General features: G+C 63.1%; 219 protein-coding genes (2 of these 219 running past the window's edge). 109 read left to right on the forward strand and 110 right to left on the reverse strand.

The genetic code is table 11. The features are described from left to right. Positions 1 to 1270, reverse strand: partial view of an MFS transporter gene (locus C8K18_RS10525; RefSeq protein WP_107707422.1) — the 5' portion only. It extends 125 nt beyond the left edge of the window; the window shows 1270 of its 1395 coding nt (coding positions 1-1270); it begins with the start codon at positions 1268 to 1270; its stop codon lies beyond the left edge, outside the window. A 130-nt stretch (positions 1271 to 1400) separates the two neighbouring features. Here C8K18_RS10525 and C8K18_RS10530 point away from each other — a divergent pair, with 130 nt between their 5' ends. Further along, positions 1401 to 2315: a LysR family transcriptional regulator gene (locus C8K18_RS10530; protein ID WP_107707423.1), complete on the forward strand. Its 915-nt coding sequence runs from the start codon at positions 1401 to 1403 to the stop codon at positions 2313 to 2315. Positions 2316 to 2317: 2 nt separating this feature from the next. On the opposite strand, the gene C8K18_RS10535 is transcribed toward C8K18_RS10530, so the two are convergent. After that, positions 2318 to 3577, reverse strand: a complete 1260-nt coding sequence (locus C8K18_RS10535) for a LysR substrate-binding domain-containing protein (RefSeq protein WP_053860722.1) — start codon at positions 3575 to 3577, stop codon at positions 2318 to 2320. Between the two features lie 140 nt (positions 3578 to 3717). Here C8K18_RS10535 and C8K18_RS10540 point away from each other — a divergent pair, with 140 nt between their 5' ends. The 5 genes from C8K18_RS10540 to dld all read left to right on the forward strand — a co-directional run bounded on the left by C8K18_RS10540 (position 3718) and on the right by dld (position 10231). Next, positions 3718 to 4569: an amidohydrolase gene (locus C8K18_RS10540; protein ID WP_107707424.1), complete on the forward strand. Its 852-nt coding sequence runs from the start codon at positions 3718 to 3720 to the stop codon at positions 4567 to 4569. An 11-nt stretch (positions 4570 to 4580) separates the two neighbouring features. Beyond that, on the forward strand, positions 4581 to 5513 hold the full coding sequence (locus tag C8K18_RS10545; protein WP_107707425.1) for a hypothetical protein: 933 nt from the start codon (positions 4581 to 4583) through the stop codon (positions 5511 to 5513). A 90-nt stretch (positions 5514 to 5603) separates the two neighbouring features. Continuing rightward, positions 5604 to 6956, forward strand: a complete 1353-nt coding sequence (gene dctA / locus C8K18_RS10550) for a C4-dicarboxylate transporter DctA (RefSeq protein ID WP_107707426.1) — start codon at positions 5604 to 5606, stop codon at positions 6954 to 6956. Between the two features lie 136 nt (positions 6957 to 7092). Further along, positions 7093 to 8130 carry a porin gene (locus C8K18_RS10555; protein WP_258196100.1) on the forward strand — a complete coding sequence of 346 codons (1038 nt, stop codon included), beginning with the start codon at positions 7093 to 7095 and terminating at the stop codon, positions 8128 to 8130. 361 nt (positions 8131 to 8491) lie between these two features. After that, positions 8492 to 10231 carry a D-lactate dehydrogenase gene (dld, locus tag C8K18_RS10560; RefSeq protein WP_107707428.1) on the forward strand — a complete coding sequence of 580 codons (1740 nt, stop codon included), beginning with the start codon at positions 8492 to 8494 and terminating at the stop codon, positions 10229 to 10231. Positions 10232 to 10317: 86 nt separating this feature from the next. Here dld and C8K18_RS10565 read toward each other — a convergent pair whose 3' ends face one another. Next, positions 10318 to 10587: a hypothetical protein gene (locus tag C8K18_RS10565; protein ID WP_006046744.1), complete on the reverse strand. Its 270-nt coding sequence runs from the start codon at positions 10585 to 10587 to the stop codon at positions 10318 to 10320. Between the two features lie 214 nt (positions 10588 to 10801). Here C8K18_RS10565 and C8K18_RS10570 point away from each other — a divergent pair, with 214 nt between their 5' ends. Further along, a complete protein-coding gene (locus tag C8K18_RS10570) occupies positions 10802 to 11623 on the forward strand; it encodes a PadR family transcriptional regulator (RefSeq protein ID WP_006046743.1) in 822 nt (273 codons plus the stop codon). Between the two features lie 41 nt (positions 11624 to 11664). Further along, positions 11665 to 12513 (forward strand): siderophore-interacting protein, encoded by an 849-nt coding sequence (locus C8K18_RS10575; RefSeq protein ID WP_107707429.1) that lies wholly within the window; start codon positions 11665 to 11667, stop codon positions 12511 to 12513. Positions 12514 to 12681: 168 nt separating this feature from the next. On the opposite strand, the gene C8K18_RS10580 is transcribed toward C8K18_RS10575, so the two are convergent. Continuing rightward, entirely contained in the window at positions 12682 to 13119 is a 438-nt protein-coding gene (locus C8K18_RS10580; RefSeq protein WP_232292199.1) for a helix-turn-helix domain-containing protein, read from the reverse strand. A gap of 96 nt (positions 13120 to 13215) precedes the next feature. Between C8K18_RS10580 and C8K18_RS10585 the strand changes: the two genes are divergently transcribed. The 4 genes from C8K18_RS10585 to C8K18_RS10600 all read left to right on the forward strand — a co-directional run bounded on the left by C8K18_RS10585 (position 13216) and on the right by C8K18_RS10600 (position 16685). Further along, entirely contained in the window at positions 13216 to 14100 is an 885-nt protein-coding gene (locus C8K18_RS10585; protein WP_006046740.1) for an alpha/beta fold hydrolase, read from the forward strand. A 36-nt stretch (positions 14101 to 14136) separates the two neighbouring features. Beyond that, positions 14137 to 15249 (forward strand): NADH:flavin oxidoreductase, encoded by a 1113-nt coding sequence (locus tag C8K18_RS10590; protein ID WP_006046739.1) that lies wholly within the window; start codon positions 14137 to 14139, stop codon positions 15247 to 15249. 132 nt (positions 15250 to 15381) lie between these two features. Continuing rightward, on the forward strand, positions 15382 to 15996 hold the full coding sequence (locus C8K18_RS10595) for a hypothetical protein (RefSeq protein WP_006046738.1): 615 nt from the start codon (positions 15382 to 15384) through the stop codon (positions 15994 to 15996). A gap of 113 nt (positions 15997 to 16109) precedes the next feature. Further along, the gene (locus C8K18_RS10600) at positions 16110 to 16685 is read left to right on the forward strand and encodes a DUF308 domain-containing protein (protein WP_006046737.1); all 576 of its coding nucleotides are present in this window, start codon (positions 16110 to 16112) and stop codon (positions 16683 to 16685) included. A 92-nt stretch (positions 16686 to 16777) separates the two neighbouring features. Here the strand turns inward: C8K18_RS10600 and C8K18_RS10605 are convergent, their stop codons facing one another. The 5 genes from C8K18_RS10605 to C8K18_RS10625 are packed head-to-tail and all read right to left on the reverse strand — an operon-like array spanning position 16778 to position 21926. Further along, complete coding sequence (locus C8K18_RS10605) at positions 16778 to 18199, reverse strand: amidohydrolase family protein (protein ID WP_006046736.1); 1422 nt, start codon at positions 18197 to 18199, stop codon at positions 16778 to 16780. A gap of 13 nt (positions 18200 to 18212) precedes the next feature. Further along, positions 18213 to 19061: an ABC transporter permease gene (locus tag C8K18_RS10610; protein WP_006046735.1), complete on the reverse strand. Its 849-nt coding sequence runs from the start codon at positions 19059 to 19061 to the stop codon at positions 18213 to 18215. Positions 19062 to 19063: 2 nt separating this feature from the next. Then, the gene (locus C8K18_RS10615) at positions 19064 to 19861 is read right to left on the reverse strand and encodes an ABC transporter ATP-binding protein (protein ID WP_006046734.1); all 798 of its coding nucleotides are present in this window, start codon (positions 19859 to 19861) and stop codon (positions 19064 to 19066) included. Between the two features lie 3 nt (positions 19862 to 19864). Next, positions 19865 to 20899 carry an aromatic ring-hydroxylating dioxygenase subunit alpha gene (locus tag C8K18_RS10620; RefSeq protein WP_006046733.1) on the reverse strand — a complete coding sequence of 345 codons (1035 nt, stop codon included), beginning with the start codon at positions 20897 to 20899 and terminating at the stop codon, positions 19865 to 19867. Between the two features lie 55 nt (positions 20900 to 20954). Further along, positions 20955 to 21926 carry an ABC transporter substrate-binding protein gene (locus C8K18_RS10625; RefSeq protein WP_107707430.1) on the reverse strand — a complete coding sequence of 324 codons (972 nt, stop codon included), beginning with the start codon at positions 21924 to 21926 and terminating at the stop codon, positions 20955 to 20957. 551 nt (positions 21927 to 22477) lie between these two features. Here C8K18_RS10625 and C8K18_RS10630 point away from each other — a divergent pair. The 3 genes from C8K18_RS10630 to C8K18_RS10640 all read left to right on the forward strand — a co-directional run bounded on the left by C8K18_RS10630 (position 22478) and on the right by C8K18_RS10640 (position 25131). Continuing rightward, positions 22478 to 23446, forward strand: a complete 969-nt coding sequence (locus tag C8K18_RS10630) for a helix-turn-helix domain-containing protein (protein WP_258196101.1) — start codon at positions 22478 to 22480, stop codon at positions 23444 to 23446. Positions 23447 to 23622: 176 nt separating this feature from the next. Next, on the forward strand, positions 23623 to 24219 hold the full coding sequence (locus C8K18_RS10635) for a tetratricopeptide repeat protein (RefSeq protein WP_107707432.1): 597 nt from the start codon (positions 23623 to 23625) through the stop codon (positions 24217 to 24219). An 84-nt stretch (positions 24220 to 24303) separates the two neighbouring features. Next, positions 24304 to 25131, forward strand: a complete 828-nt coding sequence (locus tag C8K18_RS10640) for a hypothetical protein (RefSeq protein ID WP_006046729.1) — start codon at positions 24304 to 24306, stop codon at positions 25129 to 25131. Positions 25132 to 25210: 79 nt separating this feature from the next. Here C8K18_RS10640 and C8K18_RS10645 read toward each other — a convergent pair whose 3' ends face one another. From C8K18_RS10645 to C8K18_RS10670, 6 genes are all read right to left on the reverse strand, one after another. Next, positions 25211 to 26371 (reverse strand): enoyl-CoA hydratase/isomerase family protein, encoded by a 1161-nt coding sequence (locus C8K18_RS10645; RefSeq protein ID WP_107707433.1) that lies wholly within the window; start codon positions 26369 to 26371, stop codon positions 25211 to 25213. Continuing rightward, positions 26368 to 27186: an enoyl-CoA hydratase gene (locus C8K18_RS10650; RefSeq protein WP_006046727.1), complete on the reverse strand. Its 819-nt coding sequence runs from the start codon at positions 27184 to 27186 to the stop codon at positions 26368 to 26370. The genes C8K18_RS10645 and C8K18_RS10650 overlap by 4 nt, the downstream gene beginning before the upstream one ends. After that, the gene (gene mmsB, locus C8K18_RS10655; RefSeq protein WP_107707434.1) at positions 27186 to 28112 is read right to left on the reverse strand and encodes a 3-hydroxyisobutyrate dehydrogenase; all 927 of its coding nucleotides are present in this window, start codon (positions 28110 to 28112) and stop codon (positions 27186 to 27188) included. Before mmsB ends, C8K18_RS10650 begins: the two co-directional genes overlap by 1 nt. A 27-nt stretch (positions 28113 to 28139) precedes the next feature. Then, complete coding sequence (locus tag C8K18_RS10660; RefSeq protein WP_107707435.1) at positions 28140 to 29648, reverse strand: CoA-acylating methylmalonate-semialdehyde dehydrogenase; 1509 nt, start codon at positions 29646 to 29648, stop codon at positions 28140 to 28142. A 105-nt stretch (positions 29649 to 29753) separates the two neighbouring features. Then, positions 29754 to 31457, reverse strand: coding sequence for an AMP-binding protein (locus C8K18_RS10665; RefSeq protein WP_107707436.1), 1704 nt, complete (start codon positions 31455 to 31457; stop codon positions 29754 to 29756). 95 nt (positions 31458 to 31552) lie between these two features. After that, a complete protein-coding gene (locus tag C8K18_RS10670) occupies positions 31553 to 32686 on the reverse strand; it encodes an acyl-CoA dehydrogenase family protein (protein ID WP_107707437.1) in 1134 nt (377 codons plus the stop codon). A gap of 210 nt (positions 32687 to 32896) precedes the next feature. Here C8K18_RS10670 and C8K18_RS10680 point away from each other — a divergent pair, with 210 nt between their 5' ends. The 4 genes from C8K18_RS10680 to C8K18_RS10695 all read left to right on the forward strand — a co-directional run bounded on the left by C8K18_RS10680 (position 32897) and on the right by C8K18_RS10695 (position 37941). After that, a complete protein-coding gene (locus C8K18_RS10680) occupies positions 32897 to 33934 on the forward strand; it encodes an AraC family transcriptional regulator (RefSeq protein ID WP_107707439.1) in 1038 nt (345 codons plus the stop codon). An 88-nt stretch (positions 33935 to 34022) separates the two neighbouring features. Beyond that, positions 34023 to 35768 (forward strand): nodulation protein NfeD, encoded by a 1746-nt coding sequence (locus C8K18_RS10685; RefSeq protein WP_107707440.1) that lies wholly within the window; start codon positions 34023 to 34025, stop codon positions 35766 to 35768. Beyond that, entirely contained in the window at positions 35765 to 36538 is a 774-nt protein-coding gene (locus C8K18_RS10690; RefSeq protein ID WP_006046720.1) for a slipin family protein, read from the forward strand. The genes C8K18_RS10685 and C8K18_RS10690 overlap by 4 nt, the downstream gene beginning before the upstream one ends. Positions 36539 to 36639: 101 nt before the next feature. Then, entirely contained in the window at positions 36640 to 37941 is a 1302-nt protein-coding gene (locus C8K18_RS10695) for an NCS2 family permease (protein ID WP_006046719.1), read from the forward strand. Positions 37942 to 37971: 30 nt separating this feature from the next. Here C8K18_RS10695 and C8K18_RS10700 read toward each other — a convergent pair whose 3' ends face one another. Further along, positions 37972 to 38262, reverse strand: a complete 291-nt coding sequence (locus C8K18_RS10700) for a DUF1488 domain-containing protein (protein ID WP_006046718.1) — start codon at positions 38260 to 38262, stop codon at positions 37972 to 37974. Between the two features lie 436 nt (positions 38263 to 38698). Between C8K18_RS10700 and C8K18_RS10705 the strand changes: the two genes are divergently transcribed. Then, entirely contained in the window at positions 38699 to 40687 is a 1989-nt protein-coding gene (locus C8K18_RS10705; RefSeq protein ID WP_107707441.1) for a sigma-54-dependent Fis family transcriptional regulator, read from the forward strand. Between the two features lie 79 nt (positions 40688 to 40766). Further along, complete coding sequence (locus tag C8K18_RS10710) at positions 40767 to 41093, forward strand: 2Fe-2S iron-sulfur cluster-binding protein (RefSeq protein ID WP_107707442.1); 327 nt, start codon at positions 40767 to 40769, stop codon at positions 41091 to 41093. Between the two features lie 18 nt (positions 41094 to 41111). Here C8K18_RS10710 and C8K18_RS10715 read toward each other — a convergent pair whose 3' ends face one another. Then, a complete protein-coding gene (locus C8K18_RS10715; RefSeq protein WP_107707443.1) occupies positions 41112 to 41315 on the reverse strand; it encodes a DUF1653 domain-containing protein in 204 nt (67 codons plus the stop codon). Between the two features lie 32 nt (positions 41316 to 41347). Continuing rightward, entirely contained in the window at positions 41348 to 41992 is a 645-nt protein-coding gene (locus C8K18_RS10720) for a transcriptional regulator (protein ID WP_006046714.1), read from the reverse strand. A gap of 508 nt (positions 41993 to 42500) precedes the next feature. Between C8K18_RS10720 and C8K18_RS10725 the strand changes: the two genes are divergently transcribed. The 4 genes from C8K18_RS10725 (at position 42501) to C8K18_RS10740 (ending at position 45523) form a co-directional block, all read left to right on the forward strand. Then, positions 42501 to 42782, forward strand: coding sequence for a hypothetical protein (locus C8K18_RS10725; RefSeq protein ID WP_029965846.1), 282 nt, complete (start codon positions 42501 to 42503; stop codon positions 42780 to 42782). Between the two features lie 125 nt (positions 42783 to 42907). After that, positions 42908 to 43180, forward strand: coding sequence for a translation initiation factor IF-1 (gene infA, locus C8K18_RS10730; RefSeq protein ID WP_006046712.1), 273 nt, complete (start codon positions 42908 to 42910; stop codon positions 43178 to 43180). 468 nt (positions 43181 to 43648) lie between these two features. Beyond that, on the forward strand, positions 43649 to 44224 hold the full coding sequence (locus C8K18_RS10735; protein ID WP_107707444.1) for an ANTAR domain-containing response regulator: 576 nt from the start codon (positions 43649 to 43651) through the stop codon (positions 44222 to 44224). A 3-nt stretch (positions 44225 to 44227) separates the two neighbouring features. After that, positions 44228 to 45523, forward strand: a complete 1296-nt coding sequence (locus C8K18_RS10740) for a CmpA/NrtA family ABC transporter substrate-binding protein (protein ID WP_107707445.1) — start codon at positions 44228 to 44230, stop codon at positions 45521 to 45523. 47 nt (positions 45524 to 45570) lie between these two features. Here C8K18_RS10740 and C8K18_RS10745 read toward each other — a convergent pair whose 3' ends face one another. Together C8K18_RS10745 and C8K18_RS10750 are read right to left on the reverse strand one after the other, a co-directional pair. Continuing rightward, positions 45571 to 46995, reverse strand: a complete 1425-nt coding sequence (locus C8K18_RS10745; RefSeq protein ID WP_107707446.1) for a sensor histidine kinase — start codon at positions 46993 to 46995, stop codon at positions 45571 to 45573. Further along, the gene (locus C8K18_RS10750; RefSeq protein WP_375135808.1) at positions 46992 to 47687 is read right to left on the reverse strand and encodes a response regulator; all 696 of its coding nucleotides are present in this window, start codon (positions 47685 to 47687) and stop codon (positions 46992 to 46994) included. The genes C8K18_RS10745 and C8K18_RS10750 overlap by 4 nt, the downstream gene beginning before the upstream one ends. A gap of 115 nt (positions 47688 to 47802) precedes the next feature. On the opposite strand from C8K18_RS10750, the gene C8K18_RS10755 reads away from it, so the two are divergent. From C8K18_RS10755 to C8K18_RS10770, 4 genes are all read left to right on the forward strand, one after another. Next, the gene (locus tag C8K18_RS10755; RefSeq protein WP_006046707.1) at positions 47803 to 48891 is read left to right on the forward strand and encodes an ABC transporter substrate-binding protein; all 1089 of its coding nucleotides are present in this window, start codon (positions 47803 to 47805) and stop codon (positions 48889 to 48891) included. A 112-nt stretch (positions 48892 to 49003) separates the two neighbouring features. After that, positions 49004 to 50773, forward strand: a complete 1770-nt coding sequence (locus C8K18_RS10760) for an iron ABC transporter permease (protein ID WP_053859265.1) — start codon at positions 49004 to 49006, stop codon at positions 50771 to 50773. Next, on the forward strand, positions 50766 to 51833 hold the full coding sequence (locus C8K18_RS10765; protein WP_006046705.1) for an ABC transporter ATP-binding protein: 1068 nt from the start codon (positions 50766 to 50768) through the stop codon (positions 51831 to 51833). The genes C8K18_RS10760 and C8K18_RS10765 overlap by 8 nt, the downstream gene beginning before the upstream one ends. 46 nt (positions 51834 to 51879) lie before the next feature. Then, entirely contained in the window at positions 51880 to 52983 is a 1104-nt protein-coding gene (locus tag C8K18_RS10770; RefSeq protein WP_161966591.1) for a porin, read from the forward strand. Between the two features lie 205 nt (positions 52984 to 53188). On the opposite strand, the gene C8K18_RS10775 is transcribed toward C8K18_RS10770, so the two are convergent. The 6 genes from C8K18_RS10775 to C8K18_RS10800 form a co-directional block, all read right to left on the reverse strand. After that, a complete protein-coding gene (locus C8K18_RS10775; RefSeq protein WP_107707447.1) occupies positions 53189 to 54133 on the reverse strand; it encodes a copper resistance D family protein in 945 nt (314 codons plus the stop codon). Continuing rightward, positions 54133 to 54507: a copper homeostasis periplasmic binding protein CopC gene (gene copC / locus C8K18_RS10780; RefSeq protein ID WP_107707448.1), complete on the reverse strand. Its 375-nt coding sequence runs from the start codon at positions 54505 to 54507 to the stop codon at positions 54133 to 54135. Before copC ends, C8K18_RS10775 begins: the two co-directional genes overlap by 1 nt. Before the next feature lie 64 nt (positions 54508 to 54571). Next, a complete protein-coding gene (locus tag C8K18_RS10785; RefSeq protein WP_053859267.1) occupies positions 54572 to 54931 on the reverse strand; it encodes a copper-binding protein in 360 nt (119 codons plus the stop codon). A 66-nt stretch (positions 54932 to 54997) separates the two neighbouring features. Next, positions 54998 to 56299 (reverse strand): copper oxidase, encoded by a 1302-nt coding sequence (locus C8K18_RS10790; protein ID WP_181324848.1) that lies wholly within the window; start codon positions 56297 to 56299, stop codon positions 54998 to 55000. After that, entirely contained in the window at positions 56296 to 57711 is a 1416-nt protein-coding gene (locus tag C8K18_RS10795; protein WP_107707450.1) for a TolC family protein, read from the reverse strand. The genes C8K18_RS10790 and C8K18_RS10795 overlap by 4 nt, the downstream gene beginning before the upstream one ends. Beyond that, positions 57708 to 58010, reverse strand: coding sequence for a hypothetical protein (locus C8K18_RS10800; RefSeq protein ID WP_107707451.1), 303 nt, complete (start codon positions 58008 to 58010; stop codon positions 57708 to 57710). The genes C8K18_RS10795 and C8K18_RS10800 overlap by 4 nt, the downstream gene beginning before the upstream one ends. 264 nt (positions 58011 to 58274) lie before the next feature. Here C8K18_RS10800 and C8K18_RS33275 point away from each other — a divergent pair, with 264 nt between their 5' ends. The 4 genes from C8K18_RS33275 to C8K18_RS10820 all read left to right on the forward strand — a co-directional run bounded on the left by C8K18_RS33275 (position 58275) and on the right by C8K18_RS10820 (position 62022). After that, the gene (locus C8K18_RS33275) at positions 58275 to 58499 is read left to right on the forward strand and encodes a hypothetical protein (protein ID WP_157140563.1); all 225 of its coding nucleotides are present in this window, start codon (positions 58275 to 58277) and stop codon (positions 58497 to 58499) included. Positions 58500 to 58732: 233 nt separating this feature from the next. After that, positions 58733 to 59404: a heavy metal response regulator transcription factor gene (locus C8K18_RS10810; RefSeq protein ID WP_006046695.1), complete on the forward strand. Its 672-nt coding sequence runs from the start codon at positions 58733 to 58735 to the stop codon at positions 59402 to 59404. Next, complete coding sequence (locus C8K18_RS10815; protein ID WP_107707453.1) at positions 59401 to 60801, forward strand: heavy metal sensor histidine kinase; 1401 nt, start codon at positions 59401 to 59403, stop codon at positions 60799 to 60801. Before C8K18_RS10810 ends, C8K18_RS10815 begins: the two co-directional genes overlap by 4 nt. A gap of 33 nt (positions 60802 to 60834) precedes the next feature. Further along, entirely contained in the window at positions 60835 to 62022 is a 1188-nt protein-coding gene (locus tag C8K18_RS10820) for a permease (RefSeq protein ID WP_107707454.1), read from the forward strand. A 70-nt stretch (positions 62023 to 62092) separates the two neighbouring features. Here C8K18_RS10820 and rhaS read toward each other — a convergent pair whose 3' ends face one another. The 6 genes from rhaS to rhaM all read right to left on the reverse strand — a co-directional run bounded on the left by rhaS (position 62093) and on the right by rhaM (position 68076). After that, positions 62093 to 63100: a rhamnose ABC transporter substrate-binding protein gene (gene rhaS / locus C8K18_RS10825; RefSeq protein WP_006046692.1), complete on the reverse strand. Its 1008-nt coding sequence runs from the start codon at positions 63098 to 63100 to the stop codon at positions 62093 to 62095. A 65-nt stretch (positions 63101 to 63165) separates the two neighbouring features. Next, positions 63166 to 64182, reverse strand: coding sequence for an ABC transporter permease (locus C8K18_RS10830; RefSeq protein WP_107707455.1), 1017 nt, complete (start codon positions 64180 to 64182; stop codon positions 63166 to 63168). Further along, positions 64175 to 65239 carry an ABC transporter permease gene (locus tag C8K18_RS10835; RefSeq protein WP_107707456.1) on the reverse strand — a complete coding sequence of 355 codons (1065 nt, stop codon included), beginning with the start codon at positions 65237 to 65239 and terminating at the stop codon, positions 64175 to 64177. The genes C8K18_RS10830 and C8K18_RS10835 overlap by 8 nt, the downstream gene beginning before the upstream one ends. Continuing rightward, entirely contained in the window at positions 65236 to 66765 is a 1530-nt protein-coding gene (locus tag C8K18_RS10840; protein ID WP_107707457.1) for a sugar ABC transporter ATP-binding protein, read from the reverse strand. Before C8K18_RS10840 ends, C8K18_RS10835 begins: the two co-directional genes overlap by 4 nt. 56 nt (positions 66766 to 66821) lie before the next feature. After that, on the reverse strand, positions 66822 to 67715 hold the full coding sequence (locus tag C8K18_RS10845) for an amidohydrolase (RefSeq protein WP_107707458.1): 894 nt from the start codon (positions 67713 to 67715) through the stop codon (positions 66822 to 66824). A 37-nt stretch (positions 67716 to 67752) separates the two neighbouring features. After that, a complete protein-coding gene (gene rhaM / locus C8K18_RS10850) occupies positions 67753 to 68076 on the reverse strand; it encodes an L-rhamnose mutarotase (RefSeq protein ID WP_107707459.1) in 324 nt (107 codons plus the stop codon). Positions 68077 to 68214: 138 nt separating this feature from the next. Between rhaM and C8K18_RS10855 the strand changes: the two genes are divergently transcribed. Continuing rightward, on the forward strand, positions 68215 to 69210 hold the full coding sequence (locus C8K18_RS10855) for a LysR family transcriptional regulator (RefSeq protein WP_006046686.1): 996 nt from the start codon (positions 68215 to 68217) through the stop codon (positions 69208 to 69210). Between the two features lie 15 nt (positions 69211 to 69225). On the opposite strand, the gene C8K18_RS10860 is transcribed toward C8K18_RS10855, so the two are convergent. From C8K18_RS10860 to C8K18_RS10890, 7 genes are all read right to left on the reverse strand, one after another. After that, complete coding sequence (locus C8K18_RS10860; protein WP_053859279.1) at positions 69226 to 70008, reverse strand: SDR family NAD(P)-dependent oxidoreductase; 783 nt, start codon at positions 70006 to 70008, stop codon at positions 69226 to 69228. A gap of 42 nt (positions 70009 to 70050) precedes the next feature. Then, positions 70051 to 71229 (reverse strand): L-rhamnonate dehydratase, encoded by a 1179-nt coding sequence (rhmD, locus tag C8K18_RS10865; RefSeq protein WP_029965876.1) that lies wholly within the window; start codon positions 71227 to 71229, stop codon positions 70051 to 70053. 48 nt (positions 71230 to 71277) lie between these two features. Beyond that, the gene (locus C8K18_RS10870; RefSeq protein WP_053859280.1) at positions 71278 to 72606 is read right to left on the reverse strand and encodes an MFS transporter; all 1329 of its coding nucleotides are present in this window, start codon (positions 72604 to 72606) and stop codon (positions 71278 to 71280) included. Between the two features lie 88 nt (positions 72607 to 72694). After that, positions 72695 to 73447, reverse strand: a complete 753-nt coding sequence (locus tag C8K18_RS10875; protein WP_006046682.1) for an SDR family NAD(P)-dependent oxidoreductase — start codon at positions 73445 to 73447, stop codon at positions 72695 to 72697. A 175-nt stretch (positions 73448 to 73622) separates the two neighbouring features. Continuing rightward, entirely contained in the window at positions 73623 to 73967 is a 345-nt protein-coding gene (locus tag C8K18_RS10880; protein WP_006046681.1) for a hypothetical protein, read from the reverse strand. Between the two features lie 146 nt (positions 73968 to 74113). Continuing rightward, entirely contained in the window at positions 74114 to 75373 is a 1260-nt protein-coding gene (locus C8K18_RS10885; protein ID WP_107707460.1) for an MFS transporter, read from the reverse strand. Positions 75374 to 75571: 198 nt separating this feature from the next. After that, the gene (locus C8K18_RS10890; protein ID WP_053859282.1) at positions 75572 to 76474 is read right to left on the reverse strand and encodes a LysR family transcriptional regulator; all 903 of its coding nucleotides are present in this window, start codon (positions 76472 to 76474) and stop codon (positions 75572 to 75574) included. A 114-nt stretch (positions 76475 to 76588) separates the two neighbouring features. Between C8K18_RS10890 and C8K18_RS10895 the strand changes: the two genes are divergently transcribed. Continuing rightward, a complete protein-coding gene (locus C8K18_RS10895; RefSeq protein ID WP_053859283.1) occupies positions 76589 to 77014 on the forward strand; it encodes a cupin domain-containing protein in 426 nt (141 codons plus the stop codon). Next, complete coding sequence (locus tag C8K18_RS10900) at positions 76992 to 77804, forward strand: carboxymuconolactone decarboxylase family protein (RefSeq protein ID WP_107707461.1); 813 nt, start codon at positions 76992 to 76994, stop codon at positions 77802 to 77804. Before C8K18_RS10895 ends, C8K18_RS10900 begins: the two co-directional genes overlap by 23 nt. A 24-nt stretch (positions 77805 to 77828) precedes the next feature. On the opposite strand, the gene C8K18_RS10905 is transcribed toward C8K18_RS10900, so the two are convergent. From C8K18_RS10905 to C8K18_RS10940, 8 genes are all read right to left on the reverse strand, one after another. Then, complete coding sequence (locus C8K18_RS10905; protein WP_107707462.1) at positions 77829 to 78413, reverse strand: cation transporter; 585 nt, start codon at positions 78411 to 78413, stop codon at positions 77829 to 77831. A 28-nt stretch (positions 78414 to 78441) separates the two neighbouring features. After that, complete coding sequence (locus tag C8K18_RS10910) at positions 78442 to 79488, reverse strand: LacI family DNA-binding transcriptional regulator (protein ID WP_029965886.1); 1047 nt, start codon at positions 79486 to 79488, stop codon at positions 78442 to 78444. A 47-nt stretch (positions 79489 to 79535) separates the two neighbouring features. Further along, positions 79536 to 80741: an ABC transporter ATP-binding protein gene (locus C8K18_RS10915; protein ID WP_107707463.1), complete on the reverse strand. Its 1206-nt coding sequence runs from the start codon at positions 80739 to 80741 to the stop codon at positions 79536 to 79538. A 4-nt stretch (positions 80742 to 80745) separates the two neighbouring features. Then, entirely contained in the window at positions 80746 to 81663 is a 918-nt protein-coding gene (locus C8K18_RS10920; RefSeq protein ID WP_029965888.1) for a carbohydrate ABC transporter permease, read from the reverse strand. Continuing rightward, the gene (locus tag C8K18_RS10925) at positions 81663 to 82613 is read right to left on the reverse strand and encodes a carbohydrate ABC transporter permease (protein WP_107707464.1); all 951 of its coding nucleotides are present in this window, start codon (positions 82611 to 82613) and stop codon (positions 81663 to 81665) included. Before C8K18_RS10925 ends, C8K18_RS10920 begins: the two co-directional genes overlap by 1 nt. Before the next feature lie 7 nt (positions 82614 to 82620). After that, positions 82621 to 83859 (reverse strand): ABC transporter substrate-binding protein, encoded by a 1239-nt coding sequence (locus tag C8K18_RS10930; RefSeq protein WP_006046671.1) that lies wholly within the window; start codon positions 83857 to 83859, stop codon positions 82621 to 82623. Between the two features lie 89 nt (positions 83860 to 83948). Continuing rightward, positions 83949 to 85343, reverse strand: a complete 1395-nt coding sequence (locus C8K18_RS10935; RefSeq protein WP_107707465.1) for a GH1 family beta-glucosidase — start codon at positions 85341 to 85343, stop codon at positions 83949 to 83951. A 243-nt stretch (positions 85344 to 85586) separates the two neighbouring features. Beyond that, entirely contained in the window at positions 85587 to 86576 is a 990-nt protein-coding gene (locus C8K18_RS10940) for a LysR substrate-binding domain-containing protein (RefSeq protein WP_107707466.1), read from the reverse strand. A gap of 75 nt (positions 86577 to 86651) precedes the next feature. On the opposite strand from C8K18_RS10940, the gene C8K18_RS10945 reads away from it, so the two are divergent. Together C8K18_RS10945 and C8K18_RS10950 are read left to right on the forward strand one after the other, a co-directional pair. After that, positions 86652 to 87050, forward strand: a complete 399-nt coding sequence (locus tag C8K18_RS10945; RefSeq protein ID WP_006046668.1) for a nuclear transport factor 2 family protein — start codon at positions 86652 to 86654, stop codon at positions 87048 to 87050. A gap of 99 nt (positions 87051 to 87149) precedes the next feature. Next, the gene (locus C8K18_RS10950; RefSeq protein WP_006046667.1) at positions 87150 to 87422 is read left to right on the forward strand and encodes a hypothetical protein; all 273 of its coding nucleotides are present in this window, start codon (positions 87150 to 87152) and stop codon (positions 87420 to 87422) included. A 76-nt stretch (positions 87423 to 87498) separates the two neighbouring features. On the opposite strand, the gene C8K18_RS34050 is transcribed toward C8K18_RS10950, so the two are convergent. After that, on the reverse strand, positions 87499 to 88191 hold the full coding sequence (locus C8K18_RS34050) for a hypothetical protein (RefSeq protein WP_308810916.1): 693 nt from the start codon (positions 88189 to 88191) through the stop codon (positions 87499 to 87501). A gap of 247 nt (positions 88192 to 88438) precedes the next feature. Between C8K18_RS34050 and C8K18_RS10960 the strand changes: the two genes are divergently transcribed. Continuing rightward, on the forward strand, positions 88439 to 88765 hold the full coding sequence (locus C8K18_RS10960) for an H-NS family nucleoid-associated regulatory protein (RefSeq protein ID WP_006046665.1): 327 nt from the start codon (positions 88439 to 88441) through the stop codon (positions 88763 to 88765). 28 nt (positions 88766 to 88793) lie between these two features. Here C8K18_RS10960 and C8K18_RS10965 read toward each other — a convergent pair whose 3' ends face one another. Then, on the reverse strand, positions 88794 to 89246 hold the full coding sequence (locus C8K18_RS10965) for a low molecular weight phosphatase family protein (RefSeq protein ID WP_244231069.1): 453 nt from the start codon (positions 89244 to 89246) through the stop codon (positions 88794 to 88796). A 205-nt stretch (positions 89247 to 89451) separates the two neighbouring features. Continuing rightward, complete coding sequence (locus tag C8K18_RS10970; RefSeq protein ID WP_107707467.1) at positions 89452 to 90138, reverse strand: J domain-containing protein; 687 nt, start codon at positions 90136 to 90138, stop codon at positions 89452 to 89454. A gap of 446 nt (positions 90139 to 90584) precedes the next feature. Between C8K18_RS10970 and C8K18_RS10980 the strand changes: the two genes are divergently transcribed. The 5 genes from C8K18_RS10980 (at position 90585) to C8K18_RS11000 (ending at position 95244) form a co-directional block, all read left to right on the forward strand. After that, positions 90585 to 91244 (forward strand): NADPH-dependent FMN reductase, encoded by a 660-nt coding sequence (locus C8K18_RS10980; RefSeq protein WP_107707468.1) that lies wholly within the window; start codon positions 90585 to 90587, stop codon positions 91242 to 91244. A gap of 382 nt (positions 91245 to 91626) precedes the next feature. Then, positions 91627 to 91842 (forward strand): hypothetical protein, encoded by a 216-nt coding sequence (locus C8K18_RS10985; RefSeq protein ID WP_029965901.1) that lies wholly within the window; start codon positions 91627 to 91629, stop codon positions 91840 to 91842. Between the two features lie 151 nt (positions 91843 to 91993). Then, positions 91994 to 92917: a hypothetical protein gene (locus C8K18_RS10990; protein ID WP_029965902.1), complete on the forward strand. Its 924-nt coding sequence runs from the start codon at positions 91994 to 91996 to the stop codon at positions 92915 to 92917. A gap of 11 nt (positions 92918 to 92928) precedes the next feature. Next, positions 92929 to 94383, forward strand: a complete 1455-nt coding sequence (gene iaaH / locus C8K18_RS10995) for an indoleacetamide hydrolase (protein ID WP_107707469.1) — start codon at positions 92929 to 92931, stop codon at positions 94381 to 94383. A gap of 12 nt (positions 94384 to 94395) precedes the next feature. Beyond that, complete coding sequence (locus C8K18_RS11000) at positions 94396 to 95244, forward strand: CDP-diacylglycerol diphosphatase (RefSeq protein WP_181324853.1); 849 nt, start codon at positions 94396 to 94398, stop codon at positions 95242 to 95244. A gap of 43 nt (positions 95245 to 95287) precedes the next feature. On the opposite strand, the gene C8K18_RS11005 is transcribed toward C8K18_RS11000, so the two are convergent. The 6 genes from C8K18_RS11005 to C8K18_RS11030 all read right to left on the reverse strand — a co-directional run bounded on the left by C8K18_RS11005 (position 95288) and on the right by C8K18_RS11030 (position 101869). Beyond that, positions 95288 to 96094 carry a MetQ/NlpA family lipoprotein gene (locus C8K18_RS11005; protein ID WP_375135809.1) on the reverse strand — a complete coding sequence of 269 codons (807 nt, stop codon included), beginning with the start codon at positions 96092 to 96094 and terminating at the stop codon, positions 95288 to 95290. A gap of 14 nt (positions 96095 to 96108) precedes the next feature. Next, the gene (locus C8K18_RS11010; RefSeq protein ID WP_107707471.1) at positions 96109 to 97182 is read right to left on the reverse strand and encodes a formylglycine-generating enzyme family protein; all 1074 of its coding nucleotides are present in this window, start codon (positions 97180 to 97182) and stop codon (positions 96109 to 96111) included. Positions 97183 to 97219: 37 nt separating this feature from the next. Beyond that, entirely contained in the window at positions 97220 to 99190 is a 1971-nt protein-coding gene (locus C8K18_RS11015) for an arylsulfatase (protein ID WP_107707599.1), read from the reverse strand. A gap of 132 nt (positions 99191 to 99322) precedes the next feature. Beyond that, a complete protein-coding gene (locus tag C8K18_RS11020; RefSeq protein WP_107707472.1) occupies positions 99323 to 99754 on the reverse strand; it encodes a hypothetical protein in 432 nt (143 codons plus the stop codon). Between the two features lie 212 nt (positions 99755 to 99966). Next, a complete protein-coding gene (locus C8K18_RS11025; protein ID WP_181324855.1) occupies positions 99967 to 101145 on the reverse strand; it encodes a porin in 1179 nt (392 codons plus the stop codon). A gap of 52 nt (positions 101146 to 101197) precedes the next feature. After that, positions 101198 to 101869: a response regulator gene (locus C8K18_RS11030; protein ID WP_006046649.1), complete on the reverse strand. Its 672-nt coding sequence runs from the start codon at positions 101867 to 101869 to the stop codon at positions 101198 to 101200. A 506-nt stretch (positions 101870 to 102375) separates the two neighbouring features. Here C8K18_RS11030 and C8K18_RS11035 point away from each other — a divergent pair. The 3 genes from C8K18_RS11035 to C8K18_RS11045 all read left to right on the forward strand — a co-directional run bounded on the left by C8K18_RS11035 (position 102376) and on the right by C8K18_RS11045 (position 104737). Then, positions 102376 to 103407, forward strand: a complete 1032-nt coding sequence (locus C8K18_RS11035) for a fatty acid desaturase (RefSeq protein WP_107707474.1) — start codon at positions 102376 to 102378, stop codon at positions 103405 to 103407. A gap of 79 nt (positions 103408 to 103486) precedes the next feature. After that, complete coding sequence (locus C8K18_RS11040; protein WP_107707475.1) at positions 103487 to 104158, forward strand: TetR/AcrR family transcriptional regulator; 672 nt, start codon at positions 103487 to 103489, stop codon at positions 104156 to 104158. A gap of 183 nt (positions 104159 to 104341) precedes the next feature. Next, positions 104342 to 104737, forward strand: coding sequence for a VOC family protein (locus C8K18_RS11045; protein ID WP_053859303.1), 396 nt, complete (start codon positions 104342 to 104344; stop codon positions 104735 to 104737). A gap of 34 nt (positions 104738 to 104771) precedes the next feature. Here C8K18_RS11045 and C8K18_RS11050 read toward each other — a convergent pair whose 3' ends face one another. Beyond that, entirely contained in the window at positions 104772 to 105470 is a 699-nt protein-coding gene (locus C8K18_RS11050) for an SDR family NAD(P)-dependent oxidoreductase (RefSeq protein WP_107707600.1), read from the reverse strand. A 126-nt stretch (positions 105471 to 105596) separates the two neighbouring features. Here C8K18_RS11050 and C8K18_RS11055 point away from each other — a divergent pair, with 126 nt between their 5' ends. Continuing rightward, complete coding sequence (locus C8K18_RS11055; RefSeq protein WP_107707476.1) at positions 105597 to 106526, forward strand: LysR family transcriptional regulator; 930 nt, start codon at positions 105597 to 105599, stop codon at positions 106524 to 106526. Between the two features lie 48 nt (positions 106527 to 106574). On the opposite strand, the gene C8K18_RS11060 is transcribed toward C8K18_RS11055, so the two are convergent. Continuing rightward, entirely contained in the window at positions 106575 to 107753 is a 1179-nt protein-coding gene (locus C8K18_RS11060; protein WP_107707477.1) for a diguanylate cyclase, read from the reverse strand. A gap of 329 nt (positions 107754 to 108082) precedes the next feature. On the opposite strand from C8K18_RS11060, the gene C8K18_RS11070 reads away from it, so the two are divergent. Next, positions 108083 to 109285: a hypothetical protein gene (locus tag C8K18_RS11070; RefSeq protein WP_006046641.1), complete on the forward strand. Its 1203-nt coding sequence runs from the start codon at positions 108083 to 108085 to the stop codon at positions 109283 to 109285. A 56-nt stretch (positions 109286 to 109341) separates the two neighbouring features. Here C8K18_RS11070 and C8K18_RS11075 read toward each other — a convergent pair whose 3' ends face one another. Genes C8K18_RS11075 through mhpT form a run of 3 tightly spaced genes read right to left on the reverse strand, consistent with a single transcriptional unit; the run spans position 109342 to position 113500 of the window. Then, complete coding sequence (locus C8K18_RS11075; RefSeq protein WP_107707478.1) at positions 109342 to 111048, reverse strand: tannase/feruloyl esterase family alpha/beta hydrolase; 1707 nt, start codon at positions 111046 to 111048, stop codon at positions 109342 to 109344. A 10-nt stretch (positions 111049 to 111058) separates the two neighbouring features. Beyond that, the gene (locus tag C8K18_RS11080) at positions 111059 to 112201 is read right to left on the reverse strand and encodes a porin (protein WP_107707479.1); all 1143 of its coding nucleotides are present in this window, start codon (positions 112199 to 112201) and stop codon (positions 111059 to 111061) included. 57 nt (positions 112202 to 112258) lie between these two features. Beyond that, complete coding sequence (mhpT, locus tag C8K18_RS11085) at positions 112259 to 113500, reverse strand: 3-(3-hydroxy-phenyl)propionate transporter MhpT (RefSeq protein WP_165919814.1); 1242 nt, start codon at positions 113498 to 113500, stop codon at positions 112259 to 112261. Positions 113501 to 113944: 444 nt separating this feature from the next. On the opposite strand from mhpT, the gene C8K18_RS11090 reads away from it, so the two are divergent. The 3 genes from C8K18_RS11090 to C8K18_RS11100 all read left to right on the forward strand — a co-directional run bounded on the left by C8K18_RS11090 (position 113945) and on the right by C8K18_RS11100 (position 118284). Then, positions 113945 to 114781, forward strand: a complete 837-nt coding sequence (locus C8K18_RS11090) for a p-hydroxycinnamoyl CoA hydratase/lyase (RefSeq protein ID WP_006046637.1) — start codon at positions 113945 to 113947, stop codon at positions 114779 to 114781. Between the two features lie 84 nt (positions 114782 to 114865). Further along, on the forward strand, positions 114866 to 116317 hold the full coding sequence (locus C8K18_RS11095) for an aldehyde dehydrogenase (RefSeq protein ID WP_107707603.1): 1452 nt from the start codon (positions 114866 to 114868) through the stop codon (positions 116315 to 116317). A 77-nt stretch (positions 116318 to 116394) separates the two neighbouring features. Further along, the gene (locus C8K18_RS11100) at positions 116395 to 118284 is read left to right on the forward strand and encodes a feruloyl-CoA synthase (RefSeq protein WP_107707480.1); all 1890 of its coding nucleotides are present in this window, start codon (positions 116395 to 116397) and stop codon (positions 118282 to 118284) included. A 75-nt stretch (positions 118285 to 118359) separates the two neighbouring features. Here C8K18_RS11100 and C8K18_RS11105 read toward each other — a convergent pair whose 3' ends face one another. Then, entirely contained in the window at positions 118360 to 119049 is a 690-nt protein-coding gene (locus C8K18_RS11105; RefSeq protein ID WP_006046634.1) for a hydrolase, read from the reverse strand. 435 nt (positions 119050 to 119484) lie between these two features. Between C8K18_RS11105 and C8K18_RS11110 the strand changes: the two genes are divergently transcribed. The 4 genes from C8K18_RS11110 (at position 119485) to C8K18_RS11125 (ending at position 125589) form a co-directional block, all read left to right on the forward strand. Continuing rightward, positions 119485 to 121740 (forward strand): ATP-binding protein, encoded by a 2256-nt coding sequence (locus C8K18_RS11110; RefSeq protein ID WP_107707481.1) that lies wholly within the window; start codon positions 119485 to 119487, stop codon positions 121738 to 121740. Positions 121741 to 122057: 317 nt separating this feature from the next. Further along, positions 122058 to 123074 (forward strand): ATP-grasp fold amidoligase family protein, encoded by a 1017-nt coding sequence (locus C8K18_RS11115; protein ID WP_107707482.1) that lies wholly within the window; start codon positions 122058 to 122060, stop codon positions 123072 to 123074. Between the two features lie 235 nt (positions 123075 to 123309). Continuing rightward, positions 123310 to 124311 (forward strand): glycosyltransferase family A protein, encoded by a 1002-nt coding sequence (locus C8K18_RS11120; protein WP_006046631.1) that lies wholly within the window; start codon positions 123310 to 123312, stop codon positions 124309 to 124311. 54 nt (positions 124312 to 124365) lie between these two features. Next, entirely contained in the window at positions 124366 to 125589 is a 1224-nt protein-coding gene (locus C8K18_RS11125) for an acyltransferase (RefSeq protein ID WP_107707604.1), read from the forward strand. A gap of 18 nt (positions 125590 to 125607) precedes the next feature. Here C8K18_RS11125 and C8K18_RS11130 read toward each other — a convergent pair whose 3' ends face one another. Further along, the gene (locus tag C8K18_RS11130; RefSeq protein WP_107707483.1) at positions 125608 to 126459 is read right to left on the reverse strand and encodes an alpha/beta fold hydrolase; all 852 of its coding nucleotides are present in this window, start codon (positions 126457 to 126459) and stop codon (positions 125608 to 125610) included. 124 nt (positions 126460 to 126583) lie between these two features. On the opposite strand from C8K18_RS11130, the gene C8K18_RS11135 reads away from it, so the two are divergent. Further along, positions 126584 to 127405, forward strand: a complete 822-nt coding sequence (locus C8K18_RS11135; RefSeq protein ID WP_171800019.1) for a LysR substrate-binding domain-containing protein — start codon at positions 126584 to 126586, stop codon at positions 127403 to 127405. A gap of 68 nt (positions 127406 to 127473) precedes the next feature. Further along, positions 127474 to 128394 carry a DUF4922 domain-containing protein gene (locus C8K18_RS11140; RefSeq protein WP_107707484.1) on the forward strand — a complete coding sequence of 307 codons (921 nt, stop codon included), beginning with the start codon at positions 127474 to 127476 and terminating at the stop codon, positions 128392 to 128394. Positions 128395 to 128433: 39 nt separating this feature from the next. On the opposite strand, the gene C8K18_RS11145 is transcribed toward C8K18_RS11140, so the two are convergent. Together C8K18_RS11145 and C8K18_RS11150 are read right to left on the reverse strand one after the other, a co-directional pair. Further along, a complete protein-coding gene (locus tag C8K18_RS11145; RefSeq protein ID WP_107707485.1) occupies positions 128434 to 129675 on the reverse strand; it encodes an FAD-binding oxidoreductase in 1242 nt (413 codons plus the stop codon). Between the two features lie 28 nt (positions 129676 to 129703). Continuing rightward, positions 129704 to 130504 (reverse strand): ABC transporter substrate-binding protein, encoded by an 801-nt coding sequence (locus C8K18_RS11150; protein ID WP_006046625.1) that lies wholly within the window; start codon positions 130502 to 130504, stop codon positions 129704 to 129706. A gap of 238 nt (positions 130505 to 130742) precedes the next feature. On the opposite strand from C8K18_RS11150, the gene C8K18_RS11155 reads away from it, so the two are divergent. Both C8K18_RS11155 and C8K18_RS11160 read left to right on the forward strand, forming a co-directional pair. Further along, positions 130743 to 131711, forward strand: a complete 969-nt coding sequence (locus C8K18_RS11155) for an ornithine cyclodeaminase family protein (RefSeq protein WP_107707486.1) — start codon at positions 130743 to 130745, stop codon at positions 131709 to 131711. A gap of 106 nt (positions 131712 to 131817) precedes the next feature. Then, positions 131818 to 132462 (forward strand): transcriptional regulator, encoded by a 645-nt coding sequence (locus tag C8K18_RS11160; protein WP_006046623.1) that lies wholly within the window; start codon positions 131818 to 131820, stop codon positions 132460 to 132462. 18 nt (positions 132463 to 132480) lie between these two features. Here C8K18_RS11160 and C8K18_RS11165 read toward each other — a convergent pair whose 3' ends face one another. From C8K18_RS11165 to C8K18_RS11215, 11 genes are all read right to left on the reverse strand, one after another. Next, complete coding sequence (locus C8K18_RS11165; RefSeq protein ID WP_107707487.1) at positions 132481 to 133476, reverse strand: VWA domain-containing protein; 996 nt, start codon at positions 133474 to 133476, stop codon at positions 132481 to 132483. 44 nt (positions 133477 to 133520) lie between these two features. Continuing rightward, the gene (locus C8K18_RS11170) at positions 133521 to 134096 is read right to left on the reverse strand and encodes an MxaK protein (protein WP_107707488.1); all 576 of its coding nucleotides are present in this window, start codon (positions 134094 to 134096) and stop codon (positions 133521 to 133523) included. Then, positions 134093 to 135082, reverse strand: a complete 990-nt coding sequence (locus C8K18_RS11175; protein ID WP_029965954.1) for a VWA domain-containing protein — start codon at positions 135080 to 135082, stop codon at positions 134093 to 134095. Before C8K18_RS11175 ends, C8K18_RS11170 begins: the two co-directional genes overlap by 4 nt. After that, positions 135079 to 136014 carry a calcium incorporation protein MxaA gene (locus C8K18_RS11180; RefSeq protein ID WP_107707489.1) on the reverse strand — a complete coding sequence of 312 codons (936 nt, stop codon included), beginning with the start codon at positions 136012 to 136014 and terminating at the stop codon, positions 135079 to 135081. Before C8K18_RS11180 ends, C8K18_RS11175 begins: the two co-directional genes overlap by 4 nt. Then, the gene (locus C8K18_RS11185) at positions 136011 to 136898 is read right to left on the reverse strand and encodes a DUF58 domain-containing protein (RefSeq protein WP_107707490.1); all 888 of its coding nucleotides are present in this window, start codon (positions 136896 to 136898) and stop codon (positions 136011 to 136013) included. Before C8K18_RS11185 ends, C8K18_RS11180 begins: the two co-directional genes overlap by 4 nt. 3 nt (positions 136899 to 136901) lie before the next feature. Further along, positions 136902 to 137921, reverse strand: coding sequence for a MoxR family ATPase (locus C8K18_RS11190; protein ID WP_107707491.1), 1020 nt, complete (start codon positions 137919 to 137921; stop codon positions 136902 to 136904). A gap of 53 nt (positions 137922 to 137974) precedes the next feature. Next, a complete protein-coding gene (locus C8K18_RS11195) occupies positions 137975 to 138961 on the reverse strand; it encodes a LysR family transcriptional regulator (RefSeq protein ID WP_029965957.1) in 987 nt (328 codons plus the stop codon). 12 nt (positions 138962 to 138973) lie between these two features. After that, positions 138974 to 139750, reverse strand: a complete 777-nt coding sequence (locus C8K18_RS11200; protein WP_375135811.1) for a hypothetical protein — start codon at positions 139748 to 139750, stop codon at positions 138974 to 138976. A gap of 122 nt (positions 139751 to 139872) precedes the next feature. Further along, positions 139873 to 140784, reverse strand: coding sequence for a substrate-binding domain-containing protein (locus C8K18_RS11205; RefSeq protein WP_006046614.1), 912 nt, complete (start codon positions 140782 to 140784; stop codon positions 139873 to 139875). Positions 140785 to 140812: 28 nt separating this feature from the next. Beyond that, complete coding sequence (locus C8K18_RS11210) at positions 140813 to 141232, reverse strand: c-type cytochrome (RefSeq protein WP_006046613.1); 420 nt, start codon at positions 141230 to 141232, stop codon at positions 140813 to 140815. Positions 141233 to 141338: 106 nt separating this feature from the next. Next, complete coding sequence (locus tag C8K18_RS11215) at positions 141339 to 143159, reverse strand: methanol/ethanol family PQQ-dependent dehydrogenase (protein ID WP_006046612.1); 1821 nt, start codon at positions 143157 to 143159, stop codon at positions 141339 to 141341. Positions 143160 to 143696: 537 nt separating this feature from the next. On the opposite strand from C8K18_RS11215, the gene C8K18_RS11220 reads away from it, so the two are divergent. The 9 genes from C8K18_RS11220 (at position 143697) to C8K18_RS11260 (ending at position 152137) form a co-directional block, all read left to right on the forward strand. After that, positions 143697 to 144113: a 4a-hydroxytetrahydrobiopterin dehydratase gene (locus tag C8K18_RS11220; protein WP_006046611.1), complete on the forward strand. Its 417-nt coding sequence runs from the start codon at positions 143697 to 143699 to the stop codon at positions 144111 to 144113. Between the two features lie 180 nt (positions 144114 to 144293). After that, complete coding sequence (locus C8K18_RS11225) at positions 144294 to 145322, forward strand: beta-ribofuranosylaminobenzene 5'-phosphate synthase family protein (protein WP_053859322.1); 1029 nt, start codon at positions 144294 to 144296, stop codon at positions 145320 to 145322. Between the two features lie 285 nt (positions 145323 to 145607). After that, positions 145608 to 146549 carry an NAD(P)-dependent methylenetetrahydromethanopterin dehydrogenase gene (locus C8K18_RS11230; protein ID WP_006046609.1) on the forward strand — a complete coding sequence of 314 codons (942 nt, stop codon included), beginning with the start codon at positions 145608 to 145610 and terminating at the stop codon, positions 146547 to 146549. An 87-nt stretch (positions 146550 to 146636) separates the two neighbouring features. Then, on the forward strand, positions 146637 to 147866 hold the full coding sequence (locus C8K18_RS11235) for an ATP-grasp domain-containing protein (protein ID WP_107707493.1): 1230 nt from the start codon (positions 146637 to 146639) through the stop codon (positions 147864 to 147866). After that, positions 147829 to 148878: a methenyltetrahydromethanopterin cyclohydrolase gene (gene mch / locus C8K18_RS11240; protein WP_006046607.1), complete on the forward strand. Its 1050-nt coding sequence runs from the start codon at positions 147829 to 147831 to the stop codon at positions 148876 to 148878. Before C8K18_RS11235 ends, mch begins: the two co-directional genes overlap by 38 nt. Continuing rightward, on the forward strand, positions 148875 to 149951 hold the full coding sequence (locus C8K18_RS11245) for a RimK family alpha-L-glutamate ligase (RefSeq protein WP_107707494.1): 1077 nt from the start codon (positions 148875 to 148877) through the stop codon (positions 149949 to 149951). Before mch ends, C8K18_RS11245 begins: the two co-directional genes overlap by 4 nt. Further along, positions 149935 to 150978, forward strand: coding sequence for a triphosphoribosyl-dephospho-CoA synthase (locus C8K18_RS11250; protein ID WP_375135810.1), 1044 nt, complete (start codon positions 149935 to 149937; stop codon positions 150976 to 150978). The genes C8K18_RS11245 and C8K18_RS11250 overlap by 17 nt, the downstream gene beginning before the upstream one ends. Before the next feature lie 146 nt (positions 150979 to 151124). Continuing rightward, on the forward strand, positions 151125 to 151634 hold the full coding sequence (gene fae, locus C8K18_RS11255; protein WP_006046604.1) for a formaldehyde-activating enzyme: 510 nt from the start codon (positions 151125 to 151127) through the stop codon (positions 151632 to 151634). Between the two features lie 95 nt (positions 151635 to 151729). Then, positions 151730 to 152137: a hypothetical protein gene (locus C8K18_RS11260; protein ID WP_006046603.1), complete on the forward strand. Its 408-nt coding sequence runs from the start codon at positions 151730 to 151732 to the stop codon at positions 152135 to 152137. Between the two features lie 93 nt (positions 152138 to 152230). Here the strand turns inward: C8K18_RS11260 and C8K18_RS11265 are convergent, their stop codons facing one another. Next, positions 152231 to 152791: a dihydroneopterin aldolase gene (locus tag C8K18_RS11265; protein WP_107707495.1), complete on the reverse strand. Its 561-nt coding sequence runs from the start codon at positions 152789 to 152791 to the stop codon at positions 152231 to 152233. 412 nt (positions 152792 to 153203) lie between these two features. Here C8K18_RS11265 and C8K18_RS11270 point away from each other — a divergent pair, with 412 nt between their 5' ends. From C8K18_RS11270 to C8K18_RS11280, 3 genes are read left to right on the forward strand one after another with little or no spacing between them, the layout of a single operon-like run. Further along, a complete protein-coding gene (locus C8K18_RS11270; RefSeq protein WP_107707496.1) occupies positions 153204 to 155345 on the forward strand; it encodes a sigma-54-dependent Fis family transcriptional regulator in 2142 nt (713 codons plus the stop codon). Then, a complete protein-coding gene (locus C8K18_RS11275; RefSeq protein WP_006046600.1) occupies positions 155342 to 155920 on the forward strand; it encodes a flavoprotein in 579 nt (192 codons plus the stop codon). The genes C8K18_RS11270 and C8K18_RS11275 overlap by 4 nt, the downstream gene beginning before the upstream one ends. A gap of 48 nt (positions 155921 to 155968) precedes the next feature. Beyond that, entirely contained in the window at positions 155969 to 157351 is a 1383-nt protein-coding gene (locus tag C8K18_RS11280) for a DUF6513 domain-containing protein (protein WP_107707497.1), read from the forward strand. A gap of 47 nt (positions 157352 to 157398) precedes the next feature. On the opposite strand, the gene rpe is transcribed toward C8K18_RS11280, so the two are convergent. The 10 genes from rpe to C8K18_RS11330 form a co-directional block, all read right to left on the reverse strand. Next, positions 157399 to 158112, reverse strand: a complete 714-nt coding sequence (rpe, locus tag C8K18_RS11285; protein WP_053859330.1) for a ribulose-phosphate 3-epimerase — start codon at positions 158110 to 158112, stop codon at positions 157399 to 157401. A 15-nt stretch (positions 158113 to 158127) separates the two neighbouring features. After that, the gene (fba, locus tag C8K18_RS11290) at positions 158128 to 159165 is read right to left on the reverse strand and encodes a class II fructose-bisphosphate aldolase (protein ID WP_107707498.1); all 1038 of its coding nucleotides are present in this window, start codon (positions 159163 to 159165) and stop codon (positions 158128 to 158130) included. Between the two features lie 21 nt (positions 159166 to 159186). Beyond that, positions 159187 to 161256, reverse strand: a complete 2070-nt coding sequence (gene tkt / locus C8K18_RS11295) for a transketolase (protein WP_107707499.1) — start codon at positions 161254 to 161256, stop codon at positions 159187 to 159189. Between the two features lie 69 nt (positions 161257 to 161325). Then, a complete protein-coding gene (locus tag C8K18_RS11300) occupies positions 161326 to 162198 on the reverse strand; it encodes a phosphoribulokinase (protein WP_006046594.1) in 873 nt (290 codons plus the stop codon). A gap of 69 nt (positions 162199 to 162267) precedes the next feature. After that, a complete protein-coding gene (locus C8K18_RS11305) occupies positions 162268 to 163383 on the reverse strand; it encodes a class 1 fructose-bisphosphatase (RefSeq protein ID WP_006046593.1) in 1116 nt (371 codons plus the stop codon). Positions 163384 to 163408: 25 nt separating this feature from the next. Continuing rightward, positions 163409 to 164401: a CbbX protein gene (gene cbbX / locus C8K18_RS11310; protein ID WP_107707500.1), complete on the reverse strand. Its 993-nt coding sequence runs from the start codon at positions 164399 to 164401 to the stop codon at positions 163409 to 163411. A 3-nt stretch (positions 164402 to 164404) separates the two neighbouring features. Then, entirely contained in the window at positions 164405 to 164833 is a 429-nt protein-coding gene (locus C8K18_RS11315; RefSeq protein ID WP_006046591.1) for a ribulose bisphosphate carboxylase small subunit, read from the reverse strand. A 126-nt stretch (positions 164834 to 164959) separates the two neighbouring features. After that, the gene (locus C8K18_RS11320; protein ID WP_006046590.1) at positions 164960 to 166459 is read right to left on the reverse strand and encodes a form I ribulose bisphosphate carboxylase large subunit; all 1500 of its coding nucleotides are present in this window, start codon (positions 166457 to 166459) and stop codon (positions 164960 to 164962) included. A gap of 255 nt (positions 166460 to 166714) precedes the next feature. Beyond that, positions 166715 to 167317 (reverse strand): flagellar biosynthesis sigma factor, encoded by a 603-nt coding sequence (locus tag C8K18_RS11325; protein ID WP_107707501.1) that lies wholly within the window; start codon positions 167315 to 167317, stop codon positions 166715 to 166717. A 23-nt stretch (positions 167318 to 167340) separates the two neighbouring features. Beyond that, positions 167341 to 168450 (reverse strand): DUF2515 family protein, encoded by a 1110-nt coding sequence (locus C8K18_RS11330; protein ID WP_258230478.1) that lies wholly within the window; start codon positions 168448 to 168450, stop codon positions 167341 to 167343. Between the two features lie 317 nt (positions 168451 to 168767). Between C8K18_RS11330 and pqqA the strand changes: the two genes are divergently transcribed. The 3 genes from pqqA (at position 168768) to C8K18_RS11345 (ending at position 170322) form a co-directional block, all read left to right on the forward strand. Beyond that, positions 168768 to 168842, forward strand: a complete 75-nt coding sequence (pqqA, locus tag C8K18_RS11335) for a pyrroloquinoline quinone precursor peptide PqqA (RefSeq protein ID WP_013342881.1) — start codon at positions 168768 to 168770, stop codon at positions 168840 to 168842. Positions 168843 to 168941: 99 nt separating this feature from the next. Next, positions 168942 to 169526, forward strand: coding sequence for a DUF447 domain-containing protein (locus C8K18_RS11340; RefSeq protein WP_107707503.1), 585 nt, complete (start codon positions 168942 to 168944; stop codon positions 169524 to 169526). A 52-nt stretch (positions 169527 to 169578) separates the two neighbouring features. Next, entirely contained in the window at positions 169579 to 170322 is a 744-nt protein-coding gene (locus C8K18_RS11345; protein ID WP_107707504.1) for a (5-formylfuran-3-yl)methyl phosphate synthase, read from the forward strand. Positions 170323 to 170399: 77 nt separating this feature from the next. On the opposite strand, the gene C8K18_RS11350 is transcribed toward C8K18_RS11345, so the two are convergent. The 3 genes from C8K18_RS11350 to C8K18_RS11360 all read right to left on the reverse strand — a co-directional run bounded on the left by C8K18_RS11350 (position 170400) and on the right by C8K18_RS11360 (position 173347). Beyond that, positions 170400 to 170990, reverse strand: a complete 591-nt coding sequence (locus C8K18_RS11350) for an aspartate/glutamate/uridylate kinase (RefSeq protein WP_006046586.1) — start codon at positions 170988 to 170990, stop codon at positions 170400 to 170402. A 144-nt stretch (positions 170991 to 171134) separates the two neighbouring features. Then, positions 171135 to 172274, reverse strand: coding sequence for a hydantoinase/oxoprolinase family protein (locus C8K18_RS11355; protein WP_107707505.1), 1140 nt, complete (start codon positions 172272 to 172274; stop codon positions 171135 to 171137). Beyond that, positions 172271 to 173347: an ATP-grasp domain-containing protein gene (locus C8K18_RS11360; protein ID WP_107707506.1), complete on the reverse strand. Its 1077-nt coding sequence runs from the start codon at positions 173345 to 173347 to the stop codon at positions 172271 to 172273. The genes C8K18_RS11355 and C8K18_RS11360 overlap by 4 nt, the downstream gene beginning before the upstream one ends. A gap of 13 nt (positions 173348 to 173360) precedes the next feature. Between C8K18_RS11360 and C8K18_RS11365 the strand changes: the two genes are divergently transcribed. The 12 genes from C8K18_RS11365 to C8K18_RS11420 all read left to right on the forward strand — a co-directional run bounded on the left by C8K18_RS11365 (position 173361) and on the right by C8K18_RS11420 (position 184923). Further along, positions 173361 to 174149 (forward strand): HisA/HisF-related TIM barrel protein, encoded by a 789-nt coding sequence (locus C8K18_RS11365; RefSeq protein ID WP_107707507.1) that lies wholly within the window; start codon positions 173361 to 173363, stop codon positions 174147 to 174149. A gap of 356 nt (positions 174150 to 174505) precedes the next feature. Then, complete coding sequence (locus C8K18_RS11370; protein ID WP_107707508.1) at positions 174506 to 175915, forward strand: formylmethanofuran dehydrogenase; 1410 nt, start codon at positions 174506 to 174508, stop codon at positions 175913 to 175915. Continuing rightward, positions 175912 to 177624 (forward strand): formylmethanofuran dehydrogenase subunit A, encoded by a 1713-nt coding sequence (locus C8K18_RS11375; protein ID WP_029965985.1) that lies wholly within the window; start codon positions 175912 to 175914, stop codon positions 177622 to 177624. The genes C8K18_RS11370 and C8K18_RS11375 overlap by 4 nt, the downstream gene beginning before the upstream one ends. A gap of 46 nt (positions 177625 to 177670) precedes the next feature. Then, a complete protein-coding gene (fhcD, locus tag C8K18_RS11380) occupies positions 177671 to 178630 on the forward strand; it encodes a formylmethanofuran--tetrahydromethanopterin N-formyltransferase (protein ID WP_107707606.1) in 960 nt (319 codons plus the stop codon). Further along, positions 178627 to 179487: a formylmethanofuran dehydrogenase subunit C gene (locus tag C8K18_RS11385; RefSeq protein WP_107707509.1), complete on the forward strand. Its 861-nt coding sequence runs from the start codon at positions 178627 to 178629 to the stop codon at positions 179485 to 179487. Before fhcD ends, C8K18_RS11385 begins: the two co-directional genes overlap by 4 nt. Positions 179488 to 179501: 14 nt before the next feature. Next, positions 179502 to 180068, forward strand: a complete 567-nt coding sequence (locus C8K18_RS11390) for a cytochrome b (RefSeq protein WP_029965989.1) — start codon at positions 179502 to 179504, stop codon at positions 180066 to 180068. Next, positions 180065 to 181045: an alpha/beta fold hydrolase gene (locus C8K18_RS11395; protein WP_165919815.1), complete on the forward strand. Its 981-nt coding sequence runs from the start codon at positions 180065 to 180067 to the stop codon at positions 181043 to 181045. The genes C8K18_RS11390 and C8K18_RS11395 overlap by 4 nt, the downstream gene beginning before the upstream one ends. After that, positions 181042 to 181962: a pyrroloquinoline quinone biosynthesis protein PqqB gene (gene pqqB, locus C8K18_RS11400; RefSeq protein ID WP_107707511.1), complete on the forward strand. Its 921-nt coding sequence runs from the start codon at positions 181042 to 181044 to the stop codon at positions 181960 to 181962. Before C8K18_RS11395 ends, pqqB begins: the two co-directional genes overlap by 4 nt. Before the next feature lie 43 nt (positions 181963 to 182005). Then, positions 182006 to 182743 carry a pyrroloquinoline-quinone synthase PqqC gene (gene pqqC / locus C8K18_RS11405; RefSeq protein ID WP_006046574.1) on the forward strand — a complete coding sequence of 246 codons (738 nt, stop codon included), beginning with the start codon at positions 182006 to 182008 and terminating at the stop codon, positions 182741 to 182743. Continuing rightward, positions 182740 to 183009: a pyrroloquinoline quinone biosynthesis peptide chaperone PqqD gene (gene pqqD / locus C8K18_RS11410; protein WP_029965995.1), complete on the forward strand. Its 270-nt coding sequence runs from the start codon at positions 182740 to 182742 to the stop codon at positions 183007 to 183009. The genes pqqC and pqqD overlap by 4 nt, the downstream gene beginning before the upstream one ends. Before the next feature lie 4 nt (positions 183010 to 183013). Beyond that, positions 183014 to 184258, forward strand: a complete 1245-nt coding sequence (gene pqqE / locus C8K18_RS11415; protein ID WP_107707512.1) for a pyrroloquinoline quinone biosynthesis protein PqqE — start codon at positions 183014 to 183016, stop codon at positions 184256 to 184258. Between the two features lie 2 nt (positions 184259 to 184260). Continuing rightward, positions 184261 to 184923, forward strand: a complete 663-nt coding sequence (locus C8K18_RS11420; protein ID WP_006046571.1) for a response regulator transcription factor — start codon at positions 184261 to 184263, stop codon at positions 184921 to 184923. On the opposite strand, the gene C8K18_RS11425 is transcribed toward C8K18_RS11420, so the two are convergent. Next, the gene (locus C8K18_RS11425; protein ID WP_107707513.1) at positions 184893 to 185927 is read right to left on the reverse strand and encodes a histidine kinase; all 1035 of its coding nucleotides are present in this window, start codon (positions 185925 to 185927) and stop codon (positions 184893 to 184895) included. The genes C8K18_RS11420 and C8K18_RS11425 overlap by 31 nt on opposite strands. A 202-nt stretch (positions 185928 to 186129) precedes the next feature. Between C8K18_RS11425 and C8K18_RS11430 the strand changes: the two genes are divergently transcribed. Beyond that, complete coding sequence (locus C8K18_RS11430; protein ID WP_107707514.1) at positions 186130 to 188502, forward strand: TonB-dependent receptor; 2373 nt, start codon at positions 186130 to 186132, stop codon at positions 188500 to 188502. Positions 188503 to 188551: 49 nt separating this feature from the next. Here the strand turns inward: C8K18_RS11430 and C8K18_RS11435 are convergent, their stop codons facing one another. Beyond that, positions 188552 to 189703 (reverse strand): beta-propeller fold lactonase family protein, encoded by a 1152-nt coding sequence (locus tag C8K18_RS11435; protein WP_107707515.1) that lies wholly within the window; start codon positions 189701 to 189703, stop codon positions 188552 to 188554. A gap of 197 nt (positions 189704 to 189900) precedes the next feature. On the opposite strand from C8K18_RS11435, the gene C8K18_RS11440 reads away from it, so the two are divergent. The 3 genes from C8K18_RS11440 to gph all read left to right on the forward strand — a co-directional run bounded on the left by C8K18_RS11440 (position 189901) and on the right by gph (position 192331). Further along, on the forward strand, positions 189901 to 190617 hold the full coding sequence (locus C8K18_RS11440) for a MotA/TolQ/ExbB proton channel family protein (protein WP_107707516.1): 717 nt from the start codon (positions 189901 to 189903) through the stop codon (positions 190615 to 190617). A gap of 182 nt (positions 190618 to 190799) precedes the next feature. Continuing rightward, on the forward strand, positions 190800 to 191576 hold the full coding sequence (locus C8K18_RS11445) for an HAD family hydrolase (RefSeq protein WP_107707517.1): 777 nt from the start codon (positions 190800 to 190802) through the stop codon (positions 191574 to 191576). Next, a complete protein-coding gene (gene gph / locus C8K18_RS11450) occupies positions 191573 to 192331 on the forward strand; it encodes a phosphoglycolate phosphatase (protein WP_107707518.1) in 759 nt (252 codons plus the stop codon). The genes C8K18_RS11445 and gph overlap by 4 nt, the downstream gene beginning before the upstream one ends. Before the next feature lie 128 nt (positions 192332 to 192459). Here gph and C8K18_RS11455 read toward each other — a convergent pair whose 3' ends face one another. Further along, the gene (locus tag C8K18_RS11455) at positions 192460 to 193611 is read right to left on the reverse strand and encodes a porin (RefSeq protein WP_107707519.1); all 1152 of its coding nucleotides are present in this window, start codon (positions 193609 to 193611) and stop codon (positions 192460 to 192462) included. Positions 193612 to 194137: 526 nt separating this feature from the next. On the opposite strand from C8K18_RS11455, the gene C8K18_RS11460 reads away from it, so the two are divergent. Both C8K18_RS11460 and C8K18_RS11465 read left to right on the forward strand, forming a co-directional pair. Then, the gene (locus C8K18_RS11460) at positions 194138 to 194416 is read left to right on the forward strand and encodes a DUF1488 family protein (protein ID WP_006046561.1); all 279 of its coding nucleotides are present in this window, start codon (positions 194138 to 194140) and stop codon (positions 194414 to 194416) included. A 30-nt stretch (positions 194417 to 194446) separates the two neighbouring features. Next, positions 194447 to 195238, forward strand: coding sequence for a phosphate/phosphite/phosphonate ABC transporter substrate-binding protein (locus C8K18_RS11465; protein ID WP_107707520.1), 792 nt, complete (start codon positions 194447 to 194449; stop codon positions 195236 to 195238). Positions 195239 to 195294: 56 nt separating this feature from the next. On the opposite strand, the gene C8K18_RS11470 is transcribed toward C8K18_RS11465, so the two are convergent. The 4 genes from C8K18_RS11470 to C8K18_RS11485 form a co-directional block, all read right to left on the reverse strand. Further along, the gene (locus C8K18_RS11470) at positions 195295 to 197322 is read right to left on the reverse strand and encodes an acetyl/propionyl/methylcrotonyl-CoA carboxylase subunit alpha (protein ID WP_107707521.1); all 2028 of its coding nucleotides are present in this window, start codon (positions 197320 to 197322) and stop codon (positions 195295 to 195297) included. A 72-nt stretch (positions 197323 to 197394) separates the two neighbouring features. Beyond that, complete coding sequence (locus tag C8K18_RS11475; protein ID WP_107707607.1) at positions 197395 to 198180, reverse strand: enoyl-CoA hydratase/isomerase family protein; 786 nt, start codon at positions 198178 to 198180, stop codon at positions 197395 to 197397. Positions 198181 to 198208: 28 nt separating this feature from the next. Further along, positions 198209 to 199816, reverse strand: coding sequence for a carboxyl transferase domain-containing protein (locus tag C8K18_RS11480; protein ID WP_006046557.1), 1608 nt, complete (start codon positions 199814 to 199816; stop codon positions 198209 to 198211). Positions 199817 to 199842: 26 nt separating this feature from the next. Next, positions 199843 to 201024 (reverse strand): isovaleryl-CoA dehydrogenase, encoded by a 1182-nt coding sequence (locus C8K18_RS11485; protein ID WP_107707522.1) that lies wholly within the window; start codon positions 201022 to 201024, stop codon positions 199843 to 199845. A 274-nt stretch (positions 201025 to 201298) separates the two neighbouring features. On the opposite strand from C8K18_RS11485, the gene C8K18_RS11490 reads away from it, so the two are divergent. The 9 genes from C8K18_RS11490 (at position 201299) to C8K18_RS11530 (ending at position 209349) form a co-directional block, all read left to right on the forward strand. Further along, complete coding sequence (locus tag C8K18_RS11490; RefSeq protein WP_107707523.1) at positions 201299 to 202054, forward strand: TetR/AcrR family transcriptional regulator; 756 nt, start codon at positions 201299 to 201301, stop codon at positions 202052 to 202054. A 112-nt stretch (positions 202055 to 202166) separates the two neighbouring features. After that, positions 202167 to 202589: a MarR family winged helix-turn-helix transcriptional regulator gene (locus tag C8K18_RS11495; RefSeq protein ID WP_006046554.1), complete on the forward strand. Its 423-nt coding sequence runs from the start codon at positions 202167 to 202169 to the stop codon at positions 202587 to 202589. Between the two features lie 82 nt (positions 202590 to 202671). Then, positions 202672 to 203094, forward strand: coding sequence for a MarR family winged helix-turn-helix transcriptional regulator (locus tag C8K18_RS11500; protein ID WP_053859357.1), 423 nt, complete (start codon positions 202672 to 202674; stop codon positions 203092 to 203094). Between the two features lie 86 nt (positions 203095 to 203180). Further along, on the forward strand, positions 203181 to 204281 hold the full coding sequence (locus tag C8K18_RS11505) for an HlyD family secretion protein (RefSeq protein ID WP_181324857.1): 1101 nt from the start codon (positions 203181 to 203183) through the stop codon (positions 204279 to 204281). Positions 204282 to 204288: 7 nt separating this feature from the next. Beyond that, on the forward strand, positions 204289 to 205905 hold the full coding sequence (locus C8K18_RS11510) for a DHA2 family efflux MFS transporter permease subunit (protein ID WP_258196102.1): 1617 nt from the start codon (positions 204289 to 204291) through the stop codon (positions 205903 to 205905). Between the two features lie 10 nt (positions 205906 to 205915). After that, complete coding sequence (locus tag C8K18_RS11515; protein ID WP_107707609.1) at positions 205916 to 207349, forward strand: efflux transporter outer membrane subunit; 1434 nt, start codon at positions 205916 to 205918, stop codon at positions 207347 to 207349. A gap of 85 nt (positions 207350 to 207434) precedes the next feature. Continuing rightward, entirely contained in the window at positions 207435 to 208655 is a 1221-nt protein-coding gene (locus tag C8K18_RS11520) for an NRAMP family divalent metal transporter (RefSeq protein ID WP_107707525.1), read from the forward strand. Then, positions 208652 to 209020, forward strand: coding sequence for a hypothetical protein (locus C8K18_RS11525; RefSeq protein WP_258196103.1), 369 nt, complete (start codon positions 208652 to 208654; stop codon positions 209018 to 209020). Before C8K18_RS11520 ends, C8K18_RS11525 begins: the two co-directional genes overlap by 4 nt. Next, positions 209017 to 209349: a hypothetical protein gene (locus tag C8K18_RS11530; RefSeq protein ID WP_107707527.1), complete on the forward strand. Its 333-nt coding sequence runs from the start codon at positions 209017 to 209019 to the stop codon at positions 209347 to 209349. Before C8K18_RS11525 ends, C8K18_RS11530 begins: the two co-directional genes overlap by 4 nt. A 67-nt stretch (positions 209350 to 209416) precedes the next feature. Here the strand turns inward: C8K18_RS11530 and C8K18_RS11535 are convergent, their stop codons facing one another. Beyond that, the gene (locus tag C8K18_RS11535) at positions 209417 to 210322 is read right to left on the reverse strand and encodes a LysR family transcriptional regulator (protein ID WP_006046546.1); all 906 of its coding nucleotides are present in this window, start codon (positions 210320 to 210322) and stop codon (positions 209417 to 209419) included. A 146-nt stretch (positions 210323 to 210468) separates the two neighbouring features. Between C8K18_RS11535 and C8K18_RS11540 the strand changes: the two genes are divergently transcribed. From C8K18_RS11540 to C8K18_RS11550, 3 genes are read left to right on the forward strand one after another with little or no spacing between them, the layout of a single operon-like run. Further along, entirely contained in the window at positions 210469 to 211917 is a 1449-nt protein-coding gene (locus tag C8K18_RS11540) for a M20 family metallopeptidase (RefSeq protein ID WP_107707610.1), read from the forward strand. Further along, positions 211914 to 213206 carry an MFS transporter gene (locus C8K18_RS11545; protein WP_053859361.1) on the forward strand — a complete coding sequence of 431 codons (1293 nt, stop codon included), beginning with the start codon at positions 211914 to 211916 and terminating at the stop codon, positions 213204 to 213206. The genes C8K18_RS11540 and C8K18_RS11545 overlap by 4 nt, the downstream gene beginning before the upstream one ends. A gap of 42 nt (positions 213207 to 213248) precedes the next feature. Further along, positions 213249 to 214307 carry a serine hydrolase gene (locus C8K18_RS11550; protein WP_107707528.1) on the forward strand — a complete coding sequence of 353 codons (1059 nt, stop codon included), beginning with the start codon at positions 213249 to 213251 and terminating at the stop codon, positions 214305 to 214307. Between the two features lie 66 nt (positions 214308 to 214373). On the opposite strand, the gene C8K18_RS11555 is transcribed toward C8K18_RS11550, so the two are convergent. The 3 genes from C8K18_RS11555 to C8K18_RS11565 all read right to left on the reverse strand — a co-directional run bounded on the left by C8K18_RS11555 (position 214374) and on the right by C8K18_RS11565 (position 217959). Continuing rightward, the gene (locus tag C8K18_RS11555; RefSeq protein ID WP_053859363.1) at positions 214374 to 215165 is read right to left on the reverse strand and encodes an SDR family NAD(P)-dependent oxidoreductase; all 792 of its coding nucleotides are present in this window, start codon (positions 215163 to 215165) and stop codon (positions 214374 to 214376) included. Positions 215166 to 215283: 118 nt separating this feature from the next. Beyond that, positions 215284 to 216642 carry a C4-dicarboxylate transporter DctA gene (gene dctA / locus C8K18_RS11560; RefSeq protein ID WP_107707529.1) on the reverse strand — a complete coding sequence of 453 codons (1359 nt, stop codon included), beginning with the start codon at positions 216640 to 216642 and terminating at the stop codon, positions 215284 to 215286. A 150-nt stretch (positions 216643 to 216792) separates the two neighbouring features. Beyond that, a complete protein-coding gene (locus C8K18_RS11565) occupies positions 216793 to 217959 on the reverse strand; it encodes a mandelate racemase/muconate lactonizing enzyme family protein (RefSeq protein ID WP_006052121.1) in 1167 nt (388 codons plus the stop codon). A 119-nt stretch (positions 217960 to 218078) separates the two neighbouring features. On the opposite strand from C8K18_RS11565, the gene C8K18_RS11570 reads away from it, so the two are divergent. Continuing rightward, positions 218079 to 219041 carry a LysR family transcriptional regulator gene (locus tag C8K18_RS11570; protein WP_107707530.1) on the forward strand — a complete coding sequence of 321 codons (963 nt, stop codon included), beginning with the start codon at positions 218079 to 218081 and terminating at the stop codon, positions 219039 to 219041. Between the two features lie 28 nt (positions 219042 to 219069). Here the strand turns inward: C8K18_RS11570 and C8K18_RS11575 are convergent, their stop codons facing one another. Continuing rightward, complete coding sequence (locus C8K18_RS11575) at positions 219070 to 220401, reverse strand: MFS transporter (protein WP_107707531.1); 1332 nt, start codon at positions 220399 to 220401, stop codon at positions 219070 to 219072. A gap of 360 nt (positions 220402 to 220761) precedes the next feature. On the opposite strand from C8K18_RS11575, the gene C8K18_RS11580 reads away from it, so the two are divergent. From C8K18_RS11580 to dctA (C8K18_RS11590), 3 genes are read left to right on the forward strand one after another with little or no spacing between them, the layout of a single operon-like run. After that, positions 220762 to 221697 carry a helix-turn-helix transcriptional regulator gene (locus C8K18_RS11580; protein ID WP_107707532.1) on the forward strand — a complete coding sequence of 312 codons (936 nt, stop codon included), beginning with the start codon at positions 220762 to 220764 and terminating at the stop codon, positions 221695 to 221697. Continuing rightward, a complete protein-coding gene (locus C8K18_RS11585) occupies positions 221676 to 222605 on the forward strand; it encodes a LysR family transcriptional regulator (protein WP_107707533.1) in 930 nt (309 codons plus the stop codon). The genes C8K18_RS11580 and C8K18_RS11585 overlap by 22 nt, the downstream gene beginning before the upstream one ends. After that, a complete protein-coding gene (dctA, locus tag C8K18_RS11590) occupies positions 222602 to 223903 on the forward strand; it encodes a C4-dicarboxylate transporter DctA (RefSeq protein ID WP_107707534.1) in 1302 nt (433 codons plus the stop codon). Before C8K18_RS11585 ends, dctA (C8K18_RS11590) begins: the two co-directional genes overlap by 4 nt. Positions 223904 to 223942: 39 nt before the next feature. On the opposite strand, the gene C8K18_RS11595 is transcribed toward dctA (C8K18_RS11590), so the two are convergent. The 8 genes from C8K18_RS11595 to C8K18_RS11630 all read right to left on the reverse strand — a co-directional run. Next, positions 223943 to 224725, reverse strand: coding sequence for a substrate-binding domain-containing protein (locus C8K18_RS11595; protein WP_107707611.1), 783 nt, complete (start codon positions 224723 to 224725; stop codon positions 223943 to 223945). A gap of 52 nt (positions 224726 to 224777) precedes the next feature. Beyond that, positions 224778 to 226073 carry an MFS transporter gene (locus C8K18_RS11600; protein WP_006052113.1) on the reverse strand — a complete coding sequence of 432 codons (1296 nt, stop codon included), beginning with the start codon at positions 226071 to 226073 and terminating at the stop codon, positions 224778 to 224780. A 139-nt stretch (positions 226074 to 226212) separates the two neighbouring features. Beyond that, positions 226213 to 226551, reverse strand: a complete 339-nt coding sequence (locus C8K18_RS11605; protein ID WP_006052112.1) for a DUF4148 domain-containing protein — start codon at positions 226549 to 226551, stop codon at positions 226213 to 226215. Positions 226552 to 226621: 70 nt separating this feature from the next. Then, positions 226622 to 226864 (reverse strand): DUF3460 family protein, encoded by a 243-nt coding sequence (locus C8K18_RS11610; RefSeq protein WP_006052111.1) that lies wholly within the window; start codon positions 226862 to 226864, stop codon positions 226622 to 226624. 111 nt (positions 226865 to 226975) lie between these two features. After that, positions 226976 to 227158: a hypothetical protein gene (locus tag C8K18_RS11615; protein ID WP_006052110.1), complete on the reverse strand. Its 183-nt coding sequence runs from the start codon at positions 227156 to 227158 to the stop codon at positions 226976 to 226978. 109 nt (positions 227159 to 227267) lie between these two features. Continuing rightward, the gene (locus tag C8K18_RS11620) at positions 227268 to 227870 is read right to left on the reverse strand and encodes a DUF4142 domain-containing protein (protein ID WP_006052109.1); all 603 of its coding nucleotides are present in this window, start codon (positions 227868 to 227870) and stop codon (positions 227268 to 227270) included. A gap of 159 nt (positions 227871 to 228029) precedes the next feature. Beyond that, on the reverse strand, positions 228030 to 228341 hold the full coding sequence (locus C8K18_RS11625) for a hypothetical protein (protein ID WP_006052108.1): 312 nt from the start codon (positions 228339 to 228341) through the stop codon (positions 228030 to 228032). Between the two features lie 114 nt (positions 228342 to 228455). Then, a protein-coding gene (locus C8K18_RS11630; RefSeq protein WP_107707536.1) for an AraC family transcriptional regulator crosses the window boundary here: on the reverse strand, positions 228456 to 229160 show its 3' portion. 264 nt of this gene lie beyond the right edge of the window; only the last 705 of its 969 coding nucleotides appear in the window; the start codon falls outside the window, past its right edge; its stop codon occupies positions 228456 to 228458.

Consider the following 229160-nt stretch of genomic DNA (forward strand, 5'->3'; position numbering starts at 1 on the left):
TGGACTCGGGCCTGACCAGCGAGCCGAACACTCCGACTCCCACCACGCCGCCGATCTGGCGCGCGCTATTCAGCACCCCCGACGCGATCCCGACGCGGGACGGCCCGGCATGCGTGAGCACCGCCGTGTTGATCGATGGGACCGCGAGCGCAACTCCACTGCCCACCGCCAGTAACGGCAACGCTATCGCCAGCGCGCTGCTGTCCGCGTGCACGAACACGAGCGCAAGGTAGCCGAGCGCCGCCAATGCTTGACCATAGAGCATCGGCAGGCGATAGCCGAAGCGCGCGGTGAGCCTGCCGGATACAAGGTTCGCGACTGTCACTACGGCAGTCATCGGCAGGAACGCGAGGCCGGTTTCAAGCGGCGTGTCGTGGCGCACGCTCTGGAAAAACAAACTCATCGCGAACATCAGGCCGTAGTACCCGAAGTTCAGCGACCACCCCGTCAGCGCGCTCACGCTCACCGCGGCGCTGCGAAACAGCGCGAGCGGCAACAGCGGTTGCGCAGATCGCGCCTCGACGGTGATGAACAGCGCAGCCATGACGACCGATATCGTGAGCCCCGACAGCACGATCGTGCTCGTCCATCCAAGCCGGCCACTCTCGACGACCGCATACGTCAGCGCGGCCAGTGTGACAACGGCGAGCGTCTGCCCGGCCAGATCGATCCGACGCGCTGCATGACGCAGCGTTTCGGGCGCATGCGCGAGCGTCAGCCAGATGCCCGCCACGCCAATCGGCACGTTGATCAGAAAGATGGAAGGCCAGCCGAACCGGTCGACCAGCAACCCGCCCACCAGCGGCCCGGCACCGAGCGCTAACGCCGCCGTGCCCGCCCAGATGCTGACGGCCTTGGCGCGAGCATCGGCGTCCGGAAACGCCGCGCCCAGCAGCGCCATGGACGACGGCACGCACAGCGCCGCGCCCACGCCCTGCACTGCACGCGACGCCACGAGCACGCCCGCGCCATCCGATAGCGCGCAGCCGATCGACGCACACGTGAAAACCGCGAAGCCGCCAACGAAGACGCGCCGCGCTCCCAGACGATCCGCTAATGCACCGGCCGTGAGCAGCAAGCTCGCGAACGCGAGCGTATATGCGTTGACGACCCACTCGAGCGCGGTCGAGTCGATCTGCAGGCCGTCGCGCATCCTCGCTAGCGCAACGTTCACGACCGTGACGTCGAGACAGATGATGACGAAGCCAAGGCTGGTCGCGAGCAGCGCGAGTCTTGGAGACCGGTTGGATGAGTGGATGTGTGTGCGCATGATGTCCGTGCATGGAATGGCGCGAAGCGAGCCGGACTGGCCCGCGCGTCGAGCGTGGACACACTCTATTACCTTCGCAAAAATTGATAAACGCACGGCGAATGGCAACAGAACCAATTATTATGGGGGAATGGATCTTCTCAAAGCGATGACCGTATTCGTGCGGGTGGTGGAAACCGGCAGTCTGACGGCAGCCGCGGTAGCGTGCGAGCTCTCGCCGACCATGGTCGGCAACCACCTGCAGGCACTGGAGACGCGGCTCGGCACGCGCCTCATCCATCGCACGACTCGCAAGCAGCAGGTCAGCGCGTTCGGGCAGGCGTATTACCAACGTTGCGTCGAGATTCTCGGGTTGATCGACGATTCCGAGCAGCTCGCGCTCGACCATCTCGCGACGCCGCGCGGCCGCCTGCGCGTCACCGCACCCATCGTGTTCAGCAACGAATGCCTGATTCCGGCGATCGCGGATTACTGCGCGCGTTATCCCGAGGTGAAGCTCGACATTGTCGCCACAGACGCGCTCTCCGATCTTATGGACGATGGCTTTGAAGCGGCGATCCGTATCGGTGCGCTGGCCAACCCGGACCTGGTCGCACGGCCTCTCACGCCGTACAGGCTGGTGCTGTGCGCGTCGCCGGCTTATCTGAAGGCGCATGGCAGTCCCGCGACGCCCGATGAACTCTCGGCGCATCAGTGCCTGACGTATGCGTATCCGCCGCGTTCGGAATGGCACGCGGCACAGGCCGAATGGATCTTGCATGGACGGGACGGCCGCACGAGCGTGCCAGTAGATGGCCGCCTGAAAATCGACAACGCCGAGGCGTTGCGCAAGGCCGTTTTGCGTGGCCTCGGTATCGCGATGCTGCCGGCAATTCTCATCGACGACGATCTGCGCGCGAAGCGGTTGCGCAAAGTACTGCCTGAGTATTCGGCGCCCGAGCGGCAGCTAAGTCTGCTTTATCTGCGCGAGCGGCAGATGTCGCTTAAGCTGCGAAGCTTCATCGATTTTGTGGTCGAACGGTTTGGCGCGGATGAGGACCGCTGAGTCTACGTTGCGGAGTGTCGCAGTCCTTCCGCCTTATCGACGGAGCACTCCTGCCGCAGATACTCGATGAAGCCCGACTGCACCGCTGTGCCGAGCCAGTCCGCCCGCACCGTGTAGCCGACCGCACGATCGGCTTCCGGCGTTTTCAACTCGAGCGCAACGATCTCGCTGCCCGGATAGGCCTCGCGAATCTGCGAACGCGATAGCAGTGTGATGCAATCGCTTTCCACCAGCATCGCCATCATCATCGCAAGAGAACTCGTCTCGACGACGACCGGCGGCCTGATCGGCAACCGCGCGAAGATCGAATCGATCACCGAGCGGCGCGGTACATTCTGCTGCGGGACGACCCACTCGTAATTGGCGATGTCTCGAGGCGCGATAGACTTTTTACGCGCGAGGCGATGCCCCTTACGCACCGCGACCACATACGGATCGGCAAACAGCTCGGTCTCCCGCACGGCTCCGGTGAGACGTGGCTCACGCAACCCGCCGACGATGATGTCGATCGTGCCCATCCGCAGATCACGAAGCAGCGCCGCGTGCGAGCCCTCATCGACAGTGACGTGCGCGGACGGATAGCGCTCGCGCAACCGCTGGATCACACGTGCGACGAGACGCGGCGGCATCAGCGGCAACACGCCGATCGCCACCTTGCCGCTCAATTGTCCCCGGGCGTATGCGATCTCCTCGCGCGCCTGCGCAATTTCATAGAGCGCGAGGCTCAGGCAGCGAGCGAATTCGAGTCCAGCGGCATTGGCCGACACGCTATGCACGCGTCGCCGATATAACGACACGCCGACCGTCTGCTCAATCTGCCGCGCCGCGCGATGCACGGCGGGCTGCGAAATGCCAAGCTGCTGTGCCGCTTCCGACGCCGATCCGGCGCGTGCGATCGCGATATGACAACGGACTTGCGTATCGGTCAGATGGCGGCAGACGTTGCGCGCATTCATGGCCGACGAATTTTGCCCCGTCAGGCCCATGACCGCGCGCTCCATCTGATCGAGCATGCGCCGTACGCGCCGTTGCAGTATCGCGCCTTGCGCAGTCAATTCGCAGCCGCCAAAACCCCGCTCGAAAAGCACGCCGCCGAAACTCGCCTCCAGCTTGCTGATTGCCAGGCTGACGGCCGGCTGCGTGCGGCCCGCGCGCGTCGCAGCCTGGCCGATGCCGCCTGCCTCGCACACTGCATCGAACAGAAATAAGCGCCTCAGCCGCGTCAGATCGTCGTCGGGCGATTCGTCCGGGTGCTTCGCCATCGCCTTCCCCATGCCCCGTGAAAGCCGTCAGCTTAACTGGAATTTATGCCTTATGCCGAAGTTCGTATTAAGGGGTTTTGCTTCAGCAGGCTTACAGTTGAGGCCATTCGATCGAGACGTTTTCAGCAAGGAGCCCGTTTATGTCCGTCGTTATCGACACTCACACGCACGCCATTTCCCCGGATAAGCAGCGCTATCCGCTCGCGCCCGTCGGCGGTCACCAGTCGGAATGGTCGGCCAAACGCCCTGTCAGCTTCGAAGGCTTGCTTGCGTCGCTCGACGAGGCCAGCATTGACCGGGCGGTCGTCGTGCAGGCATCGACGGTTTATGGCAACGACAATAGTTATGTGGTCGACGCGGTGAGAAACCACCCGGACCGCTTCGCGGGCGTGTTTTCGATCGACGTGCTGGCAAGCGACGCCGTGATGCAGATGCAGCGCTGGCTCGACGCGGGCCTCTCCGGCCTGCGCCTGTTCACGACCGGCAGCACGATGCCGGGGCAAGCAGGCTGGCTCGACGACGAGCGCTCCTTCCCGGTGTGGGACTATGCGCAGCGCCATAACGTCTCGATCTGTTTGCAGATGACGGCACAAGGCATTCCGGCGCTGCTGAATATGCTGGCGCGCTTTCCGGATATCCGCGTCCTGCTCGATCACCTTGCGCGGCCCGACTTGGCGGGCGGCCCGCCGTATGAAGCCGCCGCGCCGCTCTTTAGCCTCGCTTCGCACGAGGGCGTTTATCTGAAGCTCACAAACCGCACGATCGCCGAAGCATCTCGCGGCGCGTCGACGCCGGACGCATTCTTCCCGCGTGTGCTCGACGCGTTCGGTGCACATCGCATCGCATGGGGCTCGAATTTCCCGGCCGCCGAAGGCACGCTGCCGCAACTGCTTGCCGATGCGCGCAATAGCCTTGCGATGCTGCCCGCCGACGCGCGCGACGCAATCTTCGGCGGCACCGCGCGCGCGGTCTATCCGGTGCTCGCCGCGTGAGGATCGACTCAATGACACAAGAACATACGGACGCGAGCGCTGAGATGCCACCGCTTGAATTGAAAATTGCATTGAAGACTTATCCGCACACGCGGCCGCTGAAAGATGGCGAACTCGCCGATCCCGACGTGCAACTGATGTTCGAGGATATCGAACCGATTCACCGCGCCTTCGCACCGATGGCGCGCCGCCAGGCGTATGACGTCAGCGAAATGGCAATCGTCACGTATTTGCAGGCGAAAGCTTATAACAAGCCCGTCGTGCTGTTGCCCGCTGTAGTCGCCGCGCGCTTTCAGCAAGGCTGCATTATTTATAATGCTCAACGCGGCAGGCTCGGCGTAAGCAACCTGGTGGGCAAGACAGTCGGCGTGCGCTCGTATTCGCAAACCACCGCAATGTGGGTGCGCGCGATTCTCGCGAACACCTATGGCGTGCCGCTCGAGGAAATCGACTGGGTCACGACCGAGGGCGCGCATCTCGAAGAGTATCGCGATCCGTCCTTCGTGCGTCGCGCGGAACCGGGCAAGCAGCTATTGCCGATGCTGCGCGCGGGCGAGATCGACGCCGCCATCCTCGGCAACGATCTGCCCGACGAAGCCGGCCTTGAACCCGTGATCGACGATGCGGCCAGCGCCGATCTCGCGTGGTACGCGATTCATCGCTACGTGCCTCTGAACCACGTCGTGGTAGTGACGCAATCGCTTGCGGATACACATCCGCGAGCGGTGCGCGCAATGTACGACCTGCTGTGCCGCGGCAAAGCGTCAGTGGCCTCGCACAACGCGGGCAAACCCGACAAGCTGCTGTTCGGCTACGACGCGTTGCGCGGCCCGCTTGAGGAAACAATCGCGTTCTGCGAGCAACAGCAACTGCTGCCGCGTAAGCTGAGCATCGACGAAATTTTCGCTGACAGCATCGATATTCTCGGCGGCATCGCGAGCTGAATAACGGCTCTTTCAACGTTTTCGAGCGGACTCCAGTTCGCCAAAGCTTCACCGCAGCCCATCGTGGATGGGCCTAAGCAAGGAGACACCATGAGCTTGCCTCGCACGGGCGCCATGAAACCGAAGCCACGTCAGCCGTTCTATCGCGACCTGTCATTCCAGGTGCTGGCCGGCATGGCGCTTGGAATCGCCACGGGCTACTTCTTTCCGAAGTTCGGCATCAATCTGCAGCCCGTCGGCGACGCCTTTATCCGCATCATCCAGATGCTGATCGGGCCGATCATCTTCTGCACTGTATGCAGCGGCATTGCGGGCGTCAAAGACTTCGGGAAGGTCGGCCGCGTCGCGATCAAGGCCCTCTTCTATTTCGAGGTGGTGACTTCTCTTGCGCTGGTGCTGGGGCTTGTGACGATCAACGTGCTGAAGCCGGGCGTCGGCATGAACGTCGACATGCATAGCGTGCACTCGGCCGCCGTCGATGCCTATGTCGCGAAAGCTCATCACGCGGTCACCACGAGCGACTTTCTGCTCAATGTCATTCCGCACACGGCGATCAGCGCATTTGCTGGCGGTGACGTCCTGCAAGTGCTGTTCTTTTCGGTGCTATTCGCCTTTGGGCTGGCCGCAATCGGGGAACGCGCGCAGCCCGCGCTCGACTTCATCGATTCGGTATCCGGTGCGCTGTTCTGGGTAATCGGCCTGACCATGAAGATCGCACCACTCGCAGCGTTCGGCGCCATCGCCTTTACGGTGAGCAAATTCGGTTTCGGCACGCTGCTCTCGCTCGGCAAGCTAGTGCTGGAGTTCTATCTGACATGCGCGCTCTTTTTCCTGCTGATCCTGTGGCCAATCGCAAAGGTAAACGGCTTCAGCCTTTTGCGCCTGATGCGCTATATCGGCGCAGAACTGCTTCTCGTAATCGGTACGAGTTCTTCAGAAACCGTGTTCCCACAACTGATCGACAAGCTCGAACGCCTTGGCTGCGAGAAGTCGGTGGTTGGCCTGGTGCTGCCAACTGCCTATACGTTCAATCATGACGGCACGTGCCTTTACTTCGCCGCAGCCGCCGTGTTTCTCGCTCAGGCAACCAATACGCCGATGAACTGGCACGATCAGTTGGTGTTGCTCGCGGTGCTGCTGCTCACGTCGAAGGGAGCCGCCGGCGTGTCGGGCGCTGCAATCGCAGTGCTTGCTGCAACGCTGGCTGCGTCGAACACGATTCCGGTCGAATCCATCGCGCTGATTCTCGGCGTTCACAAGGCCATGTCCAGCGCGTTCGTCTTCACCAACATCGTAGGGAACAGCGTAGCCACTATCGTGGTGGCGAATTGGGAAAAGGCACTCGACCGCGTCACCTTGCGCCATGAACTGAAGACGGGTTTCAACCCCGCCGAAACCACGCACTCGCTCGAACAGCCGGGCAGCACTTCAGCCGGCCACTAACGCAGGACCGGCGGTACGTCCGCGTTGTGCCCGCCGGTCCCGGCAAGTAGATCAAAAGTAATCCCAATAGGCAATTTAATTAGGGTTACGTATCAAACAGTACATTAAAAACACAACGAAAATCAGGAGACAAGCGGTGGACAAGGTTTGGAAAATCATCGGATTCGGCATCTCGGCCACTGCGGGCGCATTGGCAACGAATCCCGCACACGCGCAAACGAGCGTGCAGTTATACGGAACGGTGGATGGCGGCATACGTCATCAGACCAACGCCGCAAAAGGCGGCGGCTCGGTGACGACAATGAACTCGAACGGCTACTACAGTTCGAACAAGCTCGACTTTCGCGCGAAGGAAGACCTTGGCGACGGCTGGAATGCGCATTTTCTGCTGGAAAGCGGCTTTAACGTCGGCAATGGCCAGTTCGATAACACGACAGGCACCGAATTCAATCGCCAGGCGTTTGTCGGCATCGGCCATACGAAATTCGGCTCGCTCGATCTCGGCCGGCAGTACACCATTGCGCATGACATCATCAGCATTTACGATCCGTTCGGCTTTCATTTCACGCCGATCATTCCGCTGACCACGGCCTCGGACGGTACTCGCAACAATAATGACCTCAAATACAAGAACACGTTCGGGCCGCTGCTGTTCGAAGTGGACAACTCCTTCGGCGGCGTGGCAGGCAATTTCAGCAGCGGCGCAGCGCGCGCCGTGGGCGTGAGCTATGCGACAGGTCCTGTTGCGATCGGCGGCGTCTATGGGCATCGCAGTGTACTGACTGGCTCGACCTATCTGGGCGACAGCTACTACATGGTCGGTGCCAGCTACAAGATCGGGCCGGTGCGTTTGTCGGGCGGTTTCATGTCCGAGGACTTGCAGAATCCAGCCACGCCCCACCAGGTCACGAACAATGGGTTCGGCGGCCTCTCGTGGACCATCACGCCGACTCTGGTTTTCCGCGGCAGCTACTACCAGACCACGGTAACGAACGACAAGTCCAGCCGGCGCGGACTCTCAGTGCTCTCGCTTGGCTACCTGCTGTCCAAGCGCACCACGCTTTACAGCGAACTCGACTACACCTCGTACAAGCATGCGGTGGTGAGCACGCTCAACCCGGCCGGCGTGAAGAGTCAGACCGCGTTCACCATCGGCATCGACCATTTGTTTTAAATGATCTGCTTCACCGAGTGCTTTCTTCGGAGGCGCCCAAGACGCTGCTGACTCAGACCTACTCGCTTCCATTCGATCGGATTGTTCAATGCCTCGAGATATCGACTATTGATATCCCAGATATCAATGCAGGCTCTGTGACTGCCGCCTGTTAATATCTATCTCAACCATAGGCGCAGGCATGCAGCGCGCCGTTCCGGTCATACGAGCAATCGTCGATTCAGGCGTGCCACGACACGCACTACGAGATCATGCAACTCATTCGCGACGGCAATGTGCGCAAAGCCTGCACCGAACTGCGCAACCACATTCGAAGCACGGAGGACTCGTATATCCGTGCAAGCATCAGCGGAGAAGCGCCATGAAGCACGATCTTGTCCGTCTGCTCGGCGACATCGTCGGTAGCCAGTTCGTCTTTACGGGCTCGGCTGAAACGCGGCGCTTCCGCCAGGGATATCGCTATGGCAGCGGTCCACTATTGGCTGCTGTGCAGCCTGGCACATTGGTCCAGATGTGGCAGGCGCTAAAGGCGTGCCATGATGCGAATGTCATCGTCATTTGTCAGGCCGCCAACACCGGCTTGACCGGCGGATCGACGCCGGCTGCGGACGGCTACGATCGTCCGGTAGTCGTGATCAATACGATGCGGTTGCGCCGGCTCGACGTGATTCGCAATGGCGAACAGGTCGTTTGTCAGCCGGGCGTTACCCTGGACCAACTGGAAAGGCGTCTCGCGCCGCTCAAGCGCGAGCCCCATTCTGTGATCGGATCGAGTTGCATCGGCGCGTCCGTGACGGGAGGCGTTTGCAACAACTCGGGCGGGTCTCTCATTCGCCGCGGTCCCGCGTTTACCCAGCTTTCGATACATGCCCGCGTCACAGCCGACGGCGAACTGAAGCTGGTGAACCACCTGGGAATCGATTTGGGCGATTCCGCCGAAGCCATACTTGGCCGCCTCGACGCAGGCGAACTGCCGGACGATATTCCGCCAGCGATGGGACTCCTCGCCTCCGACCACGAATACAGCACCCACGTGCGGGATATCTCGGCATCGACTCCCGCGCGCTTTAACGCAGACCCGCGCCGCCTTTACGAAGCGTCGGGCTCGGCCGGGCACCTCGCGGTTTTTGCCCTTCGGCTGGACACATTCGCGGCGGACGAGCGCACCCAGGTGTTCTACATCGGCAGCAATGATCCGGCCGAGCTCGAATCAATCCGCCGCGATATTCTGGGCGGTTTCCAGAGTCTGCCGATAGCAGGCGAGTACATGCACCGTGGCGCGTTCGATATCAGTCGCCGCTACGGGAAGGACATGTACCTTTACATTCGGGCTTTCGGCACCGACAAAGTGCCGCTAGCCTTTGCGGCGAAGAGCCGGTTCGACGCCATGACCGAGAAGATGGGTCTTGGTACGGCCATCAGTGACAGACTGCTGCAGGCAGCGAGCCGGCTTTTGCCCGAGCATCTGCCGCGGCGACTCATCGAGTACCACGATCGCTTCGAGCATCACCTGTTATTGAAGATGGGCAATGAAGGAGTAGACGAAGCGCGTACTTATCTGAAGTCGCGCTTTCCGACGGCTCAGGGCAATTACTTCGAATGCACGCGAGAAGAAGGCGACGCGGCGTTTCTCAACCGCTTCACGATTGGTGGCGCAGTGGTCCGCTATCGGGCCGTTCATTCTCGGACCGTCGAGGACATCGTGGCGCTCGACATCGCGCTGCCGCGTAATGCAACCGACTGGTTCGAACAGTTGCCGCAGCATATTTCGAAGGACATCGAATTCACCATGTATTGCGGCCACTTCTTCTGCCATGTGCTGCATCAGGAATATCTGGTGAAGAAGGGAGTCGACTGCGACCGCATCAAGGACGACATTCTCGCCCTACTCGCCGCGCGCGGTGCGGAGTATCCGGCCGAGCACAACGTCGGCCATCTGTATGAGGCGAAGGAGTCGCTCAAGCAGTTCTACGAGGAACTGGATCCGACTAACTCCTTCAATCCCGGTATCGGGAAAACCTCGCGGCTCTTCAACTGGGGAAGATCGCCGTATCGCTGCGGTTGCGAGGATCGGCCCGCGGTAAGTCAGCAGACGCTCTAGCGTAGCGTTACGCGAAGACCACCAGATTTTTTGCGCGCAAGGACGGTGCTGCCGACCTTGCGCCCGCCCTTGCGTGCGCAAGTCGCTTACACACCCAGGATCCTGCCGACCGTTTCGTTAAATTCGGCCGTCGCATCTGCGATCGCCTGGTCGGCCTCGTCGTCGAGGTTGTCGACGTTCTCGTCGATCACCTCCTGCAGGCTCAGGTAAGCCGCGATGATGCTGTCCAGCTGGTCGCTCGCGGCCCGGGCGTAGACGGCCTCGCCAAGCGCCTCCATGAAATCGCCGCGACTTCCTCCGATCAGGCCATCCGCGTTGTTTTCCAGGTCGTCCTTGAACTGTTCGACGTCTGCCATGCTTTTCTCCAGAAGGTCAGGTGCAGCGTTGCCGGAATGAGCGTTCGCACGCAAGGCGCGCGCCTGGTCGTACAGTGTCGCGACCGTCACGCCAGCGACGCGCGCGGACCTTGTTGCGTCCTTGCATCCCGATAGCGCCCAAAAGAAAGTTTGACAAACCATCTTTAGATATATATCTTACGACACATCTTAAGACATAAATGGAGGACGCAAGATGCGTCATCACCATCGTTTTGACCGCCGTCACGGCGCGGATCACGCTTCTTTCGACGCCGGCTTCGAGCGCCCCTCACTCCATGCGCTGTGGCACGCGTTCGCTCATCACCACGCAGTTCGCAGCGAAGACGCCGAGCGCGTCGGCAGCGCGCATCGCTTTTCGCCCTGGGCGTTCTGGCATGCAATCGGACGTCATCACGAGCATCGCGGCGGACGCGGCGGGCGCGGTCCGTTCGGCGGCAGCCCTGGCGGCTTCGGCGGCGAAGGCGATGGTTTTCCGCGCGGCCGCAAGTTCAGCTCCGACGATCTGCAACTGCTGCTGCTCTCGCTGATCGACGCGCAACCGAGTCACGGCTACGAGCTCATCAAGGCGCTGGAAACGCGTTCTAACGGCTTCTATAGCCCGAGCCCCGGCATGGTGTACCCGGCGCTCACGTACCTCGAAGAACTGGGCTACGTCACGGTGCAGCTCGAAGGCAACCGCAAGCGCTACGAACTCGCGCAAGCGGGACGCGAGTACCTCGCGGCCAACCGCGAGCGCGTCGAGTTGATGCTCGCGAAGCTGAGCCACATCGCGCGCAAGATGGACTCGGTGCGCCGCGCGTTTGCCGGTGAAGAACCGGCCGACGTGAGCGAAGGCGGCTGGCTGCCCGAGCTGAACGCCGCGCGCCGCGCGCTGAAAAATGCGCTGCTGCGCCGGGACAACGCATCGGCGGAAGAACAGCGCCGCATCGCCGCGATCCTGATGCGAGCCGCGAAGGAAATCGAAGGCGAACAGGATTCAGGCAACGGCAAGCGCGACGATGCGGCCACTGCGTGACATCGACATCGACACTTCGACCAGACAGGAGTAACAACTCAATGCCGACTCAAGAAAAACGACCCGACCTCGCCGTAGAGCGCGTGCGCCATCCGCTCAGGTTCCGTCTGCTGCAAGTGAAGAAAGTGCAGGCGCTCACGCCGCATCTGATCCGCGTGACCTTCACGGGCGAAGACCTGCACGACTTCGTGTCCGCTTCGTTCGACGATCACATCAAGGTCTTCTTCCCCGAACCGGGCGCCGACAAGCCGGTGCTGCCGCAAGCCGGCCCCGACGGCCCCGTGTTCCCCGAAGGACGTCGCCCGACGGCGCGCGATTTCACGCCGCGCCGCTTCGATCGCGACGCGCGCGAGCTCGATATCGAATTCGCGATGCACGAAGCCGGTCCCGCGGCAACGTGGGCGGCGCAGGCGAAAGCCGGCCAGTACCTGGGCATCGGCGGGCCGCGCGGCTCGCTCGTGATTCCCACCGCTTTCGACTGGCACCTGCTGATCGGCGACGACACCGCCCTGCCCGCCATCGCGCGCCGCCTCGAGGAATTGCCGGCCGGCAAGCGCGTGGCCGCGGTGATCGAAGTGGCCGATCCGTCGGCTCGCATCGAATTCAGGACCGACGCCGAGCTGCATCTCGTGTGGTGTTATCGAAGCGAACGCGAAAACGGAAGCGGAAGCGAACACTGCACGCGCGGCGAGGCGTTGCTGCAAGCGGTGCGCGCAACCTATCTGCCGGATGACGGCGAAGGTTATGTGTGGGCCGCGGGCGAATCCGCGACGATTCGCGCGATTCGCTATCACCTGTGCACCGAACGCGGCGTCGACAAGTCGCGGATTCGCGCGGCGAGCTACTGGAAACAGGGCGCCGTGGCCGTGCATGAAACCATCGACGACTAGGCCATCGGCGACTAAAAGACGACCAGGAGACGATCCCGGCACCACGTGCCGGCAAAGACCCGTGCTTTTCTCGACTTCGCGATCGAACGAAAACTGCACTAGAAACAGGTCGCCACTCAACTCACAACGGCGCCTCAATCATCGAATAAGCGCGCCGATCTTCTCTCTCTATTGCTCTGCCGGCATCTGTTGATCGTAGGCTTTTTGCGCCTGATCGATCTCATGCAAATGCTTGATCGACCATTCATAGACTGCTCCGAACGGAACCTGCAGGGTACGCCCGAGTTCTGTGATCGAGTATTCCACCGCGACCGGCGAAGTATTGAGCACATTCCGCGCGACGAGGCCATTGCGTTCGAGACGCCTCAACGCCTGCGTAAGCGCCTTATGCGTGATTCCTTCCAGCCTGCGCTTGATCTCGTTGAAGCGAGTTGGCTTCCTGGTCAGCAGCGTGAGAATCATCACTGACCACTTGTTCGCCACCTGATCGAAAAACGAGCGTGCGGCGCAATCCGCAAAGAAAACCTCGTCAACCTCGCAAGTCATGTCGGTATCTTCCTGTATATCTGCGCACCTGAAGGTGCGTAATTGACCGTAGATATCCAATGTATAACATGGAGTCCGGTCAATTGCTTGGAGCTCGGCGTCACACAGCCCAGCGAGCCAGGCGTTTGATGTACTCGTGATAAATAAGGATAGCGAATGAAAATGATGGAACACGAACTGTCTCGACGCGACATGCTGAAGGTCGCCGGTGCGGCAGCGATTGCGACCACTCTCGGGAACCATGAAGCCTTTGCTGCAACGAAATCGCCGGCCACACTGTTCGCGACCGAGGTAGGTACGGGAAAGAACGTCATGTTTCTCCACGGCTGGACTTGCGATTCGCATGACTGGAGCTGGCAACTGCCGCTCTTCGAAAGCAGGTATCGCGTCGTCGCTGTCGATCTGCGCGGGCATGGCAGATCGGAGCTGATGCCGCCCGGCGCTTATACGCCCGCCGACTACGTCGCGGACATCGAGGCATTTATCGCAACAAGGTATCCCGGACAGAAGTTCATTCTCGTCGGGCATTCGATGGGTGGCCAGATCGCAGCCCGACTTGCCGCGAAGCGCCCGGATCTGGTCAGCGCGGTGGTGTCCGTCGATGGCGCGCTCGGTTTTTCCGGCGCCGCCGCCGAACTTTTTGCGAAAACTACGCATGATTTGAATGCGGGCGATCCTGGCATCGTGGTGCCGGCCTTGTTCCAGCTTGTCTATGACCGCATCACTGAGCCGGCATTCAAGTGTTGGCACGCGAGGCGCGTCCAGGGCATGCCAGTGCATGTCGTGCGCGAGTCGTTCGGTCCGCTGTTCTTCGGCAACGATCAGGTCGGCATTGGAGAAGCGAGCGCAACGTTGTGCAAGAGCCTTACCGTTCCCTTCTATCAGATGTGCCGCGACCCCGAGCAGGCGAACCGCATGCGCTCCTGGTTCTCGCATTCGAAATCGAAGGTGGATGTATGGACCAGCACAGGCCATTGGATCATGCAGGATCGCGCGGACGACGTGAACACCGCGATTACCGCATGGATCGACGCCCTATAGCCAACGGTGTTTGCCAACTCGAATCCGGAGAACCCGATGCCCGATCTCGACATTCTGCTCACCCCTTATCGACTCAATGCCCTCACCGTGCCTAACCGGGTAGTCATGGCTCCGATGACACGGTCTTTCTCCCCAGGCGGCATACCGGGCGCCGACGTCGCCGCGTACTATCGGCGACGTGCGGCGCACGGCGTCGGTCTCGTCATCACCGAAGGAACCGGTGTTGGTCGCGCGGCCGCGCTCGACGATCCGGACGTCCCGCGCTTTCATGGCGAGGCGGCGCTGGCCGGCTGGAAGAAAGTAGTCGACGCGGTCCACGCGGCTGGAGGACGCATTGCGCCGCAACTGTGGCACGTGGGACATAAGCCTTCGAATGGAGCGGGCGAGCGGGCGTTGGCTCATCGCTACGAGAGCCCGTCGGGTCTCTCCATAACCGGCGAACGCGTGGCTCAGCCGATGAGCGAGTCAGACGTCGCGGACACAATCGACGCATACGCGCGAGCCGCAGCGGATGCAGAGCGGCTCGGCTTCGACGGCGTCGAACTGCACGGCGGGCATGGCTACCTGATCAATCAGTTTTTCTCGGAGGATCTCAACCAGCGCGGCGACCGATATGGCGGAGCGACGCTCGTCGAACGCTCACGCTTCGCTGTGGAAGTGCTGAAGGCGATCAGGGCGGTGGTGACACCGGGGTTTCCAGTGATTCTTCGCCTCTCGCAATGGAAGCCGAAGGACTTCCGCGCACGGCTCGCGGGGACGCCAGCAGTGCTCGAAGAGTGGCTTGGCCTGCTTGTGGATGCCGGTGCGGATGCTTTCCACCTCTCCCAGCCGGCCTACTGGCAGCCCGCGTTTCCCGAAGCCGACGCAAACCTGAACCTGGCCGGCTGGGCGAAAAAAGTCACGGGCGTCACAACCATTACAGTGGGATCGGTGGGACTTGGAAGCGACGTCTACGACTCGTTTGCGGGCAAGGACGCGCAATCCGCTCCGCTGGACGACCTGTTAGCGCGACTGGAACGAGGAGAGTTCGATCTGGTAGCGGTCGGACGCGCGTTGCTGCAGGACGCGGCATGGCTCGAGAAGATCCGGCAAGGGCGCATCGACGAGATTGGGAACTTCACCCCGGACGCTTTCTCGACCTTGGCCTAGGAAACCGCTGATGGCACCGGCCTGCAACCCTACGCGATCGGGCGGAGTTGCAGAGGGTCGGTCATCTGACCGATGCCGCCGGAACGAGCAAGATGCGATGCTTACCACCGATCCTAACCAGACGGAGCATCCATGTCATTTCGTTTCCAAGTTGTCGTTTCACTAATCGCGCTGGCGTTCGCCAACGCATCGTTCGCACAGACTTCCGCTGACAAGCCTGAACGGATCAGGGGCACCATTCAGTCGTACTCCGGCGGCGTGCTCCAGGTGCACCGGCGTAGCGGCGAAACGGTCGGCATTGCAGTAGTCGATGCAAGCGGACTGAATGCGGTGAAAGCCATACAGCTTTCCGATATCAAACCCGGCGCCTATGTCGGAGCCGCTGCGATGCCCGGCGCGGACGGCAAGCTGGAAGCGAAGGAGGTTCTTGTATTTCCCGAAGCCGCACGCGGGATGGCAGAGGGCCATTTTGCATGGGACCTCGGCGCTGGCAGCTCGATGACGAACGCCAACGTCGACACCATCGTGCAAGGTACAAGCGGCCGTGACCTGAAGCTCTCGTACAAGGGTGGCACCAACACGGTCACCGTGCCTGCGAACGCGCCGGTAGTGACGCTCATTCCCGCGACGCGCGACGAACTGACTGCGGGCAAGCGGGTGTTCGTGGTGGCAACGCACGGCAAGAGCGGTGCGTACAACGCTGTGCAGATCATCGTCGAAAAGGATGGCGCGGCTCCGCCGATGTAAGGCGGTTCGAGCCGCGGTTCGAGCCGCGGTTCGCCGGCGGATTGCGGCGGTCAATCAGCGGCTCGCGCATCGCCGGTCGACGGGTGCGATCGTGACAATCAGGAGAAGTTGCTATGAATGAACGCCAGATGAGTGGCATAGCCGCTCGCGACGAATGGTGGCTCATGCGCTATTACTTCGTTCGGACTGCGTTTTCCGCGCTGTGGGTCGCGCTCGCTTTTTCGGTCGGGCAGCGTTCTCCGGAGGCGACGGCAGTGCTGCTGTTCGTCTATCCCGCGTGGGATGCGCTTGCCAACTACTTCGATATGTCGCGCAGCGGCGGAATGACCGCGGGCCGCACTCAGGCAATCAACGCCGTCATCAGCGTGGCCGCGGCGGTCGCGGTCATCGTGGCCTTGAATGCGCGCATGCACTGGGTGCTCGGCGTCTTCGGGGTGTGGGCGATACTGTCCGGGCTCCTGCAACTCGGCACCGCTATGCGGCGCTGGAATCGCTTTGCCGCGCAATGGGCGATGGCTCTCAGCGGTGCGCAGTCGGCGCTGGCAGGCGCGTACTTCATCGTGCAGGCTCGCGCGCCCACGCCGCCGGCAATCTCGCGGGTGGCGGCGTATGCCGCGGTGGGCGCGATCTATTTTCTGGTGTCGGCGTTATGGCTGTACGTGCGTCGACTGCGCCGCGAGACCGCGTGACTGGGTCATCGATCTCCGCATGCTGCCACCGGCTTCGCGTGATCGACGCGACGGGTCCCGCCGGTTCAGACGCCGCGCGACATGCGCCGGCGTCAGGCCACCTCCGCGATCATCGCCCTGACTTCCCGAGCCGCCTCGCGGCGCAGTGCGCCGAGGTCGACATCCGGCAGCACGTCGTTTCGCACGATGCATTGACCCGCGCAGAACAGCGCGGCGAGTTCGGGGCGCCCGCCCGAAACCACCGGCCCTATCGCCACGTCATGCAGGCCGAAGTAGCGCGGATCGTCGAGCCGGTAGACGGCGATATCCGCTTGCGCGCCCACCTCGATCCTGCCGACGCCTTTGAGCCCGAGCACGCGCGCGCCGCCCGCCGTGCCCCAGTGCACGACCTCTTCCACCGACGCCGCATCCGCTCCGCCTTCGAAGCGCCCTCCCCGATATTCGGGCTGCGCCGCCATGCCGCGCCGGGCCCGTTGCGCAAGCCACGCCATGTGGACTTCGGAGATCATGTCGGCGGCTTCGTTGGAGGCCGCGCCATCCACGCCGATCGAAACCGGCACGCCCGCATCCGCCAGTTCACGCACCGGCGCAATCCCGCTGCCTAGCCGTCCGTTCGATTGCGGACAATGCGCAATGCCGGTTCCGGTCGCGGCGAGCAGATCGATCTCGCTGGCATCGAGCTTGACCAGATGCGCATACCACACGTCTTCGCCGAGCCAGCCGTGCTCGCGGCAAAATTCGACCGGCGTGAGCCGGTGCATCGCCTGCGCGCTGTCCTGATAGTTGACGGTCTCCGAGAGATGGCTGTGCAGACGCAATCCGAGCCTGCGCGCCTCGCCCGCAATCGAGCGCATCTCGGCGGGAGAGATGGAAAACAACACTGTGGTCGGCGCGGCGACCACGCGGCGCATGGAATGCGGCGAGGCGTCGTGAAAACTGGAGGCGAGACGTTGGAGATCGCTCATGAAGGCATCGATCGATTCGGGACGCATCGCGGTGGGCAGCCCGGCTTCGAGCTGACGCGTGCGCGTCGCGCCGCCGCGCAGCAGCACGAAGCGCACGCCGAGCTTCTGCGCTTCCTCGAACAGAATGGCCGAGCTGTCGAACGGCATGTCCGGGTAGTACACGTAGTTGTGGTCCGCGATGGTCGTGCAGCCCGAGCGGACCAACTCAATCATGCCGATGCGCGCAGCGAGCCGGAAGCGCTTTTCGTCGAAGCGGGCGCGATAGCGGTATGGCGTAGCCGCGAGCCACGGCGTGAGCGATGCGTTGATGCCCGCCGGGTCGCCCTTCAGCAGCGCCTGAAACAGATGATGATGAGTGTTGACCCACGCGGGATAGACGACGCAGTCGGTGGCGTCGACGATCGCTTCGCCGGGCATAGCGGCAAGCGCGCCGACGGCCTGAATGCGCGTGCCTTCGATACGGATATCCGGGCCGGCCGCGCGCGCCGGTTCGTTTGCGCCGCCGCCCGTCATGATGGCCGCCGCGTTTCGAATCAGAGTAGTCGTCATGCGGTGTCGTTCCTCATAGTTCGCTTTCATGCCAGCCGCGCAAGCCCAGGCGCGAAACCCAGACGGTGATGCCGAACAGCACTACGCCCGTGACGGTAATCAGCATCAGCGCGGCAAAGAGGCGCGGAATGTTCAACTGGAAGCCTGCCTGCAAGATCTGATACGCGAGCCCGGAGCCGGTGCCGCCCGTGCCCGCGACGAATTCCGCCACCACCGCGCCGATCAGCGACAAGCCGCTCGAAATGCGCAGTCCGCCGAAAAAATACGGCAGCGCGCTCGGAACGCGCAGGCGCGTGAGCGTCTGCCAGCGCGTCGCGCGATTGATACGGAACAGGTTGACGAGCCCCGGATTGACGCTGCGCAAACCCAGCGCCGTGTTCGAGATGATCGGAAACAGCGCGACCAGCGTCGCGCAGATCACCAGCGCGAAGGTCGTGTCCTTCACCCAGATAATGATGAGCGGTGCGATGGCGACGATGGGCGTCACCTGCAGCAGGATCGCATACGGAAAAAAGCTCGCCTCGATCAGCGGACTCTGCGCGAACACGAGTGCGATCGCCACGCCAAGCACAGTTGCGAGTGCAAAGGCCAGCAGCGTGATCCTGAGCGTGGCAAACAGCGCGGCGAACAGCATCGGTGCATCGACAACAAGTTGCCGCGCAATGTCATGCGGCGCGGGCACCAGATACACGGGCACGTCGAAGACGGCGCACGCCGCCTCCCACATCGACAGCATCAGCACGCCGACCACCCACGGCGCGAGCGCCTTCATCGCGCCGGGACGCTGCAACAAGGGCCTGCGCGGGTTGACGGCTTTCCGCTCGTTCGCGGCAGCCCGGTTGACAATGGTTTCGCTCGTCATCGTTACGCTCCTTGCAGTTGATGCGCGTCGGAGATCAGATCCGATAGCGTCTTGCAGTGCGCCAGAAACGGCGCGGACACGCGATACGCTTCGTCGCGTGCCTCCTTGCCGTCAATGGGCACGTCGGCGATCACGCGCCCTGGGCGCGCCTGCATCACCACCACGCGGCTCGACAGATACACCGCTTCGTAAATGCTGTGCGTGACGAACACCACCGTCATGCCGCGCGACTGCCAGAGCTTGCGCAGATCGGCATCGAGCTTGTTGCGCGTGAATTCGTCGAGTGCGCCAAACGGTTCGTCGAGGAGCAACAGGTCGGGCTCGGTGACAAGCGCACGCGCCAGCGACGCGCGCATCTGCATGCCGCCCGACAACTCGCGCGGACGCGCATCGCCGAAGCCCGCCAGGCCCACGTTGGCGAGCGCATCGGCCACGCGTGCGTCGGCTTCCTTGCGCGGCACGTGTGACAGATCGAGCGGCAACCGGACGTTCGCGGCAATGCTGGCCCACGGCATCAGCGTGGCTTCCTGGAACACCATCGACATGCGGCGCCCCTTCGTGCGCACCGTGCCGGTCATGGCGAGCGGCTGGCCCCACCAGCGCATGTGGCCGCGCGTGGGGCTCTCGATGCCCGCGAACATCTTGAGCAGCGTGCTCTTGCCGCAGCCCGACGGACCGAGCAGCGAGACGAACTCGCCCGCGCCGATATCGAGCCGCACGTCGGTAAGCGCGGTGGTGCCGTTCGCATAGATCTTGTCGACGCGCTGCACCGAGAGCGCCGGATTGTGCTGTTCGTTCATGGCTCACGCCTCCGCATCGATACGAAACACTTCCTTCTCGCCGTGATCTTCCAGCAGCTTGAGCAGCATGCGGCGCATCAGCAGGCCGGGCTGGTCGGAGACCATGTGGCATTCCTGCTGACGGCTCACGTCGATGCAGGCGTCGTAATCGGTGGCTTCGAGAATCTCGCGGTCTTCGTCGGTGATCGGGCGGTCCCAGTCGATCAGCGCCTGTGTCGAGCATTGCTCTTCGGTGTCGTTGCGATAGAGCCATTGCACGAGCATCATCGTTTTATCGTCGATGGGCGTCGCGCAGTTATAGATGATGTGGTGAATCCCACTCGCCGGATACATGCAGCCGAAGCGCCGCGCGAAGGGCATGAACCAGCGGTTCACGAGATGCCGCTCGGTGATGTCGTCGGTCGTGCCGGTAATGCGAAAGCTCGCCTGCGGATTGCGGATAGGCACGCGGGTCTCGGCTTCGAAGCCCCATTCGCCTGGACGGAATTCGTACTTCGACGGCCTCGGCTGATCGAACAGGCCGAAATTCGACTTATGCACGAAGCTGAAGTGCGCGTTGTCGAACGAGTTCTCCATCATGCGCAAGGGGCTCGTGTTCCACTGCTCGTAGAACTGGAGAATGCGGCGATAGCCGGGTGCGGTCTCTTCCGGAAACTCGGGAATGGGCTGCAGCGGCTCGTCAAGCGCGACCCACGCATAACCGTAGCGTTCCTCGCAACGGTACGACTGCACGACGGCACGCGAGGGAATCTCGCCCGCGCCGTTCTGCGGAATCTTCACGCACTGGCCGGTGCAGTCATAGGTCCAGCCGTGATAGCCACAGGCGATGTTGCCGTCCGAATCCACGAAGCCCTTGGAGAGCTTCGCCGTGCGATGGCAGCAGCGGTCGCGCAATGCGTGCGGCTTGCCGCCCGCTCCTTTCCACAGCACGATGTTTTCGCCGAGCAGCGTGAACGGCTTGGGGCCATCGTCGAGATGGGACATGGGAACCACTGCGTACCAGAAGCGGCGCAGCACTTTTTGACGGGTGACCAGCATAATGTTGTTCCTCGGTTTGGTGGGCGCTTTGCCGGATGTGTTTAAGGCATCACCTTTAAGGCATCACCTTCGCGTTCTGCACATACTTCAGCGTGTAGGCGCTTTTATAGTCCGTGCCCGGCTTGAGCAGCTTCGCTGACACCATGTAGTCATAGGTCTTCTTCCAGCGCGCATCGGTCATCGCGCCGATGCCGAGCGTGGCCGCATCGCCGCCGGTCACGAGCTTGAGCGTCTTCAGTTGCGCGACGCCGAACGCGAGTTGCGCATCGGTCATCTCCGGGTTGTCCTTTCTGATGAGTTCGTTGCCCGGCGCAGGATTGGACAGATAGCTCTTCCACCCTTCCATCGAGGCCTTCACGAAACGCGCGACCACGTCCGGCTTCGCGTCGATGCTCTTCTTCATGCCGACGATGGTCGTGTTGTAGGGCGGATAGCCGTCGTCGGCGAACAGGAAAAAGTGCGTCTTGACGTTGGCGCGTTCCGCCTGAAACGGCTCGGAAGACGGATAAGCCTGCATCGCGACGTTCCTGTCGACAAAGAACGGTTGCAGGTTGAAGGTGTAAGGACGCGTCTGGCCGTCGGTGTAGCCGTACTTTTCCTTGAGCCACGGCCACCACGAGGTGCGGCCCGAGCCGGCGACCAGGATCGTCTTGCCCTTGAGGTCGCCGAGGCCTTTCACGTCGTCGTGTGTGAGCATGCCTTGCGGGTCGAACTGGAAGGAGGCGGCGACGGTCTCGACAGGAATGCCTGCCTCGATCGAGGACAGCACCTGAAAGTCATAGCCGAGGATGAAATCCGCCTGCCCGCCCACCAGCAGTTGCATGCCGTTGACCTGCGGGCCGCCCATCCTGATGGTGACGTCGAGTCCGGCTCTCTTGTAGAGGCCGGTGGCGACAGCCTGATAGAAGCCGCCGTGCTCGGCCTGCGCGTACCAGCTTGTGAGGACGGTGATGTGGTCGTCGGCGTGAGCGGCAAGCGCGGCGAGACCGAGAACAGCGGTGCAAAACAGGCGACGAATGAAACGCATGAATGGCTCCCGAATGAGGACATTGGAAGACCATGAGGACGTTCGAAAGTCAGGGGCGATACTGCGTGTCCTGTCGTTGAAATCGGGCGATTTCATTCGAACGCCGACACAGTCGACGCGGGTGCGCGATGCACCCCAGGAGCAATGCCCCACGCCGAAGCGAACCTTTCGCCCGGCGCTAGCCGCTTATACTCCGCACGACGGTTATGCGAGAAGCGTGCCAGACGATCGGGCCATGAAACGTGGGCTTACGCCTGGCCGAATGCATGGCCGCATGCGTCGTCACGGGGCATCCGCGCCCCGCGATCGCGCACGACAGCACCGTGAGCGTGGATTTAATCGGGACTCACGCAAAACATTAATAGGCGCTTAGACGAATCACACCTCTTCTCCATATAAGGCATGATTGTCGAAAACGCGTGCAACACTGAATCAAAAGATCCGGCAATATGACCCTTCACTCCCGGAGTTCGAGATTGAATCCATATTTCTATCGCTTTTGTACTGAACCGTACCCGAATGAGCAACGATTTGAAGTATGGCGTGAGGAGGTGAACGCGATATTCGACGTCGATATCGAAAAGTCGGTTTCTTCCAGTTTCAATTACGATCTTTCCACCGGCTATATCGGCTCTCTATTGATGGGTTGCGGCACCTGGGCCGGACAGCAGGAACCGGTCGCCTATGGCGTAAAACGGTCAGCGCAAATGATCCGCAGGGACGGCCTCGATCATTTTTATCTCTGCCTCGGCATTACTCATTCTCTATCCGGATATGCGGCTCGCACGCCGATCGAAGCAGAGCCGTCGAAAATCTATGTACTCGATCTGGCCCGCGAACTCGATTCGGAAATCGTAGCCGGTGACACGGTTATTCTGACGATCGCCCGCGATCTGCTCGAGCCGCGCATCCGCTCGGCGAATCTGCATGGCGCCGTGCTGCAAGGCCCGATGAGCGCCTTGCTCGGCGACCACATGATTTCGCTGCGGCGCCAGTTGCCGTACCTGTCGCCCGCCGACATGCCCTATATCGAGCAGGCGACACTGGCGATGGTCTCGGCGGCGCTGGCGCCATCGGCTCAAACGCTCGCCGACGCCGAAAACGAGATCAACCACGCGCTGCTGGTCCGCGTGCGCCGTTATATCGATGCGAATCTGACGGCTGCGCAGCTTTCTCCACAGCAGATCTGCCGCGACGTGGGCATTTCGCGCGCTCATCTGTACCGGCTGTTCGCGCGCGAGTCCGGCGTCGCCGCATATATCCAGCAGCGCAGGCTGGCAAAAATCCGCGAGATACTGGAAAGCCCGAAGGGCCGGAAACAGCGGCTGTCCACGCTGGCGTTCCAGTACGGTTTCAAGAGCGAGTCGCACTTCAGCCGTAGCTTTCGCCAGGCGTTCGGCTGCTCGCCGAGCGACGCCCGCGAGCGGGGGGCAGCGGAACCTGCGCAGCCAGCCGCGTCTCGCCGCAGCGGCCACTCGCCAGGCTCGCTGCGCGACGTGCTGGACAAGCTCGACAAGTGAACATGCACTGAGACGCACAGACAAGTAATAGAGACGCTCAGGCAAAAGCGCGCAACGCGCAACTGCTACTATTTTTCCGCCTGTCTTAGTTATGAAGATACGCGTCAGGAAAACCCAACGCTAACCTCGGCTTGCGTTTCCTGGCGCGATTTCACAATCAGAACCGGGGATCACAAATGGGGTATCGCCAATTGGCGCCATCGGCCGTCCTGATTCTGGCGGCCTGTGCGCATGGTCAGTCGGCGAGTCAGTTCGTGCGCATTTGCGACGACAGCGGATGTGCCGAGCGGCCAAAAAGTCAGATTGCCTTAGACGCTTCGCGCAACGGCCACGATTCGGCCGAAACAGATTCGGACCGGCGCATCGCCGCGCTGGTAAAAGCCGGGGAGACCAACCCGCGTGCAGCTTACGACCTGGGCCTGCGTTATTTTCGCGGCGACGGCGTGCGTCAGGACAGTTATCAGGCGCTCAAATGGATGCGCAAGGCGGCCGAAGGCGGCGACCTGCAAGCACAGAAAGCACTGGGCCGTTTTTATCTGTTCGGTCTCGAAGAGATGGGACCCGATCCTCGTGAGGCCGAGAAGTGGCTGATGATCGCATCGGAACGCGGCGATAAGGAGTCGGGAAAACTACTCGCGCAAGCGCGAGCGGCCAAGCAATCCGATCAGGATTACTACCGGTGGCAGACAGAAGCGCGTGCGCTTTACGGCAACTGGTATGCCGATTATCCCTACCAGGGTTATTGGCAGGGCCGGGGCTGGTACTGGTATTGACGCATCTCAAACAGAACATATGCGCTCGGCCATCTCATTGATATTCCGTCAACTGCATCACGCATCCTCCAAGAACATCAAAACATGAAGCTCAATTCGACATATCGGAGCGCCAAGGGCGTCTTCTCGATCATTTTGATCGGATCTCTAAGCGCCTGCGGGGGCATGGTATCCACTGGCGGACAAAGCGCGGGTGTCTCCGGTGCAGCCGGTGGCTCGACAAGCGCGGGCGCCGACGAAACGCTCGAGCGCTGCAAGGCGCCGCTCGGCACGATTGCAGTCGACGACGGACGCAATGCAGACTGGTTCGGTCCATTCGGCAGCGCGACTCAGGTCACGACGATCGAACCGCTGCTGCGTCTTGCAGTACAGCAATCGAACTGTTTTGTGATCACGTCGATCGGCAATCAGAAGACCGATGCACGGCTGTCGCGCATCACGGGTTTGCAACGCAATTCCGGCGAGTACCGCGCCGGATCGAAACAGCAGAAAGGTCAACGGGTCGCGGCAGACTACTACATGGAACCGCAGATCATTATCAACGACTCGGCGATTGGCGGCGTCAGCGGCGTGCTGGGCGGGTTGATCGGCGGCAATGCGTTGGGCAAGATCGCGGGCGGCATGCAGTCGAAGGCGTCGGTGGTCACACTGACGCTCTTCGATGTGCGTTCGGCGCTGCAAATATCGGCAGCCGAAGGCAACTCGACCGCGACCAACTATGGCGCGGCGTTGGCCGGCCTCGGCGGCGGCGCAGGAGGCGGACTGAGCGGATTCTCAAGGACGCCGGAAGGCAAGGCGACGGTCGCGGCGTTCATCGACGCATACAACAAGATGGTCGTCGCGCTCCGTAGCTACAAGGCACAGGACGTCAAGGGCGGCCTGGGAAGAGGCGGACAGTTGCAGGTGAACTGATCGCGTTTTCCGTTCCATGTGCCGCGTTGGCCGCTCCGGTCATCGCGGCTCATGGTTGGTCGTGAATCTGGCTGGTGCATCAGTTCGTATCGACACCCAGATCGCCCAGCGGATGCGCTTCCCGCTTCCACGGCGAAGTCAGAAAATGCCTGACCCGCTCGGGCCGCACTTCGGCGAGCGTGGCCGGCGCCCAGCGTCCCTTGCGGTCCTTGTCGATCAACTGCGCGCGCACGCCTTCGCAGAAATCGCCCTCCTCGATCGCGCGTTTGACGATGCCGAGCTCCATCCGGAAGCATTCGGCGAGTGTCATCTGCCGGCCGCGCAACAACGCCTCGCGCGTCACGTAAAGCATGGTCGGCGAGTGCGCGACGAGCGCATCGTAGGTGGATTGCAGCCATTGCTTCACTTCACGCGGCGAGTCGCGGTCGAGATCGTGCCGCAACGTCGCCACGATTCTGTCGACGGCCGAACGCCGGTCGAAATGCCGCAGAACCTGCGGCGTCAACTGCGCCAACGCGGCGTGCGGCACAATGTTGCACGGCGGCTCGAACACGCCGCGCAATGCGCTCATCAGATCGCTGTCATGCGGCATGCGCCGCAAGCGCTCTTCGAAAGAAGCGAGCCAGTCGGCCGGCACGCACAGATCGGCGAGTTGCAGCCGCAACGCATCGGCGCCGGACAGGGTCGCGCCGGTCAGGCCGACATACAGTTCCAGTTCCGCGGACATCGCGGCGAGAAAGCGCGTCGCGCCAACGTCGGGCAGAAAGCCGATGCGCGTCTCCGGCATCGCGATCTTGCTGCGCTCGGTGACGATGCGCAGCCGCGCCGCCTGGCCGAGCCCCATGCCGCCGCCCATCGCAATGCCGTCGAGCAGCGCGACGACCGGCTTCGAAAAAGTGTGCAGCGCGTAATCGAGCCGGTATTCGTCGATGAAAAATGCGAGCCAGCGGTTGTCGCCGTTCTTCGCGAGCCGGTGCACCTCGCGCACATCGCCGCCCGCACAAAAGCCCTTGTTTCCAGCACCTTTCATCACGAGCGCGACGATGCCGTCGTCGTTGCGGCAATGTTCGACCAGCATCGCAAGCTCGCGAATCATCGCGTGCGATAGCGCATTCAGCGCAGCGGGCCGGTTTAGCGTGATGATCGCGACGCGGTTGACGACGCGAAACAGGATCTCGCGTTCCGGCTCTGCGCCGGCTTCGGATGCGAATTCTGATGCGACGCTTTGCAAGGCGCTCATCGTTGCGTCTCCTCGTTTGCGCGGGCGGCATCTACGCTTTGCATGACCTCCCAGCGCGGCGCGCGTTTTTCGAGGAACGCATTGACGCCTTCGCGCTGATCGGCTCCATCGAACAGATCGACGAAACGTTCGCGCTCCAGCGCGAGCGCAGCCGAACGCGGCACGCCGTTGCGCGCCTGATGAATCAGCGTCTTGCTGAAGCCGACCGCCTGCGGGCTCAGCCCTGCGACGCGCGCCGCCATAATCAGCGCGGCCTCGCGCGCTGCGCCCTTTTCCACGACCTCTTCGACGAGACCGATGCGCAACGCGGTCGCCGCGTCGACGCGTTCGCCGGTGAGAATCATGCGCTTCGCCCAGCCTTCTCCGACGAGCCACGGCAGCGTCTGCGTGCCGCAACCGCAGGGCAGCAAGCCGACCGCGGTCTCGGGCAGCGCCATCACCGCGTGCTGTTCGGCGATACGGATGTCGCAAGCGAGCGCGCATTCGAGCCCGCCGCCCATTGCATAACCGTTGATCGCGGCGATCACCACGGGCCGCGCATTCTGCAACGTTTCGAACGCGGCGCCGAAGCGGGCCGCCGCGACACGCGCCACGTCGCGATTGCCGTCGGCGAAGGTGTTGAGGTCGGCGCCCGCGCTGAAGAACTTCGGCCCCTCGCCAGTGATGACGATTGCACGAACGCGCGCGTCGCCGTTCAGCCGCTCCACCGTCTGCTGCAATTGCAGCAAGCCTTCGGGCGTGAACGCATTCGCGGGCGGGCGCTTGAGGGTGAGTTGTGCGACGGTTCCGTTGTGCGCGTAGTCGAGTTCGATCATTACGCGTCTCCCTTCGTGCTGTCGCTGCCGTTGTCACTCAAGCTCCCTTGACGATAAAGCTTGATGACCACCGAAAAGTCCAGACGTCCCGCGCCTTTTGCGCTCATCGTTTGATAAAGCTGCTGCGCGAGCGCGCCGAGATAGACGGGTTGACGCGCGAATTTGGCCGCATCCGTCGCGAGGCCGAGATCCTTGAGCATGAGATCCGTGCCGAAACCGCCGCTGTATCCACGCGAGGACGGCGCGCTGTCGATCACGCCCGGCATCGGGTTATACGTGTCCGAACTCCAGCAGCGCCCCGTCGACGTATTGACGATGCCGGCAAGCACCTTCACGTCGATGCCGAGCGCTTCGCCGAGCGACATGGCCTCGGCCACGCCCGCCATCGTGATGCCGAGCACGAGGTTGTTGCAGATCTTCGCGACCTGGCCCGTGCCCGTGTCGCCGCAATGCACGATATTCTTGCCCATCGCCGACAATACCGGCTTCACCGCTTCATACGCGCTCGCGCTGCCGCCGACCATGAAGGTCAGCGTGCCCGCGGCCGCGCCGCCGGTGCCGCCGGACACGGGTGCATCGACAAACGTGTTGCCGTGCTGCCGCGCGAGTTCCGCGAACGCTTTCACGCTGGCGGGATCGATCGTGCTCGAATCGACGATGGTCACGCCTTTGGGAATGCCGGCCAAGACGCCGTCTTCTGCCGTGAGCACACTGCGCACATGCGCCGCCGCGGGCAGCATCGTGATCACGCATTCAACGTCGGCGACCGCCGCTTTCGGCGAAGCGGCCGCCTTAGCACCCGCATCGACAAGCGCCTGCAGGGCTTGTGCATTCAGGTCGAAAACGTTGACCGCATGGCCCGCCTTCAAGAGGTTGTGCGCCATCGGCGCGCCCATGTTGCCGAGTCCGATAAAGCCTATTTTCATGATGCCGTCTCCCTGTTTGCGGCTCGCTCAGCGCAGGCTGATCGTGGTGTTCACGCCGTCGTTGATCGTGTCGTCGTCAAACCAGTGCGCGGTGACGGTCTTGGTTTGCGTGTAGAACTGCACGACCTGTTTACCGTACGGACCGAGATCGCCGAGCTTCGAACCGCGCGAACCCGTGAAGCTGAAGAACGGCACGGGCACCGGAATCGGAATGTTGATGCCGACCTGGCCGACGTCGATTTCGCTCTGGAATTTGCGCGCCGCCGCGCCGCTTTGCGTGAACAGTCCGACGCCGTTGCCAAACGGATTGCGGTTGACGAGCGCGATCGCGTCGTCGAGCGTCGCGGCGTTGAGCACCAGCAGCACCGGCCCGAAAATCTCCGTGCGATAGATTTCCATCTCCGTGCTGACGTCGCTGAAAATCGTGGGGCCGATGAAATTGCCCTGCTCGTAGCCAGGCACTTTCACGTCGCGGCCGTCGAGCGCGAGCGTCGCGCCTTCCTTCACGCCCGCTTCGATCAGCCCGAGAATGCGCTGCTTCGCGGCGCGCGACACTACCGGACCGACATCGGTGTTCGGCTCGTGGCCCGCGTTGACCTTGAGCGTCTTCGCCTTGGCGACGATGTCCGGCAGCCATTGCTGCGCCGCGCCCACCAGCACGACCACCGAGGTCGCCATGCAACGCTGCCCCGCCGCGCCGAAGCCCGCACCCGCGAGCGCATTCAACGTTTGCTCGCGATTCGCGTCGGGCAGCACGACGGCGTGGTTTTTTGCGCCCATCATCGACTGCACGCGTTTGCCGTGCTCGCTGCCGAGGCGATACACGTGCGTGCCGACCGCCGTCGAGCCGACAAACGAAATCGCCTTCACGAGTTCATGTGTGCAGAGCGCGTCGACCACGTCCTTGCCGCCGTGCACGACGTTCAGCACGCCCTTGGGCACGCCTGCCTCCAACGCGAGTTCGACCAGTTGCATCGTCGATAACGGGTCCTGCTCCGAAGGCTTCAGCACGAACGTATTGCCGCAGACGATCGCCATCGGGAACATCCATAGCGGGATCATCGCGGGGAAGTTGAACGGCGTGATGCCCGCGCATACGCCGAGCGGCTGGCGCAGCGTGTAAGTGTCCACGCCGCCCGCGACGTTTTCCGCGAATTCGCCCTGCTGCAAGGTGCCGATCGAACACGCATGCTCGACGACTTCGAGTCCGCGAAAGACGTCGCCTTCGGCGTCGGCAATCGTCTTGCCCTGCTCGGCGCTCAGTGTCTTTGCAATGCGCGGCAGATGCTCGCGAATCAGCGCCTGGTACTTCAGCATGATGCGCATGCGCGCGCCGATCGGCGTGTTCTTCCATGTGCTGAACGCGGCATGCGCCGAGCGGATCGCTTCGTTGACTTCGTCGGCGGTCGCAAACGGCACGCGCGCCAGCACCTGTTGCGTCGCCGGATTGACGATGTCGCGCCATTCGGTGGTTGTCGATTCGACGAATTCGCCGTTGATCAGCAGCTTGACGGTATCCGGGGCAATTGCGCTCATGCTGGAAACTCCTATGCGGTGAATCGGTGGTGGCTCTGTGGTGTGCGTCGTGGCTCAGTGACCGACGCACAGTAAGTACGGTCGAATAAAAGTGCTTAATGACGCCTAGCGCAGATCGGGGAAATCTTCTTCCCAGTACTCGTCGGGCAAGCGTGCCGGCTCGGCTTGCCGCTCCATTTCACGGCGCCGCAACTCGACGCGGCGAATCTTTCCGGAGATGGTTTTCGGCAGCTCGCTGAATTGCAGACGGCGAATCCGCTTATACGGTGCGAGCTTTTCGCGCGAGAACGCGAACACGGCGCGCGCGAGTTCGGGGCCGGCTTCGTAGCCCTGGCGCACGGTGACGAAAGCCTTCGGCACCGACAGGCGCAGCGCGTCGGCGCTCGGCACGACTGCCGCTTCGCCGATGGCCTCGTGCTCGATCAACACGCTTTCGAGTTCGAACGGACTCAACCGGTAATCGGACGATTTGAAAACGTCGTCGGCGCGGCCGACGTACACGTAGTAGCCGTCATCGCGTCGCAGCGCCACGTCGGACGTGCGGTAGAAACCGTTGCGCATGGCCTCGGCGGTCGCCTTCGCGTTGTTCGCGTAGCCGGTCATCAGACCGAGCGGACGGTCCTTGCCATCGGCGCCGATCGGCAATGCGATTTCGCCTTCGGTGACAGGGTGATCGTCGGCGTCGATCAGTTCGATTTTGTAGCCCGGCAACGGACGTCCCATCGAACCGGCCACAACCGGTTGGCCCGGCGAATTGCCGATCTGGCAAGTGGTCTCGGTTTGCCCAAAACCGTCGCGTATCGTGATGCTCCATGCGTGCTTCACGCGCTCGATAATCTCCGGATTGAGCGGCTCGCCCGCGCCGACAATCTCGCGCAGCTTCACCGGATAATCCGCGAGCGGCTCCTGCACGAGCATGCGCCAGACGGTCGGCGGCGCGCACACGGTGCTCACGTTGAAACGCACCAGCACGTTCAGCGTGTCTTTCGGCACGAAGCGCGCGAAGTTGAAAACGAACACACAGGCCTGCGCATTCCACGGCGCAAAGAAGCAGCTCCACGCGTGTTTGGCCCAGCCCGGCGAGCTGATATTCCAATGGATGTCGTTCGGTTGCAGGCCGATCCAGTACATCGTCGACAGATGGCCAACCGGATAGCTCTGATGCGTATGCTCGACGAGCTTGGGCTTCGACGTGGTGCCGGACGTGAAGTAAAGCAGCAGCGGATCGGTGGCGCGCGTGATGCCTTGCGGCGTGAATTGCGGCGATGCGTCATACGCGGCCGCAAGATCGATCCAGCCGTCGCGCGGCGTGCCGACGGATAGACGCGTCAACGGCACATCGAGCGAATCGAATTTGGACAGCTCCGCGCTGTCCACCACGACGAAGTTCGCGCCGCCTATCTGCACGCGGTCGCGCACGTCGTCGGCGGAAAGCTGCGTGGTGGCGGGCAGCACGATCGCGCCGAGCTTCATTGCGGCGAGCATCACGTCCCACAGTTCGACGCGGTTCGGCAGCATCAGCAGCACGCGGTCGCCGCGTTGCACGCCCACGCCGCGCAGAAAGTTGGCCATGCGCGCGGAGCGCTCCGACATTTGCGCGTACGACAAACGCAGGCCCTCGCCTGCCGGATCGTCGACGATCCACAACGCCGGGTTGTCGTTATCGCGCGCGATGACGTCGAAGTAGTCGAGCGCCCAGTTGAACTCGTCCAGCACCGGCCACGCGAACTCGCGGTATGCGCGCTCATAGTCGGTTCGATGGCGCAATAACAGATCGCGTGCGTCGACAAATGCTTTCGCTGCAGTCATGGTCGTCTCCTGATGGGCGCGGTATTGGTCCGCGTTTGCTCGGGTTTAGTTTTATCCGCAAGCTATTTTGCGCTCAAACTCGGCTCGCGCAGCGTTCAAACGTGACGCGCGATCACCATGCGCTGCACTTCGCTGGTTCCTTCGTAAATTTGCGTGATGCGGGCGTCGCGGTAATGGCGCTCCACCGCGTAGTCCTCGAGATAACCGTAGCCGCCGTGAATCTGGATCGCGTTCGAGCAGATCTGCTCGGCCATTTCCGACGCGAACAGTTTCGCCTGCGATGCCTCCGACAAACACGGCTCGCCCGCCGAGCGCAGCCGCGCTGCGTGATGCACGAGCAGGCGCGCGGCGTTCAGGCGCGTGGCCATGTCCGCGAGCATGTTGGCGATGGTCTGATGATCCTTCAGCGCCTTGCCGAACTGCATGCGCTCGCTGGCATAGGCGCGCGCGGCGTCGAACGCGGCGCGCGCAATGCCCACGGCTTGCGCCGCGATGCCGATGCGTCCGCCCTCCAGGTTCGACAGCGCGATACGCAGGCCCTCGCCCGCTTCGCCAAGCAGATTCGCTTCGGGCACCGCGCAGTCGTCGAGCGAAATCGGGCAGGTGTCGGACGCGCGAATGCCGAGCTTGTGTTCGGGCTTGCCGACGTTGAAGCCCGGCGTATCGGTCGGCACGATAAACGCGGACAGGCCGCGCTTGCCGCGATCGGGGTCCGTGACCGCGAATACGATGGCGATGTCGGCGCGCGCACCGTTGGTCACGAACTGCTTGCTGCCGTTGAGTATCCACTTGCCGTCGCGCAGCACCGCACGCGTGCGCAGGTTGTTCGCCTCGGAGCCCGCCTGCGGCTCAGTCAGACAGAATGCGCCGATGCGCCGGCCGGTCGCGAGGTCCTGCAAATAGCGGTCTTTCTGCGCGTCGCTGCCGAAATTCAGAATCGGTCCGCAGCCGACGGAGTTATGCACGCTCATCAGCGTCGCACACGCGGCGCAGCCCGCGGCGATTTCTTCGAGCGCGAGCGCGTAGGCCACGTAGTCGGTGTATGAGCCGCCCCAATGCGGCGGCACGATCATGCCGAGAAAGCCGAGCTCGCCCATTTGTCTCACGACGTCCGCGGGCAGTTGCGCGTCGCGATCCCATTGAGCGGCGTTCGGCGCAAGGCGCTCGCTGGCAAAGTCGCGCGCCGCGTCGCGGATCATGCGTTGTTCTTCGGTGTAGAAACTGTCCATGAGCGTGAGTCCTGTGCTTGCGTTCGAAGCAAGTGTAGGCAAGCCGGCCGCCGGCTTCGATGCTCAGCGCGATCATTATGTGTGAGCGCATTTGCCATACTGATACCATGCAGTGCGGCAACGGCCGCGTTTTTGCCGCATTAGAGCTTTTCTGATAAGCAAAACGTTGAGCGCGATTGCCACTTCAACTACCCTGCCGAACCATCGCCGATGAAAACCGAAAAAGGCACCATCTCCGTTGCGCTGGTCAACGAAACGCTTGCGCTCGCGGCGGCGCGCGGTGTGGATGCGCTGCAGCTTGCAGAAGCCGCCGGCATCGCCGCGCCGATGCTGGCGTCGCCGAAAAGCCGCGTGTCGTCGGCGCAATACGGCGCGTTGTGGGTCGGCATCGCACGCGCGCTCGACGATGAATTTTTCGGTCAGGACTCGCATCGCATGAAATTCGGCAGCTTCATCGCGATGACGCAGACGGCGCTCACGGCGCGCAACGGTGCGCAGGCGCTGTCGCGCGCAATCGGTTTCATGCGGCTCGTGCTGGACGATCTCGGCGCGCGCGTCGAGACCGACGCGGAGCGCGTGCGTCTCACCTTCGTCGAACGCGAGGGAACCCGGCCGCCCACGATGTTTGCGTATGCGACGTATTTCATCGTCGTCTATGGGCTGTTGTGCTGGCTGGTCGGACGCCGCATTCCGCTGATCGAAGCGCGCTTCCGCTGCGCCGAGCCGCCCGCCGCGCACGAGTACCGGCTGATGTTTTGCGACGACATGGCGTTCGATCAACCGGAGTCTTACGTGGACCTCTCGCCGGCGTTTCTCGAACTGCCGGTGATTCAAACGGCGAACTCGGCCAGGCCGTTTCTGCGCGACGCGCCGGCGAGCTTCGTCGTCAAATACCGCAATCCGGGTTCGCTGGCCGCGCGCGTGCGCAAAACGCTGCGCGCATTGCCGATGGCGAGCTGGCCCGCCGCCGACCAGATGGCCGCGCGCCTGAACGTCGCCGAGGCGACCATGCGGCGCCGTCTGAAGCAGGAAGGCCATACGTATCAGTCGATCAAGGACGACCTGCGGCGCGACATTGCGATTGGCGAATTGCAGCAGTCGCGCCGCACGATTGCGGACATCGCGGCGTCGGTGGGCTTTGCGGAGCCGAGCGCGTTTCATCGCGCGTTCCGCAAATGGACCGGCATGCGGCCCACCGACTATCGTCCGGCGCGCGCGGACCTCACGCGGCGCGCGGAATCGGACTAAGCTGTAAGAAGCAGGCCAGTCTTCCTGGAGGGTCGGCCCGCGCCGGTCCGTCTTCGTATCCGTCGACGGCACGCGGCGCCCGTTAGCCATGAGCACGTCTTCACGTCGCCCGTTCCGGCAGTCTGGCGCGCGCCGGCCGTTTATCCGCGGCGGTGTCGCGCGCCGGTTCCTGCGCGGCATGACCGCGTTCGGGATGCTTTTGACGTTCGCGGTTGGGGGTCTGTTTGGGCCTGGGTTCGTACCTGGGTTCGCGTCGGGCGAAGATGCGGCTGTGGCTCAGGCCGCGCCCGTCGGTGGACAGAACGCCGTTGCGCAAGCGCTCAACAGCGTGGTCGTGATTCCCGTCAGCGGCGCGATCGGACCTGCGAGCGCCGACTTCATCGTGCGCAGTCTGCAGCGCGCCGCCGACAGTCACGCGCAACTCGCGGTGCTGCAACTGGACACGCCGGGCGGACTCGATACGTCGATGCGGCAGATCATCAAGGCGATCCTCGGCTCGCCGGTGCCGGTCGCGACGTTCATCGCCCCGAGCGGCGCGCGGGCCGCGAGCGCGGGGACCTACATCGTCTACGCGAGCCATATTGCGGCGATGGCGCCGGGCACCAACCTCGGCGCGGCCACGCCGATCCAGATGGGCATCGGCGGCACGGAGCCTTCGGGAGGCGGCACGCCGCGCCTGCCGGGCACGGGCGATCGCACGCCGCAAGCGCCGGCGCCGGGGGCCGGCGGTTCGGCTAGTGGCGTTGGTGCCGCCAGCAGCGCAAGCGGCGCGAGCGCCACGACAAGCCCGGCATCAACCAGCTCCCCCACCACACTCCCGCTCGACACCCAATCGACGGAACTGCGCAAGCAGGTTCACGACGCCGCCGCCTATATCCGCGGCCTCGCGCAAATGCGCGGGCGCAACGCCGACTGGGCCGAGCGCGCGGTGCGCGAGGCAGTGAGCCTCACGGCCGCCGACGCGCTCGCGCAGCACGTCGTCGACCTCAACGCGCGCGACGTGCCCGATCTGCTGCGTCAGCTCGACGGCCGCACCGTCGCAACGAGCGCGGGCAACGTCAAGCTCGCGACGGCGCATGCGCCCGTCGTCACGCTCGAAGCCGACTGGCGCAGCCACTTCCTCGCGGTCATCACCGACCCGAACGTCGCGCTGATGCTGCTGATGCTCGGCATGTACGGCCTCTTTTTCGAATTCGCGAACCCCGGTTTCGTGCTGCCCGGCGTGGTCGGCGCGATCAGTCTGCTTATCGGGCTGTTCGCCATGCAGATGCTGCCGGTCAACTACGTCGGCCTCGGCCTGATCTTTCTCGGCATCGCGTTTCTGATCGGCGAGGCGTTTCTGCCGACCTTCGGTTCGCTCGGCTTCGGCGGCATTGTCGCGTTCGTGATCGGCGCGTTGATGCTGATCGACACGGACGTGCCCGGCTACGGCATCCCGCTGCCGATGATCGCCGCCGTCACCGTATTCAGCGTGCTGTTCGTGCTGGGCGTATCGCAGCTCGCGCTGCGGGCGCGGCGCAGGCCGGTCGTGACGGGTTCCGAAGGGCTGATCGGCAGCGTCGGCGTGGTCCTCGAAGGCGGTCTCGTCGCCGCCTCAGACGCGGCCGCGGACCCAGACGCGGCAAACAGCAGCCTGGCCGGCTGGGCGCGGATCAACGGCGAGCGCTGGCAGGTGTCGAGCGCGGTTCCGCTCGCGGCCGGCGACGCGGTTCGCGTGACCGCGCGCCAGGGGCTGACGCTCACGGTCGAGCCCATCGCCGCCGCCCAGGCGCTGCAACAACAGCAAGCACAACAGCAACAGCAACACCCCTCTCTCGGAGGAAAAACCTCATGATCGGTTTCACATTCGGCTTCAGCAGCATTCTGATTCTGCTCATCGCCGCGCTGATTGCATCGTCGATAAAGATCTTTCGCGAGTACGAACGCGGCGTCGTGTTCATGCTCGGGCGCTTCTGGAAGGTCAAGGGGCCTGGGCTCGTGCTGATTATTCCGGTCGTGCAGCAGGTGGTGCGCATCGACCTGCGCACGGTCGTCTTCGACGTGCCGCCGCAGGACGTGATCACGCGCGACAACGTTTCGGTCAAGGTCAACGCGGTGGTGTACTTTCGCGTGGTCGATCCGGAGAAGGCCGTGATCCAGGTGGCGCGCTATTTCGAAGCGACGAGTCAGCTATCGCAGACCACGCTGCGCGCGGTGCTCGGCAAGCATGAACTCGATGAACTGCTCGCCGATCGCGAACAGCTCAACGCCGACATCCAGAAAGTGCTCGACGCGCAGACCGATGCGTGGGGCATCAAGGTCGCCATCGTCGAGATCAAGCATGTGGACATCAACGAAACGATGATCCGCGCGATTGCCCGTCAGGCCGAAGCGGAGCGCGAACGGCGCGCGAAGGTGATTCATGCGGAAGGCGAATTGCAGGCGTCGCAGCAATTGCTGCAGGCCGCGCAGACGCTCGCGCGCGAGCCGCAAGCCATGCAGTTGCGCTACCTGCAAACGCTCACGACAATTGCCGCCGACAAGAACTCGACCATCGTGTTTCCGCTGCCAGTCGATATGCTGAACGCCGTGGTGGACCGTCTGACGAAGCCACGCGAGCCGTAAGCCGCGCGCACCGTTGCCTGGCGACATCGTAAATTCGCTTGCGGCTGCGCCCCACGCGCTGGCAAGGTATCATCTCGCCCCTACGACGAGAGACCCGCCATATGGATTCCATAAAACGCTATTTCGGCCTCGACGCCGCCGGCACCAATCTGCGCACGGAAGTGCTGGCCGGCCTGACCACTTTTCTGACGATGGCCTACATCATCTTCGTGAACCCGGCGATTCTGGGCGACGCGGGGATGCCGAAAGACGCCGTGTTCGTCGCGACCTGCCTCGTCGCCGCGCTGGCCTCGCTGATCATGGGTCTGTATGCGAACTACCCGATCGCGCTTGCGCCGGGCATGGGCCTGAACGCGTACTTCGCGTACACGGTCGTCAAGGGCATGGGCTTTACGTGGCAAGCCGCGCTCGGCGCGGTGTTCATCTCCGGGTGCCTGTTTCTCGTCGTTACGCTGTTTCGCGTGCGCGAGGTCATTGTCACCGGCATTCCGCACTCGATACGCATCGCCATCACCGGCGGCATCGGCCTCTTTCTCGCGATCATTTCGCTGAAGACGGCGGGCGTCGTGGTCGGCAATCCGGCCACGCTCGTCACGCTCGGCGATCTGCATAACCCGCATGTGGTGCTCGCGATCATCGGCTTTTTCGCGATCGTCACGCTCGACTATCTGCGCGTGCGCGGCGCGATCCTGATCGGCATTGTCGGCGTGACCGTATTGAGCTTTTTCTTCGGCGGCAATCAGTTCCACGGCATCGTGTCCGCGCCGCCGTCGATTTCGCCGACGCTGTTCCAGCTCGACATTCGCGGCGCGCTGTCCACCGGCGTGCTGAACGTGATCCTGGTGTTCTTCCTCGTTGAACTGTTCGATGCAACGGGCACGCTGATGGGCGTGGCCAATCGCGCGGGTCTGCTGGTGGAAGGCAAGATGCATCGGCTGAACCGCGCGCTGCTTGCGGACAGCACCGCCATTCTGGCGGGCTCGATGCTCGGGACGTCGTCGACGACCGCGTATATCGAAAGCGCGTCGGGCGTGCAGGCAGGCGGGCGCACCGGCGTGACGGCGGTCACGGTGGCCGTGCTGTTCCTTGCCGCGCTGTTCTTCGCGCCGCTCGCGGGCGTGGTGCCCGGCTACGCGACGGCGCCGGCGCTGCTCTACGTGTCGTGCCTGATGCTGCGCGAAATGCTCGACCTGCCGTGGGACGACGCAACCGAAGTCGTGCCGGCCGCGCTCACGGCTCTGCTGATGCCGTTCACTTACTCGATCGCGAATGGCGTCGCGTTCGGCTTCATCTCGTATGCGGGACTGAAGTTGCTGACCGGCCGCGCGCGCCAGGTGAAGCTCGTCGTGTGGATCATCGCGGCGATCTTCCTGTTCCGCTATTTCTACCTCGGCAGCGAGTAAGTTCTTGCGAACCGCGGCGTGCCGATGCGCTCAGGCACGCCAGTTCGCTTCATAAAAGCGCACATAGCCGCTGCGCAGCACGACGCATTGCGCGCTCGTCTCAGAGAGCAGACGACGCGTGGCGGCTTCGATGCGCTCGCGGTGCGTGTCGAACGCGCCGACCATGTCTTCCAGACGCGGCGACGCGGCGCCGAAATGATCTTCGAGCGCTTCCGCGGTGATCATGCACTCCACCCTCTGCCCATCGACCAGCGCCGGAAACGCCAGGGTGAGTTCGCGACCTGAATACTCAGGATTTTCATTCGGGAAAAGGATCTGCATGGGAGTCACCTGGAAGTTAGGCGCCGCGCATGATTCGCATGGGTAATGCGCACGCCGGTTACATCTGATCGCGCCCCGGGCTGCCTCCTCCTTGTCCAATGCCGGCGACGCGGGCTCGTCATCCGTCGCATGCGGAAACGCGCCATTCGCGCGTCGCGAGGATGATTTGATTCACTTTAGACGAGTTCCTGCGCGGCGCAAGTTTTCCTTTCCGCCGCTTGATCCAGGTGCGAAGTTGCCCGCGAATTGCGCACGCGATTGCGCACGAAGCGTGCATGGCGCTTGCGTGCCTACCGACCCGCGCCGGGTGTTTTCCCTGCGACGCGCGCGGCTTCGGCTCCTGTAATATCGGTATTCGCCCGCAAGCGCGCATGCTGCGCTGCGGCATCGAACGGCGGGCAACGCACCCGCCGCATCCGAATACCGGAGACATGCCTTGAGCCATCGCCCCGCCACGCCGTCCCGCATCGGTCGGCCCGATGTCATCGCGCAAGCTCATGCGCGCTCGCTCGAACTCGGGCTGCGCGCGTCGGAAATGCCGGATTTTCAGCCGCTGCGCCGGCCTGCGCTGCGCGAACTGGTCGAGTGCAATCAGTCGCTGTATACGCATGCGCTGCCCGTCATGGAAACGCTGCATGCGCAGATCGTCGACACGCAAAGCATGGTGCTGCTCACCGACAGCCAGGGCGTGATCCTGCATAGTCTCGGCGACAGCGATTTCGTCGCGAAGGCGAATCGCGTCGCGCTGTGTCCGGGGGTGTCATGGGCCGAGGCCGACCGCGGCACGAATGCAATCGGCACGGCGCTAGTCGACGGACAGCCGACCGTGGTTCACGCCGACGAACACTTCCTGCACGCAAACCGCATTCTCACCTGCTCGTGCGCGCCGATTGCGGATCCGTTCGGGCGCACCATCGGCGCGCTCGACGTGAGCGGCGACACGCGCGGCTTTCATAAGCACACACTAGCGCTCGTTAGAATGTCGGCGCAGATGATCGAAAATCATCTGTTCTCCAATCAATTCGCCGATGCGTTGCGCGTGCACTTTCACGCGCGCGCCGAATTCATCGGCACGCTGTTTGAGGGACTCGCCGCGTTCGCCGCCGACGGCACATTCCTGTCGGCCAACCGCAGTGCGCTGTTCCAGTTCGGACAAGCGCTCCCCGCGTTGCAGGTGCAGCCGTTCGAGGCGCTGTTCGGCGCCGCGTTCGCCGACGTGTTGCAGCGGATCGCGCGCGCGCCGGGCGAGAATATCGTGCTGACGTTGCCGAGCGGCGTGCGCGTCGTCGCGCGCGGCGAGTATTCGGCGCAGCGTTATGTCGCGCCGGCAGCGGATGTTGTCGGCACGGCGCGTGGCTTGACAACGCATGGCGCGCGTCACGCGGCGCGGATTGTGGAATCGCCGTCCAATGTCACGCCCGCCACGCTTGAAACACTCGACACCGGCGACGCGCAAATGTCCGCGATTCTGCGGCGCGTCGGCAAGGTGCGCGGTCGCGACATTCCGATCCTGATCCTCGGCAAGACAGGCACCGGCAAGGAATGGCTCGCGCGCGCGATCCATCACGATTCGCCGCGGCGCACGGCGCCGTTCGTCGCGTTGAACTGCGCGTCGCTGCCCGACAGCCTGATCGAAGCCGAACTGTTCGGCTATGAAGACGGCGCGTTCACCGGCGCAAAAAAACGCGGCAGTGTCGGCAAGATCGTGCAGGCCGACGGCGGCACGCTGTTCCTCGATGAAATCGGCGATATGCCGCTCGCGCAGCAGGTGCGGCTCATGCGCGTGCTGCAGGAGCGCAGCGTGGTGCCGCTCGGCGGCACGCGCGCCATTCCGGTCGACCTGCGGATCGTCTGCGCGACGCACCGCAATCTGCGCGCGATGATCGAGGAAGGCATCTTCCGCGAGGACTTGTACTACCGCATCAACGGACTCGTCGTGACGTTGCCGGCGCTGCGCGAGCGCACGGATCTGGAAGCGCTCATCGCGCGTGTGCTGGAACTTCAGTGCGAAGGCGACGGCGTGCCGCGCCGCGTTTCGCCGCAAGTGCTCGAGCGCTTCATGCAATGCCGCTGGCCCGGCAATCTGCGGCAACTGGCGAACGTGCTGCGCACCGCGAGCATCATGGCCGAAGGCGCGGATCAAATCGAACTCGACGATCTGCCGGAAGACTTTCTGCATGATTGCGCCGATGCCGCGGCGAACGACGACTCGCGCTCGTCTCTGCGAACCTGCGACGACGCGATGGACAACAACCTGGCTAGCGCTCAGACGCCCGCGCCGTCGCGCATGGAAGACTGGCAGGCCACGTTGATCGCGCAGACGCTTGCGCGGTTGGACGGCAATGTGTCGGCGGCGGCACGCGAACTGGGACTCGCGCGCAATACGGTGTACCGCTATTTGCGCCGCGCCGGCACGACTCATTGAAGCGTCGATACAGCGACGGCCGCCAGGAAACACCGCGCGACCGTGTAAAGTGTGACGAGCACAGTCACACATTCACACGATGTCCGATTCACACCGCCCACCTGTCGTGCGCGTCGAGCCGCTTGGCCGCAGCTTCGAAGCGCCCGATTCGCTCACCATTCTGGAAGCCGCCGGCTTCGCCGATCTGCGCTTGCCGCGTTCATGCCGCAACGGCACGTGTCGTACGTGCATCTGCAAAATGACGGCGGGACGCGTGCGCTACACGATCGAATGGCCAGGTCTTAGCCGCGAGGAAAAGCAGGAAGGCTATATGCTGCCGTGCGTCGCGATTGCCGAAACCGATGTGGTGATCGAAGCGCCGGACGCTGTGGAGCTGCAGTCGTCGTCGTTGTCGTCGCCGCGTTGAGCAGCGAGGCTTATCCCCTCAATCGATCCTGGCGAAGCGCGGCATCGTCGCGCCTTCATGCTCGATCTGCTCGAAAAACACCGACGCCGGACGTGTCCAGATCGTGCCGTTGCTCGCCTTGTAGACGATCATCGTGACAGTCGGATCGGATTCGAGCGTCGCCTCGCATATCAGTTCGTAGAGGCCGCCTTTGTAATGGCGGTAGCGGGTGATTTCAGCCATCGAATTCTCCCTGGGTTGGACAGTGCCACGACTCAACCGCCTTCCTTCATCTGCTTGAGGATTTTGTAGACGGTTGCGCGGCCCATCGTCAGCACGGCGGCCACATAGTTCGCCGAACTGCGGCCGCGAAACGCGCCTTGCGCATGCAGCGCCTCGACGATCTCGCGCTTGTGTTCGCGCGTGAGCGCGTTGATGCCGATCTGCCGCTCGCGCAGCCACGTATGCAGATACGTGTTGATGCGGTCCTGCCAGTCGTCGCGGAACAGGTCTTCAGCGGGCGCGTCCGTCAGATTCCCGCCGCGGATGAACAGATCGAGCGTGGAACGCACGTCTTCGAACACCGCGATATTGAAGTTGATGCACAGCATGCCGGCCGGCTTGCCGTTGTCGTCGAACAGAATGTTGCTCACGCAGCGCATGCGGCGGCCGTCCCAGTTGAGCTTCTCGTACGGGCCGATGGTGCGCCCGCGCGCCGCATAGTGCACTTCGTCGAGCACCGACGGACCGCCCACTTCGAGCTTCGACAGATTGTTCACCAAGTACGCGATGGTCTGGTCGCGCAAATCGTGGATCACGACTTCGGCGCACGGGTAGAAGAGCGCCGCGATGCCGTCGGCGATGGGAGCGTAGCGCTCGAGCAGCAGGTCTTTCACGGGGGTCGCGGTTGTCTGGCGCATTGGATGACGATGTGACGGTGTTCGGGGGCGCGTGCTGCCTCGCGCGGCAACTCGCCATTGTAGCGACCGGCCGGCCCCTCTGTTCGTGGATGGAACTTTTTACTATCCAATCAGACGTATTTAGTGCATCATATTGGAATAGTTGTATTCCGCATTCGCAGCCTGGCTGTCTCATACCGCATCTGCGCAACACCCCCGACTGTTCGACCGCCGCCCGTCGGCGATCCCGTCACTCCGGCAATGCGCCGCCAGCATTAGCCGTCGCGAGTTGTGTAGCTGAGTTGTTCAGCTGAGTTTCAGCTTTCACCCGCCTGGTGTCCGCGCGACATCAGCGTGTTTCTTCTCCATCGAATCCGCGAATTTACGCGGCGCGCTCAAGCCCTCGCTATCGGGCCTGCGCTAACTTTTTCAATGGCGGCGCGCCTTTCCGGTGCTGCGCTGCCCGGCCTGCGGTGCCGCGCGTAACACGCGTGACATGCCGGCCACGTATTACAGGACATCTATGCTAATGAACTCGGCAGTCAAGACGTACAAAGGTTATGAGATTCACCCGCTCGTCTATCCGCGCCGCCCCACCGACGGCCAGACGAGCCGCAATCCGGACGCGGGCTACGACGCGTCGGTGCGCATTTGCCGCGTGGGCGCGAATCCGGCCGCCGAGGGCCGCGTGTTCCGCCTGCAGTATCTGTTTCCGTTTGACGGCACGGGCAAGGCGCGCATCGCGTGCATGGCTCACGCCGAGCAACTGATCGACGGCCGCGTGGACGGCCAGTCGGTCGCCGATCTTTGAGCGGTCACGGCGGCGCATAAGCCGTTGCCGCACGGCGGGCCTGCCGCCCGCTTGCAACCGTATCTGATGCAGTGCCGCCCGCAAGGCGTCGCGCAAACCCTTATCCCATCGACCAGGAGTTATGCATGGCGAAAGAAGAACTGCTTGAACTTGACGGTATCGTCGACGAAGTACTTCCGGACAGCCGTTACCGCGTGACGCTCGACAACGGCGTCGTGGTTGGCGCTTACGCGTCCGGACGCATGCGCAAGAACCACATTCGTATTCTCGCGGGCGACCGCGTGACGCTGGAACTGTCGGTCTACGACCTGACCAAAGGCCGGATCAACTTCCGTCACAAAGACGAGCGTGCAGGCGGCGGCGCCGCGCGCAGCAATTCGCAATTCCGTCGCCGTTAAGGCGAGCGGCACGCGCCGGCGGTTTTTGCGCGTGCCTGCGTGGGCCTCTGCCTTGCGGCCCTGAAGTAACGTTGTACGCGAAGCCATTGGCGCGCCTTCTCGAGTTCGGCCCGGTTCGAACCTGAGCGGCGCGCAGCGGCGGCGCTTTTTAGGCTTTTTTAACGGCGCGTTTTTCGCCGCGTTTTTAGCCGATCTCTTGTCGCGACGCTCGTCGCGATGTCTTCCGAGTTGTTGCCTGCTGCCTCGCGATTCTTGTCGCGGGTTCTGTTCGTCTCGCCTTCTTAAGAATTCTCAAGAATCGCCCACTGTGCGCCGCTTCGGTGCATCCGCGACGCATGCCCTTTCCCGGTGCGCCACTCGTCACGAAAAAGCTCGGCCTCAGTGCGTAATCCCTTTGTACACAAGGCTCCGCGGCCACTGGCATCCAAGTTGCTTTACCGATGTTCAGCCGTCGATTGCCACTACCCCATGCTGCGTGTCCTCCTCGTCACCGATACCGATAAGCCGATAAGCGACCTACGTGACGCGCTCGCCAGGCTCGGTTACGAGATGCTGGCCAGCACCGCGACGCCGCACGCGCTGCACAGCGCGGTTCAGGGCGAGCGGCCGGACGTCATCATTATCGATACCGATTCGCCCTCGCGCGACACGCTCGAACAGCTCGCGGTGATGAACGCGACCGCGCCGCGTCCGGTGCTGATGTTCAGCCACGACTCGAACCAGCAGTTGATCCGCGATGCCGTCGGCGCGGGTGTGACCGCGTATCTCGTCGAAGGGCTCGAAACCGAGCGGCTCGCGCCGATTCTCGAAGTCGCGCTCGCGCGCTTCGCACAGGAATCGCAACTGCGCGAACGCCTCGCCCAGGTCGAGAACGAACTCGCGGAGCGCAAGCTGATCGACCGCGCCAAACGCCTGCTGATGGATCAGCAGAAAATCACCGAGCACGCCGCCTACGCCACGCTGCGCAAACGCGCGATGAACCAGGGCGTGAAGCTCGCCGAGGTCGCGCGCGCGGTCGTCGCGGCGGCTGAATCGCACAAGTGAAGCATGCCCATGAACTCCGTTAGCTCACTCGTATCTTCGTCGGCTTCGTCGTCGGCTTCGTCGTCGGCTTCGTCGTCGGCTTCGTCGTCGGCATCGCCTGCTTCGTCGTCGGCATCGTCGCTCGCTTCGTCGTCTGCTTCGCCTGCTTCGTCGCTCGCTTCGTCGTCGGCTTCGTCGTCCACATCCGGCCAGCTCGAGAAAACGCACCTTCGCCTCGGCTTCGTCGCGCTGTCCGACGCCGCCCCGCTCGTCGCCGCGAAGCTGCTCGAATTTGGCCACGCGCACGGACTCACGCTCGAACTGTCGCGCCAGCCGTCATGGGCCGCCGTGCGCGACAAGCTGCTGTCCGGCGATCTCGACGCGGCGCATACGCTGTACGGCCTCGTCTATGGCGTGCAACTCGGCCTGGGCGGTCCGCAAACGGACATGGCCGTGCTGATGGTGCTCAACCGCAACGGCCAGGCGGTGACCTTGTCGAACCGTCTCGCCGATGCGCTCGCCGCGCACGGCACGTTGCCGAAGGCGCTCGCCGCGCTCGGCCGCAAGCCGGTGTTCGCACAGACCTTCCCGACCGGCACGCACGCGATGTGGCTGCATTACTGGCTCGCCGCGCAAGGCGTGCATCCGCTGCGCGACGTGGAAAGCGTGGTGATTCCGCCGCCGCAGATGGTCGCCGCGCTTGCCGAAGACGGGCTCGACGGCCTGTGCGTGGGCGAGCCGTGGAATGCGATGGCCGAAGCGCAAGGCGTCGGCAGAACGGTCGCTTATACGAGCGAAGTGTGGCCCGACCATCCCGAGAAAGTGCTCGCGTGCCGGCGCGATTTCGTCGACCAGAATCCGAACACGGCGCGCGCGCTCGTGCGGACGATGCTCGAAGCGTGCCGCTGGCTCGACGGCCCCGGACATCGCCACGAGATCGCGCGCTGGCTCGCGCGGCCGGAATTTATCGGCATCGACGAAGCATTGATCGCCGCACGTTTCGGCGACGCGATTCCTGAGTCAGTGCCGCACGGTTTGCCGGTGCGTTTCTTCGACGATGGCGCGGTGAACTATCCGCAGCCATTCGAGGGCGCCTGGTTTCTGACGCAATTCGAGCGCTGGGGAATGATCGACGCACGCGCCGATTACGCGCAAATCGCCGAGCGCATCAATCAGACGCAGTTGTATCGCGAGGCGGCCGCGCAGGTGAAAGTCGCGGTGCCGGCGCAAGAAACCACGCAACGGTTCATGGACGGCGCCACATGGAATAGCACGACGCCGGCCACGGGTTTCGCACGCAGTTTTCCGATTCACAGATAACGCATCGATAACCCACGGGCAACGCAGCGATAACGCACGAGCCCGCCTCACGCCGCCCCTTGCACAAGCGCAGGAAACCACACGCTCACCACCAGCCCGCCGCCGCGCGCATCGCCCAACTCGACGCGCGCGCCATGAACCCGCGCGATCTCGCGCACAATCGACAACCCCAACCCGCTGCCCTCCACCGCCTGCGTCGCCTCGCTGCGGTAGAAGCGCTCGAATACCGCATCGCGTTCGCTCGCGGCAATGCCCGGCCCGTTGTCGATCACCTGAAGCAAGGGCTCGCCGTGCTCGCACGCGACCCGCACGGTAATGACCGAGCCATCGCCCGAATAACGGATCGCGTTGTCGATCAGATTGCCCACGAGTTCCGCGAGCAGATCGGATTGCCCCGTCACGTCGACGCGCGTCTCCTGCTCGAAGCCGAGGTCGATGCCGCGCGAGCGCGCCACCGGCGACCAGTCCAGCGTCACGCTGCGCGCGACCTTGTGCAGCGGCACCGCGGCATGCCTGACCGTGTAGCCGCTGTCCGCATCGAGCCGCGACAGCGACAGCAACTGCTGCACGATACGCACGGCCTGCTGCACCGCGCGGTTCAGCCGCCGCAAATGGACGCCGTGACGCCTCGGGCCAGCACTGTTCGCATCGACGCCATCGAGCCCGCGCTGCGCCAGTTCGGACTCCGCCTGAATCACCGCGAGCGGCGTTTTCAACTGATGCGCGGCGTCGTTGAAAAAGCGCCGCCGCGATAACTGCATCTTCTGCGTGCGGCCGATGTACTGATTGATCGAATCGACGAGCGGCGCGACCTCGCTCGGCAAGCCGACGGTATCGAGCGGCGTGGGATCGTCGTCGGCGCGCGCCGCGACTTTCGCCGACAGACGATTGAGCGGCCGCAAGCCGCGCGCGACACCGAGCCACACGATGCCGAGCGCGAGCATCACCAGCAAGCCTTCCTGTTGCAGCGAGCCGGTGAGGATCTCGCGCGCCAGCGCCTGGCGCGCCTCGATCGTTTCGCCGACTCTCACCAGCACCACGCGCGTTTGCGCACTCGGCACGTCGTGCACCGGCAGCCGCAGCATCGCGATGCGCAGCGGCCGGCCGCGGAATACGTCGTCATAAAACTGCACGCTGTACGGCTCGGCCGGCACCTTCTTCGTCTCCGGCAGATCGGGATAACCGGTCACCACGCGGCCATGTTCCTCGCGAATCTGATAGTAGATGTTGCCGCCGCCATTCGATTCGAACATCTCGAGCGCGAGATAAGGCAAGTCGACTTCGATGCGTCCTTCGCGCAGACGCACGCCGTCGCGAATCGAGCGCAACGAAAATTCGAGCGTGCGATCGAATGCCGCATGTGCCGCGTTCATTGCGCGTTGATAGGTGAGCCAGGCATCCAGCGCGAGCAGCAATAACAGCGGCACCAGCAGCCATAGCGCGACCCGCACGCGCAGATTCGGCCGCGTCATGGCGTCCTGGCTTCGAGCAGATAGCCGAGCCCGCGCAGCGTGACGATGCCGACCGAACTGCGCTCGAGCTTCTTGCGCAAACGGCACACGTAGATTTCGATCGCATCGGCATTCACCGATTCGTCGAGCCCGAAAATTTTCTCCGACAGCGTTTCCTTGTTGATCGCGCGGCCGTTGCGCAGGATCAATACTTCGAGTACCGAACGTTCGCGCGGCGTGAGCGCGAGCGGTTCGCCGTCGAGCGTGAAGCCGCGATCGACGCTGTCGTAAACCAGCGTGCCGCATTGCGCGACCGATGCCTCCTGACCATGACCGCGGCGCAGCAGCGCACGCGCGCGCGCTTCGAGTTCGGTGAGCGCGAAAGGCTTCGCGAGATAGTCGTCGGCGCCGAGATCGAGGCCGCGCACGCGCTCTTCCACCGAACCATGCGCGGTCAAGATGAGCACCGGCACGGCATTGCGCCGCGCGCGCAAACGGCGCAGCACTTCGAGCCCGTCGAGCTTCGGCAAACCGATGTCGAGGATCACGAGTGCATAGTCCTGTGTGCGCAATACGTGATCGGCAGATTCGCCGTCATGCATGCAGTCGACAGTGAGTTTGGCATTGGTCAGCGCGTCGGTTAACGAGCGGGAAAGAATTGGATTGTCTTCGACAAGCAGCACACGCATGAACAGAATCCCAGGGAAATCCATGAGGCGAATTCGTCCATTGTGACGCATTTCCCTCGCAAATTGAAAGCGTTCAGAAAGCGCGCGTCTCTTACCATTCGCCTTCACAAAATCAACATGATGTTTTCTGGAGGAAGACGTGCATATCTCTTTAAAGCTTCTCGCCGCCGCTGCCGCATTCGCCGCACATTCGACGTGGGCAGCGTTCCCAGCCGGCTATCCGGGCGATTATCAGGCCACTGTCGACGCAGCGAAAAAAGAAGGAAAGCTGATCGTCTACTCGGTCACGGACACCGCGCTCGTGCGTCCGCTGATCAAAGACTTCGAAAGCCTGTACGGCGTGAAAGTCGAGTACAACGACATGAACAGCACCGAGCTGTACAACCGCTACATCAGCGAAAACGCGGCGAGCAGCACGAGCGCCGACGTGCTGTGGAGCTCGGCCATGGACCTGCAGGTGAAGCTCGTCAACGACGGCCTGATGGCGACTTACGAATCGCCCGAGGCGAAGCAGTTGCCGCAATGGGCGCAGTACCAGAAGCAGGCGTACGGCACGACCTATGAACCGCTCGCGATCGTCTACAACAAGCGCCTCTTGTCCGCGGGCGAAGTGCCGCAGACGCGCGCGGACCTCATCAAGCTGCTGCAATCGAAGCCCGATCAGTTCAAAGGCAAGGTCACGACGTACGACATCGAGAAGTCCGGCGTCGGCTTTAACTATCTGACGCAGGACGCGCGCGTGAACCCGCAGGTCACGTGGGATCTCGTCAAGGCAATGGGCGCGACCGGCCCGAAACTGCAATCGAGCACGGGCGCGATGATGGAGCGCATTTCGTCGGGCGAGAACCTGATCGGCTACAACATTCTCGGCTCGTATGCGCTCACCAAGGCCAAGAAAGATCCCTCCATCGGCTATGTCTATCCGAAGGACTACACGCTGGTGGTGAGCCGCCTCGTCACCATTTCGAAGAAGGCGAAAAGCCCGAACGCCGCGAAGCTGTGGGTCGACTATCTGCTGTCGCAGCGCGGCCAGACCCTGCTCGCGAACCAGGCGAGTTTGTTCTCGATTCGCTCCGACGTGGAAGGCGAAACGTCGATGGCCGGCCTCACGAAGCAGCTCGGCGATTCGTTAAAGCCGATTCCTATCGGCGCGGGCCTGCTGGTTTATCTCGATCAGTCGAAGCGCCTCGAATTCCTCAAGCAATGGCAACAGTCGATCAAGCGCTAAACCCTCGCGCCTGACACAGAGGCGCACACGTTCGCGCCGCCACGCGCGAACGTCTCTGCTTTTTCGTTGAACACCTGCCGATATGCGGCTTTTGCGCCGCAGGGGGACACTCATGCTTTTTACTAGCGCAACCGGGCCTCGCGACGCCGCGCCGCTCGCGGCTGACGACGGCCCCATCGGCGCGTTGCCGCGCGGCCGTCTGCAACCGTTGGCGGGGATGCTGCGCTGGCTCGTCGTCGCCGTGCTGACGGTCGCCGTGGCGCTGCCGCTCGGCTTCATCCTGTTTCAGAGCGTGCTCAATGCGCCTTTCTTCGACGCCAACCGCACGCTCGGCCTCACCGGCTTCGAGTTTATCTTCAGTGATCCTGATTTCTGGTCCGCGCTGAAGAACTCGTTCGTGATCGCGAGCGGCATGCTGTTCATTTCGATTCCGCTCGGCGGCATTCTCGCGTTCCTGATGGTTCGCACCGACCTGCCCGGCCGCCGGTGGCTCGAGCCGTTGCTGCTCACGCCTGTCTTCGTTTCGCCGATGGTGCTCGCGTTCGGCTACGTCGTCGCGGCCGGCCCGGTCGGCTTCTATTCGGTCTGGTGGAAAACGCTGTTCGGCAGCGCCGAAGCGCCGTGGACCGTCTACTCGATTCTTGCAATCACGGTGATCGTCGGCCTCACGCATGTGCCGCACGTGTATCTGTATTCGTCGGCGGCGCTGCGAAATCTCGGCTCGGACGTCGAAGAAGCCGCGCGCGTCGCGGGCGCGCGCCCGTTTCGCGTCGCACTCGACGTGAGCCTGCCGATGACCTTGCCCGCCCTGCTCTTCGCAGGCGTGCTGGTGTTCTTCCTCGGCTTCGAAGTGTTCGGCCTGCCGCTCGTGCTCGGCGATCCCGAAGGCCACCTCGTGCTCGCCACTTATCTGTACAAGCTCACCAACAAGCTCGGCGTGCCGTCGTATCACCTGATGGCCGCGGTCGCGGTGTGCATTGTCGCGATTACGTTTCCGCTCGTGCTGCTGCAACGCAGCCTCCTCAAGCGCGCGAACCGCTTCGTCACCGTGAAAGGCAAGGCCGGACGTCAGACCGTGCTGCCGCTTGGCGCATGGCGTTGGGTCGCGCTCGCGATCGTCGCGCTGTGGCTCTTGTTGACCGTGTTCGTGCCGATCTCGGGCATCACGCTGCGCGCGTTCGTCACGAACTGGGGCGAAGGCGTGAATCTCGCCGACGTGCTCACGCTCGCCAACTTCACCGAACTGTTCGAACAGGACAACCTGGTTCGCGCGATCCTCAACACGCTCGGCATCGGCATATTCGGCGGCGCGCTCGCGGTGGGCTTCTATTCGCTCGTGGCGTTCGCCGGTCATCGCCGCAACGACTGGGCGACGCGCCTGCTCGATTACCTCGTGCTGCTGCCGCGCGCCGTGCCCGGTCTGCTCGCCGGCCTCGCGTTCCTGTGGATCTTTCTCTTCGTGCCGGGCGTGAAAGAGCTGAAGAACTCGATGTGGAGCATCTGGATCGCGTACACGGTCGTCTGGCTCGCGTACGGCATGCGCCTGATTCAAAGCGCGCTGCTGCAAGTCGGCCCCGAACTCGAGGAAGCGGGACGCAGCGTCGGCGGCACGCGTGCGCGCGTGAGCCTCGACGTCACGCTGCCGCTCGTGCGCTTCGGCCTGCTCGCCGCATGGCTACTGATCTTCATGATCTTCGAGCGCGAATATTCGACCGCCGTCTATCTGCTGTCGCCCGGCACCGAAGTGATCGGCGCGCTGCTCGTGTCGCTGTGGGCGACCGGCGCGGTCGATCAGGTCGCGGCGCTTTCTGTCATCAACATCGCGATGGTCGGCGCCGGGCTCGGCGTGGCCCTGCGCTTCGGAGTGAAACTTCATGGATAAGCTCTCGGTCGACAACCTCTTTCTGAGCTATGGCGACAACCCGATTCTGAAGGGCGTGTCGTTCGAACTGAATCCGGGCGAAGTGGTGTGCCTGCTCGGCGCGTCAGGCAGCGGCAAGACGACGCTGCTGCGCGCGGTCGCCGGTCTCGAGCAGCCTTCGTCGGGGCGCATCGAACTCGACGGCAAAGTGTTCTTCGACGGCGCCACGCACGCCGATCTGCCGGTCGAGCAGCGCTCGCTCGGTCTCGTGTTTCAGTCGTATGCGCTGTGGCCGCACCGCACCGTCGCGGAAAACGTCGGCTATGGATTGAAGCTGCGGCGCGTGTCGGCGGCCGAGCAGAAAAAGCGCGTGCAAGGCGCGCTCGATCAACTCGGTCTCGGTCATCTGGCCGCGCGCTATCCGTATCAACTTTCCGGCGGCCAGCAGCAGCGCGTCGCGATTGCGCGCGCGCTCGTCTACAACCCGCCCGTCATTCTGCTCGACGAGCCGCTGTCGAATCTCGACGCCAAACTGCGCGAGGAAGCGCGCGCCTGGCTGCGCGAACTGATCGTGTCGCTCGGTCTCTCGGCGCTTTGCGTGACGCACGATCAGACCGAAGCGATGGCGATGTCCGACCGCATCCTGCTGCTGCGCAATGGCCGCATCGAACAGGAAGGCACGCCCGCGGAACTGTATGGCGAGCCGCGTTCGCTTTACACCGCGGAATTCATGGGCAGCAACAACCGTATCGACGCGCGCGTGGCCGCGATCGACGGCGAGCGCGTGACCTTGGCCGGCGACGGCTGGCAATTGCAGGCGCAAGCGCGCGAAGCGCTGACGGCCGGCCAGCAGGTGCAGGCGGTGATTCGCCTCGAGCGCGTGCAGGTCGCCGACGGTCCGGGCGCGAATCGCCTCGAAGCGGACCTGATCACGTCGATGTATCTCGGCGACCGCTGGGAGTACCTGTTTCATTGCGGCGAGCTGCGTCTGCGCGCATTCGGCAACGTGCCGCGCGCGGCCGGGCGCCACTGGATCGAATTCCCCGCGAACGATTGCTGGGCGTTCGCCCACGCGAGCTGACGCACTCACCCACCGAAGTAAAAAAACCAGCTACAGGAGACTGTCGATGAAGTTGAGCATCAAAAGAACGACCTTCGGCGCGAGCCGCGCAGGCCTCGCCTATTTCGCAGGCTTTGCGGGACTCGCCGCATTCGCGACCGGCGCGCACGCGCAATCGAGCGTGACGTTGTACGGCATCGTCGATGCGGGCGTCGAATACGTGAATCATGCGAGCGCGGACGGCGGCGCAACGCGTCTCGTGTCGGGCGGCAAGAACACGTCGCGCTGGGGTCTGCGCGGCGTCGAGGATCTCGGCGGTGGATTGAAGGCCGTGTTCCAGTTGGAAAGCGGCATCAACATCGCGAATGGCCAGTTCGACGACGGCCCCGGCGCGATCTTCGACCGGCGCGCGACCATCGGCCTGAAGAACCGCTTCGGCCAAATCACGCTCGGCCGCAACTTCACGACCACTTACGACTACATGCTGCAGTTCGACCCGATGGGTTATGCGCCGAACTACTCGTGGGCGACCTCATCCACGGCAACGGGCGGCCGCAAGGACGGACTGTTCTCGCGCTCGGCCAACGCCGTGCGCTACGACGGCACTTTCGCCGGCTTTAAATTCGGCGCGATGTACGGCTTCGGCAATGTGCCCGGCAGCATGAAGTCGAGCTCGAAATACGACTTCGGCCTCGGCTACGAGAACGGCCCGTTCGCCGCCGTGGTCACCTTCGACCGTCAGAACGGCGCGAACGACAGCGTCACGCCCGCGGACACCACCAACTACATTCAGGGCATTCATGCCGGCTTGAGTTACGACTTCGGCCCGGTCAAGGCAATGGCCGGCTATCGCAACTATCGGCGCACCTTCCACACGGCCACGCCGACGCTGCGCAGCGACATGTACTGGATCGGCGGTCAATACGAAGTGACGCCGTTCTTCTCGCTGTTCGGCGCTGTTTATCATCAGGACATCAAGAACGCGAGCGACGCCGACCCGACGCTCTTTTCGCTGCGCGGCCAGTACGCGTTGTCGAAGCGCACGGTGCTGTATCTCGCGGGTGGGTATGCGATGGCGAAGCATGGCAACGCCGTCAGCCTGTCGCGCGATCTGACCGGCGCGGCGGATACGCAAGCGGGTGTGACGGCGGGTATTCAACATCGGTTTTGAGTGGCCGAGTTTAGTTCGCGTGTGACATGCGACGCGAATACATGACGCTCCGCCGCGATCAGCGCATCGTGGCGGAGCAAAAAAAGGCCCGACGCGCGGCCGAGCCTGTAAAAGATGGAAGCGCCAGTGCACGGCGATCATTCGACAAGACGTGAAGCCACCACTCAGACACCACCATCTGCGTGGACTGGTAAAAAGTTGTCCGTCAGGAAGAAGTCCCCGGTAAAGGACTCGAAACGAAAACCGCGGCGACAATAAGCACACCGGCCAGCACGACCGACTCAATCTGAAGTACTCGCGCAAAGCGCCTCAATGCAACGCGCGACTGCATCGCATGCGAGCCCTTCAATGACATGAGTACTTTCGGCATTTCAACGATCCGGTTATGTCCTCCAAGCGCCGCTGCAATCAGCACAAGCGCGAGCTTCAGCACAAGAACCTGCCCGTAAGTCGACGTCCAGAGATTGACGGGACTGTTCACGCCGCGCCAACCGTTGTACGTGCCCGTGATAGCCAGCATCGCGAGCGCAACAGTGGCTGCGTTTGAAAGCGATTGCACGAATGCCGCGCTATTGGGCGCGTCGTCTTCCGGGGCCTTGCCTAACCGCGGCACCACGATACTGGCCGCCACGAGCACGAGGCCGACCCATACGCTGATAGCGAGCACGTGTACCCAGTCGGCCCATACCGGCCGCGAAAAGGTACCGGCATCGACCGGATGTCCCGTATTGCTTCTCGCGAGGGCCGCGCCCGCAGTGGCGAGTGCAATGACGACTGCGTATGGCCCGCGCTTATGCACGTTCGCCAGCAGAAGCACAAGAACGACGAGCAGTAGAACGCAGTTCACGAGCCAGGCATGACCGAATCCGGTCTCCTTCAGCATCGATACCACTGCCGGCCCCGCTTCAAACAAAGACGATTCACTCATCAGCGCGCAGTGAGCCCAGAATGCCGCGAAGCTCGAAAGCAATACAACTAACGCCGAAATCCTCATGGTCATCAGGAGTCGCCGACTGACGCCCGACTGCCATCGCGACGCGCGTCGCGACAACCACATGTCACTGAGCATCGCTCCAATAAGCACGGCAAAGCTCACGTTTTGCAGCGCTACCGATATCAGCCGGACAACGCCGAGGAAGCCTTCGTTCATCACTTCACCGCGAATGTGTAGATGCCTTTGGTCTTGTGCGCGTCATGCGTCATCACAGCCCATTGCACGGTGTACGCACCCGAAGCGAGCTTCGGGATCGCGACGGCCAGTACGCGCGGATTGGCTGTGTCGACGGTTGCTTTTTCTTTAGTAACGGGCGCGCCGCTCGCATCGGCGACCTTGATCGTGCTGAACGAAGACTCGAGGTCCTCGTTGAACGTCAGCCTGAGTAAATCGGGCGATACATCGACTGTGCTGCCCGCCGCCGGCGTCGCCGTTTCCAGCTTGCCGTGCGCAAACGCGAGCGCGGATGAAAGCATGAGTGCAGTGGTTGCGACCGCACCAAAGAACGTTTTTCGCATGTTGGTATTCATGATGTTGCCTCCCGGAATTTAACCAGGGCGCCGTGCGTGCGTCATGGGCGGCGCCCATTGCATGTCACTGCTTTTGCAGGCTCGTCACGGTCAGTGAGCCATCGACTTCTTCGGCGACGAAATCGATCTTGTCGCCGACCTTCACCTGAGACAACATCGCCGGGTCTTTAACCTTGAAAACCATCGTCATGGCTTCCATGCCAAGGTTCTCCAGGGGACCGTGCTTGATGGTGAGTTTGCCCGCGGCGGTATCCACCTTTTTAACTTCGCCATGCGACATGCTTTTGTTCGCGTCCGCGTTCACGTCCGCGCTTTGCTGTGCGCCACTCGCCATGTTCATGCTTCCCATATCGGCGGCTGCATAAGCGGTCGCGGAAACCGAAACAGCACAACACATTGCAATGAAAGCCACTACGTTCTTCATACGTTCCCTCAACAGTCAAAGTGATAAAAAATCCGGCCGAGTCCAATCATCCGGCTTCGGGCTAATTCAGCTTTCCGGCATTTCGCCGGTGTACTCGTACGCGACGGTGCCCTTCGGGTGTTTGAACCAGCCGGGGTCGTGATAATCGTTGCGGCCGAGACCGTCGCGCACTTTCACGACGCTGAACATGCCGCCCATTTCCAGCCGGCCGAATGGGCCTGTACCTGTCATCATCGGCAGCGTGTTGTCCGGCAGCGGCATTTCCATATTGCCCATCGCGCCGCCCGTCGCGCCCATCGCCATGTAGTCCGGCACCAGCTTGTTGATGCGCTTCGCGAGATCTTTTTGCGGTACGCCGATCAGGTTGGGAACCTGATGCCCCATTGCATTCATCGTGTGATGCGACTTGTGGCAATGAAACGCCCAATCGCCGGGCCGGTTAGCGGTGAACTCGATCGCGCGCATCTGACCGACCGCGACGTCGGCGGTGACTTCGGGCCAACGCGCGGACGGAGGAATCCATCCGCCATCGGTTCCTGCCACCTCGAAGCTGTATCCGTGAAGATGGATCGGATGATTGGTCATCGTCAGATTGCCGAAGCGAATGCGCACCCGGTCGCCGGTGCGAACGGGCAATGGATCGATGCCCGGAAACACGCGCGCATTCCACGTCCACATGTTGAAGTCCGTCATTTCGTTCACGCGTGGCGTGAAGCTCCCCGGGTCGATGTCGTAGGCCGACATCAGGAACACGAAGTCGCGGTCGACCGGCATGACGCCGCGATCCTTCGGATGAACGATGAACGTGCCCATCATGCCCATCGCCATCTGCACCATCTCGTCGGCATGCGGGTGATACATGAATGTGCCGTGTTTCTCGAGCTGAAACTCGTAGACGAACGTCTTGCCAGGCGGAATATGCGGTTGCGTCAGACCGCCGACGCCGTCCATTCCGCACGGCAGCAGCATCCCGTGCCAGTGAACGGTCGTGTGTTCCGGCAGCTTGTTGGTCACGAAGATGCGGACCTTGTCGCCTTCCACGGCCTCGATGGTCGGGCCAGGCGCCTGGCCGTTGTAGCCCCACAGATTTGCCTTCATGCCCGGCGCCATTTCGCGCACGACCGGCTCGGCGATCAGATGAAACTCCTTCCATCCGTTCTTCATGCGCCACGGCAGCGTCCAGCCATTGAGTGTGGCAACGGGCGTATAAGGCCGGCCATTGGGCGGGACGAGCGGCGGCTGCGTGGCGGTTTTTTGCATCGTTGGCGCTTCCGGAAGCGAAGCCGCGCCCGCCTTGCTGACCAGCGCTGCACCGAGCAGCGCGGCGCCTGAGCCGCCAAGAAAATTTCGACGTGACACCATGTTCATTTACCTTCTGAATTCGTCGGCGACGCCGGTTGAGCTGCGGACATCGCGGCAAGCGGCGGAAGACGGCCACCAAGCGACTGCTGAAGATCCGTCTCGGCAACCCAGTAGTCTTTGAGCGCATCGATATATCCGTTGACGGCCGCCACCTGATCGCGCGAATCGGCGAGCAGCTCGAACACGCTCGCGAGCATGCCGTTGTAGCGCAGCAGCATTTCGTCAGAGATGGTCTTGCGCACGGGCACGACTTCATCGCGGTAATGCTTCGCGACGTCATAGCTCGTGACGTAAGCGGAATACGACTCGCGTACTTCGGAGCGTGCATCGATTGCCGTCTGTGCAAGCCGGTTAGCCGATTGCATGTAGATGGCTTCGGCGCGCGCGGTCTTTGCACTGCCCCAGTCGAAGAGCGGAATCTCGACGCTGATTTCGTAGCCGCGCTCATGTCCCTTGTCGGTCTCGAAGTTGTTGAGATAACCGACATCGAGTGCATTGATGAAGCGCGTTGCTTTCGTCAGTCCCAGAGAACTCGCGACGCTTTCGGTTCTCAGCTTCGCGGCCTGAATGTCCAGCCGATTTCGCATCGCAAAGCTCTCGAGATCGTCGAGTTGAGGCTTTTCCTTTGGCAGTTCCGGCAGACGGTCGGGTAGTTCGAATTGCGTTCCCGAACCCCATAAGCCGATCGCGCGCGTGAGCTTCTCGCGCGCCATGACTGATTGCTGCCGGGCCTTTGCGAGTTGCGCGACGGACTCGGCATAAAACGCCTGCTCGCGCGCGTAGTCGAGTCTGCTGAAGTTGCCCGCCTGGCGCATGCGCAGCGCGAGTTCCGCGCCGGCTTCGGCCGAGTCCTTGACCTGCTCCGCGTAGAGCGCAGCCTGTTGCGCAGCCACCGCGTTCACATAAGCCTTGCGGGCGTCGGCGGCCACGGCAAGCATCGCATTGGCCGTCTCGAGCTTCGTCTGCTCGAACCGCCTGCCTTCGACGCGTGTCGCCAAAGGCAGCGTAAGCAGACCGAGCACGCCCATCGAGAAAGTACGGCTAATGCCGAATCCATCGCTCCAGTGCGTTCTGCTGAAGGTGAAGCCCGGATTCGGCAGACGGCCCGCCTGCACGAGGTCGGCCTCCGAGACGCCCAGTTCTCCGTAAGCCGCCTGAAGTCCGCGGTTGTTCAGCAACGCGAGCTGGACGGCGTCGTCCATGCCGAGCGGCTTTGACAGCAGTTCCCGCGTGCGCTTGAAAACGGCTTCGCGGTCCTCGTCGGTCTTCACATAGACCGCGTCCTTGCCGAGCCGCTGCGATGCAGTCGTCGATACGGCGCCGAAGCCGCCGTCGTTTGAAAACGTTGTGCAGCCGGTGAGCAGAATCGCCGCGACGGCGATGCACGCGACGCGGGTCTGCGCGAGGTGACGCATCATTTGGAGTCGTCTCCATGTCCGGAGCCGCTTTCGTCGGCCGATGCGGCATTCGCGTGCTGCCCGTGTTTCGCGTGTTTCGCACCAGTCGCTGCCCGGCTCGGTGCGACTTCGCGATTGAGCTGTTGCCAGCTCGGCGCTTCTCCATCGTGCCAGGGCTTGTAACCGTCGAATGCCGACGACGTTGCAGGCGGCGGCACCGACGCTCCCGCATCGGCCGGGTCCGGCAAGGTCGTCGCGGCGTGCGCGAGCAGCGGCAACGCCGCGGCCGCGCCAAGCAGCGCCACAGAAATTTTTCGCATGAGTTGTTCTCGTCGTGAATCATCCGGAGGCCGGTTGCCGGTCTCCAGGAACATGCCCGTTGCAGCGAACGGCTGCGAGGGCGCGGACTAGACGGGAATCGAGCGGGGAGGTCGTTCAATGCCGCCCGTCAGGAACGACACGACGGGCGCGGAAGAATACGGGGACAAGAAGAAGTGAGCGGTTTCAGCCGTGGGCGGCAGGATCGGCACGAACAGCATGACTGCACCGGAACAGCACGATGCGCAGGTTGCGCACGCGTGCCCTTGATGACCATCGTGGTGATGATCGCCGCTTGCGTGAAGATGCTCTGCACCGGACATGGCTGCATGATGCTCGCCGCCTTCCGGCGCAACATGCGCACTATGATGATGCGCCTGGCCGACGCCACATTTCATCGCGACGGCCGCGAACGACTGAGCCGGAAGGCTCAGTGCAAGCAGAACGACGATGAAGAGTTTGCGCCAGTAGTACATGGGGCCGGAGTCTAGCACGCGAGTTTGGGCGGTTGTAAGCTGAAACGTGTCAACGCGTAACGGCACGGCCGACGCTCAGGACCAAAGCTTACTGCGGGCCTTCTGACGCCGCGATGGCCACGAGATGACTGATTTTTCATGCTCGCGAAGATGAAAAAAATGTCATGCTCCCGTCATCTCACGACTGCCGAGCCATGTCTAAGCTGACCACACTCCCCTCCTTCCGCGAAAAGATGAACCGTTGACCGATGCGCATACTCATTATCGAAGACGAGCCGAAGATGGCCGCCTATCTCAGGAAGGGATTGGTTGAGGCCAGCTTTACGGTGGACACTGCCGACAACGGCGTCAACGGTCTGTTCCTCGCGTTGCACGAGGAATTCGATCTGATCGTACTCGACGTGATGCTTCCCGGAATAGACGGCTTCGAGTTGCTTCGGCGGCTGCGTAAGGAGAAGCAGACGCCGGTTCTTCTGCTGACCGCGCGCGATACGGTCGCGGACAAAGTCGAAGGTCTCGAGTTGGGCGCGGACGATTATCTGTCCAAGCCTTTCGCCTACGCCGAGTTCCTCGCCCGAATCCGTTCGCTGCTGCGGCGGGCGCCGCGCGCGGTCAAGGACGTGCTGCGCATCGCCGACATGGAAGTGGACTTCATCAAGCGACGGGTGAAGCGCGGCGATCTGCGCATCGACCTGACAGCGCAGGAGTTCTCGCTATTGCAGTTGCTCGCTGAAAGGCAGGGCGAAGTACTGACGCGCACCTTCATCACGTCGCAGATCTGGGACATGAATTTCGACAGCGATACCAACGTGGTCGATGCCGCCGTCAAACGCCTGCGTGCAAAAATCGACAACTCGTTCGAGACGAAGCTGTTGCACACCGTCCGTGGAATGGGCTACGTACTCGAGGACCGTTCGTGACCGCGAGGACGGTTCCCTATTCGCTTCTCAAGCGATTGACCGCTGCATTCGCGGTAGCGGCGCTTATCGTATTTGCGCTCATGGGTGCATTCCTTTATCGCTCGCTATCGCAGGAATTGCAGCGGCGCGACGACATTGAGATTATCGGCAAGCTCGCGCAGTTTCAGCAGCTCGTGCGCGATGCCGGATCGATCGACGCCGTTAAAGCGGCGCCCGCAATTTTCCATGAAGTGCTGCTGTCCCATCCCGGCGTCTATCTCGGCATTTTCGACGCGCAGAATCGCGTGCTGGTAGAGCACGTTGGCCAGGAACATCTTGATCTTGCGGCTGCGTTTTCCGGCAAGCATGCCGCCGGCAGTCCGTTCACCTGCGAGATCGCGTCAATAGGTTCATCGCGATGCATCTTCTCCGCGGCAACGCTGCCGTCGCATGAAACCGTGCGTGTGGTGCTGGCGCGCGCCGCATCGGACCGGCAATCGCTTCTCAAGAGTTATCGCGTCGACGTGCTGATTGCCGTCGCGCTCGGCGCCGCGCTCGTCGGCACGGTCGGCTATGCCGTTACGCGGCGAGGACTGTCGCCGGTTAAAAGCATCGGCCGTCAGACTTCGCGCATCGAAGCTCACAACCTGAGCGAGCGGCTCGATATACACGGCGGACCCGTCGAGCTTCAGGCTATTGCGCTATCGGTCAATCGGATGCTCGACCGGCTGGAACGCGCATTCGTGCGTCTGTCGCAGTTCTCATCCGACCTCGCACACGACATGCGAACACCGCTCGCCAATGTCATCAGCTCGTCGCAGGTCACGCTGTCTCGCACGAGAACCATCGACGAATACGAAGCACTGATCGACTCGAATATCGAAGAGTGCGAGCGGCTTCAGCGGATGATCGAGAACATGCTGTTTCTCGCGCGCAATGAAAACGCGCAGCAGCTTATTCACGTGGTCAAGCTGGACGCGACGAGCGAATTGAGTAGGCTCGCATCGTATTTTCAGGGCCTCGCGGAAGAAGCCGGCGTGAATCTCGCCGTGAATGGAAATGCACAATTATCCGCGGATGCGACGCTGTTCCGACGCGCTGTCAGCAACCTGATGTCCAACGCACTCGACCATGCTTTTGCGGGCTCTTGCGTCGAGTTGCGCTCGTTCGAATCGCCGAAGTACTCGGTCGTCGAAGTAACCAACCGGGGGCATGCGATTGCGCCCGAACACGTCGAGCGGATTTTCGAACGTTTCTATCGCGTCGACGCGTCGCGGCACCGTTCGGCGCGAAACGCGGGTCTCGGCCTTGCTATCGTCAAATCGATCATGGAATTGCATCGTGGCAAAGTCGAGGTCGCGAGCAATGACGAGCGCACCACTTTCACGTTGTACTTTCCGCGTCCGGTCGACGTATAGCCAGTTCAGAAGTTTTCCACGCAGGAGGTTGCGATGCAGATAGTTACTGCTCTCGGTCACGCGCTATGGATGGCTTTCACCATGCTGTGGCAGATCTTCTGGGGCCTCAGTCTCGGCTTTCTCTTCTCTGCCGTGATTGAAGTCATCGTCTCGAAGTCGGAGATGTCGAAGCTTCTGCCCGATTCATCGGCCAAAACGCTGACCGTCTCCGCGCTGTTAGGCGCCGCGTCGTCCTCATGTTCTTATGCGGCAGTCGCGATGGCCCGCTCTATTGTGCGCAAGGGCGGCGACTTTACCGCCGCAATGGCGTTCCAGTTCGCCGCAACCAATCTGGTGCTTGAACTCGGCGTTTTGATGTGGGTGCTCATTTCGTGGCAATTCGCCGCGGCTGAGTTTATCGGCGGCCCGATCATGATCGTCGTTATGGTGCTCTTCTTCCGTTTCTTTCTCAAAGACTCGCTCAAGCGCGACGCGATCGAGCAGGCGGACAAAGGTATTGCCGGCAGTATGGAAGGCCATGCGGCGATGTCGATGAGCGAACAGCAAGGCACCTGGAAAGAACGCCTGTCGTCCAGAGAGGGATGGATAGCGATCAGTCACAGCTATGCGATGAACTGGGCGATGTTGTGGCGCGACATCGGCGTTGGCTTACTCGTCGCGGGAGCTTTGGGCGCATGGGTGCCCGACAGCTTCTGGCAGAAGTTCTTCCTCGTCAGCCATCCAACGGCCGCGATGATTTGGGGCGCGTTTGTCGGGCCACTCATTGCCGTCGCGTCGTTCACGTGTTCCGTAGGCAATGTGCCGCTTGCAGCAGTACTTTGGAATGGAGGCATCAGTTTCGGCGGCGTCGCGTCTTTCATTTTTGGCGATCTCATCATCCTGCCCATTCTGAATATCTACAGAAAGTACTATGGCGGGCGAATGACCGCTTTTCTCGCCGTGACGTTCTACCTTGCGATGGTGTCGGCGGCACTCGTTGTCGAAGCTCTGTTCCAGGCGCTAGGCTGGGTTCCGCACGAGCGGCATACGGCTGTCGTGGATGCAGCGATTACCTTCAACTATACGACCGTACTGAATATCGTCTTTGGGATTGTGGCTGTCATTTTGACGGTGATCTTTTTTAAAACCGGCGGGCCAGAGATGATGCGCATGATGGAGGGCGGTGAGCACCATCATGCGGACCATTACGGCCATCAGCACCATCACGGTCGCTCGGAATGACCTTCAGAGAGCGCCCAGCGGGGCGTTCTCTGCTCTGATTCACGAATCTATCGCGTCGTGCTCGACCGCTCTAGAAATTGAAGTTGTCGATATTGCCGGCATCGAATGTAGTCGGCGGTCCGAGAATGATCTCGCCTTGCGGGCCGATGGTGCGCTTGCCGAGTTTGCCCGCATCGAAAGACTCGCCCTCCTTGCCGCTGATCGTGCCCGACGCGAGCGCCGCGGCCGCATAGCCGGCGAGGTAACCCAACTGGTTCGGGTCCCACAACTGGAATGCCTTCACCGTGCCGTTCTTCACGAACGCGCGCATCTGGTTCGGCGTGCCGAGCCCTGTCACCGCCACCTTGCCCTTGCTCGACGACGACGAGATATAACGAGCCGCCGCAGCGATGCCCACCGTGGTCGGCGCGACGATCGCCTTCAGGTTCGGATACGCCTGCAACAAACCCTGTGTCTCGACGAACGACTTCTGGTCGTCGTCGTTGCCGTACGCGATCTTGACGAGCTTGATCTTCGAATACTCGGGCTTCTTCAGTTCCTCCTGCATCCACTTGATCCACGTATTCTGATTGGTCGCATTCGGCGTGGCCGACAGCACCGCGAATTCGCCCTCACCGCCTATCAGCTTCGACACGAGTTGAATCTGGCCGCGGCCGATGCCTTCCGCGTTCGCCTGATTGACGAACAATTGACGACCTTCAGGCGCCGTGTCTGAATCGAACGTGACGACTTTGATGCCTTGCGACATCGCCTTCTTCAGATACGGGACGACCGCGTTTGCGTCGTTGGCGGCGATCACAATCGCGTCCTGACGCTGCGTGATCAGCGTATTGATGTATTGCACCTGCGACGACGCGCCCGCATCCGACGGACCCACCACCTTGCCCACGCCGCCGAACTCCTTGATCGCGGCGAGGCCGCCGTCGTCGGCGATCACTTCATACGGGTTGTTGATCTGCTTCGGCAGAAACGCTATTTTCAGGCCGCTTTTCAGGCCCGCAGCGGGCGCCGCGCAACTGATCGCGAGCAACGCGACGCACAGCGCGGCCGCGCCGGTGTGACGAAGAGGTTTGAACATGAAGTGTCTCCTGCTTGTTGTTGGACGTGGTGATGTCCGGGTTTGGTGGTCAAGCAATGGTCACGTTACGGGGAAGAAACCGACTTCGCGATGAACCGCCGGTCGTGTGCCGCGCGCCAGCGCGCAACCAGATTCGGTATCAGCACCGATGCAAGCAGCAGCACGCCGGTGACGATGGTGAGCGTCTCGCTGGACACGTCGTCGAGCGTCAACGCGTTTTTCAGCACGCCGATAATCAGCAGCGACAGCAGCACGCCGATCATCGAGCCGCGTCCGCCGAAAATGCTCACGCCGCCGAACAGCACGGCAGCAATCACCGACAACTCGAAGCCTTCGCCGTTATCGCCGCGCGCGCTCGTGAAGCGCAGCGTGTAGACCACACCGGCCAGCGCGCTCATCAAACCCGACAGCACGAACAGACGCAGCCTGATCTTCGCGACCTCGATGCCGGAGAACGCGGCCGCGGTCGGATTCGCGCCTATCGCATAGAGGCTGCGGCCAAACGCGGTAGCCTGCAGCAGCACCGTAAACAGCACGGCGCCGACGATCACGATCGCAAACGGCAACGGGATGAAAGTCGCGCCGAGCGTGTCCATGCCGAACGCCGTATAAGCAGGCGGAAAATCGGCGACGGCCTGATCGCCGAGCAGCACATACGCGAGCCCGCGAAACAGCGCGAGCGTGCCGATCGTGACCGCGAGCGACGGCAGGTTCAGCTTCACGATCACGAGGCCGTTGAGCAGCCCGGCGACCGCGCCCGCGACCAGCACGAGCGCGATCACGACCGGCATCGGCAAGCCCATATGCCACAGCACGCCCATCAATGCGCTCGATGCACCGAGCACCGAAGCCACCGACAGATCGATTTCAGCGGCGACGATAATCAGCGTCATCGGCAGCGCCATCAACGCGATCTCGGTGAGATCGGCCAGCACGTTGCTCAGATTTGCGCCGGTCAGGAAGACGGGCGACAGCATGCGTCCGAGTGCAAGCGACAGTATCAGCACGATCACCAGCAGCGCTTCCCATTGCAGCGGCGTTTCGCGTTTGCGCGTGAGCAGCGCGGAATCGGGTTTAGCCATGATCGCGTTTCCTCATCATGCGTTTGGCGACGGAGCGGGCCAGCAAGGTATCGGCGGTGATCGCGGCGACGATCAGCGCGCCTTCGATCGCCTGCTCCCAGAACGGCGAAACGTGCAGCACGACAAGCGCAATGCTGATCACGCCGAGCACGAGCGCGCCGAGCGTTGCACCGAGTATGGTGCCGACGCCGCCTGTAATCGCCACGCTGCCGACCACGGCCGCCGCCACCACTTGCAGCTCGATGCCCTTCGCGGTGCTCGCATCGACGGTGCCGAAGCGCGCGAGCCACAATGCGCCCGCAAAGCCGGCAATCGCGCCGGACAGCAGAAAGCCCGCCATCACGCGCCGCTCGACATTCACACCGGCAAGACGCGCCGCTTCAGGATTCGAGCCGATCGCATAGTGCTCGCGTCCGCCGCGAAACTGCTTGAGGTAGATCGCGAGCGCGAGCAGCACGACGGCGGCGATCAGCGCGAGCGTCGGTATGCCAAAGAAAGTGCCTGTGGCAAGGCGCGAATACGCTTCGGGCAAGCTCGTTGCGTTGATCTGTCCGCCATGCACCCACGCGTAATCGGCGCCGCGAAAAATGTACAGCGTGGAGAGCGTCGCGACGAGCGACGGCACGCGGCCCACCGCCACGAGCAACGCGTTGATGCCGCCCGCGACGAGGCCAATCGCGAGTCCCGCCGCGAGCGCGACGATTACCGGCATCTGCGGAAACGCAACGTAGAGGCTGCCCACTGCATACGCGCTGATGCCGACCGTCGAGCCCACCGACAGGTCGATATGACGCATCAGGATCACCACGGTCATGCCCGCGGTCAACAGGCTGATGATCGACACGTTGAGCAGCACGTCACGCAGATTCTGCAAGTTCAGGAACTGCGGCCTCGCGAGCGCGGTGCCCACGATCAGCAGAATCAGCACGACGAAGAGCGTCGTCTCGCGGCTCTTCGCGAGGCTCGCGACGAAGCCGCCTGGCGTACTCGCGGAGCGCTTCGAAGATGGCGGCGGCGTCTGCACCGGCGCGGCATGAGTCGATGAGTGGCGCATCATGCGGCCCGTCCCAGCGGTGGAATGGGTTGTCCGAGTGCCGCCGCCATGATGCGTTCCTCGTCGGCCTCGGCGCGCGCGATCTCCGCGCTGATGCGTCCTTCGTGCATCACCAGCACGCGGTCGGCCATGCCGAGTACTTCAGGCAATTCGCTCGAAATCATCAGCACCGCCATGCCGTCCTGCACGAGTTCGGCAAGCGCGCCATATACCTCGGCTTTTGCGCCGACGTCGATACCGCGCGTGGGTTCGTCGATGATCAGCACTTTCGGGCCCGTTGCGAGCCACTTGCCGAGCACCACCTTCTGCTGATTGCCGCCCGATAACGTGCCCACTGGCGCATGCGGATCGCCCGCTTTCAGACGCAGCCGCGTGCCCCATTTGTTCGCAAGCTGCGTCTCGCTGCGCGTCGTGATCAGGCCGTGTCTGACGAGCCTGCCCAGCACCGTCATCGACGCATTGCGCGCGATGCTCAGCTCCAGCGCGAGTCCTTGCTGGCGTCTGTCTTCGGGCACGAGCGCGAGTCCCGCGCGCACCGCGGCCGCTGCGTTGCCCGCGGCAAGGCGCTTGCCGCCGACCAGGATTTCGCCGGCATCCAGCGGGTCGATGCCGAAGATCGCGCGCGCGACTTCGCTGCGCCCCGCACCGACGAGACCCGCGAGCGCGACGATTTCGCCTGCGCGGACATCGAACGAAATGTCCTTGAAAACGCCGACGCGCGTGAGGCCGCGAACCGACAGACGCACTTCGCCGGGCGGCCGCTCCGCTTTCGGATAGAACGTCTCCAGATCGCGGCCGACCATTTTTGCCACGATGGCGTCGGTGTTCAGATCAGCGGTGAGGCCGTCGAACACCTTCGCGCCGTCGCGCATGATGGTGACGCGCTGCGTCAGCGCGAAGACCTCGTCGAGCCGGTGCGTGATGAAAAGAATCGCCACGTCCCGCTCGCGCAGCTTGCGCACGATTGCAAAGAGCCGTTCGACTTCGGGCAGCGACAACGCGGCGGTCGGTTCGTCCATGATCAGCACGTTCGCGTTCAGCGACAACGCCTTGGCAATTTCAATCACCTGCTGATCCGCAATCGACAAACCGCGCACCAGTTGATCGGCACGCAGATCGACGCCGAGCGACGCGAGCAGGCCGTCCACTTCGCGGCGCATCGCGTCGTACTGAATGCGGCCGATGCGGTCCACGGGCTGCCGTCCCATGAAGATGTTTTCCGCAATCGACAGGTCGAAGAACAGCGTCGGCTCCTGGTAGATCACGGCGAGTCCGGCATCGCGTGCTTCGGCGGGCGTCGCAAAGCGGCGCGGCGTGCCGTCGACGAGCATCTCGCCGCTATCGGGCTGATGCACGCCCGCGAGAATCTTCACGAGCGTCGACTTGCCCGCGCCGTTTTCGCCGAGCAGCGCATGCACTTCGCCGGGCCACAGCACGAGATCGCCGTCGGACAGTGCGCGCACGCGCCCGAACGATTTGCTCGCATGCCGCAATTCGAGCCTCGGCTGAGCGGTTGAGGGTTGCTGCACTGCGTGTCTCCTTCGTTTGCGTTTATCGGGCGCTTTTGTTTTTTTGCCGCGGTTTTTCAGATCCGATAGAAGCGCTCCGCGTTGCCGCAAAAGAGCGCCTCTTTCTCCGCGACACTCGCGCCTTCCACAATCGCGGCATACGCATGCCACAAATCCGTATACGACCCGAACAAACGGTCGACGGGAAAGTTCGACGCGAACATCGCGCGCTCGGCACCGAACGCGTCGATCGTCTCGAGCACATAGGGCCGCAGGCTTTCCACCGTCCATTGATGATCGAACATCGCGAGCCCGCTGATCTTCACGTACACGTTGCTGCAACCGGCGAGCATGCGCAGGCCGTCGCGCCACGCGCGATAACCGGCGACGCTGCTTCGGTCCACGAACATGCCCGCATGATTGACGGCGAACAGCGTGTCCGAATGCGCGCGCGCCAGAGCGGCGGCCTCTTCCATTTGCGACGGATACAACTGCAAATCGAACGACATGCCGTGACGGCGCAGCAACGCAAAGTTCTCGCGCCACTGCGGCTCGCGCATGTAATGGCGGCCGACGTAATCGAACAATCTGTTCTCGTGCACATTGAGAATCTGCCGCACGCCGCGCGTATTCGCAAACGACGCATGCGCTTCGAGCACCGCGGGCGCATTCGGCGAAGCGAGATCGACGGCGGCGACGATCGCGTTCGGCATGCCGCGCGATTCGGCGCGATCGGCGATGCCTTGCAGCCAGCGCGTCTCCTCGACGGGATCGGCGGGATCGTGATTCGCTTCAACGTGTACGAGTTTTTTCACGTCGATGTCGCCCGCTTCTGCAAGCAGGTTATCGAGCAGATAGTCGTGCTTCAGAGCGCGCGCGTCGCCGACGAACGACACGCCCGGATTTTCCAGCCAAGGGTAACGGTGCGTCTTCAGATCCCACAGGTGGATATGCGAATCGACAACCTGCATGCGATGCCTCCGTCTTTATAGCGTGGCAAGCAATCAATTAGCTGAGCGAACTCAGATGAAACACCTGTTCGAGCGGCTGCTGAAGCGGCGTGTGGTCCGCGGCGGTATGCATGATGTCGGCCATGTAATCCCACCATTTGCGCATGACTTCGAGTTCGGGAAGCGCGTCCATCGTGTGATGCGTGGTGCGCGTGAGCACCGCGAAAAGATGATCGGTGCCGGGATCGAAGAAGATGCGGTACTCGCGCACGCCGGCGTTGTGCAATGCGTCAACCAGTTCCGGCCAGATCTGTGCGTGCCGGCGCTCGTATTCCTCGCGCATGCCGGGGTTGAGCACCATCCGGAAAGCGATTGTCTCCATTGCGGCTGTCTCTTCGTTGTCTGTTCGTTATGGGCGCTTTCGCGGCGAAGCGCCTGCAAAGACTATAATTCGAGCGTCGATAGCATCTCAATCCGTTGTTGGGATTGGGCGATCCACAATCCGAATCGCACCGGGACCATGAGCCAACTCTCAGCAACCGTCGCACTCGTCAATCGGCTCAAGTTCAAGCACCTCGCGCTGCTCGTCGCGCTCGACGACGCGCGCAATCTCCATCAGGCCGCCGAAGCCGTCAACGTCGCGCAGCCGAGCGCGAGCCGCATGCTCGGCGACATCGAGGAAGCGTTCGGCTTTCTGCTGTTCGAGCGCAATGCGCGCGGCATGACGCCCACGCCGCTCGGCGTCGTCACGCTGGCCTACGCGCGGCGCGCGCTCGCCGAACTCACGCGTTTCGCCGAAGACCTCGAAGTCAAGCGCCGCGGCGGACACGGCCAGTTGACGGTCGGCGCGATCATGGGCGCCGCGCCCGATCTGATGGCGATGGCGGTGGCCGCGCTCAAAACCGAAAGCCCCTTGCTCAACGTGCGCATACTCGGGGAAACCAGCGACCAGGTCGTGCAGTTGCTGCATCGCCGCGAAGTCGATCTCGCGCTTGGACGGCTGACGAGTCCGTTGCAACACAACGACTTCAGTTTCGAGCCGCTCGCGCGCGAGACCTTGATGCTCGTGGTGCGCTCCGTACATCCGCTCGCGAGCCGCGCGCGCATCACGTTGCGCGAACTGATCGACTGGCCGTGGGTTGCGCAGCCCGTCAGCAGCCCGGCGCGCGTGCTGTTCGAGGAAGAACTCGCGCGTGCGGGGCTCGCGACGCCGGTCAATCTCACCGAATGCGCGTCGATCTTCGCGACGCTGCAATTGCTCGAGAACTACGATGCGGTCGCGATGCTGCCGGAGTCGGTCGTGCGCGATCACCTGCGCGGCAAACTGCTGGTCGCATTGCCGCTCGAAATCGGCAAGAGCCTTGCGGGTTTCGGCATTCTCACGCGCAAGGAAGAACCGCTCGCCGAGCCGGCGCTGCGCTTCATCGAACTGCTGCGCGGTTTCTCGCGGCGCCTCACACGCGATGGCGGCACCACGTCCACGCTGGCCGCGAATGCTTCCGCACCGGTTAGCTGAAATCGGCATCGCGCGTCATTGCAGATTGACGAACAGCCCGCCGTCGACGAGCAACGCCGCGCCCGTCACATAGCGCGCACGGTCGGACGCGAGAAACACCACGCAATCCGCCACATCGTCGGGACGGCCCAGGCGCCCGAGCGGAATGCGCTTTTCGAAGTAGGCTTTCTTCGCTTCGTCGGCGAGGTCTTCCGCGTTGAGGTCCGTCGCGATCGTGCCTGGCATCACCGAGTTGCAGCGGATGCCATACGGTCCCAATGCAACCGCACACGACTGCATCAGCGAGTGAACGCCGGCCTTGGTCGGCGTGTAATGCGTCTGCATGCCGCCGCCGACGAGCGCGCTGATCGAACTCGTCGCGACAATCGCGCCGCCCGTGCCCTGCGCTTTCATTTGCTGCGCGGCGGCTTGCGTGACGTAGAACGCGCCGTTCAGATTCACCGCGACGGTGGACTCGAGTACTTCCGCCGGCATGTCGAGAAACGCATGGAACGGGCAGATGCCCGCGTTACTCGCGAGCACGTCCACCTTGCCGAATGCCTGCACGGTTTCGCGCACCAGTTGCTGGCCCGTCTCGCGCGCGGCGACATTGCCTTCAATAGCGATCACGCGCCGCCCGAGCGCCTCGATTTCCTCGACCACTTCGGCGACGGCCGAGCGGCGTCCGTACGACGCGTCGTTATCGCCCCAGTAGTTGATCGCGACGTCCGCGCCTTCCGTTGCGCACGCAACGGCTATCGCGCGCCCGATGCCGCGCGAACCGCCGGTGACGATCACGACCTTGTCCTTGAGCAGCACGTCATTCTCCTTCGCTGATTGAATCGAAAGAAGCGCAGCGCATTAGCGCGGATAAGGCCGCACCAGCGTGCATTCCGGATTGAGCCGCACGCCGAAGCCCGGCGTGTCGGGCACTTTCATGCGTCCATTGACGGGCACCGGTTCGTCGAGCAGAAGCGGCGTGAACATCGGCACGACTTCGTCGGCTTTGGGCGCCATCATCAGAAACTCGGAGAACGGCGAGTTATGACGCGTGACGACGAAATGATAGCTATACACCGACGAACCATGCGGCACCACCATCACGTTATGCGCATCCGCAAGCGCCGAGATCTTGATGAGCTCGGTAATGCCGCCGCACCAGCCCACGTCCGGTTGAATCAGATCGCAGCATTGCATCTCGAGCAGCATGCGAAAGCCCCAACGCGTCGCCTCATGTTCTCCCGTCGACACCATCATGCCGCGCGGCACGTTGCGCCGCAGTTCGGCGTAACCCCAGTAGTCGTCGGGCGACAGGCACTCTTCTATCCATTTCAGTCCGTACTCGTGTGCGGCATGCGCGAGCCGCGTCGCATACGGCACGTCGAGACTCATCCAGCAGTCGTACATCAGCCAGAAGTCGTCGCCGACGCGGCTGCGCATGTCGGCAAGTTTCTCGAGGTTGAGCTTGAGTCCCGCTTCGCCTTCGGCGGGACCGTGCTGCAACGGCAGTTTTCCGCCGATAAAGCCCATTTCTTTCGCGAGATCGGGACGCGCGCCGGTTGCATAGAACACCAGTTCGTCACGCACCGGACCGCCCAATAGCTGATAGACCGGCTCCTTGCGCACTTTCGCGAGCAGATCCCACAGCGCGAGATCGACGCCGGAAATCGTATTGAGCACGACGCCTTTGCGCCCGTAATAAAGCGTGGCGTAGTACATCTGATCCCACATCTTCTCGATGTCGGTGACGAGCTGGCCTTCGAGAAAACGCGCCAGATGTTTTTCGACGATGAATGCGCCGATCTCGCCGCCCGTCGTCACCGCGAAGCCGACTGTGCCGTCGCTCGCTTCTATTTCGACAACCAGCGTACCGAGTACATTGATGCCGAACGACTGGCGGCTCTGACGGTACTCCGGATAACGCGCCATCGGCGTCGAGATGTGATCGTCGATCCAGTGTCCGCCGGGTTGGTCGTGATAGTCCGCTCCGCCGCCGCGGACGATGAAGGCACGCACGTGCCGGATTGTGGGCATGGCCATGAGAGAGAGGCTCCGTGATGGGCGTCGAAGGTGTCGCCGGAAATGCGCCTAGCGGGCGCGATGCAGCAGGTCGTGAAATGAATCGGCAGGCTGCGCGCCGTCGCGGCGCAACAGCGTGCCGATCAGCAGCGCGGCGAGCAGACTGGACGCGCCGAGAACGACCAGTCCCGCCGATGTCGAGGAAAACGCGCGCTCGGCCGCGGTGCGCAAGCTCGGCGCAATGAAACCGCCGAGGCTGCCGAGCGAGTTGATCAGCGCGATGCCGCCCGCGGCGGCGGCACCGGTCAGGAGGCGCGTCGGGAATGTCCAGAACAGCGGCTGGGCGGCAATGAAACCGCTTGCCGCGCAGCACAGCGCGATGAGTCCGATGACCGGGTTATGCGCGAGCCCCGATAGGCCGATGCCGAGACCCGCCATGACGAGCAACGCGGAAGCCCAGCGACGATGCCCGCCCGTCCGATCCGCGCGGCGCGGCACGTACCAGGTGACGGCGAGCGCACACAACCACGGCAATGCGGCGACGAGTCCGACGTGAAAACCCACGGTCGTTCCAAGCAAAGCGGCGACCTGTTGCGGCAAATAGAAGATCACGCCATAGACGCTCATCTGAATCAGCAGATAGATGAGCGACAGCAGCAAAACGCGGCGATCCACCAGCGCGGCAAGAATGCGATGCGGTCCATGTGCCGAGGCTGCGCGCGCGTCTTCATCGAGCGCCGCGCGCAAGCTCGTGCGTTCGTGCGAATCGAGCCAGCGTGCGTCGTCGGGACGATTGTCGAGATACCAGAAAGCCCATATACCGACGAGCGTGGCGAGCAAGCCTTCGACGAGAAAAAGCCACTGCCAGCCCGCGAGGCCGAACGCGCCATGCAGTTCGAGCAGCGAGCCCGACAACGGACCACCGAAGATAAACGCCAACGGCGCGCCGAAATAAAACATGCCGACGGCGCGGGCGCGCGCACGCTGTGGGAACCAGTGTGCGAGGTAATAGATGACGCCGGGAAAGAAGCCTGCTTCGGCGACGCCTAATAGAAAGCGCAGCGTGTAGAACATCGTCGCGGTATGCGCCATGCACATCGCCGCCGAGACGAGTCCCCACGTCACCATGATGCGGCACATCCATGCTCGCGCGCCGACGCGATGCAGCAGCAAATTGCTTGGCACCTCGAACAATGCATAGCCGACAAAGAAAACGCCCGCGCCGAACGCAAAGGCCGCGTTCGAAAGCCCGGTGTCGTGCTGCAGCGCCTTCTGTGCGAAGCCGATGTTCGCGCGGTCGAGAAATGCCAGCACGTACATCAATAGCAGGAATGGCAGCAGCCGGCGCATGACCTTGCCGGTGATCGCCTCCAGCGAAGCGCTCGCTTGCGGGTCCATGTCATCTCCTTCGCGCAGCTCGCGTTCGCGGCCTCGCGGTTCTTGTGTGATGTGACGCGTGCGCCTTGAGCGGCGCCGCGTTGGACGCTCAGTAAGTCGCGCGTCCGCCCGACAGATCGAATACCGAGCCGGTGCTGAATGCGCAGTCTTCTGAGGCGAGCCAGAGAATCAGCGACGCCGCTTCTTCGGGGAGAAGAAAGCGGTTCATCGGAATCTTTGAAAGCATATAGTCGATGTGCTGCTGCGACATTGAATCGAAGATCTCGGTCTTTGCGGCTGCGGGCGTGACCGCGTTGACGAGAATGTTCTTCGTCGCGAGTTCCTTGCCGAGCGATTTTGTGAGGCCGATGAGCCCCGCCTTCGACGCGCTGTAGTGCGACGCGTTCGGGTTGCCCTCCTTGCCCGCGACCGACGCGATATTGACGATCCGCCCATAGCCTTGCTTGAGCATCTGCGGGACGACGGCGCGGCAGGTGAGATACGGGCCGATCAGATTGACGTCGATGACGCGCCGCCACATCTCCGGCTCCAGTTCCCATGTCGTGCCGTTGCCGCCGGTAATACCCGCCGAATTAATCAGCACGTCGATCGCGCCGTGATCGAGAACGGTCTGCGCAACCGCATGCTGGACGGCCGCTTCCTGGGTAAGTTCGACGGTGACCGCGGTCACCTTGCCGAGTGCGCTGAGTTCGCGCTGACTGCGCGCGAGCCGCTCGCCGTCGATGTCCCATAGCGCGACCGATGCACCCGAGTTCAGCGCCCGTTGCGCCACTGCATAGCCGATGCCGCGCGCGCCGCCCGTGATGGCGACAACGCGTCCTTCCAGATCGATTCGGTTCATTCGCGTCTCCAGCGTCCGTGTTTTCGTAGTGGGCTTTACGGCAATATACGGGCGCCGTGATGCGGCAACAATCCGAGAAATGGAAAGGTCGATAACAAAACTGGATCGGTGAACGGGCCGTGCGGACGTGCGGGACGATTGGCGAAGTCCGCAGGAAGAGACAGTATGAATCCGGTCAGATCGCTTCCTGGCACAGCGCCATCATGCGCTGAACCATCGTGCTCGCTTCGTTCAGTTCCATTTCGCTGGTAAAGAGCGCCTGCACATTCGACAGGCGCACGGCCACGCCCGCGTCGATGAGATCCTGGCTTGCGATTTTCAAGGCGAGTTGCCCGATGCGCACACGCTCGAGCCAATGCATGGTCGTTCTATTTTTTGCGAGCCACTGGCGGCAGCACTGAACGACGTGATCCACGCGCCACTCGGCGCTAAGCGCATACGATGCCGCCGCGATCGCCACGAGAAAGCACAGCAACTCCGCACGCGTCGCCGGAGTGTGTGTCGAGTCGACTTTTTTCATCCGCGTGATTTTTCCACCTGTCCTGTTCAACTGTGAGCACTTCGACTCGCACTTGCCGGCCGTATCCGGCCGTATAAATAGTCAGCTTAGTGAATTGAGGGCGCGCGCGTCGAAATCAACACCCGCGCCTTCTGAATGACCAAAAGCTACACGCGGCAGTTGCATTCGGTGCACGCCACCGCTTCTGGCGCAGGCTTCCTCTCGCCGCTTCTACCGAAGCTCGCGAGCGCCGCCAGTCCGAGCAACGCGAGGCCGCTGCCGAACAGAAAGTCCGTCGCAATGCCCACGTGATCGACCACGATTCCGCCGACGAGCGAACCCACCGCAATCGCCACCTGAATGATGCTCACGAAGAGCGCGGAGCCGGCTTCCGGAGAATCGGGCGTCGCGCGCTGAATCCAGATGCTGAAGCATAGCGGCAGCGCGCCGAACGCCACGCCCCACGCGAGTACGAGCGCAACGACGCCGGGCGGCGAATGCTGTAATACGGGCAGCAGAACAAGCGCGAACAGGAGCAGCGAGATCATCGCGCCGAGCGAGATTTTCAGACTGCGCGTAACCGTCGACGAAACAGCGAAGTTCGAAAAGAAGCCGATGATGCCGAAGCCGAGCAGGAGCCAGGTAATGGTCGGCATCGTCAGGTTCGCATTGCGCAGCAGGAACGGCGTGATATACGTGTACGACGAGAAATGCGCGCCGAACACGAGCCCCACCATCATCATGCTGCGGCGCGGATGCGGCCTGCGCAGCAGCGAAACGAGATCGTGCAAACGCAATGCGGCGTTCGAGGGCAGCGACGGCACGAACAGGAACTGCGCAATCAGCGCACTCGCGACGAGCCCGCCGGTTGCCATGAACGATGCGCGCCACGACGCGAAACTCGCGATGAACGTGCCGAGCGGCACGCCGATCACCGTTGCACACGTGACGCCGGTGAGGATCGTCGCCATCGCGCGCGCCGAGTCTTTCGGCAGCACGAGACGCCCGGACGCGGCAGTGGCGAGCGTCCAGAAGCCGCCGAGCGCGGCGCCGAGCAACGCGCGACCCACCAGCATCACAGTGAAATTCGGCGCGAACGCCGAAATCAGATTGGATGCCAGCAATAAAGCCGTGAGTAACAGGAAGACGCGCCGCCGATCCATGCGGCCCGCGACCAGCATCAGGCCTGGCGCAGAAATCGCGGCGATTACGCCGGGCACCGTGACCATCAAACCGGCCGTGCCAGGCGACACGCCGAGATCGGCGGCGACGCGCGGCAAGAGTCCGACCGGCAAAAATTCCGTCGTCACGAATGCAAAGGCACCGATTGCAACGGCCACAACGGCGAGCCATGAACGCAAGGGCGACGACGCTCGGTCGTCGTCGGGCGCGACCTCGCTCGCCGGCAAATTATCTTCTCTCAACATGGGTGACGCATGCTCCATCGTGATTCGTTGAAATCAAGGAAACCTCGCGAACAAAGGGGTTTTTTCATTGCCTCGCTGTCCGGTATCCTTCAGCGCAATTGAGCAAGATACAGCAGTTTGGCGGACTTCGTTTGGACACGAACGCTCTCGCGGCAAGCGTCGCGAATGACAAACACGCCGCGCGATTGAGCACTGTCCTTATCGAGTTCGCCCCGTAAAGCCGGCCTTCAGTGCATCGACGACGAGTTCAACCGCCCTCGACGACTTATGACGGCTCGGATAGTAAACATGGTGGCCGACAAATGTCGGAAACCAGTCTTCGAGAACCCAGGCGAGACGCCCGGCTTCGACATGCGGCTCCACCAGTTTCTTTGGCACGTATGCAAGCCCAAAGCCGGCGAGCGCGGCCTCGACCATCTGATAGACGTTATTGAAAGTCAGTTGCCCCTCTACGCGAACCTGTAGCTCGCGCCGCCCCTTACTCAACTCCCAGGCCAGCAACGAGTTCATGGTCGGCAGCCGCAGATTGATGCAGTTGTGCCGGGTCAGATCCTGCGGTGTTTTCGCCACGATTCTCGACGCGAGATATTCCGGCGATCCGACTATCGACATCGTCATATCGGGCGCAATGCGCATCGCGATCATGTCTTTGGCGACCTGGTCGCCGAGGCGCACGCCAATGTCGTACCCGTCCGCGACCAGATCGGAAAGACCATAGTCGTACACGAGCTCGATTTTGATCTCCGGGTATTGGTGCAATAGCGTTTGTACTCGCGGCCAGACGTATTCGTTTGCCGCGTAGTCCGTCGTAGTGATCCGAACGCTTCCGGCGGGCCGGTCCGTCATTGCACGCAGCGATTCAAGCTCTGCCTCGATGTCCCTAAGGCGCGGTCCGATTGACGAAAGCAGCCGCTCGCCCGCCTCTGTCGGCGCGACACTGCGCGTCGTGCGAGTGAGCAACGGCACGCCCATTCGCGCTTCGAGCGCGCGCACCATGCGACTCAGAGCCGATTGCGACATGCCTAGCTGCGCGGCCGCACGCGTGAAGTTCCGCTCATGCGCGACTCGCATGAACGCGGCCAGTTCGTTGAAGTCTTCCATTTCGATTCATGCACCATTGCATAAGACCATGCCAAGTTTGCCACCTAGTCGCATGAATGGCGAGACGTTACATTGATGTAATGCACCGACCCACCTCGACGGAGAAGCAGCACGATGGAATTGAAGCGCGCGGGCTCGCAGCCCTCTATTAAAGGCCCTGACGAATGGTTCACCGGCACTGTCCGCATCGATCCTTTGAATGCTCCGCCGCCGCCTGCACGCGTGTCGTGCGCCAGCGTCACGTTCGAGCCGGGCGCGCGGACCGCGTGGCACACGCATCCGCTTGGCCAGACGCTGCTCGTGACGGCCGGTTGTGGCTGGACGCAATGCGAGGGCGAGCCGCGTGTCGAGATTCGTGCCGGCGATGTGATCTGGTGCCCGCCGGGCCACAAGCACTGGCATGGCGCGACATCGACTACCGCGATGACTCACATCGCAATTCAGGAAGCGCTCGACGGCAAGAATGTCAATTGGCTCGAGAAGGTGACGGACGAGCAGTACCTCCAATCGGTCGGCGATGAGCAACACCGCCAGCCATAACCTCGTTCTCCGCCGGCCAGCGTTAATCGCGGCACTGAGCGCGTCGCTCTTCGTCTGCGCCTGCGCATCTATTAAAGGGAGTGGAAGTATGGAACAAGCACCGTCCGTTGCGGACTTGAAATCGGTATCTCCAGCGTTCGCGCGATACACCGCGAACACTGTGTTCGACGGTCTATGGAAGCGGCCGCTGCTCTCGCCGCGCGACCGCAGCATCGTCACGCTTTCGGTAATGATCTCGCGCGGGCAGACCGCCGACATGCCGTTTTACTTCGGGCTTGCGCTAGACAATGGCGTTAAACCAGCCGAGATCTCGGAGATGATCGCGCATCTGGCGTTCTATTCCGGGTGGGGCAATGCAACCGCTGCATCGAGCGTGGCGACGCGCATCTTCGACGAAAGAGGCATTGGACCGGATCAGATTCCTGACGCCGACGTGACGTTACTGCCTTTAAACGAAAGCTCGGAACAGCAGCGCGCGCGGATGGTCGAGGAGAACTTTGGCGAAGTCGCGCCCGGGGTCGTTCAATACACGACCGATGCACTGTTCCGCGATTTGTGGCTGCGCCCGGGACTCGCGCCGCGAGACAGGAGTCTCGTGACAGTGAGCGCACTGGTTGCAAACGGTCAGGTCGCGCAGATTCCGTATCACCTGAACCGCGCGATGGACAATGGGCTCACAAAGGAAGAAGCGTCCGAGGCATTGACCCAATTGGCCTTCTACGCGGGATGGCCGAATGTATTCTCGGCAATGCCTATGTTCAAGGATGTGTTCGCAAAGCGTGCGGTGTGACGGATCAATTGCGGCGCTGCCCGCTCATGTCTGCGCAGACCGATGCTCATCCCTCGCAGCGAGCCAAACTTCCTTCGCGGCGTCCGCATTGATAATGGCGATTCCGAGTCCGACCAGAAGATCGGGCCAGCCCGAGCGCCATAACAACGTGACCAGTCCCGCGAGAATGATCGCGATATTCGCGAATGCGTCATTGCGGGCCGACAGGAATGCCGCGCGAGTAAGGCTGCCCGAATGGTGCCGGAATCTGGCGAGTACAACCGCACACGCGAGGTTGACCGCTAAAGCTCCGAGTCCGGTGCCCGACAGCAGCCAAGGCTCCGGCGGTGTCGGTGCATTGAACTTCTGCCATGCGGTCCAGAGCAGCGCCAACGCAGGGACTAATAGAATTGCCGCGAGCACCATGCCGGCACGCGCTCTATTGCGCACGGACCATCCGAGAGCGGCGAAAATTAAAAAGTTGACCGCGGCGTCTTCGAGAAAATCGATGCTGTCGGCGAAAAGCGAAACCGATCCAATTTTCCGGGCAACAAAGAACTCGACAAAAAAATACGCAGCGTTTGCCAGAGCGACGCCGGCCACGACCCGACGCAGTAGCGGCTGCGTCATTGCAGATGATGCGTTCGGCCGCATCGCGTCAAGCCTGCGTCGATTCGCCGATAGGAACAGCCTCCACCCCTCGCGCCGGCCCCACCGACTCGCGCATCGTCACGCTGACCGGAAACTCGCGGAATATCTCCCACGTGGTTCGATAGCACTGGTTGATGAGCCAGCGCACCGCGTTCTGCGTCAGTTCGGCAGTCGGAATATGGACCGACGTGAGGCCGGGCGCGGCATAGGCAGCGGAGTAATCGTCGTCGTAACCGATCACCGACAATTCGTGCGGCACTGAAACGCCCGCCTGATGAAAACGCGCGAGCGCGCTGACAGCCATCGTGTCGTTCGCGCAGAAGAGACCCGTAAAACGCTGCTTCGAATCGAGCAGTTTTTGCGCGGCCGCATAACCGCCTTCCGGCGAGAAGTCCGATTCGATCAAGGTCACGTCGCCCCGCGCAATGCCCGCGCGCGCGAGTTCGGCGAAGAAACCTTCGAGCCGCGTCATGTTGTCCGACGCGGTAAAAGGCCCTGAAATCACGGCGATTTCGCGATGCCCGTGGTCCAGCAGTGTGCGCGCAGCCAGTTCGCCGCCATGCCGATGATCCGCGCAAAACGACGCTTCTGGAAACTGATCGAACGCGCGATTCAGAAAAACCATTTTCGGGTGCATCCGATGCAGCATGATGAGATCTTCGTCATGCAGATCGTGGCTGATTACCACGACGCCATCGCAGTCGCGGCCAATCAGAAAACGCACGGCCTCGATGGCCTGCTCGCGCGGCGACACTTCGCCGCAGCCGGTTGCCACGACCACATGACGTCGCACGGCGCGCAGTTCAGTGTCGGTCTGCTTGAGGATCGTGCCGTAATACGAGCCGAAGAACGTCGGCACGAAAATGCCGATCATGCCGAGCGACTGCGTCGCCATTGCGCGGCCAATGGACGACGGGCGGAAGTTGAGCTGCTCGATTGCGGCCCGCACGCGCGCGGCCGCGTCGCCGGAAACCGGCCCTTTGCCGGAAATAACGCGCGATGCGGTCGACATGCCGACACCGGCCAGCGCCGCGACATCTTTCAGTGTTGCCACACGGTTCTCCGTCACCCAGGCGGGTTTCATCCCTACTCTGACCGGCGCTATAAACGCGCGCCGCCCGCTGCGTCGAAGAGCGAGACGTGTGTGCTGTCTAGCGAGAACGATACGGTGTCGCCCGGCATCAACGGCGCTTTGCTCTGATCGATCGACGCGATCTGCGCTCCATGATAGTCGAGCCAGACGACGCGGTGGTTGCCCATCGGCTCGACAAGCGAAACTTTCGCGCGCTCGCCGGCCTGCTCGCCGCTCTGCGTTGTGTGAATGCGCACGTCTTCCGCGCGAACACCGAGCACGCATGACTGAGGCTGCGCTCGTGCATCGCTACGCGGATTCGTGAAGGCATACTTCGACACATCGAGCCGCCAGTGCGCAGTGCAAAAATGCAGCGCCCCGTCGCGCTGCTCGAGCGTACCGTCGACGAGATTCATCGCCGGTGTGCCGAGAAACGTTGCAACGAACAGGTTGGCGGGCCGCGCATAGACTTCGGCGGGCGTGCCGAACTGCTGGATCGCGCCGCCGCGCATCACGGCCATGCGCGTGGCGAGCGTCATCGCCTCGACCTGATCGTGCGTCACGTAAATCATCGTTGCGCCGAGCCGCTGATGCAATTGCTTGAGTTCGCGGCGCAATTCGGTGCGCAGTTTCGCGTCGAGATTCGACAGTGGCTCGTCGAATAGAAACACGTCCGCTTCACGCACGATCGCGCGGCCAATCGCGACTCGCTGCCGTTGTCCGCCCGATAATTGCGCCGGCTTGCGCTTGAGCAGCGGTCCGAGTTGCAGCATCTCGGAAGCGCGCGCCACGCGCCGCGCGATCTCCGCCTTCGGCGTGCCGTTGATGCGCAACGCGAACGACAAATTACGCTCGACGCTCATCGTCGGATACAACGCGTACGACTGGAATACGAGCGCAATGCGGCGATCTTTCGGATCGGCCCACGTCATGTCCTCGCCGGCAATTTCAATGCTGCCCTCGCTCACGTCGATCAGCCCCGCGATGCTGTGAAGCAGCGTCGATTTACCGCAGCCGGAAGGCCCGAGCAGTACGACGAATTCGCCCGCCTGAACGTCGAGATCGAGGTTTTCGATCACGGTATTCGCGCCGAGCCGGATAGTCAGATCGCGCACCGCGACGTTTGCGGCGTGCGCGACGTCCGCCGCACTCGCCACGCCCGGCGCCTCGCTGTTGCGCGGCACGCTGCCCAGCGGACTGGTCAGCGCGTTTGTCTCTTTCGCCACGTATGTCATCGCCCTATCCTTTGACCGCACCGGACGCAATGCCGCGCACGAACCAGCGGCCGGAGATGAAGTACACCGCGAGCGGCACCAGCGAAGTCAGAATGGTCGCCGCCATGTTGACGTTATAAAGCCGCTCGCCGGTCGTCGTATTGATGATGTTGTTCAGTTGCACCGTCATCGGCAAGTTTTTAGTGCCGGCAAACACGAGGCCGAGAATGAAGTCGTTCCAGATACCCGTCACCTGCATGATGATCGCCACGACAATGATCGGCGTCGACATAGGCAGCATCAACTGGATAAAGATACGCCAGAAACCGCCGCCGTCGATGCGCGCGGCCTTGAACAGTTCTTGCGGAATCGACGCGTAGTAGTTGCGAAACAGCAGCGTCATGACCGGCATGCCGAAGATCGTATGAATCACGACGATGCCCGGCAACGAACTGAACAGATGCACGCTCGCCAGCACGCGCACGAGCGGATACACCATCACCTGAACCGGGATAAAGGCGCCCATCAGCAATACGCCGAACAGCACGCCCGCGCCGCGCGGCCGCCAGAAAGACAATGCATAGCCGTTCACCGCGCCGATCGCGATGGAGAAAACCGTGCTCGGCACGACGATACGCACGGAGTTCCAGAAGCCGACTTGAATACCGTTGCAGTCGAGTCCGGTACATGCGGACTGCCACGCGGCGCTCCATGCTTGCAGCGTGAAATGCGTGGGAAAAGCGAGCAGATTGCCGAGACGGATTTCGCTCATCGGTTTAACCGACGTCACGAGCATCACATAAAGCGGCAGTAGAAAGAACAGCGCGGCGGTGAGCAAAAATGCGTACACGCCGACGCGCGCCGGCGTGAGCGCCGCGCGGCGCCGGTGCTTCAGCATGGGTCGCGGCATGCCGCTCTTCAGTGCAGAGCCGGGCGTGTTCATCACACCTCCTTGCGTAATGCCGCACGGCTGCGCGCATAGAAGAACGGCGCGAGAATCGCGAGCACGGTCGCGAGCAAGACGATCGACGCCGCCGACGCGAGACCGATATTCGCGCGGCCGAACAGATAGTCCATGATGAACTTCGCCGGTACTTCGCTCGCGGTGCCGGGGCCGCCTTGCGTCATCGCGACCACGGCGTCGTAGAGCTTCACGACCATCACGAACAGCAGCACGAAGGCGGTCGAGATCGACGGCCCGAGCATGGGCACGACGATGCTTGCATAGACCCGCCAGCGCGGAATGCCGTCGATACGCGCGGCTTTCCACAGCTCGTCGTCGATGCCGCGCAGGCCCGCGAGCAGCAAAGCCATCACGAGTCCCGAAGCCTGCCACACGGTGGCAATGACGATCGTATAGATCGCCCAGTCCTGGTCGACGATCCAGTCGAAGCGCGCATGCACGAAACCCAGCTTGTGCAGCACAGCCTGCGCGCCGAGTTGCGGATTCAGAATCCATTGCCAGACGAGACCTGTCGCAACGAACGACATCGCGTAAGGATATAAAAACACCGTGCGCAATGCGCCTTCCGCGACCACGCGTTGATCGATAAAGATCGCGAGCAGCAAGCCGATCACCATGCACGCGACAATAAAGCACGCGCCGTAAATCACGATGTTTTGCAGCGACAACAACCAGCGGCCGTTGTTGAAAAGCCTCGCGTATTGCGTGAGGCCCGCGAAGTCGCCGGATGGAAACGTGCGCGAGTTGCTGAGCGAAACCCGCGCGGTCCAGATCATCGTGCCGAGATAGGCGAACACGACGGTCAGCGCCATCGGCAGCAATGCAAGCCATGCTGCCAACGAAAAGCGCCTTTTTAGCGGCTTTTCCGCGGGGTTTTTACGCAACTCAGAACCCGAGCGCGACGACGCATGCAGCTTGAGCGCGTGCATGTCGAGCCTAGCTCTTGAGCGCGCTTGCGAACGCCTTTTGCGCGTCGTCGACCGACTGGTTTTTATTCCAGAAGTTAGTGACGACGTCGATCAGCGCGCCTTGCATATCCGGCGACAACAGCATTTCCGGATTCGGCAACTGGCGCGACTTGTCCTTCATGATCGCAATGCCCTCCTTCGCGCAGATGTCGAGCGTGCCCGCGTCTACGTCGGGGCGAATCGGAATCGAGCCTTTCCTTGCGCTGAATGCGACTTGCGCGGACGGCGAGGTCATCACCGTGGCGAGAAGATTTTGCGCTTTCACGGTGGCGGCGTTATCGCTCTTCGGAAATACGAATACGTCGCCGGCGACGAGATACGGCGAATGCGGACCGAAGCCGGGGAAACAGCCGAATTCCTTACCCGCGCTCTGCTTCGCCGCGGAGAACTCGCCCTTCGCCCAATCGCCCATGATCTGCACGCCGGCCTTGCCGGAAATGACCAGTGCCGTCGCATCGTTCCAGTTGCGGCCGGGCGAACCGGGGTCGACGAAATCGTGCAGGCGCTTGAATGCAACCAGTACTTTTTTAAACGCGTCGGACTTCACCGCATTGGCGTCGTGATCGCGATACACCTTCAGGTAGAGGTCGGGACCGCCAACATCGGCGAGCACGGCGTCGAATGTGATCTTTTCCTGCCAGGGCTGGCCCCCGAACGCGAGTGGAATGATGCCTGCGGCTTTGAGCTTGCCGAGATCGGCAATGAACTCGTCATAGTTTTGCGGCTCGGCGGTAATGCCGGCTTTCTGGAATGCGGGCTTCGAGTAGAAGAACCACGCGGGCATATGAATGTCGACCGGCGCCGCATAGTAATGGCCTTTTACTTTGATGCTGTCGAGTATCGATTGCGGGAATACGCCGTTCCAGTTTTCTTTTGCGGCGACGTCGTCGACATTGTTGAGCAGTCCCTGATCGATCAGATCATGAAACTGCTTCGACGTATTGAACTGCGCTGCCGTGGGTGGATCGCCGCCGACAATGCGGTTGATCGCCGTGGAGCGCGCCTGGTCCGCGCCCGCGACCGCGTTATCGACCCACTGGCCGCCGGCTTTGTTATACGCATCGGCGAACTGGCGAATCGCGGCTGACTCCCCGCCCGAGGTCCACCAGTGAATCACATTCGCCTTCAAAGGCTCGGCGTGCGCGACGATGCCATACAACGCGAGTGCTGCAACCATCGCCCGCAAGACCGTTTTTCTGCTGTTCATTCCGTCTCCTCCAAAGGCTCGCGCCCGTGTTCCAGGTCGACATGCAAACCAGCTTTCGTTGCCTATATGTGTTGCTTCAGACGCGTTGCTTATATACGTAGATTCCGTTCCTTGCGCTCTTTCAGGAAGCGCGACACCAGTTCGGCACTCCGCTTTATCGTGCGCTTCTGCGTCGCGTAATCGACATGCACGATGCCGAAGCGGCGCTCGTATCCGAATGCCCACTCGAAGTTGTCCATCAGCGACCACAGGAAATAGCCGCGTATGTCGACGCCCGCCTTGATGGCTTCGTCGACGGCCGCAAGATGGCGCTTCAGAAACGAAATGCGTTGTGTGTCGTCCACGCGGCCGTCGATCACTTTATCGTCGGAGGCCATGCCGTTTTCGGTGATATAGACCGTCGGCAAATTCGCATACTCGCCCTTGAAGCTGATCAGCAGATCGCGCAAACCGTCGGGATACACTTCCCAGCCCATCTGTGTGCGCTCGACGCCTTGCAGCGGCACGTCCTTGAAGCCGTGAGCACCATCGCTCGCGACATTCGTGCGGAAGTAATAGTTGATGCCGAGAAAATCGAGCGGCGCGGAAATGGTCTGCATGTCGCCATCGAGTATCAATGGCTCGGTGCCTGGCCACAGTTCGAAAAGCGCCTGCGGATACGTGCCCTTTAGCAATGGATCGAGAATCCATGCATTGTGCTGAACCTCGAATAGATGCGCGGCGCGGCGATCGTCGGCACTATCGCTATTCGGCGTGCCGCGTCCGATGTTCGCGACGATGCCCTTTTGCGAAGCCGGATCGTTCGCGCTCAATACAGGTACGGCGAGACCGTGCGCGAGCAGCAGATGATGCATCGCCTGCGTGGCAAAGCGCCCGTTGGCAAGACCCGGCGCGTGATGGCCATTTCCATAGCCGAGATACGCGGAACACCAGGGCTCGTTGAGCGTCGCCCATGCATCGACGCTGCCGGCCAGTTCCCGGCTCATCAGATCCGCGTAATCGGCGAAACGGTACGCGGTTTCGCGATTCAGCCAACCGCCGCGATCCTCAAGATGTTGCGGCAAATCCCAGTGATAAAGCGTGACGAACGTCGTGATGCCCTTCTCTTTCAGACGCGTGAGCAGGCGCTTATAGAAGTCGAGTCCCTTGCGATTGGGCGTGCCGTCCAGATGCATCACGCGCGGCCACGCGATCGACAATCTATAGCCTTCGAGCCCGAGCCCCGCGAGCATGTCGACATCCGCTTCCCAACGATGATAGTGATCGCAGGCCACTTCGCCGCTGTCGCCGGCAAGCACCTTGCCGGGCGTCGCGCAGAAGGTGTCCCATATCGAAGGCAGGCGGCCGTCTTCGTTGACAGCGCCTTCGATCTGATACGAGGCAGTGGCCGCGCCTAATAGAAAGTTCTCGCGCCACAAAGTAGAGTCGGCGGGCGGCGTGAACGGATCGGCGGATGAATGAGAGGAAAGTGCGTCGTGTGCCACGGATTCTCCATGCAAGCGAGTTGCTCGGCTGAACTGACTGAACCGGGTACGGCAATGACGAAAAGCGACTGCGGAAAAGCGACTGCGTTGGACGTCGAAAGACCTGAGACTGGAAGCGCTTCCACACAAGCGCCCGCGAACAATATCAGTGGGCTCTTTGGCGCAGCAATCAGGGTTTGTCTGGAGGGGCGCTGGCACGCGCGCTTAATGCATGTGCGATGCATCGCGACGCGTGGCGATGCATTAAAGCGGAAGCTTTGCGCGCGTGGTCAAAGACGAAGACGGTATCGATTGTTCTTCTTCCGCCATCGTCGCGAGAACATCGGCAAGCGCACGAATCTTGTGCTGCGGCGCGCGTTGCGACGGATAGACGAGAAAGTAGCCGAGGCCGTTGCGCGCGACGTGATCGAAGGGCGTGACGAGCACTCCGGCTTCGATTCGGTCTCTTGCCATCCGCGCATCGCCGATAGCGACACCGTGCCCTTGCGCCGCGGCGGTGAGTGTCAACTCCAGTGTGTCGAGAACCAGCCCCCTGTCGGCATCGACATCTTTAGCAAGCGCACTGTCTAGCCAGCATCGCCATTCGTCATGACTGGGCCCGGGATGCAGCAACGTGAGACGCGCGAGGTCGGCTAAACATGTCAGCGATGCGGCCACCTCCGGCGTGCACATTGGAGTCAGCGTCTCTGCAAACAAAGGTATCGCATTCAGTCCCGCCCACTGTCCGCTGCCGCGCACGACAATCGCGTCGATGTCGGGCGTAGTGAATTCCGGCGTGTCGTCGGATGAAGTCGAGATGCGCAACTCGATTCCCTTGAGCGCGCTATTGATGTCCGAAAGCCGCGGCAGCAGCCATCGAATCGCAAACGTCGATGGTAATCGCAGCGTGAGAACCGCGCCCGTTGCAGCGTGTAGATCGGCATGCTCGACGAGCCGCGCAAGTACATCGACTGCGACGGCCTGCAGCGCCTGTCCCTCGGCGGTCAGTGTCAGCCCCGACGCATGGCGCACGAAAAGCGCGCAGCGATAGTGCGCTTCCAGTTGCTGAATCTGGCGACTCACCGCGCCTTGCGTGCGGCACAGATGATCCGCGGCTTTGCTGATGCTGCCGAAATGCCCGGCCGCCACGAATGACTGCAATGCCGCGAGTGGCGGCAAGCGGCGCGTGAGGTCGGCAAGCGGATATGCGAGCGCGGCATACCCGGCTTGCAAATTTTTCGATGGTTCGGTCATCGGTGCATCGCTATGGTGTCGATACCGGATGCCCGTTTGTTCAGACGGGTCGGATTGCCAATAAGGAGGACGATCGTGAATTCATCGTCGAAAGAACTATACACGGAGCAGATTCGTACTTACCTCGCAGCGCTGGAACGCGGCGACGTCGGCGCGATTTGCGCATTGTTCACACCGGACGCGCAAATCTTCTCGCCGTTTCTCGGCTGGATGAAGCCGGCGCCGTTCTTTGCAAAGGTCAATGCGGCGTCTGGCAAAAGCACGATCACACCTATCGACATTTGCGTGAGTGCGACTGGAGCTCCGCGCGCGACGGGTTACTTCATCTACGATTGGGGACTGAAAGACGGCTCGGCGGTGCGCTTTGAATGCGTCGATGTATTCGAATTCGATGAGAACGCAATCATCGAACGGATGATCATCGTCTACGACACCTATCCGATTCGCAGCACGGTCGGCGATAAGTACGCGTAGCGGGAAAGACGCACTAGGCACGCTAACGCGCTGGGCATGGTGCTTGCTGACGGGAAACCACATCCAACGTACTCATTGCTCGATTAGAGGACATTGAACATGGTGAACAACCGCCCTTGCACCGCGACCTGCGTTATCGACGGCATGCCGGTTACTCTGACTTTCTATCCTGACAGCGGCATACTGCGAATCGCCGATCCTTCGGGCGCGTGCATCAAGGAAACGCGCTGGCACGCGTCGTGGCGCTCGCTGCTGGACGAGTTCCGCCGCTTCGGCGAGCGCGCGGCGATGCAAGGGCCGGGCGTGGAGGCAATGGTGAGCCGCATCGTCGACAGCACCGATCACTCGACGACGCAATCCGCTTTGGCATAAAAGAACCGCGAGGCAGCGGCGTCGAAACCCGCTGCCTCATGCACTGCTTCGAATAGCAACGCCGAGCGCCTTTATTTCACTGGCCAAAGTAAATAGTGCATTGCGGGCCGCCGGAACAGCGCATATTTTGCCGGCTGCCGGCTTCTGAGTGCCCTGCCGCGACGCCTCCATAGGAAACGTTTTGCGTCGGCTGCGAAGCGCCTCCGGTGGGCTCGCTCAACGACATGTCGGTCGTGGCCTGTGCCGATTCGTTCGCATGGTTCATCAGCCTTTCGCTGGCGGGCGTCGCCGTCGATGTCCCAACGCCAGGCTCGCTCGTCATGTCGCCTGCGCTCGCAGCGCGCGGCGCGAGAAAAAGAAGAGCGCTCACAAACACCATCAATAATCGTAGTTTCATGTCCAGACTCCTTGAATCCGGCGCAGCAGTGTCGTCCCTCCTCGAGAATCGATCCGTGTAAAAAGCCAGCGTGGCCAAGCCTGGGACCAACGAAAAACCAGTTGTGACGCGGGCCTGCTGCATGGACTCGTCGAATGAAACGGATAGCGAGTCGCCCGCACCTGGCGGCCGGCGTGCCTGCGCGTACGATGATTGGCGCTCGGACGCCGCAGCCGGAAAAACACGGATTGTCCTCTCCGCTATTTCTTTTATAGTTCGGCCGGCGCGGAATTCAATCCGGCGACGCGGAACCGGTGAACGATCCCGGTTGCGCAGCCGGCAGTCCCAGTCGACGCTTAAATGCGAGAAAATCAGTTCAAACGGTGCGTGCATTACGCTCGCAGTGCGTTATGATGACGACATAACCACAAGACTGGCCCCGCACATGCACCGTTGCGAAACGGAGCGTGCACATGAGACGGCCGCCCAATGTCAGTGCATCGCCCCCATCGTTTTTTCCAATTTCGATTAATGACCTCACCGCGGACGGACGCCATTTAAATGGACTCCAATCTTTCGCGGGTTTTCCTCGCAATCTGCATTTGACAGAACGCTGACGCTTTAGAAGGACGAATATCTTATGGACGAAAGGAAGCGAGATAGCATGATTGCGTATCTCCGCCATCGCATGGAAGAGTTTGGCATCAAGCCGGAAGACCTTGCCGCCGTGCTGGCATCCGAACCGGTCGCGGAAAAGAACGCACGCTACCGCAGCGCGACGGGAGACAGTTGGGACGGCCAGGGCGAAATGCCTCAATGGTTGAAGCAGGCCATTAGCGCAGGACAATCTATCGACCACTTTGAATTATCGGCGCCGCCCGCGCCCACGCCGCAGCCGAAGAAACGCGTCGACTGGAAAAACGACCCGTTCGCAGGCAGTCCGCTCGCGCGCTCGAACGAACACTAAGCGGCAAGCGCCGCGCTAACGCGGCACATCACAGATTGGCAAACTGGCCGGTGCACGAGTGCTTGCACTGCGTCGCGGCGTCGCTCGCTCTGGGCACGGCATACTGCGGCGCGTCGATAAAGGCGCTCAACTGACGCACAATTTGCCAGAACACCTTGTCGAATAAACGAGCCCGTTCGGGTTCGGTGACGTCGTCCGCGAGCGGATTGGCGAGATTCCATTGAGAAAGCGCGGGACTGCCGGGAAAGACCGGCGCATGCGGCGCAGCGACGCCCGAGTCGAGCGCGACGACGAAATCCATGCGCGGCGCCCATTCGCCGGTGAATTCAAGCCAGCTTTTCGGGCATAGCACGCCGAGGTCGGAAACGCCCGGCCGCAATTGCGTTATCGCAAGCGGATGCACTCGCGCGGCCGGTTCCGGGCCCGCGCTGAAAGCCTCGAACCGGTGTCCGGCCAGTTCCCGCAACAAAGCTTCGGCCATGATGCTGCGTGCTGAATTCTCTCGGCAGAGAAACAGCACTTTATATTTCTTGGTCACGCTTACCCCGTACCGTGTTTTTAGTCTCTTGTATGTGCGATTGTGCCCGCAGAGTCTTGCGCCCCCGTGACACTACGATGTCTTTATTCCGCGCGCTACGGGAATTTGCCCCTGGAGCGGGCGGATGAAGAAGCGCGTGATCGGATAATCAGAAGCGCAGCCCGTTGAGGAACTGGAACCAGAGACTGGACAAGCCACCGGCTGTATCGGCTTCTTTCGCCGTTTCTTTAGCAGGTTCTTTAGCGGCACGCGCGCGGCGACCGGCAGTGTCTTCCGCGCCGGCGCCCATCGTGGCCGATTCGGGCGAGCCGGCGGCACTTGCGTGCGAGGCGGCATCTGCCGCTTCCGCGGCCTCTGTAGAAGCATTATTGGCCGCCGCCTCGCGCCTCGAAGCGTGCAAGGCGGCCACACTGTCGGCAATCTGCGCGGCGCGCCCCGGCTCGCATTGGCGTCCGAGCAATACGCCGAACACGACATCGCGGTTGTGGCCTTCGTCGGCAAAACGCATCGCGAGCGACACCATTTCGGCGTACGCGGCCTCGTCCGCGGCACGCGCCGCCGCCTCGCGCTCCGCCTGCGCCTGTTGATGGCGCGCGCGCTGCGCTTCCCATTCGCGCATCTGCTCGGTGTACACGGCGTCGTAAATCTTGCGCTGCGCCGCGTCGGAGAGGATCGCGTAGGCGTCCCTGATCTCCTGAAACGTGGCGCGCGCAACTTCCTCGGAACCCGCGTTGCGGTCCGGATGCCACTTCATCGCGGCCTTGCGGTACGCGCGTTTGATCTCTTCGTCGGTGGCGTGCATGGGCACGCCGAGCGTGTCATAGAGAGTTGCCATTTGCGTGCTGGACCTTGCCGGGTATCGTGTCGCGGATCATCGTAGCACGCGATAAACGGCGCGATCGTGAAGCGGCGCGCATGCGCCTGACTGCAGAACGCGCCAATAGAGCCCACGAAAAATGCCAAAAAAAAGGCCTCGCCAGCAATGTGGCGAGGCCGAGTCCCATGTCAAGGAGTGTCATGGAGGAGACGCTTCGATCATAGCGGCCTGCCCGCTCCAACCTAAACAATTGTTCGCCATATGCTTATCGGCGCGGCATGGTCGGCGATCGCGGCATCGCGGCCATCGCGGCATGCACGTCGCGGTTATATCGTTAGAACAAAAAGTCGCTTCGTGCGGCACGCCTCGCTGATTAAGATGGTGCTTCATAGTCCGGTTCGCCCCGGCGCGCTTGTGCGCAACCCGCGCGAAGCGCCGTGAGCCGCTACCGAAGGAGCATTTCGTTGACCAGTTTCGATCATCACCGCCGCCCGCTCGTCGTCGGCATTGGCGGCACGACCCGCGCAGCTTCGTCGACCGAACGCGCACTCGGCTTTGCGCTGCGCGGCGCGGAAGCCGCGGGCGCCAGGACCCGGCTCTTTGGCGGCACGTTTCTGCATAGCCTGCCGCACTATGCGCCCGAACACAGCGAACGCACCGACGAACAGCTCGAACTGATCGAAGCCGTGCGCCACGCCGACGCGCTGATCATCGCGACGCCGGGCTATCACGGCGGCGTCTCCGGTCTCGTCAAAAACGCGCTCGACACGCTCGAGGAACTGCGCGCCGACGAGCGTCCGTATCTCGACGGCCGTGCGGTTGGCTGCATCGTCACGGCTTATGGCTGGCAAGCGGCGGGTTCGGTGCTGACTTCGCTGCGCTCGATCGTCCACGCGTTGCGCGGCTGGCCGACGCCGTTCGGCGCGGGCATCAACACGCTCGAGACGCGCTTCGATAGTGTCGATACCTGCTCCGACGCGAAGGTCGTCGACCAGCTCGCCACCGTCGGCCAGCAAGCCGCGCAATTCGCGCTTGCGTTCACCGCTCATCGTGCGCCAGGTCCGAGCGCATCGGGCGTTCAGGTTCAGCAAGCGCAGTCCGCGCGTCTGCTGCACGCGGTTTAAAGCTCGGGCTCGAAGCCCCCGTTAGAAAGTTATCGTTTACAGCGCCCCTGGTTTCGCGTCGTCTCGCTACGCGAAACCAGGGGCGCCTGCATTCGTGCGCATGGTGCAGATCATGTAGACCGTGCGGCACATAACAGACTCATCGGCCGCCTGGCGCCATAGTGTCTGCGAACCCACCAAACGCGCCGTTATCCGGTGTTCCGAAGAGCGTTGCGGAACTCCCCTGATTTGCTTGCGAAGAATGATTGGTTCACGGGCCCTTCAGTGCGGCCTACGCTTGAGCCAGCCCGCAGACTCATCCGCCGCCTGATGCAAACGCGCATGCCACGCGTCATCTGTACCGGCTTCCTGTAAAAACGCGGGCATATCCACTGCCACGATCATGAATTCACACATCCGCTATAAAGGCTACGAAGTTGCGCCGGCCGCGCAGCGTTTGCCCAATGGGCTGTTCGCCGCCAACCTGACCATCGAAAAAGCCAGCGCAAGCCACGGCCCGGCCTATTGTTTCGACGCGCTCGACTATTTCTTCGACGAAGAACATGCGCTCGCCTATGCATTCCGCTGGGGACGCATGTGGGTCGACAATCATCAGTGAGTTATTCGCAGTGACCCATCGGCAGTAACCCAACGCCAATGACGCGGCATCCACGCTGACGCGCGCCCGCGATCGTGCACCGTAGACGCCGCGTTGCGGGGCAATGTGACAGAATAGGCGACACATCGAGTTCGCTCTCTGTATGCTTGCCATGTCCGACACATTGACAGATGTAGCCGAAGACCCCAGCCTGCGCCACTGGACATTCACGGGCACTGCCCGCGTGAAGATCGGATCGGAGGCGCACAAGCACATGTTCTGCCGCATGCTGCTGGAAACTCACGATCCCTACAAACCCGCCGTGATCGACTGGCCGGCGCTGCCGCCCGACGCTCTCGCGCGGCTCTGCTCGCTGCCGATCTGGGACATCGCCGTGCAAACGGAAGGCCGCGCGTCGATCAACGTTCACACTTACGCCGCGCAATTGCAGGACCCGCTGCTGCGCGAAGCGATCACGATGGACGGCGACGAAGAAGCCCGTCACAAGCGCGTGCTCGCGAAGCTGATTGCGGCCTACGGCATCGAGATCGCGCCCGAGCCGAATTATCCTGCGCCGCGCGATCCCGAATGGGCGTGGATGCGCACAGGCTATAGCGAGTGCATCGACAGTTTCTTTGCGTTTGGCCTGTTTCGCGCCGCGCAGCAATCCGGCTATTTTCCAGAAGCGCTCGTCGAGACTTTCGAGCCCGTGATTCAGGAAGAAGCGCGTCACATTCTGTTTTTCGTCAACTGGGTTGCATGGCATCGACGTAACATGCCGCTATGGCGCAGGCCGTGGCACGCATTGCGTGTGGCCGCGATCTGGGTCGTGCTGATCTGGGATCGCGTGGCGATTGCGAGAGGCATCGACGCAAACGGCGTGGCACGCGATTCGAATTTTCTGCCCGCGAACAGCAGCGTGATCGGCAAGGGGCTGGACACGCCCGAACTCATCGAGCTATGTCTCGCGGAAAACGAGCGCCGCATGAGCGGCTACGACGTGCGGCTGCTGCGTCCGCGACTCGTGCCCGCGCTTGCCCGATTCGCGCTGCGCTTTTTTATCCGGCGTTCGCGCGGCCCGGACACTGAACCATAAGGAGAACGGCCATGACATGGACCGTCGATGAACAGCTCGCGTTGAGCGCAACCGAAGCCGTCGCCGCGATCCAGTCGGGCCGGCTCAATGCAACCGATTATGTCGCGACGTTGCTCGCGCGCGCGGCCGCACTTCAGACGCTCAACGCGCTGACCGTGATCGATCTCGACGGCGCGCTCGCCGCGGCACGGCGCATCGACGCGCTGCCCGCCGAAGCAAAAGCGCAACTGCCGCTTGCCGGCCTGCCGATCGTCGTGAAGGACAACATCAATACGATAGGGTTGCCGACCTCGGCGGGCACACCGGCTCTCGCAGGCTTCGTGCCGCAGACCAATGCGCGTTCGGTGCAACGGCTTCTCGATGCGGGCGCAATCATTCTCGGCAAGGCCAACATGCACGAGCTCGCGTTCGGCATCACGAGCAGCAACCTCGCGACGCATGCGGGCCCTGTGCGCAATCCGTACGACCCTGCGCTGATTCCGGGCGGCTCGTCGGGCGGCACTGCGGCGGCGATTGCCGCGCGCATCGTGCCCGCGGGACTCGGCACCGACACCGGCGGCTCGACGCGCATTCCCGCTGCGTTGACAGGCACCGCGGGCTTTCGTCCGTCAGTCGGCAATGGCGGCGCCGAGCGGCGCTATGACGACGCGTACGGCGTCGTGCCGATCAGCCACACGCGCGATACGGTCGGTCCGATGGCGCGCAGCGCAGCCGACATCGCATTGCTCGACGGCGTGATTACCGGCGCCGCTCCGCTGCCCGCCGTCGCGCTGAACGGCTTGCGTATCGGCTTGCCCGCGCCGTTGTGGGCAGGACTTGAACGACAGGTCGAGGACGTCGCGCGCGCGGCGCTCAAAAAGCTCGAGGCAGCAGGCGTCGTTTTTGTACCGGTCGCGATGCGCGAACTCGCGGATCTCAACGGCATGGTCGGCGGACCGATCGCGATTCATGAAGCGCGCGTCGACCTGCAAGCGTGGCTCGCGGCCAATCAGGCGCCGGTGCAAACCGTTGCGGAGATCGCGGCCCGCATCGCGAGTCCGGACGTGCGCGCGATCTACGACGAAGTGCTCGCCGGCACGCTCGACCCGCACTATGAGGCAGCGCTCAATCACTGGCGGCCGCTGTTGCAGGCTTATATCGCCGCCACTTTCGCCGACGAACGTCTCGACGCGCTGCTGTTTCCGACCACGCGGTTGGCCGCTGTGCAGATCGACGAGATCAACGGTTCGTCGACGGTGTCGATAGACGGCGCGCCGCCGATCGACACGATGGAAGCCTTCTTGCGCAACACCGATCCTGCGAGCACATGCGGCATTCCTAGCTTGTCGTTGCCTGCGGGAATCAGCGCGCAAGGCTTGCCCGTCGGCCTCGAAATCGACGGGCCGCTCGGCAGCGACCGGCGCCTGCTCGCCATCGGCGTTGCAATCGAACAGCTACTCGGCGAAATACCGCCGCCCGTGTTATAGACCCGACACAAGATGCCGCTAAAAAAAGCTCTGATTCACGCGCCGACCGACACACTGGCGAATCCGCAATCCGTTGTTCAATCTCATCATCGCAGTCCTGCAAATCGCGGCGCGCGCCATGTCAGGCGAACCGCGGCGCTGCTTGGCATAGCGCTTGCCGCCGCGGGCTGCGCGCGTCTCGCGGCCATCGATTCCAACGCGTTATGGAAGATCGTCGATATTCGCTGCGTGCCGGCAGAACAGGCGACCGGCACGCCGGGTCAATGCACGGCGGTGAACCTCGAGAAACGCTACGCGATCCTAAAGGATATTGTCGGACGCTCGCAGTATTTGCTGATTCCGACGGATCACGTGAGCGGTATCGAAAGTCCGCAGGTGCTCGCGCCGCATGCGCCAAGCTATTGGGCCGACGCGTGGGCCGCGCGGAGCTACGTGAACGGCGCCGTCAAACGGACGCTCCCCGATAATCAGTTGGGCCTGGAAATCAATTCGCAATTTCGCCGCACGCAGAACCAGTTGCATATTCACATCGACTGCATGCGCGCCGACATCAGCGACGCACTCGCGCGGCACGCGAAAGACGTGCCGGGCACATGGCATTGGGACACGCTCGACGGCGACCGATACCGGATCATGCGCGTGACCGCGCTGACCGGCGCGAGCGATCCGTTTCGCCTCGTCTCGCTCGACAACCCGGACTCCGATGCAATGGCGATGCAAACCATCCTCGTGACGGGCGCGGGGGCGTCTGCGGAGAAAGACGGCTGGCTCGTCGTGAACAGCGGCCTCGATGCGGACAACGGCAGCGGTTCAGCCGAGGGCTTGCTAGATCATGCGTGCCGTGTGGCGGACGCGTCGTAGCCGTCTCAAGTGTTGCTGTTGCAGCATGTGAGCAAACACGCCATCACCAGGGCCGGCGCACCGAGTCCTGATAGTGCGTGAGAATGAAATGCGCGACGTCGTCCGAGTGATACGCGGCCACCAGTTGCGCGACCCACGGCTGGCCGCGATCGGCGTCGCGCACGGTCAGCACGCCGGCATAGGGCGAGCGCGCGTCTTCCATGCCGATGCTGTCGCGCGCCGGATAGAGTCCCGCCCGCTGCGCGCTCGCACTGTCGATCACGACAACGGCCGCACCGTTCAGCGCCGTTACGAGCCGCTCACGCGGCAGCGCACGCAGCTTCAGATTCAGGCGGTTGGCGGTCACATCGGGCAGCGTCGCGTGAAGACCGGCGCGGTCGTTGAAAGTCAGCAGCGTGTAGTTTTGCAGCAGGATCAGCGCGCGTGCCATACCTTCGCGATCGGCGGGAATCACGATGGACGCGCCTCGTTGGATCTGCGTGAGGCTCGTCAGCTTGCGCGAATAAAGCGCCATCGGCAACGTGACGGTTGTTGCTACTTCGGAGAGCGCGTAGCCGTGTTTGTCGCGCGATGCTGCGAACGCGGGGCCGTCCTCGAAGCTCGCGGCGTCGATCCGATGCGCGGCGAGCGCGGCATCGATCCGCGCACCGTCGTCGAATGTCACGACGTCGATGTCGAGTCCGCGCGACGTTGCCACGCGCCGCACTTCGGCCATGATTTCAGCGTGCGTGCCGCGCGTTACACCGACTTTGACGGCGGCTTTCACATCGCCGCTGTTTGCTTCAGGCTGCACGCCATACGCGGCGATTGCCGCCCCGCCGAGCAATGCGGCAGCGATCGTGGCACGCATATAACCTCGCAGTGTCATCCGTCGACATCCCGCAAGAGAGTTCTAAAGCCGATATGCGACGCCGGCAGATCCGCTTCCTGTTGTTCACGCGACGAGGCGCGATAGCGCACACAGTAATCGCGCGAGCAGAGGAACGAGCCGCCCTTGATGACCATAGGCGTGTCGTGCCTGCGCGTGGACGGCGCGACCGCCGCGGTATCGCCGTTCGTATGCGGCTGATGCGCGCCGGTGTAGACGTCCTTGGTCCACTCCCACGCATTGCCGATCATGTCGTACAGCTTGAAGCCGTTCGCCGCGTAGCAGCCGACGGGCGCGAGACCCACATGCCCGTCGTCGTTCGTATTGAGCACGGGGAATACGCCTTGCCAGTAGTTCGCGGCGGGCTTGCCCTGTGCATTGCGCGGCGCCGTGTCGAAATCGGCGCCTTCGTTGCCGCCCTTCGCCGCGTATTCCCATTCGGCTTCGGTCGGCAGATCGCGGCCAAGCCACCGCGCGTACGCCAATGCATCGGCTTGCGTGACGAGCGTCACGGGCTGGTTCATCAGACGGTCGATGCCGCTGCCCTCGCCTTGCGGATGCCGCCACGACGCGCCCTTCACCCACGTCCACCATGCGAGGTCGCGTGCGTCCATTTCCGCGCGCGTCGGCGAGTGAAAGACGGCTGCACCGCCCTGCTTTTCCGCGTCGGTGACGTAGCCGGTCGCGTTGACGAAAGCGGCGAACTGCGCGTTCGTCACGTCCGTCTGATCGATCCAGAAGCCGCCGACGCGCGTGCGGCCGTCGCCCGCCGGTCGTTCGTCCTGATAGCCGCGCGTGCTGCCGAGCACGAATGTGCCGCCATGCAGATGCACCATGCCGGCCTTCGGATCGTCACGCCATCCGGCGGGTAAGCCGGCGTAGCGCTCGCACTGTGTTTCGGAGCCGAGCGGCGCGAGCGAACGCGCGCGGTTCAGCTCGTCGAAACCGCTGGTTCTTGCAGGCCACGCTGCCGCCACCGCGAAAGCGGCGCCGAAGGCCGCAATGAAGACCGCGACGAAGAGGCCGCCAAATGCAGCAAGTGTTCTTACTCCGATGCGCGTCCTACTCATGATGCTGTGCCCGACATGATTGCACTCACGCGCTCGCTCAGTAGTAGCCGCGCGGCCGCAACGGTTCGACACCGCCCACGCCGGACATGTAGGCATTCCACTGCTGCACGAGTCCGTCGATGATCGAAGGATTCTGCGCGGCCACGTCCGTCGTTTCGCCGCGGTCCGACGTCATGTCGTAAAGCTGCCAGTGACCATCCACGGGACCGAGCGGCGGCTCCGTCCACAAGGCTTTCCACTTGCCGTCCGCGCTGCGCAGATAGCCGCGGCCGTACGCTTCATCCCCGAACGATGCAGTGTGCACGTCCGCATTCGACTGATCGGTCAAGACCGGCAGCAACGATTGCCCGGTGATGGGATACACATAGCGGTTGTTGTAAATCACCTTGCCCTTGTTCTGATCGACGCCTGTCAGCGAGTTGATCAGCGCAGGCGCGGGCTGCGTCGGCGGCGTAACGCCTGCGACGGCAAGGAAGGTCGCCGTGTTGTCGGTGACGTGCGTAAAGACGCGCAATGCCGGCTTCTGCGTGGTCTGGCCAGGCAAGCGCACGATCAGCGGCGTGGATACTCCGCCTTCCCCGGAATAGCCCTTCGTCAGACGGAACGGCGTTGCGCTGACTTCCGCCCAGCGCAAGCCGTATTGCAGACGCCGCGCGTTCTGCAGGCCGTTGTCGGTGCCGAGCGTCGAATAGACGGGCTCCGCGGCATTCGCCGTATCGGTCGCGCGCGGGTCCGCGCCGGAGTCGATCGGCCAGCCTTCGGCGCCGTTATCCGACTGGAACATGATGAACGTGTTGTCGTATTCGCCGATGTCTTTCAAATGCTGGATCAACAGACCGATGTTGTGGTCGAGGTTCTCGACCATGCCGGCATAGATCTCCATGTAGCGCGCCTGCGCTTTCTTTTCATCCGCGGAAAGGCTTGCCCATGACTTGTTCACAAAGCCCGGACCATAGTCGGAATACCCTTGCGCTGCACTATGAACGGCGCTCACGTATTTCGCGTTGGTGGTGCCGTTATTCGCGCTGGCCGGCGTCGCCGTCAGCGTTTCTGCGGCGCCCGCGTAGGGATTAAAGTCGGCGGGAATAATGCCGAGTGCTTTTTGCCGAGCGATGCGCGCCGCGCGAATGACGTCGTAGCCGGCGTCGTACTTACCGGCATAGTTGTGCAGGTACGGTTCCGGCACCTGCAAAGGCCAATGCGGAGACGTGTACGCGGCATAGGCAAAGAACGGCTTGCCGTCTTTTCGATTTGAATCGATGTAGGAAATAAGCCTTTGCGTGTAGAAGTCCGTCGAATAGAACACGGCCGGATTGCCGCCCGCGCCGCCGGGCTGACCCGGCTGTCCGGGCTGCACGTACTGCCCGTCTTCCGTATAGTTCTTCGATCCCGCGGGCTCGTGCGCGAAGTGATTGGTCGCCGCGCCGCCGAGCAGCGCATAGCTATGCTCGAAGCCCCATTGGTCGGGCGTCTGTCCGCTGCCCGTTGCACTGCCGGCAATGCCCGAGCCGATATGCCACTTGCCGGCCATGTACGTGTGATAGCCCGCGTCCTTCAGCAGTTGCGCGACCGATAACGCGCGGTCGTTCAGATAGCCTTCGTAACCTGGCAGACCTTTGCGTTCATCGGTCGGCACGCCCATGGTGCCTTCGCCGACCAGATGGTGATCGGTGCCGGAAATAAGCATCGCACGCGTAATCGCGCAAACGGTGCCCGTATGATGGTTCGTGAGAATGCGCCCGGATTGCACGAGCGCATCGAGATTCGGCGTATTGATTTCGCCGCCGAACGCGTGAATATCCGAGTAGCCCAGGTCGTCCGCCATGATGTACAGGATGTTCGGGCGCTTCGCGGCGACAGGCGCGGAGACCGGCGGCGTGGGAGACACACCGTCCGAACACGCAGAGAGCGCGATGACGCTGGCAATGACACCGGCAATGGCCGCACCGACTGCCCGCAGCCTGGGAACGGTTGGGAACGTGGATCGCTGCGACCTGGAACTCTGCATTGTTATATGACCGTGGTTGTCCGAGCCCGAAATGGTAGCAACCGGCCATTTGCCGCCCAACCAAGGTTTACTGAAAAGCAAGCGAGTTTCCGTGCTAAGGGATTGCCGCGTGTTTCGCGGCCTGGCGCGCGATCAATGATAGGTCGTCGTGGACGACTGCAGTTTCGTCAACACGCCGCGCTGAAAACGGAACCAGCCTTGCGAGCCTTGCATCACGACCTCGTCGCCTTGCCAGAACACGCGCTTGACCGTCATGCGTACACCGACGCGCTGCACCTGCGGCGGACGACGCCGGAAGTCGTACAGCACCGGGCCGGAGTCGGTTTGCACAAGCATGCGCGTGAGCGTGTCGTTTGCGCTGCTTACGTCGTCGAAATGCGCGAGAGTATTTGCGGCGAAGCGATCGAGAACATCTTTATCGAGCAGCGCGGTGAAATCGCGGCCGTCGTGCGCGAATTGCAGTTTTCCAGCGGGTGTATCGAGCGGGCCTGGGTCGTTGCTCTGTGCATGAACCGCGGTGGCGAGAGAGACGGCCGCTAATGCGGCAACGAACAGTCGTTTCATGTTGTCTTTTAGTTAGGCAAGATGTGCGGACGGCGGAGTGTGAGTCCCGATTTGTTTATTCGCTTATCACCGCCATCATACCTTTCTGAAAGACCACGCCTGTTTACGTGATCGATGCGTCTCGACGTTCTTCATCTATTCATGCGAATGGCAAAGGAAGCGGCGAACGGACTTATCCGCCGCTTCGTGCTTCCTGCTTCCTGCTTCGTGCATCAAAAGCGAGTGCGGACACCTGTCGTCAATTCAAGCTGATTCGACGCACCGAACGTGCTGCCGACCGTATAGCCGCCATGCAGCTTCATGTAGTCGCCGGCAAGGTACACCTCGGTACGCTTGGACAGGTGATAGAACCCGGACCAGTAGAGCGTCTCCTTGTAGCCGTTGTGCAGACCGGAAGTCGGATCGAACGCGCCAATGTTCGCGTTCGGAATATTGCCGTCGGCGTTATACGCTGCATTCTTCACGCGCATCTGCTGATAGCCGAGTTCGTAATCGAACGGGCCTTTCGGCGCCAGCTTGAGCGATACGGTCCACGCGTTGTCCTGACGCTGACCGAGCGCGCCCTGGTTGCCCAGGTAGCGGAAATAGCCGGCGTTGGCGCGCAGAATTCCAAATGTATAGTTACCACCAACAGAATACGACTGGTTCGTGATGCCGGCGCGATTCACATGGCTATAGAACGCGGACACGTTGAATGGTCCGCCGTTGTAACCCAGTGCCGCCTGATAATTGGAGTTCGAGCCGAAACTCGTCGAATTGCCGAACGCGTAGCCGGCGCTCGCGAAGATGCCGTTATTGAAGAGTTTTTTCCACGCAACGCCGTTGTTATAGCGCGTACCCGTCGCGCTGCCCGCATAAAAGATCATCTGCTTGAAGTTGTTGGCATTCGTCCAGCCGCCCTCCTCGGTAGTCAGGCGCGCACTGCCGTAAGGGTCGCCATAAATGGCGGCTGCATCGCGAGCAATGGTGTTCTGAAAACCCGCCGTGATCTTGCCGAAGCTATCGTTCTCGATACCGACCCACGCGTCGCGGTCGAAGATCTGACCCGGATCTTCCATCTCGCCGTTAGCTACCACGTATTCGCTTTCGAGCCGGAAGATGATCTTGGAACCGCCGCCAATATCTTCCGCGCCCTTCAAGCCCCAACGGCTGCCGCTGAACCACGGCTCGCCATCGATACCCATGCCGATGACGTGCGCGCCGTTCGCATTGGCATGCGACTGGTAGGTCGGCACGCTCAGGTCCATCAATCCATAAAGCTGCACGCTGGACTGAGCGTGAGCGCCGGTTACCCCGCAAGCACTGGCTGCGACCGCGAGAGTCAGGTATCGCTTCTTCAAGTTCGTCTCCTCAAGTTGCTGCGTTGAAAATCTGATTGTTCTGGTCGTCATTTGGATAACTAAGCAGATTCGCCGATGCTTCGGATTACGGCGCTTGCGACTATTAGAAATGCTTCGCGCGGAGAATGTAGCCGAGACCTCGCAGCGTCATGATCTGCGCGCTCGACCTGGCGAGATGCTTGCGCAAACGGTGAATGTAGATGTCGATGGCGTCCGCGCTTGGCTCATCGTCCAGGCTGAAAACGCTTTCCATCAGCACGGACTTCGACACTGTCTTGCCTTGCCTCAGCATCAATGTTTCGAGGACGGTATGCTCGCGGCGCCGCAGCGCGAGGCGCTCGTCGTTATGAAAGAACTCCCTTGTATCGGAGATGTATTGCAAGTCGCCACAGGTGAGGCACGACGACATGCCGCCCGATTGCCGGCGAATCAACGCCTTGATTCGCGCGACGAGCTCGCGCACATCGAATGGCTTGACGACGTAGTCGTCGGCGCCTGCGTTAAAGCAATCTACTTTGTCGTCGGTCGAACCATGCGCGGTCAGCATGATGACCGGCACCATGTCGCCGCGGCGGCGCAATCTTGCGAGCACTTCTTTGCCGTCCATTCGTGGCAGCCGAAGATCGAGCACGACGACGTCGTAGTGTTGCGTCGTCAGCATGGTGTCCGCGCACTCGCCGTTAGGAACGCAATCCACCGCGAAATTAGCGAGGCGCAGAAGATTGACGGTCCAGTGTGCAAGCTCGCTGTTGTCTTCAACCAGTAGTAGCTTCATCGGACCTTCCATTGATTAGTCGACCAGAAGGCGCTCGCCATATCGCGTGAGTTTCTTTCAGAAAGTCGCGCTCCCGCGTCACGCAGACAGCATGCTGTAAGCGGACGACTGCTTGCATCCTGTGGTGCCGGTTCTCAACGTAGCCTCGTCGTACTGCTTCGCTCCGCCTCGTTGCAATCACGCCGCGATTATGGGAGGACAAATCCTTCTCTCCGCTTTCATGGCGACCCGTTTTCCTTAGGGGAAATCCATGATGCATAGTGAAGCAATTGCACAATTCGCGATTGCGCGGCGACTTTTTTGAACCGTTGAGCCGATCGTTGAACGACGTTTCTTAAGATTCCTTAAGGGTGAGGTCGCGGGTACAAAGACGCGGAGCTGAGTCGTTGGTCAGCAGAACGGTTCTTTCGCAGCCGTAGCGCAATGCAATCCCGAACAAATTGGTTCCGGCGTCGTCTATTGGCCTTTAGCATCGGGTCTAAACCTGCATCCGATCGATTCAGCCGATGGCGATTTACCTCGACGACACCCAGCGCAACGCAATCGCCAGGCTCTCCGTGAGCCGCGCCTGGCGCACACAATGGCCGACATGGGCGCTGATCGTCGCGATCTACGGCGGATGGTTCGGCATCGCGACGCACGCTCGCGTGCTGGGCTTGCCGCTCACCACCGCGCTGCTCGCCCTCGTGAGCGCGTGGTATATGTCGTTGCAACATGAATTGCTCCACGGCCACCCCACGCGCTCGGCGCGGCTGAATGCACTGCTTGGCTTCGCGCCGCTGGCGGTGTGGTTTCCGTACCGCGTCTATCGCGACTCGCATCTTCAGCATCACGACGATCCACAGTTGACCAAGCCAGGGCACGACCCGGAAAGCTATTTCGTCGACGGTGAAGTGTGGGAACGCGCCGGCTGGGCGATGCGCGCGCTTCTCACGTGCCGCAACACGCTGGCCGGTCGCCTGCTGTTGGGACCGGCTTTCGCCATTGCGGCGACGGGCGTTGATGCGCTGCGCAAAATCAAACGCGGCGATTGGCGCGACGTGCCCGCCTGGCTTGCGCACTTCGCCGCGCTCGCCGCGCTAACCGCGTGGCTGCAATACGTTTGCTCGATTCCGGCCTGGGTGTTCATTCTCGGCGTCGGCTATGGGGCACTGTCGCTTGGCTCGCTTCGCTCGTTCCGCGAGCATCGCGCGGCACACGAGTGCGCACATCGCACGGTTATCAATGAAGCAGGCCTGTTCTGGCGGCTGCTTTATCTGAACAACAATTTCCATCTCGTCCACCATGACTTGCCGCATGTTCCGTGGTTCGCGCTGAGGGCGGTCTATGAGGCGTCCCGCGAGCAGTACATCGAGCGGTCGGGAGGATTTCTGGTCGCGGGTTATGGCGAATGGGTAAGGCACAACGCCTTCGTCCCGGCTGAGAACCCGGTGCATGACCGGCCGCGCGGGTTTGCGCCTGCATTCAAGGAACCTGCGATGTATGCAGGGAAGGCGCTGCTCATCGTTGCATCGCGCGATGAATCCGAGAACCGTTAGCTGCTAAAACCGAAAACAGTCCCGCTTTTCGTGGCGCGGTAGAATCCGAGCTAACGCTCGCTTCCTGCCATGCCGCACCATGAAAACAACCAGACGTCCCTCGTTAAAACCGCGCAAGCTTCCCAAGCAATCGCGCGCGCAACAAACCGTGGGCACGATACTCGAGGCCGCGGCGCTCGTTCTCGAAACCAAAGGCTCAGACGGCCTCAACACCAATCTGGTCGCGCAGCGCGCCGGTGTCAGCGTGGGCACGCTGTATCAGTACTTCCCCAACAAGGACGCGCTCATTGTCGCGCTGAGCAAACGCGAGCTCGCCGTGTTCCTTGCGGAAGCCGAAGGCGCGTTGAACGAGCCCACTGGTCAGAGCGCATTGAAGCACCTGATCACCGTCTCGGTACGCCAGCAACTGCGTCGTCCGGCGCTTGCACGCGTGCTCGATTTCGAGGAAAACCGCCCTGCCATTGCCAAAGAACTGGCCAGGTCCAAAGCGGCATTTCGCGCGGTCATCGAGCAGATTCTGGCGCGCGACGACATCCCGCCGCAGCCAGACATGCAGATCGCCACGGATGATCTCGTCGCCATCGTTCGCGCGATCGTGGACGGCGCCGGAGAGCGCGGCGAAACGGACCGCGCAGCGCTGGAAAGGCGCGTTGGGCGCGCGTTGTGGGGCTATCTGGGCATCGTGGATAACCCTCTTCCGAAGCCGCGGAGCCGCGGAGCCGCAAATAGAGCGTGGACAAAATACGAGTAGTCGCTCAGCTTGCTATCTACTCTTCGCCCGAAAGCCTTTGCCCGCGGCGGACCAAGCGCTGCTAAAACGCGCTCTCTAATGCGAGTTTCAAAACTGAGCGCTTGCTCGCAAAATAGGTTCTGTGAAGCGCGGCAACGTTCGCGCGCTTCACAGAACCTATTAACGTTTTCTGCGAGTTCGACTATGAATCTTCACAAAGAAGCCAAGCTCAACCACCTCAGCTTTCCCACTAACGACGTCGCCGAAACAGCCGCCTTCTTCGAAAAGTACCTGGGCTGCGAGGTCGCCGCTGCCGGCGAGCATCGCCTGCTCAAGCGCGACGGCTTCGACATCGTGCTCGAGCACGTCAGCGAAGAGACGCCTGTCTGGCCCAAAAACTTCCACTTCGGTCTCGAAGTCGCCACCCTGAACGATCTTCACACGCTTCACGACGAGTTCCTGAAGGGCGGCGTTCAGATGGAAACAGGCGTCTTCAACAACACACGCGGGTCCCGCTTTTTCTGCCGCGCGCCCGGCGGCGTGCTCATTGAGATCAACACTCGCGAGGACATGCAGGAGCAATGGCGCAAGCTGTTCTAGCGTGAATGCGAAGACACGCGCAATCGTCTGGCTTTCACCACGGCACGACTCGCCCGAGATAATCGAGGTAATGCAAACCCGCGCGGCCCTCGTAAGCCTCCATCGTATTGAGCAGATTCGGAATGCTCTCTTCGATACTCAGGCGCGCTTCAGGGCCGCCCATGTCCGTGCGTACCCAACCCGGCGCCATCAGCAGCAGGGTTCGCGGATCATTGGCATGGCGTGCAGCAAAGCTACGCATGAACATGTTCAGCGCGGCCTTGCTGCCGCGGTAAACCTCGTAGTTCCCGTTCACGTTGTTGGTCACGCTGCCCTGGCCCGAAGACATCACGCCGATGGTGCCGCCCGGTTCAACCCGATCGTGCAAGCGCTCGATCGCCCGCATCGGACTGAGCGAGTTGGTCACCATCACGCGCACGAATTCCTCGGTCGATACGTCCGCGATCGTTTCGCGATCGTCATTCTTGACGCCCGCATTCACGAAGAGCATATCGAGTCGACGGCCTGCAAGGCGCGCGCGCAAATCCGCAATCTGCTCAGGGACGGTTATATCGAGCGTTTCGATTTCGAGTGCGCCTTGAAGATCGCGAAGCTTCTGCATTGACTGCGCGCGGCCGGTGGCAATCACGCGCCAGCCGCGTTTCAAATATTCGGCGGTCATCGCGAGCCCGAGACCACGCGATGCACCGATAAGAAGAACCGTCTTTTGCCGATTGATGGTTTCCACAATCATCTCCCTGTCGTTAAGCAATTCGATCGGGAAAATATAATCGCTCGTGACGACTGCCGGAAGGCGCGACAGATGCATTCATAACCTGCGGCAAACGCCTCGTCCCGCACGCGAATGTTACGATCGGACATGCCCGAAACCGACCTCAATCTATTGATTGCGCTTGAAACGCTGCTCGACGATGGAAGCGTGGCCGGCGCTGCCCGCCGACTGGGCCTGAGTGCCTCGGCAATGAGTCGAACGCTGGCGCGGCTTCGCGCTACAACGGGCGATCCACTGTTGGTGCGCGCGGGGCGCGAGATGGTGTTGACGCCGTATGCCGAGGCGATTCGCGAACGCACGCGAAGTGCTCTTTATGAAGCACGCGCCGTTCTTCGTCCGTCGCATACTGAACCCGACTTGTCGACGCTGCGGCAGACCTTCACCATTCGCGCCAACGACGGTTTCGTCGAAGCCTTCGGCTCGCCGCTCATCGCCGCGGCAATAAAAATTGCGCCGCACGTCCGCTTGCGTTTTGCATCGAAGCCGGAGAAGAACGCGAACCCGCTGCGAGACGGTTCGGCTGACCTCGAAATCGGCGTGCTCGGCGAGATGGGCCCGGAAGTGCGCTTACAGGCGCTATTCCGCGATCGTTTCATGGGCGTCGTCAGAAAAGGCCATCCGCTCGAACGGGACGGCGAGATTACCGCTGAACGGTATGTCGCGTTCGGCCACGTCGTGGCGTCGCGACGCGCAAACGCAAGCGGTCCTGTCGACGACGCGTTGGCGCTCCTCGGCCTCGAACGCACCATCGTCGCGGTGGTGCCGGGCTTTCCCGCCGCGCTCGCGGTGGCGCGCACCTCCGATCTCGTCGCGCTCGTACCGGCTTCATTCGTCGGCGCTCACACGGCATGCCGCGAAGGCGCTGCAAGCGCCGACATCCACGCGTTCGAACTTCCCGTTGCAACGAAGCAGATCACCGTCTCGCAGATGTGGCATCCGCGTGTTGAAGTGGACCCGGTTCATCGTTGGCTGAGGCAACTGGTGTTGTCGGTATGTCGCCAACAGGTGCCGTTGTAAAGCGGCCGATTGCGGGTCGACGGCGCCCAGAACACCACACGCAACACGTCATCTTGCAACCGTAAGATGCACCACCTTCCCCGCCTCTTCCACCCGATTCCCACCCAGCGACTTCGCGCGATAGAGCGCCCCGTCGGCAGCGGACAGCAGTTCGGCAAGCGGCTGACCCGCGTGCGTCGAATGCGCGAGGCCGATGCTGACCGTGGCCCGGACTTCCGCGCCGTTCACGCGATGCGAGACCGTCTGCGCGAAGCACTCGACAATCGCCTCACCCACCGCTTTCGCGCGCGCTTCGTCATGACCGGGCAACAGTGCGGCGAACTCTTCTCCGCCGATGCGCGCCAACACGGCCTCGTGGCCCACCACGCGGCGGGCCACTTCAGCAAACGATCTAAGTACTTCGTCGCCGGCATGATGACCGTAGCGGTCGTTGAGCTTCTTGAAGTGATCGAGGTCAAGCGCGAGCAGAGACAACGGCCGGTTCTTGCTGCCTTCGCCGAGAACGCGTTCGCCTTCCTCGAAGAACCATCTGCGATTGCCAAGACGCGTCAGAAAATCGGTTTGCGATTCCTGCAGGAGCCGGCCATGCGTTTCCTCGCGGATGAACTTGAGTAGAGTCATCGGCAGAACGACCGAATAGAGCACGCCTTCATACATGGTTATCGCGCTCGCGATCAGCAACAGGTCATTGCCGTACCGCGCGACGAGCCACGGCAGAGCGAGCGCCCGCATCGCATAAGTGAGCGCGTGAATGCCCGTCACGGCGACGGCGATATAGCGCGATTGCAGCGCTTTGAAGTCGTCGCTTCGGAGTAGTTCGCGCGACGTCATGCCGCTCGCGAGCGCGATCGGGATCGCGCTAACGTAGGCCCAGACCGTGTTCTCCCAATGCGCGCCGCTCGCCATCCAGACGAGCGCCATCACGACGAGCAGCCCGAAAGACGCGGCTCGATATTGCCGTCCGTTCAGCAACGCGACACCGTGCAGCACCAGCAAATAGCCCGTCAAAATGACCAGATTGCTCAGCGCGGAACCCCACGGGCCGGGCACGTCGCGACGAAACACTGCCGCCGCGCAACCGATTGCGAGCGTCGCATAGGCGGCTGCCAGTACTCTCAACTCCGTGCTGCGCTTCGGATGACTGCGGTGCTCCCACAGCGTCATTCCGGAACTGGCGAAAAGCGTTCCGATGATCAGGAGATAGAGGGTAAGAAGATCGACATGCATCGCTGACGGAAGGGTTCAACGCCAGCAGATTGCGGCGGCTGCGGCATTTTACCGTGCCGCCGCATTCCCCGATGCAGGTGAGCTAAATGACGCCCGGTTTCTCCCGACACACCAAAATGCGACATAAAAAGTCGCAAAACGTTGTTATTCAATCCGTTTATTTCGCAAATGCATCTGCTAACCTCAAATTGCCGATTTGTATGAGCGGGCGCCTGTGCGCCAGCTTCGCCATTCCGTTGCAGCCGGTCTGCGCAGCGAGGGGCATGCCGCGCAGTTAACGCGGCGTCTGCTTCCACGTATTCAATTTCAACCAAGGCATGGAGCACGCAATGTTGGAACGGCTGTATTCACGATCCGCCCTGATTGGCGCCTTACTGATTCTTGCCGGCTGCGGCGGTGGAGGCGGCGGCGGAGCCTCGAACCCAGGAGCCAACGGTGCGGGCGCCGCGGCACCCGCGCCCGCTGCATCGGGCACGAACGCGACGACACCCACGCTGGCCGCCGCGACGCCCGTGATCGACGGCACCACGCTTGGCGACGCGAACTGGCCGACAGGCTCCACGTCTTCGGGCGGAACCGGGCAGCCGGTCAGCGGGCTTAACTGCGCGGTGCGCAGCACGGCTTACACGTACACGCATCTGTCCATCTATCAGAATGGCCGCCTGCTCGCGGTGCCGGCCAACATCGGCACGGTCGGTCCGACGATGGCCGCGCAAACGGGTTGCGCGTATCCGCTGCATACCGTCGATGCAAGCGGCAAGATCCATATGGATACGACGACCGGCGCGTCGTACACGCTCGGTCAGTTCTTTGCGATCTGGGGCGAAACGCTGGGCGCGTCGAGCGTCGCCGGGCTGAGCGGATCGCCGGTTACGATCTATGTGAACGACGGCGGCACGCTGTCGAAATACACGGGCGATCCTGCGAGCCTCGTGCTTCCGCCACATGGCGAAGTCACCGTGATGGTCGGCACGCCGCTGACGCAGATTCCCACTTACACCTGGACCGATCCGCCGCCGTTCGATCCGAAGCCGATCACGCTGGCCTACGGCGGCGTGGTGGGCACAACGTTCTGGCCGAACGGCAATACGTCGACGGGCGGCACGGGCGCAGCGGTCGACGGATTGATCTGTGCCGCGGGAATGGCCGAGCTGTATCACGTGCACGCGCATCTCGCGATCATCAAGGACGGTCAATGGCTCGCGCTGCCGGCCAACGTGGGCATTCTTTCGCAGTGCAACTACGAGATGCATACGCACGACCAGACCGGCATCATCCATATCGAAACGCCGACGCTCAAGACCTTCACGCTCGGTCAGTTCTTCGACATCTGGGGGCAGCCGCTTTCCAGCACGAACGTCGCGGGCATCACGGGGGACGTGGTGGCGTATATCAACGACAACGGCGATTCGCGCCGCTATATGGGCGACCTGCGCAACATCGAGTTGACTTCGCTGCGCGACGTCACGCTGCAGATCGGCACGCCGCCGATAAGCACACTCGCGACTTATTCGTGGTACGAGCCGCAGTGATGTGACGGTATCTCTGTGTCAACGCGGCGCCGACGCCGGCGCCGCGCGATCACACATCAACTACACGAAAAGCTGGCCGCCGAATTGACGTCCCCGCTCTTGTAGCGCGCGACCTTCGGATAAGGACACAGCGGCCGCGTGCGGCCCGCGCCCCAATTCGTCGGCACTTCGCTGTTCGGCAACGCGTTGCTCGCATCGCGCGCGGTCGCGATCACGCTATCGGGCGCCTTGCCCTGCTCTACCCACGCGATCATCGGCGTCAGCATGTCGAACTGGTCGGCGGCGGGACCACCCGAACAATGGTTCATTCCGGCGACGGTATAAAGCCGCGCGAAATTGCTCGCATCGCCGCCATTGGCCGCCATCAAGCGTTGATACCAGTCGGTCGTATCGTTCGATGAGAACACAGGGTCGCTCGTGCCGTGATACACCATCAGCTTCGCGCCGCGGCGCTTGAGTGCACCGAGGTTCGTTTCATCCGGCGGCGTCATGAACGACCACGACGATTCCGAGTAAGCGCCGCTCGTCGCGAAGATTTTCGGTGCGTCGGTATCCATGCTGAAGTTCAGCGCATAAGCCGACAACTGCGCGAGCAACGACGCGCTTTGCGGCGGCGTCGTAAATGTGAACGCAGCCGCGGCGGGATCGAGCGTGATCGAATTGGTCTGCTTCCACTGCGCCCAGCCCGCGCCGCTCACACCCGCATCGTACGGAAAGCTTGCGTAAAGCGCCGTGCCCGCGCTGTTGCGCGCGCCGGAGAACACGTTGCCGATTGCGTCCTTCTGCGCGGGGGTCAGGCATGCGCCGTCGCGCACGTCGCCCGAGCACGTCGGCACGTCCGCGGCCAGGCTGAAGTTCGCCTGGCATGCCTTAATATCCTGCACCATGCCGTCCGCGGCGCCATCGAGCGCATCGCACTTCGCGATGATTCGCGAGGCAACCAGTTGCCGTTCCGCAGCGGTAAAGCTGGTCTTGATGTCGGGCAGGCCATTCGCGGTCGTTGCGGTCGCAACCTTGGCGAGTTGCTGCGCGCCCCACATTTCGCCGATAGCCGCCTTCGGCAAATGAAAGCCCGGATCGCCGGAAATGATGCCGTCGTATTCCGCCGACGACCTCGCCGCCGCCACCATCGCGTGACGCCCGCCGTTCGAGCAGCCTTCGAAATAGCTGCGATCCGGCGCCTTGCCGTACGCGGTGCGAATCGCCTGCTTGGCCATCGGCGTGAGCGTGGCGACCGTGTTGTAACCGTAGTCGATGCGCGCCTGCGGATCGAGACCGAACAGCGGGTTCTGCGACGACGAGTGGCCGGCGTCCGAGCTGATCACGGCGAATCCCATGTTCAGCGCGTCGTTGAGCGGACCGCCTCCGCCGATCTCGCCCGTCGCCGTCACGACGTTGCCGTCGAGCCCGCCGTTGGCCTGATAGAAGAAACGCCCATTCCATGCAACGGGCAGACGCATTTCGAAGCCGATCGCATACGTTTTTCCGTCGACGGCACTCACGCGCTGATTCATCTGCCCTTGCACGAGGCAATGTTCGGCAATCGGTTTGCCCGCCACCTTCAGTGTTCCAGCGGGTACGTCCTGCACGGAACTGAAGGTGGTGTTCGCGAACGACAACTTGCTGGCCAACGCCGCGCAATTGCCGACGAGCGCCGCGGGTGTCGCCGCGCTCAGACGCGGCAACGTCGACGTGTCGTCCGTCGAGCCGCCGCATGCACTCAACGTGGCCGACACACATACCGCAATCACAGACTTTCTCATTCGATGTCTCCTAGAATGCGTGCTTGATGCCGAGCATCACGCCGGTTTGTCCGATGCCCGCCGCGGGCGTGGTGCCGCCACCGCCGCCGCTTACCGAATAGCGCGCCTTCGCGCTATTCGCGAGATACGCCGCTTGCGCGTACACCGACGAGCGCTTGCTCAGCAGATACGTGGTGCGCAACGTGCCCATCGTCGCGCGCGAATCGTGCGCACTGTTGATGATGCGGAACACTTCTCCATCGACGACAAACGCGGGCGTCACGAAGTACGACGCGCCCACGAAGAAAAGATCGGAGCGCACGTTCGGCACCGCCGGCGAATCCGTTACCACGCGACGGCCCAGCCAGCCCGCGCCGACTTTCGCGCCTGCGTATTGCGCGTAGGCGCTGACATGCGTGCGCGCGTCCTTGTCCGCGCCGTTGGAGAGCACTGTGGGCGGCACGCCGTCGAAGAAATTCGCCTGTCCACTCGCGCCGCCGCGCTGCTCCTCATACGATGCCGCGACGCCGAAGTACTGCGCGTCGTACTTGAGCATCACAGACCAGTCGCGACATTCGGTCGGATGCCCGGCGACCGAGCCCGCGCATGTGCCCTGTCCCGGCGAATTGCCGGTGCCCGCCGAATCGCGGCCGAACGAGTAGCCCGCGCCGAGCGTAAAGCCCTTGTACGTGCCCATGTAAGTGACCGAATTGTCGGCGCGCGCATTCGGCACATAAGCGTCGAGCGAACCCATGCCGTAGATGTCCGGTCCGATAATGTCCGCGCCTTGCAGCGCGAGATACGTCATCGTGTATTGCCGGCCGAATGCAAGCGTTCCATAAGGCCCCTTGAGGCCGACGAAAGCCTGTCGTCCGAACAACCGGCCGCCCTGTCCCGAACTGCCGTCGCGAACGTTGAAGCCGCTTTCGAGTGTAAATACGGCGCTATAGCCGCCGCCCAGGTCTTCGACGCCGCGCAGGCCCCAACGCGACGGCAGCTCGCCCGTCACGGCAGGCATGCGAAACACGTGACCGCCCGCGGCGTTCGCATGCGATACGTATTCGATGCCCGTATCGACGATGCCGTAGAACGTGACGCTCGACTGCGCGAACGCCGTCGTGCTGAGCGCACAAAGCGCGCTCGATACCAGAAGCCGGGTCGTGGTTGTTTGCATCGCGATTGTCTCCAAACGTAGTGTTGTTATTTCAATGTCGATACTCAGGATGGCTTATCAGTCCGCCGCACGCGGCCGGCGAATCAGCAACAACGCCGCTGCCGCCGCAATCAACGTGACGGGAATGCTTGCACCGATGACCGTCGACGAACTGCGGCCCATCGCGAGCAGTTGGCCTGCGGCCAGCGGCCCGACCACCGAACCCACGCGGCCCACGGCCACCGCTGCGCCGACGCCGGTGCCGCGCATCGCCGTCGGATAGAACGCGGCGGAAAGCGCATACAGCACCGATTGCCCGCCGATCACGAACATCCCCGCGCAGAACGCGGACACGGTCAGCGCCGCAAAGCTGGGCGCGATCGACAACGCCGCGAGCGACGCGATGATGCCGACGTACATGCCGGACACAACAACGCCGCCGCGCAGACGATCCATCAACATGCCGATGAAGAGCGCGCCGAGTCCGCCGCCGATGTTGAAAAAGATCTGCACGTAGCCCACTTCCGCGCGAGCGAGTCCGCGCGCCGCCATCAGCGAGGGCAGCCAGTTGAGCAGGAAGTACAGGACAATTAGCGTGCAGAAGTAGCTAACCCAGATTTGCAGCGTGGAAAGCCCGCGGTTCGCGCCGAACAGCACTTCGCCGATAGGCGCCGGTTTTGCGTTCATGCCGTGCGACGCGCGCTGGAATGCGCTCGATTCGGGCAGGCAGGCCAGCAGCAGCGGCACCAGAATCAATGGCCCCGCGCCGCCGACATAGAAGATATGGCGCCACTCCGTATCGCCGATACTGACGATGCCGACGAGCGAAGCGATCACTCCGCCAAACGGAATGCCGCAATACATCACGCTGACCGCCGTGTTGCGCGACTTCGGCGACACGGCTTCCGACGACAGCGCGATCAGGTTCGGCAGCGCGCCGCCAAGACCGATGCCCGTCAACACGCGCACGAACACCAGCATGCCGAAGCTGCTGACGAGCGCCGTCGCGATCGACAACAAGCCGAACAGACACGCGCATAGAATCAGGATGCGTTTGCGGCCGATACGGTCCGCGAGCCGTCCGCCGACCATCGCGCCAGGCAACAGTCCGAAGGTGCCGGCACTGAACGCGAGCCCCATTTGCGCGACGCTCAGGCCGAATTCGCGCGCCATGCGCGGCGCCGCGACGCCCACCGATTGAAGGTCGAGTCCTTCGAGCAGGGCAACCGCAAAACAAAGGCTCAATGTCACGACGGCGCCGGTTCGCGCGGCAGGCTGCGTGATGCCGTCTGCCGGCAAGGCTGTTCGGGTGGATTTCATGTCTGTCTCCTTTCGACCGGAGCCGACGCGCGAGCGTCTTACCGCGGTCTCATGCAAGTTGATTGCTGCTTGTTATGTCGATGTCCGCCGATGCTTCAACGTCGTATGTATCAGGCCACCTGAGATTCAGAGCGAAAAAAAGCGCGTTCGGGAGAACGCGCGGAAGTTCGCTGCGATCGAGCATATTAAATATCAGGCACCCTGACAAAACAAGAACCGCGTGTTTGGTGAATACCCCAGGTATCGAGCGCAATGACGAAACGGAATGGCAGCGCCAAGGGTTTTCCCCGATCACATAGCGATTGTGTCGCAGGCCGCTTGATACTAGACTTGTATCAGGCTACCTGATACGAAACGCCGCTTCGGACGCAAGCGGAAACGCTACCGGGTACTCGCACATCACGACACACATTGATACGCGCAAAAAGCGCTGGAGCTACGAACATGGCAAGTTATGAGGGTCGCTGGAAAACGGTCGACGTAAAGGTCCAGGAAGGCATTGCATGGGTGATGTTCAATCGTCCCGAGAAGCGCAATGCAATGAGCCCCACGCTCAACAGCGAAATGGTGCAGGTTCTGGAAACGCTGGAACTGGACGCCGATGCAAAAGTACTCGTGCTGACCGGCGCGGGCGATGCATGGACGGCGGGCATGGACCTGAAGGAGTACTTCCGCGAAGTCGACGCGGGCCCGGAAATCCTTCAGGAAAAGATTCGTCGCGACGCCTGTCAATGGCAATGGAAACTCTTGCGCATGTACTCGAAGCCGACCATCGCGATGGTCAACGGCTGGTGTTTCGGCGGCGGCTTCTCGCCGCTCGTCGCGTGCGATCTCGCGATCGCAGCCGATGAAGCGGTGTTCGGCCTCTCCGAAATCAACTGGGGCATTCCGCCGGGCAATCTGGTGAGCAAGGCGATGGCGGATACGGTCGGACATCGGCAGGCGCTCTACTACATCATGACCGGCGATACGTTTGACGGCGCGCAAGCCGCGGCAATGGGCCTCGTCAACAAGAGCGTGCCGCGCGAGCAGTTGCGCGCGGAGACGGTCGCGTTGGCGGGCAAGCTGCTCGAAAAGAACCCAGTCGTTCTGCGCGCCGCGAAGCATGGCTTCAAGCGTTCGCGCGAACTGACCTGGGAGCAGAATGAAGACTATCTGTACGCGAAGCTCGACCAGGCGCAATTGCGCGATCCGGAAAAAGGCCGTGAGGAAGGACTGCGACAGTTCCTCGATCAGAAGTCGATCAAGCCGGGGCTTCAGGCATACAAGCGCAGTGAATGAAACGTGAATGAAGCTAGTCTGCGTGCCCGCGCTTTCGACGCGCACGGCACGCAAAGCAGGAACAACATGAAGGAGACAGCCATCGTGAACGAAGTAAGCATGTTGATCGGCGGCAAGAACTATCCGGCGTCGAACGGCGCGACGTTCGAGCGCATTAATCCCGTCACCGGCGAGGTGGCTTCGCGTGCGCCGGCCGCGACGCTCGCCGATGCGGACGCCGCGGTTGAGGCCGCCGCGGCCGCGTTTCCCGCGTGGTCCGCACTGCGGCCCACCGAGCGCCGCGCGCGTCTGCTAAAAGCCGCTGACATCATGGACGCACGAGCCGGCGCATTCATCGAATGCGGCATGGCGGAAACAGGCGCGATGGCGAACTGGTACGGCTTCAATGTGCATCTCGCGGCCAACATGCTGCGCGAAGCGGCCGCCATGACCACGCAAATCGACGGCAGCGTGATTCCCACCGACACGCCCGACAATATCGCGTTGGCCGTTCGCCAGCCGTGCGGCGTGGTGCTCGGCATCGCGCCGTGGAATGCGCCGGTGATTCTCGGCACGCGCGCGCTCGCCATGCCGCTCGCGTGCGGCAATACGGTCGTGTTGAAGGCGTCGGAAGCCTGCCCGGCCGTGCACAGAATGATCGGCAGCGTGCTGCATGAAGCGGGCCTTGGAGACGGCGTCGTCAATGTCGTGACGAACGCGCCGGAAGATGCAGCCGCCATCGTCGAACGATTGATTGCGCATCCTGCCGTGCGGCGCGTGAACTTTACCGGCTCGACTCACGTGGGCCGCATCATCGCGATGCATGCCGCCAAGCATTTGAAGCCCGCGTTGCTCGAACTCGGCGGCAAGGCGCCCGTGCTCGTGCTGGACGATGCGGATCTCGACGCGGCCGTGGATGCGATCGCATTCGGCGCGTTCTTCAATCAGGGGCAAATCTGCATGTCGACCGAACGCGTGATCGCGCATCGCAGCGTGGCCGATGCGCTCGTCGGCAAGCTTGCCGAAAAGACCCGCCAACTCGTTGCGGATGCACCGACCGCTCACGGCGCAGTGCTCGGCGCGATGGTCAGCGCTCAGGCTGCGCAACGCGCAACGGCATTGGTCGACGATGCGCGCGAACATGGCGCGACGATACTCGGCGGCGGCGCATTGAGCGGCGCGATCATGCAGCCCACCATCGTCGATCGCGTGAGTCCGGCCATGAAGCTATACGCCGAGGAATCGTTCGCGCCGGTCGTGACCGTGCTGCGCGTGGACAGCGACGACGAAGCCGTGCAACGGGCGAACGACAGCGAGTTCGGTTTGTCGGCGGCCGTTTTCAGCCGCGATATTGCACGTGCAATGGGCGTCGCCAAACGCGTCGAGTCGGGCATTTGCCACATCAACGGGCCGACTGTGCACGACGAAGCGCAGATGCCGTTCGGCGGCGTGAAGGGCAGCGGCTATGGACGTTTCGGCAGCAAGGCGTCGATTGCGGAGTTCACCGACCTGCGCTGGATTACGATTCAGACAGGCCCGCGCCACTATCCGATCTGACATGCACGCCGTGCATCGGCATCATTCGAATCCGCGTTCTTCGCAACAGACGAAAGACGGCAGGAAGGAGACAATCAGTGAATTTGCAGCCGACGCAATCCAGTGTCGACAACGAAACCTCCGTGCGTTATCGCGACGTGCGGATCGGTTCGGCGCCCGCACGCGTTCGCCGGGAGGCAGACGTCTGGTACATGGAGTCGACCGCGCAACCCGGCGCGTACCCGAAGCGTCTGACCGACCGGCTCGCGAGCGGCGCGCAACAGCATCCCGATCGTTGGCTCGTCGCGCGCCGCGGCGTGGATGGCGCATGGCGCGGCATCAGCTATGCGCAGATGCTCGAGCAGGCGCGCGCAATCGGCCAGGCGCTGCTCGATCGCAAGCTGTCGGCTGAACGGCCCGTCGCGATTCTCTCGGGCAACGATCTCGAACACATGATGATCGCGCTCGGCGCAATGTGGGCCGGCGTGCCGTACGCCCCTATTTCGCCAGCCTATTCGCTCGTTTCCAGCGATTACGGCAAGCTGCGCCACGCGCTCGAACTGCTCACGCCCGGCCTCGTGTTCGCGACGGACGCCACTGCGTTCGCCGCCGCGATCGACACAACCTTGCCCGCCAATGTCGAAGTCGTCGCAGCCACCGGCTCGTGCGGACGCGCGATAACGAATCTGTCCACGCTGCTCGACACTGCGCCCACAACGGTCGATGCCGCGCACGAAGCCATCGCCGCGGACAGCATCGCCAAGTTTCTCTTCACGTCCGGCTCGACGATGTTGCCGAAGGCCGTGCCGACCACGCATCGCATGCTGTGCAGCAATCAGCAGATGCTGCTCGAAACATTTCCGCAATTCGCCGACGAGCCTCCCGTGCTGGTCGACTGGCTGCCGTGGAATCACACCTTCGGCGGCAGTCATAACGCGGGCATCGCGCTCTATAACGGCGGCACGCTTTACATCGACGACGGCAAACCCGTCGGCAAGAAATTCGACGAGACGCTGCGCAATCTTCGTGAGATTGCGCCGACAATCTACTTCAATGTGCCGAAAGGCTGGGAGGAATTGACGAGCGCGCTCGAAAACGACGCAACACTGCGCGAGACGTTTTTCTCACGCGTGAAGGTGTATTTCTTCGCGGGAGCCGGACTTTCGCAGGCAGCGTGGGATCGTTTGCAGCAGGTCACGGAGCGCCATTGCGGCGAGCGCATTCGCATCATGGCGGGCCTCGGCATGACGGAAACGTCGCCGTCGTGCCTCTTCACCACGCTCCCTGCGATGTGCGCGGGCTATGTCGGCGTGCCCGCGCCCGGTTGCGAAGTGAAACTCGTGCCCGTGGCGGGCAAGCTCGAAGCGCGCTTTCGAGGACCGCATGTGATGCGCGGCTATTGGCGCATGGACAGCGCGGCCACTGCGAAATCGTTCGACGAAGAAGGCTTTTACTGCAGCGGCGACGCGCTGAAATTCGTGGACCCGCAGCAGCCGGAACTGGGTCTGATGTTCGATGGCCGCATCGCCGAAGACTTCAAGCTGAGCTCGGGCACGTTCGTTAGCGTGGGGCCAATGCGGGCGCGCGTTATCTCCGCCGGCGCTCCGTATGTGCAAGACGTGGTCGTGACAGGACTCAATTGCGACGATGTCGGCATGCTGGTTTTTCCGCGACTCGACGATTGCCGGCGGCTCGCGCAACTGCCTGAATCGGCGAGTGCATCCGAGATCGTGAATGCACCTGCCGTGCGGCAGTTCTTTGTCGAACTGCTCGGGCGGCTCAATCGCGAATCGACGGGCGGCGCAACCACGATCGCGCGATTGCGTCTGCTCGACGTCGCGCCATCGCTCGATCTCGGCGAAATCACCGACAAAGGTTCGATCAACCAGCGCGCAGTGCTCACGCATCGCGCCGAGCTCGTGCAGGCGCTGCATGATCCCGTTCGGCGCGATCCGGACGCGATTTACGCGCCGCACGTTTGGGTGTAAAGCCAAACGACGCGGCGCGCGGGCTACGAGGCCGTAAGAGCCCCGAGGGCCGCGAATCGCGGCCCATTCGCTTACTTACTTGCGTGCCGGCACGGGCGCGAGCACTTCATGCGTTCCGGCCGCGCGCTGCGCCGCCTTGTGGACCATCGTGTACGCGTAGTCGACGCCCATACCGTACGCGCCCGAGTGCTCCTTGACGATGCCCATGACCGCGTCGTACGTCTCCTTGTGCGCCCAGTCGCGCTGCCATTCGAGCAGCACCTGTTGCCACGTCACCGGCACCACGCCGGCCTGAATCATGCGCTGCATCGAATATTCGTGCGCTTCTTTCGACGTGCCACCCGATGCGTCCGCAACCATATAGATCTCGTAGTCGCCTTCGTCCATCGCGCACAGCGAGAAGGTGTTGTTGCAGACTTCCGTCCACAGGCCCGCGACCACGACTTTCTTGCGGCCATTTGCGGCGAGCGAGTCACGCACTTTCTGGTCGTCCCACGAATTCATCGACGTGCGCTCAAGCACCTTGTGGCCCGGGAATACATCCAGCAACTCGGGGTACGTATAGCCCGAAAAGCTCTCCGATTCCACCGTCGTGATGGTGGTCGGAATATTGAACACGCGCGCGGCCTTCGCGAGGCCCACTACGTTGTTCTTCAGCACCTGACGGTCGATCGACTGGACGCCGAAAGCCATCTGCGGCTGCTGGTCGATGAAGATGATCTGCGAGTTCGCAGGCGTGAGGACTTGGAGTTTCGGATTAGCCATGGTTTTGTAGATCCTGAAGGTCGAAAAGGGGTCTGCTGACAGGTCGACTGACGGGTTGACTGTCAGCGGGAACGCGCGCCGCACTTGCTTCTGCTGCGAGGAACTGCAATGCAGTCTATCGGCGGCCCTCTGCGGAGTCCTTGTCCAGGTCCTTAATCGTTCTTAAAAATAACAAAGCGAAAGCTGGCGACATTAAAAGCCGACGAAAGCCCCGCCCAACAAGCCTGAAGCGCTTGCGGCCGCGCCAGGCACAGGCCTTGCTGCCAATGCAGGTTGGGTCGGCGGCCGTTCCGTTAGAGACGCCGACCGTTTTGCGCTGCATCTGCCGAGCGCGCTTCTTCAGGAAAGCGCCATCGCCCTTTGCAACGCATGTTCCGCATTACAACCGGCGGGTAAATTCTTCGAAAGGAGAAGCTCTCGTCATGGCAGTCAAAGATGCTCACTAGCACCAACCCGTCTCACGAGGACACGCACGACACCGGCCATTTCGTCCAATTCTACGAATCCGACGCGAGCTTGACCGAAGACGTGGGCGTCTTTCTGCTGCGAGCACTCCACGCAGGCGGCAGCGCGATCGTCATCGCCACGGCCGATCACGTCGCGTCGCTCACTTCATGGCTCGATGCGCGCCTGACTGCGCCCGCGCGACCCGCCTCGCATGACGCGCTTATCCTGCTCGATGCCCAGGCTACGCTTGATCGCTTCATGGTCGACGGCTGGCCCGACGAGGCGCGCTTTATTTCGACGGTCGGCGCTGTCGTCGCCAAAGCCGCGCAGCGCGGACAGCCACTGCATGCGTTCGGAGAGATGGTCGCGGTTCTCTGCGAGCAAGGACTCGGCGATGCCGCGTTGCGACTCGAGGAACTCTGGAATCGTCTCGCCGCGCATCACAGCTTCTCGCTTTTTTGCGCCTATCCTGAGCACCTCTTTCCTGGTGCCGAGCAGACGCAACTGTTTCGCCACATTTGCCACGCGCATCATCATGTTCTGGCCGGCAGCCCGTTGCGTGATGCCGGCAGCAAGGAACTGCATCTGCGACTCGCACTAGCCGAGCAGCGCGCAAGATCGCTCGAAGATGAAATGAACCGCAGAAGGACCGCCGAGCATCAGCGCGACGCCGTGCTGATGAACTCTCCGGTCGCGTCGGCGCTTCTTCTTGGCGACAAGCACACGTTCCAGCTTGCTAACCCGCGCTATCTCGACATGGTGAAGCGCGAGGATCTGCTCGGCCGCGCGTATCTCGACGCGTTTCCGCACGAGCGCGGCGGACCGATTGCCGCCGCGCTCAAGCACGTTTACGAACATGGCTTGCCGATCGTGCATGAGGAGTATCGAACCGGCAATATCGGCGATATCGGCAGCATCGGCAATTCGCTTTCGGCACGCGTTTATACGCTGCATTTCGAACCGTTGCGTGCATCGTCGGGGAAGATCGAGGGCGTCATTCTCAGTGCGGTGGAAGTCACCGGCTACGTGCGTGCCCGCGAAACGCTCGAAAAATCGCGTGCGGACCGCGAGCTTCTGCTTGCGGAGTTACGCAAGGCGAATGGCGCAAAAGATGAGTTTCTCGCGATGCTCGGACACGAACTGCGCAATCCGCTCGCGCCCATCGTCAGCGCGCTTGAATTGATGGAGCGGCGCGGCACTGATTCGGCCGCACGCGAGCGGGCGGTTATTCAGCGTCATGTCGATCATCTCGTGCGCCTCGTCGACGATCTGCTCGACGTTTCGCGCATCATCCGCGGCAATGTCGAGCTGGACAAGCGCCAGGTCGACGTGCACGAGGTCATCACGAAGGCCGTGGAGATGACGAGCGTACTCGTGCAGCAACGCGCTCATCGTTTGAAGATCGACGTCGATGAGGCGCTCGAATGTGTGGCAGACGCGATGCGGCTCGCGCAGGTCATCGCTAACCTGCTCATCAACGCTGCGAAATACACGCAAGCGGGCGGCGAGATCACGGTCAGCGCGATGGCCGCCGACGCTGACCATATCCGCATCCGCGTGTGCGATAACGGCATGGGCATTGCGCCAGACGTGTTGCCTCACGTCTTCGATACGTTCTATCAAGGCACGCAGACAATCGACCGCGCCGAAGGCGGGCTCGGTATCGGCCTCGCTCTCGTCAAGAACTTCGTCAAGCTGCATGGCGGACACGTGGAAGCAGCGAGCGGCGGCCCCGGTTGCGGCAGCGAGTTTGCGATCGTGCTGCCGCGCGCGTCGTCGGAGACAACGACCGGCAATGCGAGCGAAGCCATCCGTGTCGCGGAGCCTGCGCCAGTCGTCGTGGCTCGTGATGAGCCAGACAGTTGCACGCAGCAACGGCGCATTTTGCTGGTGGACGATAACGTCGATGCCGCGGACGCGCTCGCGGAACTGCTGCGAAGTTATGGTCATTCGGTGAAGACCGTCTACGATCCAACGGCGGCGCTTGCCGAGGCGAATACTTTCAGGCCCACTGTATCCGTGCTCGACATCGGATTGCCGGTCATGGACGGCTATGAACTTGCCCGCCAGTTGCGACTGCGTTCGGGCAACCGGCCGTGCGTGCTGGTCGCGTTGACGGGCTACGGTCAAAAGGCAGACCGCGACCGCAGCCACGCGGCGGGTTTCGATCATCACTTCGTTAAACCGCTGAAGCCCGCGGATTTACTGGAAGTAATCGACAACGCATCAGACGCGTCGCTCTAAAGTCGATAGGCTTACGGCCTCCCTGCATTACGGCCGGCGAATTGAAAATCATTCGCCAATTAGCAGCTTTGCGCTGTTCGCTTCGGCCACTTTCTTTCGATTGCCAGACACCGTTATGCCTGGTGATTGGCCGTTGGCCGCGGCTGGCCTATCCACCTCCCGCAAAAACGGCCGCTTTCACTGGATTAGGCCAAAACACCTTCGTTTAGCGACGCCTTCAATTGCGCAGGGTTCCGTGCGTTAACCTCGCATCGTGATACATCGGGAAGCCTGGCCGGGCTCTGATTGTCGCGCGAACTACTTACGGGATTCGAAAAATGACGACGACCAACTCAGTACAATTTCCGGGTGAAGCCGGTACTTCCGTACCGCAACAACCAGCCAGGTTAGCGGAAAGCACGGCTCCAGTGCGGCGGCAATCGACGCTGCGCAAGCTCAAGGAAGCAGCCAAGTCGCTACTGCCGACGCCCGTGTTTCTAAGCCTGCTGCATCACAAGGAAATAGGTCGTTATCCGAATCTGCTTCGCCCCACTACTTTCAACGAAAAGATCCTGCAAAAAAGCCTGCGGCCCGACCCGTGGTTCGCGGAGTTGACCGACAAGCTCACGGTTCGCGAGTACGTCGCGAGAAAGCTCGGAGAAGAACATGTGATACCGCTACTCGCGGCGCCCGAGATCTTCACGAGAGAAGTATTCGATGCGTTGCCGAACTCCTTCGTGATGAAGGCGAATCACGGCAGCACCTATGTCGAAGTAGTGAGAGACAAATCGACACGCTCTTTTGAACAACTGAGCCAGCTTGCAAATCACTGGCTGACGCTCGACTTCTACAAGATCGCGCGCGAAAAACACTATCGCGAGATCAAGCCGCGCATCTTCTTCGAACGACTGTTGCTCGACAATAGCGGGCAGATACCGGCGGATTACAAGCTGCACTGTTTCGGCGGGCGGAGCGGAAAGCCGCTCATCTATATTCTCGTGATCTCCGACAGGTTCGGCGCCGACACGCGCGGCGACATCTACGACACCGACTGGAATCATCTCGACATGGCCATTGGCGCGTATAAGCCGAGCCCGAAGCCCGCGCCTCGTCCCGACAACCTGGATGCGATTCTCGCCGCCGCGACAACGCTATGCGGCGATTTCGACTACGTTCGCGTGGACCTGTACGCACCGGATAACCAGATCTACTTCGGCGAGCTGACCTTCACGCCGGGGGCCGGCGTGCTGCCCTTCACGCCCGACCGGATCGACTACGAGTGGGGTCAACTCGTGCCTGACGCATTCCTGTCGACCAGGCCGCCTTTACCGATGCATTCGGTCAGCGCTGCGTAACGCTTGCCGATTTTTTTCGGCAAATTTGTCGCTCGTCTGCGTGGCGTTTGGGCGCTTGTTCCCTGCTTTACCGAAGCCAAATCGAGTCGCTGCCCGCTGTGTTATCGACCGCACATATCGCATTACCGTTTGTTGGCGGCGCAACCAACGGAAAGGTAAATTGATTTGTGCTAGTTCGGCAAATGTCCCATGCGACCCGATGTGCGGTTGCGGTTCACGACAGTGGTGAATAAATATGCAAAACGTGACGATCGTCATCTGTAATTACAACTATGGCCGCTTTCTCGCCAAGGCAATCGACTCAGCGCTCGCCCAGGATTATCCCGCGACGCAGGTGCTCGTGATCGACGACGGATCGACAGACGGTTCTCGCGACATCATTGAAAGCTACGGCTCGCGCGTTAAAGTGTTCTACAAGCAGAATGGCGGCCAGGTCTCCGTCTATAACGACGCGGTCAATATCATTGACACCGAATTCGTCATGCTGCTCGATTCCGACGATCTGCTCTATGCGCACGCGGTGTCGAACGTGATGCGAGTGTTTGAAACGGGCAACTTCGTCAAGGTTCAATTCCGGCTCGACGTTATCGATCCGACGGGCAAACCTTCCGGTACTTATGTGCCGCATTCGGCGGCCCCGAGCGATTGCGGCAGCCTGCTGCGCCAGGGCTGGCTGTATCCGTCGCCGCCGGCATCGGGCAACGCGTACCGGACAAGCGCACTAAGGAAGATATTCCCCGTGCCGGAAGCCAACGTGAATCGTTACGGCGCGGACTTCTATGCGATTTACGGTGTCGCGCTGGTCGGAGCCGTCGCGACTATTTCCGAATCGCTCGGCGCATACCGCGTGCATCGCACCGAAAACTGCGGGATCGATTTCGCGAACTCGGAAAGCAACGACAAGGCACCCAAGGCGTTGACCAAACGCTGGGCGATTCTGCGGCAGATGGCGCGCGCGCGTTTGGGCATTGAACTCCCTCTTTGCTTCTACGACTTCTCGCTCGAAAAGTCGTACTTCTGTTCCGCCGTCTATCAGGCGCCGTTCGCGAAGCGCTGGCGATGGGTGAGCCGACAGTCGCATAGTTACTTCCGCTCGATCCTCGGCAATCCCTTCTGGAGCTACAAGAAAAAGATCGGCACGCTGGCGCTCTCAAGCCTTTGCCTTCTACCCTTTTCCGCACTCTCCGATTTTGCCGTTCGCTATATTGCCAACCCTCTTGCCCGGCGTCGCCTTTAGTCATCCCAAACGAATTCCGATTGAGATCGCAACCCATCTCGCATGGACCTGATGATGAACAAGTTCGTTGGCCTCGACGTGCTGCGCTTTGCACTCGCCGTTTATCTGATGGTCTTTCACTCGATACATCAGTACCCGCAGTACGTGACGTTGCCGTTGATCGAACTGGCCAATCTCGGCGGATTCGCCACCAGTTCGTTCTTCATTCTGTCGGGCTTTATTCTGGCCCACGTCTACTTCGGACGCACGACTGAACTGCGCGGCGGCACGCGTGAATTCTTCGTGAAGCGCCTGTCCAATCTTTACCCGGTGCATCTGATCGCGCTTGTGCTGGTGCTTCTGGTCTCCGTGGCAGGCACGCGTGGGTTTCAGCAGTTCGCAATCATGTCGCTCGACGATGCAGAGCATTTCGTTACGCTGAGCCCCGCGGAAACTGCCGTCCATTACGTGCTGAACCTCTTGCTGCTGCAGGTGTGGTATCCGCTATATGGGTCGGTGAATCCGCCGTCGTGGTCGCTGGCGACATTGTTCTTCTTCTATCTCGCGTTTCCGCTCTTTGCGCCGCGCCTTCTCAAGGCCCGGAACAAGTACCGGCTCCTGGTCGTGCTGTGGGTGCTTTATCTGATTCCGCCTGTCGCCGCCACGCTCATGCACTGGTACGGTCCAGCCGCGGTCGGCTTCGTCACGCGCAATCCGGTGCTGCGGCTGCCTGAATTTCTCGCGGGTATCGTGGTGTATGGACTGTTTCGCGAGGGGCAACTCAATGCGATATACGAAAGCCGGGCGAAGGTCGTCGCAGCATTGCTCTTCTTTGCAGGCTCATTCGCGATTGCTGCGTGGCTCGAGTCGCACGGCCCGCTCAATACGCGCTATGTCGTTCACAACGGCGCATTGATGCCGGCGGAAGTGGTGCTCGTCATCGTCTTCGCGGGGCTCGCGGTTCCCGCGCGATTCGCGGCATTGTCGACTCGTCTCGGCAACTCGGCGCTGTCCATCTTTGCGATTCACGTCCCGATCTTTCTGGTTCTCATGAAAGTATTGAAGCTGCTTTCGATCGGAAAGTCGCCGCTATGGTGCGCTGCGCATTTCTCCGAATGCGTCGCGGCGTCGAAAGAAGTCATACCGAGCATGGCGACGTATCCGCTGTATCTGATCGGGACGGTCATCGCGGCTGTGTACTTTCAGGAGCGGCTGGTCGCGCCGTTAAGAGACTGGATTCGCGGCCGATTCCTCACGACGCGGCCGCGCGCACCGGCAGCCGGCGCCAGAAGTCTTTGAGAGAACTTTCGCCGCCGCTCAGAAGCTCGCAAACGAATGCACGAGCCGATTAAAGGCGCCCGCGTTCGACACATTCATGCCGTGTGACGCGCCCGCGATTGTCTGCTTGTCCGCGTAATCGATCCACTCCGCGAGCTTCTCGACGTTGTTGCGGAACATACGCGGACTCCGTTGGCCCTCGATCAACAGCGTTCTGCATTGGATGCTACGCGCGGCCTCACGCGAATACGCGGGCAACGGATCGCGAAACTGCTTCGGCAAAGTCGCTGCGTTATCGGCGGCCATCGTGCGAAACGCAATCGAACTCTTGCGCCACGAGCCCGGCGCACTCACGGAGTCGACGAAAAGCTCGAGCCCCGCTTCGATCTCGCCGCCTTCGATCAACTCCGCCACGCGCGCGCGCAGCGCATTCGTCGCGGCCGGCAGCGCGGCCTCGGCCATGCCGTCCATCTGCAACGGACCGCCCGGATCGGCGAGCGTCAGCGTCTTGACAAGCCGCGGATACTCGCGCGCCATGTGAAATGCGACGCAGCCGCCGCGCGAATGCCCGACCAGATGCACGGGCGCGATGTCGAGCGCCTCGATGAATTCAGCGAGTTCGGCGACATGCGTCTGCCAGCCGAATTCGCCCTGAATGCACGCCTCGCTCGCCGGCCAATAGTGGCTCAGGCTCACCGAGATGCAGCGAAAATGCTCCGACAACGCCGCCGTCTGCGCGCTCCAGTAGCGGTAGTCGCACAGCGAGCCGTGCACGAAGACGAGCGGCTCACCCTGTCCGCACTCGACGTACGGCACGCAAATGCCCGACGCGATCGTCGCAAACGACAGCTCGGGCGCGGCTAGCAGGGAGAAATCGGTTCGGGCGTTCATACACTGGCTCCTTTGCCAGCACTATGCCGCACGTCAACATTTAAGAAAATCGCGTAATATTGATGGAATCCATCTACTTTTCTGATACCACGCCTTGAAAGCCCTTGATCTCGACGTCATGACGATGATCGTCGCCGTGGCGGACGCCGGCAATATCAGCCGCGCGGCCGAAGTCGTGCACCGCTCGCAGTCGGCGGTAAGCATGCAGATCAAAACGCTCGAAACCGCGCTCGGCAAGCCGCTTTTCGTGCGCAAGCCGAGAAGCGTCGTGCCCACGCAAGACGGCGAAGTGCTGCTCGCCTACGCGCGCCGCATGCTGGCGTTGCGCGACGAAGCGTGGGCCGCCGTGGTCCGGCCCGACGTGACCGGCCGCGTGAGCATCGGCGTGCCGGACGACTACGCGTCGTCGCTGCTGCCGCCCATCCTCAAGAAATTTTCCGCGACCTATCCGAAGGTTGAGATTCGGGTGGTCGGCCTGCCGAGCGTCGCACTCGCGCCGATGGTGAAAGACGGTTCGGTCGATCTCGTCTGCGCGACGCGCGTGAAGGGTCTGGCAGGCGAGTTTCTGCGACTTGAGCCGATGGTGTGGGCCGCGTCGCCGAGCGCGCACGACATCTGGCGCGAACGGCCCTTGCCGATCGCGGTGTTCTTGCCTGGCAGCGTCGCGCGCGAAAATGCGATCCGCAGCCTTGAACAGGCGCGAATCAGCTATCGCACGTCGTATGAAAGCCCGAGCCTGATGGGACTCGTGTCGATGGCCGAGGCTGGTCTTGCGGTCGTTCCGCTCGCGCAATGCGCCGTTCCCGCGCACTTCGCGCTACTCGGCCAGGCGCAGGGCTTGCCCGAAATCGCGGCGCTCGAAGTGGTGCTCGCGCGCAGCACGGCATCGAAGCGCCCGCCCTGCGATTTTCTCGCGGAGAAGATCATTGCGGAGTTGAGGCGCTAGGTCGTCGTTCGCGCGACGAGTGTATAAAGTAAGCTACATGTCGCGCAAAACCGAAGCCGCTCATTGCCATGAACACGCCTCCTCGCGAATCATCGGGCACCTTGTGGTCCGCCATCGTGCGCCAAACCGCGCATGCACTGGCTTGCGGCGCGCTGCGTCGCATACAGACGCGCCTCGTGACGATTGAAGACGGCGGCGTGCGGTTCCTGATCCGCCAAGTGTCGAGCCTCGAACGCAAGGAGCAGCACGCGCAACAACGCAAGACGGAATCGCCAAGCAATCGCGCAGCCAATCCTTTTCTGCCCTGCGAGCCCGATCTCTTCGTCGCCGATTTATCGGACACGCATATCGTCCTGCTCAACAAGTTCAACGTCATCGACCACCATCTGCTGATCGTGACGCGCCGCTTCGAGTTGCAGGAAAACCTGCTGAATCCAGCGGATTTCCGCGCGTTATTCGATTGCATCACGCAGTTCGAGAGCCTCGGTTTTTACAATGGCGGCCCGGCTGCCGGCGCGAGTCAGCCGCACAAGCACTTGCAGATCGTGCCGCTGCCACTCGACGAAAGCGCGCCTCATCTGCCGATCGAGCCGTTGCTCGCGGCTGCGCGCAACGACGGCACGGTTTGCACTGTGCCCGGCCTCGGCTTTGTGCACGCGTTCGCCGCGCTTGATGAGAAGCTCGCGGATAGGCCGCAGGAACTGGCCCGCATTGCGTTCGATACGTATCTGCGTTTGCTCGACGCGAGCGGTTTGCACGCTATTGAAGTAGACGGTGAAGCGCGGCAATCGGCGCCCTACAATCTGCTCGTCACCACGCGATGGATGATGCTCGTGCCGCGCTCTGTCGAAAGCACTGAGGGCATCGCAGTCAACGCATTGGGTTTTGCCGGTTCTCTTTTTGTGAGGAACGGTGCGCAAATGCAAACGATCACGCGGCTCGGTCCGATGAATGTGCTGCAACGCGTTGCGGGAACGATTGCAACCTAGAGGGTTGTACGCAAGCGGACGCAACTGAACGCGAAACGTCTACCCGAACCGCTCGACCCGAAACGGACGCGCATCCGCAAAAGGCTCTACGCCCGCCATCACTTCGGCGAGAAGCCGCCCCGTCACCGGACCGAGCGTCAATCCATGATGGTTGTGGCCGAAACAAAACCATAGACCTGTATGACGCGGCGCCGGTCCGATGATAGGCCGCATGTCCGGCGTGCACGGACGCAAGCCGAGCCACGGGTTCGCATCGAGCCGCTCGCCGAGTCCAAACACCGACTTCGCCGAGCGCTCCGCGCGTTCGAGCTGAATGCCGGTCGGCTTCGCGTCGCGCCGCGCGATCTCGACGCCTGTGGTGAGCCGCAGGCGCCCTTGCATTGGCGCGACCACGTAGCCTTGTTCGGAATCGACGTAAGGCATGGACAGCATCGGCTTCGTCGGCCGATAGTGCATGTGATAGCCGCGTTTTGCGCGCAGCGGAATGCGATAGCCGAGCGGTTCGAACACCTGGTCGGACCACGGACCGAGCGCCACCACCACCTCTTTTGCACTGATGCTGCCCGCCGATGTGCGCACGGTCCACGCGCCCGCTTGTGCTTGCAGCGTCGTCGCATCGCCGGTCAACAACGTGCCGCCATCCTGTTCGAAGAGACGCGCGTAACCCTTCGTCAACGCCCCCGGATTCACGATGCTTTTCGGGTCTTGCCAGTGCAGCGCGCCGCAGAATCCATCCGCGAGACCGGGCTCGTGCGTCGCCAATACCGTTGCATCGAGCGCGACCACGCGCAGTCCATGCGTTCGCGCGGTGGCCTCGGCGGCCGCCGCATTGCGCGCGAATTCCGCGGGCGTGCGAAACGCCTCCATCCAGCCTTTGCTGATCGCGAGATCCGCGAGACCGGCACGGTCGATCAACAGATCGTGTTCCGCGACGCTTTGACGAATCAGCGGCAGCATGTCACGCGCGGCGCTCATCAGCCGCTCGGGCGACGACTCCCACCAGAAGCGCGCGAGCCAGCCCGCGAACGACGGCAACGCGCGATAGTCCCAGTAAAGATCCGTCGACTGGTTGCGCGCATAGCGCAGCAGCGTGTCGAGATTACGCGGAAATGCGTAAGGCACGACCGACGACGACTCGATCAGCCCCGCGTTGCCGAAACTGGTTTCCTCGCCGGGCGCGCGCCGGTCGACGAGCGCCACACGCCGGCCCCGGCTCTGCAAATGCAGCGCAGCCGACACGCCGACGATTCCTGCGCCCAGCACGATCACATCGAAATCCATAAGCTCGCTCTGCTGGCTCCGCAACACATTACTTCGCGATGATGTCGCGATTGAAGTACTTCTGCGAAAGCGCGCTGAGCGTGCCGTCTTTCTTCAGCGCCTCGAGCGCCGCGTCGACCTTCTTCGCGAGCGCCTTGTCGCCCTTGCGCAAGCCGAAGCCGGTTCCTTCGCCGAGCGTGGCCGGATCGCTGAGCGGCTGACCGGCAATCGCATAGTCGTGGCCGGCCGGCTTCTTCAGGAAGCCGTCTTCCACCGTTTGCGTCTCCTGCACCGCGGCGTCGAGCCGGCCCGCGACGAGGTCGGTGTACACCTGGTCCTGATCCGCGTACGAGACGACCGAGACGCCCGCGTTCGCCCAATGCGCCTTCAGAAAATCTTCCTGCGACGAACCTTGCAGCACGCCGACCCGCTTGCCCTGCATGCTCTTCACATCCGGCATCAGGCCCGAGCCGCGCTTCGCGACCATCACGATCGGCACGATATAGATGGGACGCGTGAAGTCGATGGTCTGCTTGCGCTTGGCGGTGATGTTCATCGCCGAATTGATGACGTCGAACTTGCGCGCCTGCAACGCGGGAATCAGGCCGTCGAACGCGTTTTCGACCCACTCGCATTTCACGGCCATCTTCGCGCACACCGCGTTGCCGACGTCCACGTCGAAGCCCTGCAATTGACCCGTGGCGGTCTTGCTTTCGAACGGCGGATAGGCGGCTTCAATGCCGAAGCGCAACGTGTTCTGGGTTTCCGCGCTGGCCGTGCCGACGGAACCGACAGCACCGGCCACAACAGCAGCGGCGACGAAAAGAGAGAGTTGGAGCTTGCGGAGCATGGTGGTTCCCTGTCTGTTGGGGATCGCGAATCAGCGGCACGAATGGGCGTCGCCTGTCTGCCTGGAGAGGCCGCGCGAATGTCGGTGAAAACCCGCGTCCGCGCCCTCTCTGGAACAACAGTCTATTCTGGACTCGGGCAAAAGCAAGCGATTTTCAAAATAAAAGTCCAGTCTGGACTTTTTGACTTTAGAATGGCCGTGACGCCGGATACCGGCAAACGTTGCGGAGAGCAGGCACATGAGCACGACACACACGGACAAGGCGATTCCTCTGATCGTCGACGAAGAAACCGTTCGTAAAGCGCTACCGCATCTCGACGTGCGCGGAGCCTTGACGCGGATGTTTCGTGCGCTCGCGAACGACGCGGCCGTGCAGCCGCCGCAAACGCTCACGCTCTTTCCGCGCGGCGCGGGCGACTTCATCACGTACCTCGGCGCGATGTCCGACGCGCAGGTGTTCGGCGCGAAGCTGTCGCCCTACATCGTGACCGGTTCGAAGCCGGTGATCACCGCGTGGACCGCATTGATGTCGATGCAAACCGGCCAGCCGCTCATGTGGTGCGATGCGGGGCTGCTGACCATCGAGCGAACGGCCGGCACCACCGCGCTCGCCGTCGAGCATATGGCGCCACTCGACGCGCGCACGCTGGCGGTCGTCGGCGCAGGCGCGGTGGCGCAGGCTCATCTTCGCCATCTCGCGGCGCTGAGGCCGTGGACTGCCATTCGCGTCTTCTCGCGCGATCTAAAGGATGACGAAATAACGCAGAAGAAAATCACGGCGCTCGATGAGCGCATCGACATCTGCACGCGCATTGAAGATTGCGTGGCAGACGCCGACGTCGTCGCGCTGTGCACGTCGTCCGGTACGCCCGTGCTGGCGGACGGGATGCTCGGCAAGCCCGCGCTCATCACATCGATCAGCACGAACGCGGCAAACGCTCACGAGATCCCGCCCGCGTGGATTCCCGCAATGGACGTGTACTGCGACTACAGACAAACCACTCCGGCAAGCGCGGGCGAAATGAAACTGGCCATTGAGCAGCACGGCTGGCAAGCACGCAACGTGGCGGGCGATCTGCCCGAACTCGTCGCCGGTATCGCGGCGCGGCCGTCCTATGAGAAGCACGCGTTTTTCCGCTCGATTGGGCTTGGACTCGAAGACGTGGCAATCGCATCCGAACTCTTCAGGCATCTGACCGCGCAATAGCGTCGATGCAGCGATGCCGCCTAAGCGGCCGCACGCGTCGCTCATGGCAAAATGACGCGCGAGCCGACGCGTTGTAGCCTCTGCGAAACCGGAACCCACCTGCCCTATGCGAAAGACCAAGACAACGGCCACGCGCCGCCTGCTTCTGGATCGATACAGCCGTGTCGCGGACGGCATCGCGCTGCTTTTTTTCCCCTACGTCGAGATCGTCATTCACGACCTGCACAGCCAGACGGTCGCGTACATCGCGAACAATCTGTCCAAGCGCGAGATCGGCGACGAGTCCGCGCTGGAGGAAATCGATCACACGGTCGAGTCCGGCACGATCGGGCCTTATGAAAAGATCAACTGGGACGGCAGGCGCATGCGCTGTGTGAGCACCGTGCTATTCGACGACGCGGACGTGGCGGTCGGCGTGATGTGCGTGAACTACAACATCGCCGTGTTCGAGGACGTCAAGCATGTGATCGACCGCGTGATTTCAGGTGCGGGCGTCGTGAAGCAACCCGAGGAACTCTTCAAGGACGACTGGCAGGAGCGCATCAACACGTTTCTTCACGCGTGGCTTCAGGAGCGTCAACTCGCGCTGAATTCGCTGACGCGCGACCATCGCCGCGAACTGGTGGAAGCGTTGTGGGCCGAAGGCGCGTTCAAAGGCAAGAGCGCGGCGAACTATGTGGCGAGCGTGCTGGGAATGGGCCGCGCCACCGTCTATCAACATATCCGCGATCTGCGCGGAGCAGCCGCGTAAGTGGGCGTATGCAGCGCGCTATTCGACCAGATCGCGGTTGTGCGCGGCGGCGTAGTGAGCGCTGTCGGCAGGCGATGAGCTAATCGCGCGAGCGCGCCGCGCCGGGCCAAAGATTCGCGCAACAGGCGTCGTACCAAACCGCATCGTCTCTAGAGAAACAGCAGTCCCCGGCAGAAAGCGCCAGACGAGCAGCAGCAGCGCGAGCACCGCGGGACACCAGCGCAAATCGGTCGGCACCGTTTCGCGGTGAGCGAGCCGCGTATCGAGCATCGCGTCGCGCAACGACTCCGCGTCCATCAAACGCCGATAACCGAAGCCGACCTGCCGGGCCACCGCGCTCAAATAATGCCCTTGCAACGCGGACCGTTCCTCGTGACTGGCCGCATGAGCCGCTGACGCATGCATCTGCGGAACCTGCACGACCTCATCCGCCTGCCAGTAGCCGATGCGATTGCCGTGCGCGTCGCTGCGCGGAATCGGCGCCGGCTGATCGCCGCCCACGCCGATCAGCCAGCCCTTCACGTGCGCGGGATTGATGTCCTGCTTGAGTGCATCGGAGGGCAGCAGCGGCGGCGCTTCCTGGCCATCGGTGACGAAGACGACTGCCGTGCTGTCGCCAATCTCCTGCGCCACGCGAACCGCCGAATAAACGCCGCCCTCGGCGATGCGGCTGTAGTTCGTCCAGCGCATGTGCCCGTCGATCCGATCGAGCGACGCCAGCAGCGCATCGTAGTTGCCGCACACTTCGACGGGCGGCAGCAGCAGAAAACTGCGCTGCCCGGTGAACGCACTCCAGCCGATTTTCGACCCGCACGGCAATTGCCCGAGCGCCTCGCGCATCGCGGCACGCGCGAACACGAGCCGGCTCACCGGCGCACCGTCGAGCATCGCATCTTCTACGTTCATGCTCTGCGTAATATCGAATGTGACGATGTAGCTCGACGTATCCCGCGGCAACGCGACCGGCGGCATCGCAAGCGCGAGAATCAGCAGCACGAGCGCGGCTGCCGTCATCCAGTGACGTCCAGTAAAAAAGCCTCGCATGGATGCGCGCAGGCTCACGGCAAGTCCCTGCTTTCGGGATCGCGCACCTTGATGTCGTGCTGCTCCTTGACGTCAGGCGCACTTGACGCGGAACGCGTCTCGGGCGCGAGCCACAACGCACGTTCGAGGTTGTAGCGCGCGTCCCAATCGTCGGGTGCGATGCGCAGCAGGCTTCGATAGCGGGCTTTCGCTTCCTCGACCATCGCAAGCGATTCGACCGCGCCCGCAGGGCTATGTCCGATGCCCTGGCGCAGATACAGATTGCCGAGATCGAACAGCGCAGCGCGTCCAGTGTCGCTCTCGGGTTGCTCGCGAATCAGCGACTCGAAGAGAGGACCCGCCGTGTCGTAAGCGCCCTCTTTCGACAGCGCGATCGCACGCGCGAGTCGGACTTGCGGCGCGTCGTCCATGCTGCCGGCGCTGCGCGGCGCCTGCTTCGCGGCTGCCTTGCCGGCGGTAGCGGTAGCGCTAGCGGCCACGACCTGATTCACCTCTTCCGCGTGACGCAATCGCAGCCAGTCATAAGCGGCCACCGCCGCACAACACAGCGCGACCGCCCCGAAGATGACATGCACCGACGCGCGCTTCATGCCCACACCCGAACCTGAAAGAACCGCAATGCGATGAGCAGCACGCAACTCGCAAGCGCTGCCGCGAAGCAATACGAACTCAGATCCTCGCGCGGCAAACGCTCGACGAACGTCGTCTGCGCATTCTGCTGCCGGTTGATTTCGGCCATCGCGTCCCTCATTGCTTTTGCATTACCCGTCTGGAACAAACGATAAGGTGTCTTCAGCGAAAGAAAATAGCGGTGCAATTCCGCTTCCGCCGACGACTCGCTCGCCGGCACCTTCGCATTCAGGTCGGGACTGTAAATGCTGCTTCGCAAGTAGATGAAGTAGAGCGCGATGTCATTGCGCAGCAGGCCGTCTTCAATCAGTTGACGCACACGCGCATTGAGCTTCGCGCCGCCGTCCGACACGAGCACGATTGCGCGGCGGCTCGACGAATGCTGCTGATTGAATTCGCCGATCGCAGTCAGCAGCCCGAGATCGAGTTGCGTGTCGGGCATGCCACGGCCCACGCTCGTACCGGCGATGGCGGCGTCGATCGCGCGATGGTCGTACGTGAACGGCATCGCCAGCAACGGGCTCGTGCCGAACATCATGAACGCGAGCCGGTCGTTCGGCCGCTGCGCGACGAACTCCGTCAACGAAGCGCGCGCCACCTTGTTCTTCGATTCGCCCGCGCTGACCTCAACGCCCTTGCTGTTGATCGGCTCGTCCATGCTGGCGCTGCGGTCCATCAGAATCAGAATCTGCGCGCCGCTGCCCGTGCGCAATACCTCGCGATGCGAGCGCCCAGGACCGGCCAGACCGACGACGATCGCGAGCATCGCCAGCACGGCGCTGCCCTGCGCGACGGCGCCGATCCAGCGTCCCGCGCGATCGTCCGGCAGCCACGCGATCCACGAAAACGCGAGCGTGTCGGCGCGGCGCGGCAGCAGCGGCAGCAATGCGAGCGGCAGCAGCGCGAGCAGCCAGGGATGAGCGAAGTCGAGCGCCATATTGTTCATCGCTGATGACGCTGTTCCGCGCGATACAGCGCCTCGCACAGCGTCTTGAGCGGATAGGCCTCGGCGGTCGACGCGCGCACGAAAAAGCGTTCCGCCGATTGCCGGTAGAACTGCTCCAGTTGCGCGCGCAACGGTTGCAAATACGGCGCCCGTGCGAACAGCGCCGGCAGCGAACCGCCATGCACGACATGACCCGCCGTTTCGTTCAACGCGCGATGCAGGCAAAGCCACGCATCCGTGGAGGCATCCATGCGCGGCTCGGGGTCGCGCTGCGTGCGTTGCATGCGCCGCATTTGCCGCCACGCGCGCGCGAACGGCAGGCGCGCCGACTCGCGCGCATTGCGCCACCACCACCAGCCCGCCCACGACAACAAGGTCAGCAACGACAAGCCCGCAGCGATGCCGGCCTGCCGGCGCAGCGGCGCAGTGGGCAGCGGCAAAGCCTGGCGGTCGGGCCGCAGCGCTTGCAGATCGCCGGCATTGAACGGATTCGCAGGCGTCGCGGGACCGATACTGATCGGCCACTCGGCGACCCGCAGCGTCGCGCCCGACGATGACGGCAGCGTCAACGCGGGCAACGCAATCTGCGTGAGCGCGGTTGGCACGTTGACGACCTGATAGTCGATCGCCATCCAGCGGCGGCCCTCGTCGTCGGTCTCGGTGCGAACGCGCCGGCGCTCGAGCCACGTATCGGTGCGGCCGAGCGAAGGCGGCGTCACCGAGCCAATCTCGCGGTCGCCGTCTTGCAGCAGTATGCGTTGCGTGAGCACATCGCCGAGCAGATAGCCGAATGCGCGCGGCTCCTGCACGGTCGGCTGGAATACGGCGCCGCTCGCGGCTGCTGCGTTCGTGGACGGCAATAGCGAAGGCAGCAGCACGATAGCGACGATCGTCGCGGCCCGTATGCGGCGTAGCGTTCCCCCGAATCTCATGCAACGGCCTCCAGAAAGTAGCGCGACATGGCCTCCGGATCGAAAGCGCTTTCGATAAAAAACGGCTGGATCGCGCGCTTGCCGAACATCTGCGAGAGTTCGGCGCGGCGTGTTGCAACGCCTTCGCGCCAACGCTCCCGCACACCGGCGCTCAGCCACAGCGTGCGCCGCGCGCCGGACTCGGCATCGCTGACCGCGAGCAGCGGACCGCCCGCGGGCGGCACGGTCTCGGCCGCATCCCATATGACGATTGGCACGACGTACGAATGCACCAGCAAGTCGAGCGCGGCGGGTAAGGCCGCGAGCGGCCAGTGGAAATCGGAGACGATAAAGACCAGCGCCTGACGGCCCGCCAGCGTCGACGCGACGCGCCGCAGTGCGTCGGCACTTTCGCTGACGTTGCCGGACCCCGCGCTTGCGTCTGAACTATTACTCTCGCTCCCGCGCAGCATCGTCGCGAGCAGATTGCCGATGCCGCGGCCCGAGCGCGCCGGCATGAAAAGATCGTCGCGTGAAGCATGATCGAAGGCGAGCATGCCCAACGGATCGCCCACACGAAATGCGCTATAACCCAATGCCTCGACGAAATCCGCGGCCACCTCCAGTTTCGTTTGACGACTGCCGAAGCGCATCGACGCGGACACATCGACAAGCACCTGCACCGGCACCGCCGCGCGCTGCAAATGCACCCGCACGAGCCATTCGGAGCGCGCCGCGCGCACGCTCGCCCGCAGATCGAGACGGCGCGGATCGGGATAGTCGAAGAGGCGCCCGTGCATCGCGAATTCCTGGCCAGCGCCGAAGCTCGATCCACGATGCGAGCCGGGCCGAACGCCCGATGAGCGCATCGGCAAACGGTAGTGGAATTCCGCTATCTCGTTCATCGCTCAAGGCACCGCCAGTCTGCCGACGATCTGCGTCATCAACGCCTCCGAGAGTTCCTGGCGGCGCAATTCGTAGATCGGCGTGAAGAACACGCGGTGGCCGAGCGCGGGCAGCAGCACCGCGTGAATGTCCTCGGGAATCAGATGCGTGCGGCCCGCGAGCCACGCGACCACACGCGCCGCGCGCAGCAGCGCGCTCATCCCGCGCGGACTCGCGCCCGCGAGAATGAGCCGCTCCATGTCCACGCCGCCGAGCGCGATGCCGAAGCGCTGCGGCGTTTCGGTAGCCTGCCAGATGTCCAGCACATAGCGCTCTATCGTCTCGCTCGATTGCACGCTGTGCTGGATCGCCGCGCCGATCTGGTTCAACTGCTCCCACGGCACGATGGCCGGAGAAAGGCGCGCGAGCAGCCGGTCGACGTCGTGATAGTCGGCATCGAACACGAGCGCGCGGCGCACCTCGGTGTCGTCGGGCGTCGGCATGCCGAGTTCGAAGAGAAAACGGTCGCGCGCCGCCGACGCCAGTTCGAACGTCTCTTCCTTCTCGACCTTGTTGCGATCCGCGAACACCGTCATGTGCGGAAAGCGATATTCGCGATCGAACGCCCACACCGAACGCTCGGCCATCGCACGCAACAGCAGCGACTGCACCTGCGGACGCGCGCGATTGATCTCGTTGAAGAAGAACGTGGTGAGCCGCTCGCCGTGCCGCAGAAGCGGACCGGGATCGATACGCGGCCTTCCTTCGGCATCGACATAGGTGTGATAGACGAGATCGCCCGGCATCAGATCGATCGTGCCTTCGACGCGCTCGAACTCGCCGCCCACCACGCGCGCAAACGCGCGCAACACGGTCGTCTTGCCGACGCCGACGCCGCCTTCGAGCAGCACATGGCCGCGCGCAAACAGCGCCACGGTGATGAGCCGGATCACCTGCGACTGGCCGATCACCGCGCCCGCGACTTCTTCCTCGATATGCAGCGCGTGCAGACGCCAATCCTGAAGCTGTTCGCTGGAACCCATCGGTGCAATCTCCTATGGCGGGCACACACCGCGCCGCCGGCAAGAAAAACGCTTCACGCGGATGCGTCGTCGACTGCCTTTAACAGAACCTTCGATCTTCCCGGCGACGGCACGAACCCCGCATACTCGCGCTCCAGATAAGCTGCGGCCTCCTCGAGCAGGAACTGCCGGAAGATCATGCAGGTCGGCGAAAGCTGCTTGGCGCGCAAATGCACGATCTGCCACGTCCGCTCGATCGGCGTGCCGTTCACATCGAGCAGGGCGAGTTCGCCGGTACGCAGTTCAAGCAGCAGCGTGTGCAGCGAAATGAGGCTCACGCCCATGCCAGCGATCACCGCCTGCTTGATCGTTTCGTTACTGCCCAGCGTGACGACTTTCGCGGGCGTGAACAGATGCTGGCGGAACATTTCCTCCGCGGCCATGCGCGTGCCCGAACCAGGCTCGCGCACCAGAAACGTGTCGCCGCGCAGCTCCTGCAAGTCGAATCGTTGCGCGCCCACGAGCGGATGATCGACCGGCGCGATCACCACTTGCGGATGCCATGCGAGCGGCTCGGTCGTCGTGTCCAACTCCGGAGGCGGCCGGCCCATGATCGCGAGATCGATCGCGTTGTCCTGCAACAGACGCAATAGCGCGTCGCGATTGCCGACCGAAAAGTGAACGTCGACTTTCGGGTAGATGCGCGAATACATCGCGAGCAGCTTGGGCGCGAAATACGTCGCGGAACTGACGATGCCCACCGCGATCGAGCCGCTGTCGGCCTGCTTGAGCGAGGTCATCGCATCTTCGGCGTCCTTGATCTCGCCGAGAATGCGGCTCGCGTGATGGCTGAACTTCTCGCCGGCCTCGGTCAATGCGAGCTTGCGCGCAATCCGTTCGAACAGACGCAGGCCCACGGCTTCCTCGAGTTGATGAATCTGCATCGACACGGCCGGCTGCGTCAGATGCAATTCCTCGGCCGCGCGCGCGAAGCTCGTATAGCGGCTCGCCACGACGAAAATCTGCAACTGACGCAGCGTGAGCGAGCGGATGAAATTCAAGGCCATGCGCCGCTACCGGCTCGCGCGCGGCGCGTTCGACGGCGTGACGGGCTCGTTCGGCGAACGCGGCGCGTTGTTCGGCGCGCCAGGCGCGTTCGGTGCATTTGGTGCATTCCCCGGCGGCGTCAGCTTGCGCAACACAGCCTGAAAACTGAGCGCGCGGCTTTGCAGCGGATGCGCGAAATCGTTGTTGGCGCCCGGCACTTCCGTGCGAATCATCGCGACCTGGCCCGGCACCGTACTCGCGATCAGAAACGTATAGCGCTTGCCCGTGTATTGCGGAAAACGCGCGGCGTTGGGATCGTCGAGATACGGCTGCACGACGATCTGCTGCGCCTTCACCGCCTTGCCGCCGATCTGGCTCGTCACCGTTTCGATCTTCGGCCCGGCGGCGAGCGCGAGCCGCAGGCGCTGCTGGAAATAGCGGCGTTTTCCGCCCGTCAACTGCTCCATCTCGGCGATGTCGCGCTCGAGAAAATAGATGATGACGGGATTGCACTGCAAGCCGCCGTTCGGCAACGGAACCGCGCCGCGTTTATCGGACACCTGGGCGTCGCCCTTCGCATTGTCGGCGCTCGTCACGAGTACCTTGACGGTGTCGCTGCCGTGCGCGGACGCGTCGGAGCTGAGCAACGCGTAGTCGAGTTCGGTTTGCTGCTCGACGCCGTGCAGATGATCGGTCGTGAAGATGAGCCGCTCGGCGGGCGAAATATCGCTCGCGCCCGGCGCGGATGCGGGTGCAGGCGTGGCCGCTTGCGCGTTGGCTACAACGACGCCCATCGCGCCCATTGCGCCCGTCACGCAAGCGATGCTCGCGGCGCACGCCGCGAGCACGCGCCGCCTGCCGTTGTTAATACCGCCGCTCACGCCGTCGTCAGGAATACCGCCGGGAAACCCACCACACTCCGCCGTCATGGCGACGCGTCCGCGGGTTTGCCCGCCGGTGCGTCGACCGGTTTCAGCAGCGGCACTTCATAGCTCGTGAGAATGCTGTCGATCTTGTCGTGGTTCGCGCCGATCCATTGATCGACCTTGTCCTTCCACGCTTTCTCGCCGTAGCGCACGCCCATCGAAATCGTATAGTCGAAGCGGATGCCCGGCGTGGCCGGGAACGGCACGAGCTTCACCGAATCGCCCGAGCGCTTCGCGAAGTAACCGGCAATCGGCCCCCACAGAAACACCACGTCGACATTGCCCGCCTGCAGATCGCGTTCGATCATCTGGCCGGGATATTCCTGCGGATCGCCGCTTTGCACCTGATACGACACCGCCTGATCGATCAGGTTATGACCGAGCAGCCAGTCGACGGCAGGCGTCTGCGTGAAGATGCCGAAACGCAGCTTATGAAGTTGATCGGGCGGCAGCTTGAGCAGATCGTCGGGCGTATTGATGCCGGCCAGTTCGGGCCGCTTCTTGAACACCATTGCATACGTCGAGCGCAGATAGGGCTGCGTCGTCGATGTCATGTCGTAGCCTTTCGGCACGCCGATGATCAGATCGCATTTGTACGCGCCGGTATCGGCCACCTTCTCGCGCAACGTATGACGCACGAAGCCCATGCGCTGCGGAAAATATGTGTATTCGAGCTTGTAGCCGAAGTCGCTCGCCATCTGGCTCGCGATGCGGTTCTCGTAACCTTCGCCCTTGTTGTTCGACAGGGGCATGTTGTTCGGGTCCGCGCAGACGCGCAGCACGCCGTCGGCGCCGTCGTTGTTGGGCAGCGCCTCGCCCTGGGCGCGCACTGCGCCGCTTGCGAGCGCCGCATAGCAAAGCGCGCCTGCCACGAGCGCGGCATGCACGTGCATTGAATGACGATGACGCATCGATCACCTCCTGAAGTAAAGCCGCGCGCTATTTTGCGTCGATGGCCTGCAGATCGCCGGGCTTGATCTGCCCGTCCGAACGCCCTTTCAGATAGGCGTAAAGGTTCTCCCAGTTCTTTTGCATCATCTGGCTGGAACTGAAGTCGGGCATGCCCTTCTCGACCCGCCCGCCAAACACGGTGCGATGAAACTCGTTCTTGTCGAGCGTCTTGAACGCCTCGACGAGCGACGGCCCCACCATGCCCTGCTGCTGCGCGCCGTGGCAGCGTTCACAGGCAAGCGCGCGCCAGGTCTTCCATCCTTGCAACGTGTTGCTGTCCACCTTGCTGCCGTCGACCACCTTGTACGCCACCTGGGCAATCGCGGGATTGGTCTGAGCGTACGCGACAGGCAGCACGACGAAAAGGACCGGCAACGCCGCTCCCAACAAGATTGATCGGCCTTTCATATGCAGATGTCTCCTCGATCCTCGGGAAAGGGCCGCGCCGGCTGCTTCGTGCAGCGACGCGGACCCATGACTCAATTGAACCAACTGTTATTGAACCAGCCGTTGATTAACCGCCGGCACCGCCAGGGATGGCGAACACGAACAGCGTGCCGCCGAGCGCCGTGTACTTCGCGAGTTCGCGATAGCCGCCCACTGCGCCCAGACCTTCCGTCGACTTCTCGAGTCCTGCCGCCATGCCGATGCCGGCCCAGCCGCCGATGCCCGAGTACACGCCCACGTATTGCTTGCCCTGATACTGATACGTGAACACGTTGCCGATGATTCCCGACGGCGTCTTGAAGCGCCACAGTTCCTTGCCGTCCTTGATGCGGACTGCCTTCAGGTAGCCTTCGAGCGTGCCGTAGAACGCGATGCCGCCAGCGGTAGCGAGCGCGCCCGACCACACCGAGAACTTCTCCGGCTTGGACCAGACGATCTTGCCCTTCGCCGCATCCCACGCGATGAAGTTGCCCATCGCGTTGTTCTCGTTCGGACCCGGATACATCGACAGCGTCGCGCCCACATACGGCTGACCCGACACGTAATCGACATCGAACGGTTCGTAGTCCATGCAAACGTGATTCGTCGGCACGAGGAAGAGGCTCGAGTTCGGGTCGAACGCCGCGGGCTGCTGGTCCTTCGAGCCGAGCGCCGCCGGACAGATGCCCTTCACGTTGTGATCCGAACCGGCTGCCTGCGTCGAATAAGCCGCATTGCGGATCGGCTTGCCGCTCTTCAGGTCCACGCTGTCCGCCCAGTTCACGGCCGGATCGTACTTCTGCGCGACGAGCAGTTGGCCGCTCTCGCGGTTCAACGTGTAGCCGAAGCCGTTGCGGTCGAAGTGAACGATGGCGGGCACCTTCTTGCCGTCGATGGTCAGATCCGACAGGATCATTTCATTGACGCCGTCATAGTCCCACTCGTCGTGAGGCGTCATCTGATAGACCCACTTCGCCATGCCGGTATTCAGATCGCGGGCCATGATCGACATCGACCACTTGTTGTCGCCGGGACGCTGCGTCGGGTTCCATGTGCCCGGATTGCCGGTGCCGTAGTAGACAAGGTTGAGCTTCGGGTCCCACGCATACCAGCCCCACGTGGTGCCGCCGCCCAGCTTCCACTGATCGCCCTTCCATGACTTCAGCGACGAGTCTGCGCCAACCGGCACCATCTTGCCGTCGGTGTAGGTCATCGTCTTGTCGGGGTCCATCAGCATGTCCTTGTCCGGGCCCGTGCTAAATGCGGTCCAGACCGGCTTGCCCGTCTTGATGTCGTAGGCGATCAGGCGTCCGCGAACGCCGAACTCGCCGCCCGAGATGCCCGTCAGCACCTTGTCGCCGAATACGTGCGGCGCATTGGTGTTGGTTTCGCCGGCTTTCGGATTGCCGTTCTGCGCGCTCCACACGACGTCGCCGGTTTTCGCGTTCAACGCGACGAGCTTGGTGTCGGCCTGTTGCAGGAAGATCTTGCCGTCGCCATAAGCGAGTCCGCGATTAACCGTGTCGCAGCACATCACGGACACAACCGAGTCGTCCTGTTTCGGCTGGTACTGCCAGATGAAAGTCTGATCCTTGAGGTTGATCGCAATCACCTTGTTAGGGAACGGCGAGTGGATATACATGGTGTCGCCGATCACGAGCGGCGCGCCTTCATGGCCGCGCAGCACGCCGGTCGACATGGTCCATGCGACCTGAAGTTTGCCGACGTTGCTTTCGTTGATCTGCTTGAGTGGGCTGTAGCGGTGGTTGGCATAATCGCCTGCCTGAGCCGCCCAGTTAGACGGACTTTTCATGAGCCCGTCGAGCTGCGAATCGGCCTGTGCAACGATAGAGCTCAAGGCTGCCGACGCGAGGATCGCGAGCCCAAGAACCGTGGTGCGTAAGTTCATGTCTCCTCCAGAATGGTCTTGCTGTTCAACTCACGAATGACCCACGCTACCTCGCAGCACCGGGCGCGCCACCACGGAGCAGGGTAACGATCAACGCCATTCCCGATCGTTGTCGGGTTTTGCGGCGCATGTCGGCCAACGCATATTCCATGCCGATGCGGCAGCGGCGCACAGCGCAGGCGCTGTTACGAGGCGAGCGTCAAACGCCGCGCGGTCACATCGCATCAAGCCGCGCGCGGCGCGTCGGGCGTCGTCGGCCTTGGCATGTGACACGTGGATGAAACACCAATGACGGGCGACGCACGGCAACTGTGTCACGCCGTGACACCACCGATGCGCGGCATGTGGGACATACTGTGTCATGGCCCGATACGAAGCGTGTCCGTCGCGAGGCAGGCTGCATGCAAAGCGGTTCGCGCGATGCGTCGGTCCATCCGCCAGTCGCATGGCGCATCAATTGCAGCGCAACATGAGGCCGAGCGATCGATTCAACATTGCGATCCGACTTTGCGATCCAACATTTGCGGAGCAGCGATCATGGCAAGCACAGAAAAGGTCTATTCCGACGACGAGATCCAGCAACGTCTCGTCGGTCCGCTACAGCACTGGTATGTCGAAGACGGCTGGTTGCGGCGCAAATACCGCACCGAAGGCTGGAAGGGAACGCTGATGGTGGTAAACGCGGTGGGTCATCTCGCGGAGGCCGCCTGGCATCACCCGGATCTGACGGTCTCCTATGCATTCGTGATCGTGAAGCTCAAGACGCATTCGGCGAAGGGCATCACCGACAAGGACTTCGCGCTCGCCGGCAAGATCGAGTCGTTCATCCAGTGGCAGCCGGCCACCGAGGGCGGTCCACTGGAAGGCACGCCCACCGACGACCAGCGCTTCCGCTATATCAAGTACGACGCGCCGAAGCCATCGCAGGCGCCGGAAACATCGGAAGGCGGTTGACGCGACGCATCGCGCGGCAGCCTGGTACGCCTTTCGCTTGACGTCCTGCGCCGAGCGTCGCGCCGTGGCGCTCGTGGCCGCGCTCCTGGCCACAGTCACAGTCATGGCCACACCAATGGCCGTGTGACGATTCCTCCCGCTCGAGCGCCATCGGGTCACGCATGAACAAGGACACTCGCGATGCAGCTTCACGTTCGCCGCCTTTCGCCTGACGCCACCGTGACGGTCGACGCCCCCGCGCGGCTGCATCTGGGCTTTCTCGATCCGAACGCGTCGCTTGGGCGCGCGTTCGGCAGCGTCGGGCTGATGATCGACGGCGGCGGCACTCGCATCGAAGCGCGCTTCGCCGAGCGCGACAGCATTAGCGGCGCACTATCGGACGCGGAGCGCGAGCGCATCGCCATCTGTCTCGAACGGCTGCATGCCGCGTTCGACCCCACGCCGGTCGCGATTCAGGTCACGCAGATGCCGCGCGCGCACACCGGGCTCGGCTCCGGCACGCAACTCGCGCTTGCGGTCGGCATGGCGTTCGTGCGGCTGCTCGGCCATCTGGCGACGACGTCCGAACTGGCGAGCCTGCTAGGCCGCGGCGCGCGTTCGGGAATCGGCGTGCTCGGCTTCGATTCCGGCGGCCTGCTGGTCGACGGCGGGCCGTCCGGCGATTTGCGGCCGGGCGTGCCGCCGCTACTTGCACGCCAGCCGTTTCCCGAGAACTGGCGCGTGCTGCTCGTCAGCGACACCGCGCGAGAAGGTCTGCACGGCCCCGAAGAACGGCGCGGTCTCGCGGCGCTCGCGCCGTTTCCTCAGCGACTCGCCGCGCATCTGTGCCACCTCGTGCTGATGAAAATCCTGCCGGGCGCCGCCGAACGCAACATCGTGCCGTTCGCGCACGGCCTGACGGAGATGCAGCAGACCATCGGCGAATATTTCGCGCCCGTGCAGGGCGGCGTGTTCACGAGCCCCGGCGTCGAGCGCGCGCTGCGCGCGGTGGCCGCGCAACGCACTGCGGGCATCGGCCAGAGTTCATGGGGTCCGACGGGTTTCGCGATCGTCGGCAGCGCGCGCGACGCCGAAGCCGCGCTCGCCACCGCGCGCGAAGCGACGCGCGGCATGCCGCAGATCGAATGCACGATCGTCGGCGGACGCAATCGCGGCGCCACCGTGCGCTCGAGCGAGGCGCGGCAGCATCACCGCATCGGCGCAGCATGAAGTGCTTTTACTCCGCGCCGCGATTCGTGCACCGGGCGGTTCACGAACGGTCCGCGCGTGCTGGCGATGCCGCAGCACCGCGCGCGACGCGACGCACGTCACGAACTCCCGGACGTCACGAACGCCATCAACGTCACCAGCGTGACGCGCGCCACGACATGCGACTCGAGCAAACAGCATGGCGTACCAGCCCGCGCCTTTTGCGTCACCTCGACGGGAGCGCGGCTTCTCTCGGCCCTTCCCTTGCGCAATCCACGACATCGCCATTGAAACGAGCCCCCTGCCATGTCCGACACCACTGAAAAACCCGCCGAACGGCCGTACATCCTGCACATGCTGACGGCCACCCCGCAGATGAGCCCCTTCGACGTGAACATGGCCGCCGATGCCGGCTACCAGATCATCGTGCCGTACTGCAACGTCGACGCGGGGATGGTGGCGAACCTTACGCAGGACGCGATCTTTTCGCGCGGGCCGAAAGGCGTGGCGCGCACCGGCATCTTCATCGGCGGACGCGACGTGATGCTCGCCGCCGACATGCTCGACAGCGCGCGCCGGGCAATGGTGCCGCCGTTCGAGGTGTCGGTGTTCGCCGACCCGAGCGGCGCGTACACGACCGCCGCCGCGCTCGTCGCGCTCGCCGAGCGGCATCTCGCGAAGGCGTACGGCATGGAACTGGGCGGCAAGCGCGTGCTGATTCTCGGTGGCACCGGCGCGGTCGGGCGCGTGGCGGCGGCGATGGCGGCGTCGCTGGGCGCCGACGTTTGCATCGCCAGCCACACCGACGCGGCGCGCGCCACGCGGGTGAGCGACGAGCTCAATCAGCGCTTCCAGATCGTGACGAAAGGCGTGGGCACGGCGACGTCCGACGAACTGCGCGCCGCGCTCGGCGAGGCCGAGATCGTACTGGCGACGGCTGTCGCCGGCGTGCAGGTGGTGAGCCGCGACGACCTCGCCCACGCGCGCCACCTGCTGATCGCCGCCGATGTCAACGCCGTGCCGCCCGAAGGCATTGCCGGCGTGAACGTGATGAACGACGGCAAGCCGATCGACGGCGTGCCGACTGCGGGCGGCGCGATCGGCATCGGCGCGCTCGCGATCGGCAACGTCAAGTATCAGGTCGAGCACCGGCTCTTCACGCGGATGCGCACCGGCGGCAAGCCCGTGTATTTGAGTTTTCCGCAGGCGTTCGACGAGGCCCGCGCCGTCGCGGCCGGACTCGGCTGAGCGGCGCGCCGTGCGACAGGATCTTGTCATGTCACGCTTGACGGACCACGACCACAACCGCGGCGTGGCGCCGTTGCGGGAGCAGCCATGACGGCGCGTACGTCTTTGGCGCGTGCGCCGTTTGTCGCGGTGGCTGGGCTGTCCGCGCGCATGCTTGCGCAGTCCGCCGCGCGCGCGGGCCTGCGCGTCGTCGCGCTCGATATATTCGGTGACCGCGACACGCGCGAGGCGTCGGAGCTGTGGTTCGACATCGGCGGCGGCCCGTTGTCGATCGACGTCGCGCGGCTCACGGACGCGCTCGCCCGCAGCGCGCGCTTGCCGGGCCTGATCGGCTGGATCGACGGAAGCGGGCTCGAGCCGTTTATCGCGCAGTTGTGCAGCACGCCGGGTCTGCCGCGCTTCATCGGCAATTCCGTCGACGCCAGCGCTCAGGTGCGCAATCCGCGGCGTTTTTTTGCGCTGCTCGACGAGCTGGAGATTCCGCATCCGCAGGTTGCGTTCACACGACCTCGGGAGGCGTACGGCTGGTTGATGAAACGCGCGGATGGCTGCGGCGGGACGCATGTGGAGCCGCTTGCGGCGGTTGCGGCGCGCGACCCGCTCGCCCACGACACTCCGCCGCAAGCCTACTTCCAGCGCCAAAGCCGTGGCCGCCCGATGTCGGCGCTCTTCGTCGCCGCGCGCGGCAGCGCTCGCGTGATCGGCTTCGCGCAACAACTCACGTGCAGGATGGGCACGCTGCCCTTCGTGCATGCCGGCTCCATCGGTCCGATCGGCTTGCCGCCGGCCGTCGAAATGCGGGTGCGCGCGGCGATCGCCGCACTGTGCGCCCGAGTCGGACTCGTCGGCATCAACAGTTGCGACTTTTTGCTCGACGGCGAGTCGTTCGAAGTGCTCGAGATCAACACGCGTCCGTCGTCGACGATGACGCTCTACGAAACCGCGTCGCCCGAAGCGTGGCCGCGCGGCCTGCTCACCTGTCATATCGACGCATGCCGCCTCGGCCGCCTGCCCGCCGAGCCCGCGCGCGCGGCCTGCTGCGCCGGCCAGCAGGTGCTGTTCGCGCCGCATCCGTTCACGGCGTCCGAGGCATTCAGCGACGCCTGCCTGCGCGATCCGCGCTGCCGCGACGTGCCGATGCCCGGCACGCGGCTCGAAGCCGGCCAGCCGGTCTGCACGCTGCTCGTGCGCGCAGCGTCCGTGGACGCCGTTCGGCACGCGCTCGACGCGCAGCACACGCTGGTTCTTGAACGAATCGAAACCTGCCATGAGCCCTTCCATGAGCCCGACCGTGCCATCCTCCACTGCCACACCTGACGATAACCGTCCACCGCTGGCAGCCGCGCTGGCAGCCGCGCTCAGCGTCAACGCGCTCAGCGAACGCCTCGTCGCGCGTCTCGTCGACGATGCGCCGCGCTTCGGCGCCGCCGTCAGCCGCACGGAGAACGGCACCGTGCTCGTCGACGCGGGCGTGGCCGCGCCGGGCAGCGTCGCGGCGGGCGTGCTGATCGCGCGCATCTGCATGGGCGGCCTCGGCCACGTGACCGTGCGCGAGAGCCTGGACGCAAGGCCGCTGTGGCCGAGCACGATCGAAGTGCGCACCTCATGGCCCGTGCTCGCCTGCCTCGGCAGCCAATACGCGGGATGGAGCCTCGCCGCCACCAAGGAGCAGACCGGCGGCAAGAAGTTCTTCTCGCTCGGCTCCGGCCCGGCGCGCGCGCTTGCCGTCAAGGAACCGCTCTTCGCGGAACTCGGCTATCGCGACCATCACGACCGGGGCGCACTGGTGCTGGAAGTGGACCGTCTGCCGCCGCAGGTGATCATCGACAAGGTGCTCGCCGACTGCGGTCTCGCGCCCGAGCGGCTCACGCTTGTCACCACGCCGACACACTCTGTCGCGGGAACGGTGCAGGTGGTGGCGCGCGTCGTCGAAGTTGCGCTGCACAAGACGCACGTGCTCGGCGTCGCGCTCGACGAAGTGGTCGAAGCCGGCGGCTCCGCGCCGTTGCCGCCGCCCGCGCCCGACGGCGTTCAGGCGATGGGCCGCACCAACGACGCAATCCTCTACGGCGGCCGCGTGCATCTCACGGTCAGGCACGATGCGGTGGCAAAACGGCTCGCCGCCGAGTTGCCCGCGTCGAACTCGCGCGATCACGGCCGCCCGTTCGCGGACATCTTCACGTCGTTTAACTACGACTTCTATCAGATCGATCCCGCGCTCTTTGCCCCCGCCGAGGTGTGGGTCAGCAGCCTGGAAAGCGGCGCGACGTATCACGGCGGCAGCGTCGACGCGGATCTGCTGCATGCTCAATGGAGCGGCAAGCCATGAGCTTGCCGTTGCCACTCGCACGCCCCGAAGCGGACGAAAAGGACAAAAAGGACGACGGCGGCACGAACACGTCAGCCGCGCCGGCCCCGCTGCGCATCGCGATCATGACCGACGAAACCGGCTGGCACACCGGACGCCTGAAAAAAGCGTTTCGCGCGCGCGGCGCCGAGGCGCGCTGTGTCGATCTCGCCGACTGCCGGATCGATACGACATGGCAACCGCACGGGCTCGTGCTGCCCGGCTTCGGCCATACGCTGCCCGATGCGGTGTTCGTGCGCGGCATCGCCGGCGGCACGTTTGAGCAGGTCACGCTGCGGCTCGGCATCCTGCACGCGCTGCGCGAATCGGGCGTGCCGGTCTATAACGACGCGCGCGCGATCGAACGCAGCGTCGACAAGTCGATGACGAGCTTCCTGCTGCATCGCCACGGCGTGCCGACGCCCGCGACGTGGGCGGGCGAATCGGCGGCGTTCGCGCAGCGCGTGCTGATGCGCGAGGCCGCGGCGGGCCGCCAGGTCGTGCTCAAGCCGCTATTCGGCTCGCAGGGTCATGGGCTCAAGCGGCTGGGCGCGCGCCGCGCGGCGTCTGCGCTGCTCGCGCCGCTGCCTTCGCTGAAACCTTATAGCCATGTCGCGTATCTGCAGCGCTATATCGACGGCGGCCGCGCCGGCTTCGACTGGCGCGTGCTGGTGATCGGCCCGCGCGCGGTGGCGGCGATGCGCCGCACCGGCGGAAAGGGATGGATTCATAACTTCGCGCAGGGCGCGACGTGCGAGCCCGCCGAGCTTGACGCGCCGCTCGCGCAAACCGCCGTGCGCGCCGCCGAGGCGCTCGGGCTCGACTATGCGGGCGTCGATCTGATTCCCGATCCGCACGACGCCGCCCGGCCGCTCGTGCTCGAAGTGAACGGCGTGGCGGCGTGGCGCGGCCTGCAATCGGTGACGCCGATCGATATTGCGGCTGCGCTCGTCGACGATCTGCTGTTTCGCAAGCTGCCGGCGCAGCGCGGCGCGTCCGCGCTTGCCGAAACCGGCGACGCGGCCGTGGTGGCGCTGCATGGGCGTCATGGTTGAGCCGGAATCCGGTCGCGCCGACGAGCCAGGCGGCTGGACGGGCCGCTGGTTGAATCCGGACGCTCATCGCGATGCCGACACCACGGCGCATGAGCGCATGCGCACTGCCTTCTTGACCGCCTGCCGCCTCGACGTGGACACGCCGAAGCCCGGCAACGTCAGCGTGGACAGCGAAGGACACGGCATGAGCGCCGCGCAGTTCCTCGCGAGCGCCGACGCCGCCGCCGACGCGCTGCTCGCGCGCGGTGCGCCGGTCGGCCAGCGCCTGCTCGACGCGGTGACGCGCACGCGCGCGGCCGTCGGCTGCAATACGAATCTCGGCATCCTGCTGCTGGTCGCGCCGCTCGCGGCGGCGCTCGAACAGACTGCGCGTCCATTGTCGGCGCCCGCATGGCAAGCCGCGACCGAACGCGTGCTCGCGCGGCTCGACGTTGACGACGCGCGCCTCGCGTACCGTGCGATCGCGCTGGCAAATCCAGGCGGTCTCGGCGACGCGCCTGAGCAATCGGTGCACGACGCGCCGACGGTCGGCCTGCGCGACGCGATGGCGCTCGCCGCCGCGCGCGACAGCATCGCGCGTCAGTATGCGGAAGGCTTTCGCGACATCTTCGAAACGGGGCTTGGCGCTTTGCGGGAAGTTTATGGCGAGCAAGCGCTGAACGCGGCGCGTGAGGTCACGCTCGCCGCCACCCTAAACACATTCCTCACCTTCCTAAGCACGTGGCCCGACTCGCACATTGTGCGTAAGCACGGCGCGGCCGTGGCGCAGAGTGTCACGCTTGCGGCACGCGAACGGCATGCGCAATGGCGAAGCGCGCTCGCGCAAGCCCGCCTCGGCGCGACCGGCGCATCGCTCGAAACACTCGAAGCGCCCTCTGCATTCGACCCACTGCGCGCATGGGACGCCGAACTCAAAGCCGCCGCCATCAACCCCGGCACGAGCGCGGACCTGACCGTGGCGACGCTCTTCGTCGCCCTTTGTCTCGACGACGAAAACAACACGAGCCGCACTGACAGCGCACCATAAGCGCCAACCCGCCACGCACTGGCACGGAACCTGTTAGTGAATGCCATCGTGCATCAACCGCCGCCGGGCGTTCGCGGACCAGGAGCGTCGCGGGCGGCGTGTCAGTCAGTCGGCAAGTCCCCCATTCCACTCATCGGAGGAACAGCATGGCCAAGATCAATCGCGTCCTGATAGGAGAGTCGCTCGTCGGCGACGGCAACGAGGTCGCACACATCGACTTGCTGATGGGACCGCGAGGTTCCGCTGCGGAAACCGCATTCTGCAATGCGCTCACCAACAATAAGGATGGCTTCACATCGCTGCTCGCGGTCGTCGCGCCGAATCTGCTCGCCAAGCCGAACACCATCCTCTTCAACAAGGTGACCATCAAAGGCGCGAAGCAGGCCGTGCAGATGTTCGGTCCAGCGCAGCATGCTGTGGCGCTCGCCGTCGCGGACAGCGTCGAGGACGGCACGATCCCGGCCGACGAAGCCGACGACCTGTTCCTGTGCGTCGGCGTGTTCATTCACTGGCAGGCGGAGGACGACAAGAAAATTCAGGAGTACAACTATAAGGCCACGCGCGAGGCGATCCAACGCGCGGTGAGAGGCGAACCGACTGCTGCCGAAGTGGTACAGAAGAAGAGCAGCGTCGCCCATCCGTTTGCGCCCAACTGATCGATGGCTCGGGGTCCGCGCGCACGCCGCCGCACAGCGCTGCCGCGCGGACCTTCGCAGTGCGCCACGGTGCAATTGCTTTGAAGAGGCATGAGATGACCCTACGATGTCGCGCGCTGGCGGCGTGTGCCTGCATCGCGCTCGCCGCCCCGCTCGCCTGGGCGGACGGCGACGCGCCCAAAGCGGCTGGCCCGGCGGGAGGCTACAACTACCCGACGACAGGCCGCGTCGAATACGTGCTCGCTTGCATGGACGACAACGGACACGATTTCGCCAACGTCTACAAATGCTCGTGCGTGATCGACAGAATGGCGACCGCGCTGCCCTACGACGAGTTCGTCGATCAATCCACGTTTTCCCGGTATGCGTCGCTGGGCGGCGAAGGCGGCGCCGAGTTTCGCGTCGACCACGCGAAGGCGCAGACGAAGAAATTCCGCGCGCTGCAGGCCGACGCTTATCGTAGCTGCGGGCTCGGCACCGACAAGACGGCGGCTTCGAAGTAGAAGAATCGCGGGCACGCGGCCCGCACTATGTTCGCCACAGTGTGCGCTACCGAACCGGCCATGCCATTGCATGCGGTTCGGCTGCGCGTCACGTCAATTCGGAATCAGCCCTTGACCTAGCGACGCATAATCCGCGAGACCGCTTTGCGCAGCCGCCGGCTTCGGCATGTCGCTGCGCTGCCGTTCGATCTGCACGCCGACCGCCGCGACGTCGTCGAATTTGGCCGGCTTGGCAAGCGCCACGCGTACCCAGTGCGCGCCGAAATCGTTGATGAGCAGGCGCGCCACCGCTTCGGCCAGCGCCTCCAGCAGACGCACGCCGTGCGATTCCAGCAGCGCATGCAACGCCGCGCGCACCGCCGCATAGTTGATGGTGTCCTCGATACGATCGGTCGCGCACGCGCGCAGCGCCGGTACGCCGATCGCCAGATTCATGCGCACGGGTTGCGGCACGTGCAGCTCGCTGCTGTCGATTCCTATAATGGTCTGACCGATAAAGTTTTCGATGAACACGACGTCCATGCGGCCCGCCGGCGGCGCTTCGGAAGGCGCGCCCCACGGCGCGCTCGCGCGCGGCGCGGCGGTGTCGGCGGTCGAGGCGGCCGAGGCGGCGATTGGGAAGCTCGCGAGGCGAGCGATGTCGATACGGTCCATGGTGTACTCCGCCGCCTAGCGGCAACAAGTTAAATGATGCAACCCGGGTAAACGCAAGTAGTACAGGATGAGCCGCGCGCGCAGCACGGTGCGGCGTGCATTGATTAAAAGCAAAAAGCGGGCGCAGCCTGTACTATTGATGCGACTTCGTATTGAACACGAACGACATCGGGCGTAGAGTTTTAAGCCAACGCCTGACAACGGTCGCAGGCAGCACCAGTAGCAGCACCCATAGCAGCACCGGTAACAGGCGAATTACTCACTGCGCATACGGACCCAGAAGCCGCGGCGCGAGGGGATGACATTATCGATAAAGCGGTACACGTAGACGCGCAACGCGAAGTCCGGGCGAGCAGCAATACGCAGGGCAACGCAGGGCGCGCATGAATGTGCCGCAACGGAGACGAACCCCATGTCGTTGCTCGCTGACAGCTCCATGCACGTCCGTGAAATTCTCAACGTCGTCAATCATCAGTTGGCGACGCGGCCGACGAGCGAGCCCGTCGCTCAATCGTGGGCACGCTGCGTCAATGAATTCCAGCTCGATCCTTCCCGTTTCGTCACGCCGCCCATCCTGACGGAGTACGAACTAAGCTCGCGCCGCGAGGCGATGGGCGATCTGATCGCGTGTTCGAAGCTGGAAATGACCACGCTCTATCAGCAGTTGGCCGACCCCGAACTCGCGGTCGTGCTGGTCGACGCGGGCGGCGTGATCGTGCATCAGGTTTCGTCGGTGCCGTTTGCAGAAGCCGTCGCTTCGGACGGCTTTCGCGTCGGCGCGCTGTGGAGCGAGCGCGAAGCGGGCACCAACGGAATGGGCACGTGTCTCGCCGAGCGCGATTGCATCGCGGTGTGCCAGCACGAACATTTCTATCCGCGCTATACGTCGCTCACCTGCTCCGCCGCGCCGATCTTCGACGACAGCGGCGAGATCGCCGGCGTGCTCGACGTGACAAGCCGCTCCAAACTGTTGCAGCAACACTCGCTGGTGCTCGTCGGCATGTCGCGGCAGATGATCGAAAACCGTCTGATTGACGCGCGCTACCGGCACGCGAACATGATCCACTTTCATAGCCGGCCGGAATTCGTCGGCACGCTGCACGGCGGCAAGCTCGCGGTCGCGGACGACAGCACCGTGCTCGCCGCAAACCGCAGCGCGCTTTTCCAGCTCGGCTTCCGCTCGCTTGGCGAATTGCGCGGACGGCGCATCGAAGAGGCGTTCAATGCATCGCTCGAGGACATGATCGCACGCAGCATTCGCGGCTCGTTCCATCCGGTTACCGTGTACAGCGCCAACGCGACCAATCGTTTCTTCCTGATCGCACAGGCCGCGCAAAACGCCTCGGGCCGCGGCGCGCGCGTCGCGGTGGCGGGTCCGGCATCTGCATCGACATCGGCATCGACGCCGCGCGCGAGCGCGTCGGACAAGCGGCCGCCGCCGGCACGGCTCGACGAGATCGCGCACCTGGAATTCGGCGACCCGCGCATGGCCTCGCAGATTCAGCTCGGCGCGCGTGTCGTGCAACGCAAGATTCCGATCATCCTCAGAGGGCAAACGGGAACCGGCAAGGAAGTTTTCGCGCAGGCGCTGCACAGCATCAGCCCGCATTCGTCGGGGCCGTTCGTGCCGGTGAATTGCGCGTCGCTGCCGGAGAACCTGATCGAAAGCGAACTGTTCGGCTATCGGGCCGGCGCGTTCACCGGCGCTCAGCGCGAAGGACGGCGCGGCAAGATCGTGCAGGCCAATGGCGGCACACTCTTTCTCGACGAGATCGGCGACATGCCGCTTGCGTTGCAGGCGCGGCTTCTGCGCGTGATCGAAGAACACGAGGTCACGCCGCTCGGCGCCGAGACCACCGTGAAGGTCAATTTCCAGTTGATCAGCGCGAGTCACCGCAATCTGCTCGAACTCGTGCACAGCGGGCAATTCCGCGAGGATCTGTATTACCGGCTCAAAGGCGTCGAGCTGAATCTGCCGCCGCTCGCGGAGCGCGTCGATAAGCTGCCGCTGATTCATCATCTGCTCGCGGCCGAGACCGACGACGATCCGCCGGAGCTGACGAGGGAAGCCGAGCAGGCGTTGCTGAGCTATGCATGGCCCGGCAACATCCGTCAGTTGCGTCACGTATTGCAAATGGCGATTGCGTTATGCGACGGACAACCGATCCGCTGCGAGGATTTGCCCGTCGAAGTCACGCAGCGCGAACCGGAGGTAGCGTCGCCCGCCGCGCCACAGGCGGCGGCGCAGCCCGCCCCGCATGCAGACGACGACCCGGACCTTTCCGCGCTGAACGCGATTCAGTTGAACGAACGCGAGACGGTTCTTGCAATGCTCGAGGAAAACCGCTGGAACGTGAGCAACGTGGCGAAGGCGCTCGGCATCAGCCGCAATACGCTGTACCGGAAGATGCGGCGCCTGCAGATCCGTCTGTCGCACGACGGCTCGGGCAGCGACGGCCTGGAAACCGACGACGCGGCCGACGAAATCACCTCCGATGCGGCCACGCCCGAAGGCTCGCCGGGCGATGCCGCGCATCGCGCCCATGACGCATGAGCCAGGCGCCGGCTCGTCATCTCGCGGACTTCAAGCCCGATGCGCGCTTTGCGTGGTGCGTGACCGGCTCGGGCCATCTGCTCGAGGAGTCGATCGAACTCGCGCTCGCCTTGCCGCGCACCGACCTGTTTCTCTCGGCCGCCGCCGAGGAAGTGCTGCCGCTCTACGGCTGGAAGCTGCCGCGACTGCGTGAGCGCTTCAACGTGTTCCGCGACAAGAGCGCGAGCGGCGTGCCGGTTGGCATGCTGTATCACGGCATGTATCACACTGTGATCATTGCGCCGGCCACCAGCAACACGGTGGCCAAGTGCGCGTTCGGCATCTCCGATACGCTGCCGACCAACATGTACGCTCAGGCGGGCAAGCAGTGCATTCCGGGCATCGTCTTTGCATGCGATACCGAGCCGACCGTGGTCACGCAAAGCCCTAACGAATGGGTCGAACTGCGGCCGCGGGCGATCGAACTCGACAATGTGGAGCGCCTGTCGCGCTTCGAATATACGACGGTGGTGCGCTCGCTGGATGAGTTGAAGGCGGCGCTCGATCAACGGGTCGCGATGCTCGATCTTGCATGAAAGCACTCTCACGCTAAAAACCTGCCCGGCGGCTCGGCGCGTACTGACATGGACCACATCCTCTTCCTGACAGGCCGGCTCGCCGAAAAGAGCCTCGTGCGCGTGCTCGAAAGCATGGCGCCGACGCCGTTCAGTTGGGAAATCCGCGAAATCGGTTTGCAGGTTGCGGCGCTGATGACGGCCGACATGATCCGCCGACGCGTGCCCGCGCCGCTCGCCGCGCAACGCGTGATCGTGCCGGGGCGCTGCCGTGGCGATCTCGCCGCGCTGAGCGAACACTACGGCGTGCCGTTCGAACGCGGACCGGAAGAAGTGAAAGACCTGCCGCAATTCTTCGGCCGCGAGGCGAAACCCGTCGACCTGTCGCGCTACGAGACCGAGATTTTCGCGGAGATCGTCGATGCGCCGCGCCTCGATCTCGACGGCATCGCCGCGCGTGCTCGCGACTACGCGGCGCAGGGCGCAAATGTGATCGACATCGGCTGTCTGCCGGAAACGCCGTTTCCGCATCTCGAGGATGCGGTGCGCCGTTTGAAAGCCGAAGGCTATCGGGTGAGCGTCGATTCGATGCGCACCGACGAGTTGCTGCGCGGCGGCCGGGCGGGCGCGGACTATCTGATGAGCCTGAACCTCGACACGCTATGGATCGCCGACGAAGTGCCGTCCACGCCGATCCTCGTCGCGCGCGATCCGGGCGACCCTGCTTCGCTCGACGCAGCCATCGAACTTTTAGCCGCGCGCGGCCGCGCGTTTCTCGCCGATCCGATTCTCGATCCAATTCCGTTCGGTCTCGCGACGTCGATTGCACGCTATGTCAGGCTGCGCGAACGCTATCCGGACGTGGCCATCATGATGGGCATCGGCAACGTGACCGAGTTGACCGAAGCGGACACGAGCGGCATCAACGCGGTACTGCTCGGCATGGCCGCGGAGCTTCGCGTGAGCGCGGTGCTCACGACGTCCGTCAGCCTGCACGCGCGGCGCGCGGTGCGCGAAGCGGACGTCGCGCGCCGCGTGATGCACGCCGCACGCGAGGCGCACATGCTGCCCAAGGGCATCAACGGCGATCTCGCGACCGTTCACACAAAGCGCCCTTTCCCCTATAGCGCGGCGGAAATCGACGAATTCGCGCGCGATGTTCGCGATCCTAACTTTCGTGTGCAGGTCAGCGACGAAGGCATCCACGTCTATAACCGCGACGGTCATCTCAAAGCCGGCGATCCGTTCGCGCTCTACCCCGATCTTCACCTCGAAGCCGACGGCGGCCACGCGTTCTATATGGGCGTACAGTTGGCGCGCGCCGAGATTGCGTGGCGTCTCGGCAAGCGCTTCGATCAGGACCAGCCGCTCGATTGGGGTTGCGCCGTCGAGCGGCCGGAACAGGATCTGTCGGCATGGTGCGCGCCTGGCGAAACGATGAAAAAACGCTGACGCCATTCGGTTCGATTTCTCCCAAACCGAACAGCCGCCCGAGTTTTTCAGCGCACTTCCGCCAAAGCCCTTTCGTCCGATTCGCTCACTTGCGCAAGTTCGCCGCGCATGTCGCTGATCGCCCGCGCATAGTCGTCCGCGCCGAACACCGCCGAACCGGCCACGAACACATCGGCGCCCGCCGCCGCAATCTGCGCGATGTTCGACGCCTTCACTCCGCCATCCACTTCGATCAGCAACGGACGACCCGTGCGCTGCATCGTGGCGTCGACCCGTTCACGCAACATGCGCAACTTCGCGAGCGTCTCGGGTATGAACGCCTGGCCGCCGAAGCCGGGATTCACCGACATCACGAGCACCACGTCGAGCCGTTCGATCACATGATCGAGCACCGCAAGCGGCGTAGCCGGATTCAGCGCGAGTCCGACGCGCGCGCCCTGCGTCTTGATGAGCTCGATCGTCCGGTGCACATGCAGCGACGCTTCCGGATGAAAACTGATCGTGTTCGCGCCGGCTTCCGCAAAGGCGATGACGAGCGGATCGACCGGCATCGTCATCAGATGCACGTCGATCGGCACGCGCGTATGCGGCCGGATCGCCGCGCACACGAGCGGCCCGACCGTCAGATTCGGCACGTAATGGTTGTCCATTACGTCGAGATGAACCCAGTCCGCGCCGGCCACGGTGACGTCGCGAATCTCGTCGGCGAGACGCGCAAAATCCGCGGACAGCAGCGAAGGAGCAATCAGAAAATCACGCATGATGTCTCCTTGCGTTCAGTGATAACGGCGCGCCATTGCCTCGAGCGGCAACGGCCTGATGCGCGGCGCCTGCCCCGCGCAACCGAACGCCTCGAAGCGCTCGACGCAAATGCCGCGCGCCGCCGCCGTCGCCGCCTTCAACGCGGCCCGCGGATCGAATTCGCCGCGCGCGTTCGCCATCGACTTGCGCATCGCGCCGCTCATCGCGAGCCGGATGTCGGTGTCGATATTCACCTTGCGCACGCCGTGCGCAATGCCGCGCTGTATTTCCTCGACGGGCACGCCATACGTCGTCGGAATCTCGCCGCCATATTCGCGGATCACCGCGAGCCATTCCTGCGGCACCGACGACGACCCATGCATCACGAGATGCGTATTCGGAATGCGCTCGTGTATCTGCACGATGCGGTCGATCGCGAGAATATCGCCGGTCGGCTGGCGGCTGAATTTATACGCGCCGTGCGATGTGCCGATCGCGATGGCGAGCGCATCGACGCCGGTTGCATCGACGAAAATTTGCGCCTCGCTCGGATCGGTCAGCAGAGCGTCGCGCGTGAGTTGGCCTTGCGCGCCGACGCCGTCTTCCTCGCCGGCCGTGCCCGTTTCGAGCGAACCTAAGCAACCCAGTTCGCCTTCAACGGAAACGCCGACCGCGTGCGCCGCTTCTACTACACGACGGCTCACGTCGACGTTGTAGTCATACGCGGCGGGCGTTTTCTGATCGGGCAGCAGCGAGCCGTCCATCATCACCGATGTAAAGCCCGAGCGGATTGCCTGCTGACACACGGCCGGGCTCGCGCCGTGATCCTGGTGCAGCACGAGCGGAATGTCGGGATGCGCCTCGAGCGCGGCGAGCACCAGATGCCGCAGATACGGCTCGCCCGCATACTTTCGCGCGCCCGCCGACGCTTGCAGGATCACCGGGCTCGCGGTTTCCTCCGCGGCCTGCATGATCGCGTGAATCTGCTCCATGTTGTTGACGTTGAACGCGGGCACGCCGTAGCCGTGTTCGGCCGCGTGATCCAGTAGTTGACGCAGTGCGATGAAGGCCATTGCAAACTCCTCGGGAACGAATCATTGGATTCTGTTGTGCCGCTCGTGCGAAGCGAAGCGCTGCACGACGCGGCGCGCTTCGTCGGCCACGGCTTGCGCGGTCAGCGCGAAATGTTCGAACAGCGCGGCAGCGGGCGCGGATTCGCCGAAGCTGTCGATACCCACGACGCCGCCTTCAAGGCCCACGTACTGCCGCCAGAACGCGCGCACGCCCGCTTCGACGGCGACGCGCGGCACGCCCGGCGGCAGCACCGCTTCGCGCCATGCATCCGGCTGCCGGTCGAATACGCTGGTCGACGGCATGGAGACGACGCGTGCGGCGATGCCCGCTTCGGCGAGCAACGCGAGCGCGTCGAGCGCGAGCGATACTTCGGAACCCGTAGCGATTAGCACGGCGCGCGCTTGTGCATTACCCTCCGGCCAATCGCGCAACACATAACCGCCTCGCTCGATTGCGTCGATCTGTTCGCTGTCGCGCGCGACGAACGGCAGGTTCTGCCGGCTCAGCAGCAGGCACGTCGGCCCATTGCGTTCGATCGCGCTGGCCCACGCGCGCGCGGTTTCGACCGTATCGCACGGTCGCCAGACGTCGAGCCCCGGAATCAGCCGCAAGCTCGCCGCGTGCTCGACCGACTGATGCGTCGGCCCGTCTTCGCCGAGACCAATCGAATCGTGCGTGAACACGAATATCGAGCGTGTCTTCATCAACGCGGCCATGCGCAGCGCGTTGCGCGAGTAGTCGGAAAACGTGAGAAACGTGCCGCCGAACGCAATCTGCCCGCGATGCAGCGCGATACCGTTGATCACCGCGCTCATGCCGAACTCGCGCACGCCGTAGTGCAGATAGTTGCCTCCGCGCAGGCCGTCTTCGTCCGCGTGGATGTTCACCGCCGCCTGCCAGTTGGTCAGATTCGAGCCTGTCAGATCCGCCGAGCCGCCGAGCAATTCCGGCAGCGCGCGAGCCAGCACGGCAATGGTCTGCTGCGAAGCCTTGCGCGTCGCGATGGTTTGCGCCGCGCTGTCGGCGTCGCGCAGCATCGCGCGAACGGCATCGTGCCAATGCGCGGGCAGCCTGCCTTGCGTCCTGCGCTCGAATTCGGCGGCTTCATGCGGATAGTGATTGCGATACGCTTCGAAGCGGCGTCTCCAGTCGGCTTCGGCCGCCTCGCCGCGAGCGCGCGCATCCCACTGCGAGCGAGCCTCCTCGGGCACGACGAACGGCGGATACGGCCAGCCGAGCGCGCGCCGCGTGTTCGCGACTTCGTCGGCGCCGAGCGGCGCGCCATGCACATCGTGCGTGCCCGCTTTGCCAGGCGAGCCTCTGCCGATCACCGTGCGGCAGCAGATCAGCGTCGGCCGGCCGGCTGCGCGCGCGTCTTGCAGCGCGCGGTCGACCGCGTCCGCATCGTGACCGTCGACGTCGCGCACCACCTGCCAGCCGTAAGCGGCAAAGCGCGCGGGCGTGTCGTCGTTGAACCACTGCGCGACATGGCCATCGATGGAGATACCGTTGTCGTCGTAGAGCACCGTGAGCTTGTCGAGCTTCAGCGTGCCCGCAAGCGATGCCGCTTCGTGCGAAATGCCTTCCATCAGGCAGCCGTCGCCGGCGAATACATAGGTACGATGATCGACAATCGTATGGCCGGGCCGGTTGAACTCGTGCGCGAGCAGCGCTTCCGCGAGCGCCATGCCGACCGCGTTGGCGAGGCCCTGGCCAAGCGGACCGGTGGTCGTCTCGACGCCGGGCGTCACGCCCACTTCGGGATGCCCCGGCGTTTTGCTGTGCAATTGACGAAAGCGTTTCAGTTCGTCTATCGGCAGATCGTAGCCGGTGAGATGCAGCAGCCCGTACAACAGCATCGAACCATGTCCGTTCGACAGCACGAAGCGGTCGCGGTCGGGCCATGCCGGATTGCGCGGATTGTGTTTCAGATGCCGGTCCCACAACGCAACGGCGATCTCGGCCATGCCGAGCGGCATGCCGGGGTGACCCGACTTCGCCGCTTCGACGGCGTCGATGGCGAGCATGCGCAGCGCGTCGGCCATCAGGCGGGTTTCAGGTAATGCAAGCGATTCTGCGACGGCGCTCATCGAATGTCTCCTTGGAACAGCAAGCCGGTGTTTCGCGTCGGGTCTTTGCGGCGGGGCCGCGGTTACGGCTTACGCTCGCGAGCGCCGGTCGATCAGTTGCAGAATCATCGGCGTGAAGATCAGTTGCATGGCGAGGCCCATCTTGCCGCCGGGGACGACGATCACATTCGGCCGCGACATGAACGAGTCGTGCAACATGGTCAGCAGATACTGGAAGTCGATGCCTTTGGGCCGCGCGAAGCGGATCACGACAAAGCTCTCGTCGGGCTGCGGAATCTCGCGCGCAATGAACGGGTTCGACGTATCCACGGTCGGCACGCGCTGGAAATTCACATGCGTGCGGGAAAACTGCGGGCAGATGTAGTTCACGTAGTCGGGCATGCGCCGCAAGATCGTATCGACGACCGCCTCATGCGAGTAACCGCGCATGGTCTGATCGCGATGCAGTTTCTGAATCCATTCGAGGTTGATGGTCGGCACCACGCCAATCAGCAGATCCGCATGCCGCGCGATGTCGATGTGGTCGGTCACCGCCGCGCCGTGCAGACCTTCGTAGAACATCAGGTCAGTGTCGGGCTGCACGTCTTCCCACGGCGTGAACGTGCCGGCATCCTGCTTGTAGAGACGCGTCTCCGTTTCGTCGTGCACGTAGTGACGAAACTTGCCGGTGCCGGTCTCTCCGTAGCTGGCGAACAGCGCCTCCAGTTCTTCCAGCAGATTCGCTTGCGGTCCAAAGTGGCTGAAGTTCGGCACGCCGTCGCGCTCGTGCTGTTTCATTGCTTCGCGCATGCCGTTGCGGTCGTAGCGGTGAAACGCGTCGCCTTCCACGATCTGCGCGTTGATCTTTTCGCGCCTGAAAATATGGGCAAAGCTCTTCATCACGGTCGTCGTGCCGGCGCCGCTGGAACCGGTCACCGCGATGATCGGGTGTTTGATTGACATGCGCTTGTCTCCGGATAGTAGTGTTGTGTTCGGCCGCTCTGCGTCAGTGCGAGCCTGCATTGCGCGCAATCAGGCGGTGAAGCCCGGCAGAAACAGCGAGCGTCGGCCGAAGAGCGGCGACGTGAACGGCTGGTCCTCGCCACGGTCGTACTCGCCGTGATAGCGGCCAATGCGCTCGACTTCGTTGCGCGAGCCGAGAATCACGGGCACGCGGCCATGCAATGTGTGCGGCACGACGTCGAGAATGCGTTCGCGGCCTGTAATCGAAAGACCGCCCGCCTGCTCGACCAGAAAGCTCATCGGATTCGCTTCGTACAGAAGGCGCAGGCGCCCGTGCATGCCGGGCGTTTTCGAGTCGCGCGGATACATGAACACGCCGCCGCGCATCAGGATGCGATGCACTTCTGCGACCATCGAGGCGATCCAGCGCATGTTGAAGTCCTCGGTCCGGCAGCCGGTGCGTCCGTCCTTGCACTCCTGCACATAGCGGCGCACCGGCGGCTCCCAGAAGCGTTCGTTCGATGCGTTGATCGCGAACTCCGCCGTTTCCGCGGGAATGCGGATGTTCGAATGCGTGAGCACGAAATTGCCGATGTCGCGTTCCAGCGTGAAGCCATGCGTGCCGTTGCCGACCGACAGCACGAGCATCGTCGAGGGGCCGTAGATCGCATAGCCCGCCGCGACCTGCTCGCGGCCCGGCCGCAAAAAAGCGGATTCGCCCACGGGTTCTTCGGCGTCGGCGGGACGATCGTCCACATGACGCAGCACCGAGAAGATCGACCCGACTACGCCGTTGATGTCGATGTTCGACGAGCCGTCGAGCGGATCGAATGCGAGCAGATAGTCGCCGCGCGGATAGTGCTGCGGAATCGTGTAGACGCGCTCCATTTCTTCGGAGGCCATCGCCGCGAGGAGACCGTCCCACTCGCAGTGCTGCACGAAGACTTCGTTGGTGGCGACGTCGAGCTTCTTCTGTTCCTCGCCATGCGTGTTGACGCTGTGCGCCGAGCCGTAATGCCCGCCGAGCGCGCCCTTGGTGAGCATCGCCGAAATCGACTTGATGGCCGCGGCCACGTCGATCAGCAGCGCGGAAAGGCCCGCGTTTTGCGCGGTTCCCGCCGCGCAAGGCTGGCGGTCGAGCGTGTCGATCAGAAACTTCGAAAGGGTCGTGCGTCCGTCTTGCATGGCGATCTCCTGAGGTTGTTCTGTTTCAGCCTGGCGGCGCGGGGGTGATGTGGTGCGCTTCGGGCGCATCGGGCGCATCGGGCGCGTCGGGCGCGTCGGGCGTATCTGCGTTCGACGCATGGGCGGACGCTTCGGCGAACACGCGGCTCGCGCGAATGTCCTCGGCTGCGATCAGCGTCAACGCGGCTGCGTCGATTGGCGCGCCGCCGTCGATCGCTCTCGCGAAAAGACGATTGGCCTGGCGCAGCCGCGAGCGGTCGAGAGCATTGCGCACCGAGCGCGCATTGGCAAAATTCGGCTGACGCGTGCGCAATGCGAGGTAGTCCGCGAAAGCGCGCCGCGAATCCGTGTCGAAGCGGTAATGCATCGTCGCGAGCATGCGCTCGGCAATGTCGAGCAATTCCGCGTCGCCGTAATCGGGAAACGTGATGTGATGCGCGATGCGCGAGCGAAAACCCGGATTGCTCTCGAAGAACACTTCCATCCGCGACGCGTAACCGGCGAGGATCACGACGAGATCGTCGCGCTGGTTTTCCATCGTTTGCAGCAGGATTTCTATCGCTTCCTGACCGTAGTCGCGTTCGTTCTCGGGACGGTACAGGTAATACGCTTCGTCAATGAACAGCACGCCGCCCATCGCGCGCTTCAGCACATCGCGCGTTTTTGGCGCGGTGTGGCCGATGTACTGGCCGACCAGATCGTCGCGCGTGACCGACACCAGATGATTGCGGCGAATGTAGCCGAGCCGGTGCAAGACCTCGGCCATGCGCAGCGCGACCGTGGTTTTGCCCGTGCCCGGATTGCCCGAGAAACACATGTGCAGCGTCGGCGCGCCGCTCGCGAGACCGAGCGATTCGCGCGCACGCTCGACCAGCAGATGCGCGGCAATCTCGCGGATGCGCGTCTTGACCGGCACGAGCCCGACGAGATCGCGGTCGAGTTCCGCGAGCACGTCGCCGATGCCCGAGTCGCGATACAGCGCGGCGAGATCGATATGGGGCGGCAGCGCGAGGTTCATGTGTCAATGCTCCGTGCCGTAGCGTTCGCCCGAAGGCCGGTCGCTCGCATAGCCTGCAAGGCCGTAGTGTTGCAAGCGTCCTGGCCCGTCCTGACGCGTCAGACGGAAGCCCGGCTCATGATCGGGACGATTGACGATGAACGACAGGCGCATCGTCTCGAAGCCGCGCACCGAATCGAACGCATTGACCTTGATGTAATGATCGGGCCTTGCCGCGCGGCACGCTTTTACTTCCTGCAGCACGCCGGCTGCATCGTGCAGGTCGAACATCGGCAGGCCCCACATTTCCCAATACGTATTGCGCGGATGCGGGTCGTCGGTGAATTCGACGGAACAGGCCCAGCCCTGGCTCAATGCATAGTCGATCTGCAAGCCGATTTCCTCGTCGGTCAATTCAGGCAGGAAGGAGAACGTGCCCTGTGTAATACGCATGACGTACCTCGCGATTGATTGACTGCAACGTTCGGACGGCGCAAGCGGTGTCACGCGCGGTGCGTCGGCACCGCTGCGAACTTGCATCCGTGATCTTTTGATGCGGGGTTTAAGCTGCTTAACGACCTAGGCTGCCGTCGGCGTGGCCGCGAAATCCGGCGAGTCAGTCGACGCGTAGTTGAAGGTCACGTCGCGCCACGTATCGAGCGCCTGCTTGAGCGGCCCGCACCAGCGCGCCGCTGCTTCCAGAATCTCCGGCCCTTCCTGACGGATGTCGCGCCCTTCGTTGCGCGCCTTCACCATGCACTCGAGCGCGACGCGATTGGCAACAGCGCCCGCCTGAATGCCGCCCGGATGACCGATGGTGCCGCCGCCGAACTGCAGGATCGCGTCGTCGCCGAACAGATCGAGCAGTTGATGCATCTGCCCTGCGTGGATGCCGCCCGAGGCCACCGGCATCACCTTGCGCAAACCGGCCCACGGCTGATCGAAGAAGATGCCGCGCGACAGGTCCACTTCGTTATGCGCCTCGCGGCACACGTTGTAAAAGCCCTGCACGGTCAGCGGATCGCCTTCGAGCTTGCCGACCGCGGTGCCCGCATGCGCGTGATCGACGCCCGCCATGCGCAGCCACTTCGCGATCACGCGAAACGAAATGCCGTGATTGCGTTGCCGCGTGTACGTGCTGTGTCCCGCGCGATGCAGGTGCAGAATCATGTCGTTCTTGCGCGCCCAGCGCGCCATCGACTGAATCGCGGTCCAGCCGATCACGAGGTCGATCATCACGATGCACGAGCCCAGTTGCTTCGCGAATTCGGCGCGCTCGTACATGTCTTCCATCGTGCCCGCGGTGACGTTCAGGTAGTGCCCCTTCACCTCGCCGGTTTCGGCCTGCGCGCGGTTCACCGCTTCCATCGAAAACAGGAAACGGTCGCGCCAGTGCATGAAAGCCTGGGAGTTGATGTTCTCGTCGTCCTTCAAGAAATCGAGGCCGCCGCGCAAACCTTCATAGACGACGCGGCCATAGTTCTTGCCCGAGAGGCCGAGCTTCGGCTTCACGGTTGCGCCCAGCAATGGCCGGCCATATTTGTCGAGCCGTTCACGTTCGACGACGATGCCCGTCGGCGGTCCCTGGAAAGTCTTCAGATAAGCAACAGGTATGCGCATGTCTTCGAGGCGCAGCGCTTTGAGCGGCTTGAAGCCGAACACGTTGCCGATGATCGACGCGGTCAGGTTCGCGACCGAGCCTTCCTCGAAGAGATCGAGTTCATACGCGATGTACGCGAAGTACTGCGGCTCGCTCGCGCTCGACGCGGGCACCGGATCGACGCGATACGCTTTGGCGCGGTACATGTCGCACGCGGTGAGGCGATCGGTCCAGACCACGGTCCAGGTTGCCGTCGACGATTCGCCGGCCACCGCGGCGGCCGCTTCCTCCGGATCGACGCCCGGCTGCGGCGTGATGCGAAACAGCGCGATGACGTCGGTGTCTTTCGGCGTGTAATCCGGTTGCCAGTAGCCCATCTCGCGATACTTCATCACGCCCGCGGCATAACGCTCGCGAGGATCGCCCGCATTGCGCGGCTTGTGGAGGGACTCGATCGCCGGTTGACTGAAATCGTTCATGACGTATCCTCGATGGTGGACAGGCGCGCTGCCGGAAGAACGAAGCGCTTGTGTGCACTGTAGGCAAGGTCGTCATCGACGGGAATTCACGATTTTATTTGGCAGAGTTAAGCGATAGGTTATTCATCGCACAGGGTGGTGTGGGGTTTTGGCAGGTGGGATGGTTTTGTGAGCGACGCATGGGTGTCGACGTGCGGCGGTTGCGTGGGGAACGCTCGTGGCGGGCGTGTGACGGCCATTCAGAGGGCGAGCCCGTTATTCGTCGGGGCGGTCGCCCATCCACGGTCGATTGAGGTCAAGCGTAATCAGGAACCGCTCCTTGTCTCTCCGTCCTTCTGGCCGGAAGCATCGAATGTCCAGCGCAATCTGATATTTCGCGCCGCCGTTCCAATAGGAAGTTGGATCATCGCAGTTGCGAATCGCGCGCCGAAAATCCGCGGTGTTCTCGATGGGGCGCCAGCGGCTGGCGCGGAACGCTTGCCAATGTGCGCGCCGCAATTGATCCTGCAAGTCCATGACAATGGCCAGGACGTCGTCAAGCGGCAAGGCGTCGACCTGTGGTGAGAGAGTCACGCCCTCGACCATCCCGTCGCGATCGTATTTGACCGACAGAAATCTGGCTGCTGGCGTCGCGAAGCCGTACTGCGGATCGCTGAAGCGCAATTGCGCAGGACGCGTCAAGACACCCATCCAGCCCACTCGAGGCACAACGGGCGGCAGCGTCGAGCGTGACTGCTTGCGCACGTGCTCATACGGTTCGCCTAGCGTCAGAACGACGTGGTCAGCGCAACGAGCCAGGCGATACGCGCTCAAGCACACGAGCCCAATGAGCACGGCACCGCCAAGCGAGACGAACAATGCAGGTTTTCCTTTACGCGTAATCATTTCATGTGGGCAATCAGATAAATGGAGTTCTCCACGTCATACTTCTGCAACGAGTGGCGAAGCAACTCGTCAAATCGATCAGCGGCGCGCAGCACGAACGCCATGCGTTGAACCGGATCGGCGAGATCCGCGAGTGGCTGTTTGCTGAACACCTCGCTATTAGCGTTTGCCCCGTTGAGCGTGCACTTGTTCGCGAGTGTCAACTGAATCTCCTGAGCAGAGCCAGTCGGAATATGCAACGCCCAGGCGAGCTGGTTCGCGCGCAACAGGTTGGTGAACAGAGGATCGTTGTACATGGCAGGCTGCAAGATATTGAGCTGCTCGTGGCGTGCGAGGGACACCACGCTCGCCTTGATGTCCCCGCGATCTATTGCAGCGAATCCGTCTTCGATTTCCTTCCTGGGTGTGCCGAACGGTACCGACTCACCAATCGGCCACCACACCGAGCTTTTTATCAGTTGTCTCTCCGGCAGACAGCGTTTGAAGCGAGCGAGTCCGAACTCCCGGTAGAACATGTGCAGCGGCCAGATGTCGAGGAACAACGCCGTGTTGCCCTTGCCGAGCATTTGATACACCCTGGTCGCAGCTTCGCCCGCCGCCTGATCGGGCAACGGCATGCGCGGACTGCCGTAAGGCGACATTCTTTCGAGGCGCGGCGTTTCCTTCTCCCAGCGTTGATATGCGTCGCGCTGCCGATTCGATTTTTTGATCATGTCCGCGGCATTGAGCAGGCCGCAGCCGACCTGCTTCGATGCGAACGCCGCCAGACCCGCCCACTGAAAACGGCGGTCGTTCCACCATAGCTGGGCGTACGCGGCATTGATGCGCCTGTTTCGTGCGACGGGGTCGGCGCTGGAGGCAATCTCCTCGGCCCGCTTTTGAAGGTTGAGCCAACAGTTGATGCAGTCCTGCTTATCTTCCGCCGCTTTCCGCCTCGCTTCTTGTTCCTCTTCTTGCCACTTGGGATAACAGACCGGACACCGACGCTTGCCGCACCCCATAGATCTCTCGTTCATGGTTTCCGTTTTGCATTCGCAATCCTTACGGACGATCCAGAAACATATCTTTGCGCGGCGACGCAAACGTAAATTTTTGGTCGCAGCCAAGCGCCCTGCCTCGCTTCACGGTCTTAAAACAGGCGGAAACCCTAAGTGACACCCGCACCAGGGTCTTTGCTGCGCGGTGGCACACTTTGCTGCATTATCGGAACAGTGCGCCGCACGAAATGCCGTCAGGCATCCACGCGGTGTGCGAAGCTACCGCCGCCGCTATCCGGCGAAAACCGTGTCGCGGCGCGGCATCGGCTGCATCGAGTGCGATTGCCATTGCGGCACGAACCTTGCGTAGCCGATGATGCCCATGAAGTCCGGCGCCTTGCCGGACCGACGGCGTGACGCTGTATCAACCGATGGAGGAAGCACATATGCAATGGACGACTCCGAGCTACACCGATATGCGTTTTGGTTTCGAAATCACGATGTATATCGCTACGCGTTAAGCCCGCATGGGCCGCGTAATGCGGCCCCTCTGCGGACCGATTGTTAATCGTCAGCCATACGGGCGGCCTGACGTGCTGCCACGACATGCGTTCCCATCCATGATCCACGAAACGATCGTCACTACCGCAGCGAGCGATGGCCGTCCACATGTCGCGCCGATGGGAGCCCGTTACGAGGGCGACTTCGTCATCCTGTCGCCTTTTCGTCCGTCCGTCACGCTCGACAATATCGTCGCCACGCGCGCGGCGGTTCTCAACTTCACCACCGACGTCCGCGTTTTCGCCGGCTGCGTCACGCATTGCGCAACCGACTGGCCGACGCTCGCCGCGAGCCGCGTCGCGAGCGTGAGACTCGCCGAATCGCTCGCGCACGCCGAGCTCGAACTGCACGAACTACGCGACGACAACGAGCGCCCCGTGCTGCGGATGAAATGCGCGCACCGCGAAACGCATGCGCCCTTCACGGGCTTTAACCGCGCGCAGGCGGCGGTCGTCGAAGGCTCGATTCTCGTGAGCCGGCTCTTCATGCTGCCGGCCGACAAGGTCGATCGCGAGATGGCCTATCTGCAGATCGCCATCGACAAAACCGCCGGCGACATTGAACGCACCGCGTGGGGATGGCTCACTTCGGCGATCGCGCGACATCGCGAGCGGCTTGCATCGCCCGGCGGCCAGGCCGCCTAGTTCGCTTATTTCGTATCCCTCCCGCTTTTTCCGCTTTTTTCGGAGAACACCGATGACGGCATTGCTTGCGAGCGTCCGCTCGCACGACGAAGCATTCGACGCGGCCCGCGCCGGCGCGGACCTGATCGACCTGAAAGAGCCGAACGCGGGCGCGTTGGGCGGTTTGTCGATTGGCGATATTGCGCGGATCGTCCGGGAGCTGCGCGCCCGCTATCCGGTCAAGCCGATCAGCGCGACGATCGGCGACCTTCCGCCGGAAGCGCTCGACGAAATCGCCGCGCGCGTGATCGATGTGAGCGATACGGGCGTCGATTACGTGAAGGTCGGCGTGACGCCCGGACCGGCCGCGCGCCGTTGCCTCGAACAACTCGCGAATCTGCCGGCGGCGGTCGTGCCGGTGCTGCTGTGCGACGGCGGCATGGAGGGTGAACTGGTCGCGCATGCCGCGTCGCTTGGTTTTGTCGGCGTGATGTTCGACACCTCGACGAAAGACGGCAGTACGTTATTCGATCACGTGGACAGCGATTCGCTCGCGCGCTGGCTGCGGCTCGTGCGCCAGCAAGGCGCGATGTGCGGCCTCGCCGGCTCGCTGGGCCTCGCTCAACTGGAACAGATTCGCGCGCTTGCGCCGGATGTGGCGGGCTTTCGCACGGCGTTGTGCGTCGATGGCCGGCGCTCGCGGCTCGATCCGCAACGCGTCGCCGATTGGGCGGATGCGCTGCATAGCGGATCGGGCGGCGTTCGAGGCGCGGGTGGCGACGTGGATTCTGTGGTGGTGGGTACGCTCGGCGTTTAATGAGCGCGCGGGGCGACAACGGCTCGCCGCAAGAGCCGCATGTCGTGCAGGTAACGCATGCACCACTGCGGCAGCCTTCAAATCACCGGCGTATTCAACAGCCGGTCTCTCATCAATTCGACGTTGTCCTTGTTGAAAAGCTCGACCACATAGTTCGCTTCGTTCACGTAATCGACGAAACGGCGGTCCACCACGCCCGACGCCGCGAGCGCGTCGAGCCGTTCGTTTCCCGCTATCGGGCACGACTTCACGACGATCAGGCGCTCGGCGTTGAGCATCGTCGAGAGCCAGGCGGCGAGGCTGTCCGAGGTCGTGTCCCAGTTGCTCATCGCGTCGGGCGTGTCGCGCATCAGCGCGGTCGGCACCCAGACGGCGACGTGCCCATCGCGCAGCGCGCGGCGGATCTTCGCCTCGCTCGATGCCAGCACGAGTTCGGGCAGCACGCCCTGCATCAGAAGCGCGTACTGGGTCATCGCGAGCAGACACATGTTGTGCGCGGCGAGGTCGTCGAAACACCACTCGCTCTGGTACTGGCGCACCTTGTCCGCGAAATCGCCGCCGCCGGGAACGATGACGATGCGCCCGCCCCCCACCTCGCATAGCTCCATGAGCCATTGGCGCAGCGCCGGCTCATGACTCAGGCTGCCCCCGATCTTGACCACCCACATGATCGTCGTCCTCGTTTGCGATTAACCTCGTTTGCTTGTCCGCTTCGCTGCCTGTTTGCTTCTATGCCGGTCCTCCTGTGGATGGTTTGTGCCGTTTGCCTGCGTTTTCCTCTAGCCACAATCACTGCATCGGCCGCGTCCCCTTCACGCGGCGCGAAAAGCCGCATCGACGCTCGCGGCGCCCTCGCCGGCCGTCACGTCGCCCGCATTCCCATACCGCGCCGCTGCCAGCAAACCCACCGCGACGCTCGGCGCACACGTCGCCGCCCACTCCGCCTGATCCGCCGCGCCTCCCGCGAGCGTGCCGAAATCGATGTAGCCGCGCGCCTCCTCGCGCGCGAGCGCCGCCGCGAGAAAACGTCCGCAGCCCGCGCCCACCAGCGGCGCGGCGGCCAGTTCGGGATGCGCGGCCGTGACGCGCGTCAGGTTCGCGCCGATCTCGCGCAATTGCAGCTCGCGCCAGCGCAACGCGAACGCGCGCCATTCGGCGGGACTCGTTTCGTGCGCGTCACGGCCGATCATCCGCGCGATCCGCCTTCGGCTCGCCAATTCGGTTTTCGGGCCGTTGTCGGCGCTCGGGTAGAGGTCGTATTGCGGCGCGAGTTCGCCCGTGAGCCGGTAGACGTCGGCGGTGCTCGCGAACCATTCGTTCATCACGTTGACGGCCGCGCCGCCGAATTCGATGCGCCGCGCGATGCCACACAGCGGCGTGCGCACCACGCCCTGATACACGAGTTCGCCGGTCGCGAGCCGCCCGGCATCCGTCGATGCGCGCGCAACCACACGCCCGTTCGCGACCGGAATGATGTCGGTCGTCGTGCTGCCGATGTCGATCAGCAACGCATTCGGCACGCGCGTCGCGAGCCAGTGCGCGGTCGCGAGCCAGTTCGCCGACGCGACGCTGCGCCAGCCGGCCGCGCACGTCTCGCGCGTCAACCAGCCGGCCTCGCCCGCGTAAAAAGCGACGCGCGGCCCGAGCCGCTGCGCCAGTGCGGCGGCGATCGCGCGCACGCCTTGCGAGCGGTCCTCGAAGAGGTCGACCATTTCGCCGGTCATCGTCACCGCATGACGCGCCGCGTAGGTCTTCGCGACCGGCCAGCGCTCGAATACAAGGTCGATCGTGCGCTCGAGATGTTCGAGCCCTTGCCACAACGGGCAGGCCCACTGGCCGACGTCGAGCAGCACGCCGTCGGCATCGCTCATCGACACCTTCACATGCGCGCCGCCGACGTCCCAGCCGAACACCGGCGAGCGGCCTACCGGTTCCATGCGCGGCGCGTTCATGGCTGCGCTCCGCAAGCGGAGTGAGTGTCGAACTCGCGCGCCGCCGCGCTCGTGGTTTCGCGAGGTTCTCCGACCCGAACCCCATGCGCGCCCAGCAACACCGCGGAAAGGTTGCGCCCAAGCGCCGCCGACAAACCCGCATAAGCCACGGTCAGTCGCGGATTGACCTCGATGACCACAGGACCGCGCGACGGATGCCACACCACATCGATTCCGGCAAACCCGCGCAGCCCCGGTATCGCCTCCGCGACGCGATGAGCGAGTTCGCGCAGCACCCGTCCCTGGTCGCTGGCCTTGTCGATCTGATTGACCGTCACGCCGTCGAATTCGACGATGCTCGCGCGCTGCCCAGGCGCCTTGCTCTCCGAGAGCCCGATCCGTTGCCGGTTGATGCTGACAAGTTCGACGCCTTTGCCGTCGCAGATCAGCGAAAGGCTCAGCGGCTCGCCGTCGACCCACTCCTGCAACACCGGATTACGCGCCGCTGCCGCGCGCGCATCGTATTCGGTGCAGGCTTCGGCGAAATCGTCGAATACGAAGGTGTCGAGTCCGCCCGCGCCGTCATCCGGCTTCACGACCCACTTGCGCCCCGCGTGGGCCGCTGCATGGGCCGCCGCATGACCGGGCTCGATGGCCGGCGTGGTCGCAATGCCGTGCATGGCGAGGCACGCGGCGGTCGCGCTCTTGCTCGACGTGACGCGGATCGCTTCCTTCGCGCAGCCGAGCCAGCGCGCCGCGCCGACCGCGTCGTACAGATGCAGCAGCAAGCCGTCGCATTCGGGCGCGACGATCCATGCGTAGTCATGTTCGCGAGCCGCGCGCGCGACGAAAGCCGTCATCGATTCGCCCGGCGCGGCCATACAATGAGCGAGCGCGGGGTCGACGTTTTCGAAGCGCGAGGTTGCGAAGCTCACCTCGACATCGTCGAGTTGACGCAGGTCCGCGACCAGCGCGTCGCGCATCACGCGGCCTTCGACGATCAGCGCGCTAAGGTCGGCGAGACTCGCCGCGCCGGCCAATGCCGGGTCGATGCCGCCGCCGGTGAGATACTCGAAGACAAAGATCTTGGTCAAAGGACGCGCCCCTATGCAGGTGATACCGGTTCTCGATCTGCTCGACGGCCACGTCGTGCGCGCGGTGCGCGGCGAACGGAGCGCCTATCTGCCGATACGTTCGTCGCTTGCCGCCACCAGCGAGCCGCTTGCCATCGCCCGCGCGCTGCTTGCTGCAAGCGGCGCCCGCACGCTCTACATCGCCGACCTCGGCGCGATCCTTCAGCGGCGCGCTCACATCGAGACGCTTGCCGCGTTGCGCGCCGCGCTGCCCGGCATCGACATCTGGCTCGACGCGGGCTATGCCGACTTCGCGTCGATGCAGGCGCTGTTCGCGCGCATCGACGCAAGCAATCAGCACCCGCAACACCCGCAGCACTCACAGCACGCGCTCGCGACGCTCGTGCCGGTATTCGGCACCGAATCGTTGCAAGACATTCACGCACTGCGCGCCGCCGAAACAACCGCGTCGCCAACCTCGCCAGCCTCGCCAACCTCGCCGATCCTCTCGCTCGACCATCGCGCCGGCCAACTGCTTAGCGCCGCTGCCGCTCACGAATGCCATGAGCCCGCGCGCTCATGGTGGCCGCGCAGAGTCATCGCGATGACGCTCGATCAGGTCGGCAGCTACGACGGTCCCGATCTCGCCACCTTCGAACGCATCCGAGCCAGCGCGCCTGCCGATACTCAGGTGATCGGCGCGGGCGGCATTCGCGATCGCGGCGATCTGGCTGCTGCGGCCCGTACCGGCGCAAGCGCTTGGCTCGTCGCGTCGGCGCTGCACGATGGCCGCATCGGCCTGCCGCTCGCAGCGTCGACGTAGGCGAGCAAAACAAGTTCCATGCCAATCGGCGGAAGCGGTGCGGTGGTAAACAACGGCCAGGCTTTATCGTGCTTTCGCCGGCCACGGGTGACACTCTGCTCCAGAACGGCACACAACCTGTACGCGGACAACGCAGGCGCATAGCGCGGCGCGGCGCAGCGGGCGGCCTTCGCGAAGTCGGGCACGCTGTTCAATCGGCAGGCGTTTGTGGGTCTGAGTTCGGACACGGCGCGCCCTCGCGGCCGTTCGCCCGGCATACACATTCAAGCACAACGCGACCTAAGCACCATGCATTTGCACCGCACTATTGCCGCGCGATGAAACGCGTCGGCATGGAGCTTGCTAAAAGTCGCCCCATGCACCTCTCGCCCACCGATCCGTCGACGACCAGCCCCTCGGGCGCGGCCACCTCGGCCGCCGCGTCGATCACGCGCGACTGGACCTGCCCGTTCTGTCCGCTGCTCTGCGATGACCTCGCGATCGAATCGCGTGACGACGCGACGCTCGCCGCGCAGAACACCGACTGCCCGCGCCTCCTGGAAGCGCTCACGCACTATGGCGCCGCGGATGCGCAATGCAGTGCGAGCATCGACGGAAACGCGGTGGACCTCGACGCGGCGCTCACGCGCGCGGCGCACATTCTGTCGTCAGCGCCGCGGCCGCTGTTCGGCGCATTGGCGACCGATGTGGCCGGCGCGCGTGCGCTGTACACGCTCGCTGCCGGCTGCGGCGCGATCCTCGATCATCGGCATGGCGATGCAATGAGCGCCGCGACGCTCGCGCTTCAGGACCGCGGCTCGTTCTTCACGACGCTTTCCGAAGTGCGGTCGCGCGCCGATTTGCTGCTGTTTTTCGGCTGCCAGCCATCGCGGCGCTATCCGCGCTTTTTCACGCGAACCATCGAGGGAACGACGACGCCGCGCGAGCTCGTGTTCATCGGCTGCGAAGCGGACCCGGCGGCGAGTGGACCTGGCTGCGAGCATGTGCGGGTCGAGTCGATTTTGCCCGACGCCGATCCGTTCGATACGCTCGCGCTGTGGTCGACGATCAGCGATCGCCGTCCGCCGACTTCGCTGCATCAGGACGTCGCCGATGCGCAAGCCGCGCAGCGCACGCTTGCCGCGTTGCAGGCGCTACAGGCTCGCATCGATGCCGCGCGCTACACGGTGCTCGTGTACGAACCCGCGTCGTTGCCCGGCCCTCATGCGGCGTTGCTGATCGAAGCGTTGAACCGGATCGTGAAGGCGTCGAATCTAAAGTCGCGCGCGGGCGGCCTCGCGCTCGGCGGCGATGACGGCGCGTTGACGGTCAACCAGACGGTGACATGGCTCTCGGGCCTGCCGCTTCGCACTCGCGTATCGACACCGGCGCGTATCGCGGGGACTGCGCCGCTCGACTACGAGCCGTATCGCTATCGTACCGAAAGACTGCTCGCGGATCGCGAAGTCGACGCGCTCTTGTGGGTCGCGAGTTTCGCGCCGCCCGCGTGGCCCGAAGCGCTTGCCGACGATGTGCCGCTCATCGTGCTCGGGCATCCGGCTCTCGCGCAGCGCGCGGCGGCTCGCGGCAAGAACACCGTGTTTATTCCGGTGGCGACACCGGCTGTGGACAGCGGCGGGCATCTGTTCCGGGTGGACAGCTCGGTCGTGATGCCGCTCTCGGCGGCTCGCCGCACTGCGCTTCCATCAGTCGCGACGATTGCCGCAAAGCTTGGCGCGCTGCTGGCCACGCCGCTCGCCGCGTCTCACGCAGAGGCCCAGCCATGACGCTCATCCGCCTCAAGGGCGGCACCCTCTTCGATCCGGCCAACGGCGTCGACGGCGAGCGCCGCGACCTGGCGATCCGCGACGGCCGCATCGTCGACGTCCCCGCGAACGCTCCAGCCGACCGCGAATACGACGCGACCGGCATGATCGTGATGGCGGGCGGCATCGACATGCATTCGCATATCGGCGGCGGCAAGACCAATCTGTCACGTCTCCTGCTGCCAGAAGATCATCGCGACGATCCCGTGCGCGACGCATCCTACGAATCCGTGCAGGACGCCAACGGCCGCTATCTGCGCCTGCCGTCTTGCGGCGTCTGCGCGCCCGGCACGCTCGCAACCGGCTACCGTTACGCCGAAATGGGCTACACGGCCGCATTCGAACCGGCGATGATCGCCTCCAACGCGCGCCACACGCACCTCGAGATGGGCGACACGCCGATCATCGATCACGGCGCGTACGTGATGCTCGGCAACGACGAGCTGTTCCTGCAAATGCTGGCCGCGCGCGACGATTTCGAGCGTCTGCGCGACTACGTCGGCTGGACGATTCATGCGAGCAAGGCGCTCGGCGTGAAGGTCGTGAATCCAGGCGGCATCTCGGCGTTCAAGTTCAACCAGCGCTCGCTCGATGTCGACGAACCGCACGTACATTACGGCATCACGCCGCGCGAAGTGCTGCACACGCTGACACGCGCGCTCACCGAACTGCGCGTGCCGCATCCGCTGCATGTGCACGCGAGCAATCTCGGCGTGCCCGGCAACATCGATTCGACCATCGCGACGATGGACGCCGCCGACGGCCTGCCGATCCACCTCACGCATATCCAGTTTCATAGCTATGGCGTAGAAGGGCCGCAGAAGTTTTCGTCGGGCGCGCGGCGCATCGCGGAAGCCGTGAATGCGCGGCCGAATGTGTCCATCGACGTCGGTCAGATCATCTTCGGGCAGACTGTCACCGCTTCCGGCGACACCATGATGCAGTTCCGCAACGCGCCGCTTGCGCGGCCGCACAAGTGGGTGGTCGGCGACATCGAATGCGACGCCGGCTGCGGCGTGGTGCCGTTCCGCTATCGCGAGCAGAGCTACGTGAATGCGTTGCAGTGGATCATCGGGCTCGAAATCTTTCTGCTGGTGGACGACCCGTGGCGCGTCGCGATGACGACCGATCATCCGAACGGCGGACCGTTTACGAGCTATCCGCATCTGATTCGTCTGCTGATGGACAAATCGTTTCGCGACGAGCAACTCGCGAAGCTGCATCCCGACGCGCAAGTGGCGAGCGCGTTGCCGCAACTGACGCGCGAATTCTCGCTGTACGAGATCGCGACCATCACGCGCGCGGGGCCGGCGCGTCTGCTCGGCCTGAAGGACCGCGGCCATCTCGGCGTGGGCGCGGCGGCGGACATCGCCGTGTATCGCGACGATGCCGACCGCGAGCGGATGTTCACGTCGCCCGCTTATGTGTTCAAGGACGGCGAACTGGTCGCGCGCGACGGCACGCTCGTCTCGACGCCGACGGGCGGCATCCATTTCGTGTCGCCCGAATTCGACCGCGGCATCGAGAAGCGAATCCGCGCGTACAGCGAAGCGAATCTCGCGAGCAACTTCGCGCATGCCGCAATCGGCGACGACGAGATCTGCCACTGCTGCCGCGGCGGCAAGCTGTTGCCGGTCGAATGCTTCGCGAACGGTCAACGACATGGCTGAAACCGCTGACCCGACGACCGTCACCCCGAACCGTGACCCGCACACGATGAGCGACACGCCGACCCTGCAGATCAACGGCACCACGATCGACGCCACCTTCGCCGAAGCGTTTCCGATGAAGGCGACGCGGCTCGTCATCACCGCGCATACGCCGGCGTGGGCGATGAACGCGGCGCACTCGCTGACGGGCTTCGCGACCTCGGTGATCGGCTGCGGCTGCGAGGCCGGCATCGAACGCACGCTCGAGGGCGACGACACGCCGGATGGTCGGCCAGGCGTCGCGGTGCTGCTGTTCGCGGTGTCGTCGAAGGAACTGGCGAAGCAGATCGAGCGGCGCGTCGGCCAATGCGTGCTCACGTGTCCGACCACGGCCGTGTATCGCGGCATCGATCCGCAAACGAGCCGCGCGCCGCTGTCGGATCTCGCGCCGCTCGGCAAGAACCTGCGCTTTTTCGGCGACGGCTGGCAGATTTCGAAGATGCTCGGGGACACGCGTTACTGGCGCGTGCCGGTGATGGACGGCGAGTTCGTCTGCGAAGAAACCGCGCCCACGGTGAAGGCCGTGGGCGGCGGCAATCTGATCCTGCTCGCGCGCGACATCGACGCTGCGCTCGCCGCCGCCGAAGCCGCCGTCGACGCGATGCGCCGCCTGCCGAGCGTGATCCTGCCGTTTCCTGGCGGCGTCGTGCGGTCGGGATCGAAGGTCGGCTCGAAGTACAAAGGCGCGACCGCGTCCACCAACGACGCGTTCTGTCCCACGCTCGCCGGCCTCTCCGCGCGCAGCGAGTTGAGCGCGGAAGTGGGCTGCGTGCTCGAAATCGTGATCGACGGACTCACCGAAGCGGATGTCGGCGCGGCGATGACGGCGGGCATCGTCGCGGCTGCGGGACTCGGGCGCGCGGGCGGCCTGCTGCGCATTTCCGCGGGCAATTACGGCGGCAAGCTCGGCCCGTATCACTTCCATCTGCATCAACTGGCCGGCGGCCTCGGCGGGAGCAGCGCATGAGCGTCGTGACGACATTGCGCGTGCGTACCGCACCGGGTTTTCGCGTCGATGCTTCGGCGTTGCTGCCCGCAACGCTCGCGGCGCTCGCGGTCGCGGACATCGAGCGCCTCGTGCTGCCGGCGGGCAACGATCGTTGCGTCGTCGGCGATGTATTCGATGTGTCGCGCAACGGCGACGCAGCGCCCGACGCAAAGGACGAGCAGAACGCACAGCCCGCCGAAGCCGCGCTCGTGATCGAAGACGCCGTCCCGTGGCTCGACCGTCTCGGCGCGCGCATGACGCAAGGCCATCTGATCGTGCGCGGTTCGGCGGGCGATCACAGCGGCTTCCAGATGGCGGGCGGCGTATTGCGTATCGACGGCGACGCCGGCCACTTCACCGCCTGCGAAATGCGCGGCGGACGGCTGACCGTCGCGGGCGATTGCGGCGATTTCGCGGCGGGCGCGCTCGCCGGCGACGTCGAAGGAATGACGGGCGGCACGCTGACGATTCACGGCAACGCGGGCGCGCGGCTCGCGGACCGGATGCGCCGCGGGCTCGTGCTGGTCGGCGGCGATGCGGGCGACTTCGCGGCGTCGCGGCTCGTGGCGGGGACCATCGGCATTGCAGGCCGGTTGGGCGCACACTATGCGTACGGTATGCGGCGCGGAACCCTGCTGCTTGCGCAGCGTCCCACTAGTCTGCCGCCCACTTTCGCCGACGGCGGCCGCGGCTTCGACGTATTCTGGTCCTTGCTCGTACGCAGTCTCGCGGGCGAAATCGCGCCGTTTTCGAAGTGGCGCGCGGCCGCGCTGCCGCGCCGTTATGCGGGCGACGCCGCCGTCGACGGGCGCGGCGAAATACTCGTGATGAGCTAACCAGGGAGGCAGAGATGACGACCGCGCATGCTTCTTCCGCACAACGCCGCGCCGACACGTCCACGCAGCGCTATGCGGGTTCGTTGATCGCGCTGCACTGGCTGATCGCGTTCGGCATCATCGGCCTGCTTGCGCTCGGGCTCTATATGGTCGGACTGCCGAAGGGCCTGCCGCTCAAGGCGACGCTGCTGAACCTTCATAAATCCATCGGACTCACAGTTTTCCTGCTGGTGCTTCTACGCATCGCGGCGCGGGCGGCCTTTCATCGGCCGCCCCTGCCGCCGATGCGACCGTGGCAACGCGCCGCCGCGCGCACTACGCAGGGCCTTTTATACGTGGCAATGGTCGTCATGCCTGTGTCGGGCTATCTGGGCTCGTCGTTCAATCGCTATGGGACGCGCTTCTGGGGCATTCCTCTGCCGAAGTGGGGTTGGGACGATCGCGGCTTGCGCGAGCTGTTCTTCGGCATTCACGAGGTGACGGCGTATCTGCTGATCGCGCTGATCGTGCTGCATGTGGCGGGCGCGATCAAGCATCAATGGATCGACCGCGACAATCTGCTCGCGAGGATGCTGCCATGACGCGGGCGCGAACAACCGGCACGCTGCGCACGCGCGACGCGCATCGCGTGTCGTTCGCGGTTGCCGGCGCCGACGACGGCGTGCCGGTCGTCGTCCTGCACGGCGGCCCAGGCAGCGGCAGTCAGCCTGACGCAACGCGGCTCTTCGACCTGACGCGCTTCAGGGTCGTGCTGATCGATCAGCGCGGCACTGGAGCCTCGACGCCGCGCGGCGGCGTGCGCCGCAATCGCACCGACCGCTTGATCGAAGACATCGAAGCGGTACGCGCGCGGCTTCGCATCGAACGCTGGGGCGTGCTTGGCGGATCGTGGGGCGCAGCGCTCGCGCTCGCCTATGCGGGACGGCATCCGCAATCGGTGACGGGCGTGGTGCTGCGCGGCCTTTTTCTCACGTCGATGCGCGAGGTTCGCGGCCTGTTCGTCACGTCGCAAAAACGCGCGCCGCGCGCATGGCAAAAGCTCTGCGCCGCTGCGCATTGCAAGCGCCCCGCTGCGCTGCTTTCGCAATGCCATGCGCGGCTGCAACGCGGCCGCGCAAGCGACGTCCAGCAGCGCAAGCTCGCGCTCGCATGGCGCGGTTATGAAAACGCCGTGCTCGCGAGTGCGAACACGCGGCGCAGGCTCGTACCGGCCAGGCTCTCGCATAAGGACAGCCGCAAGCTCATCGGCAAGTACCGCATTCAGGCGCATTACCTGATGCATCGCTGCTGGCTCGGCGAAGCGCGGTTGCTGTCGTTCGCGCGCCGCGCCGCCGCGGCCGGCGTACCGCTCTTTGCAGTGCACGGTTCGCGCGATCCCGTGTGTCCGCCGGATAATCTGCGACGCCTCGCGCGAGCGGTTCCCAATGCTCACATTGAATGCGTGCGCGCCGGCCATCTTGCAAGCGATCCCGCTTTGCATGCACGCGTGGCCGATGCACTCACAACAATGTTTCTTCCACTCACCGACGAGGGGCGCACGCTGCGCCGCGCGGCATGAAAATCAAGGTACTCGGCTCATCGGCGGGCGGCGGCTTTCCGCAGTGGAACTGCAACTGCCGCAATTGCGACGGCGTGCGGCGCGGCACGCTGAAGGCCACGCGCCGCACGCAATCGTCGATTGCGGTGAGCGCGAACGGCGAGGACTGGCTGCTCGTGAATGCGTCGCCCGATCTGCTCGCGCAGATCGCCGCGAACTCGGAGCTTCAACCGGCCCGCCGCGCGCGCGACAGCGGCATCGCGGCGGTGCTCGTCATCGACGCGCAAATCGATCATGTCACCGGCCTCCTGATGCTGCGCGAGCGCGACACGCCGCTGCCGCTCCATGCAACCGACGCCGTCTGGCAGGACCTGACGAGCGGTTTTCCAATCGCGCCGATTCTCTCGCACTACTGCGGCGTCGAGCATCGGCGGATCGTGCTCGACGGCGCGCCGCTCAGCGTCGACGCATTGCCCGGCGTGCAGATCGACGCGTTGCCGCTCACCAGCAAGGCGCCGCCCTACTCGCCGCATCGCAATTCGCCTGAGCGCGGCGACAACATCGGGCTCGTGTTCACGAACCGGCAGACCGGCAAGCGCGTCTTTTACGCGCCCGGTCTCGGCGAGATCGAACCGCACGTACTCGAGGCGATGCGCGCGGCGGATCTGCTGCTCGTCGACGGCACGCTGTGGACCGCCGATGAAATGATCCGCCTCGGCCTCTCGAAGAAAACCGCTGCGGATATGGGTCATCTGCAGCAATCGGGACCTGGTGGCATGATTGAAGTACTGGATTCGCTCGACGCAAACAACGCGCGCAAGGTGCTGATCCACATCAACAACACCAACCCGATTCTCGTCGAGGATGGCCCGGAACGCCGCCTTCTCACGGAGCACGGCATTGAAGTTGCCTACGACGGCATGACCTTCGAACTATGAAGCGCGGCCACGCAGCACGCGTCGCGCAGGAACGGGAGATTGCATGAACGCGAAAGACACGTTGGGTACGACGCCAGGCAGCGAGCGCGCCCGCGACGAAGCCTGGACCCGTGAGGAATTCGAAGCGCAGTTGCGCGCGAAAGGCACGGCGTACCACATTCATCATCCGTTCAATGTGAAGATGAATAGCGGCGGCTGCTCGCCCGAACAGATTCGCGGCTGGGTCGCGAACCGCTTCTACTATCAGATCAACATTCCGCTGAAGGACGCGGCCGTGATGTCGAATTGCCCGGATCGCGAAACGCGCCGCCGCTGGGTGCTGCGCATTCTCGATCACGACGGCTACGGCGGCGAGGAAGGCGGCATCGAAACATGGGCGCGTCTGGGCGATGCAGTGGGCCTCTCGCGCGACGAACTGTGGTCGCTCGAACACGTGACGCCTGGCGTGCGCTTCGCCGTCGACGCGTACGTGAACTTCGCGCGCCGCGCGCCGTGGCAGGAATCGGTGTGCTCGTCGCTCACCGAAATGTTCGCGCCGCAGGTTCATCGCGACCGGCTCGCGAGCTGGCCCGAACACTATCCGTGGATCGAAGCGTCCGGCCTCGCCTACTTTCGCTCGCGCATCACGCTCGCGCAGCGCGACGTGGAGCACGGCCTCGAAGTCACGCTGAATTACTTCACGCGGCGCGAACAGCAGGAACGCGCGCTCGAGATTCTGCAATTCAAGCTCGACATTCTGTGGACCATGCTGGACTCGATCGAAAAGGCCTTTCCGCAATGAACGACACGTCCAACGCCGATCGTCCCGCGCTCAACAAGCTGTTCCGGCTGCAATGGGAACCGGCGCAGAACGCGCATGTGCTGCTCTATCCGGAAGGGATGGTGAAGCTCAATCAGAGCGCGGCGGAAATCCTCAAGCGTTGCGACGGCACGCGCGATATCGAAACGCTTATCGCCGATCTGGAGCAGGCGTTCAACGCAACAGGACTTGGCCCCGAAGTACGCGCATTCGTGACCGAAGCGCATTCGCGCGGATGGCTGGAGTAGCGCAATGACCGATCTCTCGCAACCTGCTGCCGACATTCACGCTGAAGCACAGCCCGAAGCGACGCCCGCGAGCGTCGCGCCGCCGCTGTGGCTGCTCGCGGAACTGACGTATCGCTGCCCGCTGCATTGCGCGTTCTGCTATAACCCCGTCGACTACACCGATCACAATCGCGAACTCAGCACCGAACAATGGCTCGGCGTGCTGCGCGAGGCGCGCGCGCTCGGCGCCGCGCAATTGGGCTTTTCAGGCGGCGAACCGCTGATGCGCGACGACCTCGAAGTGCTGGTCGGCGAAGCGCGCAAGCTCGGCTTCTATACGAATCTGATCACCTCGGGCGTCGGTCTCACCGACAAGCGCCTCGGCGACCTCAAAGCGGCCGGGCTCGATCACATTCAGTTGTCGTTTCAGGACTCGACTCAGGAACTCAACGACTTCTTGAGCAGCACGCGCACGTTCGATCTGAAGCAGCGCGTCGCGGCATCGATCAAACAGCATGGGTTTCCGATGGTGCTGAACTGCGTGCTGCATCGCTACAACCTGCCCCACGTCGACAAGATCATCGACATGGCGCTCGCGATGGGCGCCGAATACCTCGAACTCGCGAACACGCAGTACTACGGCTGGGCGCATCACAATCAGGCGCAGCTCATGCCGACCCGCGAACAACTGGAGGAAGCCGAAGCGGTGGTCGAACGTTATCGGCGCACGCATGGCGACCGCTGCAAGATTTTCTTCGTCGTGCCCGACTATTTCGAGCGACGCCCGAAGCGCTGCATGAACGGCTGGGGCGCGGTGTTCCTCGGCGTTGCGCCGGACGGCGCTGCGCTGCCCTGTCACGCGGCGCGCGCGCTGCCCGGCCTCGTGCTGCCGAATGTGAAAGACATGCCCCTGCGCGAGATCTGGTACGAGAGCGACGCATTCAATCGTTTCCGCGGTCTGCAATGGATGAAAGAGCCGTGCCGCAGTTGCGACGAGAAGGAAAACGATCTCGGCGGCTGCCGTTGCCAGGCGTATCTGCTCACCGGCGATGCGGCCAATGCGGACCCTGTCTGCGACAAGTCGCCGTTGCATGAAAAAGTGGTCGACGTGACGCGTCTCGCGGCGGCGGCGCATGAACCACGAGAGCAGCCCATCATGTTCCGCAACGATGCAAACTCGCGCAAGCTGACGGGCGCGCATGCACCGCAAAACAAGGTGCAAAAAACGGCGCACGACGAGCCAAACGACAACGGCCACACCAGGGGTTGACCATGACAGCGGCGGACATTTCAGTGTTGCTCGTCGACGATCACGCCGTAGTGCGCGAAGGCTACCGGCGTCTACTCGAAGTGAATGCCGACGTGCACGTGTGCGGTGAAGCAGCCGACGCCGCTCAGGCCTATCAGCGCTTCTGCGCGCTGCGGCCCGATGTCGTCGTGATGGATGTCTCGTTGCCGGGCGCAAGCGGAATCGAAGCGATGCGGCGCATGCTCGCGCGCGAGGCCGATGCGCGCGTGCTGATCTTCAGCGTCCACGAAGAGGCGATTTTCGTGCGCCGCGCACTCGACGCCGGCGCGCTCGGTTATGTGACGAAAGCCAGCGCGCCCGACGTGCTGGTCGAAGCGGTGCGCACGATCGCGCGGCGCGCCAGTTATCTAAGCCCCGACATTTCGCAGGCACTCGCGCTGCGCAATGCATTCAGCGAAGGCCCGCCCGGACGGCAGTTGTCCGCGCGCGAATTCGAGGTTTTGCGTTTGCTCGTGCAAGGCTACACACTGCCGAGCATCGCCGAAAAATTGGGCCTCAGCCAGAAGACCGTGGCCAATCATCAGTCGGTGATCCGGCAGAAGTTCGGCGCGGACAACGGTGTGCAACTCGCACAAATGGCAAGCCGCCTCGGCCTTCAGTTCACCGGCTCCGCCAGTCCCGCTTGAGCGGGCACGCGTGCGCAAAACAGGAAGCCGCCTTCGGGCTTGCTCGCGACATGAAACTCGCCGCCTAGCGCTTCGACCCGCTCGCGCATGCCGATGAGCCCCAGGCCCGCGCGCGGCGCATCGAGGTCGACGCCGGGACCGTCGTCGGCCATCGTTACGACGATTTCATCGATTGGCGCGCGTTTTTGGGCACTTTTCTGCGGCGCTTGCGCCTCGCGCGGCGCGCGCACCATAAACACTTCCACGCGCGAGTGCCGCGCGAACTTCGACACGTTCGTCAGCCCTTCCTGCACCAGGCGGTAAAGCGTGATGGTGAGCGCGTCGCTGAGCCCTGTGTAATCGCCTTCTATCGTTAGCGAGAACGACGCGTCGGGCAAGCGCTCGCGCCATCCGTCGATGCAATGCTCGAGCGCGCTCGGCAAGCCGAATTCGTCGAGACCGATAGGCCGCAAGCGCCGAATCATTCCGCCGATCTGCCGATACACATGGCTCGCGCTCCGCATCAATTCCACCGATATGCGATGAATCTCCGGCTCGCGCGCGGCGGAGAGATCGCGGATACGTGCTGCGTCGAGTGAAATGGCGTTCAGGTACTGGCCGAGTTCGTCGTGCAGTTCGCGCGCGAGGTGGCGGCGCTCGAGTTCCTCTGCCTGCAACGCCTGGTTCGCAAGACGCCGGTTGTCGGCGAGCAGGCGTTCAGCCTCTTCTTCCAGCACGCGCCGATGCGCGAGTTCGCTGCGCGTCTCGCGATAGCGGCGCCACGCGAACCACGCAAGCCCCAGCGACAGCACGCACAGCGTGAGCGGCAACTCGTCGAGTTGAAAGCGCTCGACGCCGCGCGTCCACCGATAAGCGCGCTCGCTGACATCGAACAGCGAGCCGAGCGCGGCCGCGAGCAAGGTCAGCGCGAGCACGCAGGCAAGATCGCGCGGCACCGCTGAATGCGGCGGATTGCGCGGCATATTGCGGCGCGTTTGATGAGGTTGGGTGGATTCGCTCGACATCACGTTTGCATTCTAGTCAGGCCAATCGGACACGAAGTTCGTCGCAAGCAGTTTGGGAACGCTTCCTCGCGATTTCGGGAAAAGCTCCCGAGCCTTCACGCGAGCGCGCATGCGAAGCTTTGCACACCTTGAAAGAAAGCGCTACGTATGCCGCCACGCGGCTGCGTCCGAAGAAAGCGTCGATTCGGCAGGAGACAGAATAATGAATATCTCATCACACGTGCGCCGCGGAAAACCCGGCCTCGGCTTCAGGCGGCGAGCCGGCATCACGCTTGGATTCGGCAGCGCGCTCGCGAGCATGTCGATAGGCGCATGGGCGCAAGCGGAGCCGGCGGCTGGCGTACCGGCTTCGGCTGCGGCTCCGGCTTCGGCGGCTGCCGCAGCCGATGCGCCAGACGATACGCCCTCGACCACGCTCACGCCCGTGGTCGTGGTCGGCACGACGCCGCTGCTCGGCATCGGCACGCCGCTCGCGCAGGTGCCCGCCAACGTGCAGACCGTTCGCGCGCGAGACATCGAAGCGCAGCATCGCTTCAATCTCACGGATTACCTCGCGAAGAATCTGCCGAGCGTCGACATCGCCGATGCGCAAGGCAACCCGTATCAGATGAACGTCAACTATCGCGGCTTCACGGCGTCGCCGCTGCTCGGCACACCGCAGGGCATTTCGGTGTTCGTCGACGGCGTGCGCGTGAACGAGCCTTTCGGCGACGTGGTCAACTGGGACGTGCTGCCGCAACAGGCCATCGACACCATTCAATTGATTCCCGGTTCGAATCCGACGTATGGGCTGAATACGCTTGGCGGCGCGCTCGCCATCACGACGAAGAACGGCAAGACGAGCCCCGGCGGCGAGGCCGAAGTGGCGCTCGGCTCGTGGGGCCGCAAGACCGCGCAGATCGAACAGGGCGGCACGATCGGCCAGAACCTCGATTACTACGTGACCGGCAACGTCACGAACGACAACGGCTGGGCCGAGCAGAATGCGAGCCGCGTGCGGCAGATTTTCGGCAAGCTGCGTTATACCGATGCCGACACCACGCTGTCGTTATCCGCAGGCGGCGCGGACAACGATCTGCACGGCACGCAAACCATTCCGCGCTCATTCCTTGGCAATCCGAAGCAGCCTTATACGTATCCCGATCAGAACCTGAACAGCGCGGGCTACGTGACGCTGTCCGGCGAACACTACTTCAGCGATAACGTCGAGCTGAGCGGCAATGCGTACTACCGGCACTTCCGCAATAGCAATGTGAGCAGCAACACGAATCCGAACTTCGGTTCGATCGACGACGACGGCGACGTCGACACCACGCAGGCGACCAACGAGAAATCCGTCGTCTCTACCGATAGTTACGGCGCGAGCCTGCAACTCACGCTGCTCGGCAAACTCGGCGGCATGCAGAACCAGTTCGTTGCGGGCGTATCCGCGGACATCGCGAATTCGCGCTACACGCAATCGTCGCAGGATGCGGTTTTCACGGCTTCGCGCGCGACGGTCGGCATCGGCGATTTCACGCAGGAAACCGCGGCGAAAACCCATAACGGCAACTACGGCATCTATCTGCAAGACACTTTATCGCTGACGAAGCAATGGACGTTGACGCTCGCGGGACGCTACAACTGGGCCGAAGCGACCATCGGCGATTCGAGCGGCCTTCAGCCGCAACTGGACGGACACCATACGTTTTCGCGCTTCAATCCGGCGGTCGGCATCAACTGGAATCCGACCTCGGCGTTCACCGCCTACGCAACCTACAACGAAGGCATGCGCTCGCCGACCGCGATCGAACTCGCGTGTGCAGACCCGGCCGCGCCCTGCTCGCTGCCGAACGACTTCGTGTCCGACCCGCCGCTGCAACCGGTGATCTCGAAGACCTTCGAAATCGGCGCACGCGGACGAATCGGCCAGACGACAAGCTGGAGCGCCGCCGTCTATCGAACCACGCTCGATAACGACATCGAATTCATCGCCAGCAATGGCGCGGCGAGCAATCGCGGCTTCTTTCAGAACGTGGGCCGCACGCGCCGGCAAGGGTTCGAACTCTCGGGACGCAGCCAGCTAGGCCCGCTCGCGGTGACTGCGAGCTACAACTACATCGACGCGACGTATCGCACCGCGTGGACCGAGAACAGCGCGAGCAATTCCAGCGCGGATGCGAACGGCAACATCAACGTGAAGCCCGGCGATCATCTGCCCGGCATTCCGGCGAACACGGTCAAGCTGCAACTCGACTACGCGGCGACCGCGAAGTGGAGAGTCGGCGCGAACCTCACGTGGCGCGGCGGCATCTATGCACAGGGCGACGAAAACAATCAGGACGTCAACGGCAAGATCGCCGGCTATTTTCTGATCGATCTCGACACGTCGTACCAGGTCACCAAACAGTTGCAGGTGTTTGCGAGCGTCTCGAATCTGCTCGACAAGCGCTATGCGAGCTTCGGTTCGCTCGGAGAAAACTTCTTCAACGGCCCGAACCATACGTTCGACGGCGCGAATCCGAGCAACGAACAGTTCGTCGGACCGGGCGCGCCGCGCGGGTTTTGGGTCGGTCTGCGCTATGCGTGGAAGTAGGTGAAAGTGAGGGCGGTCATGCGTCGGCTCGCGCATGACCTCCGCGTGCTCAGTGCGATTCGATCGAGCCGTCGCTATGCGGATAGGTGACGATGCCCCACGCGAGCGGCAGTTGACCAATCTGCGTGACCGGCTGATAACTGCGCGCGTCGAGCACATAAACGGCATCGGAGCGCCCGCAGGCGACCAGCAGCTTTGTGCCGTCGGGCGTAAAACTGAAGTGCCAGCAACGCTGACCGACCGGCACGTCGGCAAGATGCTCGTAGCTCTTGCCGTCGAATACCTGCACCGTCTTGTCGCGCGCCGCCGCGACGAAAAGCCGCTTGCCGTCGGGACCGTAGGCGACGCCGTAAGGACCCAGTTTGGTATCGACGGTCTTCTTCACCTTGAACGTGCGCGCGTCGATCACGACGAGTTTGCTCAGCGACTCCAGCGTGACCACGTAGTCCTTGCCGTCCGGCGACAGGCGAATGCCACGCGGACGCCCGCCCGCCGCGAGCTTCACGGTCCTGACGGGCGCGCCCGTGCGCGCGTGATAGACGGAGACCGTATCGTCGCCTTCGTTGGTGACGAGCATGTTCTTGCCGTCGCGTGAAAATTCGATGCCCTCGGTTTCGTGGCCGCTCGTCACCGAGCGCACCACGCGCCAGCTTTTCATATCGACGATAGCGATCTCGGCGGGCGGCTTGTTGGCGTCGTCATCGTCGTCGGCGTGGGGTTTGCCGGCTTGCGCTTCGCCTGGCTTCTCGGCTGGCTTCTCGGCTGGCTTCCCAGACTGTCCGCTCGCTGCAGGCGGGCCGCCGTCTTCGCCCGGCTCATACGTCACATACGCATAGCCGTTGTGCACGCGCACAAACTCCGGGTTCTGACCGATCTTCACCCGCTGCACGACTTCGCCTGAAGCCGTATCGATCACGGCAAGATCGCCCGTGTTCTTGTTGGCGACCAGCAGGCGCGAGCCGTCCGCATTGAGGCTCAGGCCGCGCGGGCCGTCCGCGCCGACGGGGAAGGTTCGGGTCAACGTCATCTTGTCGAGGTCGATCACACCGACGCCGCCCTTCTCGCTCGTCACATAGGCGAGAGGCGCCGCGGCATGCGCCGAAGCGGCGCCGAACGCCGTCGCCGCGACCATACCCGCCGCGATCAAGGCTGAAACGATGGCGCGTCCCCGTGTTGTTTTGCGAAACCGTGTCTCCAGCATGTGTTCTGCTCCGTTGTAAAAGCACTGTGCCGCACAAGGCCGGCATTCAAGCAAAGTAGTTCATTAGAGGATCGTTTGACAACGGACGAAGGCGGGAGATTTTCCCGAATTGACCTGGCAAGGCCGCTAACGGTACTAAAACACCGGGCCGCGGCGGACAATGAACGCGGCGGCTCGACGAGTCGAAGGAAACGGTCATGCAGCACTATGGTCTCGCGAATGTCTGGCAAAGCGGCGATTTCATCACGCGCGCGATTCTCGGCATATTGTTCATCATGTCGATCCTGTCGTGGACGGTTATCGTCGTCAAGCTGTGGCATGTGCTGCGCATCAAGCGAGTAACCGGGCGCACCGACGCGCAGTTCTGGCAGGCCGACAACTTCGAACACGGGCTCAGGAACCTGGGCGGCCTTGCGGGCCACAGTAGTGAGGCATCGGCTGAGGCGCTGCGCGACAATCCGCTGCTCGCTCTCGCGATGACCGCATCTGAGGCGGCCGCGCATCATCGCGACACCAGGCCGCATTTGCAGGATCGCATCGACGTATCGGACTGGATCGCGCGCCGCCTGCAAGGCAGCATCGACGACGCCGTCGCGCATATGCAAAGCGGCCTCGCGGTGCTGGCGTCGATCGGCAGCACCGCGCCGTTCGTCGGGCTCTTCGGCACGGTGTGGGGCATTTATCATGCGCTGATCGCGATCGGCGAAACGGGTCAGGCGTCGATCGATCATGTGGCCGGACCGGTCGGCGAGTCACTCATCATGACCGCGTTCGGGCTCTTCGTCGCGATACCGGCGGTGCTCGGATATAACGGCCTCACGCGCGCGAACAAGTCGATCGTCACGCGGCTCAAGCGCTTCGCACATGGACTGCACGCGTACTTCGTGACGGGTCTGCAATTGCCGCACGGGTAATGGACCGTTAAACGATACGTTATCGCCCGTCAAAGAATCTCTGAATTCAAATCGCGTGCGCGCTCCGCTATCGTGGCTTGCATACCGGCGGTATGCAGTCATGCAGTCATGCAGTCATGCAGTCATGCAGTCATGCAGTCACGCATCGCGCCGGCTCTCCATCACTGTGAGAGGACCGGCCCATGCAAGCCCTGATCTTCGATGTCGACGGCACGCTTGCCGATACCGAAAGCGCGCATCTGCACGCGTTCAACGCGGCGTTCGCGCAAGCCGGTCTCGACTGGCACTGGGACGAAGCGCTCTACGTGCGCCTTCTGGACGTGGCGGGCGGCAAGGAGCGTCTGCTGCACTACTGGCGCATCGTCGATCCCGAGGAGGCGGAAGGCCCCGGCGTGAGCCGCGTGATCGACGCGGTGCATGCAATCAAGACGCGTCACTATGCGGCGCATGTTCGCGATGGCGGCTTGCCGTTGCGGCCGGGCATCGCGCGCCTGATCGATGAAGCGGGCGCGGCCTCTATCCCCGTCGCCATCGCGACCACCACCACGCCCGCGAATCTCGACGCGCTGTTGCACGGACGGTTCGGCCCCGAATGGCGCAGCCGCTTTGCCGCGATTGGCGATGCAAGCACGACGCAGTCAAAGAAGCCCGCGCCCGATGTTTATCTCGACGTGCTTCGTCAACTTGGCCTCAAAGGCCAGGACTGCATCGCGTTCGAAGATTCCGCGAACGGCTTGCGCGCGGCGCGTGCAGCGTTTGTGCCGACTATCGTGACGCCGACAGCGTACACGGCGCATCATTCCTTCGACGGCGCGCTCGCCGTGCTGCCTCATCTCGGCGATCCGCACGCGCCGCCCGCTTCGGCGGCTGCGAACGAGAATGAGCGGCCCGCATGGGTGGATCTCGACACATTGCGCGGCTGGCATCGCAATGCGTTGAGCGAGGCTGCGGCCGTATGACGACGCCGCCGGTTTTTTCGCCTGAAGCGCCGGCGGCAACGCTAACGCAAGCGTTGCCGCGATCACGAACGCGCGCCGTGCTGATCGACCTCGACGGCACCATGGTCCACACAGCACCGGATATTGTCGAAGCGGTGAGCCGCATGCTCGCCGATTTCGATCAGCCGCCGTTGCCCTTCGACACGGTCAGCAGTTTTATCGGCAAAGGTGTGCCGAACCTCGTAAAGCGCACGCTCGAAACGGCGGCGCTCGATGGACGAGTCGACCTCGACGCCGCGCTCGCGGTGTTTGATCGGCACTATCGGCAGACGAATGGGCGCTTCGGTCATGTTTATCCGCACGTCGCCGCAGGTCTTCGCAAGCTGGCGCGGCTCGGCTATCGGCTCGCGTGCGTGACCAACAAACCGGAGGCGTTGGCCGCACCGCTGCTGCGCATGACAGGACTCGCGCAAGATATCGACGTACTGGTCGCAGGCGATTCAATCGACAGCATGAAGCCCGCACCGCAACCGCTGTGGCACGCATGCCGGCTGCTCGATGCAGACGTGGAATGCAGCGTTCTGGTGGGCGATTCGCCTGTCGATGTGAGCGCGGCGCGCGCGGCGGGCGTGCCGGTGTTTATCGTGCGCTACGGCTATGGCGGCCCGGATGGCGCGACGGCCTTGCAGTGCGATGCGTTAATCGATTCGTTCGCGCAGTTGCCCGATCTGCTTGCGCTGCGCGATGAGCGCTTGAACGCCGATGCCGGGCTGTAGTTCTCGCAGTCCACTATGAAAACGACCCGGACACTTACGCGTCCGGGTCGTCGGTTTCTCTGCTGCAAGCAAGCTCGCCAACAAGCTCGTCAACAAGCCGCTACAGCAGAATCAACCGCAGCGGAACATCAGAACTTGTGACGGATACCGACAATCGCCAGCGCCTGCGAATCGGTGCCGTTGTAGCCATACGAACCGATCGAAGCCTGCGCGTCCTGCGTCGTGCCATCGGCGAGACGCTGCGTGCCGCTCGCGTGCTGGTAGGCCGCGACCGCGTAGAAGTCCGTGCGCTTCGAGATGTTGTAGTCCGCGCCGATGCTCAACTGGTGGTAATGCGCCGACGTGTCGCCGGATGCAGCAGTGTACGCGTAGCCCAGACCCGCGACCAGTGCCGGCGTCGCCTGATAAGCAACGAAGGCTTTACCGCTGTTGTACTTCTCGGTGCCGGTGAAGGTGGACGCGCCGTCGCTCTTCAACTGCGTGTTGCTATACGAAGCGCCGAGCGTGACGGGGCCGAGCGCGTATTGGCCGCCGATCTGCGCGATGCTGACCGATTTCGCCGTCACGTAGCCGTCGTTGATATGGCTGTCGAAGATCGAATCGGTCGTGCTGCTCGCCCAGCTCGACCGCGCGGTCGTGGACGATGCGTTGGTCGCGCGCAGGTAGCCGCCGGCGAGCGAGAACGGACCGTTCGAGTACGACACCGCGCCGCTGTAGGTGTAGCCCTGGCCCGCCTGACCCGCGACGCCGCTGAATGCATACAGTGCTTCGAACTGCAGGCCGGCGTAGTTCGGCGACACGTATTTGACCGCGTTCGATACGCGCGCGCTGTTGTCGTTGTTGTCGACGTCGCCCGGCGTTGCGAAAGCGGAGCCGAAGAAGTTGTCGGCGGTGACGCCCTGCACCATGTCCGTGATCGGATCGTACTGGCGGCCGGCCGTCACCGTGCCCCATGTCGCGCCCGTCAGCCCGACGAACGACTGGCGGCCGAACTCGCGCGAGCCCTGACCGAGTTTGCCGGTGCCGACGTCGAAGCCATTTTCCAACGTGAAGATCGCCTTCAGGCCGCCGCCCAGATCTTCCTGGCCCTTCAGGCCCCAGCGGTCGCCGCTCAGATTGCCGTTGAGCATGCCCGCGAGATTGCTGCCCGAGCTGGCGTTATGCACATAGCCGATGCCGGCGTCGATCACGCCGTACAACGTCACGCTGTTCTGTGCATGGGCGGACCCCGCCGCGACCAGCAGTGCGAGAGAGGCAGAAGTCAATGCTGTCTTTTTCATCCTTGTTCCTTTATTCACGTTTCAGAAAGACATTGCGGACGCGCAGCATACCTTGATTAATTAAAAAATCAATAAAAGCGTTTGGAAATTCCAACACGATTAGCATCGCCAATTGATTACAAATAATTAAGGGCTATGTGCGAACACATAGCCCCGAGCCCGGCGCAACGACTTTCCCTGCGTGGAGACGTGGAGAAAGAACCGAACGGGATGCATTTAGCCAGCGCGATTGTGTGAAGTCAAGCGGCGGTCGATTGAGTTTCCTTTCCTGATCTTTTCACGCTCTCTTTATCGCGGCTTTATATTTCATTTTATTAATTCGCCTTTCCATTTCTAATTATCAAAGCGGGACGATCGAATCAAGAGAATCCCGGTTCAGTGACAGCCTATTGCACAACCCTGGCCCGCGCGCCGCGCCCGTTGGCATGCACTGGCTTTTTCTCGCGAATGCTGGCTCTCCCACATACTGGCGGTGCGGAGCTTGTCATGCTGACGACTCAGGCGCGCGCGCGAAAAGGAGGTCGCCATGTCGGTCTATGTGGATGAAGGATTCCGGCCCTGTGTCACGGAGCGCGCAACGGTCGCGTTCAGGGTCTGCTGGGACGACCGGGCGCAGGTTTTCGAAGTCAGCGCGGACGCGCTCATTGCCTATTGCGGCGCGGCAAGCGCGCGCAAGAAAGACTTGCTGCTCGCGTTCGAGGGCGCGCAAAGCGAGATCCTCACGGTGGCCGCGCGCAAGTGGACGTTCCGGCCGACAGAGCCAGTGCCACTAGGCGTCGACGAATTCCGTATGATCATGCATTAGTCCACCCATTCGCCATGCAAGCACTGCGCCATGACCTGGATCGCCGCCCTGCCGATGTACAACGTCACGCCCTCGCTGGAAAACGAGTGGCGCGGGTGGCTTGCGGACGTGCTGCGCATGGTCAAGCCGGCGTGCCGTATCGTCGATCCCGATGAAGAATTGCACGGCTTCTGGCGGCGGCCCAATCTGCTGATTTCACAAACCTGCGGTTATCCGTTGATGCACGGTCTGCGCGAGCAGGTGCAACTCGTCGCGACGCCGCGTTTCGACGCGCCCGGTTGCGAAGGCGCGCATTACTCGAGCGTCATCGTCACGCGCGCCGACGCGCCATTCGATACGCTGGCCTCGTGCCGGGGCGCGCGCGTTGCCTACAATCAGGACGATTCGAATAGCGGCATGAACGCGCTGCGTCATGCAGTGGCGCCACACTCGCAGGAAGGTGCGTTTTTTCGCGCAGCGCTGCGCACCGGCTCGCATGTCGGCTCGTTGCGCGCCGTTGCGGACAATCACGCGGACGTCGCCGCGATAGATTGCGTGACCTTCGCTTTCGTCTGCGATGAAATGCCGGAACTGGCACGGCGGGTTCGACGCATCGGCATGACAGCGGCGTCGCCGGGGCTGCCGTTGATTGCGTCCGACACCGTGCCGGCCGCAACCGTGGAAGCACTGCGCGACGCGCTGAACGAAGCGCTGGCGCTGCATCCCGAACGCGCAAAACGCCTGCGTTTGCAGGGGTTTTCCGCGTTGCCGCTCGAGGACTACGAGCGCATCGCGCAGCTTGAGAGCGAGGCGCGCGCGGTGGGGTATACGCGGCTTGGCTGATACGGCGCCGATTGGCTCAGCCTGTCGGCGCGCTTAATCGTGCGCCTATTCCCGCGTTACTGCACGTCCAGCACCAGAAGCTGCGCGCCGTCGGCAACCTGATCGCCCACCGCATACAGCACTTCCGACACAACGCCGGCCGCCGGCGCGCCGATGGTGTGCTCCATCTTCATCGCTTCCATCACGATGAGCGGCGTGCCCTTCTCCACCACCGTCCCCGGCTCGACGAGCACCGCGATCACCTTGCCCGGCATCGGCGCGGTCAGCCGGCCTTCGCCATGTTCCGCATCCGCGGCGTGCGCGAGCAGGTTCTGCCACTCGAACGCCAGTGCGTGGCCGAGGCAGAACACATGAAACGTATCGCCGTCTATAAACACGCGCCCCGTGGCCCGCGCGTCGCCGATGGTCGCGCGATACTCATGCAAGCCGGAACCGCTCGACCATGTGAAGCCTTCGCGCAGACCGTCGTGTTCGAGCGTTTGCGTGCCGCCGTCGCGCGCGAACGTGACCATGAAAGCATTGTCGTCTTCGACACTGCGCCAGCCTAGCGTCTGCGCGTAGCCGCCATTCAGACGCCAGTGCGACAGCGCATCCCAGGGCGACGCGCCATGCGCGGTGCCGCCTTCGCGCGTGAGCAACGCGCCGCATGCGAGCGCGAGCGCTTCCTTGAAAGGCTTTTTCACAGGCGCGAACAGGGCCTCGTGATGCCGTTCGATCAGACCGGTGTCCAGATCGCCGCTCGCAAACGGCTCGCTTTCGACAATGCGCTGCAGAAACTCCACATTCGTATGCGGCCCGACCACTTCGCATGCGTGCAGTGCACGGCTCATTCGCGCGAGTGCTTCTTCTCGCGTCGCGCCGTGCACGATCAGCTTTGCGATCATCGGATCATAGAACGGCGTGATCGTGTCGCCCTCGCGCACGCCGCTGTCGATACGCACCGGCGCTTTACGGCCCGGCTCGCCGAGGCCGGCCGCGTCGATCGCGAATTCCACGCCTTCAGGCATGCGCAAATGCTTGAGCGTGCCGGTGGACGGCAAGAAGCCGCGCGCCGGATGCTCGGCATAGATGCGCGCCTCGATCGCATGGCCGTCGATCTTGAGTTGATCTTGCGTCAGCGGCAACGGCTCGCCTGCGGCCACGCGCAGTTGCCATTCCACCAGGTCCTGGCCCGTCACCATCTCCGTGACCGGATGCTCGACTTGCAGACGCGTGTTCATTTCCATGAAATAGAACTCGCCGGTAGCCGTCATGATGAACTCGACCGTGCCCGCGCCGACATAGCTCACCGCGCGCGCGGCAGCGACTGCGGCCTCGCCCATTTCACGCTTGATTTCCGCGGACAATCCCGGCGCGGGCGCCTCTTCCAGCACCTTCTGATGACGACGCTGCACCGAGCAGTCGCGATCGAACAGATACACCGCGCCGCCGTGACGATCCGCGAAAACCTGCACTTCGACGTGGCGCGGCCGCGTCAGATACTTTTCGATCAGCACGCGATCGTTGCCGAAGCTGCTCGCCGCCTCGCGCTTGCACGAAGCGAGCGCCGCCACGAAATCCTCGCTGCGCTCGACCACGCGCATGCCCTTGCCGCCGCCGCCCGCGCTCGCCTTGAGCAGAACCGGATAGCCGATCGAATCCGCCTCGCGATGCAATAGTTCGGGGTTCTGATCGTCGCCGTGATAGCCGGGCACGAGCGGCACCGCGGCCGCATGCATCAGCGCCTTCGCGGCGGCTTTCGAACCCATCGCCGCAATCGCGTCGACCGGCGGTCCGATGAATACGATGCCCGCCGCTTCGCATGCATGCGCGAAGTCTTCGTTCTCCGACAGAAAACCGTAGCCGGGATGCACCGCCTGCGCGCCCGTCGCGCGTGCCGCTTGGATAATGCGCTCGATGCGCAGATAGCTTTCCGCCGCGCTCGCGCCGCCGATATGCACGGCTTCGTCGCACGCGCTCACGTGTTTGGCATCGGCGTCCGCATCCGAATAGACGGCCACGCTGGCGATGCCGAGCCGCTTGCAGGTCGCCGCGACGCGGCACGCAATCTCGCCCCGGTTGGCGATCAGGATCTTGTTGAACATGTGTTGTCTCGATCTCGGGATATTCTTCTGGTGAACGCCTCAAGGCGCCGCGCAATGTCGGTGAGCCGCACGTCAGTCGCGCCAGGCGGGCGTACGCTTTTCGAGGAACGACGCGACGCCTTCGCGGCCTTCCGCACCGGCTCGCGTGCGAGCGATGCGCGCCGCCGTGTCTTCGATCAATGCATCGTTCAGCTCGCGGCCGGCCATGTCCTGCACGAGTTGCTTGCAGGCGCGCACCGCTTCTGGACCGTTGGCGCAGAGCGTTTGCGCGATCTGCTGCACGGTGGCGTCGAGTTGCTCCGCGCTGACCGCTTCGCTCACGAGCCCGAGGCGCAGCGCGGTCGCGCAGTCGAACTGCTCGGCGGTGATGAAGTAGCGCCGCGACGCCTGCTCGCCCAACGCGCGTATCACGTACGGCGCGATGGTCGCCGGAATCAGGCCGAGACGCGCCTCAGAAAGACAGAAGCGCGCGCTTTCCACCGCGACCACGATGTCGCACGCGGACAAGAGGCCCATGCCGCCCGCGTAGGCGTCGCCGTTCACGCGCGCGATCACCGGCTTGTTGCAGCGATAGATGGACGACAGCATGCTGGCGAGCAACATTGCGTCGGCGCGGTTCTCGTCGTGCGAGTAGCCGGCCATCTTCTTCATCCAGTTCAGATCGGCGCCCGCGCAGAACGCCTTGCCGTTCGCGGCGAGCACGACTGCGCGCACATCGTCGCGTGTGTTCAGCGCGGTGAAGGCCGACGTGATGTCGGCGATCATCGTTTCGTTGAACGCATTGCGCACGTCAGGACGATTCAGCGTGACGGTCGCGACGTGTCCGGCGATCTCGACATTCAGCGTTTCATAGTGCATCGTGGCGGCTCCCATGCGTCGCGCTCTGTCACATCCGGAACACGCCGAAGCGTGTGTCTTCGATCGGCGCATTCATCGCCGCCGACAAACCGAGGCCGAGCACGTCGCGCGTTTGCGCCGGGTCGATCACGCCGTCGTCCCACAGGCGCGCGCTGGCATAGTACGGGTGCCCCTGATGCTCGTACTGCTCGCGAATCGGCTGTTTGAAGGCTTCTTCTTCGTCGGCGCTCCATGAACCGCCGCGGCTTTCGATGCCGTCGCGCCTGACCGTGGCGAGCACCGACGCGGCCTGCTCGCCGCCCATCACCGAAATGCGCGCGTTCGGCCACATCCACAAGAAGCGCGGCGAATACGCGCGTCCGCACATGCCGTAATTGCCCGCGCCGAACGATCCGCCGATGATCACCGTGAACTTCGGCACCTTCGCCGTGGCAACGGCCGTCACCATCTTCGCGCCGTTACGCGCGATGCCTTCGTTCTCGTACTTGCGACCCACCATGAAACCCGTGATGTTCTGCAGAAACACGAGCGGAATCTTGCGCTGGCAGCATAGTTCGATGAAGTGCGCGCCCTTGAGCGCGGACTCCGAAAACAGAATGCCGTTGTTTGCAATGATGCCGACCGGATGCCCCCAGATATGCGCGAAGCCGCACACAAGCGTCGTGCCGTAGCGCGCCTTGAATTCGTCGAATGCCGAGTCGTCGACGATGCGCGCGATCACCTCGCGAATGTCGAATGGCTTGCGCGTGTCGACGGGAATCACGCCGTACATGCTCTTGACGTCATAGCGCGGCGGCTTCGGTTCCTGCAACGCGACCGGCACATGCTTCGTACGATTCAGATTGCCGACGATGCTGCGCGCAATCGCCAGTGCATGCGCGTCGTTCTGCGCGAGATGATCGACTACGCCGGAAAGACGCGTATGCACGTCGCCGCCGCCGAGGTCTTCCGCGCTCACCACTTCGCCGGTTGCCGCCTTGACGAGCGGCGGACCGCCGAGAAAAATCGTGCCCTGGTTCTTCACGATGATCGACTCGTCGCTCATGGCCGGCACATACGCGCCGCCCGCGGTGCACGAGCCCATCACCACGGCGATCTGCGGAATGCCCGCTGCGGACAGATTCGCCTGGTTGTAGAAGATGCGGCCGAAGTGGTCGCGGTCGGGAAACACGTCGTCCTGATTCGGCAGATTCGCGCCGCCCGAGTCGACCAGATACACGCACGGCAAGCGGTTTTCCGCGGCGATTTCCTGCGCGCGCACGTGCTTCTTCACGGTGACCGGATAGTAGGTGCCGCCCTTGACCGTCGCATCGTTGCAGACGATCACGCACTCGTGGCCCGCAATTCGCCCAATGCCGGTGATGACGCCCGCGCCCGGCGCGTCGTCGTTATACATGCCGTAAGCCGCGAGTTGCGAGAACTCGAGAAACGGCGTGCCCGGATCGAGCAGCTTTTCGATGCGCTCGCGCGGCAGCAGTTTGCCGCGGCCCGTGTGCTTTTCGCGCGCGGCCTGGCCGCCGCCCAGCGCGAGTTTCTCGACCTTCGCGCGAAGATCGTCGACCAGCGCCTCGAGCGCGGCCGCGTTGGCGCGAAAGTCGTCGGAGCGCGGATTCAGCTTGGATTCGATGATCGGCATCGCGTCGTTCTCCTCGTTGGCCCGGCTTACATCGTTTCCGCAAACAGCTCGCGGCCGATCAGCATGCGACGGATCTCGCTCGTGCCCGCGCCGATTTCATAGAGCTTCGCATCGCGCCACAGACGTCCAACCGGATACTCGTTGATATAGCCATTGCCGCCGAGAATCTGGATCGCTTCGCCGGCCATCCACGTGGCTTTTTCGGCCGTGTAGAGAATCACGCCCGCGCAGTCCTTGCGAACCTGGCGCACGTGCTCCGTGCCGAGCGTATCGAGTTGACGGCCGACCGCGTACAGATACGCGCGGCACGCCTGCAACGTGGTGTAGAGATCGGCGACCTTGCCCTGAATCAACTGGAATTCGCCGATCGACTGGCCGAACTGCTTGCGGTCGTGGATATACGGCACGACCGCGTCCATCACCGCGACCATGATGCCGGTCGGGCCGCCCGCGAGCACGGCGCGCTCGTAATCGAGCCCGCTCATCAGCACCTTCACGCCGCCGTTCAGTTCACCCAGAATGTTTTCTTCGGGCACTTCGACGTCCTGGAACACGAGTTCGCCCGTATGCGAGCCGCGCATGCCGAGCTTGTCGAGCTTCTGCGCAACCGAAAAACCCTTCATGCCTTTTTCGACGATAAACGCGGTAATGCCGCGCGAATTCGCTTCGACGTCGGTCTTTGCATACACAACCAACGTGTCGCAATCGGGGCCGTTAGTGATCCACATCTTCGTGCCGTTCAGCACGTAGTGGTCGCCTTTCTTGTCGGCGCGCATCTTCATGCTCACGACGTCCGAGCCCGCATTCGGCTCGCTCATCGCGAGCGCGCCGACATGTTCGCCGGAGACGAGCTTCGGCAAGTACTTCTGCTTTTGCGCGTCGGTGCCGTTGCGATGAATCTGGTTCACGCACAGATTCGAATGCGCGCCGTATGAAAGACCGACCGACGCCGACGCGCGCGAGATCTCTTCCATCGCGACCATATGCGCGGTGTATCCCATGTTCGCGCCGCCGTATTCCTCGGAGACCGTCATGCCGAGCACACCGAGATCGCCGAATTTGCGCCACAGGTCCATCGGAAACTGATCCGTGCGATCGATTTCGCCGGCACGCGGCGCGATTTCTTTCGCAGCGAACCCGGCAATGCTGTCGCGCAGCATTTCGATTTCTTCGCCGAGTGGGAATTGCAAACCGGGCAGGTTGCTCATTGCTGTGTCTCCAGAGTTCATTGGCGGCCGGCGAGCGTTGCCGGCGAATTCGGGCTGGCCTCGTCTGCGGCCGTATGCGGAATCGCATCTTCCGATCTTTAAGGCGCGACGTTCAACGCGCATTTCACGCCAGATTTACGTAAGCGTCAATAGGTATTTTTGAGTGTCACTCAGAAAACGGGTTGACCCGGTTCATTGGCTTGCCGCTTGTGATAGCATCGAATCGACCGGGTTTTCGATACGAAGCTCGCCGATAAATTTGACCCCGACTCATATGACGGTTGCTATTAAGCCCGAACTGCCCGCGTCGCGTCGCCAGCCGGCCGGGCGCAAGTCGCAGCAGCGCGTGAAGGAAATTCTTCAGGCGGGCCGCGACGTGTTCTCCGAAAAGGGCTATGAACGCGCGACGACCGCGGAGATCGCTCAGCGGCTTGGCGTTTCGGAGGCCACCGTGTTCAGCTATTTCCGCGGCAAGCGCGAGTTGTGCGCGCGGGTGATCGGCGACTGGTACGACGAAATCATCGGCGCAATCGAATCCGGACTGCCGCGTGACGGCACCGTGCGTCAGCAGTTCGCGTTCATCGTGCGCACGCATTTGCGGCTGATGCTCGTGAACGGCACCGACCTCTGCGCGCTCGTGCTATCGGAAGGCCGCGCGCGGCATCATGAATTGAGCGAAGCGCTGACCGAATTGCAGCGCCGCTACACCGCACCGTTGATGCGCGTCCTCGCGCAAGGCCAGGAAAGCGGCCAGATTCGCGCGGACATGCCGTTGCGTTTATTACGCTCGATGGTGTTCGGGCCGATGGAGCATGTGTTGTGGGACGCGACGCTGGCGAAGCGGCATACCGACATCGAAGCCACCGCGGATCAGCTGATCGACGTGCTGTGGGCCGCGTTGACGCCGCCCGATCCCGCGGTGAATGCATTGCAGCAGTTCCGCGCGGAAGTGGCGGAAGCCAACCGGCGTTTTGACGAAGCCACGCGTGAAACGGCCGCGCGCGCCACGAACCCGGCCAGCGGCGAATAGCGCCTCCAGGCCGCCATCGGCACCGCTGTTGTAGTTCCAGCAATGCAGCGTTTCAGCGCATCGACCGTTGATCCGCTTGACAGTGTGCTTATACACACATAGAGTGCTTCCCATGAACCGCCCTATCTCCTACGACGAATGCAACTGCTTCGCGCTGCGCCAGGCGGCACGTCATGTCACGCAAATCTATGAGCGCCATCTCGGCCGCGTGGGCTTGACGGCTGCCCAGTTCACGATTCTTGCGAAGCTCGCGCGCACGCCTAATTTGCCGATATTAGACCTGGCGGACGCCATGGTGATGGAGCGCACCACGCTCCTGCGCGCGATGAAGCCCTTGCAGCGCGACGGACTGGTGGTGGCCGAATCGGCGGAACACGACGGCCGCACGTTTCTGTTCAGCCTGACGGAGCAAGGCGAAGCCATGTTCGATCAGGCCGCCATTGCGTGGCGCGCCGCGCAGGACGAATTCGAACAGAAGTTCGGCCGTGCGCGCGCCAAAATTCTTCGTACCGAACTCTTTAGCATCACCGACTAATTAGCGACTCGCCTGCTCGTTCAAACAGCGATCAGCTCGCCCTTAAATGTGCATATGCACTAACTGATAAGGAAACGCGGAAATGCAAGAACTGTTCGACGACGATTGCTTCGCAATCCGCCAGGCCGCGCGCTATGTCTCGCAAATATACGACCGGCACCTCGCTCATGTTGGGCTCACGATTACGCAGTTTTCGCTGCTAGGAAGGCTTAGACGCACTGGCGCGATGACCATGAAGCAAATGGCCGAAGCCATGCGCATGGAACGCACGACCCTCGTTCGCACCGTTCAGCCGCTGCGCCGCAACGGCCTCGTGTCGAGCGACGCACTCGGCGCCGACGCGCGCGCGCTGACCATCACGATCACGCGAGCGGGAGAAGAACGTCTGAAGGCGGGCGGTCAACATTGGCAGGCCGCGCAAGCCGAATTCGAGCATCGTTTCGGCGAACGGCGCGCGGCCGCATTGCGCGGCGAACTGTTTGCCGTCACCCACGATTCCAACTGAAGTCGCGGACACAGCGACATGCGGCTCGCGCAATCGTCGGGCCGCTTTTTTTCAACGTAAAGAGTGCATACACACAGGCCGACAACATGTCCACTACTCCATCGACTATCGCCCCGCCGAGTGCGGCGCAGACCGCGAGACCGGCACGGCGCATTCCGTGGATGCTGCTCGCGATCATCACCGTGCTTGCCGTGCTCGCGCTTGCGGTCTCGTACTGGTTCTTCGTCGGCCGCTTCTACGAGACAACGGACGATGCTTACGTGGGTGGCGACGTCACCGTGATGGCGCCGAAAGTCAACGGCTTCGTGACGAACGTGCTCGTGCGTGACAATCAGTTTGTCCACGCGAACGACGTGCTGATCCAGCTCGATGCACGCGATTACGACGCGCGGCTCGCGCAAGCCAGAGCGGAAGTGCGGAGCGCGCAAGCCGCAGTGATCGAACTGCAGGCGAAGAAATCGTTGCAGCTCGCCACCATCAACCAGCAGGCCGCCGAAGCGCGCGCGTCCGGCGCCGAATTGACGCGCAGCGCCGCGGATCAGACGCGCTACCGCGAACTCGTGAAGGACGATGCGGTGTCGAATCAGGTCGTCGAACGCGCGGATGCCGATCTCGTCAAGGCACGCGCGGCGGTCGATCGCAGCGCGGCCGCGTTGACCGCGGCGCAACGCCAGATTGCCGTGCTCGATGCGCAGATCGGCGACGCCGAGGCGCGCATCGCGACAGCGCAAGCCGCCGAGCGCGTGGCGGCGCTGAACGTGGAGTACACGACCATTCGTGCGCCGATCGACGGCTATATCGGCAATCGCACCGCGCGTGTCGGCGTGCTGGCGAGCGCGGGTGTGCCGCTCTTGACCGTGGTGCCGTCGGGCGGATTGTGGATCGACGCGAACTTCAAGGAAGACCAGTTGAAGAAGATGCGCGTGGGCGATAGCGTCGACGTCGATCTCGACGCGTTCAGCACGCCCATCCGCGGCGTGGTGGAAAGTCTGGCGCCGGCTACCGGCGCGACGTTCAGTGTGCTGCCCGCGGAAAACGCCACCGGCAACTTCACGAAGATCGTGCAGCGCGTGCCGGTGCGGGTGCATCTTACTGTGCCGAAGAACATGGAGGGCGCGTTGCGTCCCGGGCTCTCGGCCACGGTGAAAGTGCATGTCGATAGCGGCAAGACGCCGGCGCGCGGCTGAGCCCATCATGACGCAAGCTCTCGCCAACTCCGCCGGCCCTGCCACGCCCGCCGCCCTCGCCAACCCCGCCAACCCCGCCGACCTGCCGACGCGAATCAAAGTCCTCGCCTTCACGCTGATGTGCGTCGGCTTTTTCATGGCAACGCTCGACATCCAGATCGTTGCGTCGTCGCTGAAGGAGATCGGCGGCGGCTTGTCCGCGAGTCAGGACGAACTCTCGTGGGTGCAGACGTCGTATCTGATCGCCGAAATCGTGGTGATTCCCATGTCCGGCTGGCTCACGCGTGTGTTTTCCACGCGCTGGGTGTTCGCGTTTTCCGCGCTCGGCTTCACGATTGCGAGCATGTTGTGCGGCCTCGCGTGGGACATCAACTCGATGATCCTGTTTCGCGGCCTGCAAGGCGCGCTCGGCGCCGCGATGATTCCGACCGTGTTCACCACCGCGTTCGTGCTGTTTCCGGGCAAACAGCGGCTGATTGCATCGACCACGATCAGCGCGCTCGCCACGCTCGCGCCGACCATCGGCCCAGTGATCGGCGGCTGGATTACGTCGCAATGGTCGTGGCACTGGCTGTTCTATCTGAACCTGGTGCCGGGTGTCGCCGTCGCGCTGCTGGTGCCGAAATATGTGCACTTCGACAACGCCGACCTGTCGCTGCTGAAGAAGGGAGATTACTTCGGCATCCTGCTGATGTCAGGCTTTCTGGCTTGCCTCGAATACGTGCTGGAGGAAGGGCCGCGCAAGAACTGGTTCGGCGACGACGTGATCGTGACGTGTACGTGGATCACGGCGATTTGCGGTTTTCTGTTCATCGTGCATGCGTTCACCGCCAAAGAGCCGATCGTCGATCTGCGCGCGTTGGCCATCCGCAACTTCGGCATCGGCAGTCTGCTGTCGTTCATTACCGGCATCGGCATTTTCTGCGCGGTGTTTCTGACGCCCGTGTTCCTGTCGCGTGTGCGTGGTTTCGATTCGCTGCAGATTGGCGTGGCCTTGCTATCGGTCGGCTGTTTTCAGTTGGCCGCGATGGCGGTGTACTCGGTGGTCGCGCGCTTCGTCGACATGCGGATTCTGCTGGTGATCGGTCTCGTGCTGTTCGGCCTCGGCTGTTATCTGTATGTGCCGTTGACCAGTCAATGGGGCTGGCGTGAGTTGCTGATCCCGCAGGCGTTACGCGGCATCGGCCAGCAATTCTGTATCCCGCCGATTGTGACGATGGCGCTCGGTTCGTTGCCGATGTCGAGGCTTCGTTCCGCTAGCGGCCTCTTTAATCTGATGCGCAACCTCGGCGGCGCGATCGGCATTGCGGTGAGCAGCACGATGCTGAACGACCGCCTGAACCTGCACTACGAGCGGCTCGATGAACATCTGAACGCGGGGCGCCCGGTCGTCCAATCGGTGTTGCAGCAGCAGACCGCGCATTTCGCGGCAGTCGGCGGCAACGCGCTGAACGCGGCCAACGCCGGACTCGCGCAACTGCACGCGCTGGTGATGCGCGAAGCGCTCGTGCTCACGTTCTCCGACACTTTCTTCGCATTGTCGCTGTGTTTCGTGGTCGGGCTGTTGAGCGTGCTGTTATCGCGGCCGTTCGGTAATGCAGCGCCGCCGCCCGATGCCCATTAAGGAATTCGACATGAAACCGAACTTTGTCAAAGTACTGGCGAGCGCCGCGTTGCTGACGCTCGCGGCGTGCGCGGTGCAACCGGAAAAGCATGCGGATTTGCCGCTCACCGTGAAGACCGTCGCACCTGCCGCGTGGAATGTCGATGCGCCGCAAGACGCCGTGAGCGCCAACGCATGGTGGGCCCAATTCGGCGATCCGGTCATGCATCAACTGGTCGAATCCGCGTTGACCGGCAACCTCGATGTGCAGGCGGCAGTGGAGCGCGTCAGGCAGGCGCAAGACCTGGCGAAGCAGAATCGCGCGGCGCTGCTGCCTGAACTCAACGCGAGCGCCACCGCGTCGAACTCGCGCCAAAACACGCCGCCGCCCCTCGGCTATGTGCGCCAGGCCGGCGTCGGCTTGACGGCGAGCTGGACGCCCGACGTGTTCGGCGGCGAACGTCTCGCCGTGCTGGCCGCTCAGGCGCAAGTTTCGGGACGGCAGTCGGCATTGAACGAAGTGCGCCTCGCGCTCGCGGCGAATACGGCCGCAGCCTATATCGATCTGCGCTGGGCGCAAGCGCAGTTGCAGATTCTCAGCGACAACGAGACGATCCGCGCCCGCGCGCTGAAGCTCACGCAACAGCGTCTGCGCTACGGGCTGTCGACGCAACTGGACGTGGCGCGCGCGCAGAATCAGCTTGAGGATTTGCGGGCGCAGATTCCGCGCGTGCAATCGGCGGTGCAGCATCAATTGAGTTTGATCGCGGTGTATTCGGGGCGCACGCCAGAGAGCGTCGATACGCTGGTGCTCGCAAGCGCGCGCGAGATTCCGGTGCCCACGCAAAGCGCGCCGCAGACCTTGCCTTCGGAAGCGTTGTTGCAGCGGCCGGACGTACGCACCGCCTACGCGACGGTCGAGCAGCGCGCCGCGGAAGTGGGCGTGTCGAAAGCGCAGCGCTATCCGCAGTTCCGCCTCAATCTCGCCGACGGCCTGCTGGCCTCGTCTTATCTCGGCTTGCCGACGCTCACCGACAACCTGTTCAGTGCCGCGTTGAACGCGACGAGTCCGATCTTCAACGCCGGCCGCATCACCGCGAATATCGATGCGAGCGAAAGCCGCATGCGCGAATCGCAACTCGCGTTGCAGCAGACCATGCTGCAAGCGCTGAAGGAGATCGAGGACAACCGCAGCGATCTGGTCAACGGCGCAGTGCAGGTGCAGCGCCTTGGCGGTGCGCTGGATGCGTCGAACCAGGCGCTGCGTTTATCGAGCGAACTGTATAAGGGCGGCGCGTCGAGCTTCCTGGATGTGCTCGCCGCGCAGGAGGCGTATCTGCGTGACGCGGAGTCGTTGAACCAGGCGAAACGCGAGCATGCGCTTTCGGCCGTCTCGTTGTATCGGTCGCTGGGCGGCGGCTGGGATGTGCATGACGCAGTCGCGGCAGTGTCGGCAAACAACTGATCGACCGATGCTTTCGCCTACGTAAAGTCATCACGCCGGGAACAAATCATGCTGCACGACGGCTGAGTTCCTGCCGGGCCGGGTGATGAAAAAACTGCTCGAAATCTGCCTCGGCGTCGTGACCGGCGTCGGCGGCTTTCTGGAGATGGGCTCGCTGGCGACAGCCGTACAAGGCGGTGCCGCATTTCGCTTTCAGCCCGGCTGGGCCATCCTCGTCGGCACCGTGTGCCTCGTCTTTCTCACGGAGATGGCCGGCCGTTTCTCCGCAGTCAGCCGGCATACGATCGCCGACGGCATTCGCGACCGCTTCGGCGTGAAGTTCTTCCTGTTACCGCTCATCGCGGTCATCCTCGTCAATGCGCTGGTTATGTCGGCGGAAATAGGAGGCGTCAGCGTTGCGCTTGAGATGGCGACCGGCATCAAGCATCCTTGGTGGGCGTTTCCCGTCGCGTTGCTTGCGTGGTGTGTCTTGTGGCGCAGCACCTTCGGCGTAATCGAAAAAGGAACCTCGCTGCTCGGCCTCGTCACATTGAGCTTTGTCGCCGCGGCTATCGTGCTCAAGCCCGACTGGCATCAGGTGGCACGCGGTCTCGTGCCCAGCGCGCCGCATCACGATCCCGCGAACTACTGGTTCACGGTGGTCAGCATTCTCGGTGCGTCGATCACGCCTTCGCTGTACCTGTTCTATTCGTCAGGCGCTATCGAGGATCACTGGGACCGCGGCTATCTCGGCGCGAATCGGGCGATTGCCGGTTTGGGCATGGCCTTCGGCGGCGGGATTTCACTGGCTGTTCTGATTGCGGCCGCCGTCGTTTTTCCGGCGCACGGCATCACGCGCGTCGACGATTATCAGCAGTTGCCGCTGACGCTCGTCGCGGTGTTCGGCTTCTGGGGTTTCGTGCTGTTCATCGCGTCGCTCGCTTTCGCGTGCTTCGGCGCGACGCTGGAAATGGCGCTCGAGCAGGCGTACTTCGTCGCGCAAGGTTTCGGCTGGAACTGGGGCAAAAATCGCAAGCCGCGCGACGACCCAGGGTTTAGCCTCGTGTACACCTGCGCGCTCGCAATCAGCGCGATCCCGATTGCCGCGGGCGCCGATCCGCTGAAACTGACGGTGTTCTCGATGGCGCTGAGCGCGTTTAGCCTGCCGCTCACGGTCGTTCCGTTTCTCGTGCTGATGAACGACGAGAGTTATGTCGGACGTCATCGCAACGGCGCATTTTCCAATGCTGTCGTCACCGCGATCGTCGCGCTGAGCTTCGTGCTGGCAATCGTCACGCTGCCGCTGCAGATAGCCGGAGGCACATGATGGATCTCGTGCGAGACATACTCGACAAACAACTGGTGGATCGGCACGGCGCGAAGATGGGCCGCGTCGATGGAATCGTCGTTGAGCTGCGCCACGGCCGGCCGCCCGAGGTGATTGCGCTCGAGACCGGCCCGATAACCATAGGGCGACGCATCGGCAAGCGTGCCGCGGCCTGGGTCACGCGTCTCATGATCCGTATCGGCGGCCCACAGAACGGCGAGCCGTACCGCATTCCATGGAATCGCGTGCGCCGCATCGAGATCGATATCGGCGTGGACGCCGACGTGGCAGATACGCCGCTTGGCAAGCGGCAGAACTGGTTGCGCGAACATATTGTCGGACGCATTCCGGGGGCTCGGCGATGACACAACTCAACATCGAGCTTGTGCTCGGTCGCGAAGTGCGCTCTCGCGATGGCAAGCGACTCGGACACATAGAAGCAATCCATCTCGCACGCGACGGAGACTCGCTATTCATCAGCGAATTCCACATCGGCCCCGATGCGTTGCTTGAGCGTCTCGCGGTGGGATTATTGCCGCAGTGGCTGCGTGAAGTGGTCCATCGCAGGAATCAGTCGCGCCGCCATCGGCTTGCGTGGGACCAGATGGACCTTAGCGATCCGCGACATCCGCGGCTGATTTGCGACGAAGCTGAACTCATAAAGCACGCGCGTGCAGGTGACGGCCGGGCGTGAAGCCGTGTTGCGTTGAAGTGTCCGAAGGAACGTCACGTCAACTCAACGAGGCATCGAACGGCGCAAGTCAGTCGACCAGTTGCGGGTCGTCAATCGCTCCCGTCAGCAACTGAAGAAACGCCTGCATCGCGACCGGCAACGATCGGCCTGCCATCGTCTGAATCTGAAGCGTGCGTTGATGCAATGCAGGGTTGCGAATCGGCAGCGCGGCGAGGCCGTCCGCGGCGAGCCGGCTGCGTACCGTCAGCAGCCCGGTCAACGTCACCGCATCCGTTTGGCGCACGAAGCTTTGCAGCGCCGGGTGATAGTTGCTCACGAACACGGGATCGAACACGAGCCCTTCGAGGCTGCATGCAATGTCGAATAGCTGACGGATCGTCACGCCCGTATTGTTGATCGCGAACGGCCACTGCAGAAGATCCGCGAGCGTCACGGAGTCCTGCTTGCAAAGAGGATGATCGCGCCGCAGAAGCGCAAAGATCGGCGCGCGCTGCGAGTACACCACGTTGATGTCCTTCTCGGGCGCGATGCTGAAGCACACGGCAATGTCGGCGGTGCCTTCGCGCACGCGCTGCGTCGCGGCCGACGGCGCCGCTACGTCGAGCTGGAAATGCGTCGCCGGATGCGTCTTCAGAAAGCGCGCGAACACCTGCGGCAAGAAATGCGGCGCGACGCCTTCCGAACTCGCGACGCGAATCGTCGCGCGTCCGCCGTTGGTCAGCCCGCGAATTTCCTCGGTCACGCGCTCGGCGTCGAGCAGGCTGCGCTGCGCGTGTTCGGCCAGCAAACGCCCCGCATCGCTCAATACCATGCCGCGCGGACGCCGCTCGAAAAGCGCCGCGCCCACCTCTTCCTCGAGCTTCGCGATCTGCCTGCTCAGTGCGGACACGGCCACGTACAGCCGCGTCGATGCCTGGCTGAGCGAACCGCTGCGAGCCACCTCCAGAAAATAACGCAGTGCGGTGTTGTCCATATCGGTCGAGCTGCCCTTTGCCGTTTCGGCAACGATCGGTGCCAAATATTGTAATTGTCCACAAATATCGTCCACGCCAGGATTGCAGATAACGCCTCATCAACCGTTAGCGCCGCGGCGCGCCATTGCGCCATTGGAGAACCATGTTGACACGCGACACCGCCATCCACCAGGCGACGGATCAGTACGACTCCGGCCGTTTTCTCGACGACCTGCAGCGCCGAGTCGCGCTTCGCACGGAAAGCCAGGAAGCCGACAGCGGCGCGCGCCTGCACGCTTATCTGAGCGGCGAAATCACGCCGACGCTGACGCAAATGGGCTTCACCTGCCGCATCGTCGACAATCCCGCTGCGGGCGCCGGGCCGTTTCTGGTGGGGCACCGCCACGAGGGCGACGGCTTGCCGACCGTGCTGACCTACGGCCACGGCGACGTGGTGCGCGGCTACGACGCGCAGTGGCGCGAAGGTCTGGGACCGTGGCGCGTGACGATCGAAGGCGAACGCTGGTACGGCCGCGGCACCGCTGACAACAAGGGCCAGCACAGCATCAACCTGGCGGCGCTGCAAGCGGTGCTCCGCGCGCGCGGCGGCAAGCTCGGCTTCAATCTGAAAGTGCTGTTCGAAACCGGCGAGGAAGTGGGTTCGCCGGGCCTGCACGCGGTCTGCGCGCAGTTGCGCGACGAACTGGCCGCCGACGTGCTGATCGCCTCGGACGGCCCTCGCCTCGCCGCGCAACGTCCGACGATTTTCCTCGGCTCGCGCGGCCTCGTGAATTTCCGCCTCGACGTGAAGCTGCGCGACGGCGGCCATCATTCGGGCAACTGGGGCGGCTTACTGCGCAATCCCGCGGTGGTGCTCTCGAACGCGATTGCGTCGATGGTCGACGCGAACGGCCGCATCCTCGTTGAAGGCTTGCGCCCGCCGCCCGTGCCCGACGCGGTCCGCCAGGCGCTTGCCGACATCGCTGTAGGCGGCAATCCGGGCGAGCCGGAAGTGGATGCCGACTACGGCGAGCCTGGCCTCACGCCGACCGAGCGAGTGTTCGGCTGGAACAATCTCGAGGTGCTCGCATTCCGTACGGGTAATCCCGAGAAGCCGGTCAATGCGATTCCGCCGCACGCGTTCGCGTACATGCAGATCCGCTTCGTGGTCGGCACCGATTGGGAAAATCTCGAACAAATCCTGCGGCGGCATCTCGACGAGAACGGCTTCAGCATGGTCGATATCGACGTCGAACGCGGCATGCCGGCAACGCGCGTCGATCCTCTCGATCCGTGGGTGCAGTGGGCGTTGCGCTCGATGCGGCAAACGACCGGCGTCGAGCCCGTGCTGCTGCCGAATCTCGGCGGCACCTTGCCCAACGACGCGTTCGCCGACGTGCTCGGCATGCCCACGCTGTGGATTCCGCATTCGTATCCGGGCTGCTCGCAACATGCGCCCGACGAGCATCTGCTCGGTCCGGTGGTGCGGGAAGGACTCGGCATCATGGCCGGCCTTTTCTGGGACCTCGGCGCGCAGGATGCCGACGCGCCTCATCGCGCGAACGGCAGTGCATCGCAACTTCCACGAAACGTTGCACAAGGACAACCGTCATGAGCACCGATACCGCCACCGCAGCCGGCACGATCGCGGCGCCTGCATCGAACGCGCACCTGTCGCGTCTGATCCTCGCGACGTCCATCGGCAACGCGCTCGAGTTTTACGACCTCGTCGTGTACGGCTATTTCGCCACGGTTCTATCGCGCCTGTTCTTTCCGGCTCACGACAAAACCGTGTCGCTTCTGCTGACGCTCGGCACTTTCGCGCTGTCGTATCTGGCGCGGCCTGTGGGCGCGCTCGTGCTCGGCTCGTTCAGCGACCGCAAGGGCCGCAAGGCATCGCTGACGCTCTCCATCGCGTTGATGACGCTCGGCACCGGGCTCGTCGCGCTGATGCCGCCGTATGCGGCGATCGGCGTGCTCGCGCCGATCGGCATCTTCGCGTCACGGCTTCTGCAAGGCTTTTCGGCCGGCGGCGAGTTCGGCAGTTCGACGGCGTTTCTGATCGAGCATGCGCCTCAGCGCAAAGGCTTCATGGCAAGCTGGCAGTTCTCAAGCCAGGGCGCAAGCACGCTGCTCGCGTCCGCGTTCGGCGCCGTGCTGACAAGTACGCTGACACAGGATCAACTCGAAGGCTGGGGTTGGCGCATTCCGTTTTTATTCGGGATGCTAATCGGTCCGGTCGGGCTTTATATCCGCCGACGCATCGACGAAACGCCGGAATTCGAGCGCGCCGAAAAAGCCGCCTCGCCCGTGCGTGAACTGCTGGCCACGCAGAAGTCGCGCGTGCTCGTGTCGATCGGCGCGCTCGTGCTGACCACCACGGCCAACTACATGCTGCTGTACATGCCGACGTATGCGTCGCGTCAACTGGGCCTCGCGCCGTGGGCGGGTTTCGTCGCGACCTTGCTGGCCGGCTTCATCATGATGGTGCTCACGCCGATAGTCGGTCACTGGTCCGACAAAGTGGGCCGCACGCGCATCATGCTCGGCGCCGGCGTGCTGTTCCTCGTCACCGTCTATCCGGCCTTCATGCTGATGAACGCGCATCCGTCGCTCGTGACGCTGCTCGCCGCCGTCGTATGGGTCGCGCTGCTCAAGGCGACTTACTTCGCGCCGATTCCCGCGCTGATGTCGGAGCTGTTCCCGACCCGCACGCGCACGACTGGCATGGCGCTCGGCTACAACATCGGCACCACCGTATTCGGCGGCTTCACGCCGCTCGCCGTGGCGGCGCTGATCGCGGCAACCGGCAACAATCTCGCGCCGGGTCTTTATCTGATGCTCGCGGCTGTCATCAGCCTCGGCACACTCGTCTGGGCGCGTGCGCGGCTGAACGCGCGCTGATCGTCCAATCACGCTGAACCCGTTAATAGCAGGAAATCTGGAATGCAAGAAGATTTGCAACGAGCCGTGCAGTTTGCAGTTGAACATGAGTCGCTGTGGGATCGTCACGTCGACGGCGCATGGGGTGTGCATGTGAACGATCCGCCGCCGTGGAATCGCTTGCTCGGCCCCGTACACGATCGCGGGCCGGTGTCGGGCGCGATCGCCGTCGACGGCCGTGTGCTGACCACCTGGGGCGAGCCCGATCGCGCGGACCTGACCTTCAGCGTCGCGAAGATGTACCTCGCGTTGCTCGCAGGCGTCGCGCACGATCGCGGCTTGCTGCCCGATGTCGACGAGCCTGTGCATCTGCGCGTGCCCAACATCGGTTTCGACGACGAGCACAACGCAGCCGTCACATGGGCGCAACTGCTTCAGCAAACCAGCGAGTGGCAAGGCACGTATTTCGGTTTGTCCGACCAGGCCGATCACTATCGCGCCGTTAACTTCGCCGCACCGCCGGATGGCAAAAAGGGCGACTTGCGTCCGTTGCAGCGTCCCGGCACGTACTGGGAATACAACGACGTGCGGATCAACCAGTTGTCGCTCGCGCTGCTTCATCTGTTTCGTCGACCGTTGCCCGAGGTCTTTCGCGAAGCCATCATGCGCCCTGCCGGCGCCAGCGAAAACTGGCAATGGGTCGGCTACGACAACGCATGGGTCGAGATAGACGGACGGCGCATGCAATCGGTGCCGGGCGGCACGCATTGGGGCGGCGGCATGTCGGTGAGCGCAAACGATCAACTCAAGGTCGCGCAGATGCTGCTCGACGAAGGCGTGGCGAACGGCCGCCGTGTTCTGTCGCAAGAATGGATCGCGCGCATGCGCACGCCTTGCGCGATCGCGCCGTTTTACGGCTATCTCGTGTGGCTCAATACCGGCCGCAAGGTGTTCCCGAGCGTGCCGGCATCGAGCTATTTCGGCGTCGGCGCGGGCAGTTCCTTTACGTGGATCGAGCCCGAGCGACGCATGACCGTTGTGGTCCGCTGGTTGAATCCGGCTGCCGCCAACGAGTTCTTTGGACTGGTGCTCGATGCGGTCGATGCCGTCCTCAGCGCGTGACATGTTCCGCCGCGAATCGCGAAGTCGAAGTGCGCAGAGGCCGGCGCGATGCCGGCCATCTGTCGTCTAGAACGCGCTTTTGATGACGCCCCCATCGGCGCGCAACGAAGCGCCGGTCGTGGCCGACGCAAGCGGACTGGCGATATACGCGACGAGGGACGCGATTTCCTGCGGCGAACCGAATCGCTTGATGAGCGATGTGGGACGCACCTTCTCGAAGAACTCCTTCTCGAATGCTTCGAACGATTTGCCGTCGGCCTTCGCGAGCGTCTCCACGAATTCGCCCACGCCGCGCGATTTGGTCGGCCCCGGCAGCACGCTGTTGACCGTAATGCCCGTGCCCGCGACGGCTTCGGCCAGCCCGCGCGAGACCGCGAGTTGTGCGGTTTTCGTCACGCCGTAGTGGATCATTTCGGCGGGAATCTGCACGCCGCTTTCGCTCGAAATGAAAATAATGCGCCCCCAGTTCGCCTGCTTCATCGCGGGCAGATACAGGCGGGCAAGGCGTACGCCGCTCAGCACATTGACGTCGAAGAAACGCTGCCAGTCTGCGTCGGGAATCTCTTCAAACGGCTTCGGCTCGAAAATGCCCAGGTTATTGACCAGAATTTCGACAGCGGGATAGCGTCGCGCGAGTTCGTCGGCTGCGGCGGCCGTGCTCAGGTCACCTGCAAATCCTACGACGTCGCCGCCGGTGTCCGCTTTCAGTTGCGCGACCACTTCATCCACCGACGACTGCGAGCGGCCATTGACGATCACACGAGCGCCTTCCTGCGCCAATGTGCTGGCGATAGCGAGGCCGATGCCGGCCGTGCTTCCGCTAACCAGTGCGAGTTTGCCTTTCAGGTTCAGGTCCATCAGCAATTTTCCTTTTCCGTGGATGAAATAGAAATGACGGCATCCGGTGTTGAACAACCGGATGCCGTCATGCTGATATTGACATACTCGCTATCTATTCGCGCTCGCCTCCACTAATTCAATGCGCGTTCGAACCAACCGGCGCTTCGCTCGCAGACGCTGGTTCCGCTGGCGGATGCGCGGCCGGCCGCAACTCTTCAATCTCGTCGATGTTCTCCCGATTCAGCACCACACGCGCCCTGTCCATATCAAGCTGCCCTTCCCAACGCGCGACCACGACAGTCGCAACGCCATTGCCGATCAGGTTCGTGACCGCACGCGCCTCGTTGAGGAAGCGGTCGACACCGAGCAGTAATACGAGCCCTTCGACGGGAATCTTGTGCATCGACGCAAGCGTTGCCGCCAATGCAACGAATCCCGCTCCCGCGACACCCGCTGAACCTTTTGACGTCAGCAACAGCACGGCGAGTACGAGCAACTGGTCCCAGATCGACAGATGAATGTTCATGGCCTGCGCGATGAACAAGGCCGCCATCGTCAGGTAAATTGCAGTGCCATCCGCATTGAACGTGTAGCCGGTCGGCAGCACCATGCCGACTACCGGACGTGAGCATCCCATCTTCTCCATCTTGATCAGCATTTGCGGCAATACGGCTTCGGTCGACGCCGTGCCAAGCGTAATCAGAATTTCGTCCTTGATATAGCGAAGGAACTTCCAGAGCGAAAGTCCGCATAGCCGCATCACGAAGCCAAGCACCACAACGACAAAGAAAATCGACGTCAGATACAGGCAAAGCATCAGTTCGCCGAACGACGCCAGCGTGCCGATACCGTACTTCGCGATCGTGAACGCCATGCCGCCGAACGCACCGATCGGTGCAACGTACATGACGATCCGCACCACCCCGAACATGCCCTGCAAGAACATGTCGAGCATGTCGACAAACGGCGCGGTCCGTGGACCGAGCTTGGCAAGCGAGATGGCGAGAAGAACGGAGAAGAAAATGATCGGCAGCATTTCGCCATTTGCGAATGCCCCGACAATGCTGTTCGGAACAATGCTCATGAAAAACTCGAGCATGCCGTGTTGCTTCGCCGCGTGCGTGTAAGTCGCGATTGCCGCGCCGTCGATATGCGACGGATCGACGTTCATTCCGCTACCCGGCTTGATGACATTGACGACCACCATTCCAATCAAGAGCGCAATCGTCGATGCAACTTCAAAGTAAACAACGGCCTTCACGCCGACCCGCCCCGCTTCATGAAGATCGTTCATGCGCGCAATGCCGACCACGACAGAGGCAAAGATGATCGGTGCAAGCAGCATCCGGATCAGCTTGATGAAGAGATCGCCCAATGGCTTGAGTTGTGAGCCAATGTCCGGATAGAAGTGCCCGACGAGGATACCGGCGACGATGCCGATGAGAACCTGCACGTAGAGCTTCGAGACGATTTTCCTGCCTTTCGATACCAGCATGTCTGTCTCCTGTGACTGGCGTCTTCTGGAAAGAGGACGTGCGGCCACAGCGGAGCAACCCGCCCTGGCGACCACGGCTCGCTTTCGCCTTCGTTGTATTTTTTATGTGTGCACCGACGGGCGCCGCCGGTGCATTTTTACTGCGAGGTTTTATACGGACAGCTTGCGCATTTCGGCGATCAGATCCGACTTGCCTTCAAAGCCAATGCCTGGCAAGTCCGGCATCGTGATGTAGCCGTTATCGACCTTGACGCCATCGGGGAAGCCGCCATACGGCTGGAACAGGTCCGGATACGACTCGTTTCCGCCGAGGCCGAGTCCAGCCGCGATGTTCAGCGACATCTGATGGCCGCCGTGGGGAATGCAGCGGCTCGGCGACCAGCCGTGCTGACGCAGCATGTCGAGCGTGCGCAGGTATTCGACGAGGCCATAGCTCAACGCGCAGTCGAACTGCAGCCAGTCGCGGTCGGGACGCATGCCGCCGTAGCGGATCAGGTTGCGGGCATCCTGCATCGAGAACAGGTCTTCGCCGGTTGCCATCGGGTTGTCGTAATAGTTGCGCAGCGTGGCTTGCAATTCGAAGTCGAGCGGATCGCCCGGTTCCTCGTACCAGAACAGGTCGTATTGCGAGAGCGCCTTCGCGTACTGAATCGCGGTATCGAGATCGAAGCGGCCATTCGCGTCGACGGCGAGTTTCTGGCCGTCTTGCAGCACGCTGAGAATCGAGTCGATGCGGCGCAGATCTTCATCGAGCGACGCGCCGCCAATCTTCTTCTTCACGACCGTATAGCCGCGGTCGATATAGCTGCGCATCTCGTCTTTCAGCTTCTCGTGATCCTGACCGGGGTAGTAATAGCCGCCCGCCGCATACACGAAGATCTTGCGATCCGGCTGGCCATTGCCGTAGCGGTCCGCGAGCAACTGGAACAGCGGCTTGCCTTCGATCTTCGCCACTGCATCCCAGATCGCCATGTCGATCGTGCCGATTGCAACCGAGCGCTCGCCATGACCGCCGGGCTTTTCGTTGGTGAACATGGTCGCCCAGATCTTGTGCGGATCGAGGTTGTCGCCTGCATCGTTGACGAGAGAGGCAGGGTCCGCTTCGAGAATGCGCGGAATGAAGCGCTCGCGCATCAGCTTGCCCTGGCCGTAGCGGCCGTTCGAGTTAAAGCCGTACCCGACCACCGGCTTGCCGTCGCGGATCACATCGGTGATGACGGCGACCAGACTCAGCGTCATCTTGCTGAAGTCGATATACGCGTTGCGGATCGGGGAACTGATCGGAACGGTCTTTTCGCGGATTTCAACGATTCTCACGGCACAGTCTCCAGAGTTTTGGCAGAGGATTGCGATACGTCGATTGCAATATGTGACGTAGCTTAATCGCCGGAAACGCTGCTAAACTGCACTTCGATTCATTTCATTTTTCACATTCGGTGAATACTGCCACCCAACCCGCCACCGACTTCGAGTTTTTCATTCTGCTTGCGAAACTGCGGAGCTTGTCCGGTGCGGCGCGAGCGCTCGATCTGTCGCCGCCCGCGGCAACGAAGCGACTCGGCGTGATCGAGCAGCGCCTCGGCGTGCGCCTCGTGAATCGAACCACACGAAGCGTGAGTCTCACGCCCGAAGGCGAAACGTATCTGCGATATGCGTCGCAAATCGTCGGGCAAGTGCGCGAGATGGAAGAGGCGATTTCGGGAGCGAAGCGCGACCCGCAAGGTCTTCTGCGCATCAACGCGACGCTCGGATTTGGCCGCACGACGATTGCCCCGCTCGTCTCGGAGTTCGCGAAGCGCTTTCCGGCCGTCGAAGTTCAGTTCGAAGTAACGGACCGCCCCGTCGATCTGGTCGAAGGCGCGTTCGATATGGCAATCCGGTTCGGCGAACTACCGGACAGCCGGCTCAGCGCGCGGCGCATCATGAGCAACCGCCGCTTTCTCTGCGCATCGCCGAAGTACCTGGAGAAGTACGGCACGCCCGAGCGCGTTGAAGATCTCGCCGAACACCGCTGCATCATCCATCGGCAAAACGACGATGCGTACGGCGTCTGGCGCTATATCGTCAACGACCATATCGAGGCGATCAAGGTAAAAGGCGCGCTGTCCAGCAACGACGGCGACATCGTGCTTCGCTGGGCATTGGACGGGCACGGAATCCTGATCCGCTCCGAATGGGATCTGGCCAAGTACGTGCAGAGCGGACGACTCAATCTCGTGTTGCCCAACACGGTGCTTCCATCGGCCGATCTGTTTGTCTATTACCCTCGGCAGAAGAACCAGACGGTTCGCGCGCGCGCCTTCATCGACTTTTTGGTCAGCCGGTTTCAGGCGCCGTTCACGCCGGTCGAGACAGGCGTTCAACCGCGCGAACGGAATAAACGAAACGCGCGCAAATGATTGCGACGTGCCTAGTGCCCTGAGCCACTCACGCCGTCGCTTGCTCTACTGCGGCCACGCTCTGTCTGTTTTTATCCATGAACAGCACGGCTATCGTGGCAATCACCGCAGGCGCCGCAATGGCGACGAAGTTCAGCTTCAGCGGCAACGCCATTTCCATCAGAATGCCGATGATGATCGGCGCGAGAATTGCCCCGCTTCGGCCAAACCCCGACGCCCAGCCGATTCCCGTCGATCGGATCGCCAGCGGATAAAACTGCCCCGCATATGCGTAAGTGAGAATCTGCGTACCGATCGTCGACGCACCCGCGAGTCCAACCACGAAGAACAGTACCGGCGTCGGCATCTTGAACCCGAGCAACGTGATCGACACGGCGGCGAGCGCATACATGCAAGCCAGCACATGCTTGATGTTGAAGCGATCCGCGAGCCACCCGCCGCCGATCGCGCCGATCATCGCGCCGAGGTTCAGCACCAGCACGAACGTCAGCGCCGAGCCGAGCGTGTAGCCGGCGCTCGCCATCAATTTCGCGAGCCACGAACTCAGCGCGTAGACCATGAAGAGGCACATGAAGAAGGCGATCCACAGCATGACGGTGCCGAACGCGCGTCCATCCTGGAACAGCTTGCCGATCGGCGTCGCGCGCGCCGTGCCGCCATCGGACAAAACGAAGCGGTCGCCTTCCTGCGGAACGTAATCGGGCACGAGACGCGCGGCGATGGAGCGCAACGCGTCGGTGCGGCCCGTGCGAAACAGGAACGCCATCGACTCCGGCATCATTCGCAATACGAACGGAATCAGCAGAACCGGCAGACCCGCGGCGATGAACACGGACTGCCAGCCGAAGCGCTCGATCAAGCCTTTGCCCAGCAGCGCCGCCAGCATGCCGCCGACCGAATAGCCGCTGAACATCAACGTCACCATCGTGCTGCGGATTTTGCGCGGCGAGTACTCGGACATTTGCGCGACCACGTTGGGCATCACGCCGCCGATACCCAATCCGGCGACGAAGCGAAACGCGCCGAACGTCACCGGGTCCCTGGCGAAGCCGGCCGCCGCGGTAAACACGCTGAACAGCAAGACGCAAGCAGCGATTGTCCAGCGCCGGCCGATACGATCCGCGATCGTGCCGAAGATCACCGCGCCGAACATCATCCCGAACAACGCGGTGCTGACCATGAAGCCGGCGCTGGTCGCCTTGATGCCCATCTCCTTCATGATCGACGGCAACGCGATGCCCGCGACCGCCAGATCGTAGCCGTCGAAGATGATCACCAGCGTGCACATGGCGAGCACGATTGCATGTAGACGCGTAAAGCGCGCGTCGTCGCCAAGCTTGTGAATGTCGATGTGCCGCATGTTGGTTCTCCTTGAACCGGCTTGAACGAGGCGCACGCGCACGGCGTGCCAGGAACAGGTGTAGCTGGCGGCCTGATTGGGATTGCCGCTCGTGTAAGTGCCCTTGGCGGGATACAGGCGCGGCTGTATTGCCGTTCGTTAGTTCGATGCACGCGGCGGCAGCGTTAGCCGCATCGCCAAACCCGCTCGCCCCCGAGTGAATGCACTATAGAGCACATTTAACATGCACCATAATGCTCGTTAACACTAGCGCAGCGCGTTGCATCGGGTCGGCAAGGGCTCGCGGAGGGCCGCTCCGTCGACGGCCGCCGGGCGGCGATATACTCGGCTACTTCAGCCGTCCGCCTTCGTGGGAATCGAATGAATTCATCGCCGACCGACGCGGCCGCCGACGCAGCGCCCAAAGAGCCCGTGCTCGTCGCACTGGGTGAGCGCGTCCGCCTTTTGCGGGCGCGGCGAGGCATGACGCGGCGCGATCTGGCTCATCAGTCGAACGTGTCCGAACGTCATCTGGCCAATCTGGAGATGGGCAGCGGCAACGCGTCCCTGCTCGTGCTCGCGCAACTCGCGCAAACGCTGGGCTGCTCAGTCGCGGCGCTCGTCGGCGATCCGTTGAGTTGCTCGGCCGAAGGCGAGCAGATCCTGGAGTTGTTGCGCGATCAGCCACCGGCTGCGTTGCAGCACGCGCTCGAAACACTCAGGCAGTCGCTCGCCGCCCGTTCCGCGGACCCTGGCCGCTATCGGCGCATTGCATTGATCGGCTTGCGAGGCGCCGGCAAATCGACGCTCGGCAAAATGCTCGCGGATGCAATGGGTTTGCCGTTTATCGAACTCACGCGCGAGATCGAGCGGATTGCGGGCTGCAAGCCGTCCGAGGTTCATGCGCTGTATGGCGCGACCGCCTATCGGCGTTATGAGTTCAGAGCCCTCGAAGAAGTCCTGAAGCGCGAAGCGGAAGCGGTCATCGCGTCGCCGGGTGGACTGGTATCGGAGACGCGCACATTCAATCTGCTTCTGTCGCGCTGCTTCACCGTCTGGTTGCGCGCGACGCCCGAGGACCACATGCAGCGTGTTATCGATCAGGGCGATCTGCGGCCGATGGCAGGCCGAAGCGAAGCAATGGACGACCTGCGCCGCATCCTCGCCGGCCGCTCCGAACTCTATGCACGCGCGGACGTTGCTTACGACACCAGCGGCAAGACGTTGAAGCAGGCTTATCGAGGATTGCGCGAGCTGGTGACGGCGAGCGTCGAATCAAATACGGGGGATGGCTCTTGGGCGTCAACTTCGACCTGAACGATTTGCAGGCGTTTCGAGCCGTCGTGGAGTTGGGCAGTTTCCGCAAGGCAGCGGAGGCGGTCAATATCTCGCAGCCGGCGCTGAGCCGGCGCATCGAGAAACTCGAAGCGGCGCTCGGCGTGCGGCTGTTCGAGCGGACCACGCGCAGCGTGACGCTGACCACCGTCGGCCGCGTGTTCGCGCCGAGCGCGGAACAGCTTCTCGACGATCTCGACGTCGCCTTGCTCGGCATCCGCGACGTATCCAGCAGCCGCCTTGGTCATGTGACCATCGCCTGCGTGCCGTCGGTTGCGTACTATTTCCTGCCGAGCGTCGTTGCCGCCTATCACGCCCGCTATCCGCGCATCCGCGTCAAGCTGCTCGATTCGAGCGCCAACGAAGTGCTCGGCTCGGTCATCAGCGGCGAAGCCGACTTCGGCGTCAGCTTCATGGGCAGCCAGGAGCCCGAGGTGGAGTTCAAGGTTCTGCTACAGGAAAGGTTCGTCGCGGCATGCCGGCGCGATCATCCGCTCGCCCGCAAGACGCGCGTGTCCTGGAGCGAGCTGTATGAACACGAATACGTTTCCGTCGACAAGACATCCGGCAACCGCCTGCTGCTCGATCAGGCGTTGACCAGCGTGGCGCCGCCCGTGCCGAGCGTCTGTGAGACGCGCCATGTGACCACCCTGCTCGGCCTGATCGAAGCGGGACTCGGTGTGGCCGCGGTGCCTTCGATGGCGATGCCGATGCGCGATCATCCAATCTTGACCAGCGTGCCGCTCGTCGATCCGGTCGTGACGAGGCGCGTCGGCATTCTCAAACGCCGCGGCCGCCCGCTTGCGCCGGCCGCGCAACAGTTCCATCAGATGATTCTCGAGGCCAGACGCAGCAGCACGGCGCGCGCGGCGAAGAAGACTTCGAAATGATGCTCGCCAGGCCATTGCGGCTGCTTTACGTCCAGGTGCTGCTTGGCATGGCGCTCGGCATGACCGTCGGCCATGTGTGGCCGCAGATCGGCGCATCGCTCAAACCGCTCAGCGATGCGTTCGTCGCGCTGGTACGCATGATGATCGCGCCGATCGTGTTCTGCACGATCGTCACCGGCATTACTTCGCTCGCGAGCGGCTCGAAGATCGGCCGGACCATCCTGAAGGCGCTGGCGCTCTTCTACTGTCTCACCATCGTCGCGCTCGTTCTCGGTCTCGCCACCGCGTTCGCGCTGCATCCGGGCGCGGGAATGCACATCGACGTGCATCATCTCGACACGACCATCCTCGCGCACTATTCGGCGCGCACCGAGTCGCACGGACTCGTCGAATTCGCGCTGCACGTGATTCCGCAGACGCTCGTCGGCGCGTTCGAGAAAGGCGAAGTGCTGCCGGTCCTGCTGCTCGCCCTTCTGTTCGGCTTTGCATTGAACGCGAGCCCAACAGCCGGGCGGCGGGTGCAGGAAATGATCGACAGTGTCGCGGACGTGCTCTTCCGCATCCTCGCGATGATCATGCGGCTTGCGCCCGCCGGCGCGTTCGGCGCGATGGCGTTCACGGTCGGCCGCTTCGGCATTCGTTCGATCGGCTCGCTCGGCATGCTGATGCTGTCGTTCTACGTGGCGTGTCTGCTGTTCGTGATCTGCGTGCTCGGTCCGCTCGCGCGGCTGCATGGCTTCTCGCTGTGGAGGCTGCTGCGCTACATTCGCGAGGAACTCGTGATCGTGCTCGCGACGTCGTCGACGGAACCGGTGTTGCCGCGCCTTATCGTCAAGCTCGAAGCGCTCGGCTGCGACAAGGGCATCGTGGGTCTCGTGCTGCCTGCGGGCTACTCGTTCAACCTGGACGGCACGGCGATCTACCTGACGCTTGCCTCGATGTTCATCGCTCAAGCCTGCGATGTCCCGCTCTCCGGCGGCCAGATCGCGACGATGCTTGCCGTCATGCTGCTGACGTCGAAGGGCGCGGCGGGCGTATCGGGCAGCGGGCTCGTCGCACTCGTCGCGACGCTCGGCGTGATTCCCGACTTGCCGCTTGCGGGCGTCGCGCTGCTGGTGGGAATCGATCGATTCATGTCCGAAGCACGCGCGCTGACGAGTGTGATCAGCAACGCGTGCGCGGTGATCTTCGTATCAATGTGGGAGCGTGCCTGCGACCGGACGCGTCTGAGAGAAGCATTGAGCCTCGCACACGCGCCGGAAGAAGCATTCGATCAGCCCGCCGACCTGCCGGGCTGAGTGCTTGCCTTCAATGATTGCGTTGAATGGTTGCCTTCGTCAGTGCGAGGCGACGGAATCGAGCCCGGTCGATCGCACTTCCGGCTGCGCGGCGGGCGACGCGAGATAGTCGAGCAGCGCTTTGGCCTCCTTCGGATGCTGCGCGCCGACCGGAATGCCGGCCGCAAAGCGCGTGACAGACTGCAGCGACTCCGGAATCTTGCCGACGTACGCCGCGCCCTTCACGGGCAGCAACTCGCTCACCTGCTGAAATCCCAATTCGTAATCGCCGCTTGCAACGACCGACGCCACCGGGATCTTCGGGATCATTTTCGCTTTGCCCTTCATCTGTTCCTCGATGCCGAGCCGCTTGAACAGTTCGCGCTCGACATACACGCCGCTCGCGCTGTCCGAGTAAGCGATCGAGCGGGCATGCAGCAAGGTTTGCTTAAGCGCCGCCTCGGAGCCGATGTCGGGCTTCGGCGCGCCGTCGCGCACGACCATGCCGATGCGCGAATCCGCGAGTTCGACGCGCGAATCGGGGATTACCTTGCGCTGCTTGATGAGGTCGTCGAGTGCATAGCCGACCATGATCACCACGTCGGCCGGCTCGCCGCGTTCGAGCCGGTTCGGAATGGCTTCGGGCGACTTGCCCATCGACGGGCCGAACGCGGTATCGAGTGTATTGCCCGTCGACGCCGCGAATTGCGGTCCGAGCACTTTGTAGGCGGCCGTGAAGCCGCCCGAGCTCATCACGCGCAGATCGGCGGCCTGCACATTTGCCGCCGCGGCGGCGCTGCCGAGCAGCGCCACGGTACACAACTTCAGGAAGAAGGATTTCATGGTCGGAAGAATGTCAGTGTGAAGTCCGAACGAGCGACGCAGCGATGCATCACTAAGCTGCACGCAGCGGCGCGGCACGCCGCCGATACAGTGCGATGGTCGCGCCGAGGCCGCACATCGCGGCGAAGCTCATCCAGTAGCCCGGCGCGGCCTTGTCGCCGGTCATGTGAATCAGCGCGGTCGAGATGACGGGCGTGAAGCCGCCGAACACCGCCGTCGCGAGACTGTATGCCAGCGAGAAGCCCGCCACGCGCACTTCGACCGGCATCACTTCGGTGAGCGCGACGACCATCGCGCCGTTGTACATGCCGTACATGAACGAGAGCCACAGCAGCACGAGCAGCATGTTGACGAAGCTCGGCGCGTGAGCCAGCAGCGACAGCGCGGGATAGGCCGTCGCGATCGCCAGCAGCGTCATGCCGAGCAGCAGCGGACGGCGCCCGATGCGATCGGACAGCGCGCCGCCGATGGGCAGCCAGATGAAATTCGAGATGCCCACGCACAGCGTGACGAGCAGACTGTCCGCGGTGCTCAGATGCAGGACCGTCTTGCCGAAGGTCGGCGCATACACGGTGATCAGATAGAAGCTCGTGGTGGTCATCGAGACCAGCAGCATGCCCGCGACCACGACATTCCAGTTCTGCACGAGCGTCGCGAAGACTTCTTTCATGCTCGGGCGATGCTGGCGCTGCTTGAATTCCCGCGTCTCCTCGAGATTGCGTCGCAAGATGAAGATGAAAGGCACGATCATGCAGCCGACGAAGAACGGCACGCGCCATCCCCACGCAGCGATCGCCGCCGTATCGAGCCACTGATTGAGCCCGAAGCCGAGCGCCGCCGCGATCACGATCGCCACTTGCTGGCTCGCCGACTGCCAGCTCGTGAAGAAGCCCTTGCGGCCCGGCGTCGCCATTTCGGCGAGATAGACCGAGACGCCGCCCAGTTCCGCGCCCGCCGAGAAACCTTGCAGCAGGCGTCCGATCAGCACGAGCGCCGGCGCAACAAGTCCGAGGGTCGCGTAGCCGGGTACGAACGCGATCAGGATTGTGCCGCTCGCCATGATCGACAGCGTGACGATGAGGCCCTTGCGCCGGCCGACATCGTCGATATACGCGCCGAGGATGATCGCGCCGAGCGGGCGCATCAGAAAGCCGGCGCCGAACACGGCGAACGTCATCATCAGCGAAGCGAATTCGCTGCCCGCCGGGAAAAATACGGCGGCGATCTGCGTGGCGTAAAAGCCGAACAGGAAGAAGTCGAACTGCTCGAGGAAGTTGCCTGCCGTCACGCGCAGCACGGCGGATGTCTTCGATTGCCCGGGAGCCACAGGCGTTGAGGAAGCATGCATCGAGGGTGTCTCCAGAAATTTCGAACTCGCGGGGGTGCGGGCGGTTTGTTGTTTGTCGAATCTTCGCCCGGCGCGCGGGAAACGATAAGTGCTATTTTCTGAATGATCGATGCACGGTGGTTATCAATCGCGGCGCGGCTCAACCGGTCTGCGATTGCGGGCACTCCGTCTGAAACCAGTAGTCGACGAGGCGCTGCGCGGCTTGCAGATCGTCGGGATAGTAGGGATCGTCATACCAGGGCGACGGGTCGTAGCCGGCTTTCCTGAGAGCCGCGAGTTCGCTTTGATGTTGGCCCATCGTCGGCGGCGCGTTGGTTTTTAGCGCCGCGAGGTCGCGGCACTCCGTCGGGCTGAGATGCGGTCCCGCGTATGGCGCGCCGCCGACCACGCAACCGGCGAGCAGAAGCGCGAAAGCCGACGATGCCCACACTGCCGGCAGTGCCCACCGTGCCGGCCGAAATGTTTGCCGTGTGCTCATACCGGTTGCGCTCCACAAAAATACTGCATGTCGAATTTACGACCGTTACACGCGAATGTTGGAACAGCGTCTATTCGTCTCCACTGTAGTACACATAGCCCGGCTGACGCAGACGAACCTGTCCGTACGGTTCATCGGTCGTATTGCCTTGCATCGGAAACTTGTCCCACAGCAACGCCCTGCCCTCCATCTGCTGTCTGTCCACCTCGGGATGCGTCGCCTTGTACTGATTGAGAAACTGCTCGAAGGGCGATACGTATAGCCCTTTTGTCGCATCCGAAGCGTTATTTGACGAGCGGCCGAATAGCTTCATTTCACTCTCTCACATCGTCCACATTGAAGGCGCACGCCGAACCGCGCGTGCGCGTATGCATCGTTCAATACAGCTAGCCGCGTGCCACGCGGCGCATACCGGCATGGACCGCTAACGCGGCCCGTGCCGTTGCTTTGCGCCGCCGCCGGCGCCGTGGTCCTTGCCGGCCTTGGTGTGATTCGCCGCGTGTTGTCCGCTGCCCGGCTTGCCGCTGGGCGTCGTTGCGGGCTTGCCGGAGTTTGCTTCGGCCTTGGCGTCCTGCTCGGTGCGATTATCGGGGGGAGCGGTCTTCACGATTGATCCTCCATTTGCGCATGGCGCGGTAACGATCCAGCGACGCGCGAGCCGCACACGTCGCCGGTCCAAAAAATAAGCGCTGCTTCGCGAGCGGCGCTTCGATAAGTCACTTCGACGAAGACACCCCAAGCGCTTGTGCCAGCTCGGCTGCATGTTGCAGATGTTCTTTGCCGACGGGCACACCTCGCGCCGCGAATGCCTTGACGTCCCGGTCTTCGCCCTGCGCGGCCTCGCTGGCATAGAGCGAGTTACCCATCCGATGAATGTGCAGTTGCGAGATCATGTATTCGCGATCGAATTGCGCTCCGGACAAATGCGACAGTTCCGAGTAAAGCGTGTGATTCGCGGGGTCCATCGCCTTCAGGAGCCGGACATGTTTCGTGTCCGCGAGCTGCGTGAGCTCAGCGTTGATCCGCGTATGTTCGGCGACCATGTGCTCGCCGAACGAGCGCACCTCCGGCGAACTGCCTCGCGTCGCCGCCAATTGGCCGAGGTCGATTTCAGCGGTTCCGACGCTCGCCGCCGTCAGCATGAATTGCTGATCGGTGGGCGTGACTTCGGCGCCCGACTGCATTAAACGGCATCCCGCTGCGGCGAGCATCGTGGCGCAACACAGCGCGGCAAAAGCAAAGAACCGGCTTCGCGGCGCATGGCGCGAGGTGTTGCGCGCCTGGGTTGACGCGCCGCTAGTGCTGTCGATGCGATTCATTGTCGGCTCTCCCGTATGCAACCGCCTGCGATGCGTGGGCAGCGGTCGTTGCTCGTCGAAGGCGATTGCGGCCTCGTTCATCCGCTCGCGATACGCGGATGCCTGGATCCATGTCCATCTGGCACGACGTACCGAGCATGGGCTATGCCTGGCGCGCGATCAGCCCGGTTGAGCTTGCGTGCATTCGGTCTCGTACCAGATGTTCACCTGGCGCTGCGCCGCCTCGAGATCGGCCGGGTAATAAGGATCAAAGCGCCATTCCGGGTGATAGCCCGCGCTGCGCAGCGCCGTCAGCTCGCTCATGCTGCGCTCGTGCGTGGCGGGCGCCTTGTTGCGCAGATCGGTGAGATCGCGGCATTGCGCGGCGCTCAGATGCCGTTGCGCGGTCTGCTGCATGCCGCCCGTCGCGCAACCGGCGAGCGAGAGCACCAACGCCGCAAGCAGCGGCTCGAACTTCGTCGCGATCTTCATGTGGTGTCTCCTTTAATCCAGCTTAGCCAAACTTGATCCAACGATCACGGCGGCGCATGCCGTGTTCCTGGCTCACAGTGCGGACGTCGGCGAAGATGGCCAACTCTGCAACGCTCAATGCGACGACACATACGTCGCATCCGCGAAGGCCGGCAGCGCGAAACTTTCGCGCATGCGCTTCGCCTCCGCCGCGGGTGTCAAGCCGAACAGTCGCTTGAACTCGCGGCTGAACTGCGAAGGACTCGTGTAGCCCACGGCGTGACCGGCGGCTTCCGCCGTCAGGTCCTGGCGAACCATCAATAGACGAGCCTGGTGCAGACGCGTCGACTTCACGTACTGCATCGGCGAGACCTGCGTGACGGCCTTAAAGTGGCTATGGAAGCTCGGCACGCTCATGCCCGCCTCGTCGGCAAGCTGCATCACGTCGAGCGGCTCTGCAAAAGCGGCATGGATGAGGCGCAGCGATCTGCCGATCCGGCCGAACTGTCCGCGCATCGCCAGCGCCTCTCTCATCGAGCGTCCCTGCGCGCCGGTGAGCACGCGGAAGTACAGTTCGCGCAGCAGGCCGGGTCCGAGGACAGCGCCTTCGAGCGGCCGATGCAACGCTTCGAGCAGGCGCAATACCGACGACTGCATGGCCGCATCCATCGGCGTCGACATCATGCTCTGGGGCGCCTCGATGGCTTCCGTCACGCCTTCGCGATCGATCTGCGCGGCGAGCTCCGCGGCCATCGCGAGATCGAGATGCAGATACAGCGCAAGCAGCGGACGCGCCGGGCTCGCGTCGGTTTCCATCGTGAACGGTACGGGCACGGACAC

Source organism: Paraburkholderia sp. GV068 (genome assembly GCF_003058125.1).
Lineage (GTDB): Bacteria > Pseudomonadota > Gammaproteobacteria > Burkholderiales > Burkholderiaceae > Paraburkholderia > Paraburkholderia graminis.

Coding starts and splice junctions, on each gene's coding strand:
- C8K18_RS10530 (WP_107707423.1), top strand. CDS start 1,401: ATGGATCTTCTCAAAGCGATGACCGTATTCGTGCGGGTGGTGGAAACC.
- C8K18_RS10535 (WP_053860722.1), bottom strand. CDS start 3,577: ATGGCGAAGCACCCGGACGAATCGCCCGACGACGATCTGACGCGGCTG.
- C8K18_RS10540 (WP_107707424.1), top strand. CDS start 3,718: ATGTCCGTCGTTATCGACACTCACACGCACGCCATTTCCCCGGATAAG.
- C8K18_RS10545 (WP_107707425.1), top strand. CDS start 4,581: ATGACACAAGAACATACGGACGCGAGCGCTGAGATGCCACCGCTTGAA.
- dctA (WP_107707426.1), top strand. CDS start 5,604: ATGAGCTTGCCTCGCACGGGCGCCATGAAACCGAAGCCACGTCAGCCG.
- dld (WP_107707428.1), top strand. CDS start 8,492: ATGAAGCACGATCTTGTCCGTCTGCTCGGCGACATCGTCGGTAGCCAG.
- C8K18_RS10565 (WP_006046744.1), bottom strand. CDS start 10,587: ATGGCAGACGTCGAACAGTTCAAGGACGACCTGGAAAACAACGCGGAT.
- C8K18_RS10570 (WP_006046743.1), top strand. CDS start 10,802: ATGCGTCATCACCATCGTTTTGACCGCCGTCACGGCGCGGATCACGCT.
- C8K18_RS10575 (WP_107707429.1), top strand. CDS start 11,665: ATGCCGACTCAAGAAAAACGACCCGACCTCGCCGTAGAGCGCGTGCGC.
- C8K18_RS10585 (WP_006046740.1), top strand. CDS start 13,216: ATGAAAATGATGGAACACGAACTGTCTCGACGCGACATGCTGAAGGTC.
- C8K18_RS10590 (WP_006046739.1), top strand. CDS start 14,137: ATGCCCGATCTCGACATTCTGCTCACCCCTTATCGACTCAATGCCCTC.
- C8K18_RS10595 (WP_006046738.1), top strand. CDS start 15,382: ATGTCATTTCGTTTCCAAGTTGTCGTTTCACTAATCGCGCTGGCGTTC.
- C8K18_RS10600 (WP_006046737.1), top strand. CDS start 16,110: ATGAATGAACGCCAGATGAGTGGCATAGCCGCTCGCGACGAATGGTGG.
- C8K18_RS10605 (WP_006046736.1), bottom strand. CDS start 18,199: ATGACGACTACTCTGATTCGAAACGCGGCGGCCATCATGACGGGCGGC.
- C8K18_RS10610 (WP_006046735.1), bottom strand. CDS start 19,061: ATGACGAGCGAAACCATTGTCAACCGGGCTGCCGCGAACGAGCGGAAA.
- C8K18_RS10615 (WP_006046734.1), bottom strand. CDS start 19,861: ATGAACGAACAGCACAATCCGGCGCTCTCGGTGCAGCGCGTCGACAAG.
- C8K18_RS10620 (WP_006046733.1), bottom strand. CDS start 20,899: ATGCTGGTCACCCGTCAAAAAGTGCTGCGCCGCTTCTGGTACGCAGTG.
- C8K18_RS10625 (WP_107707430.1), bottom strand. CDS start 21,926: ATGCGTTTCATTCGTCGCCTGTTTTGCACCGCTGTTCTCGGTCTCGCC.
- C8K18_RS10635 (WP_107707432.1), top strand. CDS start 23,623: ATGGGGTATCGCCAATTGGCGCCATCGGCCGTCCTGATTCTGGCGGCC.
- C8K18_RS10640 (WP_006046729.1), top strand. CDS start 24,304: ATGAAGCTCAATTCGACATATCGGAGCGCCAAGGGCGTCTTCTCGATC.
- C8K18_RS10645 (WP_107707433.1), bottom strand. CDS start 26,371: ATGAGCGCCTTGCAAAGCGTCGCATCAGAATTCGCATCCGAAGCCGGC.
- C8K18_RS10650 (WP_006046727.1), bottom strand. CDS start 27,186: ATGATCGAACTCGACTACGCGCACAACGGAACCGTCGCACAACTCACC.
- mmsB (WP_107707434.1), bottom strand. CDS start 28,112: ATGAAAATAGGCTTTATCGGACTCGGCAACATGGGCGCGCCGATGGCG.
- C8K18_RS10660 (WP_107707435.1), bottom strand. CDS start 29,648: ATGAGCGCAATTGCCCCGGATACCGTCAAGCTGCTGATCAACGGCGAA.
- C8K18_RS10665 (WP_107707436.1), bottom strand. CDS start 31,457: ATGACTGCAGCGAAAGCATTTGTCGACGCACGCGATCTGTTATTGCGC.
- C8K18_RS10670 (WP_107707437.1), bottom strand. CDS start 32,686: ATGGACAGTTTCTACACCGAAGAACAACGCATGATCCGCGACGCGGCG.
- C8K18_RS10680 (WP_107707439.1), top strand. CDS start 32,897: ATGAAAACCGAAAAAGGCACCATCTCCGTTGCGCTGGTCAACGAAACG.
- C8K18_RS10685 (WP_107707440.1), top strand. CDS start 34,023: ATGAGCACGTCTTCACGTCGCCCGTTCCGGCAGTCTGGCGCGCGCCGG.
- C8K18_RS10690 (WP_006046720.1), top strand. CDS start 35,765: ATGATCGGTTTCACATTCGGCTTCAGCAGCATTCTGATTCTGCTCATC.
- C8K18_RS10695 (WP_006046719.1), top strand. CDS start 36,640: ATGGATTCCATAAAACGCTATTTCGGCCTCGACGCCGCCGGCACCAAT.
- C8K18_RS10700 (WP_006046718.1), bottom strand. CDS start 38,262: ATGCAGATCCTTTTCCCGAATGAAAATCCTGAGTATTCAGGTCGCGAA.
- C8K18_RS10710 (WP_107707442.1), top strand. CDS start 40,767: ATGTCCGATTCACACCGCCCACCTGTCGTGCGCGTCGAGCCGCTTGGC.
- C8K18_RS10715 (WP_107707443.1), bottom strand. CDS start 41,315: ATGGCTGAAATCACCCGCTACCGCCATTACAAAGGCGGCCTCTACGAA.
- C8K18_RS10720 (WP_006046714.1), bottom strand. CDS start 41,992: ATGCGCCAGACAACCGCGACCCCCGTGAAAGACCTGCTGCTCGAGCGC.
- C8K18_RS10725 (WP_029965846.1), top strand. CDS start 42,501: ATGAACTCGGCAGTCAAGACGTACAAAGGTTATGAGATTCACCCGCTC.
- infA (WP_006046712.1), top strand. CDS start 42,908: ATGGCGAAAGAAGAACTGCTTGAACTTGACGGTATCGTCGACGAAGTA.
- C8K18_RS10735 (WP_107707444.1), top strand. CDS start 43,649: ATGCTGCGTGTCCTCCTCGTCACCGATACCGATAAGCCGATAAGCGAC.
- C8K18_RS10740 (WP_107707445.1), top strand. CDS start 44,228: ATGCCCATGAACTCCGTTAGCTCACTCGTATCTTCGTCGGCTTCGTCG.
- C8K18_RS10745 (WP_107707446.1), bottom strand. CDS start 46,995: ATGACGCGGCCGAATCTGCGCGTGCGGGTCGCGCTATGGCTGCTGGTG.
- C8K18_RS10750 (WP_375135808.1), bottom strand. CDS start 47,687: ATGGATTTCCCTGGGATTCTGTTCATGCGTGTGCTGCTTGTCGAAGAC.
- C8K18_RS10760 (WP_053859265.1), top strand. CDS start 49,004: ATGCTTTTTACTAGCGCAACCGGGCCTCGCGACGCCGCGCCGCTCGCG.
- C8K18_RS10765 (WP_006046705.1), top strand. CDS start 50,766: ATGGATAAGCTCTCGGTCGACAACCTCTTTCTGAGCTATGGCGACAAC.
- C8K18_RS10770 (WP_161966591.1), top strand. CDS start 51,880: ATGAAGTTGAGCATCAAAAGAACGACCTTCGGCGCGAGCCGCGCAGGC.
- C8K18_RS10775 (WP_107707447.1), bottom strand. CDS start 54,133: ATGAACGAAGGCTTCCTCGGCGTTGTCCGGCTGATATCGGTAGCGCTG.
- copC (WP_107707448.1), bottom strand. CDS start 54,507: ATGAATACCAACATGCGAAAAACGTTCTTTGGTGCGGTCGCAACCACT.
- C8K18_RS10785 (WP_053859267.1), bottom strand. CDS start 54,931: ATGAAGAACGTAGTGGCTTTCATTGCAATGTGTTGTGCTGTTTCGGTT.
- C8K18_RS10790 (WP_181324848.1), bottom strand. CDS start 56,299: ATGAACATGGTGTCACGTCGAAATTTTCTTGGCGGCTCAGGCGCCGCG.
- C8K18_RS10795 (WP_107707450.1), bottom strand. CDS start 57,711: ATGATGCGTCACCTCGCGCAGACCCGCGTCGCGTGCATCGCCGTCGCG.
- C8K18_RS10800 (WP_107707451.1), bottom strand. CDS start 58,010: ATGCGAAAAATTTCTGTGGCGCTGCTTGGCGCGGCCGCGGCGTTGCCG.
- C8K18_RS10810 (WP_006046695.1), top strand. CDS start 58,733: ATGCGCATACTCATTATCGAAGACGAGCCGAAGATGGCCGCCTATCTC.
- C8K18_RS10820 (WP_107707454.1), top strand. CDS start 60,835: ATGCAGATAGTTACTGCTCTCGGTCACGCGCTATGGATGGCTTTCACC.
- rhaS (WP_006046692.1), bottom strand. CDS start 63,100: ATGTTCAAACCTCTTCGTCACACCGGCGCGGCCGCGCTGTGCGTCGCG.
- C8K18_RS10830 (WP_107707455.1), bottom strand. CDS start 64,182: ATGGCTAAACCCGATTCCGCGCTGCTCACGCGCAAACGCGAAACGCCG.
- C8K18_RS10835 (WP_107707456.1), bottom strand. CDS start 65,239: ATGATGCGCCACTCATCGACTCATGCCGCGCCGGTGCAGACGCCGCCG.
- C8K18_RS10845 (WP_107707458.1), bottom strand. CDS start 67,715: ATGCAGGTTGTCGATTCGCATATCCACCTGTGGGATCTGAAGACGCAC.
- rhaM (WP_107707459.1), bottom strand. CDS start 68,076: ATGGAGACAATCGCTTTCCGGATGGTGCTCAACCCCGGCATGCGCGAG.
- C8K18_RS10855 (WP_006046686.1), top strand. CDS start 68,215: ATGAGCCAACTCTCAGCAACCGTCGCACTCGTCAATCGGCTCAAGTTC.
- rhmD (WP_029965876.1), bottom strand. CDS start 71,229: ATGGCCATGCCCACAATCCGGCACGTGCGTGCCTTCATCGTCCGCGGC.
- C8K18_RS10870 (WP_053859280.1), bottom strand. CDS start 72,606: ATGGACCCGCAAGCGAGCGCTTCGCTGGAGGCGATCACCGGCAAGGTC.
- C8K18_RS10875 (WP_006046682.1), bottom strand. CDS start 73,447: ATGAACCGAATCGATCTGGAAGGACGCGTTGTCGCCATCACGGGCGGC.
- C8K18_RS10880 (WP_006046681.1), bottom strand. CDS start 73,967: ATGAAAAAAGTCGACTCGACACACACTCCGGCGACGCGTGCGGAGTTG.
- C8K18_RS10885 (WP_107707460.1), bottom strand. CDS start 75,373: ATGTTGAGAGAAGATAATTTGCCGGCGAGCGAGGTCGCGCCCGACGAC.
- C8K18_RS10890 (WP_053859282.1), bottom strand. CDS start 76,474: ATGGAAGACTTCAACGAACTGGCCGCGTTCATGCGAGTCGCGCATGAG.
- C8K18_RS10895 (WP_053859283.1), top strand. CDS start 76,589: ATGGAATTGAAGCGCGCGGGCTCGCAGCCCTCTATTAAAGGCCCTGAC.
- C8K18_RS10900 (WP_107707461.1), top strand. CDS start 76,992: ATGAGCAACACCGCCAGCCATAACCTCGTTCTCCGCCGGCCAGCGTTA.
- C8K18_RS10905 (WP_107707462.1), bottom strand. CDS start 78,413: ATGACGCAGCCGCTACTGCGTCGGGTCGTGGCCGGCGTCGCTCTGGCA.
- C8K18_RS10915 (WP_107707463.1), bottom strand. CDS start 80,741: ATGACATACGTGGCGAAAGAGACAAACGCGCTGACCAGTCCGCTGGGC.
- C8K18_RS10920 (WP_029965888.1), bottom strand. CDS start 81,663: ATGAACACGCCCGGCTCTGCACTGAAGAGCGGCATGCCGCGACCCATG.
- C8K18_RS10925 (WP_107707464.1), bottom strand. CDS start 82,613: ATGCACGCGCTCAAGCTGCATGCGTCGTCGCGCTCGGGTTCTGAGTTG.
- C8K18_RS10930 (WP_006046671.1), bottom strand. CDS start 83,859: ATGAACAGCAGAAAAACGGTCTTGCGGGCGATGGTTGCAGCACTCGCG.
- C8K18_RS10940 (WP_107707466.1), bottom strand. CDS start 86,576: ATGACCGAACCATCGAAAAATTTGCAAGCCGGGTATGCCGCGCTCGCA.
- C8K18_RS10950 (WP_006046667.1), top strand. CDS start 87,150: ATGGTGAACAACCGCCCTTGCACCGCGACCTGCGTTATCGACGGCATG.
- C8K18_RS34050 (WP_308810916.1), bottom strand. CDS start 88,191: ATGCACGCACCGTTTGAACTGATTTTCTCGCATTTAAGCGTCGACTGG.
- C8K18_RS10960 (WP_006046665.1), top strand. CDS start 88,439: ATGGACGAAAGGAAGCGAGATAGCATGATTGCGTATCTCCGCCATCGC.
- C8K18_RS10965 (WP_244231069.1), bottom strand. CDS start 89,246: ATGGCCGAAGCTTTGTTGCGGGAACTGGCCGGACACCGGTTCGAGGCT.
- C8K18_RS10970 (WP_107707467.1), bottom strand. CDS start 90,138: ATGGCAACTCTCTATGACACGCTCGGCGTGCCCATGCACGCCACCGAC.
- C8K18_RS10985 (WP_029965901.1), top strand. CDS start 91,627: ATGAATTCACACATCCGCTATAAAGGCTACGAAGTTGCGCCGGCCGCG.
- C8K18_RS10990 (WP_029965902.1), top strand. CDS start 91,994: ATGTCCGACACATTGACAGATGTAGCCGAAGACCCCAGCCTGCGCCAC.
- iaaH (WP_107707469.1), top strand. CDS start 92,929: ATGACATGGACCGTCGATGAACAGCTCGCGTTGAGCGCAACCGAAGCC.
- C8K18_RS11000 (WP_181324853.1), top strand. CDS start 94,396: ATGCCGCTAAAAAAAGCTCTGATTCACGCGCCGACCGACACACTGGCG.
- C8K18_RS11005 (WP_375135809.1), bottom strand. CDS start 96,094: ATGCGTGCCACGATCGCTGCCGCATTGCTCGGCGGGGCGGCAATCGCC.
- C8K18_RS11010 (WP_107707471.1), bottom strand. CDS start 97,182: ATGAGTAGGACGCGCATCGGAGTAAGAACACTTGCTGCATTTGGCGGC.
- C8K18_RS11015 (WP_107707599.1), bottom strand. CDS start 99,190: ATGCAGAGTTCCAGGTCGCAGCGATCCACGTTCCCAACCGTTCCCAGG.
- C8K18_RS11020 (WP_107707472.1), bottom strand. CDS start 99,754: ATGAAACGACTGTTCGTTGCCGCATTAGCGGCCGTCTCTCTCGCCACC.
- C8K18_RS11025 (WP_181324855.1), bottom strand. CDS start 101,145: ATGACGACCAGAACAATCAGATTTTCAACGCAGCAACTTGAGGAGACG.
- C8K18_RS11030 (WP_006046649.1), bottom strand. CDS start 101,869: ATGAAGCTACTACTGGTTGAAGACAACAGCGAGCTTGCACACTGGACC.
- C8K18_RS11035 (WP_107707474.1), top strand. CDS start 102,376: ATGGCGATTTACCTCGACGACACCCAGCGCAACGCAATCGCCAGGCTC.
- C8K18_RS11040 (WP_107707475.1), top strand. CDS start 103,487: ATGAAAACAACCAGACGTCCCTCGTTAAAACCGCGCAAGCTTCCCAAG.
- C8K18_RS11045 (WP_053859303.1), top strand. CDS start 104,342: ATGAATCTTCACAAAGAAGCCAAGCTCAACCACCTCAGCTTTCCCACT.
- C8K18_RS11050 (WP_107707600.1), bottom strand. CDS start 105,470: ATGATTGTGGAAACCATCAATCGGCAAAAGACGGTTCTTCTTATCGGT.
- C8K18_RS11055 (WP_107707476.1), top strand. CDS start 105,597: ATGCCCGAAACCGACCTCAATCTATTGATTGCGCTTGAAACGCTGCTC.
- C8K18_RS11060 (WP_107707477.1), bottom strand. CDS start 107,753: ATGCATGTCGATCTTCTTACCCTCTATCTCCTGATCATCGGAACGCTT.
- C8K18_RS11070 (WP_006046641.1), top strand. CDS start 108,083: ATGTTGGAACGGCTGTATTCACGATCCGCCCTGATTGGCGCCTTACTG.
- C8K18_RS11075 (WP_107707478.1), bottom strand. CDS start 111,048: ATGAGAAAGTCTGTGATTGCGGTATGTGTGTCGGCCACGTTGAGTGCA.
- C8K18_RS11080 (WP_107707479.1), bottom strand. CDS start 112,201: ATGCAAACAACCACGACCCGGCTTCTGGTATCGAGCGCGCTTTGTGCG.
- mhpT (WP_165919814.1), bottom strand. CDS start 113,500: ATGAAATCCACCCGAACAGCCTTGCCGGCAGACGGCATCACGCAGCCT.
- C8K18_RS11090 (WP_006046637.1), top strand. CDS start 113,945: ATGGCAAGTTATGAGGGTCGCTGGAAAACGGTCGACGTAAAGGTCCAG.
- C8K18_RS11105 (WP_006046634.1), bottom strand. CDS start 119,049: ATGGCTAATCCGAAACTCCAAGTCCTCACGCCTGCGAACTCGCAGATC.
- C8K18_RS11110 (WP_107707481.1), top strand. CDS start 119,485: ATGCTCACTAGCACCAACCCGTCTCACGAGGACACGCACGACACCGGC.
- C8K18_RS11115 (WP_107707482.1), top strand. CDS start 122,058: ATGACGACGACCAACTCAGTACAATTTCCGGGTGAAGCCGGTACTTCC.
- C8K18_RS11120 (WP_006046631.1), top strand. CDS start 123,310: ATGCAAAACGTGACGATCGTCATCTGTAATTACAACTATGGCCGCTTT.
- C8K18_RS11125 (WP_107707604.1), top strand. CDS start 124,366: ATGAACAAGTTCGTTGGCCTCGACGTGCTGCGCTTTGCACTCGCCGTT.
- C8K18_RS11130 (WP_107707483.1), bottom strand. CDS start 126,459: ATGAACGCCCGAACCGATTTCTCCCTGCTAGCCGCGCCCGAGCTGTCG.
- C8K18_RS11135 (WP_171800019.1), top strand. CDS start 126,584: ATGATCGTCGCCGTGGCGGACGCCGGCAATATCAGCCGCGCGGCCGAA.
- C8K18_RS11140 (WP_107707484.1), top strand. CDS start 127,474: ATGAACACGCCTCCTCGCGAATCATCGGGCACCTTGTGGTCCGCCATC.
- C8K18_RS11145 (WP_107707485.1), bottom strand. CDS start 129,675: ATGGATTTCGATGTGATCGTGCTGGGCGCAGGAATCGTCGGCGTGTCG.
- C8K18_RS11150 (WP_006046625.1), bottom strand. CDS start 130,504: ATGCTCCGCAAGCTCCAACTCTCTCTTTTCGTCGCCGCTGCTGTTGTG.
- C8K18_RS11155 (WP_107707486.1), top strand. CDS start 130,743: ATGAGCACGACACACACGGACAAGGCGATTCCTCTGATCGTCGACGAA.
- C8K18_RS11160 (WP_006046623.1), top strand. CDS start 131,818: ATGCGAAAGACCAAGACAACGGCCACGCGCCGCCTGCTTCTGGATCGA.
- C8K18_RS11165 (WP_107707487.1), bottom strand. CDS start 133,476: ATGACGGCAGCCGCGCTCGTGCTGCTGATTCTCGCGCTTGCGATGCCG.
- C8K18_RS11170 (WP_107707488.1), bottom strand. CDS start 134,096: ATGAAGCGCGCGTCGGTGCATGTCATCTTCGGGGCGGTCGCGCTGTGT.
- C8K18_RS11175 (WP_029965954.1), bottom strand. CDS start 135,082: ATGAACAATATGGCGCTCGACTTCGCTCATCCCTGGCTGCTCGCGCTG.
- C8K18_RS11180 (WP_107707489.1), bottom strand. CDS start 136,014: ATGAGATTCGGGGGAACGCTACGCCGCATACGGGCCGCGACGATCGTC.
- C8K18_RS11185 (WP_107707490.1), bottom strand. CDS start 136,898: ATGAACGAGATAGCGGAATTCCACTACCGTTTGCCGATGCGCTCATCG.
- C8K18_RS11190 (WP_107707491.1), bottom strand. CDS start 137,921: ATGGGTTCCAGCGAACAGCTTCAGGATTGGCGTCTGCACGCGCTGCAT.
- C8K18_RS11200 (WP_375135811.1), bottom strand. CDS start 139,750: ATGGGCGCGATGGGCGTCGTTGTAGCCAACGCGCAAGCGGCCACGCCT.
- C8K18_RS11205 (WP_006046614.1), bottom strand. CDS start 140,784: ATGCGTCATCGTCATTCAATGCACGTGCATGCCGCGCTCGTGGCAGGC.
- C8K18_RS11210 (WP_006046613.1), bottom strand. CDS start 141,232: ATGAAAGGCCGATCAATCTTGTTGGGAGCGGCGTTGCCGGTCCTTTTC.
- C8K18_RS11215 (WP_006046612.1), bottom strand. CDS start 143,159: ATGAACTTACGCACCACGGTTCTTGGGCTCGCGATCCTCGCGTCGGCA.
- C8K18_RS11220 (WP_006046611.1), top strand. CDS start 143,697: ATGGCAAGCACAGAAAAGGTCTATTCCGACGACGAGATCCAGCAACGT.
- C8K18_RS11225 (WP_053859322.1), top strand. CDS start 144,294: ATGCAGCTTCACGTTCGCCGCCTTTCGCCTGACGCCACCGTGACGGTC.
- C8K18_RS11230 (WP_006046609.1), top strand. CDS start 145,608: ATGTCCGACACCACTGAAAAACCCGCCGAACGGCCGTACATCCTGCAC.
- C8K18_RS11235 (WP_107707493.1), top strand. CDS start 146,637: ATGACGGCGCGTACGTCTTTGGCGCGTGCGCCGTTTGTCGCGGTGGCT.
- mch (WP_006046607.1), top strand. CDS start 147,829: ATGAGCCCGACCGTGCCATCCTCCACTGCCACACCTGACGATAACCGT.
- C8K18_RS11245 (WP_107707494.1), top strand. CDS start 148,875: ATGAGCTTGCCGTTGCCACTCGCACGCCCCGAAGCGGACGAAAAGGAC.
- C8K18_RS11250 (WP_375135810.1), top strand. CDS start 149,935: ATGGGCGTCATGGTTGAGCCGGAATCCGGTCGCGCCGACGAGCCAGGC.
- fae (WP_006046604.1), top strand. CDS start 151,125: ATGGCCAAGATCAATCGCGTCCTGATAGGAGAGTCGCTCGTCGGCGAC.
- C8K18_RS11260 (WP_006046603.1), top strand. CDS start 151,730: ATGACCCTACGATGTCGCGCGCTGGCGGCGTGTGCCTGCATCGCGCTC.
- C8K18_RS11265 (WP_107707495.1), bottom strand. CDS start 152,791: ATGGACCGTATCGACATCGCTCGCCTCGCGAGCTTCCCAATCGCCGCC.
- C8K18_RS11270 (WP_107707496.1), top strand. CDS start 153,204: ATGTCGTTGCTCGCTGACAGCTCCATGCACGTCCGTGAAATTCTCAAC.
- C8K18_RS11275 (WP_006046600.1), top strand. CDS start 155,342: ATGAGCCAGGCGCCGGCTCGTCATCTCGCGGACTTCAAGCCCGATGCG.
- C8K18_RS11280 (WP_107707497.1), top strand. CDS start 155,969: ATGGACCACATCCTCTTCCTGACAGGCCGGCTCGCCGAAAAGAGCCTC.
- rpe (WP_053859330.1), bottom strand. CDS start 158,112: ATGCGTGATTTTCTGATTGCTCCTTCGCTGCTGTCCGCGGATTTTGCG.
- fba (WP_107707498.1), bottom strand. CDS start 159,165: ATGGCCTTCATCGCACTGCGTCAACTACTGGATCACGCGGCCGAACAC.
- tkt (WP_107707499.1), bottom strand. CDS start 161,256: ATGAGCGCCGTCGCAGAATCGCTTGCATTACCTGAAACCCGCCTGATG.
- C8K18_RS11300 (WP_006046594.1), bottom strand. CDS start 162,198: ATGTCAATCAAACACCCGATCATCGCGGTGACCGGTTCCAGCGGCGCC.
- C8K18_RS11305 (WP_006046593.1), bottom strand. CDS start 163,383: ATGCAAGACGGACGCACGACCCTTTCGAAGTTTCTGATCGACACGCTC.
- cbbX (WP_107707500.1), bottom strand. CDS start 164,401: ATGAACCTCGCGCTGCCGCCCCATATCGATCTCGCCGCGCTGTATCGC.
- C8K18_RS11315 (WP_006046591.1), bottom strand. CDS start 164,833: ATGCGTATTACACAGGGCACGTTCTCCTTCCTGCCTGAATTGACCGAC.
- C8K18_RS11320 (WP_006046590.1), bottom strand. CDS start 166,459: ATGAACGATTTCAGTCAACCGGCGATCGAGTCCCTCCACAAGCCGCGC.
- C8K18_RS11340 (WP_107707503.1), top strand. CDS start 168,942: ATGATCCACGAAACGATCGTCACTACCGCAGCGAGCGATGGCCGTCCA.
- C8K18_RS11345 (WP_107707504.1), top strand. CDS start 169,579: ATGACGGCATTGCTTGCGAGCGTCCGCTCGCACGACGAAGCATTCGAC.
- C8K18_RS11350 (WP_006046586.1), bottom strand. CDS start 170,990: ATGTGGGTGGTCAAGATCGGGGGCAGCCTGAGTCATGAGCCGGCGCTG.
- C8K18_RS11355 (WP_107707505.1), bottom strand. CDS start 172,274: ATGAACGCGCCGCGCATGGAACCGGTAGGCCGCTCGCCGGTGTTCGGC.
- C8K18_RS11365 (WP_107707507.1), top strand. CDS start 173,361: ATGCAGGTGATACCGGTTCTCGATCTGCTCGACGGCCACGTCGTGCGC.
- C8K18_RS11370 (WP_107707508.1), top strand. CDS start 174,506: ATGCACCTCTCGCCCACCGATCCGTCGACGACCAGCCCCTCGGGCGCG.
- C8K18_RS11375 (WP_029965985.1), top strand. CDS start 175,912: ATGACGCTCATCCGCCTCAAGGGCGGCACCCTCTTCGATCCGGCCAAC.
- fhcD (WP_107707606.1), top strand. CDS start 177,671: ATGAGCGACACGCCGACCCTGCAGATCAACGGCACCACGATCGACGCC.
- C8K18_RS11385 (WP_107707509.1), top strand. CDS start 178,627: ATGAGCGTCGTGACGACATTGCGCGTGCGTACCGCACCGGGTTTTCGC.
- C8K18_RS11390 (WP_029965989.1), top strand. CDS start 179,502: ATGACGACCGCGCATGCTTCTTCCGCACAACGCCGCGCCGACACGTCC.
- C8K18_RS11395 (WP_165919815.1), top strand. CDS start 180,065: ATGACGCGGGCGCGAACAACCGGCACGCTGCGCACGCGCGACGCGCAT.
- pqqB (WP_107707511.1), top strand. CDS start 181,042: ATGAAAATCAAGGTACTCGGCTCATCGGCGGGCGGCGGCTTTCCGCAG.
- pqqC (WP_006046574.1), top strand. CDS start 182,006: ATGAACGCGAAAGACACGTTGGGTACGACGCCAGGCAGCGAGCGCGCC.
- pqqD (WP_029965995.1), top strand. CDS start 182,740: ATGAACGACACGTCCAACGCCGATCGTCCCGCGCTCAACAAGCTGTTC.
- pqqE (WP_107707512.1), top strand. CDS start 183,014: ATGACCGATCTCTCGCAACCTGCTGCCGACATTCACGCTGAAGCACAG.
- C8K18_RS11420 (WP_006046571.1), top strand. CDS start 184,261: ATGACAGCGGCGGACATTTCAGTGTTGCTCGTCGACGATCACGCCGTA.
- C8K18_RS11425 (WP_107707513.1), bottom strand. CDS start 185,927: ATGTCGAGCGAATCCACCCAACCTCATCAAACGCGCCGCAATATGCCG.
- C8K18_RS11430 (WP_107707514.1), top strand. CDS start 186,130: ATGAATATCTCATCACACGTGCGCCGCGGAAAACCCGGCCTCGGCTTC.
- C8K18_RS11435 (WP_107707515.1), bottom strand. CDS start 189,703: ATGCTGGAGACACGGTTTCGCAAAACAACACGGGGACGCGCCATCGTT.
- C8K18_RS11440 (WP_107707516.1), top strand. CDS start 189,901: ATGCAGCACTATGGTCTCGCGAATGTCTGGCAAAGCGGCGATTTCATC.
- C8K18_RS11445 (WP_107707517.1), top strand. CDS start 190,800: ATGCAAGCCCTGATCTTCGATGTCGACGGCACGCTTGCCGATACCGAA.
- gph (WP_107707518.1), top strand. CDS start 191,573: ATGACGACGCCGCCGGTTTTTTCGCCTGAAGCGCCGGCGGCAACGCTA.
- C8K18_RS11455 (WP_107707519.1), bottom strand. CDS start 193,611: ATGAAAAAGACAGCATTGACTTCTGCCTCTCTCGCACTGCTGGTCGCG.
- C8K18_RS11460 (WP_006046561.1), top strand. CDS start 194,138: ATGTCGGTCTATGTGGATGAAGGATTCCGGCCCTGTGTCACGGAGCGC.
- C8K18_RS11465 (WP_107707520.1), top strand. CDS start 194,447: ATGACCTGGATCGCCGCCCTGCCGATGTACAACGTCACGCCCTCGCTG.
- C8K18_RS11470 (WP_107707521.1), bottom strand. CDS start 197,322: ATGTTCAACAAGATCCTGATCGCCAACCGGGGCGAGATTGCGTGCCGC.
- C8K18_RS11475 (WP_107707607.1), bottom strand. CDS start 198,180: ATGCACTATGAAACGCTGAATGTCGAGATCGCCGGACACGTCGCGACC.
- C8K18_RS11480 (WP_006046557.1), bottom strand. CDS start 199,816: ATGCCGATCATCGAATCCAAGCTGAATCCGCGCTCCGACGACTTTCGC.
- C8K18_RS11485 (WP_107707522.1), bottom strand. CDS start 201,024: ATGAGCAACCTGCCCGGTTTGCAATTCCCACTCGGCGAAGAAATCGAA.
- C8K18_RS11490 (WP_107707523.1), top strand. CDS start 201,299: ATGACGGTTGCTATTAAGCCCGAACTGCCCGCGTCGCGTCGCCAGCCG.
- C8K18_RS11495 (WP_006046554.1), top strand. CDS start 202,167: ATGAACCGCCCTATCTCCTACGACGAATGCAACTGCTTCGCGCTGCGC.
- C8K18_RS11500 (WP_053859357.1), top strand. CDS start 202,672: ATGCAAGAACTGTTCGACGACGATTGCTTCGCAATCCGCCAGGCCGCG.
- C8K18_RS11505 (WP_181324857.1), top strand. CDS start 203,181: ATGTCCACTACTCCATCGACTATCGCCCCGCCGAGTGCGGCGCAGACC.
- C8K18_RS11510 (WP_258196102.1), top strand. CDS start 204,289: ATGACGCAAGCTCTCGCCAACTCCGCCGGCCCTGCCACGCCCGCCGCC.
- C8K18_RS11515 (WP_107707609.1), top strand. CDS start 205,916: ATGAAACCGAACTTTGTCAAAGTACTGGCGAGCGCCGCGTTGCTGACG.
- C8K18_RS11520 (WP_107707525.1), top strand. CDS start 207,435: ATGAAAAAACTGCTCGAAATCTGCCTCGGCGTCGTGACCGGCGTCGGC.
- C8K18_RS11525 (WP_258196103.1), top strand. CDS start 208,652: ATGATGGATCTCGTGCGAGACATACTCGACAAACAACTGGTGGATCGG.
- C8K18_RS11530 (WP_107707527.1), top strand. CDS start 209,017: ATGACACAACTCAACATCGAGCTTGTGCTCGGTCGCGAAGTGCGCTCT.
- C8K18_RS11535 (WP_006046546.1), bottom strand. CDS start 210,322: ATGGACAACACCGCACTGCGTTATTTTCTGGAGGTGGCTCGCAGCGGT.
- C8K18_RS11545 (WP_053859361.1), top strand. CDS start 211,914: ATGAGCACCGATACCGCCACCGCAGCCGGCACGATCGCGGCGCCTGCA.
- C8K18_RS11550 (WP_107707528.1), top strand. CDS start 213,249: ATGCAAGAAGATTTGCAACGAGCCGTGCAGTTTGCAGTTGAACATGAG.
- C8K18_RS11555 (WP_053859363.1), bottom strand. CDS start 215,165: ATGGACCTGAACCTGAAAGGCAAACTCGCACTGGTTAGCGGAAGCACG.
- dctA (WP_107707529.1), bottom strand. CDS start 216,642: ATGCTGGTATCGAAAGGCAGGAAAATCGTCTCGAAGCTCTACGTGCAG.
- C8K18_RS11575 (WP_107707531.1), bottom strand. CDS start 220,401: ATGCGGCACATCGACATTCACAAGCTTGGCGACGACGCGCGCTTTACG.
- C8K18_RS11580 (WP_107707532.1), top strand. CDS start 220,762: ATGAATTCATCGCCGACCGACGCGGCCGCCGACGCAGCGCCCAAAGAG.
- dctA (WP_107707534.1), top strand. CDS start 222,602: ATGATGCTCGCCAGGCCATTGCGGCTGCTTTACGTCCAGGTGCTGCTT.
- C8K18_RS11595 (WP_107707611.1), bottom strand. CDS start 224,725: ATGAAATCCTTCTTCCTGAAGTTGTGTACCGTGGCGCTGCTCGGCAGC.
- C8K18_RS11600 (WP_006052113.1), bottom strand. CDS start 226,073: ATGCATGCTTCCTCAACGCCTGTGGCTCCCGGGCAATCGAAGACATCC.
- C8K18_RS11605 (WP_006052112.1), bottom strand. CDS start 226,551: ATGAGCACACGGCAAACATTTCGGCCGGCACGGTGGGCACTGCCGGCA.
- C8K18_RS11610 (WP_006052111.1), bottom strand. CDS start 226,864: ATGAAGCTATTCGGCCGCTCGTCAAATAACGCTTCGGATGCGACAAAA.
- C8K18_RS11620 (WP_006052109.1), bottom strand. CDS start 227,870: ATGAATCGCATCGACAGCACTAGCGGCGCGTCAACCCAGGCGCGCAAC.
- C8K18_RS11625 (WP_006052108.1), bottom strand. CDS start 228,341: ATGAAGATCGCGACGAAGTTCGAGCCGCTGCTTGCGGCGTTGGTGCTC.